143 protein-coding genes, 1 tRNA gene, 1 pseudogene and 1 riboswitch (1 of these 146 cut by a window edge) are annotated in these 177,824 nt (G+C 58.5%); of the genes and pseudogenes, 87 read left to right on the forward strand and 58 right to left on the reverse strand.

All coding sequences use genetic code 11. The annotated features are described in order from the left end of the window. The 6 genes from KEHDKFFH_RS05415 to KEHDKFFH_RS05440 all read right to left on the reverse strand — a co-directional run. Positions 1 to 521: the 5' portion of a 3-hydroxybutyrate dehydrogenase gene (locus tag KEHDKFFH_RS05415; RefSeq protein ID WP_104320967.1), read on the reverse strand. The gene continues 259 nt to the left of window position 1, outside the view; 521 of the gene's 780 nt are visible here — the first part of the coding sequence; it begins with the start codon at positions 519 to 521; the stop codon falls past the left edge of the window. A 13-nt stretch (positions 522 to 534) separates the two neighbouring features. After that, positions 535 to 1,899, reverse strand: coding sequence for a TRAP transporter large permease (locus tag KEHDKFFH_RS05420; RefSeq protein ID WP_104320968.1), 1,365 nt, complete (start codon positions 1,897 to 1,899; stop codon positions 535 to 537). Further along, positions 1,899 to 2,537, reverse strand: a complete 639-nt coding sequence (locus KEHDKFFH_RS05425; RefSeq protein ID WP_104320969.1) for a TRAP transporter small permease subunit — start codon at positions 2,535 to 2,537, stop codon at positions 1,899 to 1,901. Before KEHDKFFH_RS05425 ends, KEHDKFFH_RS05420 begins: the two co-directional genes overlap by 1 nt. 116 nt (positions 2,538 to 2,653) lie before the next feature. After that, positions 2,654 to 3,706 carry a TRAP transporter substrate-binding protein gene (locus KEHDKFFH_RS05430; protein WP_104320970.1) on the reverse strand — a complete coding sequence of 351 codons (1,053 nt, stop codon included), beginning with the start codon at positions 3,704 to 3,706 and terminating at the stop codon, positions 2,654 to 2,656. 324 nt (positions 3,707 to 4,030) lie between these two features. Further along, positions 4,031 to 5,443 carry a sigma-54 interaction domain-containing protein gene (locus KEHDKFFH_RS05435; protein ID WP_104321099.1) on the reverse strand — a complete coding sequence of 471 codons (1,413 nt, stop codon included), beginning with the start codon at positions 5,441 to 5,443 and terminating at the stop codon, positions 4,031 to 4,033. A 142-nt stretch (positions 5,444 to 5,585) separates the two neighbouring features. Then, positions 5,586 to 7,694: a 3-hydroxybutyrate oligomer hydrolase family protein gene (locus KEHDKFFH_RS05440; protein WP_192875747.1), complete on the reverse strand. Its 2,109-nt coding sequence runs from the start codon at positions 7,692 to 7,694 to the stop codon at positions 5,586 to 5,588. Between the two features lie 416 nt (positions 7,695 to 8,110). Between KEHDKFFH_RS05440 and KEHDKFFH_RS05445 the strand changes: the two genes are divergently transcribed. Then, positions 8,111 to 8,959 carry an alpha/beta hydrolase gene (locus KEHDKFFH_RS05445; RefSeq protein WP_192875748.1) on the forward strand — a complete coding sequence of 283 codons (849 nt, stop codon included), beginning with the start codon at positions 8,111 to 8,113 and terminating at the stop codon, positions 8,957 to 8,959. 11 nt (positions 8,960 to 8,970) lie between these two features. Here KEHDKFFH_RS05445 and KEHDKFFH_RS05450 read toward each other — a convergent pair whose 3' ends face one another. Beyond that, positions 8,971 to 9,333 (reverse strand): DUF6164 family protein, encoded by a 363-nt coding sequence (locus tag KEHDKFFH_RS05450; protein WP_104320973.1) that lies wholly within the window; start codon positions 9,331 to 9,333, stop codon positions 8,971 to 8,973. Between the two features lie 97 nt (positions 9,334 to 9,430). On the opposite strand from KEHDKFFH_RS05450, the gene KEHDKFFH_RS05455 reads away from it, so the two are divergent. The 4 genes from KEHDKFFH_RS05455 to KEHDKFFH_RS05470 are packed head-to-tail and all read left to right on the forward strand — an operon-like array spanning position 9,431 to position 13,928. Then, entirely contained in the window at positions 9,431 to 10,840 is a 1,410-nt protein-coding gene (locus tag KEHDKFFH_RS05455) for a DUF2868 domain-containing protein (RefSeq protein ID WP_104320974.1), read from the forward strand. Then, entirely contained in the window at positions 10,837 to 12,267 is a 1,431-nt protein-coding gene (locus KEHDKFFH_RS05460; protein ID WP_104320975.1) for a GTPase/DUF3482 domain-containing protein, read from the forward strand. The genes KEHDKFFH_RS05455 and KEHDKFFH_RS05460 overlap by 4 nt, the downstream gene beginning before the upstream one ends. Positions 12,268 to 12,317: 50 nt before the next feature. Further along, positions 12,318 to 12,713 carry an ectoine synthase gene (locus KEHDKFFH_RS05465; RefSeq protein WP_064229395.1) on the forward strand — a complete coding sequence of 132 codons (396 nt, stop codon included), beginning with the start codon at positions 12,318 to 12,320 and terminating at the stop codon, positions 12,711 to 12,713. Between the two features lie 12 nt (positions 12,714 to 12,725). Next, positions 12,726 to 13,928, forward strand: coding sequence for an MFS transporter (locus KEHDKFFH_RS05470; RefSeq protein WP_104321100.1), 1,203 nt, complete (start codon positions 12,726 to 12,728; stop codon positions 13,926 to 13,928). 210 nt (positions 13,929 to 14,138) lie between these two features. Here the strand turns inward: KEHDKFFH_RS05470 and KEHDKFFH_RS05475 are convergent, their stop codons facing one another. After that, positions 14,139 to 15,314, reverse strand: a complete 1,176-nt coding sequence (locus KEHDKFFH_RS05475) for a type III PLP-dependent enzyme (RefSeq protein ID WP_104320976.1) — start codon at positions 15,312 to 15,314, stop codon at positions 14,139 to 14,141. Positions 15,315 to 15,494: 180 nt separating this feature from the next. Continuing rightward, the gene (locus tag KEHDKFFH_RS05480; RefSeq protein ID WP_104320977.1) at positions 15,495 to 16,313 is read right to left on the reverse strand and encodes an ATP-grasp domain-containing protein; all 819 of its coding nucleotides are present in this window, start codon (positions 16,311 to 16,313) and stop codon (positions 15,495 to 15,497) included. Positions 16,314 to 16,456: 143 nt separating this feature from the next. On the opposite strand from KEHDKFFH_RS05480, the gene KEHDKFFH_RS05485 reads away from it, so the two are divergent. Beyond that, positions 16,457 to 17,311, forward strand: coding sequence for an eIF2B alpha/beta/delta subunit family protein (locus KEHDKFFH_RS05485; RefSeq protein WP_104320978.1), 855 nt, complete (start codon positions 16,457 to 16,459; stop codon positions 17,309 to 17,311). On the opposite strand, the gene hrpB is transcribed toward KEHDKFFH_RS05485, so the two are convergent. From hrpB to KEHDKFFH_RS05515, 6 genes are all read right to left on the reverse strand, one after another. Then, positions 17,265 to 19,745, reverse strand: coding sequence for an ATP-dependent helicase HrpB (gene hrpB / locus KEHDKFFH_RS05490; RefSeq protein ID WP_104320979.1), 2,481 nt, complete (start codon positions 19,743 to 19,745; stop codon positions 17,265 to 17,267). The genes KEHDKFFH_RS05485 and hrpB overlap by 47 nt on opposite strands. 22 nt (positions 19,746 to 19,767) lie before the next feature. Continuing rightward, positions 19,768 to 20,439 carry an SCO family protein gene (locus KEHDKFFH_RS05495; RefSeq protein ID WP_104320980.1) on the reverse strand — a complete coding sequence of 224 codons (672 nt, stop codon included), beginning with the start codon at positions 20,437 to 20,439 and terminating at the stop codon, positions 19,768 to 19,770. 8 nt (positions 20,440 to 20,447) lie between these two features. Then, positions 20,448 to 21,368 (reverse strand): heme o synthase, encoded by a 921-nt coding sequence (gene cyoE, locus KEHDKFFH_RS05500; protein ID WP_104320981.1) that lies wholly within the window; start codon positions 21,366 to 21,368, stop codon positions 20,448 to 20,450. Further along, complete coding sequence (locus KEHDKFFH_RS05505) at positions 21,365 to 22,426, reverse strand: COX15/CtaA family protein (RefSeq protein ID WP_104320982.1); 1,062 nt, start codon at positions 22,424 to 22,426, stop codon at positions 21,365 to 21,367. The genes cyoE and KEHDKFFH_RS05505 overlap by 4 nt, the downstream gene beginning before the upstream one ends. Before the next feature lie 64 nt (positions 22,427 to 22,490). Further along, the gene (locus tag KEHDKFFH_RS05510) at positions 22,491 to 23,129 is read right to left on the reverse strand and encodes a hypothetical protein (protein WP_104320983.1); all 639 of its coding nucleotides are present in this window, start codon (positions 23,127 to 23,129) and stop codon (positions 22,491 to 22,493) included. After that, positions 23,122 to 23,859 (reverse strand): SURF1 family protein, encoded by a 738-nt coding sequence (locus KEHDKFFH_RS05515; protein WP_104320984.1) that lies wholly within the window; start codon positions 23,857 to 23,859, stop codon positions 23,122 to 23,124. Before KEHDKFFH_RS05515 ends, KEHDKFFH_RS05510 begins: the two co-directional genes overlap by 8 nt. A gap of 80 nt (positions 23,860 to 23,939) precedes the next feature. On the opposite strand from KEHDKFFH_RS05515, the gene KEHDKFFH_RS05520 reads away from it, so the two are divergent. Continuing rightward, complete coding sequence (locus KEHDKFFH_RS05520; protein WP_064229404.1) at positions 23,940 to 24,143, forward strand: twin transmembrane helix small protein; 204 nt, start codon at positions 23,940 to 23,942, stop codon at positions 24,141 to 24,143. A gap of 10 nt (positions 24,144 to 24,153) precedes the next feature. On the opposite strand, the gene KEHDKFFH_RS05525 is transcribed toward KEHDKFFH_RS05520, so the two are convergent. The 4 genes from KEHDKFFH_RS05525 to coxB are packed head-to-tail and all read right to left on the reverse strand — an operon-like array spanning position 24,154 to position 28,441. Beyond that, on the reverse strand, positions 24,154 to 25,041 hold the full coding sequence (locus KEHDKFFH_RS05525; RefSeq protein WP_104320985.1) for a cytochrome c oxidase subunit 3: 888 nt from the start codon (positions 25,039 to 25,041) through the stop codon (positions 24,154 to 24,156). A 16-nt stretch (positions 25,042 to 25,057) separates the two neighbouring features. Next, positions 25,058 to 25,660: a cytochrome c oxidase assembly protein gene (locus KEHDKFFH_RS05530; RefSeq protein ID WP_104320986.1), complete on the reverse strand. Its 603-nt coding sequence runs from the start codon at positions 25,658 to 25,660 to the stop codon at positions 25,058 to 25,060. A gap of 15 nt (positions 25,661 to 25,675) precedes the next feature. After that, a complete protein-coding gene (gene ctaD / locus KEHDKFFH_RS05535) occupies positions 25,676 to 27,259 on the reverse strand; it encodes a cytochrome c oxidase subunit I (protein ID WP_064229407.1) in 1,584 nt (527 codons plus the stop codon). A gap of 57 nt (positions 27,260 to 27,316) precedes the next feature. Then, positions 27,317 to 28,441 carry a cytochrome c oxidase subunit II gene (coxB, locus tag KEHDKFFH_RS05540; RefSeq protein ID WP_104320987.1) on the reverse strand — a complete coding sequence of 375 codons (1,125 nt, stop codon included), beginning with the start codon at positions 28,439 to 28,441 and terminating at the stop codon, positions 27,317 to 27,319. A 203-nt stretch (positions 28,442 to 28,644) separates the two neighbouring features. Here coxB and KEHDKFFH_RS05545 point away from each other — a divergent pair, with 203 nt between their 5' ends. The 7 genes from KEHDKFFH_RS05545 to KEHDKFFH_RS05575 all read left to right on the forward strand — a co-directional run bounded on the left by KEHDKFFH_RS05545 (position 28,645) and on the right by KEHDKFFH_RS05575 (position 35,593). Beyond that, positions 28,645 to 29,973, forward strand: a complete 1,329-nt coding sequence (locus KEHDKFFH_RS05545) for an MATE family efflux transporter (RefSeq protein WP_104320988.1) — start codon at positions 28,645 to 28,647, stop codon at positions 29,971 to 29,973. A 206-nt stretch (positions 29,974 to 30,179) separates the two neighbouring features. Further along, a complete protein-coding gene (locus tag KEHDKFFH_RS05550) occupies positions 30,180 to 30,830 on the forward strand; it encodes a hypothetical protein (protein WP_064229410.1) in 651 nt (216 codons plus the stop codon). 16 nt (positions 30,831 to 30,846) lie between these two features. After that, a complete protein-coding gene (locus KEHDKFFH_RS05555) occupies positions 30,847 to 31,512 on the forward strand; it encodes a methylamine utilization protein (RefSeq protein ID WP_104320989.1) in 666 nt (221 codons plus the stop codon). Continuing rightward, positions 31,512 to 33,866: a putative bifunctional diguanylate cyclase/phosphodiesterase gene (locus KEHDKFFH_RS05560; RefSeq protein ID WP_104320990.1), complete on the forward strand. Its 2,355-nt coding sequence runs from the start codon at positions 31,512 to 31,514 to the stop codon at positions 33,864 to 33,866. Before KEHDKFFH_RS05555 ends, KEHDKFFH_RS05560 begins: the two co-directional genes overlap by 1 nt. Beyond that, positions 33,863 to 34,738, forward strand: coding sequence for a DUF3034 family protein (locus KEHDKFFH_RS05565; RefSeq protein ID WP_104320991.1), 876 nt, complete (start codon positions 33,863 to 33,865; stop codon positions 34,736 to 34,738). The genes KEHDKFFH_RS05560 and KEHDKFFH_RS05565 overlap by 4 nt, the downstream gene beginning before the upstream one ends. Positions 34,739 to 34,740: 2 nt before the next feature. After that, a complete protein-coding gene (locus tag KEHDKFFH_RS05570; RefSeq protein WP_104320992.1) occupies positions 34,741 to 35,190 on the forward strand; it encodes a group I truncated hemoglobin in 450 nt (149 codons plus the stop codon). Positions 35,191 to 35,206: 16 nt separating this feature from the next. Further along, entirely contained in the window at positions 35,207 to 35,593 is a 387-nt protein-coding gene (locus KEHDKFFH_RS05575) for a DoxX family protein (protein WP_104320993.1), read from the forward strand. Between the two features lie 6 nt (positions 35,594 to 35,599). On the opposite strand, the gene KEHDKFFH_RS05580 is transcribed toward KEHDKFFH_RS05575, so the two are convergent. Then, entirely contained in the window at positions 35,600 to 37,396 is a 1,797-nt protein-coding gene (locus KEHDKFFH_RS05580; protein WP_192875749.1) for a sensor domain-containing diguanylate cyclase, read from the reverse strand. Between the two features lie 157 nt (positions 37,397 to 37,553). On the opposite strand from KEHDKFFH_RS05580, the gene KEHDKFFH_RS05585 reads away from it, so the two are divergent. Together KEHDKFFH_RS05585 and KEHDKFFH_RS05590 are read left to right on the forward strand one after the other, a co-directional pair. Next, positions 37,554 to 37,784: a DUF1653 domain-containing protein gene (locus KEHDKFFH_RS05585; protein WP_064229415.1), complete on the forward strand. Its 231-nt coding sequence runs from the start codon at positions 37,554 to 37,556 to the stop codon at positions 37,782 to 37,784. A gap of 116 nt (positions 37,785 to 37,900) precedes the next feature. After that, positions 37,901 to 39,223, forward strand: coding sequence for a Na+/H+ antiporter family protein (locus KEHDKFFH_RS05590; protein WP_104320994.1), 1,323 nt, complete (start codon positions 37,901 to 37,903; stop codon positions 39,221 to 39,223). A gap of 330 nt (positions 39,224 to 39,553) precedes the next feature. Here KEHDKFFH_RS05590 and KEHDKFFH_RS05595 read toward each other — a convergent pair whose 3' ends face one another. After that, on the reverse strand, positions 39,554 to 39,808 hold the full coding sequence (locus tag KEHDKFFH_RS05595) for a YheV family putative zinc ribbon protein (RefSeq protein WP_104320995.1): 255 nt from the start codon (positions 39,806 to 39,808) through the stop codon (positions 39,554 to 39,556). A 173-nt stretch (positions 39,809 to 39,981) separates the two neighbouring features. Beyond that, positions 39,982 to 42,027: an oligopeptidase A gene (gene prlC, locus KEHDKFFH_RS05600; RefSeq protein WP_104320996.1), complete on the reverse strand. Its 2,046-nt coding sequence runs from the start codon at positions 42,025 to 42,027 to the stop codon at positions 39,982 to 39,984. 212 nt (positions 42,028 to 42,239) lie between these two features. Here prlC and KEHDKFFH_RS05605 point away from each other — a divergent pair, with 212 nt between their 5' ends. The 5 genes from KEHDKFFH_RS05605 to KEHDKFFH_RS05625 all read left to right on the forward strand — a co-directional run bounded on the left by KEHDKFFH_RS05605 (position 42,240) and on the right by KEHDKFFH_RS05625 (position 47,381). Further along, positions 42,240 to 42,776 carry a gamma carbonic anhydrase family protein gene (locus KEHDKFFH_RS05605; protein ID WP_064229419.1) on the forward strand — a complete coding sequence of 179 codons (537 nt, stop codon included), beginning with the start codon at positions 42,240 to 42,242 and terminating at the stop codon, positions 42,774 to 42,776. 66 nt (positions 42,777 to 42,842) lie between these two features. Then, positions 42,843 to 43,088 carry a hypothetical protein gene (locus KEHDKFFH_RS05610; protein WP_104320997.1) on the forward strand — a complete coding sequence of 82 codons (246 nt, stop codon included), beginning with the start codon at positions 42,843 to 42,845 and terminating at the stop codon, positions 43,086 to 43,088. Beyond that, entirely contained in the window at positions 43,081 to 45,192 is a 2,112-nt protein-coding gene (gene mdoH, locus KEHDKFFH_RS05615) for a glucans biosynthesis glucosyltransferase MdoH (RefSeq protein ID WP_104320998.1), read from the forward strand. The genes KEHDKFFH_RS05610 and mdoH overlap by 8 nt, the downstream gene beginning before the upstream one ends. Next, the gene (locus KEHDKFFH_RS05620; RefSeq protein WP_104320999.1) at positions 45,171 to 46,739 is read left to right on the forward strand and encodes an alkaline phosphatase family protein; all 1,569 of its coding nucleotides are present in this window, start codon (positions 45,171 to 45,173) and stop codon (positions 46,737 to 46,739) included. Before mdoH ends, KEHDKFFH_RS05620 begins: the two co-directional genes overlap by 22 nt. Before the next feature lie 186 nt (positions 46,740 to 46,925). After that, entirely contained in the window at positions 46,926 to 47,381 is a 456-nt protein-coding gene (locus KEHDKFFH_RS05625; protein ID WP_104321000.1) for an Hsp20/alpha crystallin family protein, read from the forward strand. 41 nt (positions 47,382 to 47,422) lie between these two features. Here the strand turns inward: KEHDKFFH_RS05625 and KEHDKFFH_RS05630 are convergent, their stop codons facing one another. From KEHDKFFH_RS05630 to KEHDKFFH_RS05665, 8 genes are all read right to left on the reverse strand, one after another. Further along, entirely contained in the window at positions 47,423 to 47,740 is a 318-nt protein-coding gene (locus tag KEHDKFFH_RS05630; RefSeq protein WP_104321001.1) for a PA4642 family protein, read from the reverse strand. Between the two features lie 113 nt (positions 47,741 to 47,853). Continuing rightward, complete coding sequence (locus tag KEHDKFFH_RS05635; RefSeq protein ID WP_104321002.1) at positions 47,854 to 48,687, reverse strand: flagellar motor protein MotB; 834 nt, start codon at positions 48,685 to 48,687, stop codon at positions 47,854 to 47,856. Positions 48,688 to 48,691: 4 nt separating this feature from the next. Further along, complete coding sequence (locus KEHDKFFH_RS05640) at positions 48,692 to 49,465, reverse strand: motility protein A (RefSeq protein ID WP_104321003.1); 774 nt, start codon at positions 49,463 to 49,465, stop codon at positions 48,692 to 48,694. Between the two features lie 55 nt (positions 49,466 to 49,520). Continuing rightward, positions 49,521 to 50,348 (reverse strand): shikimate dehydrogenase, encoded by an 828-nt coding sequence (aroE, locus tag KEHDKFFH_RS05645; RefSeq protein ID WP_104321004.1) that lies wholly within the window; start codon positions 50,346 to 50,348, stop codon positions 49,521 to 49,523. Then, entirely contained in the window at positions 50,341 to 51,267 is a 927-nt protein-coding gene (gene hemF, locus KEHDKFFH_RS05650; protein WP_104321005.1) for an oxygen-dependent coproporphyrinogen oxidase, read from the reverse strand. The genes aroE and hemF overlap by 8 nt, the downstream gene beginning before the upstream one ends. 8 nt (positions 51,268 to 51,275) lie before the next feature. Next, positions 51,276 to 51,848 (reverse strand): L-threonylcarbamoyladenylate synthase type 1 TsaC, encoded by a 573-nt coding sequence (tsaC, locus tag KEHDKFFH_RS05655; protein WP_104321006.1) that lies wholly within the window; start codon positions 51,846 to 51,848, stop codon positions 51,276 to 51,278. 43 nt (positions 51,849 to 51,891) lie between these two features. Then, on the reverse strand, positions 51,892 to 53,034 hold the full coding sequence (dprA, locus tag KEHDKFFH_RS05660) for a DNA-processing protein DprA (RefSeq protein WP_104321007.1): 1,143 nt from the start codon (positions 53,032 to 53,034) through the stop codon (positions 51,892 to 51,894). Positions 53,035 to 53,105: 71 nt separating this feature from the next. After that, the gene (locus KEHDKFFH_RS05665; protein ID WP_104321008.1) at positions 53,106 to 54,122 is read right to left on the reverse strand and encodes a LysM peptidoglycan-binding domain-containing protein; all 1,017 of its coding nucleotides are present in this window, start codon (positions 54,120 to 54,122) and stop codon (positions 53,106 to 53,108) included. 417 nt (positions 54,123 to 54,539) lie between these two features. On the opposite strand from KEHDKFFH_RS05665, the gene def reads away from it, so the two are divergent. The 8 genes from def to KEHDKFFH_RS05705 all read left to right on the forward strand — a co-directional run bounded on the left by def (position 54,540) and on the right by KEHDKFFH_RS05705 (position 62,690). Continuing rightward, positions 54,540 to 55,043 carry a peptide deformylase gene (gene def / locus KEHDKFFH_RS05670; protein ID WP_104321009.1) on the forward strand — a complete coding sequence of 168 codons (504 nt, stop codon included), beginning with the start codon at positions 54,540 to 54,542 and terminating at the stop codon, positions 55,041 to 55,043. Positions 55,044 to 55,138: 95 nt separating this feature from the next. Then, on the forward strand, positions 55,139 to 56,074 hold the full coding sequence (fmt, locus tag KEHDKFFH_RS05675; RefSeq protein WP_104321010.1) for a methionyl-tRNA formyltransferase: 936 nt from the start codon (positions 55,139 to 55,141) through the stop codon (positions 56,072 to 56,074). A gap of 1 nt (position 56,075) precedes the next feature. Beyond that, positions 56,076 to 57,377 carry a 16S rRNA (cytosine(967)-C(5))-methyltransferase RsmB gene (rsmB, locus tag KEHDKFFH_RS05680; RefSeq protein WP_104321011.1) on the forward strand — a complete coding sequence of 434 codons (1,302 nt, stop codon included), beginning with the start codon at positions 56,076 to 56,078 and terminating at the stop codon, positions 57,375 to 57,377. Further along, on the forward strand, positions 57,374 to 58,777 hold the full coding sequence (gene trkA / locus KEHDKFFH_RS05685; RefSeq protein ID WP_104321012.1) for a Trk system potassium transporter TrkA: 1,404 nt from the start codon (positions 57,374 to 57,376) through the stop codon (positions 58,775 to 58,777). Before rsmB ends, trkA begins: the two co-directional genes overlap by 4 nt. Positions 58,778 to 58,882: 105 nt before the next feature. Then, positions 58,883 to 59,908 (forward strand): glycine--tRNA ligase subunit alpha, encoded by a 1,026-nt coding sequence (glyQ, locus tag KEHDKFFH_RS05690; protein WP_104321013.1) that lies wholly within the window; start codon positions 58,883 to 58,885, stop codon positions 59,906 to 59,908. A gap of 2 nt (positions 59,909 to 59,910) precedes the next feature. Then, positions 59,911 to 61,992 (forward strand): glycine--tRNA ligase subunit beta, encoded by a 2,082-nt coding sequence (gene glyS, locus KEHDKFFH_RS05695; protein WP_104321014.1) that lies wholly within the window; start codon positions 59,911 to 59,913, stop codon positions 61,990 to 61,992. 28 nt (positions 61,993 to 62,020) lie between these two features. Further along, positions 62,021 to 62,578, forward strand: coding sequence for a D-glycero-beta-D-manno-heptose 1,7-bisphosphate 7-phosphatase (gene gmhB / locus KEHDKFFH_RS05700; RefSeq protein WP_104321015.1), 558 nt, complete (start codon positions 62,021 to 62,023; stop codon positions 62,576 to 62,578). Between the two features lie 35 nt (positions 62,579 to 62,613). Then, positions 62,614 to 62,690 (forward strand) — tRNA-Pro (locus KEHDKFFH_RS05705). Positions 62,691 to 62,716: 26 nt separating this feature from the next. Here the strand turns inward: KEHDKFFH_RS05705 and KEHDKFFH_RS05710 are convergent. Next, positions 62,717 to 64,012, reverse strand: a complete 1,296-nt coding sequence (locus tag KEHDKFFH_RS05710; protein WP_158253183.1) for an OmpP1/FadL family transporter — start codon at positions 64,010 to 64,012, stop codon at positions 62,717 to 62,719. Between the two features lie 383 nt (positions 64,013 to 64,395). On the opposite strand from KEHDKFFH_RS05710, the gene KEHDKFFH_RS05715 reads away from it, so the two are divergent. After that, a complete protein-coding gene (locus KEHDKFFH_RS05715; RefSeq protein WP_241956440.1) occupies positions 64,396 to 66,663 on the forward strand; it encodes a 7TM diverse intracellular signaling domain-containing protein in 2,268 nt (755 codons plus the stop codon). 202 nt (positions 66,664 to 66,865) lie between these two features. On the opposite strand, the gene KEHDKFFH_RS05720 is transcribed toward KEHDKFFH_RS05715, so the two are convergent. After that, a complete protein-coding gene (locus KEHDKFFH_RS05720) occupies positions 66,866 to 67,732 on the reverse strand; it encodes a phosphate/phosphite/phosphonate ABC transporter substrate-binding protein (RefSeq protein ID WP_104321018.1) in 867 nt (288 codons plus the stop codon). Next, positions 67,732 to 70,050 (reverse strand): putative bifunctional diguanylate cyclase/phosphodiesterase, encoded by a 2,319-nt coding sequence (locus KEHDKFFH_RS05725; protein WP_104321019.1) that lies wholly within the window; start codon positions 70,048 to 70,050, stop codon positions 67,732 to 67,734. The genes KEHDKFFH_RS05720 and KEHDKFFH_RS05725 overlap by 1 nt, the downstream gene beginning before the upstream one ends. A gap of 292 nt (positions 70,051 to 70,342) precedes the next feature. Here KEHDKFFH_RS05725 and KEHDKFFH_RS05730 point away from each other — a divergent pair, with 292 nt between their 5' ends. From KEHDKFFH_RS05730 to KEHDKFFH_RS05745, 4 genes are all read left to right on the forward strand, one after another. Next, positions 70,343 to 71,611: an NAD(P)/FAD-dependent oxidoreductase gene (locus tag KEHDKFFH_RS05730; protein WP_104321020.1), complete on the forward strand. Its 1,269-nt coding sequence runs from the start codon at positions 70,343 to 70,345 to the stop codon at positions 71,609 to 71,611. A 131-nt stretch (positions 71,612 to 71,742) separates the two neighbouring features. Then, positions 71,743 to 74,118: a sensor domain-containing phosphodiesterase gene (locus KEHDKFFH_RS05735; protein WP_104321021.1), complete on the forward strand. Its 2,376-nt coding sequence runs from the start codon at positions 71,743 to 71,745 to the stop codon at positions 74,116 to 74,118. A 24-nt stretch (positions 74,119 to 74,142) separates the two neighbouring features. Then, complete coding sequence (locus KEHDKFFH_RS05740) at positions 74,143 to 75,432, forward strand: sensor domain-containing diguanylate cyclase (RefSeq protein WP_104321022.1); 1,290 nt, start codon at positions 74,143 to 74,145, stop codon at positions 75,430 to 75,432. A 60-nt stretch (positions 75,433 to 75,492) separates the two neighbouring features. Further along, a complete protein-coding gene (locus KEHDKFFH_RS05745; RefSeq protein WP_104321023.1) occupies positions 75,493 to 75,864 on the forward strand; it encodes a VOC family protein in 372 nt (123 codons plus the stop codon). A gap of 41 nt (positions 75,865 to 75,905) precedes the next feature. Here KEHDKFFH_RS05745 and KEHDKFFH_RS05750 read toward each other — a convergent pair whose 3' ends face one another. From KEHDKFFH_RS05750 to ptsP, 3 genes are read right to left on the reverse strand one after another with little or no spacing between them, the layout of a single operon-like run. Continuing rightward, entirely contained in the window at positions 75,906 to 77,669 is a 1,764-nt protein-coding gene (locus KEHDKFFH_RS05750) for a PTS fructose-like transporter subunit IIB (protein WP_104321024.1), read from the reverse strand. Continuing rightward, the gene (pfkB, locus tag KEHDKFFH_RS05755) at positions 77,666 to 78,631 is read right to left on the reverse strand and encodes a 1-phosphofructokinase (protein WP_104321025.1); all 966 of its coding nucleotides are present in this window, start codon (positions 78,629 to 78,631) and stop codon (positions 77,666 to 77,668) included. Before pfkB ends, KEHDKFFH_RS05750 begins: the two co-directional genes overlap by 4 nt. After that, positions 78,631 to 81,462: a phosphoenolpyruvate--protein phosphotransferase gene (gene ptsP, locus KEHDKFFH_RS05760; protein ID WP_104321026.1), complete on the reverse strand. Its 2,832-nt coding sequence runs from the start codon at positions 81,460 to 81,462 to the stop codon at positions 78,631 to 78,633. Before ptsP ends, pfkB begins: the two co-directional genes overlap by 1 nt. Positions 81,463 to 81,614: 152 nt before the next feature. Between ptsP and cra the strand changes: the two genes are divergently transcribed. Next, positions 81,615 to 82,649, forward strand: coding sequence for a catabolite repressor/activator (gene cra, locus KEHDKFFH_RS05765; protein WP_104321027.1), 1,035 nt, complete (start codon positions 81,615 to 81,617; stop codon positions 82,647 to 82,649). On the opposite strand, the gene KEHDKFFH_RS05770 is transcribed toward cra, so the two are convergent. From KEHDKFFH_RS05770 to KEHDKFFH_RS05780, 3 genes are read right to left on the reverse strand one after another with little or no spacing between them, the layout of a single operon-like run. Further along, complete coding sequence (locus KEHDKFFH_RS05770; protein WP_104321028.1) at positions 82,570 to 84,867, reverse strand: ATP-dependent DNA helicase; 2,298 nt, start codon at positions 84,865 to 84,867, stop codon at positions 82,570 to 82,572. The genes cra and KEHDKFFH_RS05770 overlap by 80 nt on opposite strands. After that, positions 84,864 to 86,573, reverse strand: coding sequence for a VRR-NUC domain-containing protein (locus KEHDKFFH_RS05775; protein WP_104321029.1), 1,710 nt, complete (start codon positions 86,571 to 86,573; stop codon positions 84,864 to 84,866). The genes KEHDKFFH_RS05770 and KEHDKFFH_RS05775 overlap by 4 nt, the downstream gene beginning before the upstream one ends. A gap of 28 nt (positions 86,574 to 86,601) precedes the next feature. Beyond that, the gene (locus KEHDKFFH_RS05780; protein ID WP_104321030.1) at positions 86,602 to 87,471 is read right to left on the reverse strand and encodes a polysaccharide deacetylase family protein; all 870 of its coding nucleotides are present in this window, start codon (positions 87,469 to 87,471) and stop codon (positions 86,602 to 86,604) included. Between the two features lie 321 nt (positions 87,472 to 87,792). Here KEHDKFFH_RS05780 and KEHDKFFH_RS05785 point away from each other — a divergent pair, with 321 nt between their 5' ends. The 5 genes from KEHDKFFH_RS05785 to folM all read left to right on the forward strand — a co-directional run bounded on the left by KEHDKFFH_RS05785 (position 87,793) and on the right by folM (position 92,504). Beyond that, positions 87,793 to 88,779 carry a TRAP transporter substrate-binding protein gene (locus tag KEHDKFFH_RS05785; protein WP_104321031.1) on the forward strand — a complete coding sequence of 329 codons (987 nt, stop codon included), beginning with the start codon at positions 87,793 to 87,795 and terminating at the stop codon, positions 88,777 to 88,779. Positions 88,780 to 88,837: 58 nt separating this feature from the next. Further along, positions 88,838 to 89,329, forward strand: a complete 492-nt coding sequence (locus KEHDKFFH_RS05790) for a TRAP transporter small permease (protein ID WP_104321032.1) — start codon at positions 88,838 to 88,840, stop codon at positions 89,327 to 89,329. Position 89,330: 1 nt separating this feature from the next. Then, positions 89,331 to 90,611 (forward strand): TRAP transporter large permease, encoded by a 1,281-nt coding sequence (locus KEHDKFFH_RS05795; RefSeq protein WP_104321033.1) that lies wholly within the window; start codon positions 89,331 to 89,333, stop codon positions 90,609 to 90,611. 247 nt (positions 90,612 to 90,858) lie between these two features. Continuing rightward, on the forward strand, positions 90,859 to 91,785 hold the full coding sequence (locus KEHDKFFH_RS05800) for a LysR family transcriptional regulator (protein ID WP_104321034.1): 927 nt from the start codon (positions 90,859 to 90,861) through the stop codon (positions 91,783 to 91,785). Positions 91,786 to 91,796: 11 nt separating this feature from the next. Further along, positions 91,797 to 92,504, forward strand: coding sequence for a dihydromonapterin reductase (folM, locus tag KEHDKFFH_RS05805; protein WP_104321035.1), 708 nt, complete (start codon positions 91,797 to 91,799; stop codon positions 92,502 to 92,504). A gap of 5 nt (positions 92,505 to 92,509) precedes the next feature. Here folM and KEHDKFFH_RS05810 read toward each other — a convergent pair whose 3' ends face one another. Then, entirely contained in the window at positions 92,510 to 92,950 is a 441-nt protein-coding gene (locus KEHDKFFH_RS05810; RefSeq protein WP_104321036.1) for a DUF4864 domain-containing protein, read from the reverse strand. Positions 92,951 to 93,091: 141 nt separating this feature from the next. Between KEHDKFFH_RS05810 and KEHDKFFH_RS05815 the strand changes: the two genes are divergently transcribed. Further along, positions 93,092 to 93,382: a DUF6482 family protein gene (locus KEHDKFFH_RS05815; protein ID WP_104321037.1), complete on the forward strand. Its 291-nt coding sequence runs from the start codon at positions 93,092 to 93,094 to the stop codon at positions 93,380 to 93,382. A 19-nt stretch (positions 93,383 to 93,401) separates the two neighbouring features. Here the strand turns inward: KEHDKFFH_RS05815 and KEHDKFFH_RS05820 are convergent, their stop codons facing one another. Then, on the reverse strand, positions 93,402 to 94,187 hold the full coding sequence (locus tag KEHDKFFH_RS05820) for an SDR family NAD(P)-dependent oxidoreductase (RefSeq protein WP_104321038.1): 786 nt from the start codon (positions 94,185 to 94,187) through the stop codon (positions 93,402 to 93,404). Between the two features lie 155 nt (positions 94,188 to 94,342). Here KEHDKFFH_RS05820 and recC point away from each other — a divergent pair, with 155 nt between their 5' ends. From recC to recD, 3 genes are read left to right on the forward strand one after another with little or no spacing between them, the layout of a single operon-like run. Further along, positions 94,343 to 97,966: an exodeoxyribonuclease V subunit gamma gene (recC, locus tag KEHDKFFH_RS05825; protein ID WP_104321039.1), complete on the forward strand. Its 3,624-nt coding sequence runs from the start codon at positions 94,343 to 94,345 to the stop codon at positions 97,964 to 97,966. Continuing rightward, positions 97,963 to 101,688, forward strand: coding sequence for an exodeoxyribonuclease V subunit beta (gene recB / locus KEHDKFFH_RS05830; RefSeq protein ID WP_104321040.1), 3,726 nt, complete (start codon positions 97,963 to 97,965; stop codon positions 101,686 to 101,688). Before recC ends, recB begins: the two co-directional genes overlap by 4 nt. Next, positions 101,685 to 103,952, forward strand: a complete 2,268-nt coding sequence (gene recD, locus KEHDKFFH_RS05835) for an exodeoxyribonuclease V subunit alpha (RefSeq protein ID WP_104321041.1) — start codon at positions 101,685 to 101,687, stop codon at positions 103,950 to 103,952. The genes recB and recD overlap by 4 nt, the downstream gene beginning before the upstream one ends. Here recD and KEHDKFFH_RS05840 read toward each other — a convergent pair. Beyond that, positions 103,949 to 105,772: an ABCB family ABC transporter ATP-binding protein/permease gene (locus tag KEHDKFFH_RS05840; RefSeq protein ID WP_104321042.1), complete on the reverse strand. Its 1,824-nt coding sequence runs from the start codon at positions 105,770 to 105,772 to the stop codon at positions 103,949 to 103,951. The genes recD and KEHDKFFH_RS05840 overlap by 4 nt on opposite strands. A gap of 298 nt (positions 105,773 to 106,070) precedes the next feature. On the opposite strand from KEHDKFFH_RS05840, the gene KEHDKFFH_RS05845 reads away from it, so the two are divergent. From KEHDKFFH_RS05845 to KEHDKFFH_RS05855, 3 genes are all read left to right on the forward strand, one after another. Beyond that, positions 106,071 to 107,801: an ABC transporter transmembrane domain-containing protein gene (locus KEHDKFFH_RS05845; protein ID WP_104321043.1), complete on the forward strand. Its 1,731-nt coding sequence runs from the start codon at positions 106,071 to 106,073 to the stop codon at positions 107,799 to 107,801. Between the two features lie 89 nt (positions 107,802 to 107,890). After that, on the forward strand, positions 107,891 to 109,168 hold the full coding sequence (gene gabT / locus KEHDKFFH_RS05850) for a 4-aminobutyrate--2-oxoglutarate transaminase (protein ID WP_104321044.1): 1,278 nt from the start codon (positions 107,891 to 107,893) through the stop codon (positions 109,166 to 109,168). Positions 109,169 to 109,378: 210 nt separating this feature from the next. Continuing rightward, positions 109,379 to 110,143, forward strand: a complete 765-nt coding sequence (locus KEHDKFFH_RS05855; protein ID WP_104321045.1) for a VC0807 family protein — start codon at positions 109,379 to 109,381, stop codon at positions 110,141 to 110,143. A 95-nt stretch (positions 110,144 to 110,238) separates the two neighbouring features. Here the strand turns inward: KEHDKFFH_RS05855 and gyrB are convergent, their stop codons facing one another. From gyrB to dnaA, 5 genes are all read right to left on the reverse strand, one after another. After that, on the reverse strand, positions 110,239 to 112,653 hold the full coding sequence (gene gyrB / locus KEHDKFFH_RS05860; RefSeq protein ID WP_104321046.1) for a DNA topoisomerase (ATP-hydrolyzing) subunit B: 2,415 nt from the start codon (positions 112,651 to 112,653) through the stop codon (positions 110,239 to 110,241). 55 nt (positions 112,654 to 112,708) lie between these two features. Beyond that, positions 112,709 to 113,836 carry a DNA replication/repair protein RecF gene (recF, locus tag KEHDKFFH_RS05865; RefSeq protein WP_104321047.1) on the reverse strand — a complete coding sequence of 376 codons (1,128 nt, stop codon included), beginning with the start codon at positions 113,834 to 113,836 and terminating at the stop codon, positions 112,709 to 112,711. A gap of 128 nt (positions 113,837 to 113,964) precedes the next feature. Next, positions 113,965 to 115,236 carry an ABC1 kinase family protein gene (locus KEHDKFFH_RS05870; RefSeq protein WP_104321048.1) on the reverse strand — a complete coding sequence of 424 codons (1,272 nt, stop codon included), beginning with the start codon at positions 115,234 to 115,236 and terminating at the stop codon, positions 113,965 to 113,967. 15 nt (positions 115,237 to 115,251) lie between these two features. Continuing rightward, on the reverse strand, positions 115,252 to 116,355 hold the full coding sequence (gene dnaN / locus KEHDKFFH_RS05875) for a DNA polymerase III subunit beta (protein ID WP_104321049.1): 1,104 nt from the start codon (positions 116,353 to 116,355) through the stop codon (positions 115,252 to 115,254). Between the two features lie 55 nt (positions 116,356 to 116,410). Further along, on the reverse strand, positions 116,411 to 117,865 hold the full coding sequence (gene dnaA, locus KEHDKFFH_RS05880) for a chromosomal replication initiator protein DnaA (RefSeq protein WP_064230092.1): 1,455 nt from the start codon (positions 117,863 to 117,865) through the stop codon (positions 116,411 to 116,413). Positions 117,866 to 118,510: 645 nt separating this feature from the next. On the opposite strand from dnaA, the gene rpmH reads away from it, so the two are divergent. From rpmH to mnmE, 5 genes are all read left to right on the forward strand, one after another. Next, positions 118,511 to 118,645 (forward strand): 50S ribosomal protein L34, encoded by a 135-nt coding sequence (gene rpmH, locus KEHDKFFH_RS05885; protein ID WP_008172542.1) that lies wholly within the window; start codon positions 118,511 to 118,513, stop codon positions 118,643 to 118,645. A 14-nt stretch (positions 118,646 to 118,659) separates the two neighbouring features. Then, positions 118,660 to 119,067 carry a ribonuclease P protein component gene (gene rnpA / locus KEHDKFFH_RS05890; protein WP_104321050.1) on the forward strand — a complete coding sequence of 136 codons (408 nt, stop codon included), beginning with the start codon at positions 118,660 to 118,662 and terminating at the stop codon, positions 119,065 to 119,067. Continuing rightward, positions 119,067 to 119,360, forward strand: a complete 294-nt coding sequence (gene yidD / locus KEHDKFFH_RS05895; protein WP_104321051.1) for a membrane protein insertion efficiency factor YidD — start codon at positions 119,067 to 119,069, stop codon at positions 119,358 to 119,360. Before rnpA ends, yidD begins: the two co-directional genes overlap by 1 nt. A 4-nt stretch (positions 119,361 to 119,364) precedes the next feature. After that, positions 119,365 to 121,080, forward strand: coding sequence for a membrane protein insertase YidC (gene yidC, locus KEHDKFFH_RS05900; protein WP_104321052.1), 1,716 nt, complete (start codon positions 119,365 to 119,367; stop codon positions 121,078 to 121,080). A 70-nt stretch (positions 121,081 to 121,150) separates the two neighbouring features. Beyond that, positions 121,151 to 122,521 carry a tRNA uridine-5-carboxymethylaminomethyl(34) synthesis GTPase MnmE gene (gene mnmE, locus KEHDKFFH_RS05905; protein ID WP_104321053.1) on the forward strand — a complete coding sequence of 457 codons (1,371 nt, stop codon included), beginning with the start codon at positions 121,151 to 121,153 and terminating at the stop codon, positions 122,519 to 122,521. Between the two features lie 2 nt (positions 122,522 to 122,523). On the opposite strand, the gene thpD is transcribed toward mnmE, so the two are convergent. Together thpD and KEHDKFFH_RS05915 are read right to left on the reverse strand one after the other, a co-directional pair. Next, positions 122,524 to 123,459 (reverse strand): ectoine hydroxylase, encoded by a 936-nt coding sequence (thpD, locus tag KEHDKFFH_RS05910; protein ID WP_104321054.1) that lies wholly within the window; start codon positions 123,457 to 123,459, stop codon positions 122,524 to 122,526. Between the two features lie 164 nt (positions 123,460 to 123,623). After that, positions 123,624 to 125,444: an acyl-CoA dehydrogenase C-terminal domain-containing protein gene (locus KEHDKFFH_RS05915; RefSeq protein WP_104321055.1), complete on the reverse strand. Its 1,821-nt coding sequence runs from the start codon at positions 125,442 to 125,444 to the stop codon at positions 123,624 to 123,626. Positions 125,445 to 125,689: 245 nt separating this feature from the next. Between KEHDKFFH_RS05915 and KEHDKFFH_RS05920 the strand changes: the two genes are divergently transcribed. The 3 genes from KEHDKFFH_RS05920 to KEHDKFFH_RS05930 are packed head-to-tail and all read left to right on the forward strand — an operon-like array spanning position 125,690 to position 130,534. Next, positions 125,690 to 126,250 carry a DUF3833 domain-containing protein gene (locus KEHDKFFH_RS05920; RefSeq protein ID WP_104321056.1) on the forward strand — a complete coding sequence of 187 codons (561 nt, stop codon included), beginning with the start codon at positions 125,690 to 125,692 and terminating at the stop codon, positions 126,248 to 126,250. A gap of 39 nt (positions 126,251 to 126,289) precedes the next feature. Next, positions 126,290 to 127,384, forward strand: a complete 1,095-nt coding sequence (locus KEHDKFFH_RS05925; protein ID WP_104321057.1) for an efflux RND transporter periplasmic adaptor subunit — start codon at positions 126,290 to 126,292, stop codon at positions 127,382 to 127,384. Positions 127,385 to 127,387: 3 nt separating this feature from the next. Beyond that, entirely contained in the window at positions 127,388 to 130,534 is a 3,147-nt protein-coding gene (locus tag KEHDKFFH_RS05930) for an efflux RND transporter permease subunit (RefSeq protein WP_104321058.1), read from the forward strand. 12 nt (positions 130,535 to 130,546) lie between these two features. Here KEHDKFFH_RS05930 and KEHDKFFH_RS05935 read toward each other — a convergent pair whose 3' ends face one another. Next, positions 130,547 to 131,812, reverse strand: a complete 1,266-nt coding sequence (locus tag KEHDKFFH_RS05935; protein ID WP_104321059.1) for an EAL domain-containing protein — start codon at positions 131,810 to 131,812, stop codon at positions 130,547 to 130,549. Positions 131,813 to 132,043: 231 nt separating this feature from the next. Between KEHDKFFH_RS05935 and KEHDKFFH_RS05940 the strand changes: the two genes are divergently transcribed. From KEHDKFFH_RS05940 to KEHDKFFH_RS06035, 20 genes are all read left to right on the forward strand, one after another. After that, the gene (locus KEHDKFFH_RS05940) at positions 132,044 to 133,342 is read left to right on the forward strand and encodes an MFS transporter (RefSeq protein ID WP_104321060.1); all 1,299 of its coding nucleotides are present in this window, start codon (positions 132,044 to 132,046) and stop codon (positions 133,340 to 133,342) included. Positions 133,343 to 133,680: 338 nt separating this feature from the next. After that, positions 133,681 to 135,567: a tRNA uridine-5-carboxymethylaminomethyl(34) synthesis enzyme MnmG gene (mnmG, locus tag KEHDKFFH_RS05945; RefSeq protein ID WP_104321061.1), complete on the forward strand. Its 1,887-nt coding sequence runs from the start codon at positions 133,681 to 133,683 to the stop codon at positions 135,565 to 135,567. 9 nt (positions 135,568 to 135,576) lie between these two features. Next, positions 135,577 to 136,221 carry a 16S rRNA (guanine(527)-N(7))-methyltransferase RsmG gene (gene rsmG / locus KEHDKFFH_RS05950; protein ID WP_104321062.1) on the forward strand — a complete coding sequence of 215 codons (645 nt, stop codon included), beginning with the start codon at positions 135,577 to 135,579 and terminating at the stop codon, positions 136,219 to 136,221. Between the two features lie 50 nt (positions 136,222 to 136,271). Further along, positions 136,272 to 137,066, forward strand: a complete 795-nt coding sequence (locus KEHDKFFH_RS05955; protein ID WP_008172572.1) for a ParA family protein — start codon at positions 136,272 to 136,274, stop codon at positions 137,064 to 137,066. Positions 137,067 to 137,126: 60 nt separating this feature from the next. Beyond that, positions 137,127 to 138,002 carry a ParB/RepB/Spo0J family partition protein gene (locus KEHDKFFH_RS05960; protein WP_104321102.1) on the forward strand — a complete coding sequence of 292 codons (876 nt, stop codon included), beginning with the start codon at positions 137,127 to 137,129 and terminating at the stop codon, positions 138,000 to 138,002. A 271-nt stretch (positions 138,003 to 138,273) separates the two neighbouring features. Next, a complete protein-coding gene (locus KEHDKFFH_RS05965; protein WP_104321063.1) occupies positions 138,274 to 138,672 on the forward strand; it encodes a F0F1 ATP synthase subunit I in 399 nt (132 codons plus the stop codon). A gap of 19 nt (positions 138,673 to 138,691) precedes the next feature. Continuing rightward, positions 138,692 to 139,564 carry a F0F1 ATP synthase subunit A gene (gene atpB, locus KEHDKFFH_RS05970; RefSeq protein ID WP_008172580.1) on the forward strand — a complete coding sequence of 291 codons (873 nt, stop codon included), beginning with the start codon at positions 138,692 to 138,694 and terminating at the stop codon, positions 139,562 to 139,564. Positions 139,565 to 139,639: 75 nt separating this feature from the next. Then, positions 139,640 to 139,897: a F0F1 ATP synthase subunit C gene (gene atpE / locus KEHDKFFH_RS05975; RefSeq protein ID WP_012138088.1), complete on the forward strand. Its 258-nt coding sequence runs from the start codon at positions 139,640 to 139,642 to the stop codon at positions 139,895 to 139,897. A gap of 69 nt (positions 139,898 to 139,966) precedes the next feature. Next, complete coding sequence (locus tag KEHDKFFH_RS05980) at positions 139,967 to 140,437, forward strand: F0F1 ATP synthase subunit B (RefSeq protein ID WP_174805021.1); 471 nt, start codon at positions 139,967 to 139,969, stop codon at positions 140,435 to 140,437. A 15-nt stretch (positions 140,438 to 140,452) separates the two neighbouring features. Beyond that, positions 140,453 to 140,989 (forward strand): F0F1 ATP synthase subunit delta, encoded by a 537-nt coding sequence (locus tag KEHDKFFH_RS05985; protein ID WP_064229488.1) that lies wholly within the window; start codon positions 140,453 to 140,455, stop codon positions 140,987 to 140,989. A gap of 28 nt (positions 140,990 to 141,017) precedes the next feature. After that, the gene (gene atpA, locus KEHDKFFH_RS05990; protein WP_104321064.1) at positions 141,018 to 142,562 is read left to right on the forward strand and encodes a F0F1 ATP synthase subunit alpha; all 1,545 of its coding nucleotides are present in this window, start codon (positions 141,018 to 141,020) and stop codon (positions 142,560 to 142,562) included. A gap of 75 nt (positions 142,563 to 142,637) precedes the next feature. After that, positions 142,638 to 143,501, forward strand: coding sequence for a F0F1 ATP synthase subunit gamma (gene atpG, locus KEHDKFFH_RS05995; RefSeq protein ID WP_104321065.1), 864 nt, complete (start codon positions 142,638 to 142,640; stop codon positions 143,499 to 143,501). Positions 143,502 to 143,556: 55 nt separating this feature from the next. Then, entirely contained in the window at positions 143,557 to 144,951 is a 1,395-nt protein-coding gene (gene atpD, locus KEHDKFFH_RS06000) for a F0F1 ATP synthase subunit beta (RefSeq protein ID WP_088826496.1), read from the forward strand. A gap of 47 nt (positions 144,952 to 144,998) precedes the next feature. Next, positions 144,999 to 145,421, forward strand: coding sequence for a F0F1 ATP synthase subunit epsilon (locus tag KEHDKFFH_RS06005; protein WP_008172596.1), 423 nt, complete (start codon positions 144,999 to 145,001; stop codon positions 145,419 to 145,421). A 149-nt stretch (positions 145,422 to 145,570) separates the two neighbouring features. Beyond that, on the forward strand, positions 145,571 to 146,935 hold the full coding sequence (gene glmU / locus KEHDKFFH_RS06010) for a bifunctional UDP-N-acetylglucosamine diphosphorylase/glucosamine-1-phosphate N-acetyltransferase GlmU (protein ID WP_104321066.1): 1,365 nt from the start codon (positions 145,571 to 145,573) through the stop codon (positions 146,933 to 146,935). A gap of 30 nt (positions 146,936 to 146,965) precedes the next feature. Further along, positions 146,966 to 148,798: a glutamine--fructose-6-phosphate transaminase (isomerizing) gene (glmS, locus tag KEHDKFFH_RS06015; RefSeq protein ID WP_104321067.1), complete on the forward strand. Its 1,833-nt coding sequence runs from the start codon at positions 146,966 to 146,968 to the stop codon at positions 148,796 to 148,798. Positions 148,799 to 148,834: 36 nt separating this feature from the next. After that, positions 148,835 to 149,785 (forward strand): helix-turn-helix transcriptional regulator, encoded by a 951-nt coding sequence (locus KEHDKFFH_RS06020; RefSeq protein WP_104321068.1) that lies wholly within the window; start codon positions 148,835 to 148,837, stop codon positions 149,783 to 149,785. A 106-nt stretch (positions 149,786 to 149,891) separates the two neighbouring features. Continuing rightward, complete coding sequence (locus KEHDKFFH_RS06025) at positions 149,892 to 152,045, forward strand: TonB-dependent siderophore receptor (protein WP_104321069.1); 2,154 nt, start codon at positions 149,892 to 149,894, stop codon at positions 152,043 to 152,045. A gap of 406 nt (positions 152,046 to 152,451) precedes the next feature. Next, on the forward strand, positions 152,452 to 153,957 hold the full coding sequence (gene nhaB / locus KEHDKFFH_RS06030; protein WP_104321070.1) for a sodium/proton antiporter NhaB: 1,506 nt from the start codon (positions 152,452 to 152,454) through the stop codon (positions 153,955 to 153,957). A 91-nt stretch (positions 153,958 to 154,048) separates the two neighbouring features. Continuing rightward, positions 154,049 to 154,885, forward strand: coding sequence for a substrate-binding periplasmic protein (locus tag KEHDKFFH_RS06035; RefSeq protein WP_104321103.1), 837 nt, complete (start codon positions 154,049 to 154,051; stop codon positions 154,883 to 154,885). 13 nt (positions 154,886 to 154,898) lie between these two features. Here the strand turns inward: KEHDKFFH_RS06035 and KEHDKFFH_RS06040 are convergent, their stop codons facing one another. Beyond that, positions 154,899 to 155,579, reverse strand: a complete 681-nt coding sequence (locus tag KEHDKFFH_RS06040; protein ID WP_104321104.1) for a DUF3047 domain-containing protein — start codon at positions 155,577 to 155,579, stop codon at positions 154,899 to 154,901. 202 nt (positions 155,580 to 155,781) lie between these two features. Next, a riboswitch (cobalamin riboswitch) is annotated at positions 155,782 to 155,960 on the forward strand. Positions 155,961 to 156,155: 195 nt separating this feature from the next. On the opposite strand from KEHDKFFH_RS06040, the gene KEHDKFFH_RS06045 reads away from it, so the two are divergent. Both KEHDKFFH_RS06045 and KEHDKFFH_RS06050 read left to right on the forward strand, forming a co-directional pair. Further along, complete coding sequence (locus KEHDKFFH_RS06045) at positions 156,156 to 158,921, forward strand: ribonucleoside-diphosphate reductase subunit alpha (protein ID WP_104321071.1); 2,766 nt, start codon at positions 156,156 to 156,158, stop codon at positions 158,919 to 158,921. Positions 158,922 to 159,051: 130 nt separating this feature from the next. Beyond that, positions 159,052 to 160,113, forward strand: a pseudogene (locus KEHDKFFH_RS06050) (ribonucleotide-diphosphate reductase subunit beta); the annotation flags it as partial. A gap of 4 nt (positions 160,114 to 160,117) precedes the next feature. Here the strand turns inward: KEHDKFFH_RS06050 and KEHDKFFH_RS20485 are convergent. The 3 genes from KEHDKFFH_RS20485 to KEHDKFFH_RS06065 form a co-directional block, all read right to left on the reverse strand. Continuing rightward, entirely contained in the window at positions 160,118 to 160,315 is a 198-nt protein-coding gene (locus KEHDKFFH_RS20485) for a phage integrase N-terminal SAM-like domain-containing protein (protein WP_104321073.1), read from the reverse strand. A gap of 213 nt (positions 160,316 to 160,528) precedes the next feature. Beyond that, positions 160,529 to 160,783, reverse strand: a complete 255-nt coding sequence (locus KEHDKFFH_RS06060) for a Txe/YoeB family addiction module toxin (RefSeq protein ID WP_008938367.1) — start codon at positions 160,781 to 160,783, stop codon at positions 160,529 to 160,531. Then, the gene (locus tag KEHDKFFH_RS06065) at positions 160,780 to 161,031 is read right to left on the reverse strand and encodes a type II toxin-antitoxin system Phd/YefM family antitoxin (RefSeq protein ID WP_012137510.1); all 252 of its coding nucleotides are present in this window, start codon (positions 161,029 to 161,031) and stop codon (positions 160,780 to 160,782) included. The genes KEHDKFFH_RS06060 and KEHDKFFH_RS06065 overlap by 4 nt, the downstream gene beginning before the upstream one ends. 198 nt (positions 161,032 to 161,229) lie before the next feature. Here KEHDKFFH_RS06065 and KEHDKFFH_RS06070 point away from each other — a divergent pair, with 198 nt between their 5' ends. Next, the gene (locus KEHDKFFH_RS06070; RefSeq protein WP_104321074.1) at positions 161,230 to 161,502 is read left to right on the forward strand and encodes a CopG family ribbon-helix-helix protein; all 273 of its coding nucleotides are present in this window, start codon (positions 161,230 to 161,232) and stop codon (positions 161,500 to 161,502) included. Continuing rightward, a complete protein-coding gene (locus KEHDKFFH_RS06075; protein ID WP_104321075.1) occupies positions 161,499 to 161,780 on the forward strand; it encodes a type II toxin-antitoxin system RelE/ParE family toxin in 282 nt (93 codons plus the stop codon). The genes KEHDKFFH_RS06070 and KEHDKFFH_RS06075 overlap by 4 nt, the downstream gene beginning before the upstream one ends. A gap of 204 nt (positions 161,781 to 161,984) precedes the next feature. Here the strand turns inward: KEHDKFFH_RS06075 and KEHDKFFH_RS06080 are convergent, their stop codons facing one another. Continuing rightward, positions 161,985 to 164,087 (reverse strand): molybdopterin-dependent oxidoreductase, encoded by a 2,103-nt coding sequence (locus KEHDKFFH_RS06080; RefSeq protein WP_104321076.1) that lies wholly within the window; start codon positions 164,085 to 164,087, stop codon positions 161,985 to 161,987. A 164-nt stretch (positions 164,088 to 164,251) separates the two neighbouring features. On the opposite strand from KEHDKFFH_RS06080, the gene KEHDKFFH_RS06085 reads away from it, so the two are divergent. Continuing rightward, positions 164,252 to 165,028 (forward strand): CLCA_X family protein, encoded by a 777-nt coding sequence (locus KEHDKFFH_RS06085; protein WP_104321077.1) that lies wholly within the window; start codon positions 164,252 to 164,254, stop codon positions 165,026 to 165,028. On the opposite strand, the gene KEHDKFFH_RS06090 is transcribed toward KEHDKFFH_RS06085, so the two are convergent. Then, complete coding sequence (locus tag KEHDKFFH_RS06090; RefSeq protein ID WP_104321078.1) at positions 164,985 to 167,606, reverse strand: EAL domain-containing protein; 2,622 nt, start codon at positions 167,604 to 167,606, stop codon at positions 164,985 to 164,987. The genes KEHDKFFH_RS06085 and KEHDKFFH_RS06090 overlap by 44 nt on opposite strands. 242 nt (positions 167,607 to 167,848) lie before the next feature. Here KEHDKFFH_RS06090 and KEHDKFFH_RS06095 point away from each other — a divergent pair, with 242 nt between their 5' ends. The 6 genes from KEHDKFFH_RS06095 (at position 167,849) to ahpC (ending at position 174,508) form a co-directional block, all read left to right on the forward strand. After that, positions 167,849 to 168,061 (forward strand): acetyltransferase, encoded by a 213-nt coding sequence (locus KEHDKFFH_RS06095; protein ID WP_104321079.1) that lies wholly within the window; start codon positions 167,849 to 167,851, stop codon positions 168,059 to 168,061. Between the two features lie 195 nt (positions 168,062 to 168,256). Beyond that, positions 168,257 to 168,850 (forward strand): transcriptional regulator BetI, encoded by a 594-nt coding sequence (betI, locus tag KEHDKFFH_RS06100; protein WP_104321080.1) that lies wholly within the window; start codon positions 168,257 to 168,259, stop codon positions 168,848 to 168,850. 63 nt (positions 168,851 to 168,913) lie between these two features. Continuing rightward, entirely contained in the window at positions 168,914 to 170,383 is a 1,470-nt protein-coding gene (gene betB / locus KEHDKFFH_RS06105; protein WP_104321081.1) for a betaine-aldehyde dehydrogenase, read from the forward strand. 291 nt (positions 170,384 to 170,674) lie between these two features. After that, positions 170,675 to 172,360, forward strand: a complete 1,686-nt coding sequence (gene betA / locus KEHDKFFH_RS06110) for a choline dehydrogenase (protein ID WP_104321082.1) — start codon at positions 170,675 to 170,677, stop codon at positions 172,358 to 172,360. A 199-nt stretch (positions 172,361 to 172,559) separates the two neighbouring features. After that, positions 172,560 to 173,777, forward strand: a complete 1,218-nt coding sequence (locus tag KEHDKFFH_RS06115) for a choline transporter (RefSeq protein WP_104321083.1) — start codon at positions 172,560 to 172,562, stop codon at positions 173,775 to 173,777. Positions 173,778 to 173,944: 167 nt separating this feature from the next. Further along, positions 173,945 to 174,508, forward strand: a complete 564-nt coding sequence (ahpC, locus tag KEHDKFFH_RS06120) for an alkyl hydroperoxide reductase subunit C (RefSeq protein WP_104321084.1) — start codon at positions 173,945 to 173,947, stop codon at positions 174,506 to 174,508. Positions 174,509 to 174,586: 78 nt separating this feature from the next. Here the strand turns inward: ahpC and KEHDKFFH_RS06125 are convergent, their stop codons facing one another. Then, entirely contained in the window at positions 174,587 to 175,063 is a 477-nt protein-coding gene (locus KEHDKFFH_RS06125) for a peroxiredoxin (protein WP_104321085.1), read from the reverse strand. Further along, positions 175,044 to 175,799: a DUF3581 domain-containing protein gene (locus KEHDKFFH_RS06130; protein ID WP_104321086.1), complete on the reverse strand. Its 756-nt coding sequence runs from the start codon at positions 175,797 to 175,799 to the stop codon at positions 175,044 to 175,046. The genes KEHDKFFH_RS06125 and KEHDKFFH_RS06130 overlap by 20 nt, the downstream gene beginning before the upstream one ends. A gap of 259 nt (positions 175,800 to 176,058) precedes the next feature. Here KEHDKFFH_RS06130 and ahpF point away from each other — a divergent pair, with 259 nt between their 5' ends. Further along, positions 176,059 to 177,645, forward strand: a complete 1,587-nt coding sequence (gene ahpF / locus KEHDKFFH_RS06135) for an alkyl hydroperoxide reductase subunit F (protein ID WP_104321087.1) — start codon at positions 176,059 to 176,061, stop codon at positions 177,643 to 177,645. The last annotated feature ends 179 nt before the right edge of the window (positions 177,646 to 177,824 follow it).

Here is a 177,824-nt window from a genome sequence, read left to right on the forward strand (position 1 = left end):
TCCGCACCCTCTTTCGCCACCGCCCTGCACAGTCCCAGCATGCCGTGTTTAGCCGCCACGTAAGGTGCTTTCAAGGGAGAGGCCTCCAGAGAGTGCACCGACCCCATGTAGAGCATGGTGCCCCCGCCACTCTCGTACATATGTTTGAGTGCCGCGCGGGTCACCAGGAATGCGCCATCAAGATGCACATTCATGACTTTGCTCCAGTCGGAATAAGCAAGCTTGTGCACCGGGTCGATATGCTGGATGCCAGCGTTCGCGATGGCGATATCCAGGCCACCCCACTGTTTAACCACAAAGCTTACGTTTACGTCAACTGCTTCTTCATCGGTGACATCCATGGCCAACGCCATGGCCGTGCCGCCAGCCTGCTCGATAGCGGTTACCGTTTCCTGTGCCGCCTCAATAGTGAGGTCAGCCACGGCGACCTTGGCGCCCTCGCGGCCATAGGCCTCAGCAATGGCCCGGCCGATGCCGCGACCGGCACCGGTAATCAGCGCAATCCGGTTTTCCAGACGCATTGTTATTTTCTCCTTAGTCGTAAGCCACACTCGGCAGCCAGGTCGCGATTTCCGGCACCACGAACACAATGGCCAGAGCTATCAGCTGGATAATGATGAACGGAATAACGCCACGGTAGATATCGGTAACGGCGATCTCCGGCGGCGCCACACCCTTGATGTAGAACAGAGCGAAACCAACCGGCGGTGTCAGGAACGATGTCTGCAGGCACATGGCAAACAGAATGGTGAACCACACCAGATCGAAACCGAGCTGCTGCACTACGGGCGCCACCAGCGGCAGGATGATCAGAGTAATCTCGACCCAATCCAGGAAGAAACCGAGCAGGAAGACACCAAACAGGATGGTGAGAATAACGCCGTAGGGTCCGAATGGCAGGCCCAGCAGGGCATCTTCGATCACTTGGTCGCCACCCAGGCCGCGCAGTACGACAGAGAAGGCGGTCGCGCCCAGGAAGATGGCAAAAATGAACGCAGCTGTTCGGGTTGTCTGCTGCATGGAAGAGTTGAGCACTTTCAGGTTGAGTCGGCCGGACATCAGGGCCAACAGCAGAGCGCCCAGCGCACCAACACCGGAAGCTTCCGTTGGTGTTGCTATGCCGGCAAAGATGGAACCCAGAACACCCAGGATCAGTGCGGCCGTCGGTACCACGGCTTTCGCCACTTCCCAGACGATTGCCCAGGTCACTTTCTCCGTACCCTCCGGCACCGGCGCAATGTTCGGTTGCAGCATCGGACGGATAATGGCGTAGGCCACGTACATGGCACCCAGCATCAGGCCGGGGAAGAACGCGCCCATGAACAGATCGCCTACTGACGCCTCCGGAACCGCCAGGCGGTCAGCCATCAAAACCAGCATGATCGAAGGGGGGATCAGAATACCCAGGGTCCCGGTGGCGCAGGCAGTGCCCACGGCAAACCCCTTGTCGTACTTGTTCTGCATCATCACAGGCAGGGATAGCATGCCCAGAAGCACGACGGAGGCACCGATGATACCGGTGGTCGCGGCCAACAGGACGCCGATAACGATTACGGTGACCGCGTAGCCGCCACGGACGGCGCCAAACAGCTTGACCATGCTGTTCATCAGGCGCTCAGCCACACCGGACTGGTCAAGCATGATGCCCATGAAGATAAACATGGGCAGGGCGACAAGGGTCTCGCTGTTTACCACCTTCCATATTCGTTCGGGAACCAGCCCCATGGACGACTGATAATCAAACCAGAGGTTGGCACCAAAATTCTCAACAGCAATGACACCGACGACAGTCCAGATAACCGCAGTGCCGCCCAACACCCACGCGACCGGATAACCGGTCATCAACAGCGCCCCGAAGGTGAGGAACATGCCGATTACAAAAAGGGTTTCAAGCTCCATCAGGACGCATCCTCTTTCTTATTGTTCCCGGACTCGATCCGGATTGGCTTCGGAAAGCCGAAAAGCAGGGCAGTGACTTTCAGCAGACGGGACAGGGCAGCGATAATCAGAAGTACAAAGGACAGTGCCAGAATACCCTTGAGGATCCAGCGGTAGGGCAGCCCGGCAGGTGCCTGACTGGTCTCGCCCTGCTCCCAGGAACTGACTGCGTAGGGAATCATTTCGTAAACCGCCAGTCCGAGAAACGGCAACAACAGGAATACCAGACCAAACAGTTCGATCCAGGCCTGGCCTTTGAGCGAAAGGCGCTCATGGATCACATCCACCCTCACGTGATCATCGGTTACCAGGGTATAGCCCAGCCCCAGTAACCAGCCCGCACCGGCCAGATGCCACTGGACTTCCTCCAGGGTGACCGACCCCATGCCAAAGGCATAGCGACCGACTACCGCATAAATGATCACGCCGGTGACCACAATCCAGAGCCAGGAAGCAGTCTTGCCGATAGCTGAAATCACAGCGTCCAGGGCCTGGCTGAGCCAGGTGGTCGGAAACTCGGTGTGATGATGAATAAATTGACCGGCATCCGACGCCGATGCGTGCACATCGGGCGGTGAGCCTTTATCAGACACTGCCATACAACAGTTCCTCGTTCAGAAAGCCTGTCGTGAAACAAGGATGGCCCCGCAGGGCCATCCAGACTAAATCAGTGAGCACCGGAAGTACTTCCGGTGCCCAGGGTCAGCCCCGAACCTTAGAGGTCCGCCGGAACATAGGCGCGCGTGTCCCAAACCTTGTAGGATTCCATGAATTCCTGCTGGCTCTCGTAAACACGCTTGAAGTCGGCATCCTTGGCAGCTTCTTCTTTCAGCACTTCCTCGGTGACCGCCTTCAGCTCTTTAAGAACCTCACGGGGAATCTGGTCGGCCTGAACACCCTTGTCCTGGAACTCGGCCAGAACCTTGCCGTTCTTGTACTCGCCCTCAGCCAGACCACGAGTGGTCGCCGCGGTGCAAGAAGCCTCAACCAGTGCCTTCTGGGCTTCAGTGGCTCGATTCCACTCGTCCTTGTTGATCAGCATGTATTGGGCGGTGAACTGCTGGTGCCAGCCCGGGAACAGGTTGTACTTGACCACCTGGTTAAAGCCGAGGATCTGGTCGATGGCGGGCATGGAGAATTCAGTGGCATCGATGGTGCCTTTTTCCAGTGCCTGGTAAAGCTCGCCGCCCGGCATCATGGTGACAGAAGCGCCCAGTTTCTCGAGAACCTTGCCACCCAGGCCGGCGAAGCGGATCTTCAGGCCCTTGTAGTCTTCCAGTGTTTTGATGGGCTTGGAATACCAACCTGCTGTTTCGGGCCCGATAATGCCGCACAGCTGTGCGTGAACGTTGAAGCCCTTATTGGCATAGGTTTCCTGCAGCATTTCATGGCCGCCACCGTAGTAATACCAGCCGATGTAGGCCGGGGGCTTCATGCCGAAGGGAACAGCGGCAAACAGGGGAATCGCAGGTACCTTGCCCTGATCGTAGCCGATCCAGGTGTAACCAGCGGATACCTTGCCGTCTGAGACGGACTGCAGGATGTCGAACGGCGGAACCAGCTTGCCGGGCTCATAGACACGGACCTGGATGCTGCCACTGGAGGCGGTGGTCAGGTTATCTGCAACCCAGGCGGCGGGAGAACCGAGGCCAGGAAGGTTGGTGGCGAAGGCAACGGGCATTTTCCAGCGCAGGTCGTCGGCAAACGCAGAGCCCGTGGTGAGAGCGATCGCACCGGCCACACCGGTGAGAGCCTTGAGAAGTTTCATTGGCAAGTCTCCTAACATTGTTATTGTATCTGGCCTGGCGCGGATAGCCGGGGCCTGATCTGAGTATAGTCAGAGAATGCAGGAACAGACGGACAGGGTTAATCTTGGGGGTCCAACAGTTTGCGTCAGTCTTGTTCTCTGCATTGTTCTGACGTCCTGCGTCCCGGAGATTGCAGGCACTGTGCCAGGATACTTTTTATCTTTTATTTCAATAGATTGGAGATAATGGAAGAAAACCGAGCACACTAAAATGTCCGATAATCAGGACATATTAAGACCTCAGTCGTAGGTAATTGTACGGACAACAGGACATTCGTCCGGATTTCAGGACAGTCTGGCCAGTTTTTCGTAGAGTACAGACCTGGAGATGCCCAGCAGCTTGGCCGCACGGGTGCGATTGCCCCGGCTGGCAACGAGGGCTTCCTCAATGGCATGGGCTTCGGCTTCGGCCAGAGTCTGCGACAGCGGCCGGACCGGTTGAGGCGCCAGGGAAGACACCGGGCGATTACCATTGCGTGGCAATACCTTGAAGATAGCGTCTGCATCGAGCAGGCCCCCTTCCTCTCCCATGGTCAGGGCTCGCTCAAGCACGTTCCGAAGCTCCCGGATATTACCTGGCCAGTCATAACTGCCCAGGGCCGATACACCGGCGTCGGTGATCTCACCGCGCAGCTCAAGCCCTTCACAAATCTCTTCCAGCAGCGCTTCGCACAACACCCCGAGATCTGCCAGGCGATCTCTCAGCGGCGGGATCGGAATTTCCAGAACATTAAGGCGGTAATAGAGATCCGACCGGAACTCGCCCTCGGCGATCATGACCTCCAGATTTCGACTGGTAGCCGCAATTACCCGGACATCCACCGGAACCACCTTGTTGGAGCCCAGCGGTTCAATCTCGCCTTCCTGAAGCGCACGCAACAGCTTCGCCTGCAGCGGCAGCGGCATATCACCCACTTCATCGAGAAACAATGTGCCACCATTGGCCAACTGGAACTTGCCGTCCCGGGTACGACGGTCAGCCCCGGTGTAGGCCCCCGGTGCGACCCCGAAAAACTCGGCTTCCAGGAGGTTATCCGGAATGGCCGCAACGTTAACACCCACAAACGGTTTCTCCGCCCGGGCCGAAACCGTATGAATGGCCTGGGCCAGAACCTCTTTGCCGGTGCCGGTTTCGCCCAGCAGAAGCACCGGCATGTCCCGCCCGGCCGCCAGACGGGCCCGCCGCTTGACCTCAAGGGCCGCCGGACTGGCCCCGACAAAATCGCCGAGGCTGTACCGGGTGCCGCGGGATTTCTTTGCCAGGGCCTTGCGAGCCGCCGCCAGATCCTGATGCAGACGCCGATACTTGGAAACCAGCGGGGTCAGAGGTTGCAGATCGTCATACAGGACAAACGCAACCCCGCCCACGATTCCGCCGTCATCGTCAAAGTAGGGTAGTCGAGTCACAACCAGCTGCTGCTGATTGTGCTCCATGATATCCAGCAACAGGGGCTTGCCGGTTTCAACGACCTCCGGCATACGGGTCTGGGGAATCACCTGACGCACCGGTTTGCCGATGACCTGTGACGGATCGCCCAGGCCAAGCAGATGGGAATAACTGCTGTTGATCCAGGTAATCCGGGCATTCCGGTCGACAGCAATCGCGCCGGCACTGGCCTCCTCAAACATCGGAAACAGGGCTTCGATAAGGTCCCGGGTCAGGCCACTCTTGTTCTTGTCAGAAAACAGCTCTGTCATGTACCGCGCACCAACGGGTCGAATATCATTCATGGTAGTAACCCCGGCACCCGACGGACCGGGTGCAGTCACGGAAGTATATGAGGCCCCCGGACCGGGGGCAAACGAAGCCGGCCCGATAACAGGCCGGCCAGTGGCACGTTTATTCCGGAATCCGGACCTGGTCGTCTTCAAAGACGATCTGGTCTGCGGCATCCGGCTCGGGATTGATCGCCGGCAGGTTGGCTTCCGCCAGCGGTGTCGTGATGTCGCCCCGGGGCACAGTACGAACCACCTGGCTGGGCGGCAACGCCTGCTTCTCGGTCAGATTGGCCCAAACCAGATCCAGGGCCTGGAAGTAGTAGTGGTGCAACGGCACATAGCGGTCAGCAACGCCCGGGAAACCATTGAGCACGTCCAGGTGGTGGGCGTTGAGGATCTCGTAATACCGAAGGTTGCTTTTCTTCCCTTCCACTCGCTGATTCAGGCCGAAATAGGGCCTGGACGTGTGGTTGATTGGCAGGATTGCATCGGCACGACCGGTGACAAAGACCGTCGGCTTGCCCTGCAGATTACCCGAGGCACGGACATCGGCAATACCCTCGGCAATAGCCGTTGCCAGCTCGGCGTCGGAACCTTCCAGATCAGCCCCGCTAATGGCGTCGCTGCCCTGGGCAAGGCTTCGAAGACACAACAGGGCATCCAGGCCATAGTCCAACTGATTGGAGCTCGGTGACGCGCTGGCGGGCAGGCTGGTGGGCTGACCATCGGCACTGTCATACACGATGTTCACACCGGCTGACGGCGGAATGCCATTACTGACAGAGAACAGAGCCGCCTCTACCGATGGTGCAATCTGGGTCACCGCCCCAGCGGTATCGGTTGCCGCCAGACTGAGCTCACAGACCCGATCCTCCACACCGGCCCGGCCATAGGCGTTGGCATAGGTCATGGCAATGCTCGGAGCCACCGCCAACCCGAAGTGAACCGGCGCCAGCAGATTCTGCTCCGGCTGAATACCAAACTCTTCGTTCAGGATGCGCAGGGCGTCGGTGGCCCGGTCATCCAGAGTGGCACCGCTCACCAGACCCTTGTTGGCAAGGGAGTTACAGATATTCTCACCGATTGCCGGGGGATTGAAGGTGGCATTTAATGGCGCATCGTCCCGGATCGCAGGCGCCTGGTTGGCACAGCCCTGATAGACGGCAAGGGCCGTGGTGTAATCCAGCAGGCTACGGCTATGCTCGGTAATAACCGGGCCTTCACCCTGGCGAATGGTGAAGCTTCGGTCCACTTCCGGATTCACGTTGGGCTCTGACACCGCAACACCGTCAATCAGGCCGCGAGTGTCCTGCTCGGCAGCACGAACTGAAGAACCACCGCCATTGGACACACTGGAGGCAATAACCACGGTGTTTTTGGGATTGATGGTCAGCAGCGTTTCGCCGTTGCCCAGTTCCCGGCCAAACTTTTCGTTCAGCACATAAAAGCCGAATTCAATGGACTGCAACACGTGCAGGCCCCAGTCGGCTTCCGGGTTGGCTTTGGAGTGTGCGTGCTTGTAGGCAAAACGGTCCGGCCAGCTATTGTCGAAGTCTGCGCGCTGCTCATCGGTCAGATCAGCCCGGAACTGCACTGGCTCATCGGCGGAGGTAAGCGTGCCATCCATGCGCTGGGCGGTGTTGGTGGCCAGGTTATGGGAGCCGGTCCCGGTGCCCTTGTCGGTATAGACAACGGCGCACCCCTTTTTAAGCCCCCACTCACCGGCGGTGCCGATGGCACCATAGATGCCACGAGAGCCCGAGGACGGCGCTGTCACCATGCAGGGGCGCTCGGGATCAAAACTATCGGGCACCTGTGCCATGACCGTCACCGGCACGTCGGTACCCGGCACCGCCATGTAGGCAAGGTATTCGTCCCCCGGAATCAGGCCTTCACCGCTGGCGTCGACCTGCGGGCCGAAGAAGGTGCCATAACCGCCGCCGGGAGCGGTATCCACCAACGCGCGGTAATTGTTATAGATCGCCAATCGACGGAGTTCGGCAGCGGTAGGATTAAGAGGGTCTGCAAACGCAGGCGCGGGCGCAGTGGCCAGTCCACTGGCACCGAGGCCTGCAGTTAACAGGTCATCGGTAACACCGTCGTAGCTGGTCTGGTTTATGTCGCCCTGGATAAAGTCAGGGATCTCGTTGAAGGGTGGTTTTCCATCCTTGCAGGCAGTGAGGGTCATCCCCGTGGCGCCGATCAGGGCGCAGAGCATAATTCGTTTCATGATCGTTCCTTGTTTGTTGTTGTAAACGAACAGACCAGGCCTCAAGCCGGGCCCCGGGAACGCCATGCGGATCCTGTGCCAATCAGGTATCCTTCTGATTTATATAATCTTAATCCACCTTTTGGTTTCGAGAAGAGTAATTGTTCCGGATTTCCGGACAACCGACAGTGAATCTATCACGGAGAAATGGCGCCACAGTTGGCCTGAGGCAGGTTGTCCCGAAACTCGGACACTGTATGGAATGTCGGACAATGGATTTCGCGACCACCGGCAGGGTGGGAGCGACATCCACCCTTATCCCCTCTTCGTAAATCCCATGAGTCCCTTCAAGCCGCCTCAGAAAGGAGATACCAGTGCCCGGCCAGCGAACACGATTGAAACGGGGTGGACTATTTGGATTGATTGGAAGCCTGTTGATGCTGGCAGGGTGCGCGACCCACCACAATGGAGCTGCTTCCGCTGGTATCCCGGACGAGGGGGATTTCCGGGTAGATAGGGACCTGCGGTTTTCGCCCAGTGATTGGCCAGAAGCCCTGTTCGCCGACCTCTACCTTCCGACCGGGCAAGTCTCACAGCGGCGCTATCCGGTTGTCCTGATGGTTCATGGGGGCGGCTGGCAACGCCGATCACGGGAGGACATGGCCTGGATCGCAGAAGAGGTAGCCAGCCGCGGTTTCGCGGTGCTGAACATCGATTACCGGTTTGCACCGGAACACACCTTCCCGGCCCAGCTACATGATCTGCAACTGGCCCGACAGTGGCTGAACCGGCATGCCGGTGAGTATCACCTGGACCCAAACCGTGTCAGCGGCTTCGGTTTCTCCTCCGGCGCCCATCTGATTGCGCTGATGGCCCTGGTGGCAAGCTCCGACAGCGACCTGAACCAGCCCCACGGCGGGCCGGAAACCCGACTGAATGCGGTTGTCACCGGCGGCCTGCCTTCCGACCTCATGGCCTTTGGTTCGGGCAAACTGATCCGGCAATTCCTTGGGGGGAAGCAGCAGGAAATACCGGAAACCTATCGCAAGGCGTCCCCGATCAGCCATGTAACCGCCAACGCGCCGCCTTTTTTCCTGTTTCACGGTGCCATGGATATGCTTGTGCCTTTCAGTCAGGCAGAACGGTTTCGGGAGGCTCTCGAGGAACACCAGGTCTGCAGCGAACTCTACGAAATGCACCTGCGGGGGCATGTCACCAGTTTTCTGACCGCGGGCGATGCGGTGGACCAGGCTATCGGGTTCCTCGCCCGCCAGCATGAGGGGTGACGCCCGCGCCGCTACCCGATCCGGATGAAAGGCAGCAGGCTCAGGCCCATGATCACCAGAATGGCAACGCAGGCCGCCAGAGTCCGAATCGGCCGCTGCCTGAGCATGAACCAGAAACCGCCGGATTCGCCCCGGGCCAGGTGCTCCTCGTAGGCCCGCCGCTGGATTTCATAACGTTGCCGCTGATACTCATCCAGCAGCGCCCGGGCCCGGGCCGCCTCATCGTCATCGTGCACCCAGAAACCGCCCATACTGATACCCCAACGGCTGGGCGGCGTTTCGTAATAGGCCACCTCATGGGCATCGAACAGAGCACGGATTTCATCGGCCTCGTCATCGGGTACATGGCGCAGGTTCATCAGATGGTGGGGCATAGACTCTCGTTGTCTGGTATCAGGTGCAGGTATCCCTATATCCTAGCACTAAAGCCCGATCGGGCCCGACTGCCCGAATTCGACAACGGAACCCTGAATGACCGACAGCCCCCTCCGATTGCTGCTGGAATTTGATAGCCAGGCGCAACGGGACAGATCACAGCCTCCCACCTTCCTGCATCGACGGGACCGCAAGTTCGCACTGGTGTGTGAGGAGCAGGGCGTGGCCCCGGACGCCGCCCGTTGGCTGGCCCACCTGAACCGGCTCAGCGGACCCCGGGCAACCCCGGCAGCCACCGACCAAACCCTGGCAACCTGGCGCCGGATTACCGCTGGCTTTTCAGCGGTCGGGTTGATTGCAGGCGTGCTTGCCATGGCCGGCCTGCTGTTTTACGACGGCGGCCAGCGCATCAACATCACGGTTTTTCTGGCGTTCGTGCTACTGCACCTGGTTCTTGCCCTGTTTACCACCCTGCAATCCCTGGCCGGATGGCAGCCCTGGCGCTGGCTGGTACAGCGTTTCGGGGTCAACCCGGGCGACGGGGTATTCAACAAGCTTCAGCCACTTCTGATGGCCAGGGCGGCTCATCTGGGTGGTATCGCCTTTGCCATCGCCGGCCTGATCACCCTGCTGGGTATGGTGGTCGTTCAGGACCTTGCCTTCGGCTGGAGCACCACACTGGATACCGCTGCCGCGAGCTACCACGGATTCATAAACACCGTCGCCACGCCCTGGGCCTGGGCCTGGCCGGCAGCCGCTCCGGATATTGTCCTGGTCGAGGCAACGCGCTTCTTCCGGGCCGGCGACCCAATGGCAAGTCCTGAACCGGCCCTGTGGGGCCAGTGGTGGCCATTTGTCACCATGCTGTGGACAATTTGGGTTCTGTTGCCACGTCTCATTCTCTGGGGCTTGGCCGCCGTGCAGACACGACAAAAGGCCCGTCGCCTGCTCGCCAGCCACCCGGCCATGCACGCCCTGATGTATCGTATGGAAACACCCGCCCTGGACACTGGCAACAGCCACCATGATGCCGACGACCTGCCGGACACCAGTGCTCGAAGCAATTTGCTACCACTGCCTGACAGCGACATCCTGCTGTGCTGGGCGGGCGCCGGGGAGCCTGAATTGCCAGAGGGGCTTCGCTCGGGCAAGGAGCTCGTGCTTCGGTCGGGCGGCAGCGCCAGCCTCTCGGACGATGACCAGACCCTGAGCCGGATCTCTGAGCACCTGAAAAACCGTTCCAAGGCCGTCATTCTGCTGGTGCGCTGCTGGCAGCCCCCCACTGGTGAACTGCAGGATTTCCTGGAGACAGCCCGTGGCACCTGGCCTCGTGGCTCCCGGGTCGCGCTGGTTCCCCTGGCCGCGGACAGCAACCAGGAGCCCGATGCCCACCAGGTTCAGCCCTGGCTCCGGTTTGCCGAGCGGGTTGGCAGCGAGTTCGTTCAGGTATCACTACCGCCCTTCCAGATGCGGGATCCCTATTCAGCGGTCGGGGAGACTTTATGACCCAGGCACCAACCTTTGCCGTCGTGGGGCACCCGAACAAGGGCAAGTCCAGTGTGGTGGCCACACTGTCCCAGAACGATGCAATCGCCATTGCCCTGGAACCCGGCACCACCCGCAAACGCCAGGCCTATCCTCTGAAAGTGGATGGGCAGACCCTCTATACCCTGGTCGATACACCCGGTTTCCAGCGTCCGCGCCGGGTTCTGGAATGGCTGGAAGCCCACAGTGTCTCCGCCTCTGACCACGCTGACACTGTCAGGGCCTTTGTAACACAACATCAGGGCGATGGCCGGTTCACCGACGAATGCGAGCTTCTGATGCCGCTAATCGAGGGTGCCGGGATCATTTACGTGGTGGACGGCTCGGTGCCCTACAGCGCCGAGCACGAGGCGGAAATGACCATCCTGCGCTGGATCGGTCGCCCGAGTCTGGCACTGATCAACAGCATCGGCGCCGACGATTACAGTGATACCTGGCAGGCCGCACTGGGGCAGTTCTTTCAGGTTGTTCGTCGATTCGACGCCGTTCGCGCCCCATTTGAGCAACATCTCGGTCTTTTGCGGGCATTCGGACAACTGGAACCGGACTGGGAAACGCCACTGGAACAGGCCACTCACTACCTCTCCGCCCAGCGTCAGCAGCGCCGCCAACAGGCGGCGGCACTGATTGCCAGGGCACTTGAGGGCATGATGTCGTTCCAGGAGAAACGCACCCTGACCGCCGACCAGGCCGCCGGCATCAGTGACGGCCCACTGGCCGACCAGTTGAGGCAACGCTGGTATCGTCACCAGCGCAAGCGGGAACAGACGCTGCGTGTCGAGATTGAACACCTGTACCAGCACCAGCGCATCCGCCGACAGGAAGCCGAGCTGGAGTGGCACAGTGAGCACGACCTGTTCTCGGAAGACAGCCGCAAAGCCTGGGCCGTCAGCAAGCGCTACCTGGCCACTGCGGGCTTCGGCGCGGGTGCCGTCAGCGGTGCCGGGATCGACGCACTGACCTTCGGCTCTTCACTTGGAACCGGCGCCCTGGTGGGCGGCCTGATTGGCGCAGCCGGCAGTTATTTCTATGGCGACCGGCTGGCTCTGCCGGCTCTGAACATCGGCGTACTTCGGGACGGATTGAAAACAGCCACCTTCGGCCCTGTACAGGACAGCCAGTTCGGCTATGTTGTATTGGGGCGTGCCGTGGATCACTGGTGGCACATCAGCCACCGGAATCACGCCGGACGGGAACTGCTGGATCTGGAACCAGCGGACCATCACTGGCTGGAAAACCTCGGGAAAACCAGCCGACAGGACATCCAGAGGGCTTTCGACAAGTGTCGTAAACAGCGCCCCCTCGACGAACGCCAGCGAGAGAAGTTCACCTCGGCCATTGAGCAGGCCATGGCTGTTTACGACGATTGGCGGTTGAACCGCACCTGAAAGGGATGTTTATACTAAAAGGCTATTCCATCACAAAATGAGGAATGCGAATGAAAATCGTACGAGTGCAAGACATCATTGGTACCGAGCGCGAAGTCCACGGACCGGGCTGGACCAGCCGCCGTATGCTGCTGAAAAAGGACGGCATGGGCTTCTCCTTCCATGAGACTATCATCCCAGCCGGTGCCGAACTGAACCTCTGGTACAAACACCACCTGGAAGCTGTCTACTGTGTTGCCGGTAACGGCAAGATCCTGGACAAGGCCACCGGTGAAACCCACGAGATCACCGACGGCACGCTTTACGCACTCGACAAGCATGACCAGCACACTCTGTACGGTGGCACCGAGGACATGCGACTGATCTGCGCCTTCAACCCACCGGTCACTGGCCGTGAGGTCCACGACGAAGACGGCGCTTACCTGCCGGACACCAGCGAAGACTGATTCGTTTTGACCGTGGCTGAACACCAGGCCGCGACTTCACCGCCACCGCCAGCCAAGCTGCTGCCGGTGGCGGTGTTGCTTTGGCTGGCCGGCGTTTATCTGCGGATTCCCGTACTGGTAGCACCACCCCTGGCGCCGTTCATCAGCGACGAACTGGCGCTGACCCAGGCATTGACCGGCGCCCTGACAACCCTGCCCATTCTGATGCTGGCCATCGGCTCCATGCCCGGTTCACTGGCCATCGCCCGGATCGGCCCCCGCAATACTCTGGCGCTTGCCATGGTCATCATGGTCATCGGCTCCGCCGGCCGCGGCCTGGTACCCGACACTTTCACATTGATGCTGGCCAGCGCCGTCATGGGGCTGGGTGTTGCCATGATGCAGCCCGCTCTGCCGGCACTGCTACCACGATGGCTGGAACCCCACCACCTGGCCCTGGGCTCCGCCATCTACATGAACGGAATGCTGATGGGCGAATTCATCGGCGCCGGCATCACCCTGCCCGTGCTCATGCCCCTGCTGGACAACAGCTGGCGGGCCACCCTCCTGGCCTGGTCACTACCAGCCCTGCTGGTTGCCGCCGCGCTTTATCTGCCCAGACGCGACCGGGCGAAACCCGTCGGCAAGGTCTCCTGGCTGCCCGACTGGAGCAACCCCCTGACCCTCAAAATCGGCCTGCTCCTGGGCCTCTCCGGCTCCATGTTCTTCGGCCTCAACGCCTACATGGGCAATCTTCTGCAACAGCAAGGCCAGTTCGACAAACTCTCCGATGCCCTGTTCTGGTACAACATCGCCCAGGTCTTCGCCTCCCTGACCATGCTGAAAATGGCCCGTTACTGGGTCGGGCGCCGCTCGGTCATCATCGTTACCGCCGGCATCAGCATCATAGGCACCCTCGGCGCCATCACCTTCACCGGCTGGTGGGCCATCGCCAGCGCCACCCTGATGAGCCTCACTGCCGGCATCCTGCTCATCCTCCTGGTCGCCATACCGCCCCTGGTGACCACCTCCAGAGAAACCGGCCGCCTGTCCGCCGGCACCTTCCTCGTCGGCTACACCATGGCGTTTTCCATACCCATGGCCGGCGGCCTCATCGCCGACTGGACCGGCGACGCCCGACACGCCATCCTCACCATCATCGCCTACAGCGTCCTGGTCCTACCCCTGGCTTTTACTCTGGATCTGAGACGAAAAAAGGACCAGCCCGAAAGCTGATCCTTTAAACGCTGAAAAAGGGGTCAGAAGAAAGCGTTCTTCTGACCCCTAATCCTAATCTTCCCCTCGCGGACTCCCCGAACCCAGCCAGAACGGCCGTGGGGTGAGGGAGCTTTTTCTGGCGGGAAAAAATGTCTGAGCAAAGCGAGTTGTTTTTCCCAGAAGAAAAAGCTCCCCCGCCCCGCGGCCAGACTCCAAGCTAAAACAGGGTCAGATGTAGTAGTCCTTCAACGGAGGAAACCCGTTAAACTCAATGGCGCTATAAGTCGTGGTATAAGCCCCCGTAGACAGCCAATACATCCGATCCCCGATGGCCAGGTTCAGCGGCAGCGGGTATTTATGGTGCTCGTACATGATGTCGGCACTGTCACAAGTCGGCCCGGCAATCACACAGTCCTCGCCTTCGCCCACCTTCTCCGTCCAGATCGGAAACTTGATCGCCTCATCCAGCGTCTCGATCAGCCCCGAAAACTTGCCAACATCGGTGAACACCCAGCGGTGCAGGGCGGTGCGGGATTTACGGGAAATCAGCACAACCTCGCTCACCAGTACACCGGCATTGGAAATCAGCGAACGGCCCGGCTCGATGATGATCTCCGGCAGTTCCGCGCCGAAATCCTCGTGCAGGAACCGGGCGATTTCCTCCGCGTACACCTTCAATTCATTGGTGCGGGTGATGTAATTGGCCGGAAATCCACCGCCCATGTTGATCATCTTCAGCTCGATGCCGTCTTCTTCCTTCAGGCGCTCGAAAATCACCTTTACCTTGTTCAGGGCCGCGTCCCAGGCGCCGATCTCCCGCTGCTGGGAACCCACGTGAAAAGACACGCCGTAAGGCACCAGGCCCAGGTCGCGGGCCAGGATCAACAGGTCCATGGCCATGTCGGTCTGACAGCCAAATTTGCGAGACAGCGGCCAGTCGGCAGTCAGTGTGCCTTCGGTCAGGATACGCACGTACACTTTCGAGCCCGGAGCCGCCTTGGCGATGTTGCGAAGGTCTGCCTCTGAGTCCGTGGCGAACATACGCACGCCCTTCTCGTAGAAGGTGCGAATGTCCTTCGCCTTCTTGATGGTGTTGCCGTAGCTGATCCGCTCACCGGTCACACCCAGGGCCATCACCTTGTCCAGCTCATACACCGACGCGATATCGAAACAGGCACCCTTGTCACGCAGCATGGTCAGGACCTGCGGGGCCGGGTTGGCTTTTACCGCATAGTAAACCCTGGCGTAGGGGAAGCCTTCCACCAGCTCATCGTACTGGCGATCAATCGTGGCGGTATCAATCACCACAAACGGGGTTTCCTTGCCGTCGGCAAAGTCCTTGATGCGTTTGAACGTCTCGGCGCTGTAGTAATCAGCAATATTGGCGTTGGCGGCTTCGGTCATGGGTGGTGTGTCCCTCCACAGGGCAAACAGGCATAAAAAAAGGCGCCACAGCGAGGCTGCAGCACCCATAGGATGTCGCGATCATCGGGCTTTTTTTCAGGTCAGGATATGAGCATATCTACCCATAAGTAATGGACGATATCGGCACCGCCAATGGCATGAAATCTCGCGCACAAAATCTCAGACAGCCACCGGCCAGAGCGGCGTTGGATCGGTGGGTCCGTCCGGGTCTTCTGGCGCGGTCTGACTCTTCAGATATCCCAGGATCGCATCCTGCAATTCGGTGCCCTGACCCAGGCCCTGATTTCCAAAAAGCCGATTGAATTCCAGCACGTAGGGGTAGCCTTCCACCAGCGCAATATCAAAACCTGCGTGATCAACACCCAGTTCCCGGGCGAGCCTCAACGCCAGATCCGTCATTACCCGGGGCACCGGACTCATATCGATACGACCACCGCGGGCCACGTTATTGTAGAACCCCTGGTCGGCCTGGGTTCGCCAGTAAGCCGTCAGCACCCGATCACCGACCACCACAACACGGGCATCACGGTCCAGGGGAAGGTATTCCTGGGCGTAGAGCACGTCGGTGCGCTCGCAGTAGCGGCGCCAGTCCTCACCGGTTTCGATCAGCCAGACGCCTTCGCCCATGCTGGCCTTCGGTAGCTTTGCCACGAACGGATGAGCCATGGCATCCCAGATCATGTCCCGTTCCACCGGACCATTGGCCTCGATCATTGTCCAGGGGGTGTGCTCCGGGGCCACCGCCTGGAACGCCCGGGTCATTTCAATTTTGTCATGGCCGATGCGGTAGCTGGCAACGCTCGGAAACACCCGGCATTTCAGGCCATGCACCAGCGCATTCAACTGCCAGTATTCGGGGAACAGCACCCAGTCGGCCTCCCGCAACAGTTCTTTATGGCGCAGACACTGGTCCGGCTTGAGAACGGTGGTGTTGGGAAAGCCCAGGGTCCGGAAAATATCGAAGGAGACAAGGTGCATGGATACGGCGCACTCGGGGGTTGAATTGCGCGTATTTTATACAGGGTTGCCGTCCAGGCAAGCGGTATTTTCACTACTGAGGCATCATGAAAACGCCTTACGGGTGCTACCCTTGAATCAGGCAAGGTGATTGGGCAGGAAGAATGCAGGAATTTGATTCCAGAGCGCGCTCTATTTTGGCTGGGGTGCGGGAAGACTTGCAGTCCGGCGCCACGCAGCTGGCACTGAATACCCTCGACGGACTCCTGTCCTACCTGGACGAGGTCAGACCGGACGTCGAAACCCTTTCCCGGCTGCTGGCAGAGCTCCGGGCCGCCCGCCCGAGTATGATCGTAATTGGCAATGCCCTGGGCATGATCGAGCAGCGGTTAGCCAGGGATCCGCATGCCGCTCGACAGGCTGTCCTGGACACGCGGGATCAGTTGCAGAACGCCACCAGAACCATCACCCGGCACGCCCGCGATCAATTGCCAGAGGCACCCGTTATCCTGACCCACAGTGCCAGCTCCGTGGTCCTGGCGTTGTTCCGGGACATGGCTGAAAATCATCAGTCCTATTCTGTCATCTGCACACAGAGCAGCCCGGGGTTTGAGGGTCACTCCCTGGCCCGTGCCCTGGATGATCTCTCAGTGCCCGTCAAGCTGATTACCGATGCCCAGATGGGGCTGTTTGTTTCCGGGGCCGATGTGGTAATCAGCGGGTGCGACACCTGGCTCACCGATGGTTATTTTATCAACAAAAGCGGTACCCACCTGTTAGCTCTGGCAGCGCGGGCCGCTGACACGCCCTTCTGGGTCCTGGCGGACAGCTTCCGCGAGAGCGACGCGGACGCCGCATCGGTTGAGCTCGAGGAAATGCCGGTAGAAGAACTCAACGCGCCTAAAGGGGAGTGGATCACCCCCCGGAACGTCTACTTTGAGTTGGTGCCACACGCCCTGGTCAGCCAGCGGATCAGCGAGCAGGGCGTTTTTTCGTGCCCTGCTGGGCCTCAGCGGTAAAGGGATCTTCCGGCCAGGGGTGCTTGGGGTATCGGCCGCGCATGTCCTTGCGTACCTCGGGGTAGGCGTTGCGCCAGAAACTGGCCAGGTCCGCGGTAACCGCCAGGGGGCGCTGGGCCGGAGATAGCAGATGGATCACCACCGGTACGCGCCCGCCGGCAACGGCCGGGGTTTCTGTCCAGCCAAACAGGGCCTGGAGTTTGGCCGCCAGAACCGGGCCATTGTCCGCGGCATAGTCCAGGCGCACCCGTTGGCCGGTGGGGATGCTCAAGTGCGTTGGCGCCAGGGCCTGAAGCTGCTGTTGTGCCGGGTATTCAAGCAGACTGTTCAGGGCCGCCAGCAGGTCGACCCGGGCCAGATCCGACCAGCGGCCCATGCCAGCCAGAAACGGTCCAAGCCAATCCTCCAGATTTTCCAGCAAGGCCGCATCGCTTGTGTCCGGCCAACCATCATCCGGGAAGTTGTCGGCGAGCAACCGCACGCGAGCACGCCACTGGCGGCTGTCATCGGTCCAGGGCAGGCTTTCCAGGCCCTTTTTCCGGATGGCGTTGATCAGGCCCTGTTGAACCAGTTCCGGATCCACCCGGGTAATCGGTTTCTCCTGCAGGACCAGTTCGCCCAGTTTACGTACCTGTCTCGCCAGGATCTTGCCCTGGCTGTCGTCCCAGAGCGCCTCCTCGGTTTCGTGTATATGGTCAGCCAGGTCCAGCTCCAGATCCGGGATGTCCACCGGCGCGGCCAGGTAAATGGTCGCCTCCCGGGCCCGGCCATCCAGCTCGGCTGCCACTAGCCAGTCGTGTCGGGCCAGGGGATCATCCTCTCTCAGTGCCGCGCCTTTGCCATTACTGAGTTGATACCTTGGCGCCTTACCCGGCCGCCGGCGGGCAATACGATCCGGATAGGCCAGGGCCAGTAACCGGCCGACCTCCGTCTCGGACGGCATTGGCGCATCAGCCGAAGCCGGTCCGGAAATCCGTCTGGCGGACTGACACACGGCCTTCAGTCGGGCCGCATCCAGCGAGCGATCACGTCGCTCCCCGTAAAACACACGAATCCGCTCGTGCATATCCGCCCCGGCGCCGGGACCCAGAAGATCGCGTTCTTCAAGCAGGGCAGCCAGGGCAGCGGCAGGCCACCCGTGCCCCATGGCGCGGCCTCTCAGCACCATATGCGCAAGGCGCGGGTGGATTCCCAGTTCACGGGCCGCTTTGCCGTGATCCGTTATAGCCCCTTCTGAATCGAGCATATCCAGCCACTGCAACAAGGCCACCGCCTGTTGCCAATGAGCCGCCGGCGGTTCGTCGATCCAGTCTACAGCGGCGGCATCCCGGGCACCCCATTGAGCCAATTCCAGCACCAGGGGCGCCAGATCGGCTTCCAGAATTTCCGGAGGCGTATAGTCCGCCAATCCGAACTGTTCCGATTCGCTCCACAAGCGGTAACAGATACCCGACTCCACCCGACCGGCCCGGCCCTTGCGCTGTTCCGCCGAGGCCCTGGAGACCCGGCCGGTCACCAGACGGGTCATGCCGCTGTTGGGGTCAAAGACCGCCCGGCGCTGCTGGCCGCTGTCGATAACAACCCGTATGCCCTCAATGGTCAGACTGGTTTCGGCAATGGCCGTGGCCAGCACCACCTTGCGCTGGCCTTCAGGCGCAGGTGAGATCGCCTGATCCTGCTGTTCCGATTTCAGGTTGCCGTAAAGCGGTGCAACCATCACATCGTCCGGCAGGTTTCCCCGCAGTTGCTGCTCCACCCGGCGTATTTCACCGGCGCCGGGCAGGAACACCAGCAGGGAGCCGGTTTGATCCCGCAGTGCCTCCTGAATCACCGACGTGACCTGATCCACCATCCGGCCATTGCGGGGCAGTGGCCGGAAGTGCATGGTCACCGGGAATGCCCGCCCCTCGCTGGCAATTACCGGGACGTCTCCAAGCACCCTGGCAATGGGTGCGGTATCCAGGGTTGCCGACATCACCAGCAGCCGCAGATCCTCCCGCAAAGCCTGCTGGGATTCCCGAACCAGGGCAAGGCCAAGATCCGCCTGAAGGGAACGTTCATGGAACTCATCAAAGATGACTGCGGCGTAGTCCTCCAGCATCGGATCGGCCTGGATCAGCCGGGTCAGAATACCCTCGGTCACAACTTCAATGCGGGTTGCGCCAGACACCCGGGTATCCAGCCTTGTGCGGTAACCCACCGTCTGGCCGGGCTGTTCATTGAGCTGCCTGGCCATATAACGGGCCGCGGACCGGGCCGCCAGGCGACGAGGTTCCAGCATCAGGATCTTGCCGTCACCGCGCCAGGGCGCCTCAAGCAGAGCGAGGGGAACACGGGTTGTTTTACCGGCACCCGGCGGGGCCTGCAGGAGTATGGTACTGGTCTGCTCCAGAGCCGCTTGCAGCTCTGGAAGAATGGCGTCGATAGGGAGCATCGGGTTCCTGGTTTTCAGGGCCTCAGGAGCTTACCCGGTCACGATTGGCCTTCGCCCACTGGTAGATCCGCTCGAAGGCCTCGGCCAGGTTGTGCGGATTATGGGGTGGCTGGATCACAGCAGCAAGTTCGCCATCGGGATTCAGCAGCGCGAAGTGGCCGCTGTGATCCACCAACAGCTCGCCGTCCACCTCCCGGTGCACAAACACTGCGCTGAGGCTCTTGGCCAGTTCCCGCAGGGTATCGAGATCGCCGGTCAGGCCGTGGAAGTTCTCTCCGAAGAAATCGGTGTAGGCTTTCAGTTTTTCCGGCGTGTCGTGCTCCGGATCCGCGCTCACCAGCAGGTAGTCCGGCTGGGGCAATTCCTTGGAAAGCAGTTTGTCGGTCTGGCGCAAATTCGCCATGGCCGCCGGGCAGATATCCGGGCAATTGGTGTAGCCCACAAACGCAAAGGTCCAGCGCCCCCGCAGGCTTTCCCGGGTGACTGTTTCACCGTTCTCATCCGTCAGCGTGAATTCCGCCAGCTGCCGTGGCTGGTCATAGACATAGGTGTTGAACTCCGTCAGCTCTGGCGCCGGAAGCGGTTCCTCGTTGCCCACCAGGAACACCTGTCGGCCGACAACCAGTCCGAAGATCAGAACGACGATTAACAGCAGACAGAACAGGGTAAGGCGGATAGAGCTGATAGTTTTCATGGATCGACTCAGAAAAACACAAAATGATCCACAAGCAATACCACAAACAGGGCCATGAGGTAAGTGATGGAATACTTGAAGGTATTCAGGGCCACGCGCCGGTCATCCCCCTTCAACAGTCGCACCGCGTACTGCAGGAAGCGCAGGCCAAGGGCCAGGGCGCCAACCAGGTAAATACCGCCGGACATGCCTGTGACAAAAGGTAGCAGACTGACCGCCAGCAACATCAGGGTGTAGAGCAGGATATGCAGCTCGGTGAACTTGTTGCCATGAGTAACCGGCAGCATGGGAATGCCCGCCTTGGCGTACTCTTCCTTGCGGTGGATGGCCAGGGCCCAGAAATGCGGCGGGGTCCAGGCGAAAATGATCAGCACCAGCAACAGGGCATGGCCCTCAACCTGGCCGGTCACGGCGGTCCAGCCCAGCAGCGGTGGCATGGCACCGGCGAGGCCGCCGATGGTGATGTTCTGGGGCGTGGCCCGCTTGAGGAACAGGGTATAGACACCGGCATAGCCCACCAGGGAGGCCAGGGTCAGCCAGGCGGTAAGGTGATTCACCTGCCACATCAGCACAGCCATACCGACACACGCCAGGATGGTCGCGAACAGGACCGCATCCAGGGGCGAAATCTTGCCCGTGGCCACCGGCCGCTTGCGGGTACGGGCCATAACCGTGTCGATTTTCTGGTCCACCACATGGTTAACCACGGCCGCAGCGCCGGCCAACAGGGCAATACCGAGATTACCCCACACCAGCACGCCCCAGCCGGGCACCCCAGGCGCTGCCAGCAGCATGCCGATAACCGAAGTGAGGATCATCAGCGCGACTACCCGCGGCTTGGTCAGCTCCAGGTAGTCACGCCAGGAAATGGTTGTTCTTGAGTCGCTCGCAATTGCCTGGGCCGGCAGTGCTTCCACATGCTCGCTCATGCCGTAACCTCCTGGTTCATTGTTGTTGTGTGTGGTGCTTTGGCGCTGTGTGGCTTCGGTAACAGCTGATGCTGCCAGATCAGATGAATCACTGAAAGCAGGAGCCCCGCGCCCATGGCGTTATGGGCCACGGCGATGGACAGGGGAATATGGAAAATCACATTGGCCAGCCCCAGCAGGATCTGGGCGCCCAATAAGACCGCCACCAGCTTGATGGCGCTGTCGAGTCCGGAGTCCCCACGACGTCGCCACATCAACGCCAGCAGAGCGGTGAAATAGACCAGCACTACCATGGCACCAACCCTGTGGGTAACATGGATCGCGACCCGCCCGTCCGCCGTGAGCTGGCCACCCAGATAGTTGGGGCCTACGTGCTGGGTTACATCAAACCCATGCCGGAAATCCATGCCCTCAGGCCACCATTGCCCCTGACATGTGGGCAGATCGGTACAGGCAACGGCGGCGTAATTGGCTGCTGTCCAGGCCCCCAGGGCAATCTGCATCACCACCAGAAGAAGCCCGCCATACAGCCAGGGGCGGAAACCCGCCAAGGCAGTCGTAGGCAGTGGCTGCTGATCCCGTTTCTGCCGGGCTTGTCGTCGCAACCGAAGGGTCAGCAGGGTCAGCAAACTGAGAGTGGTAAAGCCACCGAGAAGATGCAGCGCCACCACCTGGGGCCACAATTTCAGGGTCACCGTCCACATGCCAAAGGCGCCCTGAAGAATAATAAACCCGGCAATAAACAGCGGCAGCTTCACAGGAACACCTTCCCGCCGGTAGCGAACGGCATAGCCCGCCAGCCCGAAGACCACCAGTCCCAGGGTTCCGGCGGCGTAGCGATGGATCATTTCCGGCCAGCCCTTTTCCACGTCCACCGGCGTGTCCGGGAAGCGGGCGTTTGCGATGGCAATGCTGGATTCACTCTGGGGGACGGTCAGGAAACCGTAACATCCGGGCCAGTCCGGACAACCCAGCCCGGCGTGGACCAGGCGGGTCCAGGCACCGAGCATGATGACGACAACCGCCAGTAAAACAGCAAAGGTTGCCCACTTGGCCATCTTCCGGGCCGGCAGGGAGGATGAAGGAAACGACTGATTCAAGGCTGACTCTCCGCTCTGGCCATTAACCGATCTGCGACAGTTTGAGCAGATGCTTGAGATCCTCCAGCATATCCTTGCCGGTATGTTCGGAACCGTAATGCATCATCACGTTACCGAAGGGGTCCACCAGCAGGATGCGGGGCTCGGCTTGCGGATTGATACCGGATGGCCAGTTGGGCTGGGCACCCGCCGCGGGCACAAGACGTTCCATGGAGCTGTATTCGGAAGACCAGCGCGACTGAAGGTCGGAAGGCACACTCCCCAGAGCGGCGGCCCGGGAAACGCGATTGGCGTTCTTGCCGAGGGCAATATTCACCTGTCTGGCCAGATAAAGCAGTTCCTCACACTGGCTGCCGCACTGGCCGGCAGCCACAATCATCAACCAGTCCGGGTCTGTCTTGTCCGGGCCGAAGCGTTCCGTCAGCGGAGTGCCGGAAGCCGTTTCAAGGCTAAGCGTCGAGACCGGCGCCACTGGTTGGAGCAAAACGCCGTTGTTGGTATGGCCGGCAGGGTTCAGCCAGCCGGTATAAAACATGATGGTTGCGACAATCATCGGGCCAAAGCCCAGCGCAAACAGAAGAAACGCTGTGCGGCGACCGCGACGGGCCTGTTCCGGGGTTGGCCCTTCATTCTGTTCCTGGTCGGATATCCGGTTAGCCATTGTCATTGTCATTATTGGTTCCTGTCTTTCTATAACTCGCCACTACCGTCAATATAGTCAGTGCCACGGCCAGCGCAAACCATTGGGTGGCATATCCGTAATGGGTTTGTGGCCCCATCAGGTCCGGTTCCCAGTCTGCCCGGTAGGCACCCGCCTGGCGCCCCCCGGAAAGTCGTACGATTTGGCCGGGAAGTTCCGGAATCTCCTGCCGGGCTGCCTGCTCTGAGAGGCTTTGCACTCGCCGGGGCCATTGCTCATCGGCCGCTGGCTGATCCATCAGTACCGGAGGCACCGGGTAATCGCTGATCCTTCCCTCCAGGGTAAAAATCCCCTCTGGCGTATCAACCTCCGGTAGCTGATCCCGTGTCCTCGGTGCTTGCACCCAGCCACGATTGACCACTACCGGCGGACCTTCAAGGGGGCGAAATTCGGTGAGCACTTCATAACCGGGAACCCCATCCCGCGTACGGTTATCCAGAAGCCAGGTCCGGTTGCCATAGAGGCCCGTCAGTGTCACCGGCCGACCGTTGGTCAGGTCCCGAGCCACGATATCCTGCCACGCCAGGTTTTCCGCCTCCTGCTGCCACTGGTCCAGCAGAACCTGTTTTTCAGCCGCCCGGTTCAACTGCCAGACACCCAGGCTGATAAGCACCGGCAAGAACACGCCACTGAAGACCAGCAACCGCCAGTCAAACTGCCATTGGCGGTGTTTGCGCTGCGTATCAGACATGCTCTGCTATAGTGACCTCAGCGAGTCCGGAACAGGTTCCGGGCCGTAAAATCATGACACCTACAAAAACAGGAAGTCCCATGCTCAAGGCCGTAATCGTTTTTCTGATGCTTGCCGTTCTGGTGAGCCTGTTCAGTGGCCTGTTCTTTCTCATCAAGGATGGCGGCAAGACCCATCGGGTAGTGAATTCCCTGGCGGTGCGGGTCGCGCTCAGCATACTGCTCCTGGCGGTGATTCTGATTGCTTTGTGGCAGGGCGCCCTGACCTTGAATCCGACGCCCTGACCGATGGTCATTAAAGGATATAGACAAAGACAAACAGGCCCAGCCAGACCACATCCACGAAATGCCAGTACCAGGCCGCCGCTTCAAAGCCGAAGTGATTATCGGCGGTGAAGTGGCCCTTGGTTATGCGAATCAGCATGATGATCAGCATCAGTGATCCCAATATCACATGAGCCCCGTGGAAGCCGGTCAGCATGAAGAAGGTGCTGCCATAGATGCCGGACTGCAGAGTCAGGTCAAGGTCCTGGTAGGCATGCATGTACTCGTAGCCCTGAACAAAAACGAACACGATGGCCAGCGCAATGGTCAAAGCCAGCCATAGCTTGGTTTTTGCCCGGTTGCCTGCCTTCAGCGCATGGTGAGCAACGGTTACGGTAAAAGAGGATGTCACCAGCAAAATAGTGTTGATAAGCGGCAGCCCCCAGGGACCGATAACCTCTTTGGGGCCGGGATAGGCCTCCGGATTCGGGTTGCTGACCAGGGGCCAGCTGGACTGAAAACCCTCCCACAACATGTTGGAAGTTCCCCGGTCGCCTTCACCCCCCAGCCAGGGCACAGCGAATACCCGAACGTAGAACAGAGCCCCGAAGAACGCGGCGAAGAACATCACTTCCGAGAAAATAAACCAGCTCATTCCCCAGCGGAAAGAGCGGTCCATCTGCGGGCTGTAAAGCCCCTGGCGACTCTCCTGGATGACATTGCCAAACCAGCCAAACAGCATGTACGCCATGATGATGGCGCCGATCATGAACATGATCCAGGCACCCGTCGTACTCTCGCCCTGCTTGCCGTTGACCATGATGGCCGCCACCCCGTAGAGGGTCACGCCAAGGCCAACGGTCGCGATGATGGGCCACTTGCTTTGTTCCGGAACGTAATAGGTCTGGTTTTCCGCCATGACAGTCTCCGATGGCTTATCCGTTATCGTTTGTTGTTGTGTCTTTCCGGGAAGTCTGCGTTACCGCCGGCTGCTTGCCCTGATCGTAGAGCGTGTAGGACAGCGTTAGCTTGGTGATGTGTTTGGGCAGGTCCTTGTCGACGATAAAAATGAGCGGCATTTCGGTGCTTTCACCGGCTTCAAGCGGTTGCTGGTTGAAGCAGAAGCATTCGGTCTTGTGGAAGTACAGTGTGCCTTCCGACGGCGCAAGGCTTGGCACCGCCTGCCCGACCATGGCCTCGGTTGTCGGGTTTTCGGCGTAGAAATTCACCGTGGTCGGCTCCCCGGGATGTACCTCCACAGAGCGCACAACCGGGCGAAACTTCCAGGTCATCCCCGGGCCATTGGAAGCGAGAAACTGCACTTTCACCGTCCGGCTCATGTCCGCTTCGGCCACCTCGGTGGACTCGTACCGGCCACCGGTCTTGCCGTTGATCCCGGTAATTTCACAGAACACGTCGTACAGGGGCACCATGGCAAAACCGAAGGCAAACATACCGACCACGCTGGCCATGCACCAGCCCACGACCCGGGTGTTGCTCCGGGGCGCGCCTGCCTTGTTTGCCTGTTGATCCGCCATGGCTTTGTGCTCCGGTTACTTCACTTCCGGTGGTGTTGCAAAGGTGTGGTAAGGCGCCGGTGAGGGCACGGTCCACTCCAGGCCTTCAGCACCATCCCAGGGCTGGGCAGCAGCCTTTTTGCCACCCTTGATGCATTTGATCACGATCAGCAGGAACAGCAGCTGTGTGGCGCCGAACATGAAGGCGCCAACGCTGGAAACCATGTTGAAATCGGCAAACTGCAGGGCATAGTCGGGAATCCGGCGCGGCATGCCAGCCAGGCCCAGGAAGTGCATCGGGAAGAAGGCCAGGTTCATGCCGATAAAGGACAGCCAGAAATGGGTCTTGGCCAGGGTTTCGTCGTACATGTGGCCGGTCCATTTGGGCAGCCAGAAGTAAGCTGAAGCAAAGATCCCGAAGATGGCACCCGGTACCAGTACGTAGTGGAAGTGGGCAACCACGAAGTAGGTATCGTGGTACTGGAAGTCAGCCGGGGCAATGGCCAGCATTAGACCCGAGAAACCGCCGATGGTGAACAGGATCACGAACGCCACCGCGAACAGCATCGGTGCTTCGAAGGTCAGGGACCCCCGGAACATGGTGGCCACCCAGTTGAACACCTTCACCCCGGTGGGCACTGCGATCAGCATGGTGGCGTACATGAAGAACAGCTGGCCAACGATGGGAATCCCTACGGTGAACATGTGGTGGGCCCAGACCACGAAGGACAGCAGCGCGATGGCACCGACCGCATAAACCATGGAGGCATAGCCAAACAGGGGCTTGCGGGAAAACGCCGGAATGATATGGGAGACCGCCCCGAAGGCCGGGAGGATCATGATGTACACCTCGGGATGCCCGAAGAACCAGAACACATGCTGGAACAGCACCGGATCACCACCGCCGGAGGCATCAAAGAAACTGGTGCCGAAGTTGATGTCCATCAGCATCATGGTAACCACACCGGCCAGCACTGGCATTACTGCAATCAACAGGAATGCGGTGATCAGCCAGGTCCAGACGAACAGGGGCATTTTCATCAGGGTCATGCCCGGCGCCCGCAGGTTCAGGATGGTGGCGATCACGTTGATGGCACCCATGATCGAGGAGATACCCATGATATGGACAGCAAAGATGAAGAAGGTGGTGCTGGGTGGCCCGTAGGTCGTCGACAGGGGCGCGTAGAACGTCCAGCCGAAGTTGGGTGCACCGCCTTCCATGAACAGCGTGGAAACCAGGATCAGGAAGGCACAGGGCAGCAGCCAGAAGCTCCAGTTGTTCATCCGTGGCAGCGCCATGTCCGGCGCGCCAATCATCAGCGGAATCATCCAGTTAGCCAGACCGACAAAGGCCGGCATGACCGCACCAAAGACCATGATCAGGCCATGCATGGTGGTCATCTGGTTGAAGAATTCCGGCTGCACAATCTGCAGCCCGGGCTGGAACAGTTCCGCCCGGATGACCATGGCCATGGTTCCCCCCAACAGGAACATGGCAAAACTGAATATCAGGTACATTGTCCCGATATCCTTGTGGTTCGTGGTCAACAGCCAGCGGCTGATGCCTTTGGCCGGGCCGTGATGATGATCCTGGGCGTGGGTATCTGCAACCGCACTCATGAAAACCCCCGTTACCGCCATTTATTGTGGCTGGTGATATCTGTTATCTGGCGTTGATTACTGCTGGTTCTTGTAATCAAAAATTTCTTTCGGAGTGACCATTTCACCCGTGTTGTTACCCCAGGCGTTCCGCTCGTAGGTAATCACCGCGGCGAGATCCACTTCGCTCAGCTGATTGCCGAACGCTTGCATAGAGGTGCCGGCCTTGCCATTCACGACAATATCGATGTGCGCTGCCATATCCTGGGTCGCAATCGGACTGCCCTTCAGCGCCGGAAACGCCGGTGGCGCACCGCTGCCATCTGGCTGGTGACAGGCAGCACATGCGGTCTGATAGGCTTTCTCGCCCCGCTCCATCAACTCGGCCATGGTCCAGTCTTTCTGGGTCAATTGGCGTTCACGCTCGGCAGCCTCTTTCTTTTCGGCGACCCAGGCGTTGTATTCCTCTTCGGGAACCGCCTCGACAACGACCGGCATGAAGCCATGATCCTTGCCACACAGCTCAGTACACTGACCACGGTATATGCCGGGCTTGTCGACCCGGGTCCAGGTCTCGTTGATGAAGCCCGGAATAGCATCCTTCTTGACGCCAAAGTCCGGCACCCACCAGGAGTGGATGACATCATTGGCCGTCAGCAGGAAGCGAACCTTCTTGCCTACCGGAATCACCAACGGGTTATCCACCTCCAGCAGGTAATTCTCACCCTTGGCCTGGCGGTTCTCGATCTGCTCCCGTGGCGTTGAGAGGTTGGAGAAGTAGCCAAAGTCCTCATTGATGTATTCGTATTGCCACTTCCACTGGTAGCCGGTGACCTTGATGTCCACTTCCGATTCGGTGGTGTCATACATGTCGACCAGGGTCGCCGTGGCAGGAATCGCCATAACAACCAGGATGACAAAAGGTATGATGGTCCAGAGAATCTCGACCAGGGTGTTTTCGTGAAAGTTTGCCGGTTTGGCGCCCTGGGATTTTCGATGGGCAAAAATAGACCAGAACATGACTCCGAAGACCACGACGCCAATGACGACGCAGATCCAGAGTATGGTCATGTGAAGGCTGAAAATTTCATTACTGGTGCCGGTCACCCCCGGGGTCATGTTCAGTGTCCAGTCCGCCATGGACCAGGCGGGGAACATCAGACCGCCTAAAAGGGCACCTGCCCGCTGAGCGTGCACGCGCATACTGTGTCTCCACAGAGTGTTATTCTTGTCGGATTTTGCGTTATCCCACCGGTCTCACTGGCGCTCGCATACACCGGAAAGACCAGAGTGGAAGCCTGCTTACGGATACCTCAGATTCGAGTATAGACACAGATCAAAAAAAGACTAAAAAATCGGTTAAATCCAAAAAAGCTAACCACAGAATTTTAAGACTTAAAACGAATATGACTTTTAACCTTCCGGCAACCGACCGGCGTCTTTGGGCCCTGGCCTGGCCGTTGATGCTCACAAATCTCACGGTTCCCCTGCTGGGGCTGGTGGATACCGCCGTGCTCGGGCACCTGGAAAGCCCCGAGTATCTCGGGGCCGTCGCCGTTGGTGCCAATCTGTTCAGTATCCTGTACTGGACCTTTGGCTTCATGCGTATGGGCACGACCGGCCTGGCGGCCCAGGCATGGGGCAAGCGTGACAGTTTCAGCCAGGTGGCCTTGCTGTTGCGGTCGGTGCTGCTGGCAACCGGTATCGGTGTGCTACTGATTCTGTTTCACCAGCCGCTGATCCAGACCGGGCTGACCCTGATGAATCCCAGCGCGGGCGTTACCGAACTGGCCGCCGAGTATGCTGCTATCCGGATCTGGAGTGCGCCGGCGGTGCTCTGCCAGTACACTCTGGTTGGCTGGCTGATCGGCACCCAGTTTCCGAGGGGCCCGATGATCATGCTGATTGCAGCCAACGGCCTGAACATCGTGCTGGATATTCTCTTTGTCACCGTGCTGGGCTGGAACAGCCGCGGCGTGGCCATCGCCACGGTCATTGCCGAGTACGGTGCCGCTATTATCGGTTTCCTGATCGTGTTAAGCCGGATGCCCGAAGGTCAGACACTCACCCGGGCTCTGTTCGGAAAGCTGGAGGATTACCTGAAGATCCTCCGGGTGAACCGCTACATCATGGTTCGCACCATCGCCCTGTTGCTGGTGCTGGCGTTCTTTACCGCCCAGGGAGCCCGGCAGGGGGACACCATCCTGGCGGCCAACGCGGTTCTGATTACCTTCCTGTTGCTGATTTCCAACGCCCTGGATGGCTTTGCCAATGCCGCCGAGGCGCTGATTGGCGAAGCCGTCGGTAAAGGCAGTCGGCGCCGGTTCCGGGTGGTTTTTCGCAGTGCCCTGAGGTGGTCTCTCTGGGGCGCCCTGTTGCTCACCATTGTTTTTGTTGCCGGCGGACACTGGCTGATTGCTTTGCTGACCGGTATCGAAGAAGTGAGAGCCACCGCCTGGCGCTATCTGCCCTGGCTCTGGCTGCTACCTTTTGCCGCAGTCTGGGGTTTCCTCCTGGATGGCATCTTTATCGGAGCCACCCGAACCCGGGACATGCAGAACACCATGCTGTTCTCGGCCCTGGGCGTTTTTGCTCCGGTCTGGTGGCTGACCACAGGCTGGGGCAATCACGGGCTCTGGTTTGCGCTGATCTCCCTGATGGTGGCGCGAGCCGTGAGCATGGGCTGGCTGTGCTGGTCCCACACCCGTCATGGTCGCTGGCTCCAGAGCCAGTGACGCAGATTCAATCTGTAACATTACGGCCGGGTATTTTCACAATGGCGGAAAAGCAGGTGGAAAAATCTCGGCTACACTTGTCTGAACAGGCAGGCACGATGTGGTAGCCAGCCCTCCTCTCCTGCCCGGGTACTCGTTGCTATCAGTTGCTAACAACGGGAGGCGCCTTGCGACCTCAATTCGTTCAGACATCGGCATCTCCTGAAATGACACCACAGGTAGTCCTAGAGATTATTGACCAGGCACGGCGCAAGGAGGCCCGCTCCGGGACCTTCCTCCGGCAGCTTCATGAAAAGGTTGCTGCGCTGCCGTCTGCCGTCACCATTGAGGGTTACCAGCCCGCCACTTGCCTGTTCCAGTTTGTGGTTGAGTACATCGAAATGGCACCACGTCTGATCGAGTGCGTCGAAGCCTGCGCCCGTGAGGCGGGCAAAGCCGATCTCTTTGAGCCATTCGTGAATGCCGCCATCCGGTATTTCACCCAGCCTTCAGCGCTTCTGGTGCGCTATGACGGTCTCGATGGCCTGCTGATTCGTGCCTATCTGTGCCATCGGCTGATGGAAGAGATGTATGAAAACAACCGGTGTACGAGAGCCAGCGAAATCGTGGACATAGAAGCAACTCGTGCTAACCTGCTTGCTCACCAGTTGATTGGCGAGCCCTTTGCCAACGAGCTGGACGATTCCATCACCGTGACCGTGTTGCAGATAGCAGGCACGCCGGACTATTACGAGCTGAACCTCGACCCCTTTGTCGAGCAGGTGAACAATGCCGCCTGGGACTGGATGCGGCACTACTGGGAAAATCTGTTGGTAAGGAACCACATTCGATTTTCCCTCGGTTCCGGTCTGGCCTGACAGGTTCAGAGGATTAATGAGAGTATCAGCGATTGCAGTACTGGCGGGCCTGTTAATGTCTGCCATGGCAGTGACAGCTAACGCGTACGAGCTGTCCGTAACCGTTACCCTGGATGGCAGCACCGAGCCCGTGGCCAATGCCGTGGTTTCCGTAGACAGCGCTCGTCCGGCAACCCCGGTTTCCGCCGAAATCTACCAGAAGGATCGCGCCTTCCATCCCCATGTGCTCGTGGTTCCCGTTGGTTCCAGCGTGGATTTTCCGAACCGCGACAACACCCAGCATCATGTTTATTCGTTCTCGCCGGCAAAAACCTTCAACATTGAGCTGTACGCCGACCGCCCGGCTGCTCCGATTGTTTTCGACAAGCCAGGCATTGTTGAGCTGGGCTGCAACATCCACGATCACATGCAGGGCTTTGTGGTGGTCACCGATACCGCTGCAGTCGGCCAGACAGATGCCTCTGGCCAGGTCACTCTGTCTATCGCACCTCAGGCTACCGAAGGCAGCCAGGAAAGGGTGACAATTGAGATCTGGCACCCACGATTGCCAGACAACACACGCCCGGTCACCCGCGAAATCGAACACGGCAGCGAGCCAGCAGTCGTCGCCCTCAACCTTGAGCCAGAGCCTGCCGCAGAAGGCTCGCTGGACCGACTCCAGCAACGCTTTCGGGAGCTTTGATGGGTTTAGCGTCTCGTCTCGGATTCCGTGGCCGACTCATTGCCGCCATGATCTCGCTGGTGGCCCTGGTCAGTCTGGTGATCGTCGCGCTGCTGATGGTTTACCTGTTCGAGGATGAAAAAAGCCGGGCACTGGAACAGCTGGCCATCGGCGAGCGGCTCACCAACGAAGTCATTGATCGCCGCACCGATCTGGAACTGTCCCGGCTCAGTGTCGTGGTACAGGATTTCGGCTTCCGCTCGGCCATTGCCAGCCGCGACCCGGCAACCATCGACAGCGCCCTGGAAAACCACAGTGGCAGGGTTGGTGCCGACTTTGCGCTCTTGCTGGACAGTCAGGGGGAGCCCCTGGCCTCGACCCTGCAAAGCTCCTTTCCTGCCATCACCCAGGAGCAGCTGACAAGCACTCGCCGCAACGGATTTACCCGGTCGCTGCGAGCCATCGGCGGCAGGGGCTACGAAATTCTCATCATCCCGATAGAGGCGCCCGGGCTACGGGCCTGGTTGGTTACCGGTTTTGCCATGGACCAGACCCTGGCGGAGGTCATCGCCCGACTCAGTGGCACCTCGGTAATCTTCCGGGCGCGATCGGACCAGAGCATTGGCCTGAGCAGTTTTGCCGCCACCACCAGCATAGACGACAAGCTGGAACAGGAGCTTGCAGGCGCATCCGACAACGCCAATTTCATTGAAAGTGCCGGTTATTTCACCCGGATAATCAACCTGGGCGAATCAGACCCCGCCACCGTCCAGGCCGTGCTGCTGATCAGTCGTGATGCCACACTCCAGAACTATTACCGAAGAGCCGTGGAAATCGCCCTGCTGGTGACCGCTATCCTGATTTTCGCCATTCTGCTGGCGCTGGTCATCGCCCGCAACATGGGTCGTCCGGTGTTGCAGCTGGCCAGCTATGCACGCGCCATTGGTGAGGGCAATACCCCCCAGGCACCGGCGATCCGGGCCGGCGGCGAACTGACCCAGCTCCGGAATGCGCTCCGGGACATGCTGTCTGGCCTTCGGGAACGGGAAGCCCAGATCCGCTATGCAGCGACCCACGATGACGTTACCCGGTTGAAAAACCGGAACGCTCTGATGCAGGAGGCCGCCGAGCTGTTTGATAACCGAGGCCGGGCCACACTGGTAGGGATCCGACTGAACGACCTCTCCGACATCAACGATACGCTGGGTCTGGAATTCGGCGACAAGGTCCTGATTGGCATTGCCAGGCGCCTGCAGCAGGAACTGCCGGACGCCCGGATCCTTGCCCGCACCGGCGGCGGCGAGTTCCTGGCCCTGATTCCGGCTTTGCCTCCCGAGCAAGACAATCGCAGAATCCTGCAACTACACGAACGTATCGAATCGCCGTTGCAGGTGGACCAGACCCCCTTCTCCCTGCGAGTTACCATCGTCACCATGGAACTGCCAGAGGACGCCGCCGATACCGATGCGCTGCGGCGCAGGCTCAATCTCACCTTCGAGCAGGCGGAGGCCCACCCCGAGGCCTTCACCCGCTACAAACCCGGCCAGGATGAAAGTCATCTCCGGGAACTGAAGCTGGTTACCGATCTGCACGCCGCCATCCTCAATAACGGGCTGCACATGAACTACCAGCCGAAACTTGACAGCCAGACCGGCGAGCTGGTGCAGGTAGAGGCCCTGGTGCGATGGATTCACCCGGAGTTGGGTTTCATATCCCCGGAAGAGTTCATCTTTCTCGCCGAACAGTCAGGGCAGATCCACGATCTGACAGCCCATATCCTGCAACGGGTGGCCAGCGACGCCCGAGGCTGGCATGAACAGGGTGTTGACGCGGGCGTGGCCATCAATCTGTCCGCCATGGACCTCACCTGGCCAGCCTTGACCCGGCACATCGCGGAGACCTTTCACGACTGGCACCACGGTCTCGAGCAGGTCACCCTGGAAGTCACCGAAAGTGCCCTGATGGAAGACCCGGAAGAGGCCATGGCCACCCTGAACCAGCTCAGGGCCCTGGGCGTGACCCTGTCGGTGGATGACTTTGGCACCGGTTACTCCTCGCTGTCCCAGCTGCGCAAGCTTCCGGTTCAGGAGCTGAAAATCGACAAGTCATTCGTACTGAAACTGGATTCCGAGCCCCAGGACCAGCTGATTGTGCGATCCACCATTGATATGGCCCACGGCCTCGGGCTGAAGGTGGTGGCAGAAGGCATCGAGAACCTGGAAGCCTGGCAGCTGTTGCAACACTGGGGCTGCAACCTCGGCCAGGGTTTTTACCTGAGCCGCCCGGTTGCCCCCGAGGACCTGCCGGAGACTGCCCGGTCTCTGGCCGCCCGCGAAGGGGAATTGAGCCAACCCAATCCGGAGTATTCAGAATGACAGCGAAACGTCTGGTCACACTCACCATGGCGCTATTGTTAGCACCGGCCGCCACGGCCGACATCGGGAGCCGGATTTGGGCGACCGGAGGCGTCACCACCATTGAGGGCAGTGCCGGCGGCGGCCTGGTACCCTGGGCCCTGCTGGGGAGCTATGCCAGCGACGAGGAGTGGGGCGGCACCCTGGCACTCAGCCGGGCCGAAGTGGACGATTACACGCTTGCGGTTACCGGTGCCGGCTTGAACTGGAATAACCGACTGGAGCTCACCGTAGCAAGGCAGACCCTGGATCTGGACAGCCTGGTGTTTACCCTCAAGGATGGCTTCGGCCTCGAGCAGGACGAATTGAACCAGGATATTTTCGGCGCCAAGGTCCGGCTTGCCGGTGATGTGCTGTACAGCCCCTGGGGCCAGTGGTCTGCCGGCGTGCAGTACAAGCGCCAACGGGATTTCACCGTTCCCTCGGCGATCGGCGCCCGGGATGACAGTGGCACCGATGTCTATGTCAGCGGCAGCAAGCTGTTCTTTGCCGCGGTGATGGAGCGAAACCTGCTGGTTAATCTGACCGCCCGGGCCACCCGGGCCAACCAGGGCGGGCTTCTCGGTTTTGGCGGCGACCAGAACAACAGCCACGAACTGATGATGGAGGGCAGCGTCGGGCTTTTCCTCAACCGACAGTGGCTGGTGGGTGCTGAATACCGGCAAAAACCGGACAACCTGGGGTTTGCCACCGAAGACGACTGGTGGGACCTGTTCGTGGCCTGGGTGCCGGACCGTCGCCTGGCGGTTACAGGGGCTCTGGTCAACCTGGGTGACGTTGCCACACTGGAAGACCAGCAAGGTTTGTATCTGTCGCTGCAGGGGAGTTTCTGATCATGGCAAACCTGAATCTCAAGTTCCTGATCGTCGCCCTGTTGTCAGGGCCGATGCTGGTGCTCGGTGGCTGCCAGAGCCTGAATACCAAACCCGAAGACAGTCTGTATCAGCAGCTCGGTGAGCGGGAAGGCATCGCAAACGTGGTGGAAGACCTGCTTTACCTGATCGTCGAGGATGAGCGCATCAACCACCAGTTCAAGGGCGTGGATGTCGCCCAGTTCCACGACAACCTGACAGACCAGCTGTGCGAGCTCAGTGGCGGGCCGTGCACCTACACCGGGCGCGAGATGCGCGAACTGCATGCCGATATGGCCATCACCGACACCCAGTTCAACGCCCTGGCCGAAAACCTGATCCTGGCCATGGAACAGAACGATATCCCAACCGGCGCCCAGAACCGGCTGATCAAACAGCTGCTGCCGCTATACCCTGACATTCGCAATCTATAAAACGGAGACCTGTACCTTGCTCGAAAACGCTGATCTGGGAAAACTGATTATCCGCCTGACCCTTGGCGGCCTGATGCTGTTCCACGGCACTGCCAAACTGCTCAACGGCGTCGGCTTTATTGAAGGCGAGCTGGCCAGCCACGGCCTGCCGACCTTCCTCGCCTACGGAGTGTATGTGGGTGAGATCGTCGCGCCGCTGATGGTCGTCCTGGGTTATCAGACCCGGATCGGTGCGCTACTGATTATTTTCAACATGCTGTTTGCCATCATCCTGGTTCACGGCAACGAACTCCTGAGCCTTGGGTGCAGTGGCGGCTGGGCGTTGGAACTGCAGGGTTTCTTCCTGTTTACGGCCGTGGCAGTGATCTTCCTCGGGCCGGGACGCTACAAACTGAAGAACTGAGGCGCCTCAGGCACTAGGCGCGTCCGCTGCCCTGAAATCCCGGGCCACCATAACCCGATTACGGCCGGACTCCTTGGCCGCGTACAGTGCCTCATCAGCCTGACGGATCAGCTCCTGGGGCTCCATATCTGGCCCTGGCACGAGGCACGCCACGCCCACACTGATGGTAAGGCTCACTGGAGCCACCCGTTCGCCGGAATGCACCGGGGAACGGGCCACCGCCTGACGCACTCGCTCGGCAACCCGAACCGCCCCCTCTTCCGGGGTCGCCGGTAGCAGGATACTGAATTCCTCGCCGCCGTAGCGGGCCAACAGATCCCCGGAACGCTGGACTTCTGCGGCGCACAGGGCGGCCACCTCGGTCAGGCAATCGTCGCCAACCAGGTGGCCCAGCTCATCGTTTACCCGTTTGAAGTGATCAATATCCAGCATCAACAGGCTCAGCGGGTGACCGTGTCTCTGAGCTCGTCGCCACTCATCATTGAGTTTTTCATCGAACCGACGTCGGTTGGCCACGTGGGTCAGACCGTCGGTGAGGCTGATCGCCTTGAGCTGCTCATTGGCCCGTTCCAGTTCGTCGGTGCGCTCCTGAACCCGCATCTCCAGGGTCAGGTTGGCCTGCTGCTGGATCGCCAGCGCCTGCTCCTGGGCTTCATGGCGTTTTCGGCGTTCCAGATTGATCCGGTAGGCAAGCGCGAACGAGAGCAGAACCACTTCCAGGGCGACGCCAATTTGAGGCATGAACTCGGTGAGGAAGCTGCGTGGCATGATACCCAGCTTGCTGACCGCCAGAATCAGATGGCCAATAAGCAATGGCGTCCAGGCCAGCACGTAAAAACCGCCCAGGACCTGGCCCTTGCGCCAGACCAGGAAACCGATAAGCCAGGCCGCCGGTGTAACTACCGCCGCAATCCCGCTCACGAGGACGATGCCAGTCTGATAACTTCCGAAGAGGCTGAAGACAAAGCAGGCAAAAACAGCCGTCAGAACCCACTGCAGGAACCGGTAGCTTCGGAGACTGTACGAGCGGATATTGAGAAACCGAATTGCGAAAATAATGGCGGAGAACAGGGCAAAACAGATAACCGGAATGGTGAAATACCGGTTGATACCGGGAGCATCCGGCCACAGCCACTGAAACAGCAGGCCATTGAAATTGAGCTGAACGAGCCCGGTAAATACAACGGTCAGCACGTACCAGAGGTAGGTGGAATGGCGCACGATGACGAACAGAAAGAGATTGTACAGCGCCATGGCAACAATGATGCCCAGAAACACCGCCTGCCAACCATAAGACAACTGCTCATTGGCAAGGAATTCCGCCGACGGGATGACTTCCAGAGGAATCTGGACCGAGCCCAGGGTTTTTACCCGTACGAAGGCAGTGACCGGCTCGGTATTCGAGGGCACCAGGAAAACAAAATTACGATGGTGAATCGGGCGACTGCCGAAAGGCAGGGTATCGCCGGTGTGATGGGTCTGGATCAGCTCACCGTTGAGGACCCAGTGCACAGAGACCTCATCCAGCAACGGATAGCCGATTTCCAGAACCCGATTCGCAGGCTTCGGGGGGATCCCGATCTTCAGCCAGAAACTGCCATCGCTGAAACCACGATTGAACACCTCGCTGGCACCGAATGTCTGCCAGGAACTCGGGGGCAGGGCACGAACATCTTCCAGGGCCAATTCATCAGCGGGCGCTTCCAGCCAGTCAAATGCGACGGGAGCGGCCTGAACAGGTGCACCGGCCAGACAGGCCAGCGACAATAAAAGCAGGAGGATGCAGGGAACCTGCCGCATCATAGCTGTTTCCGGTTTCCGGGCCCGGCCGGGTGTTCTACACTTTCAGGCCCTGACTGAGTCGTACGCATCCCTGCAATTGTTTCCAGTTTAGACGGTTGCGCATGCTACGTCCTCCGTAACGACAGGGCCAGCATAGCCCGAATCCATTGAGGCCAATATGACCGAACGCAAGAACGAGATACGTCCGGGTAAATACCGACACTACAAGGGCAAGGATTATGAAGTCATCGGCGTTGCCCGGCACAGTGAAACCGAAGAGCAGATGGTGGTCTACCGCTGCCTCTACGGTGACTACAGCCTCTGGGTGCGTCCTCTGACCATGTTCCGGGAAACCGTTGAGGTCGCTGGAGAGCAGGTGCCTCGCTTTGCCCGCCTCGACGAAGCCTGACCGTTACACAACCGCTTTGACTACCGCGATCATTTCCTGCACATTACCGCGCTTTTCATGATGCCGGCCCCCACAAGGGGCCGGCACAACTATTAATTCCTACCCGGAGTTTTGCCATGAATGCCGTCGTTGCCGCGGTCGCGATTATGCTCGTGCTGAGTTTGTGCCGCATCCACGTTGTTGTTGCCCTGATTATCGGTGCCGTTTCCGGCGGCCTGATTGCAGGAATGTCCCTGGAAGCCACCATCGAAGCCTTCAATAGCGGCCTGGGCGGCGGTGCCACCGTGGCACTGTCCTATGCCACCCTCGGTGCGTTCGCCGTGGCCATCGGCAAGTCCGGCCTCGCCCACGCCCTTGCCGACAAGGCCCTGGCCCTGGTCGGTCGTCAGGAGGAAGGCGCCGCCGTGAATGGCATCCGTTTCCTGATCATCGGCCTGCTGCTCGCCATTGCCATCTCGTCCCAGAACATCCTGCCGATCCACATTGCCTTCATACCCCTGGTCGTACCGCCGCTGCTGTACGTGATGGCAAAACTGAACATGGACCGCCGCCTGGTAGCCTGCGTGCTGACCTTCGGCCTGATTACGCCCTACATGTTTTTGCCCGTCGGCTTTGGCGGCATCTACCTGAACGAGATCCTGATCGCCAAGATCAACGCCAATGGCGTCGATGCCTCCGGCCTTAGCGTCATGAAAGCCATGGCCCTGCCGGCATTGGGTATGCTCTGCGGTTTGCTGATTGCGGTATTCTTCAGCTACCGCAGTGGCCGCACCTATAACCTGGAAACCATCACCAAAGCCGAACGGGTAGACACCAGCTACAGCCCGCGCACTCTGGTAATGGCCCTGGTCGCCATCGTCACTGCCTTCGTGGTACAGCTCTGGCTTGGCTCGATGATCCTGGGCGCCCTGGCCGGTTTCGTGCTCTTCAATCTGTCTGGTGTGGTGCGCTGGAAAGAGGCCGATGACCTGTTCACCGAGGGCATGAAGATGCTGGCCATGATCGGCTTCATCATGATCGCGGCGTCTGGTTTTGCCGAAGTGATGCGGGAAACCGGTGAAATCGCCGCCCTGGTGGACAGCTCCGTGGCCACCATCGGCGAGAACAAGGCCATGGCGGCGCTGCTGATGTTGGTGGTAGGTCTGCTGATTACCATGGGTATCGGTTCATCCTTCTCCACCATTCCGATCATCGCGGCCCTGTACGTGCCCCTGGCCCTGCAACTGGGCTTCAGCCCGCTGGCCATCGTGGCCCTGGTTGGCACCGCCGGCGCCCTGGGTGATGCCGGCTCACCAGCCTCTGACTCCACCCTCGGCCCCACCGCCGGCCTGAACGCCGACGGCCAGCACAACCACATCTGGGATACCGTGGTGCCGACGTTCCTGCACTACAACCTGCCGCTGCTTGGCTTTGGGTGGTTGGCGGCTATGGTTCTCTGAGTTCGAAACTCGGAGTTCGCTGTTCCTTGCAGCCTGCTTGTTAGCGGGCTGCGAGGGGGCCGGGGTATTTTGCCCTTGGAAATGGCAACTCGCTGCGCTCAGACATCAATTTCCGGCGGGAAAAATACCCCGGCCCCCTCACGACAGACAGAAGTGATATCGCAAAGAAGAAACCAACCTTTGGGAGATATTTACAGAGCCGGATGGAGAGGGTGTGGGTGTGCTTTTCTGCCGGGAAAAAGATGTCTGAGCGAAGCGAGTTGTTTTTCCCAGAAGAAAAGCATTCCCATGGCCTCTCAGCCCGCAAACCTGCAGGCCAGGAAGGGCGGCTTACTCGTCGTCAGCGGAAGACTTGAAAAACACCACCTGCTTGACCGTGTGATCGTCCTCGTTCTTGCGCTTGTTCACCCGGGTCTCGAGCTCGGGGTTGGACGGCTGTTCGGCGTCTGATACCGCGTCGGTGAAGCCGCAGGCCACGCACTCGCGAACCTGGTCATCGTCGTCGGTGGTGTACATCATGATCTTGTCCATTTCCGCGCAGCGGGGACAGACGGCGCCGGCGATAAAACGTTTTGGACTCGCCATTTTAAAACTCCCGTATATTTGGGCAGTGGTTGTCGGGTTACGGCCGTTGGCCTAACCCGACCTACATGCGCCGGCCATGCCTGACTCGAAACGTCATGTAGGTCGGATTAGCAAAGCGTAATCCGACAACAGCCGGATCAGCTCCAAAGGCTGCAAAACAACCCTCGCTATCGTCAGGCAGCTTCGTCCGTGATGCCGGTTTGTTTCAGTAGCGCATCCACCTGCGGTTCGCGGCCCCGGAAGGCCTTGAACAGTTCCATGGGCTCCTGTGAGCCGCCTTTCTCCAGGATATTGTGGAGGAAGGCCTTGCCGGTTTCCGGGTCGAAGATGCCTTTTTCCTCGAACAGAGAGAAGGCATCAGCCGCCAGCACTTCCGCCCACTTGTAGCTGTAGTAGCCAGCCGCATAGCCACCTGCAAAGATGTGCGAGAAGGAGTTGGGGAAGCGGTTGAATTCCGGGGCTTCCACCACAGCAATCTCGCTGCGCACCTTGCGATGCATATCCAGCGGGTTGGTGGGCGCTTCGTCGGTGAATTCCGCGTGCAGGCGGAAGTCGAACAGGGAGAATTCGAGCTGGCGCACCATGCCCATGCCGGACTGGAAGTTCTTGGCCGCCAGCAGTTTCTGCAGCAGATCTTCCGGCAGCGGTTCACCGGTTTCGTGGTGCGAGGCGATCAGGCCCAGTGATTCCGGATTCCAGCACCAGTTTTCCAGGAACTGGCTGGGCAGCTCGACGGCGTCCCAGGCGACACCGTTGATGCCGGACACATCCAGCACGTCCACCTGGGTCAGCATGTGATGCAGGCCATGGCCGAATTCGTGGAACAGGGTGGTGACCTCATCGTGGGTCAGCAGTGACGGCTTGCCGTTGACCGGCGGTGTGAAATTGCAGGTCAGGAACGCTACCGGCAACTGGAGCTGGCCACGGAGGTTGCGCCAGCGCACCCGGCAATCTGCCATCCAGGCTCCGCCACGCTTGCCCTGGCGGGCATACAGGTCGAGGTAGAACCAGGCCAGGGGCTCACCGTTGCGGCTGATGCAGTAGGCCGTGGCATCCTCGTGCCAGGTTTCGACTTCCGGCTTCGCTTCAATCTGCACGTCGAACAGTTTCTCGGCTACCCGGAACAGTCCGGGTACCACCTTGTTCACCGGGAACCAGGGGCGCAAGGTTTCCGGGGAAATGTCGTACCGCTTCTGGCGAAGTTTCTCGCTGTAATAGCCGATATCCCAGGCTTGCAGCTCCTCGGCGCCGTATTCGTCTTTTGCGAACGCCTTCAGCTCGGCAAATTCTTTCTCTGCCTGGGGCTTGGACTTGGCCGCCAGCTGGTTCAGGAAGTCCAGCACCTCGTCGCTGCTGCGGGCCATCTTGGTGGCCAGGGAGCGCTCGGCGTAGTTGTCAAAGCCCAACAGTTTGGCCTGGGCGTGGCGGCGCTTGAGGATTTCCGCCATCACCGGGGTGTTGTCCCACTGGCCGGCATCCGGGCCCTGGTCGGAGGCTCGGGTCACAAAGGCTTCATAAACTTCACGGCGCAGATCCCGATTGTCACAGTAGGTCATGACGGGATAGAAACTGGGGAAGTCCAGGGTGATCACATAGCCTTCCAGCTCTTTCTGGCGGGCTGCCTGCTTGGCACTCTCAATGGCAGTTTCGGGAACACCGGCCAGCTCATCAACATCGGTAATGTGTTTGAACCAGTGCTGGGTCGCATCCAGCACGTTGTCGCTGAACTTGTTGGACAGCTCCGACAGCTCCCGGGACAAATCAGCGTACTGCTTTTTCTTGTCTTCCGGCAGGTCGACACCACCCAGATGGAAATCCCGGAGGGTGTTTTCCACAGACTTGCGCTGGGCTTCGCTCAGGTTCTTGAAATCGTCTCGCTCGGCCAGCTTCTTGTAGGCGTCGCAGAGGGCCGCGTTCTGGCTCACTTCGGTGCTGTACTCGGTGAGCTTCTCCAGGCAGTTTTTGTACACCTTTCGCAGCTCGTCGTTGTTCATCACGCCGTTCAGGTGCGAAATCACCGACCAGGCATTGCTCAGCTTGTCATCCAGCGCCTGCATCGGCTGGGCCAGGGTCTCCCAGGTGGGATCGTCCTGCTCTGCGATTTGGCTGATTTTCATCCGGTTTTCACTGAGAATCTGGTCAATTGCCGTTTCCATGTGTTCGGTGCGAACATGGTCAAACTTCGGCAACAGGTCGTCAGTCAGTAACGGGTTATTCATAGGTCCCCTTCTCAGCTAGTCGAATCTTGGGTAGTTTGGTTTCTTCAAGTTGCGAGGCTGGCGCCTGTGGGAGAGGCCCTTCCAAAACGCGCTCCTTGCGGCACGTCCATGTGACGCTTGACTGTCGCCATCCATGGCGACAGACAGTTTTGGAAGGGCCTCTCCCACAGGCACCCCGGGCCTTCGGGTAATTCATCAATGAGTACTATGTAATGACGAATATACGTTCACACAAGGGTATCACGCCATATTTTGGGGAACGGGCGTGGGTAGATCCAAGTGCCGTGGTGATTGGTGATGTCGAAACCGGCGATGACGTTTCCATCTGGCCGATGACCGTGGTGCGTGGCGATATGCACAAAATCCGTATCGGGCATCGGTGCAGCATCCAGGATGGGTCAGTTCTGCATATCACCCACGCCAGTGACTACAACCCCGGTGGTTATCCGCTCACACTGGGCGACGACGTGACGGTGGGCCACAAGGCGCTGCTGCATGGCTGCACCATTGGCAGCCGGGTTCTGGTGGGCATGGGCTGCATCATTATGGATGGCGCCGTGGTGGAGGACGAGGTGATTGTTGCCGCCGGCTGTCTGGTGCCGCCCGGCAAGACCCTGGAGTCCGGGCATCTTTATGTTGGATCGCCCTGCAAAAAAGCCCGGGCGCTGACCGAGAAGGAGCGGGGATTCTTCAAATACACCGCCGCCAACTACGTCCGCCTCAAGGATGAATACCTTAACGATCAGTAAGCCAGTGGTCTGAACTCAAGGCCGCAGCCGTATGTTTCGGGGTAACCCTGCATCCCGGAGCCCCTTGTGGACACATCGGACAAACCGTTTGATAGAGCATTGCTGTACCTGCGTGCCGCAGGCCACGATACCGGCCCGGAAACCCGGGCCCGGTTGCACAGCATGCTGCAGGCGCGCGGGGCTGAGAACCCGGCCTTGAGTACCGGGCAATTACTGGAGCAGATGCCCCGGTGGTTCGCCCTGCCCGGGCCGCATCAGGGTCGCCATATGCCGCCTATAGCCCGGGCCAGTATCGGGTATCCCCGTGAGTAATGCCGACTCCTGGCGTCCGATTGCCTTCCGCCGGCGCTTCCTGCTTGTCCTCCTTGTCGCCGCTCAGACCCTGGCCGGGATATTTCTGTTTGCCCAGACTGTACCGGATCAGGCCGGTTCCGGAACAACCGCCGCTTTGCTCACGGTATTCGGGGTGCTTTTTGCCTGGATTGGCGTGGGTTTCTGGACGGCGGTTTTCGGGTTCGTTGCCCTTCGTTTCGGTGGCGACTCCTGGAGCCTTTCCAGGCGTGTAGAGCACACTGGGCCCGGGCAGTCATTGTCTGCCCCAACCGCCGTCGTGATGCCCATCTGCCATGAGCCAGTGCAGCATACCCTCGGTGGTTTGAAAGCGATCATCCAGGATCTCGAGCAACAGGGGCAGGCCGGGGCCGTGGATTTCTATGTGCTCTCGGATAGTCGGGACCCGGACATCTGGCTGGAGGAACAGGCGACCGGCGAGCAAATACGCGGGGAGCTCGGCCCCCACCAGCAACTGTTCTACCGGCGGCGCAACGTCAATCTGAACTACAAGAGCGGCAATATCGCGGATTTCCTGCGTCGATGGGGTCGCCGCTACCGCTATATGGTCGTTCTGGATGCCGACAGCCTGCTCAGTGCCAACTGCATTACCCGGCTGATACAGCTCATGGAAGCCCGGCCCGAGGCGGGGATTATCCAGACCGCACCCCGCCTGGCCCGGGCAGAATCCCGCTTTGGCCGGCTGCAGCAGTTCGCCAATCGCTGTTATGGCAGGCTCTACAGTGCCGGGCTGGCGGCCATCCAACTGGGTGAGGCCACATACTGGGGTCACAACGCGATTATCCGGGTGGCGCCATTCATGGCCCACTGTGGTCTGCGCAAGCTCCGGGGACCCGGTCTGTTCCGGGGCCCCGTGCTAAGCCACGACTTTATCGAGGCTGCACTGATGGGCCGGGCAGGCTACGAAGTCTGGTTGGAACCGGCCATCGCCGGAAGTTTCGAGGAATCACCGCCGACCCTGGAAGACGACCTGATCCGCGACCGGCGCTGGTGTCGTGGCAATCTCCAACACCTCTGGCTATTGGCAACTCTGGGCAAGATCCGGCTGGCCCACCGGATGGCCCTGCTGACCGGCGTTCTCTCCTACCTGGCTTCTCCGCTCTGGCTGATTTTCCTCGGCTTATCCGGCTATGTCGCGTTGGCCGGACCGACACCCGAGCCATCGCTACCAGGCGTGATGGCCACTACCGAAGCCGGCTCTGGTGCAGGGGCCCTGCTGGTCGCAGTAACTGCACTTCTTCTCTTCGGCCCACGGATTCTGGCCGTAACAGACCACAGGCTGGCCAGCCGAACCCCGAGATTTGGCGGTCTGTTCAGGCTCTGCAGTAATACCCTTCTCGAAACAATCGCGGCACTGGCGCTCGCGCCCATCCGAATGCTGGTTCATACCCTTCATGTGGTCCGGGCTCTATTGAATCTCAAAGTGGGCTGGCAAGGGCAAAACAGGTCCGGCGGCCTCACTCCCGGGCTCAGCCTACAGCACTTTGGTTCGCTTCTGTTTTCAGCCGCCGCAGGCCTTGCTCTGATTCATTGGCACGCACCAACTCTGACGCCCTGGGCCCTGCCAGTTATGGCACCGGTTTTACTGGCGCCGGCTCTGGCCTGTTGGCTTGGCCGAAATTCCGGCCCGGTAACCTGGCTGCATGTGCCCGAGGATGGTCAAGTCGCAAGAGTGATTGAACGGGCCAACGCCACACCCCCACTTCGCCATAACCCGGGTCGGTTGAGCTGGTTCGAACAAACGGTCCTGTCGCCGGTCTTTGCCCGGGCTTGCCAATATGACGCTCAGCCTGCCACCGGCAAAAAAGCACGGGCACTGGAACGCCTGGTCAATCGCTGCGCCACGGAAGGCAAACAGGCCCTGACCCACCGGGAACTCAGCCTGATCTGCAATCATCCGGAGGCTCTGGAAGCCCTGCATTGGCGGGCCTGGCATGCCGCGCCCGAATCGCCCTGGCGGGCGGTGCTGGACCGCATGGCGCAATCGGTTGAAAGCGCTACCCCGACATCGGTGTCTTTGCCTCGTCGGCGGGAAGAACTGGGATGGGTGGAGGTGGCTTCGTGATACTGGTGTGGCTACTGCTCCTGAACGCAGCATTCCTGCTGCCCGCCCTGGCATTGCCCGGAGACAATCCCTGGTTTTCCCTGGAAGCCCTGGTCATCTGGGCCGTCGTTTGCGGGCTCAGGGTGCCGGAACAGCGGTATCGCGTCGCCCAGGTACTGGCTGTGCTGTATGGGCTGCTGGTTCTTCTTGTTCTGGCGGATGCCCTGGTTCGGGAAAGTTTTGGCCGCGGGCTGAACCTGTACCTGGAACTTGGCCTGCTGGATGCGGCCTGGAACCTGCTGGACACCAATCTGGGAGGCGTTCTGGCGTTGCTGGTTCTCCTCGCCCTGGCTGCGGTGGTGGCCGGGACAGGCTGGGTATTCCAACATGGACTGCAACGGCTGGCGCATCACTCTCCGGCTCGCCTTGGCAAGCCACTCTGGCTGATATCCGGCTTGTTCCTCGCCGGGGCAGTAACCCCGTGGATCGGTAGCCCGGCGCTGGCCTTTGTTGCCAATCAGGCCTCCCTGATCACTCACACTCACCAGACAACCCGGAGCTTTGCCAAAGAGCTGAGCGCTCGACCAGGACGGGAAAACAAGCCGACGCCATTGCCGGGACTGGCGCGCACCGATGTGATTCTGGGGTTTATTGAATCCTACGGCGTCTCCACGGTCACGGACGAGCGCTACCGTTCCATAGTCAGCCCAGGCCTTGAAGCCATGGGCCGGTCAATCGAGGCGGCCGGGCTGACGGTCGCCACCGGCCGGCTGCAGTCTCCGATCCAGGGTGGCCAGTCCTGGCTGGGCCACCTGTCAATACTCAGTGGCCAGTGGATTCACAACCAGCTTGCCTACGAAACCCTGCTCAGCAGCGGCTACGCGACCCTGATCGATGATTTCCGCAGCACCGGGCACAAAACTGTGGCCGTAATGCCCGCTATCACCCAGGCCTGGCCCGAGGGCCGACTGTTCCGGTACGACCAGATCTACGACCATGATGACCTGGAGTACCAGGGGCCGCCGTTCAACTGGGTCACCATGCCCGATCAGTACACCTGGCACCGGTTCCAGGCCATTCGCGAAGCTCATCAGGGGCCACTGTTCGCCGAATTGGCGCTGATCAGCAGCCACGCACCCTGGGTTCCGATCCTGCCGGTGCTCGATGACTGGCAAAGCATCGGCAACGGAGAGGTCTTCCGGCACTGGGAGGGTGCCGGCGAGGCACCGGTTTCGTTATGGCGGGAACCGGATCGGGTCCGCCAGCATTATGGGCAGGCCATTGCCTATGCCCTGGAGGTTGCCGGAGGCTTCGCCGATCACTATCTCAGGCAGGACGCCCTGATGATTATCCTGGGTGACCATCAGCCTGCACCTCTGATCACCGGCGAAGACGCCAGCAGGGATGTCATTGTGCATGTCATCAGTGCTGATCCGTCGCTGGTAGCTCCCTTCCTGTCCGGAGAATTACCGGGATTTCGACCGGGTATCCGGCCCGATCTGGAAACAGCCGGAGCCTCAATGGCCCGTTTCCGGCCGTTTTTGCACCGGCATTTTGGTGAATTCTGAAGCCTGCTTGACCCTGATCAAAATTCCACCAACCCCGCCCTTGAAAACATCCTTACTGCACCTACATTCGGTACTAGCAGAGGTTCACGGATAACCATCCGGCTGGCGCCACCGGCATGGAGCTGTTCCGCGATCGAAGCTGAAGTCAAACATTCAGATTCGTTCCGATAAAAGGAGGAGATCCTTATGAGCAATCTTACCCGCTGGAATCCGGTCAATGAATTCGAAGACCTGATGAGCCGCTATAACCGCATGTTCGGCCTGACACGCTCAGGCGGCGAGCGCGAAAGCAAAGACGTGTTCAGCCGCAGCGACTGGGCTCCGGCCGTGGACATCAAGGAAACTCCGGAGGCCTTCACCATTGAGGCGGAGTTGCCGGGCATGTCCAAGGAAGACGTAAAAGTGACCGTACACGAAGGTGTTCTGAGCATTCAGGGTGAACGCAAGAGTGAGAGCGAGACCGACGACAAGAAGCATCACCGGATAGAGCGCTTCTACGGCAGCTTTCTGCGCCGCTTTACGCTGCCGGACAACGTCGATGAAAACAGTGTGAAAGCCAATTTCAAGGACGGCATGCTGACGCTGACACTCCAGAAAGCCGAACCGAAAGAGCCCAAGGCCATTGAAGTCGACGTGCAATAAACGCCGACAACCTCAGGCAACAACACACGGCCGCAGCGGGATCAGTTCCCGGCTGCGGCCGTTTTTTTGGCACCGGCCTTTTCCAGCGCCCGGGCATAATCCACACTGCGGCGATGCCGGGCGATAAGGTCCAGAATGGTTTCCCCGTCCGGGCCGGTGGCATTCAGATCCCGACCCTCGGCAACGAAAAATCCGATAAAGCGTTCGAAATCTTCCGCTCGCATGGCCTGGTAGGCTTTCAACAGAGCGTTATAGTCGGCATTCTCCGCAGCATCCCAGGGGCGAATATCCAGAAAACTCCTGACCCGCTCATCGCTCCATTCTTCGCCAATCACCTTCGGCTTGTCCGGTCCACTCATGGTTGCTCTCTCGCTTCACTGTGCCAGTCAATTATCGGGCGCACAGTATAAAGCCCTGAAAGCTGGACAGTTATATGGATTGCGAATGAGAAGCTGCGCCTCAGATATAAGGCTCAGGGCATGATTTCGACGGGCAGGTCGCCGGTGGGCACCTCGTCGTTACATTCGGGATTGCGAATAGCAATTTCCACCCGGCGGTTCAGAGCCCGGTTCTCCGGGGTGTCGTTCGGCGCAAGCGGGTTGGTTTCGGCACGTCCGGCCGCAACCACCCGTTCGGCCGGTACCTGGCGGTTCATCACCAGCTCGTGCACTACAGACACGGCACGGGCTGCCGAAAGATCCCAGTTTGAACGGTAACGGTCGCTGGAAATGGGCCGGTCATCGGTGTAGCCGGACACCAGCACATCGCCGGTACAGGCGGACAGCACGTTGACCACTCGTTCGATGATCGGGATCATCTCGGGCTTGATGGCGGCGTCACCGGATCGGAAGGTGGCCTCCTCGGAGAAGCGGATCACCACCTGGTTCTGGTCGTAATTGACACTCAGGGCTTCCGAAGCCACCTCCGATTCCAGTTCCCGGATCATCCGGCTGGCCAGATCGATCACACCACCCGGAATCTGGGTGGGCGCAGCACCCTCTGCGCGCTCATCTATGAACTCGGGCTCCCTGGTCTGGGACTCTGTTGGCTCTGGAAGGGAGACCGTGTCCGATTCAATCATGGTGAGCGGGGAGCCACCGATATCCTCGGCCAGGACATTGCTGGAGCCAAAGGCGACCGCCATGGAATTGGCCATGGCCCGATACTTCTCAACGTCCATTTCGGCAAAGGACAGCAGCAGTATGAAAAAGGTCAGCAGCAGAGTGGCCAGATCGGCAAAGGTAACGATCCAGGCCGGCGTCTGATTCTGCAGACGCTTCCTGTTTTTCTTCTGGACCAGTTCCAAACCCTCAGGCCTCCCGCTCCGGCGCCAGGCCGGTGCGCTGCTCCGGGTGTACAAACGAAGACAGCAGTTCGGTCATAACCCGTGGGTTCTCGCCGCGCATGATGTTCTTGATGGATGTGATGATCAGCATCTGATTGCGGGCCTCATCCTCGGCTTTCAGCTGCAGCTTGTCGGCCAGAGGCAGGGCGATCAGCTGGGCAATAAACGCACCGTACAAGGTGGTGAGCAGGGCAATCGCCATGGCCGGGCCAATGGAGGACGGATCATCCAGGGTATTGAGCATCTGTACCAGACCCACCAGGGTGCCCAGCATGCCAATGGCCGGGGCCGATTCGCCGATACCCCGGAACACTCGCTCGGCCACTTCGTATCGCTCGGCGGCCTGCTGGGTTTCCTGGGCCAGCGCCTCCTCCACCAGTTCCGGCGGGTGGCCGTCGACACACAGATTAATCGCCTTCTGGAGGAACTCATTATCCGTCTGGTGGTTCTCAAGGCCCAGAATGCCCTCTTTGCGCACCACCATGGCCAGCGACCCCACTTCCCGGATCAGCTCCGCAGGCCGCGCCATGCGGTCGGTAAACGCGGCAGACATGGCCAGGCGAAACGCGCTCATTACCGACGCCATGCGGAACTTGATCAGGGTTACAGCAAAGGTCCCGCCCAGCACAATGGCAAGCCCCGGAAGGTTCAGGAAGGTCAGGAAGGAGGCATTGGCCAGCATCGCCAGTACGACGATCAGGACACCAGCTACGAGCCCTACAAGGGTAAGAATATCCATCAAAAATCCCTACGGAATGTTGACCCTGAGCATAGCCCAATCAGGGGGCGGAGGCTCAGTCGTTACGCAATTCCTCAATGACAGGGCGGGTGGCCGGGCTGATGCCGCGCCAGATCCGGAACGATTCCGCTGCCTGTTCTACCAGCATACCAAGCCCGTCATGAACGATCTGTGCTCCCTGTTCAAGTGCCCACTGATTGAACGTGGTGGTCTGCAGGGAATACATCATGTCGTAGACCACGGTTTTCTTCGCAATCACCTTGGGTGACAGCGGGGGCAAATCGCCCTGGAGGCTCGCACTGGTGCCATTGATGATCAGGTCGTATGGCTCACTGGGCTGTTCGAAGCCGCAGGCGGAAAGCGCGGTCTCACCCGCCACCGGTGTAAACAGGTCGACCAGGGCATCAGCCTTGGCGACCGTCCGGTTGGCAATGGTTATTGAGGCAGGATGCTCCGCCAGGATCGGACCCAGAACACCACGAACCGCACCGCCGGCACCCAGCACCAGAATGCGCGCCGCCTTCAGAGCAACACCATGGTTGCTGACAAGATCCCGGACAATACCGCAACCGTCGGTGTTGTCAGCGGTGAGCCGGCCATCCTCATCCAGATACAGGGTATTGGCTGCCCCGGCATTTTCGGCCCGTTCGGTACGCCGATCGGCCAGCTGCCAGGCCTCTTCCTTGAAAGGCACGGTCACATTCAGGCCTTTGCCGCCCCGGTCAAAGAATTGCTTCACGGCGCCGGCAAAATTATCAAGCGGAGCCTGAATAGCCGTGTACTCAACCGGCTCGCCGGTCTCGCTGGCAAACAGGCTGTGAATCCTCGGCGATTTGCTGTGGCTGATGGGGTTGCCAACAACTGCGTAGAGCTCGTTAGTCATCTTCGGTCTCCAGCCAGTTGCGACCGGTCAGAAAATAGTCGGTAAGCCGGGCTTCCTCTGACCCGGGCTCGGCGATCCGGTTGTAGTCCCAGCGCACCAGGGGCGGCAGGGACATCAGTATGGATTCCGTTCGGCCACCGGATTGCAGGCCAAACAGGGTGCCCCGGTCATAGACCAGATTGAATTCCACGTAACGCCCGCGCCGGTAGAGCTGGAAGTCCCGCTCGCGGTCACTGAAAGGGTGCTCCATGCGGCGGCGGACAATGGGTTCGTAGGCATCAATATAGCTGTCACCCACCGCTTTCATCAGGCCGAAATCCTGCTCGAAGTCGCCGGTGTTGTGATCATCAAAGAACAGACCACCGACGCCCCGGGGTTCGTCCCGGTGTTTCAGGTAAAAGTAGTCGTCGCACCAGTCCTTGAAGCGCTTATAGATGCCCTCTCCAAACGGCTCACAGGCGGCGCGGGCTGTCCGGTGCCAGTGCACACAGTCTTCCTCGAAACCGTAGTAGGGCGTGAGGTCGTAGCCACCACCAAACCAGTACACCGGCTCACTGTTCTTCGGGGTGGCAATAAAAAACCGGACGTTGGCGTGGGAGGTAGGCACATAGGGGTTGTTGGGATGGATCACCAGCGACACCCCCATGGCCTGCCAGGGAGCACCGGCCAGGTGCGGGCGGTGGGCCGTGGCCGAAGCCGGCATGGTGTCACCCATCACATGGGAGAAATTGACACCGCCTTTCTCGAACACCCGGCCTTCGGTGATGACGCGGCTGACACCGCCGCCGCCTTCAGGTCTGTCCCAGGCATCCCGGATAAACGATGCACCGTTTTCGACAGCCTCCAGCCGACTACAGATAGACTCCTGCAGTCCCAGCAGATACTGCTTTACCGCCTGGCTATCGGGTTGCTGTGCCATAAACGCTCCTAACGAAGTTGCTGACCGCTGACAATATCAATAATACGGCTGGGTTTGCGATTGCCGCCCAGTGCCCCAGGCACAATCCAGTCAAGCTGATCACCAAAGTAGCCCCTGACCTGCCAGATATGCCGCGCTGGCTGACGCCCGGCAGGATTGCAGGAGGTGGAAACCAGGGGCATTCCGGTGGTATCACAGAGGGCACGTACTACGGGGTGCTGGCTGACCCGAACCGCAATGGAGCCATGTTTTCCACGAACCCATTCCGGAATCTGCTGCTCTACGTCTGGCAGCAGACAGGTCACGGGGCCGGGCCAGTGACGCTCTGCCTCGGCTTGCAGCGCTTGAGGCAAAGGGTCCAGCAGGAAGCGGATCTGGTCCACGGACGAAGCCACCAGAATCACGCCTTTCTCGACCGGGCGCTGCTTCAGCTCCAGAATCCGCTCCACGGCCTCCTCGTCCCAGGGATCACAACCCAGGCCCCAGACAGCTTCGGTGGGATAGGCGATAACACCGCCACTGAAAACCGTGCGGCGGGCACAATGCAATTGCCAGTCGGAAAGAGGATGGGAGTTGGGCATACGGCTCTGTCGGAATTGATCAGGTTAGATGTTCACACCAGGTTCAGGCGATTTTCTGGAAGCCTCCCGGTGCCGAACTTACCAGGCCCTGCAGCTCAAGAAGCAACAGGGACTGCATGAGCTGATCGGCGGGAAGACCGGTGGCTGAACTCAGTGCATCGGTTGATTGTGGATCATACCCTAAAGCCTCAAATACCGCGATTTCGCGGCTGTCCAGACCGGCCAGGGGTTCGTTGCCCTGCCGCTTTGGCTCTGGCGCAGAGGCAGACTCAGCCGTGAGTGGCGGTGACCACCAGGCACCCAGCTCCTCGAGAATGTCGTCTACGGTCTCCACCAGGCGGGCACCCTGTTTGATCAGATGATGACAGCCGCGGGCAACCGGGCTATGCACCGAGCCCGGAATGGCGAACACTTCCCGCCCCTGTTCCAGGGCCATACGAGCGGTGATCAGGGAGCCACTGCGCAGACCCGCCTCCACTACAAGCACCCCACGGCTCAGGCCACTGATAATCCGGTTGCGTTGAGGGAAGTGCGCGGCTCGTGCCGGTGTACCGGGGGGATACTCGGAAATCACCAGCCCCTGGGCAATCACCCGCTCACCCAGGCGCCTGTGTTGGTGCGGGTAGATACGATCCAGACCGCAGCCAATCACCGCCAGCGTCGGAAACCCGGCATCCAGCGCACCGGCATGGGCAGCGCCATCGACACCCAGTGCCAGACCACTGGTTACCAGTAACTCCCGGGCACTGAGTTCCGCAGCAAACCGTCGGGCATGGTCCAGACCGGCCGGAGTTGCCTTGCGGCTGCCGACAATGCCGATCTGGTCCCGGGCCAGAAGCTCCGTATCACCCAGGGTATAAAGTACCAGGGGAGCATCGTGAATGTGCCGGAGCTGCTCCGGGTAATGGGTATCCTGCCAGGTCAGAATACCGACGCCATGCTTGCGACAATCGTGCGTTATGGTCCGGACTTCACGGACCGCCGGATGAGCATCATCCTGCTGTTGCCAGGCCTGGATTGCAGCTATGGCGTCTGCAGTCATGCCCATGGCCCGCAAGGTTGCGGCATTCATGGAGAGCAGTTCGGGCAGGTCAGGGAATTCTGTCAGCAGTTCACGCCGACGGGTGCGGCCAAGGTTTGGCAGGCAAGTCAGAAACAGCCATTGGGCTGTGGCAGAGGAAAACACGGCATCGTCCTTGAAAACAGAGAGGCCGGACCTTCCTGGTCCGGCCTTTGCGTCTATCGGTAGTCAATCAATCAGGGGTTGGTAACCTTGTCACCCACCGCCAACACGCGGTTGGCCTGAAGCACCAGGCCATAGCTCATTTTTTCATAAGCCTGGAACACCATCAGCAGCCCGGCACGCTCGGAGGGCAGCTCGATGGTTTCTCCGGTTACCGGATCACGAACCAGATTGCCGCTTTTCAGAACGGCCATCACGTTGCCGGCTTCCAGGCCTTCCCGGGTACCGCGGTTAATGGCCACCACGTCGAACTGACCAATCTGGCTAACACCCCCATCAACCGAGATCATCTGCCCTTCAATTTCTTCGCTGGGCGCGCTGGGCACGAAGCTGGTGGTCAGACGGCGGTCTTCACTCACGAGAAGACGGTCGCCAATGCGAACTTCTTCGTTGGAGCTGGTCAGGTTTACGGTCAGCACGTCGCCATTTTCCCGGGCCACATCACCACGGGCAATGCTGCGTGCTTCAAGGCCGAGGAATTCACCCGTGTCCGGATCCCGGAATTCCTTGCTGCGACGGAAGATACCCACCTTGTCCGCAGGTTTCTCGCCGCGGGCGTAGATCCGATCGCCGGCACCCATGATGATCCTGCCGTCCTCCCCTTCCAGAACGTACGGGGCACCATTGATTTCTTCCGGAGTGACAATACGGGTGTCGGTAAGGAAGCTGCCGATGGCATCCAGCGGAATAGCCGGAATGGGCGTATCGATAGGCTCGGAGCGAACCTTCGGCGACAGCTTCACCACGTCGTTGCTGGCCACCTTGGTAATACGGGGTTTGCCGTCTATATAAACCAGGGCAAGGCGATCACCGGGATAAATCAGGTGAGGGTTGGCGACCTGCGGGTTCACATGCCATATTTCCGGCCAGTACCAGGGGTTATTCAGAAAACGGGCCGAAATGTCCCAGAGGGTGTCACCCTTAACTACGGTGTAACGCTCGGGATGATCGGACCGCAGCTCCGGTGCAGCATGGGCCCAGGAGGTTAAAAGCAGCGTAGTTGCTGCCAGAGCGTACAGCAGTTTCCTCATTGTGTAAGTCCTTGATCGCGTGCCTTGATTCTTTGCATTCTGTTGGGATGCAGTCAGTTTTCTGCAGCTTATTACGTTGTTATTCCAGTTACTATAGAAGAAGTCTCGCAAATTGTGATGTTATCTTTTGTTCTTCCAGTAAATTCTATCCCGCCGTTGAAAGATTTTAACTATTAACTGATCAGTTTGTACTCAATCGACGAATTGTTGGATAATGGTTATATAAACGTTGATAACCTCTCCAGCCGTTGAAAGCTGGGGCCTTGCCCCGATAATAGTAGAGGCAGGGGGAAAATTTGCGCAGTACGCTGTCGCATTTCGGAGATCAGTTTCACACTGTTACAAAGAGCAGCAAAGTCAAAAGAGATGCCGGCCTAATTCTGCCGGCGTCCCGACATACAGGCAAAAGACCGACCTATGATACTAGAGATTCTCGAATACCCGGATCCCCGTCTGCGCACCATTGCCAAGCCGGTAGAAGAGGTGACAGACGCCGACCGCAAGCTGATCGACGACATGTTCGAGACCATGTACGATGCGCCAGGCATTGGCCTTGCGGCGACCCAGGTGAATGTACACAAGCAGATCATTGTCATGGATCTGTCGGAGGACAAGAGCGAGCCGCGGGTGTTCATCAACCCCGAAGTGGAAGTGCTGGACGGTGAACGGGAAGCCATGCAGGAAGGCTGCCTGTCGGTACCCGGATTCTACGAAGACGTCGAACGGATCGAACACTGCATGATCCGGGCGATCGACCGGGATGGAAAACCGTTCGAACTGGAAGCGAAAGGCCTGCTGGCCGTCTGTATCCAGCATGAGATGGACCATCTGAACGGCAAACTGTTCGTTGACTATCTCAGCTCGCTCAAGCGCAACCGGATTCGCAAGAAGCTGGAGAAGCAGCACAAGAAGAGCGCCTGATAAGGCTGCAGGCGAGAGAAAAACCAGACACCAGCTTCCGGACCGGGTCATGACCCGGTCTTTTCGTATTACAACGGAACAGAGATCAAAACACCGTGCGACTTGTTTTTGCTGGCACCCCGGATTTCGCGGCAACCGCGCTCAAAGCCCTGATTGCCGCCGGCCACACCATTGTTGGCGTTTATTCCCAGCCGGACCGGCCCGCCGGCCGCGGCCGGAAGCTGCAACCCAGCCCGGTCAAGCAGGTGGCTCTGGACCACGAGATCCCGGTCTTCCAGCCCGAAACACTGAAAACTCCCGAAGCCCAGAAGCAACTGGCCGACCTGAACCCGGATGTGATGATCGTCGCTGCCTATGGCCTGATCCTGCCGAAGGCGGTGCTGGACATTCCCACCCACGGCTGCCTCAACATCCATGCCTCGCTGCTGCCCCGCTGGCGCGGCGCTGCACCTATCCAGAGGGCGATTGCCGCGGGCGATGCCGAGACCGGCATCACCATCATGCAGATGGACGAAGGCCTGGATACCGGCGCCATGCTGTTGAAATCCCTAACCGCTATCAATGACAGCGACACCGGCGGCAGCCTGCACGACCGGCTGGCAGAGCTCGGGGGCAAAGCGATCATCAAGGCCCTGGAGCTGCTTCAGAAAGGTGAACTCACCGGGGAACCTCAGAACGACGAACTGGCCTGCTACGCCAGCAAACTGAGCAAAACCGAGGGCCAAATTGACTGGGCTGCAGACGCCACGGCCATTGAACGGTTGGTTCGCGCGTTCAACCCCTGGCCCGGAACTTACACCGATCTGGCTGATCAACGCATCCGGATTCATGAGGCCCGGGCACTGGTTACTACCAGCGATGGCGCGCCCGGAACCGTCGTACAACGGGATCGGGAAGGAATCGATATTGCCTGTGGCAACGGAACCCTGCGCATTACCCGCCTGCAGCTGCCGGGCTCCCGCGCCCAGAGCGTGAACGACCTGATCAACGGTGGCAAGGAACTGCTTATGCCCGGCCAGGAGCTGCGCTGACATGGGGGACCGACAACAACCCATGCGCGCCATCGCCGCCGGCGTGATGCTGGCCGTGGAAAATGGCCAGTCCCTGTCCCAATGCCTGCCGCCGGCCCTGAACCGCCTTCCCGCGAACGAACGCCCCGAACTCCAGGCCCTCTGCTATGGCACCTGCCGCTGGTTTCACCGGCTGGATGGGGAGCTCGATGGCCGGCTGAAAAAACCTCTGCGCAAGCCGGACCGCATCATCCATCACCTGATGCTGGTCGCGCTGTTCCAGTTGCGCTTCAGCCAACAGGCCACGTACGCCGTACTCAATGAAACCGTCGAAGCCTGCCGAGCTCTGGAAAAACCCCATCTGACCGGGCTGGTCAATGGTGTTCTGAGGGCCGCAGAGCGGGACGGCGCGCCGGAACCGGCGGACGATTCGGCCCGCTTCAGTCATCCCGTGTGGATGGTGGAAAAGCTCCGTCACAACTGGCCGGATGACTGGCAACAGATTCTGGGCGCCAACAATGCCCAGGCGCCCATGACCCTGCGGGTCAACGCCCTGAGGTTTGGTCGGGATGAATATCTCGATCTGCTGGCAGAGGCTGGTATCGAGGCCAACCCGACCCGTTTCGCTCCCCACGGCATTCAACTGGTTAACCCTGTTCCCGTCGACCGGCTGCCCTGGTTCGCTGATGGCGCCGTCAGCGTGCAGGATGAAGCGGCGCAGTTATGCACAACCCTGCTGGATCTCGCCCCGGGCCAGAGAGTCCTGGATGCCTGCGCGGCCCCGGGGGGCAAGACCTGCGCAATTCTGGAAAGCTGCGGCGAGCTGGCAGAAGTAGTTGCCATTGACGAATCTGCTGAGCGCCTGCCCCGGGTTCAGGAGAATCTGGATCGACTCGATCTCAACGCCACCCTGAAACAGGCGGATGCAGCCGCGACCGACCAATGGTGGGACGGCGAGGCATTTGATCGCATTCTGCTGGACGTGCCCTGCAGCGCCAGCGGCGTCATTCGCCGCCATCCGGACATAAAACTGTTACGCAGAGAATCCGACATTACCCCGCTGGCCGCCATACAGCTCGGGTTACTGGACGCCATGTGGGCTATCCTGAAACCCGGAGGCCGACTGGTGTATGCCACCTGCTCGGTGTTCCCCCAGGAAAACCACCGTATAATTCAGCGATTCCGTAAACAGCAAACCGATGCCATCCTTATTGAGCCGGATGCTCAATGGGGGCGCGATATGGGGGCCGGGCGGCAATTGCTCCCCGATCCAATCAGCCATGACGGCTTCTTCTATGCCGTGCTGGAGAAACCCGAACCATGAAAATCCTGATTCTCGGTGCCGGCCAGGTGGGTGGCACACTTGCAGAAAATCTCGCCAACGAAGCCAATGATATCACCATCATCGACAACGACGGTGCCCGGCTGCGTGAACTGCAGGACCGGCTCGACATCCGCACTGTCCAGGGCGCGGCATCTTACCCCACGGCACTGCGACAGGCCGGGGCGGAAGACGCCGACATGCTGATTGCGGTCACCAACAGCGACGAAACCAACATGGTGGCCTGTCAGGTGGCCAAACTGCTGTACAAGACTCCCACCACCATCTGCAGGGTGCGCGCCGGGGCCTACCTGGCAAAATCAGAGCTCTTCTACCAGCGGGACCAGACCAAGGATCTCGACAGCCTCCGGGGCTTTCCCATTGACGTTCTGATCAGCCCGGAACATCTGGTGACCAAACACATTACGCGGCTGATCGAGAACCCCGGTGCCCTGCAGGTCCTGGAGTTCTCCAAGGGCCTGACCCGCCTTGTGGCCATCCGCGCGACCAAGGGCGGCCCACTGGTGGGCCACGAGCTGTCCTACCTGCGCACCCACATGCCCAAAATCGATACCCGGGTGGCGGCCATTTTCCGGAAAGACCGGGCGATCATGCCCGAAGGCGACACCGTTATTGAAGACGGTGATGAGGTGTTCTTTATTGCTGCCGGCGACCACATCAAGTCGGTAATGAGCGAGCTCCAACCACTGGTAAAACCATACAAGCGCATCTTTATCTGCGGGGGCGGCAATATCGGTCAGCGGCTGGCCCACACCCTGGAAAACCGTTACCAGGTCAAACTGCTGGAACGGGACCACGAACGCTGCGTGATGCTCTCTGAGAATCTGCGGAAAACCGTGGTGCTGGAGGGCAATGCCGCGAACAAGGACATACTGCTGGAAGAAAACATCGAGAATACCGATGTGTTCTGCGCGGTAACCAACGACGATGAAGCCAACATCATGGCGTCACTGCTGGCCAAGCGCCTCGGTGCCCGCAAGGTACTGACCCTGATCAACAACCCGGACTACGTGGACCTGATCCAGGGTGGCGACATCGACGTGGCCATCTCGCCCCAGCAAACCACCATCGGCAGCCTGCTGACCCACGTCCGCCGGGGCGATGTGGTAAACGTTCACTCACTGCGCAGGGGCGCTGCTGAGGCCATCGAGGCCATCGCCCACGGTGATCACCGGTCCTCCAAAGTGGTCGGCAAACGGCTGGACGAGATCAACCTGCCGGAAGGCGCCACCATCGGTGCCATCGTCCGCCGCAACGAGGTGCTCATCGCCCACGATCATCTCCGGATCCAGCCGGATGACCACGTTATCCTGTTCCTTGTGGACAAAACCCGCATCCGGGATGTGGAAAAACTGTTCCAGGTGGGTCTCACCTTCTTCTGACTTAGAAATACACGGCCAGCACGCGTATAATGCGCCTTTCTTTTTTCGGAGTGCCCCGAAGGACAACCGGGGCGCCACACACAGACTCATCAGCAGGCAACCGTCGTGACAGACAAGGCAACGAAACAGACAACTCCGGATCTCGGGACCTTTCAGGGCCTGATCCTGGCTCTGCAGAACTTCTGGGCGCAGCACGGCTGCGTGGTCCTCCAGCCACTGGATATGGAAGTGGGTGCGGGTACCTTCCACCCGGCCACCTTCCTGCGTGCCATCGGGCCGGAAACCTGGAACGCCGCCTACGTTCAGCCCAGTCGCCGCCCCACTGACGGCCGCTACGGTGAGAACCCCAACCGCCTGCAGCACTATTACCAGTTCCAGGTGGTTCTGAAGCCGTCGCCGGACAACATTCAGGAACTGTATCTGGATTCCCTGCGGGCCCTGGGCCTTGATCCGCTGGTGCACGACATCCGGTTTGTGGAAGACAACTGGGAGTCTCCCACGCTGGGTGCCTGGGGCCTGGGCTGGGAAATCTGGCTCAACGGCATGGAGGTCACCCAATTCACCTACTTCCAGCAGGTGGGTGGCCTGGAGTGCTTCCCGGTTACCGGCGAGCTCACCTATGGGCTTGAGCGGATCGCCATGTACCTGCAGGGCGTCGACAGCGTGTACGACCTTGTCTGGACCGAAGGCCCTGACGGTGTGGTCACCTACGGTGACGTGTTCCACCAGCAGGAAGTGGAGATGTCCACCTACAACTTCGAGCATGCCGATACCGAGTTCCTGTTCCACAGCTTCGACGTTCACGAGCGGGAAAGCGCCCGGCTGATCGAAGCCGGCCTGGCCCTGCCCGCCTACGAGCAGGTGCTCAAGGCCTCTCACACCTTCAACCTGCTGGACGCCCGCCATGCCATCTCGGTAACCGAGCGTCAGCGCTTCATCCTGCGGGTTCGCACCCTGGCCCGTGCCGTCGCCCAGGCATACTTCGACAGCCGTCGCTCACTCGGCTTCCCGCTCGCTCCCGAGGCGCTGCGCAAGGAAGTCCTTGCTGCTGCTGAGGCCGCCGACGACAAGGCGAAAAGCAAGAAGGGCAAGAAAGCGAAGAAGGCACAGCAGGAACAGGGGAACGCATAACCATGGCTACACAGGATTTTCTGGTCGAACTGGGCACTGAAGAGCTGCCTCCCAAGGCCCTCAAACCGCTGTCTGACGCCTTCACCCAGGGCATTGCCCGGGGTCTGGAAGAAGCGGGCATCGAATTCGGCAAGGTCGAGGCCTTTGCCGCTCCACGCCGCCTTGCGGTCCGTATCCGGGATCTGGCTGACTCCCAGCCGGACAAGTCGGTGGAAAAACGTGGCCCTGCCGTCAAAGCTGCCTTTGACGATGCCGGCAACCCGACCCGCGCGCTGACCGGCTTTGCCACGTCTCTGGGTGTTACCCCGGACCAGCTCGACACCCTGGAAACCGACAAGGGTGCCTGGGTGGTCTACCGCACGGTAGAGCAGGGCAAACCCACGGTGGAGCTGATGCCGGAGCTGGTGGAGCAATCCCTGGCAGGCCTGCCGATTCCCAAGCGCATGCGCTGGGGTGCCCACCGCACCGAATTTGTACGCCCCGTGCACTGGGTGGTGCTGCTGTTTGGCAACAAGGTGATTGATGCCCCGATCATGGGCCTGACTCCCGGCAACAAGACCCGCGGCCATCGCTTCCATTGCCCCAAATCCCTGATCGTACCCACACCGAACGATTACGAAGTCGTCCTCAAGCAGGAAGGCTATGTCATTGCCGACTTCGCCGAGCGACGGGAGCAGATCCGTGCCGGCGTGACCGAACTGGCCGAGCAGGAAGCCGGTGGCAAAGCAGTGATTGATGAAGACCTGCTGGACGAGGTCACCGCGCTGAACGAATGGCCGGTCCCCCTGATGGGTCGCTTCGAGGAACGGTTCCTTGAGGTTCCCGCGGAAGCGCTGATTTCCTCCATGAAGGAACACCAGAAGTACTTCCACGTGGTTGCTACCGACGGCGAGATGCTGCCCCTGTTTATTACCGTGGCCAACATCGAGAGCAAGGACCCGTCCCAGGTGGTTTCCGGTAATGAGAAAGTGATCCGGCCCCGCCTGTCGGACGCCGCGTTCTTCTACGATACCGACCGTAAGACCAGGCTCGAAGACCGTGTAGACGCCCTCAAGCCCATCGTGTTCCAGGAGAAGCTGGGCAGCATCTACGACAAGTCCGTACGCGTCGCTGCACTGGCAAAGAAAATTGCCGACGCCATCGGCAGTGATCCGGCCCTGGCCGAGCGCGCCGCCATGCTGGCGAAAACAGATCTGGTCACCGAAATGGTCCTGGAGTTCACCGATCTGCAGGGCATCATGGGCCAGTATTACGCCGCCAACGATGGCGAACCGGAAGACGTGGCCAAGGCATTGAACGAGCAGTACATGCCCCGTTTCGCCGGCGACGACCTGCCAACAACCCTGACCGGCTGTGCCATTGCCATCGCTGACCGGCTGGATTCCCTGGTTGGCCTGTTCGGCATCAACCAGCCGCCATCAGGCACCCGGGATCCGTTCGCTCTGCGTCGGGCCTCCCTCGGGGTGTTGCGCATTATCATCGAGCGAGAGCTGCCGCTGGATCTGCAGACATGCTGCGAGTGGGCGGAAGAGAACTTCACGGTTCTGACCGAGCAAAATACCGCAAGCACGGTTGTGGACTACATGCTGGAGCGTTTCCGCGCCCACTACGATGAGCAGGGCATCGGCGCCGAGGTCTACCTGGCCGTTCATGCCCGCCGGCCAACCCGCCCACTGGATTTCGACCGCCGGGTGAAAGCGGTGGAAGCCTTCCGTCAGCTGCCCGAAGCGCAGGCCCTGGCCGGCGCCAACAAACGGGTTTCGAACATCCTGACCAAGCAGGGTGGTGACAGCATCGGTGAAACCGTCGACGCCAACCTGCTGCAGGACAGCGCCGAGAAAGCCCTCGCCGAGCAGGTCGACCAACAGGCTGCCAAGGTCCTGCCGCAGTTCGAAAACGGCGACTACGCCAGCGCTTTGAGCTCCCTGGCCAGCCTGCGGGAACCGGTGGATAACTTCTTTGATGAGGTGATGGTCATGGCCGACGACGACGCCATCCGGAACAACCGGCTGGCGCTGCTGAACCGTCTGCGCAACCTTTTCCTGCGCGTCGCGGATATCAGCCTGCTGCCCACAGCAGGCTGAGACCGGCCGAAGGAACGCGCACGCAGCGATGCTGATCATTCTGGATCGGGACGGGGTCATCAATGAGTACGATGGCAATTACATCTGCTCAGCGGATGAATGGCACCCCATTCCCGGCAGCGTAGAAGCGGTGGCCCGGCTCTGTAACGCCGGCCATCGCATCGCCATCGCCACCAACCAGTCCGGCATCGGCCGAGGTTACTACGATACCGATGCACTGGACGCCATGCATGAAAAGCTGGAGCAACTGGTGGAGGCCGAGGGCGGCTGCATCGATTTCATCGCCTACTGTCCTCACCATCCCGACGACCAATGCAGGTGCCGCAAGCCACTGACCGGCCTGCTGGAGCAGATCCGCCAACATTTCCGCCTGACGAGCCTTGAAGGGGCCATCATGGTCGGCGATAGCCGAAAAGACCTGGAAGCCGGCCACGCTGAAGGATGCCACCCGGTACTGGTACGAACCGGCAATGGCGAGGAAACCGAACGCCACCTCGACGCCAGACCCATACCCGGCGCCGATGTCAGTATCTACGATAATCTCAGCAAATTTACGGATGCCCTTTTATCCGCCGAGGGCTGGTAAAACCAAAGCGAATCCGTATAATACCGGCCGTTGATCGGCGTGTGGCGCAGCTTGGTAGCGCACTTCGTTCGGGACGAAGGGGTCGCAGGTTCGAATCCTGCCACGCCGACCACTTTCCCGCTTTGTTTTCCTCTTGTTCTAAAGCTGCCGGCTGAACTGCAGACCTGCTGTCCAAGGCACTACGTCATACTCGCTTCTGAATGTAGTCTGGCCCTGCACAGGATCTGTCGCCCGATAGTCGATGGAAATATCGCCCTCATAAAACACTCGTGCGACAAACATGTCCACCGTCCAGTCGCCTGCCAGATCGCGAACCTGTGCACCCAGAGAAACCTGATGGTAATCATCGAACGGTGTCAGCGGCGAACGCGTCTTGATGGTGACGGGAGATTCGTCAAACAAATAGCCAGCCTTCAGTGACCATGTTGGTGCCACCTGCCAGACTGCGCCAACCCGCCACTGCCAGGTGTCCTTCCAGCTCTGAACCTGCTCCTCGGATGGCTGCTCGGCAGGAAAAGCCACCGGCGTCTTCTCGCGGGATACGACGGTCAGCGCTGAAGCATCACTCCATTTTGCCCAGGTTGCCCCGGCAAGCAGCTTGAGTGCGTCGTTCCACTGGTGAGCGAGGCCGACACTCAGGCTTTGAGGAATCGTGATCGGGACTTCTATCCGCTCAGTAACGGTTGTCTGCGCGAGGCCGCTGGCTGACAGAGTGGGGAAGTTGGTGATAGTGCCGGTACCCTTAAGATTGAATTCGGTACCGGAGCGGGCAGAGAGGCCAAGCGACGTGTCAGGAGTCGCTTGCCAGAGTGCTCCGACCGTGAATTCCAACGCAACATCGTCCCCCACCAGTGTGGCCTGGCCATCGCTTAAGGTGCCACCAGGTAGGGAGAATTGCGCTTCAATCCCACTGAAATCGACCGGGTTGCGCTGTTCCGCATCGGCATAGCGTACATTGATACTACCTCCCAATGAGAGACCCTCGCCGCTGTTCACAGAAAAGGAGGGGCTCACGCCATAAGATACCAGTTCAATCTCATCACCAATGAACCGTCCGGCAAAGGCATCGCCATAATCGAAGCCGAGACCATAGGGAACGTAAACCCCCAGCCCCACATCCAGCCAGTCATTTACTTCATGGGTAAGATAAGCATTGGGCACCGCAAAGGTCTCAACGTGATCGCCACCGCCATCTCCGACAACCGGATCGCCATTGGCGCGGGTTGCCGATGTTTGGGAATCCCTGCCGACGGCGTCAATCTCAAAAACGATCGCACCAACGGAGAGGTTGGTGCCCGAGAGCCGGCTCATGCCAGCGGGATTGAAGAAAATAGTGGAAGCATTTTCCGGGTTGGCAACACTGCCGGCATTGCTGACGCCGGAGGTACTGGCACTTTGGTCACCATTGGACAGGCCGCCAGCGAAGGCTGTCATAGGGGTTAAAACGGCCAATGCAAGAACTGGGCAAAATTCCTTTACAAAACCTGACCTTGAGCTATACATACAGCATCCTTTTGAGTAGGCTCCGAAGTATAGATTTTGGCGACACACCTATCAAATCAAAGAAGACAGAACGCTGATTACGTGACAATCAGTTGAGTGAATGTTGCTCTCTAAGCACCAATCGTTCGGGGATCCGATAGCAAAACCTGTGGGTGTTGTTCTGTGTGGGCCTGTAGATCAAGGAATTTTGAATGGCTGACGTTGATTGGAGAGGGACCTCTCTCCTGGTATTGATTTTTTCATCCCTTTTATTGCTGTCTTTTTGCGCAACCGCCGCAGAGCAACAGGGATATGCCAGAAATCTAACCCAGACGATGGAGGTCTTTGAAGGAGCTTGGGATCAGGAAACACCACCGCCAGAAAAACACGCCGGCTGGTCTCCAATAAATCACGATGTTTTTACCAGTGAGCCTCGGGAGCCATTCGTCTGGATAAGGGGCAGGATAAGTTCGGCGGAAACCATTGAGCAGCGCTGGCTTCTATTAAGTCCCCTGGCATCAAGAGCCCAGGTATTTATCGATGGTTCGCCGATTTCCGAGAATCCCAAATTTTTTCTCGAACCGCCGCAACAGAAAACTATTCCATTTCATCACCTGATCTTCGAGCTCCCCAGCGTCTCATCGCGTTCTGATATTCACATTCGATTCGAGGCCGACTTCCCGATAAGTACATCGGTCAAGGTTCTGGATCAAACTGCCTTGTTCAGTGAGGCGGTCTTACATACCGCACTAAGCGTGAGTTTAGGGTCAATTATTTTTGCGCTTACAGTTTATAACCTTTTTCTGTTCTTCAGTATCAGAGATCCGATCTACCTACTCTACGTGGTCGTGGCAGTAGGTGTTTTGGTCTACTCGTTGAGCCTAACAAACCTGCAGGCCTATCTGGGGATAATTGAGGAACACTTTAATTGGTTGAAAGCCCTTCTGATCCTCATGCCCCTTCTTACTATCCAGTTCGTTTCAAGAATCCTTCAACTGGGGACGCTCGCTCCATGGGTTAACCAGATGTACCGGGTGCTATCGCTCATTTATCTGGGTCTCTTGATTGCAACGCCCTTTCTGTCATTCAAGACCATTGCCTTCCTTGGCGCAACTATCGGGATGGCTGCTTACCTTTCGTTTCTTCCTTTTGCTTTCATTCAGGCAAAGAAGAAATACCAACCCTCTCTGTATTTTCTGATTGGCTGGATTCCCTTAATCATCGCTCAAAATGTAACGGCTTTGGATTCTTTGGGCGTTATTAAAGGTAGCCAATGGGTGATGTACTACATTCCCGGCGCCATGTCCTGGGAAATGGCCCTGTTTTCACTAGCCCTGGCATCCCGCATAAAAATCCTCCGCGACGAACGGGACACTCTGCAGGCCCAGCAGATCGAAGTCAGTGAAAAAGCCCGTAAGGCTCTTGAACGCAGCAACCGTATCAAGGATGACTTCCTGAACGCCGTAAGCCATGAGCTGCGCACACCTCTACACACCATCCAGGGCCAGCTGGATATGCTTCGGGAGGCACCGCTGAACCGGGAGCAGAACGATGCGTTCCGTCTCATCGAGTACGCCAACCTGCGGATGACCCGACAGGTCGGCGGCATTCTGGATTTCGTTGATGCCCAGGACGAGAACCTGCTCAGTTCACCCCAGGTGTTCGAGCCTCAATCCCTGTTCGATCTTCTCGAGTACGAATTCCGGGAAGCCGCAAGAGCGAAACCGCTTGCGCTGGCGTTCGGCATGGATGACTCGGTGCCTGGCAAGGTCTTCATGGATGGGCTGATGTTGGAGAAGGTGCTTTATCAGCTCATCGATAATGCAGTGAAGTTCACGCCTGCAGGAGGAGAGGTACTGGTTCGGGCAAGCCGACTGGCAGACGATTCCGTTTTCCGGATTCTGGTGTCAGACACGGGGCCCGGCATCCCGGATTCCCAGAGAGAGAAAGTGTTCCAGGCGTTCAGACAGGGAGAAGCCGGCCTCACCCGGCGTTATGGTGGTGTGGGTCTGGGATTACCCCTTGCCAGCTCTCTGGCCAATGCCCTGGGCGGCCAGATGAGAGTCCTGGAGACATCCAATAAAGGTACTACGTTGGAAGTCACAGTGCCCTATGGCGACGTTCACCAGTCGGAATTCCATGATCCAGACCTGTTAAGCCCTGGGGCCGTGAATCATGTGCCCAGAATTCTTGTGGTGGAAGACGACGCCGGCAACCGGATGATTCTTCGCAAACAGCTGGAGCACATGGGTGTGATTTCAGAAGGGGTTCAGAATGGCCTCGAAGCCCTACAAGCGGCCATCAATGAACCCTGGGACATGATCATTATGGATTGCCAGATGCCCGTCATGGACGGTATTGAGGCAACCCGTGAGATCCGATTGAAAGCCCCAGCCAATCTGGATACGCCCATCATCGCGGTTACTGCCAACGCCAGTGAAAGCTATCGGCTTCAGTGTCTTGAAGCCGGCATGAACGACTACTGTACCAAGCCGCTGCGGATGGAGAAGCTCAAACGCCTTATCGCTCACCATGCAGAAAACCACGTCGTCACCCGGACTCGCGAGCAACGAGGGATCAAAGGTACGTTGATAGATAACTGAGGCGGGGCGATGCCGTTGTCATCCAGAAGTAGTCAAACCCGAACGCCACAACCGGCCGCCCTGAAACGCGAGTGCAATGTACAGCCTGCCCGGACAAACACCAGTGATATAAGTGCAAACATAGCCCAGTTTTGCGGGGCCCTGTGGTTTGGCAAAACACCCTCTCTTATTGGCAAACGCCAACGCCTGCAAGAACTCGAATCTACATCAAACTCTCAAGCGCCTGATAATCCTCATGCCTCACTGGGGTAATCCGGGTGGCGTGCTGGCTGTCGAGGAAGTCCCTCAGGCGTGGTGATGGCGTAGTCATCAACTCAAGTAACTTCTGACGAACAGAATGGCACAAGTCATTGCGGAAAACGAAAGGATCATAATGCAAGGGCGGTGACCGCCACAGCACCCGGAACGAATCCGTGCCAATCATTCCCCGTTTGAGATATTCATCTGCGCGGGCGCTGGAGACGAAAGCAGCATCTACCTGACGGTCGATCAGAGCGTTCATCGCTTTATCATGTCCGCCGGCGTATACCAGGGCGCCAAAGAATCGATTGAAAGGTATCCCAACGACATCCGGGAAAATAGCTTTCGGAACCACAGCTCCTGAGGTGCTGGAAGGATCGCCAAGCGCAACACGAGCACCCTTGAGGTCTTCGGGTTCCGAGACGGCACTATCACTATCAACAACCAGGATAGAATTGTAGAAGCTGCCCTCTGGCGTAAAATGCCCTCCCTCCACAGCCAGGGACGCAAAGGGCTCAATGCCGGAGTTACGTCGGCGTGCAATCATGTAGGCGGCGGGCCCCAAAACGGCTACATCAACGCCGCCAGAGACAATTGAGTCGATCACGCTTTCATAAGAGCTTGCACGAACCATCTCAACAGGCACCCCAAGCGTGTCACTGATCAGGGTTATCAGCGGCCCATACTCCCGAAGCTGCTCGTCGATGTTCTTCTTCGGGATCATGGTAAAGGTAAGTTCGACAACATCGCATTCTGCAGGAATGGTCTCCTCCGCCATCACAATGAGAGGGGCTAGAAATCCGACCAGAAAACCAACGAACCTGAACATCAGACAACGGCCTCCGCCTCGGCGAACGTCCGGAGAAAACCCGGAACATCCTCAGGCGGCATAGGGCGACTCAGGTGATAACCCTGCGCAATATCGCACCCGGCCACTTTGAGGTGTACCACCTGTTCCCGGGTTTCGACCCCTTCCGCCACGACTTTCAGATCCATTCGCTTTGCAAGAATGATGGTGGACGAGACGATAGGACTGTCGTCATGGCTGTTACAGATTTTGGCAATGAGGCTTCGGTCAATCTTGAGCTTGTCCACCGGCACGGCTTCCAGGTGAGCAAAGCCGGAATAGCCAGTGCCAAAGTCATCGAGGCTGAGTTTCACACCCGCCGCTTTCAGAGAATGCAGGCTTTCGACGGCCTTGGCATCCAACATCGCCGTTTCAGTGATTTCCAGTTCCAGATGACAGGTTTTGAGACCATGCTGATGGATCATATTGATCACATCCCGGCAAAACTCTTGCTGAGCCAACTGGATTGGAGAGACATTGACGGCAACCGGCCGTACCGGAACATTATCAACCTTCCATTGAGCAATCTGGGCGCAAGCCAGACGCAGAACTTCCATCCCGAGAGGAATCACGAACCCACTGTTCTCTGCCATGGGAATGAATCGGTCCGGGAAGAGCAAACCGAATTCCGGATGATGCCAACGAACAAGCGCTTCGTACCCGATCACTTCCATGGAATCCAGGCAAACCTGAGGCTGGTAATGCAGGACAAACTCGCGATTTCGCAACGCTTCGGCGAACGATTGTTCCAGGTGAAACTCCTCAACGTCCTTCAGGTTGAGCGACTGGTCGAAGAACCGGTACTGGCCGCGGCCTGCCTTCTTGGCCGAGTACATGGCTGCATCAGCGCAGCGCAGCAGATTCTCAACGGTCTGGCCATCTCTGGGGCAAATTGCGATGCCTATACTGGGGCTGCTGTTCAATTCCGTGCCATTGAGCTCGTACGTAGCGGACAAATGGCTGGTGAGTCCCGAAGCCCATGTTTCGATATCGCTCTCCGAGCGATCTTCCGCCAGCAACACTACAAACTCATCCCCACCAAACCGGGCAGCCACGTCTGCAGGCCCGAGCATTCGCCTTATCCGGCCGGCAACGGCCTGAAGCAAGAGGTCCCCCACCTGGTGCCCAAGCGAGTCATTTATCGATTTGAATCGGTCAAGATCAATGAACAGCAGCGCCGATAAACGGCGATTCCTTCGCTGTTCGTTCAGCGTTTGCGATGCGATATCGAGAAATTGACGACGGTTGTAAAGACCACTGAGATGGTCAATCGATGCGGCCCGACTGCTTCGGGCGTGCTCCCCTTCCAGACGTTCGATGAGTTGCTGGTTCCTTTGCTCGGATAACTGCAATGCCTGCAACACGGATTGCTGTTGTTTCAGGGCACGCACCAACCAGAACACAATGCCTCCAACCAGGAGCGTCATCAGTATATTCAGCAGCAGTTGTTTGTGCTGGTCGCTGCGAAGTGGGGCCAGGATCTCATCAAAAGGCTGTGTAACACTGACCGTGAAACCATGGATGGCGCGGGTGACAAAGACATATTGATAACGCTGACCGTCCTGTTCGAATGTTCGCTGCCCGCTGCTTACCCGGCCACTCAAGGCTGGCTCAATACGTGGCACCTGAAGCCCGCCAACAATCACACCACTGGTATCGGCGCGCATCCACTCGGCGCCCTCCGCATCCAGAACCTGGATAAACCCCCTTGGCCCAAGCTCCACATGCTGGAGCAAGCCCGCGAGATAACCGATATCGAGCTCAATCAGCACCACTCTCGTCAAACCGAGACTATCCGGTTCACCAGCGGGCACCAGAAAAGGCAGGCGCCAGCCCGGCTCTGCGACACCAGGTCCCTGACGCAGAGGCAACAAGGGAACCACCCCGTACTGTTTCATGTGGCTTTCCAACTGCCCGTAGCGGTGGGAAAGGTCCGGCCGGGCAGAATCCGGGTGACTGGCATAAAGAAGATCACCATTGCCATCGTATACGCTAAGACGATTGAACACGGGGTCCTCCGCCAGAAGTTCGAGCAGACGTTCGAACCCATCCCCTTCCTGTTCTGGATCCTCCATTACCAGACTGCCCATCGCTTTGGCTCGATCCGTCATCTGCTTGAGACTTTCAGAAACGATCAACGCGAGATTGCGGTGCTCAGACTGTCGTGCCTGGAGCGCCTCCGTTCGGGACGTAATGGTCTGGTAGCCGAACAGGGCCCAGATAAAGACAACCATCAGGGCGCCCAGAACCAGCATGGCGATCTGAACAGCGCTGAGGGAGGAGGCGGGCTTATGGTGCATTAAAGTCACTCTGGCGGAACGGCACTTTGCTGATGGTTCGAGGCGCCTTCCGTTGGCAACTTTCCTGGTCTTGAATCAGATGGCAGGCAAGTCTACGGCCCGGCCAGATTACGCCAGACACTACCAGCAGGTTATGGCAATTGAGTGACAGCGCCAAACGCTATGCCCGTGAACCAGAGACCTCGACCGGTATATTTCTAATTATTCTAACGATAGAACTTTAGGTTTTGTACGCTTTGATGTATCTCAAGCATTACTCGTGCATAGCAAACAAAGACAAGAGGTTCGAGGCATGATTACCAGCACTACCGAAACAGGCAACGTCAAAACTCATACCGTCGTGATCGTGGGTGGTGGGGCAGCCGGCATATCGGTGGCATCCAGCATCCACAAACGGGATAGCAATATCGACATCGCCATCATTGAGCCCGCTGCCTGGCATCACTACCAGCCCGGCTGGACCATGGTCGGCGGCGGCGTGTTCCGACCCGAGGTCACGTCCAGGCCCATGTCAGACGTTATGCCCGGTTTCGTGTCCTGGTATAAGCAACCGGTTACCGGCATCGACCAGGACAACAACCAGGTAACCCTGGGCGACGGCTCTTCCATCGGATACAAAGCCCTGGTGCTCGCCCCAGGCCTGGAACTGAACTGGGGCGGTATTGAAGGCCTGGAAGAGGCTCTCGGTTCCAACGGCGTCACCTCCAACTACCGGGAGGGCATGGCCAGCTACACCTGGGACATGGTCCAGAACCTTAAGAAAGGCCGCGCCCTGTTCAGCCAGCCGCCGATGCCGATCAAATGTGCCGGCGCACCCCAAAAAGCCATGTATCTGTCTGCCGATTACTGGCTCAAACACGGCGTGCTGAACAACGTGGATATCCAGTTCCATAACGCCGGCGCCGTTCTGTTTGGTGTGGCCGATTATGTCCCGGCCCTGGAGGCCTACATTAAAAAATACGGCATTGACCTGAACTTCCAGAGCACCCTGGTTGCCGTGAACGGGTCCGCCAAAACAGCCGTTTTCCGCTCAACCGACGGCGAGGGTAACAGCCAGGACCGCGAAGTGAGCTTTGATATGCTGCACGCCGTGCCACCCCAGCGGGCACCGAAACTGATCCGGGAGTCTGCCCTGGCCAATGAAGGCGGCTGGCTGGATCTTGAGGACAACACCCTGCGCCACAAAACCTACGCCAACATCTTTGGCCTTGGGGATGTGAGCGGAACCGGCAACGCCAAAACCGCCGCTGCGGTGCGGAAACAGGCGCCAGTGGTCGCTGAAAACCTGGTGGCCACGCTCAGAAACCAGCCTCTTGAAGCCGCCTATCTGGGCTATGGCTCCTGCCCGCTGACCGTGGAGAACGGAAAGATCGTATTGGCGGAATTCGGCTACGGTGGCGTACTCCAGCCCAGCTTCCCGAAATGGATCAACGATGGCACCAAGGCTACCCGGGCCGCCTGGTGGTTGAAGGCCAAGCAGCTGCCAACACTCTATTGGCACGGGATGCTGAAGGGGCACGAATGGCTCGCCAAGCCGGCGCAGCGCTCAACCGGGAACTAGTCACTCAGTAAGACTGGCCAAAGGCGAAGAATCCACCCATAGTGTGAGGCAAATGGAGCAGATTGCGAGCGAGCTCCACGAACTGGTGGTAAGGTTCAAATAACCAATGAACCTTGTTCGGAGACTGGCCGATGGCAAACCCGGGGATCGAGAAACGCAGACTGGCGGCGCTTGAGCGGCTCGGTATTCTCGATACACCTCCAGAAGAGCGCTTCGAGCGGTTGACCCGGATTGCGAAGCATTACTACGGCGTAAAAACCGCGCTCTTCTCGGTTCTGGATGCTGAACGCCAGTGGTTCAAATCGCGCCAGGGACTGGAGGCAACCGAGACACCCCGATCGGTTGCCTTCTGTGACTACGCTATCCAGCAGGACAAAATCCTGCTGGTGGAAGATGCTGCCAAAGACCCCCGTTTTCGAAACAATCCTCTGGTTACCGGTAAACCACACATCCGGTTCTACGCCGGCATGCCGGTACGCGAGCCCAGTGGTTTCAAGATCGGCACGCTCTGCATCATTGATGACAAGCCGAGGAAGTTCACCGAGATCGAGCTGGACGTACTGCGCAGCCTGGCAAGTATTGTAGAGGACGAACTTGAGCGGGCTTTTCTTTCCACGACGACGGGCGAGTATGTCAAAGTCTCTCATCTGAGCCGTGCCATTCACCGGGCTCAGAATGTCTTTCTGACCAGCGATAACGAACACGCGGCCTTCGAGTTGATGCTCAACGATCTACTGGCGCTGACCGGGAGCCAGTTCGGATTCATTGGCGAGGTACTTCAACGGAACGACGACGCTCCGTTCCTGAAGATCGGCGCGATCACCAACATCGCCTGGAGCCCGGAAAGCCAGGCGCTTTATCAGGAGGTTGAGCGCCGGGGCATGATTTTCGACCGCCTCGACAATATCCTCGGCCTGCCCATGGCCACTGGCGAAGTCATTGTCTCTGACGCGGTGGCCTCAGACAGCAGAGCGAAGGGCCTGCCAGAAGGTCACCCCCCCATCACGGCTTACATCGGCATACCGGTTTTTTCCGGGGATCGGCAAATCGGTCTGATTGGCCTGGCCAATCGGCTGGGCGGTTACACCACCAGACTGGCCGACGAGCTGGAACCTCTGATGCAGACTGTGGGCAACCTGATCGAGCGTAAACGCCTCTACCAGGAAAAGCGGGAACACCAGAAGCATCTCGAGCAGGCAGCCAATTACGACGCACTCACCGGACTGCCGAATCGGCGCCGGATGACCGAACTGTTTGAACAGGAGTTGTTTGAAGCCAATCAGCGCCAGGGCCTGGTGTCGGTGTGCTTTATTGATCTCGATGGCTTCAAGGAAATCAACGATCTGCATGGCCATGCCGTCGGCGACGCGGTACTGAAGTCGGTCGCCGATCGACTGCTTGCGAGTGTCAGAGCTCATGATGTGGTTGCCCGCCTCGGTGGCGACGAGTTCGTGGCCATTTTAAGAGATGTTAAAGACGAACGGGTCTATGCCAGGCTCCTGGAAGCCATCAGCCAGCCAATAAATTACAAGCGCAATGTGTTGCATCTGTCCGGCAGCATGGGTGTTACGGTTTACCCTGAAGACAACTCGGACACCGACCAGCTCCTTCGCCACGCAGACCAGGCCATGTACGCAGCCAAGGAGGCGGGCAAGAATAATTACGTACTCTTTGATCTGGACTCTCACTACTCCCGGAAAGAACGAATCAAAGTTATCGAGCAGATGGGTACTGCTCTTGAGTTTGGCCAGCTGGAACTTTACTACCAACCGAAGATTCACTTCGGCAAACAAAGGGTGGAGGGCTTTGAGGCACTTATCCGCTGGAACCATCCCGAGGATGGCCTGCTGGGCCCTGGCCATTTTCTGGACCACATTGAATACACCGAATATGCCCGCAAGGTCGGCAACTTCGTGCTGGGTGACGCCATCACACGACTCCAGGAGTTTCAAAGCAATGGGCTGCCCTACACCATCAGCGTAAACCTGAGCCCGTCACACTTTCTGGGTCCGGGCTTCCGGGACGATCTGGAGGCCGCCCTGTGCGACTGTCCGATAGCGATACGTTCGCGCCTGATACTCGAGGTTCTGGAAACGACCGCGCTGGACGATACCGACCGCGTTCTCGAGAACGTCAGCGCCTGCCGTGAGCTGGGCGTTGACGTCTCGCTTGACGACTTTGGCACCGGCTACTCTTCCCTGGACCTGTTCCGCCGGCTGGCTGCCCAGGAAATCAAGATCGATCAATCGTTCGTATTCGATATGCTCGAAAATCCAGACAGTGACATGATTGTCAGCGCCATCATCAGCCTGTCGAAAAGTTTCCGGCGGCGTCTGGTGGCCGAGGGCATTGAGTCAGCACAGGTAGAGGCTAAACTGATTGAACTGGGATGTGAGCTGGGCCAGGGTTTTTTCTACAGCAAACCACTGCCATTGAAACAGGCCCTTGACTGGGCACAGCGATTTGAATGGCAAAACCGGGACACGCGGAACGACTGGGTGATCTGAACGCCGTACTCAGAGTGAAGGCACATGGAACTGACACCGGAAATCCGGCTGAAAGCAATTCTCGAGGGCACCGGAGCGGGTACCTGGGAATGGAATCTTGATACCGGCGAGGTCATTTACAATCCCCGCTGGGCAGATCTGCTCGGGTATCGGCTCGAAGAGCTCCAGCCGGTCACCTTCAAGACCTGGGAGGACCTTTGTCACCCGAAGGATCTTCAAGAGGCCCGGGAAGCACTGGCCCGTTACCTGGATGGCGATACCCCGCAGTTCGAATGCGTCGTCCGCATGCTCCACAAATGTGGCGACTGGCGCTACATTCACACCCGCGGCACGCTGCTAACCGACGATCAGGGCCTGGATACCCGTTGGCTGATGGGCACCCACCTGGATGTCACCCGGGAGAAGCTGAGCCAACACCAGATGGCGCAGCTCGCCAAATCCCTGCCGGGCATCATCTACACCTTTGTGCTGGAACCGGGCGGTCGCTACTACTTTTCCTACCTCAGTGAAAAAACCTGGGATTTTTACGGGCTGACAACAGAGGAATGCCTGGCTGATCCAGACAAGATCTTCAACCTGATCCATCCGGATGATCTCCCCAGGGTGCACGAGAGCATCGCCGTTTCTGCCGAGACCCTGGAGGAGTGGGTTTGCGAATACCGTGTCCAGACCAGGCTCGGGAGCTACTGGCTCAAAGGTGTATCACGACCCGAAAAAGACCCTGATGGCCGGATCAGCTGGCACGGCATGACGATCAATATCGACACCCAGAAGAACCTGGAACTCGAGCTGGAACAGCTCTCGATTACCGATGAACTGACGGGGCTATACAACCGGCGGTATATGCTTCGGAAATTGCGGGAATCGGTGGCGCAGGGCGAGCGGTACGGGGATACCTTCTCGCTGATTTCTCTGGATATCGATTTCTTCAAGATCATCAACGATTCCTACGGGCACCCAACCGGCGATGCTGTGCTCAAGCGGTTCGCCGATATCATCGAGTCCAGCACCCGAAAATCCGATATCGTGGCCCGCACCGGGGGTGAGGAATTCATTATCTTCATGCCCAATACCGGGCTGTCCGAAGCCGGCCAGGTGGCGGAATCCCTGCGGATTGCCCTGCAAACCGAGAGCTTTATCAGTGATGAAGGAGAAACCTTCAGCATCACGTTCAGTGCCGGCGTGGTTAACTGGTCCGGGTCAGATACCCAGAGTACCTCGGTTCGGGATTTACTATCGGCCTGCGACCAGTCACTGTATGCCGCCAAACGATCCGGGCGTAACCGGGTAGTGGCCGATGGCGACGAAGAATGATCCCGGCCCGGGATTCCACGTATTTATTACGCCCAAAACAACCATCAACGGAGAACGAATATGATCGGATACGTCACCCTTGGCGTCAGTGATATGGAACGAGCAAAGGCATTCTATGCGGAATTATTGAGCGATCAGGACGCCAAGGTGCTTCTGGACATGGGCCGTATCGCCTTTATCGGCAAGCGCATGAGCGAGCCCATGATCGCCGTTTGCGTTCCCTTCAATGAGGAACCCAACCATCCCGGCAATGGCAATATGGTTGCTCTTCCTGCGGGTTCCAAAGAGGGCGTGGATGCCATGTACAAGAAAGCGATCGAGCTTGGTGCCACCTGCGACGGCGAGCCTGGTCAGCGAATTCCCAATCAGTTCTACGGCGCCTATGTGAAAGACCCGGACGGCAACAAGCTGGCGTTTTTCGTATTCGGTTGATGACTCGTGGCCCTCAGACGAGGGCCGCAGTTTATTCATCATCAGCTTACCGCTGTCGCCACTTCCGCCTTGCCGGTTTTCAGCAACGCGTAACCGAAACCGATCACCAGTGATCCCACGGTAATCGCAATCAGGTAGGGCAATACGGTACTAACCGCATTTGGAATGGCAAGCACGAACAGCCCGCCATGGGGTGCCATCAGCTTGACGGTGAACAGCATCGACAGGGCACCGGTAATTGCGCCGCCGATCATACACACCGGAATTACCCGCAACGGATCCTTCGCCATAAAGGGTATCGCGCCTTCCGAGATAAAGCACAATCCCAGAACAAAGGACGCCCGTCCGGCCTGGCGTTCCGCCTCTGCAAACTTACGCCGGGCGATGAAAGACGCGACACCCATGCCGATGGCCGGCACCATTCCTGCCGCCATGATGGCCGCCATGGGTGCCGAGCCGCCACTGCCCTCTGACAGCAGACCCACGCCGAAGGTATAGGCGGCCTTGTTGACAGGTCCTCCCAGATCAAAGCACATCATGGCTCCCAGAATACCGCCCAGGAGGATCGCATTGGTCGTTCCCATGCTTTCGAGGAAACCGGTCAGGCCATCCATGATGGCGGCCATGGGCTCGCCAATCACATAGATCATCCCCAGGCCGGTAACCAGACTGGCCAGCAAGGGAATAATGAGGATCGGCTTCAGCGATTCGATGCTCTCTGGCATCGGCAGTTTCTGGCTGATAAAACGCGCCACATAGCCAGCCAGGAAACCCGCCACAATACCGCCGAGGAACCCGGCTCCCAGTTCCCCCGCCAGAAACCCACCGATCATGCCCGGCGCCAGGCCGGGGCGGTCGGCAATCGACCAGGCGATGTATCCGGCCAGCAATGGAATCATCAGCTTGAACGCGGTACCGCCACCAATCTGCATCAGCGCAGCCGCCAGCGTACCTTCCTCCTGAAACGCTTCAATCCCGAATACGAAGGACAGGGCGATCAGCAAACCGCCCGCAACCACCATGGGTAGCATGAAGGAAACGCCGGTCAGCAGGTGCTTGTACGGCCCCCGTTTCTCGCCACTTCCGGAAGCGCCCGACGATTTCTTCTGGCCAGCGTCCAGAACCACAGCCTGGTCAAGGGCATCACGGACGGTATCCGCAGGTTTCTTCAAGGCGGCACCGGTGGAGGTTCGCCACACGCGCTTGCCGGCAAAGCGTCCCGGGTCCACCTCAATGTCGCAGGCCAGGACAACCACATCGGCAGCCGCAATCTCCTCGTCTGTCAGGGGATCCTGGGCGCCAACCGAACCCTGGGTTTCTACACGGATCCTGTGGCCAGCGGATTCCGCCGCAGCGGTCAGTGCCTCCGCCGCCATAAAGGTATGGGCGACGCCAGTGGGACAGGCAGTAACGGCAACAATTCGCTTACCCGCAGAGGCACTGCCAACAGCGGAACTGGTTGCTGCAGATTCCTGACTGGCCTTTGCCGGGTCCCAGGGTGTGGCCTCTGCCTGCGCCCTAGTCAGAATGGCGTCTGGATCTGGCAGGGCGGCAGTGACCGGAATCCGCAGCAGGCGTTTGCCCGCATAGGCGGCCAGATCTACCGGAACACCGACGGCGGCAATGACAAGATCGGCTTGTCGGATAGTCTCTTCGCTGGGCTTGTTGTCCGCTTTATCATCCGGGCCTCGAGTGTCGGTAGTAACAGACCAGCCGCGCCGGTTCGCGGCCCGCTCCAGAGCCCGGGCGGCCAGAAAACGGGTTGCTACGCCCTGGGGGCAGGCAGTCACAATAATCAGGTTCATAACGGCATCTCTCCGGTGTTGTTTTGCCCGGGCCACGGCTGCACCCGGGTTCGTTGGAGAAGGGAGGAAAAGTCCGGGGCCTCGGGGTTTCCGACACCAATGTGTTGCACACATTCGGCCGACAAAGCCGTGGCGAACGTCAGCGCCGCTTCGTCAGGCTGTCCACCAAGCACGCCATGGAGCATGCCCGCCAGTAAGGTATCGCCGGCACACACGGTGCTGACCAGCGAGACCGGGGGCACCCGGGATCTCAGGATGCCGGCCGGTGACGACCACAACACGCCATCCGCGCCCATGGACACCACCACATGGGAAACACCGCCAGCATGGACACGGGCAACTGCAGCTTCCACGGCTGTCATGTCCGTCAAGGGCAGGCCCGCCAAGCCCGACAGCTCATCCATGTTGGGTTTGACCGCAAACGGCGCGGCCTCAATCCCCGCCTTCAGGCCTTCACCACTGGTATCCAGCCACACCGGCTTGCCGGCCCTGGAGGCCTGCTGCACCAGGGCTGCCAGCCCGGATGGTGGAAAGCCCTCGGGCAGACTGCCACCGATCACCACCCCGTCGCATTCCGGCAGCAGCGGCGCCAGCCGGAATTCCAGCCGCTGCAGGGCGTCTTCCGGGATCCGAAAGCCCGGGCCATTCAGATCGGTTACCCGGCCACCGGCCTCCGCAATCTTGATATTGATGCGATTCTGGCCCGGCACGCGGACAAAACTGTCCTGCAGCCCTTCGGCAGCGAACAGCCTCTCAAAGGAGGAGGCATTGCCTTCGCCCATCAGGCCGGTAACCGTGACCGAATGGCCCAGGCGCGCCAGTACACGGGCCACGTTGATGCCCTTGCCCGCCGGTTCCAGCCGGGTATTGCCGGTGCGATTGACTTCACCGACGGCAAGGGTCGGAGTTTCAACGCTGAGATCCAGGGCCGGGTTCAGGGTAATTGTCAGGATACGAGCCATCACCAGGCCTCCAGGGCATCACGTACCTCGGACACCGTTGCCAGAGACAGGGCCTTTTCAGCCTGCCGACGAGCGGTTTCAAGGCTGAGGCCACGAATACAGGCCTTGACCAGAGGCACCCGCCGGCTGGTCACAGACAGCTCGTCCACCTCCAGCCCGACCAGTACCGGAATGGCCTGGGGGTCCGACGCCAGCTCACCGCACACCCCGACCCAGCGGTCGTGGGCGTGGGCCGCCTCTACAGTCATCCGGATCAGCCGCAGCACCGATGGATGCAGACCATCCGATTCGGCCGACAGCTGTCCGTGGCCACGGTCGATGGCCAGGGTGTACTGGGTCAGGTCGTTGGTGCCGACGGAGAAGAAGTCCACCTCTGGCGCCAGAGTCGAGGCCAGCAACGCGCAGGAGGGCACTTCAATCATCACACCAACCTGAACATCACTGGCGGCCACCTCCGCCTGCACCTGGGAGACAATTGCCCTGGCAGCCCGGAACTCTTCCACATCCTTGACCATGGGGAACATTATGCGCAGGGGCCGGTCGCCGGCGGCAGTCAGCAGCGCCCGCACCTGGGTTTCCAGGATGTCCGGACGGGTCAGTGAAAGCCGGATACCACGCATACCCAGAAACGGGTTGTCTTCCTGGGGTAACGGCCAGTAATCCAGGGGCTTGTCGCCGCCCACGTCCAGAGTACGGGCCACCAGGGGCAGGCCGTTCAGGGCATCAAACGCGTGTTGGTATTCAGTGACCTGGGTGGCCAGATCCGGCGCTTCCGGATGGGCCATGAAAATGAACTCGGTACGAAGCAGGCCAACACCGTCGGCGCCCCGATCCACGGCATCGGGGGTGTGGGCGGTGTTGCCGAGATTGGCGCACACTTCGATGGTATGGCCATCTTCGGTGGTGGCAGGCTGATTGCGGTTTTCATGAGCTTCGGCCTGCAACGCTTCCAGTTGCTGCAAACGGCGACGGATCTTCTCGCATCGCTCGGCCCCGGGGTTCGGCACCAGGCAGCCCCGTTCGCCATCTACCACCAGATCAGAGCCATTCAGGATAGTCAGTATTCGCTCACCGGCACCCACTACCGCTGGCAGGCCCAGGGCTCGGGCCAGAATCGCACTGTGGGACGTCGCTCCCCCACGGGCTGTGACCAGGCCGCGCACCCGGGTGGTATCCAGCCGGGCCACATCCGATGGCCCAAGATCGTCAGCCACCAGCATATAGGGGGTGTCCGGCGGCGTCGGCATCGCCACGCCACAGAGGTTGGCCAGGACCCGGCGCCCGACATCCCGCAGATCCGCGGCACGTTCCGCCAGCAAACGGTCAGCCAGTGCTTCCTGGGCCCTGGCCGCGGTATCTATGGCTTTCCACCAGCCTGCCTCGGCGGACGCTCCTTCGTTGATCGCTTCCAGCGTCGCCTGATACAGGTCTTCGTCCTGCAGCATCTCCACATGCACCGAAAGAATTGGCGCAGCTTCACCGCCTTCGGCCTGCCGGATCAGGGTCCGGAGCTGGCCATCGGCCTCATCCATGGCCTGGTTAAGGCGCTGGATCTGCTGCTCACTGTCCGCGGCAGACTCAGGATACTCCAACACTGGCTGGCGCATCACAAACGCCGGCGCCAGCGCGAGCCCCGGTGACGCGGCCACGGCTTTGACCGGCTGGTCATCGGCCAGTGGTTCTTCGGGTTGAGTCTCCAGCTCCGTGGTTTGCTGCTCGGCATGGCGCAACGGCGCGACCTTTTCACCCAGACCGTCCTCAATGGCTTTGGTCAGAGCGTTGATGGCCTGCTCGGCCTCATCTCCGGTTGCCGACAGCAGAAGCGTCTGGCCCCGACGGGCGCCCAGGCCGATCACCCGGGTCAGGCTGGTGGCAGACACCGCACTGCCGTCACCCTCCAGGAGACGAATCCGGATGCCGGCATTGTGGCGACGAGCCTCCTGGACCAGTTGTTTGGCGGGACGGGCATGCAGCCCGTGGGTGTTGAGCAGCGTTACCCTGGCGGTGACCGCCCCGGCGGCCTCACCTGACAGCCTGGCCATGACAGCTTCGGCACTCAGGCCGTCAATCGGCTCATTACGAGCCAGGAAGTTGTCGATGCGATCCAGCAGGTCATGACACTCATCACCAGGACCGGCCAGGCAGAACACCCCACGCAGTTCCGGGGTTGCACGCTTCGGTGTTGCCAGGGACAGGGTCGGGCGCCTGGCGCCAACCGTGTGGTGGGTCAGCCAGAAGCCCTGGCCAAGCGCCACCGGCGGCTGGCCGATGATGCTGGCCAGAAACTCGGTGTCCACACAGCGCAGGCTCTGCAGGCGGGCGGCGGCAATCAGGGACAGCTCATTCGGAGTGGAAGCATCGATGCCCAGGCACAGGGTTTCGCTGTCGCATTTGGCCACCGCCGGAGCTTTGGAGAGCAGGGCAACCAGCTCGGCGGCATCCGTGGCCCGGCCCAATTTTTCGGCCAGCCCGGGCTTGTCGAGCACGCGGGTAAGGTGGCGAAGAATATCCAGATGTTCGTCAGACTGGGCCGCAATAGCCACCAGCACATGAACCCGTGCATTGTCGTGCCAGGTGATGCCCTCCGGGAACTGAAGAATTCGGATACCGGTTTCGAGAACGGCACTCCGGCTTTCCGGTGTACCGTGGGGAATGGCAATGCCGTTACCCAGTACCGTGGACGATTGCCGTTCACGGGCGCTCATTCCGGCCAGGTAATTCGGGGCCGTGCGGCCGGCGGCCTCAAGATCCCGGGCTGCCTGTTGCAGTGCGTCTTGCCAGTCAGTGGCAGTGGCACCCAGTCGAACGTCATTGGCAGTCAGCGTCAGCATGATCGTTGCCTCGCTTTTTGTTTTGATACTGCGTCTTTGTTTCAATACCGCGTATCAGTTTTTGTTTGCTGAATCGTGTCAGCATGCTTAAAATCGATGATGAAACAGATATGATCAGAAATCAAGCAATCTTTTAATCGGAGCTGTCGCCCATGACCCTTGCGGAACTTGCCCGGCTCGCCGGCGTTTCAAGAACCACGGCCAGCTATGTTATCAACGGCCAGGGGGCTGCCCGGCGCATCAAGCCGGACACGATCGAGAAAGTGCTTGCGGTGGCCAAGGCCCATGACTTTCAGGTAGATACCCAGGCGGCAGCGCTGCGGGGTGGCGCCAGCCGGACCCTCGGTTTTATCCTGCCGGATCTGGAGAACACCAGTTATGCCCGGCTGGCGAAGCTGCTGGAGCAAGGCGCCCGGGCCCGGGGATACCAACTTCTGATCGCCGGCTCCGACGACGACCCGGAGACGGAAAAGTCCTTGGCCCGCTCCCTGAAGGCAAGGCGTTGCGATGCTCTGATCGTGGCCAGTGCTCTGGCCCAGAACGATCCCTTCTACCCTCAGTTGCAGAAAGAGGGTCTGCCGGTGGTTGCCGTCGACCGGTCCCAGTCACCGGATCAGATCCGATGCGTGGTCAGCGACAACCACGCAGCAGCCAGAATCCTGACTCGTTCCGTACTCGATGCAGACACCACCAGCATCGCCTGGCTGGATGCGGTACCGGAGATTGCCATGACCCAGGAGCGCCGGGAAGGCTTTCTGGCCGCAGCAGGTGAGGCCGGCGTCTCTTCCCTGGTGGAGAGCGGCCCACATTACGATCGTGCCTCGGGTGCCGCAATGATGCGTCGGATCCTGACTGACCATGGCCTTCCGGATGCCCTGGTTACCGCCTCTTACACGCTGCTTCAAGGGGTTCTGGATGCCCTGCTCGAACAGCCGGGCCGGCTTCCGGAGACTCTGAAAATTGCGACCTTCGGCGATGACCGACTGCTGGACTTTCTTCCACAGGCGGTGAACTCTTTGCCCCAGAATCATGAGGCCATCGCCAATGCCACGCTCGAACAGGCCCTGTCGGCTATCGCACAGAAAGGCTCCGTCGACACCATCGTGATTAACCGGTCTCTGAAGATTCGCGCCGCGGATCGTCAGAGTGGCTCTCTGCAAGCCACCAGCGAGGAAAAAACCTGTTGATGGCCGGCTGCAGAAACCGGTCATCAATCAGCCAGATCACGCCCCGGTCTTTCGGGGTACGAATCACCCGCCCGGCCGCCTGGGCCACTTTCTGCAAGCCCGGAATCAGATAGGTGTAGTCGTAACCGGCGCCGAAGCGCTGTTCCAGGCGAGCCTTCAGGATTTCATGCCAGGCATCAAACGGGGGCAAACCAAGGGTTGCAACAAAAGCCCCAATCAACTGATCCCCGGGCAGGTCGATCCCCTCACTGAACACCCCACCCAGAACGGCAAACGCCACACTACCTTCCGGTTCCCTGAACCCCGCCAGAAAGTCTGCTCGCTGTTGAGGCGACATACCCGGTGCCTGTGCCCGCTGGGGGACATCGGGGGCCTGCTTCGCCAGAGCGTCGCTCGCCTGTTTCGCGTACTTGAAGCTGCTGAAAAACGCCAGGTAATGCCCGGGCCGGTCCCGGAACTGGCGAGCGATCAGATCGGCGATGGGCTGGAGGGAGGCCTCCCGGTGAACCTGCCGGGTGCTGATGCCGGGCGTGAACTGCACCTGTAGCTGATCCGCGCTGAACGGGCTGGGCAGCGAGGTAAAACGGGCATCCTCGGGCAACCCCAGCAGATCCCGGTAGTAGACACCGGGGCTCAGGGTGGCGGAGAACAGCAGGACCGAGTGCGCGGCTTCAAACCGCTCCCGCAGGAAATCCGCCGGGATCAAGTTCTGGATCGTCAGACTTGCCCGACCCCGACCGGCCCGCTGGAATTCACACAGGGAGTGATCGCCGAACGTGTCCGCCAGCTTCATGAAGGCGACGCTTTCAAACAACAGTTCCTGCAGGGCCAGATCCGGTGGATGGTCGGCCAGATAATCGGTCAGGTTGGAGACCATGGCCTGCAGGGCGCCCAGCAATTGCGTGGGCAGTGTCTCCAGAAACTCTGGGCTCTCTGTATCAGCCTGGTGATCCCGGATCAGGCTCTGCCACGCCCGGGCTGTCCGGTCGATGGCGGATTTCAGGGGCTTCGGTGCGGTTTTTTTGATCCTCAGCAAACGCTGCTGATCCAGCCGAACCGAATACATGCCCCGGCCCCGGTCCACCAGGTTATGGGCCTCATCCACCAGCACGCTGGTCTTCCAGCTGTTCTGACGAATCAAACCATGGAGCAGGGCGGATTGATCGAACAGCCGGTTCACATCGCCGATCACCACATCGCTCCACCGGGCCATTTCCTGGGCCAGAAAGTAGGGGCAAATCTCGTGACCGGCGGCGATCTTCGCCAATGTGGGTTGATCCAGTGTGCCTTCGGCCTGGGCCGCCTCCGCCCTCGCATCGGGCAGTCGGTCGAAAAAGCCCTTGGCCAGGGGGCAGGAATCGCCATGGCAGGCTTTGTCCGGGTGCTCGCAGGCGTCATCTTTCGACACCAGTTCCAGGGTTCGCAGGGGCCAGTTCGGGGCCGCTTGAGCCGAACGCAGGCGCGCCACCGCATCCATGGCAAGCTGGCGCGCGGTATTGCGGCAGGTAAGGTAGAACAACCGGTCCTGCCCGGCGGCAGGTATCGCCATTAACGCCGGAAACAGCGTGCCAAGGGTCTTGCCCAGACCGGTGGGAGCTTCAAGCAGCAGGGTGCCGGACTTCGCCGCATTCTTGTACACCGTCTCCGCCAGCTGGCGCTGCCTGGGGCGGAACGCCGGAAAGGGAAACCTCAGCCTGGAAAGCAGGGTATCCCGCTGTTCCCGGTGCTGTTCTTCCTGTTCAGCCCAGGCCTTGTAAACGCCGCACAGAGCTTCCAGTTCCTGCCAGAGTTCGTCGGCACTGGCGGTCTCCACCACCGGTGTTTCCTTGTCCCTGCCGGTGTCGTAATAGATCAGCGCCAGCTCCAGCGATTTCCGCTTTTCCTGTCGGCACAAAAGGGCGCCGTAGGCTCGCAGCTGGGCACGGTGAAGCGCCCGCTGATGCTCCCGGATTCGGGCCAGGTCACCCCGGTGAGTCTTGATTTCTTCCAGCCGGCCACGATGCGGGTTGTAGACATCCGCGCGCCCGGAAAGCTCTAATCCCAGGCACTCTCCGGTCAGTAAATACTCGCTTTTGTAGCCATAGCCGCGCCGGGACTGGATGGCCTGGTGGCCGGCGATGCCTTCCTCGGCACTGGGGGCCGGGGTGTATCGGAAGTCCAGATCGCCCTGGCGGGCGGCAAATTCGCAGAGGGTTCGGACGGCAACCTTCACCGTCATCCCATCACCCCATCGCCTTGCCAGCGCACGTAGCAGACACTGGCGGGGATGCCTTCACCGGCAAAAAATTCGAGCCAACGGATCTGGTGATCCTGCAACCGATCACCCGGCCCCTTCACTTCGATCATTTCATAGCGCTTTGCCGTGTCGGTGGCGCCCGGGAAAAAGCGAATCAGATCCGGGAAGCCACTGCGATGCTCCCGGATATTCAACAACAGGCGACGGAACAGCCGTTCCAGATCCTCCGCTGGAATACAATCCAGCCCCAGGCTGAGCAGCTCCTCGGTGATGACCGGCCAGATCACGAAGGGGTTGGTGGTGCCCTGCTTGGCCCGGTAATTCTCCAGAATCCGGTCCCGGTAACTGCCCTCCGCCAGCAACCCAAAGCATTGGTTAAAGGATGCCTGGCGACGGCTTACAAAATCCTCCCGGGTCAGGTCCGCGGGGCCGACATGGAATGGATGGATAAACGCCCCCGGCACCGGTGCAAAGATAGTTTGCCAGCAGAGCAGACCAAACAGACCGTTGATCAGGGTGTTTTCCACATAGAACACTGGGGCATCGTCCCGATACAGGTGGTGCTGAACGGCGTATTCAACCGACCCGACTTCGGGCTTTGGCAGAGTCAGGGTGATATCCCGGATGGGTGGCTTCGCCGCAGGCTGTGGCGGTGTCTGGCCAAGCCGGCTCGCAAGCCGCTTCAGAATCCGCGCCAGGCCCTGGGCTTCGGCATCGCTCAGTTCCTGGTTCTGCCACTCGGAGGCAATGGCCCAGGCTTCCCGGTGACGCTTCAGCCGCTCCAGCAACCGGAGCCGCTTCAACCGCGCTTCCCGATGGCCGCTGCTGGCGAAGGACTCTACCGCCAGCTCACGCTCCCCCTGACGCTCCGCCTGTCGGCCCAATTCCAGCAACAGCCGGTCGCGCCGACTGGTCAACCAGGCATTGTCCGAAGGCCCCGGCACGTCCGGCCACACCTCAACAGCGGGTACGCCCGCGTCCAGCCACTCCCGGCACTGGTGCATGGCAATATACAGGTCCACCTCCGAACGGTGCTGGAACGCACGGGATTCCGGGGTGAAGGTCACCGGCTCGTAGCGCTGGTGACCCAGTTCCACCAGCACGAAATCAGACCAGCTCTGGCGAAGGTTGCCGAAAAACATCAGGCGAACCCGGTCAAAAAGCGCCATGGTCTTGAGCCTGATCACCGGCTTGGCGCGCTCACCGAGCCAGTCGGCGACGGTAAGAGGGCCGGAAAATCGCGAAAGCAGGGCGTCACGCATCTGGCCCTTGGGCAGGTTGGCAGGCTCTCCGGCCGCCTTCAGAAAAGCTCCCAGAGCCGGACGCAGTTCCCCCAGCGTGAACAGACGAAACAGTTCGTCCAGGCTGAGCAGGGGATCGGTGTCCAGCCAGCCCGTGTCAGTCAGTTCAGCCAGGGCCTGTTGCTCTGGTACGCCAAGCTCCGGGTACTTGAGTTTGTCCGACCGGAAGAGATCGCCCGTGCGCATCACCATGCGGGCCAGCAAGGCCCGGGCCGGCAGTGAAAGGGTATGAAAGCTGGCCAGTCGATCCAGCTCTTCCGCCGTCAGCAAGTCGCCGTGATGGCTCTGCACCCAGCCAAGCACGGTTTCCATATTTTCGAGATAGTACAGCGGATTGTTCAGATCTGCGGTACCCGGTTGCGGGCTTATCGGGTTCCGTACTGCCATAGTTGCTGTGGGCGTTTTGCCTCCGGTATTAATCGTCGAAAAATGGTCTCACATAATCAAAGATCTGTCCTCTGGTGGTTAGCCACAGTTCGCTTTGCTGGGCGCAGCGCTTAACAATCTCTTCAAATGCCCAGGCGCCCGCAGGCCTGCCATAGCAATGGCCATGAACAATCACGTCCAGAATCAGCGTTTCGCGATTGCTCGCCAACAGTTTGTCCAGCGTCGCTGTGAACATCTCGACGAACTGCTCGGGCGTTCTGCCAAATCGCATGGCGTGCGGCAGATCATTGAAATCGATGGTTACCGGAATCGCCATGATCGAACTGTCGGCAAAGCGCTGAAGGTACGGTCGATCATCATCCAGTGCATCGCCGTGCCACTTGTAGCCATGCAGGGATAGCCTGCGCTGAACGTCCAGATCGGAGGTGATTCTGGGACTGATCCAGCCGCCAGGCTTCTGGCCGGTAGCTTGCGCAATCAGCGCAGTCGATTTTTTTATATTGTCTTCGATCTGCTGCTCATTCAGATACGGGAAAAGCATATTCTGGCCATAGCTGTGGCCGATGATCTCATGTCCATAATCAAAGCGTTTTTTGAGCTCAGCCGAACAGTGTTCTGCAACCAGCCCAGAGGTAAATACACTGGTGGCCACACCGTAGCTTTCCGCAATATCAAACAACCTTTTCGCGCCCACATTGGCGTTATAACGACCATAACTGTCGGCGTTAGGGTCTACCATATCACCGGCCAGAACATTGCCCATGGGGTTCACACTGGAACACGAATCCGGTGTCCACATTTCAAAAGCGATATTAAAATTAATCGCCAATCGTTTGTTTTCAGGCCATAAAAAGTCTTTTTCCAGGCGCTCTATTTCACACGATACTTCCTGGCTCATTGCATTTTCCTTTTATTAATTAATAACGAACCCCATTAAATAATCATCCCACAAATAAATAATATGGTTTATAAGTTTTTGCAAATTCAATTATATTCAGGTTGTTATGAATGGAATTCAGGAAGGTGGCTTTTTAATTTCATTCACAAATGACTGAATAATATTAAATTTGCGCTTTTGTTTTTCTTACCCTAGATTATTTTTACCGATCAAAATCGGAGAAAATAAACACAAATAAATTTGGCAAAACCTGCCTGACTGGAAAGTGGATACCATCATGACAAAACACCTTTCCAGTTTGCTTTACATCGGAGAAAAACAATGAAACTCATGAATCGTAAATTGATCGCCGCCGCCCTCCTGGCCAGCGCCGCCACGTTGAGCCAGGCCCAAACCACCATCAAGCTCGGCTGGACCACGGCTGACAGTAAAGTCGACCCGTACGCCATCGCCGCTCACTATTTTGCCGAAGAGCTGGAAGCAGCAGCGCCGGGCGAATTCAACGTCCAGTTCTACCCCAACCATCAACTCGGCAACGACACCGCGATGCTGCAAGCCATGCAGTTCGGAACCATGGATGCAGGCGTGATTACAGGAACCCAGGTAGGCACTCTGGAGTCTGCATTCCAGCTCAACGATCTGCCCTTTCTGTATGCCAACAACCAGCAGGCACACAAAGTCCTGGATGGCGAAGTAGGCCAGACACTGCTTGCCAAGCTGGACGCAAAAGGCATTATCGGGCTTGGTTTTCCGGAAGCCGGCTTCCGGCACACCATCAACAACGAGCGCCCAATCCGCACTCCGGAGGATTTCAACGGCGTGAAGTTGCGGGTTCAGCCCAGCGACCTGTTCATTGCCAGCTTCCGCGCCATCGGCGCAAACCCGGTACCCATGGCCTGGAGTGATGTCTTTACCGCGGTACAGCAGGGCACGGTCGATGGGCTGGAAATTCCACTTCCTGTCATCTTTGCCAACAAATATCCGGAAGTGACCGACTATCTTTCCCTGACCAGCCATACCTACAACGCCCTCGCTCTGCTGATGTCCAAGCAGACCTTCAACAAACTCTCCCCGGAGACCCAGGAACTGGTTCAACAGGCTGCCAAACGGGCCATTGATCGCCAGCGCGAGACCGTCGCGTCCAATAACGGTGCGGTTCTTGACCAGATCAAGGCGGCGGGTATGACCGTCAATGAAGTCGACGATGTCGAGGCGTTCCGGAGCAAGGTTGCCAACGTCTACGACGAATACCGCAGCAAGATTGGCGCGGATATTCTCGACATGGCCCTGGAGCAGGTGGCCGAGTAACGCCACCTGTCCTGGAACACCCCGAATCTATCGGGACTTCTGACCGGGAACCGTTTGGATGTATCAGTACCTGGATAAGTTTGGAAACGCCCTGGCCCTGGGATCCCAAGCTGTCGGAGTGGTGACTGCTCTGGCCATGATCGGCAGCCTGCTACTGGGTGTCTTCTACCGTTACGTACTCGGTGATGCGCTGGTGTGGAGCGATGAAGTCGCAGCTCTGGCATTTACCTGGACGGTCTTCCTGTTTGCCAGCGCGCTGGTCCGCACCGGGGGCCATGTTCGGGTAACCCTGCTGGTCGACTCGCTACCGGCGCTTCTCGGTGAACTGGTGGAACGAAGTATCATGGTGCTGATCATCGGCTTCGGGCTGGTAATGCTCTGGACCGGCTGGAACTTCGCGGAGTTCACCGCCGGCCAGGTATCGCCCGCTATCCGCTATCCAATCTGGGTCAAAAATGCAGCGGTTCCCGTCGGAGGCGCGCTGATCAGTATTCATGCCCTGATTCTTCTTGTCCGGCCACGGCCGATCCACAAATCCTCGGAGCATTAACATGGGTGAGATTGGCCTGGTCATGATAATTGGCCTGATTGTTCTCCTGGCCATCGGTGTACCCATTGCGTTCACGATCGGCCTGCTGGCGGCTGTGGGCATCTGGATGGCCGATGTGAATCCGATGATTCTGCCCCAGCAATTCATTGCCGGAAGCAGCGTTACGAGCCTGCTCGCCATTCCCGGTTTTATCCTGGCAGGTGAGGTGATGAGCGCCGGCGGTCTCTCCCGGCGGCTGGTGCGTGTCGCTGAAACCTTCTTCGGGCATCTGACTGGCGGCCTCTCGATGTCGACAGTGGCTGCCGGAACCTTCTTTGGCGCAATCTCCGGGTCCGCCCCAGCGACCACGGCGGCGGTCGGCTCGATCATGATCGATGAGCTGGAAGACCGGGGCTACCAGCGCGGGTATGCCGCGGCACTTGCGACCGCAGTGGGACCTCTGGGGCAAATGATTCCGCCGTCTATACCCATGGTCATCTGGGGTGTACTGGCGGAGGAATCCATCGCCAAGCTGTTCCTGGCTGGCATCATTCCCGGTCTTATTGCCGCCACCGGTTTCTGCATAGTCAGTGTCCTTTACGCCCGGCATCACGGTGTCGCAAAGGAAAAGCGGGCCACCGGAAAAGAATTCCTGTTCGCTCTGAAGGATGGCATCTGGGCTCTGCTCGCCCCGGTTGTCATACTTGGCGGTATCTACAGCGGCATGTTCACCCCCACCGAAGCCGCTATGGTCGGTGTCCTCTACAGCGCCATCGTCGGCCTGTTTCTGTACCGCGATCTGGACTGGAGGAAAATGCCCTCCATCCTGATGAGCTCGATGAGAACGACCGCCGTTATCATGTTCATCGTTGCAGTGGCTTACGGGTTCGCCTGGGTAATGGCCAGTGAACAGATTCCGGCCCAGCTCACCCAGGCGCTGCTTGCGCTCACGGACAACCCGATCATCCTGCTACTGATCGTCAATATCATGTTGCTCCTGCTGGGCGCCGTCATGGACAACATCTCCGCCATGGTCATTCTCAGTGGCGTCCTTATAGGCCTGGGCCAGCAGATCGGTCTGGATCCGATCCAGTTGGGCGCCATGGTGGTCATCAACTTTGCCGTCGGCATGGTAACGCCCCCCGTGGGCTACTCCATTTTTGTTGCCTCAAGCATCAGCGGGCTGCGCGTGGAAACTGTCGCGCGCCATATCTGGCCCTTCATGCTGGTTCTGCTTGGCGTGGTGGCACTGGTGGCCTATGTCCCGGCTATTACCCTCTGGCTGCCCGCAACCTTCGGCTGAGCCCGGGCCATTGTGGTGGCCCGCTGCCGGAATTTCTCCACGTAACCGCTCCTCTCAACCCGGTGCCTGGTAGCAGGGCACCGGCTTCCCTCTGATTGCCAACGCCCCTGAATCTGGCGCAAATTTGCCGGGTCTGCGAGACTTGTCCAATGCCTCTGGCAATCAACGGCCGGCCTGAAGCGCGACTGCGCTGCCAGGTGGACGTTGCGATAACAATAATGACGGCAAGCTGCGAGAATTAATAAATATGGTGAATTTACGCGATTTTGATCTTAATTTGCTGGTAATTTTCACCAACATCATGGAACAACGCTCGATTTCAAAAGTGGCCAATGAGCTCGGGCTCTCCCCCTCGGCCGTCAGCCACGCACTCGCGCGATTGCGCCTGATGCTCAATGATCAGCTGTTTTACCGCACCGCCAAGGGGCTGGAACCCACCGAAAGAGCCAAAGAACTCATCGTTCAGGTGGAAGACGGCCTGTCGTACCTGTCCAGCGCGATCAGTGCCCAACAGCAATTCGTGCCGGCCGAATCAAAGCGTGTGTTCAGTATGCAGGTGGCCAATTATATCTCGGGGTTTTTCCTGCCAAGCTTTTCCCGGCGGATTCGCGAAGAAGCGCCGAATATCACCATCGATATTCTGCCGTTCTCGATTTCCACCGAGAGCTCAGAGTGGGACCGGGTAGACGCCCAGATTCGTTTGACGCCCGGTCGGCTCAAGCCCAAAGCGGTCCGTAGTAAACGGCTTATGGCCGATGACGTTGTGGTGCTGATGCGACCAGACCACCCCGCCGCGTCGGAGCCGATGACCCCTGAACTGTATGCCAGGTTGCCCCATGTAAAACTCTCTCAGGCGTCCACGGGTACAACGGTGATCGATGACGCCCTTGCCGGGCGCGGTTTTGAACGACATTCTGCGTTGATTGTGTCCAGCTGGGATGCCATTCCCGATATCCTGCTGAAAACAGATCTGATTGCCATAGCGCCACAGCGCCTGCTGGCGCTGGATCCGCGCCTGAAACATCTCAAAGCCGCCCCGCTGCCACTGGAGGAGGTGGTGTTCTCCTTTGACCTGTGCTGGGACCAGAACTCGGAGAAAGAATCCGGTCATAAATGGCTCTGCGAGACGATTATTGACGTATTCAATTCAGAGATTAAGCAGATTGAACCCTGATTGGAGATGTCATGACCGCACCTGTTCTGATCACCGGCGCCGGCCAGAGAATCGGCCTGGCCTTCGCCAGAGCCTGCCTTGATCGTGGCCAGCCCATCATCGTTACCTACCGCACCTATCGACCGGCCATCGATGCGCTGCAGAGAGCCGGGGCCGAGTGTATCCACGCGGATTTCGCAACGAATAAGGGCATTGATGACTTTATCGAGGCCCTGAAATCACGAACAAGCGAGCTGCGAGCCATTATTCACAATGCCTCGGACTGGTTGCCGGAAAGCGAGGATTCAGACCCTGCAGACGTGATGAACGCAATGATGCAGATTCATGTGATGACACCGTACCGGATCAATCTGGCGTGCCGCTCCATGCTGGAGAAGGGTGATTCGACAGCCGATATTATCCACATGACGGACTATGTGGTGGAAAAAGGCAGCGCGAAACATATCGCCTATGCCGCCAGCAAAGCCGCGCTGACCAACCTGACCCTGTCGTTTTCAAGATTGCTGGCGCCGAACGTGAAGGTGAACGCGGTTGCCCCCTCCCTGATCATGTTCAACCAGGGCGACAGCGAGGCCTACCGGGAAAGAACCCTGAAAAAATCATTGCTGGGCATCGAGCCCGGGGCCGAGGTCGCTGTCGCCACACTGCAGTTCCTGCTGGACAATCCCTACATTACGGGCAGAACCCTACCCCTGGATGGCGGGCGGCACCTGGCCTGAGCCCGTTAAATGCCCAGCTCGGCCGGTTGGAGTCTCACGCCGGCCACCTTCCAGGCGCCTTCAGTGAGCACCATCCGGTAATAGGCGTCCCACCGCTTGCCTTCCGGTCCCTGCAAGCGCACCACCTGGATTTCAAAGGCGCCATGGGGCACGCGCTGGGTAAATTCGATGGCCGTGGCGTTGTGCACGGCAGGGTAGGCTTCGCGAACCATATCAACAAACACCTGGGACGACCCGAATCGACGCTTGATGCCCTCGGACGCGTGGGCCCAGGCCTGCTCTTCGTCGTTGTTGGCAAAGGCTTCGATCTGGCGAAGGATGGTGTCGCGGATTTCCGCGTCTTTGTCGCTGGCCACAGACTGTGAGGATCCGAGGATGGCCACCCCCATAAAAGCCAGAAGAACGGGAATCAGCCACTTTCCGAGAATGATCTTTTGGTGACCCATGATGGCACCTCTCTACTGTTCACCTTTTAACCGATACGAGGCGCTCGGTGAGCCGGATCCTTCTAATTGCTCGTTTATTGACCTGTTTGGCTGTGCTTTCCGTAACCTTCATTACGACAATAAACCCTCGGGAGACTTCCGATGCATATGGACACTGGCGAACTGAAGAAGCACAAGTACGACACGATTTCCCTGTTGGAAATCGTCTCAATGGAAGGGCGCTATTACATGGCGCGGTTCTACCTGGAGGGCCAGGGCTACATCTTGACGGACGCCTACGATAAACCGGTGATGTTTTCCGGAGCCTGCGCGGTGCGCGAGTATTTCCACGAATACAAAGTCCAGCACACCGATGTCATTCCGCCAACAGGAACGGATGAAATGATCGGTATGCCTGACAGCGGCTCCGAAACCATGCGGGTCCCCCTCTAGGATACCGCCTGGCAGTTCGTCAGCTTCCAGCGAATGACAGCGAATCCACCAGATCGGCGCCGTTGAACACTGCGCCGTGAAAATCACTTTCCGGAACCTGATTCAGCGTGAACAGCAGAGCGCTGGCCGCCTGCTCGGCAGTCAGGCATTCCCCCGCTTCCAGGCGCTTGGCCAGCCACTCTGCGTGCGGCAGCTCCAGTTTTTCGGCCTTTTCGATGTGGCTTCGGATGCCCGGAGTATCCACCAGCCCGGGCTGAAACAGGCTCACCACCGGTCCATCCGACATGGTGTCGAACTCCACGGACAGCTGGCGCACCAGCCGACGAAGGGCCATTTTGCTGATCCCGTAACTGCCGGTTCCCGGTTGGGCGTGCTTGTCCATGCCCGCACCGATCATGACAATCCTGGACGCAGGATCGCCGCCTTTCAGCACCGGCAACAACGACTGGGTGAGCAGCATCGGGGCAGACACGTTAACGGCCAGCGCTTCCTGAAAATCAATCAGGCCAAGGCTGGCAAAATCCGACGCCGGTTCGCCGACGCCAGCGCAATACACAAACGCTGAGAGGTGATCGACGGCATCAGTCACCTGTTGCGCCAGATTGCGGGTGCTTGCGGGATCTGCAAGGTCCACTTCAAGGGTCATCACCTCACGGTTGGGCGCCTCAACGCGGAGCTTTGTTGCGACCTCCTCCAACTTCGACGCCGTGCGGCCGGCAAGAATCAGGTCGTCGCCCCGAGCGGCAAGTTCCAGGGCCAGAGCCCGACCGATGCCTGACCCCGCGCCAGTGATCAGTGTCCACATAGTGCTTCTCCATCTTGCAGATAACTCACGACACCGTTTGTCGCGACGGGCCGTTATGATTTTCGGAGATCAGACGTTTCAGACTGTCCGCATCTGTGGTCACATACGGTAACCTGTGGCAACAGGATTGAACTGCACTCCAGACAAGGAAATTCATGGCCACACTCTCCACCGATCCCACTGAGCAACCCGCCAACATCGAGCCCGGGTTTCACGCGATCCACGCCAACCATCTGGAAGATCTGCGCCGGGCCGTTGTGTACATCTGCCGGCATAACCCCATGCCCCCGCTGCAGAGCGAGACCTTCCTGGTGCAGAGCAACGGCATTGCCCAGTGGCTGAAGCTGGCACTGGCGGAGAAGCGAACCAACGATGGCATGGAAGGTGGCCTGGGAATTGCCGCCGGCATGGACTTTCTGTTCCCGGCCCGGTTTATCTGGCAGGCCTACCGGGCGGTGCTACCGGACGGCGAGGTGCCGGAACAGTCGCCCTTCGACAAGCGTCGCCTGGTGTGGCGGCTGTACCGGTTGCTTCCAGAATTGGTGGGGCAGGACGAGGCCTTTACCCCACTGGCCCGGTTTCTGGAGGGCAACGATCCGGACCTGCGCAACTTCCAGCTGGCGGAAAAGGTGGCGGATCTGTTCGACCAGTACCAGGTGTTCCGGGCCGACTGGCTGGCGGCCTGGGAGCAGGGCAAGGACGTGATAATCACGGCTCGGGCAGAGGAAAAGCCGCTGGATGCGGAAACCCGCTGGCAACCCCTGCTCTGGCGGAGGTTGGTTGAGGATGTGGGCGCTGACGCCGATACCAGCCGCTCGCAGATCCACACCCGGTTCATGGCGCAGGGCCAACGCATGCCGGCACCTGCCAATCCGTCCCAGCTGCCGACCCGCATCGTCGTGTTTGGCGTCTCCTCGCTGCCGCGGCAAGCGCTGGAAGCTTTGTATGTGCTGAGCCGGTTCAGTCAGGTGGTGCTGTGTGTTCACAACCCCTGCCAGTTTTACTGGGCCGATATCATCAGCGACCGGGAGCTGCTCACCGCCGAACGCAAACGGGGCAAAACCCATCCCGCGCTATCATCCGTTGAAGATCCGGACCAGCTGCACCAGCACGCCAATCCGCTGCTGGCCGCCTGGGGCAAGCAGGGCCGCGACTACATCCGGCTGCTGGACGAGTTCGATAACCCGGAGGAATACCGGGGCAGCTTCCAGACCCCGGACCAGAAAGTCGATATCTTCTCGGACCATGGCAACGAGGACGCACCGCGCCTGCTGCACCAGCTGCAGAACGATATCCACAACCTGACGCCGCTCCAGGAAATCCGCCAGCAGCAACGACAACTGGATTTGCAGCAGGATCATTCCCTGGCGTTCCATCAGGCCCACAGCCCCCAGCGGGAAGTGGAAATTCTGCACGATCAACTGCTCGCGGCCTTCAACGTTGATCCAACGCTGCGGCCCCGGGACGTCATCGTGATGGTGCCGGATATCAACGTGTACGCGCCGCACATCCAGGCCGTGTTCGGCCGTTATCAGCCGGGCCGGAGACGCCACATACCCTTCACTATTTCCGACCAGGGCCAGCGCCACCACGAACCGGTACTGATCGCCCTGGAAACCCTGATGTCACTACCACGCAGCCGATTCGCGGTGAGTGAGATCATCAGTCTGCTGGAAGTGCCCGGCATACGGGACCGCTTCGGGATCAGCGAAGACGAGATTCCCCTGGCCCGACGCTGGGTAGAGGGTGCCAATATCCGCTGGGGCCTGCACGGCCAGCACCGGGAAAGTCTGGACCTGCCGGCGGAACTGGAGCGCAATACCTGGCAATCCGGCCTGCGGGCGATGCTGCTGGGTTATGGCATGGGTGAAGACGAGCCCTGGGGCGGCGTGGAACCCTTCGGCGAGATCGGAGGCCTTCAGGCCAGCCTCGCCGGCCGCCTGAACGACTTCGTGCATCAACTGGAAACCCTCTGGCAGGCGCTGCAGAGCAATCGCACACCCGGAGACTGGGAACGCCTGTTTTCAGCGATGCTCGGGCAGTTTTTCCACAAGGTGGAAGGCAGCGACCTGTTGCTGCTGAACCGTTTCCGGCGCCAGCTGGAACAGTGGCTGGATGACGCCATGGCCGCCGGCCTGGAGCAGCAGACGCTGCCCCTGAATATCGTCAAGGATATCCTGCTGGAGGGGCTGGATGAAGGCGGCCTGAACCAGCGCTTCCTGGCTGGCAAGGTGAATTTCGCCACCCTGATGCCCATGCGGGCCATTCCCTTCCGGAAGGTGTGCCTGCTGGGCATGAACGACGGTGACTACCCCCGTTCCCGGCCGCCGGTGGATTTCGACCTCATGGCCCAGGACTACCGCCCGGGAGACCGCTCCCGCCGGGAAGACGATCGCTACCTGTTCCTGGAAGCCCTGTTGTCCGCCCGGGAGCAGCTGTACATCAGCTGGGTAGGCCGCAGCATCAAGGATGATTCGGAACGGCCACCGTCGGTGCTGGTGGGTCAGCTACAGGATCATCTGGACAGCCTGTGGTCCATGTCCGGGCAACCGGAGGCAAAGGTCACCAAAGCCCTAACCACCCAGCATCCACTGCAACCCTTCAGCCGGGCCTATTTCCCGAAAGCCAACGGGTTGGAAGATGGTGATGAGGGCGAAGACAGCCCACCCAGGCCCTTGAACGACGTCTTGCAGGCCCGTCATCTGTTCACCTTTGAACGGGAATGGCGCAGTGCTCATGGTGCTGGAGCGATAGAGCAGACGCAGTCTGCCCTTCCGTACCAGGCGCCCGAGGAGCCTATCAGCCTGAACGATCTGGCGGCTTTCCTGAAAAAGCCCATCGACACCTTTTACCAGCGTCGACTGCAGGTGCGTTTCGAGGATGTCGAGGACGACGACACCGACAACGAGAATTTCGATCTCGACGGCCTCGACCGCTGGCGCCTGGATAACGAGCTGATTCAGGACGGGTTGCTGAAAGCCAGCAATGAGGAAGAACTGGATGAACGATTGCAGACGACCCTTGACCGGATGGCCCGCCGCGGGGACCTGGGCATGGGCGTCACCGAGCACCGCCTGCGTTCCGAGCTGGCCGGTCGCTTGCCGGACCTGTTCGAACGGTACCAGGGTGCACTGGCAGAGTGGCCGGAAGCGGTCGCTGAGCCCCTGCCTTTTGACTACCAGTTTGAAAATGCCCTCGGCTCGGTAGCCGTTGCCGATCTGATCGACGGCCTTCGCTGCAATGCCGGGGGCGACTTGTGCAGGCTGGTGGTGGCCAGTTCCAGCCTGCTGAGCGGCTCCGCCAGCAGGAAAGTGCGCTACGCCAACCTGATGCGGGACTGGCTGATTCATCTGGCCGGGCAACTGAGCGGGCAGCCATTCCAAACCCTGGTTCTGGGCAAGGAGGAGGGCCGCCGGTTCCGCTTTGCAGCTCTGGCTCCGGAACAGGCCAGACCGCTGTTCGAGGCGGTACTCACCCGGTGGATGGAAGCCACCACCCGGGCCTTGCCGATTCACTGCGAGGCCGGCTTTGCCTGGATCACCAGTTTCTACGGCGGTAAAAAGTATGTCGGTGATCACGAGCATGCCATCAATGAGGCAGAGCAGGCCTACACCACTGCTCTGGAGCGGGACACCGGTTACCTGATGGGCGCTTTCGAAACGCCGGAACGGCTGATGGCCAGTGGCGAATTTGAAGCCCTGTTGCATCAGCTCTACGTGCCGGTTTGGGAAGCGGAGCAGGGCAAGTCGGCGGCGGATCAGATCGGGAGTGTGGAATGACGGAACAGATGAACAACCGGAACCCGAACCTGGACCCATTGGCCCTGGCCCTTAACGGCAGTGCCCTGATCGAGGCCAGTGCCGGCACCGGCAAAACCTTCACCATTGCCATTCTGTACGTGCGCCTGGTGCTTGGCCACGGCCAGTCGCCCGACAGCCCACTGCAGAACCTGCTGCCTCCCAATCTGCTGGTGGTGACCTTTACCGAGGCCGCCACCAAGGAACTGCGTGACCGTATCCGCACCCGGCTCACCCAGGCCGCCGAGGTGTTTTCCGACGCCCCCGACGAGCCCAACCCGCCCGCGGAAACGGCGCTGATCTATCAGCTACGGGATGAAAGCTACCCGGATCCGGCGAGCTGGCCGGAATGCCGCAAGAAGCTGCTGCTGGCCGCCGAGTGGATGGACGAGGCGGCGGTATCCACCATTCACAGTTTCTGCAACCGCATGCTCAGCGAGCACGCCTTCGACAGCGGCAGCCTGTTCAAACTCACCCTGGAGACCGACCAGAGCGAATTGCTGGAAGAAGTCGCCCGGGATTACTGGCGCACCTTTGTCTATCCGCTGCCCCCGGCGCTGATGGACGAGGCCCTGAGCCACTGGAAAACGCCCGGGGATCTGCGCCAGGGTGTTCGCAACCTGATTGACGACCCTCAGAGCCTGGGCACACCGCCGGACAGCGTTTACCAGGCCATCGACCAGGTGGTCAGGCGGCGCCTGGAACGATCACAGGCCCTGAAGGCTCACCCCTGGGGTCAATGGCGCGGGGAAGTCATCGAGCTGCTGAACGATCTGAACAAGAGCAAGCGGCTCCATGGCGGGAGCAAGAACGCCATGGTCAAGGTCTGGGATTTTCTGGTTGCCTGGGCGGAATCGGACGACCTGTTGCCCGAAAAAATCGATAGTGCCGCCGGCTATAAAAATCAGACGCCCGAGGGTCTCGACAACATTCTCAAGGGCGATGAATCCGCCCCCCATCACCCTGCCTTCGAGGCCATCGACGCGCTGTTGGATTTCAGCCAGAACCAGCCCAGCGCCAAATCCGATATCCTGCGCCACGCCAGCCTCTGGATTGCTGAACGGCTGGAATCGGAAAAGCAGAAACGCTCGGAAATGGGCTTTGACGATCTGCTCACCCGGCTGGACGATGCGCTGCACGGCCCCCGCGGGGACCAGCTGGCGGCCACGATCCGGCGCCAGTTTCCGGTGGCCCTGATCGACGAATTCCAGGACACCGACCCGGTGCAGTACCGCATTTTCGACCGTATCTATGACGTGGCAGGTGGCGATCACGGTACCTGCCTGCTGATGATCGGCGATCCCAAGCAGGCCATATACGGTTTCCGGGGTGCCGACATCTACACCTACCTGCAGGCCCGGCAGGGCGTGAAAGAGCGCACCTTCACACTGGGTAAGAACTTCCGCTCCGCCAAGACCATGGTGGCGGCGGTTAACCGGGTCTTTGAACACAGTGACCAGAACAGCCGGGACGGCGCCTTCCTGTTCGGCAAGGGCGACACCTCACCGCTGCCGTTCCAGGGTGTGGACGCCAACGGCACCAAACGAAGCTGGTCGATCGACGGAGAGGTGCAACCCAGCCTGGTGTTCTGGACCCACGAATCCGGGGAAGAGGACAGGGACGGCAATCCGAAAGGCATTGCCAAGGGCACCGCCACGGCCGACGTGGCAGAAACCTGCGCCAGTGAGATCGCCCGTTTGCTGACCCTGGGCCAGGCCGGGCAGGCGGGTTTTGCCTTGCCGGATAATCCGGAGGATCTGGAGCCGGTTGCCCCGAAAGACATCGCGATACTGGTCAACAACCGCAACGAAGCCAGCGCGGTGCGGGACGCCCTGGGTCGGCGACGCATCAAGAGCGTCTACCTGTCAGACCGGGATTCGGTGCTGACCTCCCGGGAATCCAGAGAAATACTGTGCTGGCTGCGGGCGTTTGCCGAGCCCCGGCAACTGGCCTACATCCGCGCGGCCCTGGCCACGCCCACTCTGGGCCGGTCCTGGTATGTCATGAATCAGCTACTCACCGACGAGCTCGTGCTGGAGCGGGAAATCGAGCGCTTTATCGGCTATCAGCAGCAATGGCAGAAGCAGGGTGTCCTGCCCATGTTGCGCAGTTTCCTGATGGATTTCGAGGTTCCGGGCCGGTTGCTGCAACGGCCCGACGGTGAACGGCGGCTGACGGACATTCTGCACATTGCCGAATTGCTGCAGCAGGACAGCCTGCAACTGGACGGCGAGCATGCCCTGGTGCACCACTACACCCAAATCCTGCGGGCGGCCGACGAGGAAGACGAACACCGTACCCTGCGGCTGGAAAGCGATGCCGGCCTGGTGAAGGTTATCACCGTGCACAAGTCCAAGGGTCTCGAGTATCCCCTGGTGTTCCTGCCCTTCGGCACGGCCTTTCGCGCCCAGAGTGAAAAGCAGGCCTTCGTGCGCTATCACGATGACCAGGGCAAGCTGGTCACCGTATTCGACCCCGCGCCAGAAGACGTCGCCAGGGCCGACCAGGAGCGCCTTGGCGAGGATATCCGCAAACTCTACGTGGCCCTGACCCGGGCCCGGTTCGCCACCTGGGTGGGCACGGCGGCCCTGGACAACTGGCAGCAAAGCGGTCTGGGCTACCTTATTGCCGGCGACGGGCTGGGCCGTATCAGCGACTGCCTGAGTCAGCTGTCCCAGGGCAGAGCAGAGATCCGGATTAGCCCGTTACCGGATCCGGACGAGACGCAATACCATGAGCAGGCCCCGGAGGCCCTCGGCCCGGCGCTGGTCTCTTCCCGGGAGGCAAAAGAGGACTGGTGGATTGCCAGTTACTCGTCCATCGAATACACCGGCATGACCGGCACCGGAATCGCCTTCACCGGTGAGGTGGAAGATGCCCAGGCCCAGAACCTGCTGGAAGAAAGCAGCCAGGAGGCAGGGGAAGAGGCGGAACCCATAGCTACGCAACGCAACCAGCACAACTTTCCCAAGGGCGCCGGCCCCGGCACCTTCCTGCACGAACTGCTGGAATGGTGCACGCAGCAGGGGTTCAAGCGGCTTGTGGATAACCCGCCGCTGCTTCATGAGCAACTGACCCGCCGCTGCGGAACACGTGGCTGGAGTGACTGGGTGGAACCACTGGAGCGTTGGCTGCTGGCATTGATCAGCAGGCCCTTGAGCCTCGACCGGGCGGGCAGAGAACGCGTCAGCCTGGCGAACCTGACCACCCTGCGCCCGGAACTGGAGTTCTGGTTTGAAAGCCGCAACGTCAGCGTCCGGAAACTGGACCAGCTGGTAACCGCGCACACCCTGAACGGGGCAGACCGGCCCCGGGTCGAGGAGACCCGATTCAACGGCATGCTCAAAGGCTTTATCGATCTGGTGTTCGAACACAACGGGCAGTATTACGTGCTGGACTACAAATCCAATACCCTGGGGGAGGATGACAGCGCCTATACCGACCAGGCCATGGGCAACGCCATTCTGGATAAACGCTATGATCTGCAATACTTGCTCTATCTGCTGGCCCTGCACCGGCTGCTGAAAGCCCGTTTGCCAGATTACGACTACGACCGGCACATTGGCGGCGCGGTGTATCTGTTTCTGCGAGGCGTCGATTCGGCCAGCGGCGGTGCCTTCACCGACAAACCACCCAGAGTCCTGATTGAACAGCTGGATGCCCTGTTTGATGGCGAGTCCGTAACCGGGGAGGTGGCTGCATGAGCCGATCGCGTTCTCACACCGGAAAATCCGACCACCAGATTGATCTGTTCGCGGAGGACACAGCTCCGGAAACCTCGACCATGACGGCAGCCGGTGATGCCAGCATCGATATCAACGATCTGCTCACCAGCCCGGATAAAACCGAGGCACTGCTGCTGCACTGGCAGCAGGCGGAGTGGATCCGCCCGCTGGATGTGGGTTTCGCCCGGCTGATCCGTGAACTGTCGGAAGAGCAGGGCGAACGCCCGCACCCGCTGGTTCTGCTGCTGGCGGCACTGGTCTCGCATCAGGTGGGCCGTGGCCATGTTTGCGTGGATCTGGGCCATCTCCTTGCCGATGCCGGCCATACGCTGTCACTGCCACCGGAGGAGTCGGTTTACGAACCACTCACCGATTCCGGCACCGTCAAACCGGACCAGCCCAAGCCGGACGAGGTGCTTGCTTTTGTGACGCTTCCGGAATGTTTGAGCATACTGGAAAAGGCCTGCGCCGTAAGTGATGGCTCACATACCACACCACTGGTGCTGAATGAAACCCGGCTTTACCTGCGCAGATTCTGGCGCTACGAGCAACGCATTGCTGAAGGCATCACCCAACGCCTGGCTCTGCCGTCCGCCCTGGCGGATCCGCAATCCGGACCGGCCCAAACCCTGTCCGGGGCCCTCGGCCAGTTGTTCCAGTCGTCAGAACCGGTGGATTACCAGAAACTGGCCTGTGCCCTGTCGGCCCGAAACCGTTTCGCCGTGATCACCGGCGGCCCAGGCACCGGTAAAACCACCACCGTGGTTAATCTGCTGGCAGCCGTGCAGGCGGTCGCCGGGGAATCCCCTGAACGGGCCGGGCGCAAATACCGCATCCGCCTGGCCGCCCCGACCGGCAAGGCGGCTGCCCGCCTGAACGAATCCATCGGTGGTGCGGTCAGCCGCTTGCCCCTTGCCGAGCTGCCCGGCAACGTGGAGCTGGGTGATATCCCCTCCAGAGTGACGACGCTGCACCGGTTGCTGGGCAGCCGGCCGGATACCCGCAAATTCCGCCATAACCGCGACAACCCGCTGCTGGTGGATATCCTGGTGATCGACGAGGCCTCCATGGTGGACGTCGACCTGATGGCGTCGGTATTCGATGCCCTGCCCGCCAACGCCCAGCTGATACTGCTGGGCGACAAGGACCAACTGGCCTCGGTGGATGCCGGTGCGGTACTGGGTGAGCTGTGTCAGCGCGCCTTGCAGGCCCACTACACCCAGGAAACGGCAAAGTGGCTGGCCGCCATGACCGGCAGCGAGATACCGGAGTCACTGGTGGACGCTACCGGCCAGCCCATGGACCAGGCCGTGGCCATGCTGCGCAAGAGTTACCGTTTCCAGGAGGACAGCGGCATCCGGGCGTTCGCGGAAGCCGTGAATACCAATGCGCTGGATAGCGCCATGTTGCGCCGGATCCGGGAAGCGGCCTTCGACGATGTCATCCTGCTCAACGGCCAATCCGCAAAACCAGACCCGGAGGATACTCTGGACCTGGTGTGTCGCCATGCCATTACCGGTTCACCCGAGGCATTCCGCAATGCCGGACAGGGTCGGCACGTGAACGGCCAGAGTCTGCCGCCTCCCATTGGTTATCGCCATTATCTGGAACGGTTACAGAATCACGGCCTGAACGAAAACAGCCCCCGGGAAGACTGGGATGCGATGGCGTTACAGGTGCTTGAAGCCTTCAGTGATTTCCAGGTGCTCTGTGCCCTGCGCAAGGGCCCCTGGGGTGTGGAAGGACTGAACGACCGGATCGCAAGGCAGTTACTGGCGGGAAAGCTGATCCCAAGGGCGGAAGGCTGGTACCCGGGCAGACCAGTGCTGATTACCGGCAACGACTACAACCTGGGCCTGATGAACGGCGACATCGGCATTACCGTCAGCGTGCCCTGGGACCGGACTGAAACCGGGGAACCCCGATACACCCTGCGAGTGGCGTTCCCCAGCAGCGACACGCCTGGCGGTATCCGCTGGATCTCGCCCAGTCGTCTGCAGCAGCTGGAAACCGTGTATGCCATGACGGTGCACAAATCCCAGGGTTCGGAGTTCAACCACACCTGCCTGGTGCTGCCAGACCGCCTCAGCCCCGTCCTGACGAGGGAACTGATCTACACCGGCATCACCCGGGCCAGGAACTGGTTCAGCCTGATTACCGGCCACCAGGACGTTCTCAGGGACGCTGTCGGGCAGCAGGTGGTGCGCGCCTCAGGTCTGGCCGAAAGGCTCAGGCCGGATTAGTCACTGGCGTCCTTTTTGTCGTCATTGCTTTCTTTCTGACTGCTGTGCTGCTGCGCCCAGAGATGGGAGTAGTGGCCGCCAGCGGCCAGCAGCTGTTTATGGCTGCCGCTTTCGACAATACGCCCGCCATCCATCACCAGGATGGTGTTGGCATCACGGATGGTGGACAGTCGATGGGCAATTACCAGCGTGGTCCGCTGCTGACTAACTTCGTTGAGCGCGCCAAGAATCGCCTGCTCCGACAGTGAATCCAGCGAGGCAGTGGCCTCATCCAGAATCAGCAACGGCGGGTTCTTCAGAATCACCCGGGCAATGGCCACCCGCTGTTTTTCACCACCGGAGAGCTTGAGGCCCCGTTCGCCCACCTTCGTTCCGTAACCCTCCGGCAAGCTGTGGATAAAGTCTTCCAGGTGAGCCATCCGGGCCGCCCGATAGACCTCTTCTTCGGTGGCCTCCGGCCGGCCATAGGCCAGGTTCCGGTACAGGGTATCGTTGAACAACACGGTATCCTGGGGCACCACACCAATTGCCGAGCGCAGACTGTCCTGGCTCACGTTACGGATATCCTGGCCATCGATACGGATGGCGCCCTGATCGACGTCGTAAAAACGGAACAGCAGGCGGGCGAGGGTGGATTTGCCGGCACCACTGGCCCCCACTACAGCTACCTTGTGACCGGCCGGGATGGAGAAATTCACATCCCGCAGGATCGGCCGGTCCGGGCGGTAGGCAAAGTGAATATGCTCGAACTGCACTTCGCCTTTATCCACAACAAGCCCGGTGGCATCAGGGGCATCCTCAATAGCCGGTTTATCGCCCAGCAGTTTGAACAGGCGTTCGACATTCACCAGGGCCTGCCGGATTTCCCGATAGACAAAGCCCAGGGCGTTCAGGGGAATGAACAGCTGGAGCAGGTAGGCGTTGATCATGGTGAAATCACCCAGGGTGATCTCACCGCTGGCCACTTCCCGAACGGCCATGGCCATGATCACGATCATCGCCAGACCAATAATCAATGCCTGGCCGGAGTTCAGCGCGGCCAGGGACAACCGGTTTTTCAGCCGGGCCTGCTCCCAGTCGTCCAGATCAACGTCGTATAACTGCGCTTCGTAGCGTTCATTATTGAAGTATTTGACGGTTTCATAGTTCAGCAGGCTGTCTATCGCCCGCGAGTTCGACTGGTTATCCCGGGCGTTGGCTTCGCGCACGAATTTGGTCCGCCACTCGGTAATCTTGATGGAAAAGACCACATACACCACCACAGCCACCAGGATCGCCAACACATAACCCACGTTGAACACCACGAACAGGATGCCGGCCACCATCAGGATTTCCAGGAGGGTAGGCACAATGTTGAACAGGGTAAAGCGCAGCAGGAAGCTGATGCCGTTGGTGCCCCGCTCAATATCCCGGGCCAGGCCACCGGTCTTGCGGTCCAGGTGAAAGGCCAGTTCCCGCCGGTGCAGGTGCTCGAACACCCGCAGGGACACCCGCCGCATGGCCCGCTCCGCCACCCGCGCAAAAACTGCATCCCGAAGCTCATTGAACAGGGTTGCGCCAAAGCGTAGCGCGCCGTAGGCCACTACCAGGATCACCGGAATCCACAACAGCATGTCCGCCCCGCGGTTCTGGTCCAGGTAGTCGACGATGTATTTCAGGGCTATGGGTGTGGCCACCGTCGCCAACTTGGCCAGCACCAGCAAAGCCAGGGATAAGGCCACCCGGCCGCGGAATTCGGCGAGATAGGGCCAGAGGCCTGAAATGATTTTCCAGTCCGGTTTATGATCAGCCGGGTAATCGTTGTCGGCGTAGGCGCGCACTGGGAATATCCTTTAACAATGTTGTCGGATTACGCTGGGCTAATCCGACCTACGGTTTACGGTCTGACTCCGGCTTCGGGCGGTGCTGGCTCCTGGTAGGTCGGATTAGCGCAGCGTAATCCGACAAGGCTCTCCACACCAACACCTGTTGATGCTCTATAACAGGATTGCCTGCCAGCGAAAGCCAGGGGAACTCAGATATGATTAGTCCTGTTCCAAGACGAAACCGTATTGAAGCTGGAGTCTACAGTAGCCAACACCGTGGAGGCACATCATTAACACTCGTCACCGTAAGGCCCTGAAACTGGTTATCGACTTTATCAGCCCCTATCGCCGGGCCGTCACCGGTGCCCTGGTGGCGTTGATCTTCACGGCCGGTATTACGCTCGGACTAGGGCAGGGTTTACGTATCCTGGTGGATCAAGGATTAGCCACCGAGTCGCCGGAGAATCTCGCCAGGGCCATCGGGCTGTTTTTCATACTGGTGCTGGGTCTGGCCTTCGGGTCGTTTGCCCGCTTCTATCTGGTGTCCTGGATCGGCGAGCGGGTGGTGGCGGATATTCGCAAGAAGGTGTTCAACCACCTGATTGATCTTCATCCGGGCTTTTTCGAGCAGAACCGGGCCCTGGAGATCCAGTCGCGGTTTACCGCCGATACCACCGTGCTGCAGTCGGTGATTGGCTCCACCGTATCCATTGCCCTGCGTAACGCCCTGATGCTGGTCGGGGGGTTGCTGCTGCTGTTCATTACCAACGCCAAGCTGGCCAGCATCATTCTGCTGGGCTTCCCCTTGGTGATAGCCCCCATCCTGTTCTTTGGCCGGCGGGTAAGGGCGCTGTCCCGGCTCAGCCAGGACCGGGTGGCCGATGTCGGCAGCTACGTGGGCGAGAACCTCACCCAGATCAAGACGGTTCAGGCCTTTAACCATCAGCCCCACGACCGCAAGTATTTTTCCGAGGTATCGGAACGGGCCTTCGAGATTGCCCGACAGCGTATCCGTCAACGGGCCTGGCTGACCACGCTGGCCATTTCCCTGGTGATGGGCGCAGTAGGTATCGTTATCTGGATCGGGGGCCTGGATGTGATCAACGGCCGGATCAGCCCCGGCGAACTGGCGGCCTTCGTGTTCTACAGCCTGCTGGTGGGCGTTGCCGCCGGTGCCATCAGCGAGGTGATTGGCGAGTTGCAGAGGGCGGCCGGGTCCGCGGCACGGCTGTTCGAGCTGCTGCAGACCGAGCCGGCGTTTGAGCGTAAAGAGACCACCCGAACCCTTCCGGAGCCCGTTCAGGGTGAGATCCAGATTGACCACCTGAGCTTCAGTTACCCGGGGCGTTTGGAAACTCCTGCGCTGACGGATCTCACCCTGACGGTAAACGCGGGCGAGACCCTGGCCCTGGTGGGCCCGTCCGGAGCCGGCAAATCCACCCTGTTTGATCTGCTGCTGCACTTCTACCAGCCAACGGAGGGCAGCATTCTCATTGATGGCATGGACACCGCCGAGCTGTCCCTCGATGCCCTGCGCCGGTGTTTTTCCCTGGTGCCTCAGAATCCCGCCCTGTTCCATGGCACCGTGGCCGATAACATCCGCTATGCAAGGCCCGATGCCAGCCAGCAGGACGTAGAACAGGCCGCGAAGATCGCCCATGCCCACGATTTCATCCAGGCGCTGCCCAAAGGCTATGAAACCCCGCTAGGGGATGCCGGCCTGGGCCTGTCCGGTGGCCAGAAGCAGCGTCTTGCCATCGCCCGCGCGTTGCTGGCCGATGCCCCGATCCTGTTGCTGGATGAAGCCACCAGTGCCCTGGATGCAGAAAGTGAAAACCTGATCCAGCAGGCAATGCCGGCCCTGACAGCCGGGCGCACCACCCTGGTCATTGCCCATCGACTGGCCACGGTGCGGGACGCTGACCGTATTGCGGTACTGGACCAGGGACGCATGCTGGCAGTGGGCAGCCACGATGAGCTGATGCGCCATAACGCCCTCTATCAGCGGCTGGCAAAACTGCAATTCCGGGACGATGCGGCCTGAGGGCGACAATAGTCGGTTTGTTTCCTGACACCGTACTACTTACACTGTTAGGTGAAACTTTCGAACCTGAACCCAGGGAGAATGGCAAAGTGAGCAATAAAGAATTGCAGGCACTCAAAGAACGCTACGTTGCGGCGGGCGCGGCAAGTCCCAACGAACAGTTTGCCGACCACGCAACGAATGCGGAATTGTGGGATGCAGACGGCAAACGCATGATCGATTTTGCCGGCGGCATCGGCGTATTGAATATTGGCCACCGTCACCCGAAGGTGGTGGAAGCGGTCAAGGCACAGCTGGACAAGCTGATGCATACCTGCCAGACGGTTATGCCCTATGAGGGCTACGTTAAACTGGCAGAGAAACTCAGTGACGTGGTACCCGTACGTGGCCATGCCAAGGTCATGCTGGCCAACTCCGGTGCCGAAGCCCTGGAAAACGCCATGAAGATTGCCCGGGCGGCAACCGGCAAGACCAATGTAATCTGCTTTGACGGCGGTTATCACGGCCGTACCTTCTACACCATGGCGATGAACGGCAAAGCTGCCCCTTACCAGACGGATTTCGGTCCCATGCCCGGAACCGTGTATCGTGCGCCTTACCCCGTTCCATACCACGGTGTCAGCGAAGACGAAGCCCTGCGTGGCCTGAAGATGGCCATGAAAGCCGATTCCCCAGCGCGCAATACGGCTGCGATCGTCATCGAGCCGGTGCTTGGCGAGGGCGGTTTCTACGCGGCACCGACCAGTTTCCTGAAGGAAATCCGCAAGATCTGTGATGAAAATGACATCCTGATGATCGCGGATGAAGTTCAGAGTGGCTTTGGCCGGACTGGCAAGATGTTTGCCATCGAACACAGTGGTGTTGAGCCGGATATCATGACCATGGCCAAGAGTATGGCCGATGGCATGCCGATTTCCGCGATCGTCGGCACCGACAAGTACATGGATGCTTCCGGCCCGAACTCGCTGGGCGGCACCTATACCGGTAGCCCGACAGCTTGTGCCGCAGCGCTGGCCGTGTTCGATGTGTTCAAGGAAGAGGACATTCTTGGCAAGGCCCAGGCGCTGGGTGAGAAGCTGAAGCAGCGCTTCAGTCAGTGGCAGGAACAGTTTGCCCATGTCGATAACGTACGCAATCTCGGTCCCATGGCTGCCTTTGAGTTGGTAGAAAGCAAGGAAAGCCATACTCCCAAGCCGGAATTGGCGGCTGCAGTAACCAAGAAGGCGAAAGAGAAGGGTCTGATTCTTCTAAGCTGTGGTATGTACGGCAATACATTGCGTTTCCTGATGCCGGTCACCATCGAAGACGATGTGCTGGAAGAAGGTCTGGCAATTGTGGAAGAGAGCCTCAAGGAAGTTGGTGCCTGATCGGCGCTGAATTTCACGAGGAGTCAGAGAAGCCGGGCATAAGCCCGGCTTTTTTATAACAGAAAGAAAAGCGTCGGTTCAGTGTCGGCGGGCAGCCGCCCTGTTGGCGTACTCTGGCAGCGGTTACGTCCGGGCTCGGATTCGTCGTATACTGCCAGGAGTTTGGCAGTGCCCCTCGGCCTGCTCCAGTTTCACCAACCAGGCTAGATCATGACGTCTTCGAGCTCCGCCAACGTACCGGACCACAAGCCAAGGCCCTGGGTCGATTTGCTGGTCAGCATTATCATTCCCTCCGTTATCCTGATGAAATTCAGTGGCGAGGAACACCTGGGCAACGTCAACGCGCTGCTCATCGGCTTGGCGTTTCCACTGGGCTGGGGCCTGTTTGAACTGATCAAATACCGGAAGAAAAACTTCATCGCGGTACTTGGCCTGGTCAGTGTCGGCCTGACCGGCGGCATCGGTTTACTGGAACTGGATGCCGGCTGGCTCGCCATCAAGGAAGCGGCAATTCCGGCAATCATTGGCCTGGCGGTGTTGGCCTCCACAAAGACCAAGTACCCCCTTGTGCGCACCCTGCTGTATAACCCGAGTGTTCTGGATGTGGATAAGATCCATAAGACGCTTGCGGAACACAACCGGGTTGATGAGTTTGAAGAACGGCTTCTGAAGGCCAGCTACTTCTTTGCCGGCACCTTCCTGTTCTCATCGATCATGAACTACGTCATTGCAAAGTGGATCGTGGTCAGCCCATCCGGTACGGAGGCGTTTAATGAAGAGCTTGGCCGGATGACCCTGGTGAGTTATCCGATGATCGCCATTCCTTCGATGGTCATGATGATGCTGATTTTCTATTATCTGTGGCGCACCATCCGCCGGTTGACCGGTTACACCCTGGAAGAGGTGATGGCGCCTCATCTTGCGGAGAAAGAGAAAGAAAGGAACAAGTCCTCGGAATCGACCACCGGGAAATAGCAGGCCTGGACGTTTTCCGATAAGGCCGGACATAAAAAAGCGGCGGAGGTTTGAAAGCCTCCGCCGCTTTTTTTATTGCACCTGGGACTGGTTGATCAGATATCCAGGTTGGTCACTTCCAGCGCATTGGTCTGGATGAAGTTGCGACGAGGCTCTACGTCGTCACCCATCAGCGTCGTGAAGATCTGATCGGCCGCAATGGCATCTTCGATCGTTACTTTCATCATCCGACGGGTCTCCGGATCCATGGTGGTTTCCCACAGCTGCTCCGGGTTCATCTCGCCCAGTCCCTTATAACGCTGAATGTTCAGGCCGCGCTGGGCCTCTTTCATCAGCCAGTCCAAAGCACCCTCGAAAGACAGGACCGCCTGTTTGCGCTCACCCCGTTGGATGTAGGCGCCTTCTTCAATGAGACCATCCAGAGTCTCACCCATACGGGCGATCGCCGCGTAGGAGGACGATTCGAAGAACTCGTGACTGAAGACGTGATCGTAGGGGATCCCGTGAACATAGATGGTCACTTTCGGGAGGTACAGACCCCGTTCGGTATCCTTGGTCACCGAGAAGGTGTACTTGGTACCGGTACGGGTATCCAGGTCCAGGCCATCGCCCAGGCGAGCGACCCAGCGAGCCACTTCCGCTTCCTCTTTCAGGTGCTCGGGCTTGAGCGTGACGTTCTGAAGCATCTGTTCCAGAACCTTCGCCGGGTAAGCCCGGGACAGGCGGCCAATCATGTTCATAACCGCCTGGTAGTCCTTGACCATGGTCTCCAGCGCGGAATCCTTGATGGCCGGGGCCTCCGGATTCACATAGAGCTGGGCGCCTTCCAGGGCAGTCTGGGTAAGGTAGGCTTCCTTGGCTTTCTCGTCTTTCAGGTACTGCTCCTGCTTGCCACGCTTGACCTTGTAAAGCGGTGGCATGGCGATAAAGACGTGGCCACGCTCGATGATTTCACGCATCTGACGGAACAGGAAAGTCAGCAGCAGGGTGCGGATGTGGGAACCGTCCACGTCCGCATCCGTCATGATAATGATCGAGTGGTAACGCAGTTTGTCAGGATTGAACTCTTCCCGGCCGATACCACAACCCAGCGCCGTGATCAGGGTGCCCACTTCCGCAGAGGAGAGCATCTTGTCAAAGCGGGCTTTTTCCACGTTCAGGATCTTACCCTTCAACGGCAAGATGGCCTGGGTCTTGCGGTCACGGCCCTGCTTGGCGCTGCCACCGGCCGAGTCACCCTCCACAATGTACAGTTCGGAAAGGGCGGGGTCTTTCTCCTGGCAGTCCGCCAGTTTTCCGGGCAGGCCAGCAATGTCCAGGGCGCCTTTGCGGCGAGTCATGTCCCGCGCCTTGCGGGCGGCTTCGCGGGCCCGGGCCGCTTCAATCATCTTGTTGACGATAAGCTTGGCTTCGTTGGGCTGCTCCTGCAGGTATTCCGCAAAACTCTGGTACAGCTCCTGCTCGACCGCGGTTTTCACCTCGGAGGACACCAGCTTGTCCTTGGTCTGGGAGGAAAACTTCGGGTCCGGAACTTTCACGCTAATGATGGCAGTGAGGCCTTCACGGGCATCATCACCGGAAGTGGCAACCTTGGCCTTCTTGCCCAGACCTTCCTGCTCAATGTAGTTGTTGAGGGAACGGGTCAGGGCGGCCCTGAAGCCAGCCAGGTGAGTACCTCCATCCCGCTGGGGGATGTTGTTGGTAAAGCAGTAAAGGTTTTCCTGGAAGGCGTCATTCCATTGCATGGACACTTCTACGGCAATACCGTCTTCGCGCTCACGGTTGAAGTGGAATACCCGGTTGATCGGGGTCTTGTTAGCGTTCAGGTGCTCAACAAAGGCCCGCAGACCACCTTCATATTCAAAAACTTCTTCTTTGCCGGACCGCTCGTCGGTCAGGCGGATGCGGACGCCACTGTTCAGGAAGGCCAGTTCACGAAGGCGCTTCGCAAGAATGTCATAGTGGAATTCAATATGGGTGAAGGTTTCCGGCGACGGGATGAAATGCACCTTGGTACCGGAGGCATCGGTTTCGCCAACAGCCGCCAGAGGCGCATTGGGAACCCCGTGAGTGTAGGTCTGCTCGTAGACCTTGTTATCACGGCGGATAGTCAGGGTGAGGGTAGAGGACAGTGCGTTCACTACGGAAACGCCCACACCGTGAAGGCCACCGGACACCTTGTAGGAGTTGTCGTCGAATTTACCTCCGGCGTGCAGCACGGTCATGATAACTTCTGCTGCCGACACCCCTTCCTCTTCGTGCAGATCCACCGGGATACCACGACCGTTATCTTTTACAGTCACCGATTCGTCCGGGTGGATAACCACCCCAATCTCTGAGCAGTAGCCCGCAAGCGCTTCGTCGATGGAGTTATCCACCAATTCAAAGACCATGTGGTGCAAGCCTGTGCCATCATCGGTATCCCCGATGTACATACCCGGCCGCTTTCGCACCGCATCCAGTCCTTTCAAGACTTTGATACTGGAGGAATTGTAGTTAGATTCACTCATTCGGAAACTCCTGAAGCGTGATAGGCCGGGGCTTTCTAGCTTGTTCGCACCGGTCTTATTCTTCCGTCAATTTGCCATGTTCCACGTGGAACAATCTGTAATCCGGTGCGTTACCCCCGGGCCAGAGCTGTCCCACGAGGGGCCGCTCTATCGATGTGATAAACACCTGACAACGTAATGCCTGTAACCTGCTGGCCAACATGGCCCGATGCCCTTCATCCAGCTCGGCGTTAATGTCGTCAAGCAAAAAGGTCACCTGTTTGCCCAGGTCGCTCAACACCATGCCTTGGGCAATTTTCATCAAAATAACCAGGGTTTTCTGCTGGCCCCGGGAGAAGGTTTCGGCAACAGGCCTGCCCTGAAACTTCAACCGGATGTCCGCGCGATTCGGACCATAAAGCGTGTGTCCAACCTTTCGTTCCTGCTCGCGATGATCGGCAAGCAATTCCGCCAGCGGGCGGCTTACATCCCAGCCCGGGTAGTACTCAAGCTTCAGACCTTCGGTCCAGGGCACTTCCACTTCCCGAACCAGTTTTTCAAAAGCCACCTTGAACCGGCCAAAGGTGTCAGCTCGAGCCTCGGTAATCCGTTCACTCAGGGTAGTGTACTGATGGTCCCAGACCCGCATTAAAGCTTCGTCTAGTCTACCATTTCTCAGCGTTTGATTCCGCTGTGATGTGACTCGCTGGCATTGTTGCCATAAGGATCCGAAAGAAGGTTCCACGTGGAACACTAACCAATCCAGAAACTGCCGCCGCTTTCCTGGTCCCCCAGCAATCACATCAAACACACCAGGATCGATTACCGATACTGGCAGATGCTTAGCGAGAGCAGACAAACTACGCACCGCTTCCCCATCCACCCGCAGAACCGTTTCCTTCTGTCCGACATCCCGGGATATCCCCAACCGATGCACGAGTTCAGAGTCATTCCCACGATCGTTTTCCTCCAGACCATGATCGAGACCGCCAAACACCGTGAGTCGTTGTTGACCGTGGCTCACAACCGCCTGATGACGATTCACCCGAAAAGAACGCCCCAAACCGAGATAGCCAATGCCTTCCAGGACGCTGGTTTTGCCGCTGCCGTTTTCTCCGTACAACAGATTAAAGGAAGGCGAGAAGCTAACAGGCGCTGAAGACAGATTGCGGAAATTTTCAGTCTGAAATTTTACAAGCGCCATAGAAAAGCAAACTCGAAGGCGAGGGGGAAGGAAGCCAAAAAAACACCCGGAAAACAAAAAGGGCAGCGTTACCTGACTTCAGCAACGCTGCCCTAGTGTACAAAAGCCAATCGCTTAAGGCGACAGCCTCAATGGAGCATATTCAACCGTTCATCCATAAACACATCCATTTCCGGAGCGAGGATGTGAACGTACCGATCGAAATACAGGAACTGTTTCAGCAGCAGGGCAAATTCCCTTGGAAAATGCAGGCCGTGGCTTTCACCGATCTTAACCATATCCATCAGAATGTGATTAACGTCGTCCTCCGCCTGGTCCGCTTCATAGGGCACTTCATCCGGCACCATCTTGTCCATCTGCTGATACAGCCTTCTCAGATCAGCGGCGAGATCTTCAGCCCGAACCATCTGGCGGGTTATCCCGATACGGATCATGGCATCGGCCATGCCTTCGAAATTGCCAACCATCACAGCCGAAATAAAATCGCTGACCGCCTGCCAGGTATCCGGTTTGATTCGACCAACAATGCCAAAATCGATAAAGCCAACCCGGCCATCCTTCAGGACCATCAGGTTGCCGGCATGAACATCCGCGTGGAAGAACTCGCACTGAGTAAGGCTGGAAAACCAGGTGTTCATGGCAGTGATCAGGGTGCGCTCCGGATCACGGGCGTAACCGCGAATGCTCTCCAGATCCGTCAGTGACACACCATGGAAGCGCTCCATGGTCAGAATACGACGGGTACTGCAATGCTCAAACACTCTGGGCACCGCCGCGTCTTCATTATGGGTGTCATGCAGGAAATCCCGGAAAACCTTCAGGTTGTTGGCTTCCTTGATAAAGTCACACTCTTCCATCATGGTCCGCTGGATTTCCTCCACAATACCGGACATGGAAGTCCAGGACAGTTTCGGCGCCAGAGTCTCAAGGATTCGGGCGGACAGATACAGGAAGTTCAGGTCCGTCAGCAGGATGTTCTCAACCCCCGGCTTCTGAACCTTGATAACCACTTCTTCACCGGATACCAACCGGGCTGCGTGAACCTGCGCAATCGAAGCCGAGGCCAATGCCACCGGATCGATTTCCGCATAAACCTCATCCAGCGGCCGACCCAGCTCGTCCCGGATGATCTTCTTGATCACACCGAAGGGCAGGTTAGGGGTCTTGTCCAGGCAGTACTGGAATTCCTCCACATACTCCTTGGGGAAAAACGTGGGAGAACTGGCAATAAACTGCCCCAGCTTTATGTAGGTCGCACCGAGTGACTCAAACGTCTGCCTCAACAGCCTGGGCGTGGGAGGACGGTCCCCCCGCAGCCAGTTAATCCCGGTGCGCCCGAGTACCGACACAGTCTGGCCAATCCTGAAGGCGCCTTTGATTCCATTCGTTACGGTACTCATCAATCTCATCTCCTCCTACAGCCTCATGGGCATGACAACATAGAGGCAGCGGTTATCATTCTGCGCCTCTATCAACGCACTACTATTCGGGTTGGACAGGGTAATTTTTACCTGGTCCTCATCCAGCGCGTTCATTACATCCACCAGATAGCCTACATTAAAACCGATCTGCAGGGATTCGCCCTGGTAGTCCACCGGCAGCGCGTCTTCGGCCTGTTCCTGGTCCGGGTTATTGGCGAAGACCTGGAGCTCATTCGATGCCAGGTTGAGTCGCACACCGCGGATATTCTCATGGGACAGAATACCCGCACGTTGAAGGGTATTCTTTAGAGTCGCGCGGTCGGCCAGAACAATCTTGTCGCCCCCACGCGGAATAACACGGTTGTAGTCGGGGAATTTGCCTTCGATGAGTTTCGAGGTAAAGGTGTAAGAACCCACTGTCGCCCGAAGGTGATTGTCACCGATTACCAGGGTGACCGGTGTTTCCACGTCATCCAGCAGTCGGGACAGTTCCAGAACCCCTTTACGAGGAACGATCACCTGCCGTAACTCCGGGCAATTAGTCACCAGTTCCAGATGTGCCATCGCCAGTCGGTGACCATCGGTCGCCACCGTCCGTACATGATCCTTGTCCACTTCCAGTAACAGGCCGTTCAGGTAATAACGAACGTCCTGCTGGGCCATGGCGAACGCCGTTGCATCTAGCATCCGGCCCAGTTCTTTTTGCGGCAGCTCCAGACGGAAGCTCTCGTCTTCGTCTTCCACATTCGGGAAGTGTTCCGCCGGCAATGTGGATAATGTGAAGTGACTGGCTCCGCAGCGCAGATGCAACCGATCGCCCTCAAGGGACAGCTCCATCGGCGCTTCGTCACCCAGGGCCCGGGAAATATCGGACAATTTACGAGCCGGGACGGTAATCCGGCCAGGCTGATCCACATGCACCGGTGTAATCCGCGCCACCAGTTCCACTTCCATATTGGTACCGGTCAGGGTCAGGGTATTGTCCTCGGCCACCAGCAATACGTTGGACAGCACCGGCATGGTTTGTTTCTTTTCCACCACGCCGGCAATGCTTTGCAGCGGGGTAAGCAGGGATTCACGGCTGATCGTCAGTTTCATGGCACTCAGCTTTCTTTATGTTGGAAGGGTGAATGTTGTTTGCCAACGCCCGGCATCAGGTGGTCAGCAGTCTCATAAAATTCTGATAATCCTCGCGGATGCCCGGATCAGTCTCCTGCAACTCCACGATTTTCTTGCACGCATGCAAAACGGTGGTGTGATCACGACCGCCAAAGGCATCGCCAATCTCCGGCAAACTGTGATTGGTCAGCTCCTTCGACAGCGCCATGGCAACCTGTCTTGGCCGGGTGACCGTTCGGGTTCGGCGTTTGGATAGCAGGTCGGCCACCTTGATCTTGTAATACTCGGCCACAGTGCGCTGAATATTATCGATGCTCACCTGTTTTTCATGCAGCGCCAACAAGTCTTTCAAGCTCTCCCGGATAAACGGAGGGGTGATCTCCGAACCGGTGAAGTGAGCATTCGCTATCACCAGACGAAGCGCCCCTTCAAGCTCCCGTACATTGGAACGAATTTTCTGGGCAATAAAAAAAGCCGCTTCGCTGCTGAGCTTCACGTTGGCCTGATCGGCCTTTTTCATAAGAATCGCCACCCGGGTTTCCAGTTCCGGTGGCTCAACCATGACAGTCAGCCCCCAGCCAAACCGGGATTTCAGCCGTTCTTCCATATCGACAATTTCTTTCGGGAACCGATCACAGGTCACAATGACCTGCTGACCACCTTCCAGCAGCGCATTGAAGGTATGAAAGAACTCTTCCTGGGAACGCTCCTTGCGGGCAAAGAACTGGATGTCGTCAATCAACAGCGCATCTACGGATCGGTAATAGCGCTTGAACTCGTTGATGGCGTTCAGCTGCAATGCCTTGACCATATCTGCCACAAACCGTTCCGAGCGGAGATAGGCCACTTTCGCCTTGGGGTTGCGACGGACAATTTCGTTGCCGATGGCGTGCATCAGGTGGGTCTTACCCAGACCAACACCGCCGTAAAGGAACAGCGGATTGTAGGCACCCCCCGGATTCTCCGCCACCTGCATCGACGCAGCCCGTGCCAGCTGGTTGGATTTACCTTCAACAAAGGTTTCGAAGGTGAACCCCTCATTCAGAAAACTCTGGTGCTTGATATCACCTTCAACCTGAACCGGCCGCCGCTCGCTGCCACTTTTCGGGCGGACAGAGGGCGAACCGGCCACCGTGGCAGCCACACCCTTCTCTTCTTCGGTAACCCGGCTACCGCTTTCTTCATGAACCTGGCCATTCACACGCACAGGTGCTTCCGAGCGTTTAACGGGTTCATCTTCACGGGGTGCCGACCCCACTTTCATATTGACCCGGGGAGCCTGCCCGCCGTTCAGATCCTTGAGTACCTCTTCAATACGCCGCAGATACTTTTCATTCACCCAATCCATCACGAAACGGTTGGGAGCGAACAGCATCAGCTGCCCCTCCCGATGATCGGATTGCAGGGGCCTGAGCCAGGTATTGAACTGTTGTGCGGGAAACTCGTCCCGGAGTACTTCAAGACATTGATGCCACATACTGTTTGGCACGACAGCCTGCTCCCGATAACCCTGAAATGTCTCTGAACGGACAAGGGACATCCTGTCCAGTGAGATGGCCCCGGATTCTAACCCGACCGGCCTCCCAGTGAAAGAGCCGCAGCCGGTTCATGAACAGCCTGTGGAAATTTATCTCTTTGTATTTCAGTTTTTTACAAACTTACCTACAACCTTGTGTACAGAAAATAAGTTCTTTAAAAGTTACCCACAGCCCTGTGTGTACAGCCGGGGTTTAACCCTGTTAGGAACCCCGGGACGCAACCGGGGATAACTTGGATTCATCACACAATTCCGACTTACCCACATTTCGCCCTGCCGCCGTCCACAGCGCTCACGGTGCCTTATCAATACCCTTATAAACCGCGCAAAAGACTGTTTTTTCAATTTTTTTATCGCTTATCCACAGAAACCTTCGATACTAATAACAGTAATAATTAATCCTTAAAAGAATTCTAAAAAGACTTACTGAATTTATTACCTGGCCAGTTGATTCAAGAATTTTCAGCATGCGCACAACCCCCTAGCAATAAGCATTGAATTCCCACCGGTATTTGCATAGAATGCCGCTCCTGTTTTGGCTGTTCATTTTCCAGCCAGTTACTGAATTTCCAACTTACGAATTGTGAGATCATCACCATGAAAAGAACGTTTCAACCAAGCGTCCTGAAGCGTAAGCGCGTTCACGGTTTCCGCGCCCGTATGGCCACTGCGAACGGTCGCAAGGTAATTTCCCGTCGTCGTGCCAAGGGCCGCGCACGTCTGTCCGCGTAAGCTCTGATTGCCTCATGAAGGCTTTGAGTTTCCCGAAATCACATCGTCTTTTGCGACCTGCTGATTACGGCAAAGTCTTCAACGACGTGCAGCTGAAGGTTCCGCACCGGAATTTTCTGATCCTGGCAACACCGAATAATCTCGGTCACGCCAGGATCGGTTTGATCTTTTCGAAGAAGAACCTGAAGCTGGCCGTCCAGAGAAACCGGGTGAAACGCCAGGTCAGGGAAAGTTTCCGGCACCAGACCGATCTGCCCGGTCTCGACCTCGTGGTTCTGGGACGTCAGGGACTGGTTTCCCTGGATAACCAGTCGGTACGGGCATCCATGGACGACCTCTGGCGACGTCTCAGAAAAAAGTACGCTCAATCTCAGCCATCCGGGGCAGCAACACCAGACACTGCCGGTCGAGGAACGGGTTAATGCGCAAGCTCCTGCTTCTGCCCATCCGCTTCTATCAGTACGCAATCAGCCCCCTGATGGCCAGTCACTGCCGCCATTACCCCACCTGTTCACAATACGCCGTTGAAGCCATAACCCACCATGGCGCGCTTAAAGGATTATTTCTCGCAATCCGGCGTCTGTTAAGGTGTCATCCCTGGGCGGAAGGCGGTTATGATCCTGTGCCGGGAACAACAGAACCCCGGGTTCAGGAAATCGTAACAACCTGCGTACACGCTGATCATTCCCATACAACAACCCAGACCAGACAGTAACTCTATGGATATTCAACGCATCGTATTATTTGCCGGCCTGGCTATTGTCAGTTATCTGATGGTGCTTGCCTGGAATGAGGATTACCATCAGCAGCCGGAGACGGCTCAAGTCGCTGAATCTCAGCCTTCGCAGTCCTCCGGCAGCATGGGCAATTCAGACGATATGGTGCTTCCGGAAGATAATGCAGCTCAGGTGGACGGTGATGGCGAGTTCACGACGCCGGAAACGGGTCAGGCTGTCGTCAGTTCAACAGAAAACAACACCACGGTGAGCGATCAGTTCATCACTGTCCGCACCGACGTCTACGACCTGCAGATTGATCGGGTCAGCGGTAACCTGGTAAGAGCACAGCTGCTTGACTACGACGACACCCTGAACAGCAAGGAGCCGCTGACTCTCCTGAACAACACCCAGAACCGCCTGTACGTACTCGAAAGTGGTCTGATTGGTCGCGACGGTCCGGATAGCCGCAAGAACGGTTCTGCTCCCGTCTACAGTGCAGATGCCGCGAGCTATGAGCTGGCTGAAGGTGACAACCAGCTTCAGGTAGATCTGACTTACACTACCGATAGCGGCGTACAGATCACCAAGCGTTACCAGTTCGAACGCAACAGTTATGAGATCGGCGTCAAGTATCTGGTTGAGAATCAGTCCAGTGATAACTGGCAGGCCAATTTCACCGGTAAAATCGTCCGTGACCAGTCTCCGGATCCGACCTCCCAGACCAGCATGGGGATCCAGGCGTTCCTAGGTCTGGTTATCAGCTCCCCGGAAGATCCCTACGAGAAGTTTGGTTTTGGCGACCTGCAGGAAACCCAGATCAACCAGTCCGTTACCAACGGCTGGCTGGCTTTCCTCCAGCATTACTTCCTGTCCGCCTGGGTTCCCGAGCACGACATCCCGGCCCGGTACCAGACCACACAGCGTGGCCAGAATTACGTCATGGGCTTTGTCTATCCTGCCACCACTGTGGCCCCGGGTGAGACCGCCGAAATCGGTGCCCGGGCCTATGTCGGACCAAAGATCATTGATCGCCTGGAAGCCATGGCTCCGAATATGGATCGCACCGTTGATTTCGGTTGGCTGTTCTTTATTTCCCTGCCGCTGTTCATCATTCTGGACTGGTTCCACAGCATTGTTGGCAACTGGGGTGTATCCATTATCCTGTTGACCGTTCTGGTCAAGGCAGTGTTCTTCCATCTGTCCGCCACCAGTTACAAATCCATGGCCAAGATGCGGGCGGTCGCCCCTCAGCTGACCCGGCTAAAAGAACTGTACGGTGACGATCGACAGCGCATGTCCCAGGAAATGATGGCGCTGTACAAGCGGGAGAAAATCAATCCGCTCGGTGGTTGTCTTCCCATCCTGGTGCAGATGCCCGTTTTCATCTCACTGTACTGGGTACTGTTTGAAAGTGTGCAGCTACGCCATGCGCCGTTCATGCTGTGGATTCAGGATCTGTCGGTCATGGACCCGTATTTCATCCTGCCGATCCTGATGGGCGCCAGCATGTTCCTGCAGATGAGTCTGAACCCGACTCCGCCGGACCCCATGCAAGCCAAGATCATGAAGATGATGCCGTTGATCTTCACCGTATTCTTCCTGTGGTTCCCGGCAGGTCTGGTTCTGTACTGGCTGGTGAACAACATTCTGTCCATTGCCCAGCAGTGGTACATTACCCGCAAGATCGAAGCAGAAATGGCCGGCAAGAAGCACTGACCGGTGCCCGAACCGACCCGGCAAAGGCTCCTGTGTGGAGCCTTTGTTGTTTTCAGCCTGTGGAAAAAGCATGAGCCAGAGTTCTGAAACCATCGCAGCCATAGCCACCGCACCCGGACAGGCCGGGGTCGGCATCGTTCGCGTGTCTGGCCCCAGGGCCCGGGCCATTGCCCAACAGATGCTGGGGTTCGAGCCCAAACCCCGTTATGCCCATTACGGCCCGTTCCACGATAATCGGGGCGAGTTGATTGATGAGGGCATCGGGCTGTTTTTCCCCAACCCCCACTCCTTCACCGGTGAGGATGTGTTCGAGCTGCAGGGCCACGGCGGCACCGTGATTCTCGATCTTCTGCTTCGGGAGGTGTGCAGCCAGGGGGCAAGACTGGCCCGCCCCGGTGAGTTCTCTGAACGGGCCTTTCTGAACGACAAACTGGATCTGGCCCAGGCCGAGGCCATTGCCGATCTGATCGAGAGCAGCTCGGAGCAGGCTGCCCGTTGTGCCGTTCGTTCCATGCAGGGGGTATTCTCCCGACAGATCGAGGATCTGGTGGAGGCGGTGACTCACCTGCGGATCTATGTTGAGGCGGCGATCGATTTTCCCGAGGAAGAGATTGATTTCCTGGCCGATGGCAAGGTGGCCAGTGATCTTCAGAATCTGCTGGACCGACTCGAGAAAATCCTGGCGGAAGCCCAGCAGGGGACCATTCTTCGGGACGGTATGAAAGTGGTCATTGGCGGCAGACCCAATGCTGGCAAATCCAGCCTGCTGAATGCCCTGGCCGGTCGCGAGGCGGCCATTGTTACGGCTATTGAAGGCACAACCCGGGACGTCCTCAGGGAACATATCCACATCGATGGTATGCCGCTGCACATCATCGACACGGCCGGTCTCCGGGACAGTCCGGATGAAGTGGAACAGATCGGAATTGCCCGGGCCTGGGATGAAATCCGTCAGGCTGATCGCATCCTCCTGATGGTGGATGCCACCACCACCGATAAAACCAGTCCCCATGAAATCTGGCCGGATTTCATTGATCAGTTACCGGCCAACGCCCCGGTGACGGTTATTCGCAACAAGGTGGATTTGTCCGGTGAAACGGTAGGGATCAGCGCCGAAGACCATCAGAGTGCGCCGGTTATCCGTCTGGCGGCAAAGTCTGCCGAAGGTCTGGAGATTCTCCGGGACCACCTGAAACAGTGCATGGGCTTTGCCAGCACTACCGAAGGCGGTTTCCTGGCCCGACGCCGGCACCTGGATGCCCTGGAGCGGGCCCAAGCCCTGTTGGTTCAGGGCCAGCGCCAGCTGGAAGGGTTCGGTGCCGGTGAGTTACTCGCTGAAGATCTGAGGGCGGCCCAGGATAGCCTGGGTGAGATCACCGGGCACCTTACCCCGGATGAGCTTCTGGGCAAGATTTTCAGCAGCTTCTGTATCGGTAAATAAGGCTAACCGGTTTTCCGGCCTTCGTCTTCTGGAACTGGCACCAGGGCCTCGGTGTTACTGCGATTGCCCAGGAAGTCCGGCCGTGGTTTGTTGCCGCAGAATGGGGCCTGAAGCTGGTTTTCCACACTGTTGTAGACGAAGAACAGATTGCTCCGCGGCCAGGGTGACATATTGGCGTTCGAGGCATGCAGGGTATTGCACTCGAAGATGATCAGCGAGCCGGCGGGTCCGGTGGGGGCCTTGATCCCGTATTCGTCCGCCATGGCGGCAAGGTCCCGATCGTTGGGAACGCCCAGTTCCTGTTTTTTCAGGGATGACTGGTAGTTGTCTTCCGGCGTGCGGCCAACGCAGGGCAGGAAGGTCTTGTGGGAGCCGGGAATCAGCATCAACGGGCCGTTGAAGGGCGTGTTGTCGGTGAGGGCGATGGAAAAGCTGACTGCCCGCATCCGGGGCATCCCGTCTTCGGCGTGCCAGGTTTCAAAATCGGAGTGCCAGTCAAACCCCTTGCCGTGGAAGCCGGGTTTGAAGTTGATTCGGGACTGGTGGATATACGCTTCACTGCCCAGAAGCTGGCGTACCATTGCCAGAATCTTCGGATCCCGGGTCAGCCGGTCGAATCGATCAGACAGTTCGTGAATGCCGAAAATCGAACGGATTTCCTGCTTGCCCGGCTCGGTAATGGTTCCTTCGGACCGCAGGATACTTTCATCATCTTCGTAACCCCGCAGATCCTCCCGGAACTGGCGAACGGTGGCCTGATCCAGAAAATTATTGAAGACAAGAAAGCCGTCGCGTTCATAGTGCGTCAGTTCGGTTTCACTCAGTGGTCCGTTGGTTCGATCCGAACCTTTGTTGTGCACCACAGGGTCCTGGCGCTCAAAGCTTTCAGTGGGACGTTCCAGGCGGGTGGGATAAAAGTCGTCAGCACGAGTTTCCATATTCGAACCTCCTTCTTTTATGCTCGAGATCAAAGCTTTTCTATTTAATTCAGTTAGTTAATAACTCCAGTGTGGAAATGCACCTGTGAAGTGGGGTCAGGCGGGCGTATTTCAAGGGCAAAAAAATCCCGGGCAAGGCCCGGGACCAGGAGGGACCGGATAGCTTATCCGGTGAAGGCCAGATCATCGGCATCCAGTTGCATCAGGTTCTTGCTGGGGCTGAGCATGCTGGCAGCGTGGCTCTGGGCCCGGGGCAACAGGCGCTCAAAATAGAACTCGGTGGTTCCGAGCTTGGCCTGGTAGAAAGCAGCCGAATCCTCGCCACCGTTATCGAGTTTATCAACAGCTACGACGGCCTGGCGCAGCCAGATAAAGGCCATGGTGACGTAGCCGCTGTACATCAGGAAATCATAGGCCGCAGAGCTCACCACATCCCGGTCCTTGCGGGCCGCGAGCATGATCCGTACCGTCAACAGGTTCCACTGCCCGGTCAACTTGAGCAGCTCAAGCGCCCAGGGCCGCAGCCGTTTGTCGGTGAGATGCTTGCGGGCAAAATTGGCAATCTTCAGGGTGAATTCGCGGACCGCGCCACCCTTGGTCATTAGCAGAACCTTTCGACCCAGCAGATCCAGCGCCTGGATACCGGTGGTGCCCTCGTACAGGGTGGCGATGCGGGTATCCCGGACAATCTGCTCCATACCATGTTCCCGGATGTAACCGTGGCCGCCAAAAACCTGTACCCCCAGGTTGGCCGCTTCGCAGCCGAGTTCGGTGAGAAAGCCCTTCAGAATCGGTGTCAGGAAGCCGAGCTTGTCGTCGTATTTGTCGGCCTTCTTATCGTCGCCTTCGGTGAATCCCTCCACCATGTGATCAGCCAGCCGGGCTGCGTAATACAGCATGGCGCGACCGCCCTCGGCGATGGCCTTCTGGGTCAGCAGCATCCGGCGCACATCGGCATGGTGAATCAGGCTGTCGGCCACCTGATCCGGTTCTTTCTTGCCGGAAAGTGCCCGCATGGAACGTCGATCCTTCGCATAGGCCAACGCCCACTGATAGGACAGCTCCGCCGGCCCGACACCCTGGATTGCGGTGCCGATCCGGGCGGTGTTCATGAAGGTGAACATGCAGTTGAGGCCTTCGTTCTCGGGGCCGATCAGATAACCGGTGGCCCCGTCGAAATTCAGCACACAGGTGGCCGAGGCCTTGATGCCCATTTTCTTTTCCAGACTGCCGCAGACCACCGCGTTGCGCTCGCCCACGCCGCCCTGGCTGTCGGGCAGGAACTTGGGCACGATAAACAGGCTGATACCCCGGGTGCCTTTGGGGGCATCGGGCAGACGGGCCAGTACAATGTGGACGATGTTCTCGGTCAGGTCGTGGTCGCCGGAGGAGATGAAGATCTTGGTGCCGGTCAGTCGGTAACTGCCGTCGGCCTGGGGTTCGGCTCTGGTCTTCACCTGGCCCAGATCGGTGCCGCACTGGGGTTCAGTGAGGCACATGGTGCCGGCCCAGCGGCCTTCGGTCAGTGGTGCAAGGTAGGTCTGTTTCTGATCCTCGGAACCGTGCAGGAAAATGGTGTTCATGGCGCCCAGGGACAGACCCGGGTACATAGAGAAAGGCCAGTTGGCTGTGCCCATCATCTCCTGCTTCAGCAGTCCCATGGACGCAGGCAGGCCCTGGCCGCCGTATTCCTCGGGTGCGGAGAGCCCCTGCCAGCCACCCATGGCGTATTGCTGGTAGGCTTCCCGGTAACCGGCGGGTGTGGTCACTATACCGTTATCGAGGGTGCAGCCTTCCTCATCGCCGGAAAGGTAGAGAGGGCTCAGAACTTCCTCACAGAACTTTGCGCATTCGCTGAGAATCGCATCCACGATATCCGGTGTGGCGTTTTCACCGCTGGCCAGGGTGGCGTAATGGCCCGGGTAGTCGAACACCTCGTTTAGCAGAAACTTCATGTCGCGCAGGGGCGCCTTGTAAACCGGCATAGCGGAATCCTCTGTGTCTTTCTCGGAATCGTCGGTGGGCAATCGCCGCCCAATACCTGTTGTTTTACGCCAATACCCGGGCACTGCCATTGACGAAAAGCGCCGGGCAGACTGTCAGATTGGACAATTGGCCGAGATGACGTAACAGTCGCCGGCAACTCCTGGTGCTGATCGCTAAAGTCGGTTGCGACGTATTCCTTTACGCCGGAGGCCGTAAACAAACCCGTTCGGAGAGTGTAAAAGTCATGCAAAGCCTGTTAACTGCGATATCGAAACGCCTGTCGACGCCTATACTCTGGATAGTGTCTTCGGCACTGCTGCTCAGCGGCTGTGCCAGCCCTTCGCTTGAGGATTACGCCGACCGCACACCGGAGCTGGTTCCGGAAGAGTTCTTCACTGGCGAACTTTCCGCACGGGGGGTGGTCAAGAATTTCTCCGGTGAGGTGATTCGTACCTTTGATGCCGACATCTCCGCATCATGGGATGATTCTGGTGTGGGTACCCTGGACGAGGTGTTCCGCTTCAATGACGGTGAGGTGCAGACCCGGGTCTGGACCTTGACTCCGTCCGAGGAGGGCTATCATGCCGACGCCGGTGATGTGGTTGAACCCGGAACCATGCGCTGGCGCGGTAACGCCATTCATATGAATTACGTCCTTCGCGTGGCCTATGGTGACGGTACCCTGGATGTACGGATGGATGACTGGATGTACTTGATCACGCCTGACACGCTGATCAACCAGACCACCATGAGCAAGTGGGGAATCGATGTGGGCGAAGTGGTTCTGGTGATCCAGAAAAAGTAACAGACGACTAACCGAGAACTGGAAGAATCTGGAAATCCTATGTGGAAACAGTGGTTGATTGCGTTGGTGCTGGTGGCTGTGGCTATTGGCGGCGCTTTTATGTATCAGAACCTGGACGACGGCGATGCCGCCCAGGGCGGTCGTGAGCGTCCCGCCAGCGCGGTCAACACCAGGCTTCCGCAGATGGAGACGGTGCGGGATGTCGTCAACGCCGTTGGCAGTCTGAAAGCCCTCAACGCGGTGGAACTGACTACGGAAGTCAGTGGCCGGGTGGTGCAACTGAATCTGGAAACCGGACGCCGGGTAGAGCAGGGCGAGGTTCTGTTGCGACTGGACGATCGCCAGGCCCGGGCGGACCTGCAGGTCATCGAGGCTCAACTGGCGGATGCGCGTCGACAGTATGAAAGGGCCCAGCGGTTGCGCTCCAACAACAGCATCTCCCAGTCCCAGGTGGATGAGCTGAGAACGGCTGTTGACGTGGCCGAGGCCCAGCGGCAGTCGGCGCGGGTCCGTCTGGAAAACCACCGGATTGAAGCGCCGTTTGCCGGTGTGGTCGGTCTGAGCGATATCAGTGTCGGAGCCTACATCACCGCAGGAACCTCGGTGACCACCCTGGATACCACCGACCGTATGGAGCTGGGTTTTTCCATACCAGAGCGTTTTCTGGGGCAGGTGAGTCGTGGACAACAGGTCCGCGGCGCATCGCCGGCCTACCCGGACCAGACGTTTTCTGGTCAGCTGGTGGAGCTGGGCTCCCGGGTGAGCGAGCTGAGCCGGTCGTTGCCGGTGCGGGCGTTGATCGACAATCCGGACGGTCTGCTCCGCCCGGGACAGTTCATGTCTGCCACCCTGACGCTCCGGCAACGGGAAGCTTTGGTGATCCCGGAACAGGCGGTGATGATCCGTGGTGACGAACAATATGTGTTTGTGGCCGAAGACGGCGTCGCCCGGCGGGTTTCAGTCAACCTGGGGTCGCGCATGCCGGGTTTTGTGGAAGTGTCGAAGGGGTTGAGCCAGGAAGATCCGGTGATTGTGACCGGTCAGGACCGGCTCAGCAGCGGGGATCGGGTTCGGGTACTGGAAGACGACAAGGCCATTCCCGAGAACCGTTTTATCACGGCCAGGGAGTCGTAACCGGTGGTCCTTTCTGATGTCTCCATCAAGCGGCCGGTGTTCGCAACGGTTCTCAGTCTTCTGATCGTGGTGTTCGGGCTGGCAGCCCTGATGGGCCTGCCGGTGCGCGAATACCCGGATATTGACCCACCGGTTGTCTCCATTTCCACCGATTACACCGGCGCGGCAGCCGAGGTGGTGGATACCCAGATTACCCAGGTGATTGAGGGTGCCATCAGTGGCATCGAGGGCATTCGGTCCATCGAATCGTCTACCGAGCAGGGCGAATCCCGAACCAGCATCGAATTTACCACGGCCCGGGACGTGGATATTGCCGCCAATGATGTCCGTGATGCGGTGTCCCGGGTCGCCAACCAGCTGCCGGACGAAGCCGATCCGCCGGTGGTGAGGAAAGCGGATTCCGATGCTCGCCCCATGATGTGGGTCACCCTGCGCAGTGATGTCTGGGACAGTGCCGAGCTCAGTGACTTCGCCGACCGGGTTCTGGCGGACCGGCTGTCGGTGCTCGACGGTGTTGCCGACGTGCGTATCGGTGGCGAACGGCGTTATGCCATCCGGGTCTGGCTGGATCGCGAGCGGCTTGCCGCCCGGGATATCACCGTGGCAGAAGTGGAACGGGCCCTGCGCGCCAACAACGTGGAGTTGCCGGCCGGATCGGTGGATTCGTCTACCCGCAACTTCACGGTTCGTGCCGAGGGTCGGCTGTCGAATGTGGAACAGTTTCGGGAACTGGTGATTCGCCGGGACGGCAATGACCTGTTGCGTCTCGGGGAAGTGGCCAATGTCCAGATGGGGGTGGAGTCGGATGTCAGCCGCCTGCGCGCGAACGGCCAGACCGCCATCGGCATGGGTGTTATCCGTCAGTCCAAGGCCAACACCGTCGCCGTTTCCGATGCGGTTCGCGCCGAGTTGGAAAAGATTCGCGAGACTCTGCCGCCGGAAGTCACCATCGCGGAAAGCTACGACGAATCCATTTTTATCCGGGCCTCGATCAAGGAAGTGGTAACGACGCTCGCCATCGCAGTGTCCCTGGTTATCCTGGTGATTTTCCTGTTCCTGCGGTCCTGGCGCGCCACCCTGATTCCTGCGGTGACCATTCCGGTTGCAGTGATTGGTGCGTTTATCGGCCTGGGTTTTCTCGGTTTCTCCATTAACGTGCTGACTCTGCTGGCGGTCATTCTGGCCATCGGCCTGGTTGTGGACGACGCCATCGTGATGCTGGAAAACATCCAGCGCCGGATTGATGAAGGTGAACCGCCATTGCTTGCCGCCTACCGGGGCGCAAAACAGGTTGCCTTTGCGGTGATTGCCACCACCCTGACCCTGGTAGCCGTGTTTGTGCCCATCTCGTTCATGGGCGGCAATATCGGCCGTCTGTTCGCGGAATTCGGGTTTACCCTGGCCGCGGCGGTGGTTTTTTCCAGCCTTGTTGCCCTGACGCTGGCACCGATGCTGTGCTCCAAGTGGCTCAGGCACAGCCCGGAATCGGCAGAGGGCCATCGTCTGTGGGCGGCCAGCGAGAAGGTCCTGAATGGCCTGACCAATGGTTACCGCAGGCTGTTGCAGTTTTCCCTGAGGCAGCCGGGACTGTTACTCGGCCTGGGTCTGGTGGGGCTGGTCATTGCCGCCGTGGTGTATCCCAAACTGCCCCAGGAACTGGCGCCGACTGAAGACCGCGCCGTAATCATCATGCCCACCAGTGCACCCCGTGGCTCCACGGTGGAATACACCGATCACTACGTCCGCCAGGTCGAAGAAACATTGCTTCCCTATCTGGATGAGGGCATTGCCAACCGGTTGCTCGCCATCGTCGGGTTCCGCAATGAAGAGGACAACGCGTTCATGATCATGGGCCTGGTGCCCTGGGAAGAGCGCGACATCAAACAGCAGGAAGTGACCAGCGAAATTCGCAAGAAACTGGCCGACGTATCCGGCATCCGGACCGTGGCCGTGAATCCGCCGGGTCTGGGTCAGCGCGGGTTCAGCCAGGCGGTGGAGTTTGTGGTGGCGGGACCGGACTATGAGTCGGTGCAGGCCTGGAGCCAGGAAATCATGGAGCGGGCCAAGGAAAACCCGAATCTTCAGAATCTGGATACCGACTTCGAGCTGACCCGACCGGAGCTGCGAGTCAATATCGACCGGGAGCGGGCGGCGGACCTGGATATCACCATCGAGGACGTGGGGCTGACCCTGCAGACCATGCTGGCATCACGGCAGGTGACGACCTACATTGATCGGGGCCGGGAATACGATGTGATTATCCAGGCCGAAGACGCCAACCGGGCAACCCCGGAGGACCTGGGCCAGATTTTCCTGCGGCCCCGGGAAGGTGGCAATCTGATCCCGTTGCAGGCACTGGTCTCGGTGCAGGAAATTGGCGCCAACCCCGACCTCCGGCGTATCGACCGACTTCCCGCCGTGGTCATCAGTGCCTCCCTTGCTGATGGTTATGACCTTGGCTCGGCCCTGACTTACCTGAACAATCTTGCTGTGGATAACCTGCCGCCGGAAGCCCGGGTCAGTTACAAGGGTCTGAGCCGGGAATTCCAGGAATCCTCGGCCGCCATCTACGTTACGTTTGCGTTGGCCTTCGTCATCGTGTTCCTGGTGCTCGCGGCCCAGTTTGAAAGCTGGATCCATCCTCTGATCATCATGCTGTCGGTGCCGCTGGCAGTGACCGGCGCTCTGCTGGCGCTCTGGTGGACCGGAATCAGTCTCAACATATACAGCCAGATTGGCATCATAATGTTGCTGGGCTTGATGGCCAAGAACGGGATACTGATCGTGGAGTTCGCCAATCAGCTCAGGGACAAAGGCTATGAGGTGCGTGAGGCCATACTCGAAGGCGCCTGCCTGCGCTTCCGGCCGGTACTGATGACCACCATATCCACCATCTTTGGTGCGGTTCCCCTGGTCATTGCCACCGGCGCAGGAGCGGAAAGCCGTGCGGCCATTGGCATGGTGATTCTGGGCGGGTTGATCTTCGCCACCACGCTGACCCTTTTCATCATTCCGGTGCTGTATAACCTGTTGGCGCGGTTTGCCAAATCGTCCAATGCAGTGGAGAAGGAACTTGAACGCCAGGCTTCGGGCCAGGCCGGTGGTGCAGGGCTGGCGGCAGCGCCTCAGAAACGCGTGGATGACTTCTGATCAGTGACACGATCACAGGGTGGCCGGGAACTCGAGCTGGCCACCGAATATTTCATCCGGGTGGATATCAATGCAAAACACCTTTTGCCCCGGCAGCATCGTGGACAGGGTTACTGTGCGTTTGGCGTCCGGCAGACCGACGTAAGGCCGACAACTGCTAATGTGCTGGGGCCGTTCCAGGGCATTGCGGAAGTATTCCCGGTGCGTCCATCGGGCGCCGGCCGAGTGGTACAGGGGATTGAATTTACCGCGATGGATGTCCGGATTGGCGCGGGCAAGATTGCCCTCCTGTATGCCCTGGGGGTTCAGCAGGAAACAGCGTTTCACACCGTCCACTTCCAACAGCTTTTTGCAGGCTACATTGAACGGTAACTCCCGGCTCAGGGAGTGGCAGGCTTCCAGAATTTCGAAGCGAAGCAGTCGAAAATAGCTCTCTTGATCCCGGATATCCTGGGCCGAAGACTCACTGGAATCGGCAATAATTCCCTTCAGGGCCAGTTCGGTAAGTTCCGGCTCATGATCATGCAGGCTCGTTGGCCGCGCAAAAAGGAAACCCTGCAGCAGGTCCGCCTCCGTTTGCAGTGCGATATGGGCCTGGGTGCTGTTTTCGATGCCTTCCAGAAGCACAAGGCTGCCGCTCTCGCGAATCATCTTCACAAGGCTCTCCAGGAGCATCCGGGCGCGACTGTTGTTCTCCGCATTCACCAACAGGCTCCGGTCGAGCTTGACGATGAGCGGATTGATGCGCCACAAACGCTCGAAATTGGAATCGCCCATACCGAAATCGTCAATGGCAATCTGGAAACCATGGGCCTTGGCTTTGAGAATGAATTCCAGAAGGGCGGTGGGATTGTCGGATGCCGTCTCCACCAGTTCCAGAACCACTTTTTCCGGGTCGATTCCACTGCTCTGGCACTGCAGGGCGAGCTTTTCCAGGGAAGCTTCTGGATGAATGCAGGTGCCGGGATTAATATTCAGGAACAGCCAGACAAGCTGTGAGCTCGCGGCAAAATTATCCAGATGTATCTGCAACAGGTGTCTGTCCAGTTCGGCTGTCAGATTCTTCGCTTCCGCCTGCTGGAAAAGCTCGAAGGGAGAGATGCTGGCGTTGTTCTTCCATACCCTGACCAGGGCCTCGTAGCCCACCAGTTTCCGATGGGTCGGGCTCAGGATCGGCTGGTAAACAGAACTGAAATCATAGTCGTTGATCATGTCTGGAGCCCGGGTTATTTCGGCTCCGCGATAGATGCGTCGGGGAAGTCGGACTACGCTGCTCATGGTCAGGAACCTTTATACTGCCAATGGTCTGGCCATCCTGGCCTGATGATAGAAGAGTGTCTGAACATGCAGATAAAGCGAATTCCGTACCAGAGAGCCAAAAAACAAGCAGTTAACTTTGCTTAAACCCGTCAGATAAATGAACTTCGCTATCGGTTTTAGAACAATTGCACCAGATGCGGGCAGATTCCGAACGGCAAGGTTGGCAATGCACCAAAACAGGATTCCTTGATGCCATCAAAAAGTCAGTTCCGTTTGCTGGGCCAACGCCGTTTCCTGCCGTTTTACCTGACCCAGTTTTCCGGCGCCTTTAACGATAACCTGTTCAAGAACGCGCTGCTGCTGTTGATCACCTACAGCGCCGGCAGTTTGATGGGGCTGTCCGTGAATGTGGTGGTTAACCTGGCGGCCTTCCTGTTCATCCTGCCGTTCTTCCTGTTCTCTGGCATTGCCGGCGAAATGGCCGACCGCTATGAAAAGTCCCGGATCATCCGGAATGTGAAGCTGGCAGAGATCGTGATCATGTCCGTTGCCGCGCTCGGGCTCTGGTTCGGCTGGTACGAGCTGTTGCTGGTGTTGCTGTTCCTGATGGGTACCCAGTCCACCTTCTTCGGTCCGGTGAAATACGCCATCCTGCCCCAGGTGCTGGCGGACGATGAACTGGTGGGTGGCAATGGTCTGGTGGGCATGGGCACCTTTGTGGCAATTCTTCTGGGTACCATTGCTGCAGGTCTGTTGATGGGCTTTGAGGCTGCCGCCCGGCTGACGGCGATTGCTGTGGTGGTGATGGCAGTACTTGGTTACCTGGCCGCGAGGCAGGTGCCGGCAACTGAACCCGACGGTTCCGGAGTTACGGTGCGTTTCCGGCCGGTGGTGGAAACCTGGAGGCTGATGGCCCTGGCGGCCGAGCGGCGCCAGGTGTTGCTGGCGGTGCTGACCATCTCCTGGTTCTGGTTTCTTGGCGCTGCCTACCTGACCCAGTTTCCCAATTTTGCCCGCACCGATCTGCTGGGCGATGAAACCGTTGTCACGCTGCTGCTGGCTATGTTCACGATCGGCATTTCCATTGGATCCATGATGTGTGAGCGGCTCACCAAACACCGGATTACCCTGGCCCCAGTGCCTTGGGGGGCCCTGGGGCTGAGTCTGTTCGGGATTGATCTGTATTTTGCGGTGCCGGATGATCCCGTGGCCTCGACCTGGTGGACCCTGTTGACCGACCCCGTTTACCTGAGGGTGTTGATGGATCTGGTAGGCATCGGTATCTGCGGTGGTCTTTTCATCGTGCCTCTATACGCCTTTATCCAGCACGAAACGCCCCGGGCCAAACGTGCCCGTATCATCGCCGCACTGAATGTCATCAACGCGTTGTTCATGGTGGTAAGTGCCCTGGCTGGTATTGTGGTGCTCGGTCTTTTGGGAATCAGCATTCCAGGGTTTTTCCTGCTGCTCTCGCTCCTGAACGGCCTGGTGTTACTGGTGGTCTGGCGGCTTCGGCGCAAAACCGCCTCACATTCTGTGGATAATTAGTTGGAAAACCTGCGGAAACACTCCGGATGAAATATAGGTTAACTATAAAAAACAAATGGTTAAATCATTTTTAGGGTGTTTAACAAGTAGCCTTGCATGTGGATAACTTTCTTGAAAACTTTTCTGAGAAGACTGATCCAAGCGTCTGAAAAGCCATGAATTTCGGTTTTCCACTATCCTCTGAATCTGGCCGGAGACGCCCTTCGGGTACGGTGCCCGGGGCAATCAGCTTTCAACCCGGGCTGACTCTGGTTAAAATTTGCACATTCTGACTGCAATTTCCCAGGTGAGGCGTTATACTCGCCGCCCTATTTTATCCCCGATTTCCGAGGTGAGCTGTGGATTTTCCGACCCGTTTCGATGTCATTGTCATTGGTGGTGGCCATGCCGGTACCGAGGCCGCGCTGGCGGCTGCACGCATGGGTTCCCAAACCCTGCTGCTGACCCACAACATTGAGACCCTGGGCCAGATGTCCTGCAATCCGGCCATCGGCGGTATTGGTAAAAGCCATCTGGTGAAAGAAATTGATGCCCTGGGCGGCGCCATGGCTGAAGCCACCGATCAGGCCGGTATCCAGTTCCGGGTACTGAACGGCCGCAAGGGTCCGGCCGTGCGCGCCACCCGTGCCCAGGCTGATCGCGTTCTCTACAAGGCGGCGATCCGCCATACCCTGGAGAGCCAGCCGAACCTGACCCTGTTCCAGCAGGCGGCGGACGACCTGATTGTGGAAAACGACCAGGTCACCGGTGTCGTCACCCAGACCGGCATCCGCTTCAACGCGAAGACCGTTGTGCTTACCACCGGTACCTTTCTGGGCGGAGTTATTCACATCGGTATGCAACACCATGCCGGCGGTCGCGCCGGTGATGCGCCGGCCAACGCCCTGGCCCAGCGGTTGCGGGAACTGCCGTTCAATGTCGGCCGTCTGAAAACCGGCACGCCGCCGCGCATCGACGCCCGGTCTGTGGACTTCTCGGTGATGCAGGAGCAGTGGGGGGATGACCCCACGCCGGTGATGTCTTTCATCGGCAGCCGTAGCCAGCACCCGGAACAGGTCTGTTGCTACGTGACCCGGACCACCGAACAGACCCACGATATTATTCGCAGCGGTTTCGACCGTTCGCCGATGTTTGCAGGCAGCATCGAGGGCGTAGGCCCGCGCTATTGCCCGTCCATCGAGGACAAGGTAAACCGGTTTGCCGACAAGGACTCCCACCAGATCTTTGTGGAGCCGGAAGGACTGACCACCAACGAGCTCTACCCGAACGGCATTTCCACCAGCCTGCCGTTCGATATTCAGTTGGCGGCGGTGCGTTCGATTCCCGGCTTTGAAAATGCCCATATCACCCGGCCGGGTTACGCCATCGAATACGATTATCTGAATCCGCAGGACCTGCGCCACACCCTGGAAACCAAGTTCATCCAGGGCCTGTATTTTGCCGGCCAGATCAACGGCACTACCGGCTATGAAGAAGCCGGAGCCCAGGGTCTGCTGGCGGGGATCAATGCGGCCCTGCGGTCCCAGGAAAAAGACGAGTGGTACCCGCGCCGGGACGAGGCTTACCTGGGTGTGCTGGTGGATGACCTGATCACCATGGGCACTTCCGAGCCGTATCGCATGTTTACCAGCCGCGCCGAGTACCGCCTGATCCTGCGCGAGGACAATGCCGACCTGCGTCTGACCGAAACCGGTCGGAAGCTGGGCCTGGTGAACGACGAGCGCTGGCAGAAATTCAACGACAAGCGTGAGGCCATCGCCACCGAGCGCAGCCGCCTCGAGGCCACCCGGATTCATCCGAATACCGAGGCCGGTGAGCGGGCCAATGGCTTTCTCAAGCAGCCGATGACCCGGGATCAGTCACTGGCGGAACTGCTGCGTCGCCCGGAGATTGTCTACAGCCACATCGCGGAGATTGGGGCGGATAAGGCCAACGACTCGGTTGTCGCCGACCAGGTGGAAATCGAGATCAAGTACGAAGGCTACATTTCCCGTCAGACCGACGAGATAGAGCGGCTGCGCAAGAATGAAAACACCGCCCTGCCGGTGGATCTGGACTATGACGTGATCGGCGGTCTGTCCAACGAAATCAAGCAGAAGCTCAAGACTGTGCGGCCGGAAACCGTGGCCCAGGCCTCACGCATTCAGGGCGTGACTCCGGCGGCGGTGAGCCAGATTCTGGTTCATCTCAAGAAGCGTGATCTGCTGCGCAAACAGTCGGCCTGATCTGCACCCATGACCAAGTCACTCTGGCATGGCCAGCTCCGGGACGGACTGGCAGCAATGGGCCTGACCCTGGATGAGGATCGGCAGGAAAAGCTGCTGGCTTTTCTGGGCCTGCTCAACAAATGGAACCGGGCGTACAATCTCACCGCGGTTCGTGATGAGCGGCAGATGGTGTCCCGGCAGCTGCTCGACAGCCTGAGCATTCTGCCCTGGGTAACCACGGATCATCTTCTGGATGTGGGGGCCGGCGGCGGTCTGCCGGGTATTCCCCTGGCGATCGCACTGCCGGATAAGCGCTTCACCCTGCTCGACAGCAACGGCAAGAAAACCCGCTTTCTCAACCAGTGTGTACTCGAGCTGGGCCTGGGCAACGTCGAGGTTATTCATGGCCGGGCGGAAGATTGCAGCCCCGAAGAACCCTTTGCCCAGATTAGCAGCCGCGCCTTTACCGCCCTGGAGAACCTGGTGAACTGGTGTGGCGGCCTGTTGGCAAATGAGGGCGAGTTCCTTGCCATGAAAGGTCAGTTTCCGGATGATGAAGTGGCTGCCCTCCCGGCTGGCTGGCAGGTAAAATCCAGCCACTCCCTGGACGTTCCCGGTGCCGATGGCGAGCGCCATCTCCTGGTGGTCGCCCGGGCCGCGAATTCCCGGTAGTTTGGCAGTCGAAGTTCAATACCGCTAACCCATTAACAAGGAGGCAGGACATGGCGCGCGTGATTGCAGTGACCAATCAGAAAGGCGGTGTGGGCAAAACCACCACCTGCGTCAACCTGGCCGCCTCCCTGGCCGCGACCAAACGCCGGGTGCTTCTGGTGGATATGGATCCCCAGGGCAACGCCACCATGGGCAGCGGTGTGGATAAAAATGCCCTGGAACTGTCCGGCTACGACATGTTGACCAAGCGCGCCAGCGCGGCCGAGGTGATCATTCCCGCCGAGGCCTCCGGTTTCGATATCCTGCCGGCCAATGGCGATTTGACCGCCGCCGAAGTGGAACTGATGAACGAAATCGGTCGCGAACATCGCCTGCGCCTTGCGTTGAACACCGTTCGCGACAATTATGATTACATCCTTATTGATTGCCCCCCGTCACTCAGCCTGTTGACGGTGAATGCCCTGTCGGCGGCAGACTCTGTGCTGATTCCCATGCAGTGCGAGTACTACGCATTGGAGGGGCTGGCGGCGCTGATGAACACCGTTGAGCAGATCCAGGAGACGGTTAACCCGAATCTGCAGGTGGAAGGCATTCTGCGTACCATGTACGACCCCCGGAACAGCCTGACCCTGGATGTTTCCGGTCAGCTGAGTGAGTACTTCGGCGACAAGGTGTATCGTGCGGTAATTCCCCGCAATGTCCGCCTGGCCGAGGCGCCAAGCTACGGCGTGCCTGCCCTGAAATACGACCGGGCCTCCAAGGGTGCCATTGCCTACCTCGCCCTGGCCGGCGAGATGGTGCGTCGCCACGGTTCAAAAAAGACATCCGCGCCTGTTGCGGTGTAACATACCGCCCTGTCACTCACTTAAGCACAACGATTTTCAACGGGAAGAATGACTGACACCATGGCGGCGAAGAAACGAGGATTGGGTGAACGTGGACTGGGCGCCCTGCTGGCGGGCTCCAAGGTCAATCTTGACCAGGAGCTGAAAGACCACGACGGTGAGCTTCGCGAAGTTCCCATTGATCTGATCCAGCGAGGCCGGTTCCAGCCCCGTCGTGATATGGACCCTGCCGCCCTTCAGGAACTGGCGGATTCCATTCGCCAACAGGGTGTTATGCAGCCGGTGGTAATTCGTCCCATCGCGGAAGGTCGCTATGAGCTGATTGCGGGTGAGCGTCGCTGGCGGGCCACCCAGATGGCTGGCCTGGACAGCATTCCTGCCATCATCCGGGATGTTCCCGATGAAGCCGCCATCGCCATGGCGCTGATCGAGAACATCCAGCGCGAAAACCTCAACCCCATTGAAGAAGCCTTCGCCCTCCAGCGCCTGCAGGACGAGTTTGGCCTGACCCAGGCTCAGGTAGCCGAAGCCGTTGGCAAATCCCGCACCACTATTACCAACCTGCTACGACTGATCGGACTGTCTGAAGACGTTCGTATCATGCTCGAGCACGGTGATCTGGAAATGGGCCACGGCCGGGCGATGCTGACCCTGGCCCCGGAACTGCAGATGCAGGTGGCCAAACAGGTGGTGGCCAAATCCCTGTCGGTTCGCCAGACCGAGGCTTTGGTGCGGCGGGTGCAACAGGAGACCCCGGACAGCAAATCCCGAAAAAAGGGCACCGTGGACCCCAACATTCGCGCCCTGCAGGATGATCTGGCCGAGCGGCTGGGCGCACGGGTGTCGATCGATCATGGCCAGCGTGGCAAAGGCAAGCTGGTGATTGAATACAGCTCTCTGGACGAACTTGACGGCATTCTTGGCCACATCAAATAAAAGGTCTGGGTTTTATCGGCCTTCCGGGCCCCCTACGAAAGTTCGTGCCTGGCTGTGTACACAACATGTAGTGGTGAAAAACTGAACGGCCGTCTATTTGTGACTAAAATTGCCAAAACCCAGTTATTACGCCGCTTTTGACGGAGCAGCTGCTGCCCGGTTTTGTTGATTCGTGCACATTGAACACATATAATCTGCGGCGCTCGTATCGGTGTATTTGCTTACTTTTTAGACGACATCGACCGAAAAGCACCGTACTTCCGGGACGAACATGACGAAGGCAGCTTCAGGCGGTATTGGCCGCCCGCCCATTGCACGATGGTTTGTAATAGAGAGTGTGGTACTTGTCTTCGTCAGCCTGGCGTTTCTCTTGCGAGGCCAGGTTTCCGGTTATTCAGCGCTGCTGGGCGGACTTATCTTTCTGATCCCCCATGGTTATTTTGCGCTCAAGGCATTCCGCTTCGCCGGCGCGCGGTCTGCCAAGAAGATCATGACTTCTTTTTACCAGGGTGAGGCCGGCAAGCTCATCCTGTGCGCCATCCTTTTCACGATGGTGTTTAAATGGATTCAGCCGCTTGATATAGCGGCACTTTTTTTAACATTTGCGATCATGCTGGTCACCAACTGGTTGACACCGCTTCTGGCGGGCAGCAATACGCAGCAAAGCTAACTGGACCTGGGAAACCGTTATGGCAGGAAGTGCATCAGAATATATCCAGCATCACCTCCAGAACCTCACCTACGGCAAACTTCCGGCAGGCTATGAGCGTGCCGACGGAACCGTACTTCAAGATGCAACCTGGACGCTGGCCCACACCGGCAGGGAAGCATCCGACATGGGCTTCTGGGCACTGCACATTGATTCACTGGGCTGGGCGGTCGCGCTCGGTGCCCTGTTCCTGTTTATTTTCCGTCTGGCCGCAAAGCGTGCCACCTCGGATCAGCCCGGCGGGCTGCAGAATTTTGTTGAAGTGATGGTTGAGTTCGTCGACCAGAGCGTGAAGGAAACTTTCCACGGCAAGAACAAGGTTATCGCGCCCCTGTCGCTGACCATTTTCTGCTGGGTGTTCCTGATGAACCTGATGGACCTGGTGCCGGTGGACTTCCTGCCGCAGCTGTTCCACCTGATGGGTCTGGAATACATGAAGGTGGTTCCGACCACCGACGTAAACGTTACTCTGGGTATGTCCCTGTCGGTGTTTGCCCTGATCATCTACTACAGTCTGAAAGTGAAGGGCGTGGGTGGCTTCGTCGGTGAACTGACCCTGCATCCCTTCTCTTCCGACAATCTGTTCCTGAAGATTTTGCTTGTCCCGATCAACTTCCTGCTGGAAGGCGTGAGCCTGATCGCCAAGCCGATCTCACTGGCGCTGCGTCTGTTCGGTAACCTGTACGCTGGCGAGCTGATCTTTATCCTGATTGCACTGCTGCCGTTCTGGGCACAGTGGGCACTGTCTGTTCCCTGGGCGATTTTCCACATTCTGGTTATCACCCTGCAGGCATTCATCTTTATGATGTTGACGATCGTGTACCTGAGCATGGCTCACGAAGACAGTCACTGATCGGACACCATTAAGCCGTAGTTCTAAACCCTAAACCCTTAAACTGAAAAACCTAACTGAAAACTGGGAGTTATCATGGAAACTGTAGTTGGAATGACCGCTATTGCCGTTGCACTGCTGATTGGCCTGGGTGCCCTGGGTACTGCGATTGGCTTTGGTATCCTCGGTGGCAAGTTCCTGGAAGGCGCTGCGCGTCAGCCGGAAATGACCCCGATGCTGCAGGTTAAAATGTTCATCGTTGCAGGTCTGCTGGACGCCGTAACCATGATCGGTGTTGGTATCGCTCTGTTCTTCACTTTCGCCAACCCGTTTGTCGGCCAGATCGCCGGTTAATCGAGTCGCCAGAGCCGGGGTTTTACCCCGGTCAGATGATTCTTAACAAAACAGGCGAGAGGTGAAGACGTGAACATTAATTTGACGATGATTGGTCAAGCCATCGCGTTCTTTATCTTTGTCGTCTTCTGCATGAAGTACGTGTGGCCGCCAATCATGGCCGCACTGCAGGAGCGTCAAAAGAAGATCGCTGACGGACTGGCTGCCTCAGACCGCGCTGCGCGCGATCTGGAACTGGCTCAGGAAAAGTCAGCTCAGGAACTGCGTGAAGCCAAGCAGCAAGCTGCTGGTCTGATTGAACAGGCCAACAAGCGCGCGGCCCAGATTGTGGAAGCATCCAAGGATGACGCCCGCAAGGAAGGCCAGAAGCTGATTGAGCAGGCCAAGGCCGAAATTGAACAGGAGCGCAATCAGGCTCGTGACGCTTTGCGTGCAGAAATTGCCACCATTGCCGTTGCCGGTGCTGAGAAGATCCTGGAAACCTCTGTCGATGCCTCCAAGCACAACGAGATGTTGGAAAAACTGGCGGCAGAACTTTAAACGACGAGGTTCATCATGGCAGAACTGAGAACGCTGGCCCGTCCCTACGCAAAGGCAGCATTTAGTGCCGCTCAGGAGCATGAACAGCTGGCTGAGTGGTCCCAGGTGCTGACAGTTGCCGGGCAGGTCACCGCGAACAAAGACATTCGACAGCTTCTCGCGAATCCGGGTCTGGAAGAGCAGAAGAAGGCAGAACTGATTCTGGAGGTCGCTGAAGATGGCGTCACCGATCAGGTCCGCAACTTTTTCGCTGTACTGGCTGAAAACCGCCGGCTGACTCTTCTTCCTGAGATTGCAGCGCTCTTCAACACGTACCGGGCTGATCTGGAGCGCACTGTTGATATCGAAGTCACCGCGGCTTTCGAGCTGACGGACGAACAGCAACAGAAGCTCGCCCAGGCACTTTCGAAGAAACTCGAGCGGCAAGTGTCACTCGCAGCGTCATTGGACAAGTCTCTTATTGGCGGCGTGATTATTCGCACCGGCGATATGGTCATTGACGCATCTGTACGCGGAAAGCTGACCAAGCTGGCCGACGCTCTGGGCTCCTGATTTCAGCACAAGGTTTGAGGATATTGGCATGCAGCAACTGAATCCATCCGAGATCAGTGACATCATCAAGAAGAGAATCGAGAAACTCGACATCTCTTCCGAAGCAAAGAACGAAGGTACGATCCTGTCGGTTTCCGACGGTATCGTGCTGATCCACGGTCTTGCCGACGTTATGTACGGTGAGATGATTGAATTTGCCAACGGCACATTCGGTATTGCGCTGAACCTGGAGCGCGATTCTGTTGGTGCCGTTGTACTGGGCGATTACGAAGATCTGGCGGAAGGTCAGAAAGTTCGTTGTACCGGTCGGATCCTGGAAGTTCCGGTTGGTCCGGAACTGATGGGCCGTGTTGTTGATGGTCTGGGTAACCCCATCGACGGCAAGGGTGACCTCGGTACCGACCTGACCTCTCCGGTGGAGAAGGTTGCACCGGGCGTTATCGCACGTCAGTCCGTTGATGAGCCGGTTCAGACTGGTCTGAAGGCGATCGACACCATGGTGCCGATCGGTCGCGGCCAGCGTGAGCTGATCATCGGTGACCGTCAGATCGGTAAGACCGCTGTCGCCATCGACGCGATCATTAACCAGAAGAACACCGGCATCAAGTGTATCTACGTTGCCGTTGGTCAGAAGCAGTCTTCCATTGCCGCCGTTGTGCGCAAGCTGGAAGAGCACGGTGCGATGGATCACACCATCGTGGTTGCCGCCGGTGCCGCCGATCCTGCAGCGATGCAGTTCCTGGCTCCGTACTCCGGTACCTCCATGGGTGAATACTTCCGTGACCGTGGCGAAGACGCCCTGATCATCTACGATGATCTGTCCAAGCAGGCTGTGGCTTACCGCCAGATTTCCCTGCTGTTGCGCCGTCCGCCGGGCCGTGAAGCCTATCCGGGTGACGTATTCTACCTGCACTCCCGTCTGCTGGAGCGTGCGTCCCGGGTAAACGCTGATTATGTTGAACAGCTGACCAACGGTGAAGTGAAAGGCAAGACCGGTTCCCTGACCGCCCTGCCGATCATCGAAACCCAGGCTGGTGACGTTTCCGCGTTCGTACCGACCAACGTAATCTCCATTACCGACGGTCAGATCTTCCTGGAAACCAACCTGTTCAACTCCGGTATCCGTCCGGCAATGAACGCCGGTATCTCCGTATCCCGGGTAGGTGGTTCAGCCCAGACCAAGATCATGAAGAAGCTTGGCGGTAACATCCGTCTGGCTCTGGCCCAGTATCGTGAACTGGCCGCTTTCGCACAGTTTGCTTCCGATCTCGACGAAGCAACTCGTCAGCAGCTTGAGCACGGTCAGCGTGTAACGGAACTCATGAAGCAGAACCAGTACAGCCCGATGTCTGTGGCTGAAATGGGTACGGTTCTGTTCGCAGCCAACGAAGGCTTCCTGGACGACGTTGATGTCGACAAGGTAGTGAAGTTTGAAGCGCAGATGCTTGACTGGATGCGCTCCGAGCAGAAAGACCTCCTCGACAAGATCAACGAGAAAGGCGATTACAACGACGAAATCGCTGCCGGCCTCAAAGCTGCACTTGAGAAATTCAAGACCACTCAGAGCTGGTAAGAAAACGGGCCTGCGGCTAACGCCGCGGGCCGCTTTTCGTAGCAACGAGTGTCTAACTTGAGAAGGCAGTGAGTTATGGCCGTCGGCAAAGAAATACGTAACCAGATTTCAAGCATCAAGAGCACGCAGAAAATTACCAGCGCCATGGAAATGGTGGCTGCGAGTAAGATGCGGAAGGCTCAGGAACGCATGCAGGCAACCCGCCCGTATGCCGACAAGATGCGTCAGGTGATCGGGCACATTGCCAAGGCGAACGCTCAGTACAAGCACCCGTTCATGGTCGAGCGCGAAGTAAAGCGCGTGGGCTATATCGTGGTGTCGACTGATCGTGGTCTCTGCGGTGGTCTGAACATCAACCTGTTCAAAACGCTTGTCCGTGAAATGAAAGCGTGGAAAGAAAAAGGAGTGGAAACCGATCTGTGCGCCATCGGGCAGAAAGGGGCTTCCTTTTTCCGGAGCTACGGCGGCAATGTCGTCGCGGCGTTGACCCATCTGGGGGACAGCCCGAGCTCTGAAAAACTCATCGGCAACGTCAAGGTTATGCTGGATGCGTTCTCGGAAGGCAAGATTGATCGCCTTTACGTGGTAAACAACGAGTTCGTCAACACCATGACCCAGAGCCCGAAGGTGGAGCAATTGTTGCCCCTTCCTGAGAGCGAAGACGAAGAAGAGATCAAGAACCAGTGGGATTATCTCTACGAGCCCGATGCCAGGCAGATCCTCGATGGCCTTCTGCCACGTTTTATTGAATCCCAGGTGTACCAGGGTGTGGTAGAAAATCTGGCATGTGAACAGGCAGCCCGGATGATCGCCATGAAGAGCGCAACTGATAACGCCGGTGGCATTATCGACGAACTTCAGTTGGCTTATAACAAGGCGCGTCAGGCAGCCATTACCCAAGAGATATCGGAGATTGTGAGCGGCGCCGCTTCGGTGTGATCCAGCCCACAATCCAACTGGTTTTATTGACTATCAAGATAACGAGGAACCGAGCATGAGTAGCGGACAAATCGTTCAGATCATTGGCGCGGTTATCGACGTGGAATTCCCACGTGACTCCGTACCCAAAGTATATGACGCACTGCTGCTTGAAGGTGGCGAAACAACTCTGGAAGTCCAGCAGCAGCTGGGCGACGGCATTGTTCGTACCATCGCCATGGGCAGCACCGAGGGCCTGAAGCGTGGCCTGAAAGCAGAAAACACCGGCAAGCCGATTTCGGTACCGGTCGGTACCCAGACTCTGGGCCGTATCATGGATGTCCTGGGTCGACCCATCGACGAAGCCGGCGATATCGGCGAAGAAGAGCGTTGGGCGATTCACCGTAAGGCCCCGGGCTATGCCGACCAGGCAGCGTCTGCGGACCTGCTGGAAACAGGCATCAAGGTTATCGACCTGATCTGCCCGTTCGCCAAGGGTGGTAAGGTTGGCCTGTTCGGTGGTGCCGGTGTTGGTAAAACCGTAAACATGATGGAGCTGATCAACAACATCGCGAAAGAGCACTCCGGTCTCTCCGTATTCGCGGGTGTTGGTGAGCGGACTCGTGAAGGTAACGATTTCTACTATGAAATGAAGGACTCCAACGTCCTCGACAAAGTAGCGATGGTTTACGGTCAGATGAACGAGCCTCCCGGAAACCGTCTGCGTGTGGCCCTGACCGGTCTCACAATGGCTGAGAAATTCCGGGACGAAGGTCGTGACGTACTGTTGTTCGTGGACAACATCTACCGTTACACCCTGGCCGGTACCGAAGTATCCGCACTGCTCGGCCGTATGCCGTCTGCGGTAGGTTACCAGCCGACTCTGGCTCAGGAGATGGGTGAGCTGCAGGAGCGTATTACCTCCACCAAGAACGGTTCCATCACGTCCATCCAGGCGGTCTACGTACCGGCGGATGACTTGACTGACCCGTCGCCTGCGACCACCTTCTCGCACCTGGATGCTACTGTTGTACTGAGCCGTGACATCGCTTCCAAGGGTATCTACCCGGCGATCGACCCGCTGGATTCCACCTCCCGTCAGCTGGATCCGTTGGTTATCGGTCAGGAGCATTATGAAGTGGCCCGTGGCGTGCAGACTAACCTGCAGCGCTACAAGGAGCTGAAAGACATCATCGCCATCCTGGGTATGGATGAACTGTCAGAAGAAGACAAGCTGACCGTAGCCCGTGCCCGTAAGATCGAGCGTTTTCTGTCCCAGCCGTTCCACGTTGCTGAAGTCTTCACCGGCTCCCCCGGTAAGTACGTTTCCCTCAAGGAAACCATCAGCAGCTTTAAGGGCATCCTGAATGGTGACTATGACGAACTGCCCGAGCAGGCGTTCTACATGGTTGGTACCATTGAGGAAGCGGTCGAGAAAGCCAAGGAAATGAAGAGCAAGGCAAAGAGCTAATCTGAGCCGACGCATTTGTTTCCGGATCGATCAAAGAGGCAACTGACATGGGTATGACCGTGCATTGTGATGTGGTAAGTGCCGAAACAAAGATCTATTCCGGATTGGTGGAAATGCTGATCGCAGCGGGCTCTGAAGGTGACCTGGGTATTGCCCCGGGTCACACCCCGCTGCTGACCCAGCTGAAGCCGGGCCCTATTCGGATTATCAAGCAGGGCGGTGAAGAAGAAATTCTTTATGTGTCCGGCGGATATCTGGAGGTCCAGCCCAATCTGGTGACTTTGTTGGCGGATACCGCGGTTCGTGCAAAGGATGTGGACGAAGCAGCCGCACTCGAAGCTCAGAAAGAAGCCGAGAAAGCACTTGCCAACAAGACCGGTGAATTCGAGTACTCCCGTGCCGCTGCAGAGCTGGCCGAAGCTGTCGCTCAGCTTCGTACCATCCAGCAGCTGCGTAACAAAATGCGCTAAGCATTTTCGTTTCGGGTTTGCCGAACACCGAAGCCGCATCCTGAGCGGCTGGAAGACCAACGTGTTACGTTGGCCATCCGGCCCTGAAGGGTGCGGTTTTTTTATTTACAGCATTCAAAGAGTAAACACTCCGGGAGCCTGACTTTTCCATGAGCCCGCTACACGTCGTCATTCTGGCCGCCGGCCAGGGTTCCAGAATGAAATCCGCATTGCCCAAGGTACTGCATCCGATTGCCGGCCGCCCGATGCTCCATCACGTCATCGAAACGGCTAAACAGCTTGGTGCCGAAAAGATTCATACGGTGATCGGCCATGGCGCCGACAAGGTCCGGGAAGCCACGGCTGAAGCCTCGGTAAACTGGGTCACCCAGAGCGAGCAGTTGGGTACCGGCCACGCTGTGGCCCAGGCCCTGCCGGATTTGCCCGATGACGCCCGAGTTCTTGTGCTTTATGGCGATGTGCCGCTAACCCGCCATGAAACCCTCGACGGGCTGGTCGGGACTCTGGATGAAAACACATTGGGTTTGTTGACGGTGACCATGGACAACCCCCAGGGGTACGGACGTATTGTCCGGAATGTCGATGGCGAGGTGCAATCCATTGTTGAGCAGAAAGATGCTTCGCCCGAGCAGCAACAGATCCGAGAAGTGAACACGGGCATCCTGGCGGTGTCAGCGAAGCATCTGAAATCCTGGTTGCCGACGCTCTCCAACAGCAATGCCCAGGGTGAGTACTACCTTACTGACATTATTGCCATGGCGGTGGAACAGGGCCTGCGGGTTTCGGTGTCCCAGCCGGAGAATCCTTTTGAAGTGCAGGGGGTCAACAATCGGCTGCAACTGGCCGAACTGGAACGCTGGTTCCAGGGCCAGCATGCCGATCGGTTGATGACAGAGGGCGCCACGCTCGCGGATCCGGCCCGGGTGGATGTCCGTGGCGAGCTCAGTATTGGCAATGATCTGTGGATCGATGTGAACGTGGTATTCGAAGGTAATGTCAGCCTTGGTAGCAATGTGTCCATTGGCCCGGGTTGCGTCATCAAAGACGCGACCATTGCTGATGGCGCCGAGATCAAGGCCCACAGTGTGATTGAAGGCGCGGTGATTGGTGCCAACGCGCAGATCGGCCCGTTCGCCCGCATTCGTCCGGGCACGGAACTGGCGGCGAATACCAAAGTGGGCAACTTTGTGGAAACCAAAAAGGCCATCGTCGGTGAGGGTAGCAAGATCAATCACCTGAGTTACGTGGGCGATGCCTCACTGGGTCGTAATGTGAATGTGGGTGCAGGAACCATCACCTGTAATTATGATGGTGTGAACAAATACCGGACGGTACTCGGTGATGGGGTCTTTGTCGGTTCCAATACGGCCCTGGTCGCCCCGGTTACCGTTGCGGCGGAGGCCACCATTGGCGCTGGTTCGACCATCACCCGTGATGTGGCCGACCATGAGCTGGCCGTCGCCCGGGGCCGGCAGCGGAATATTGCCGGCTGGGAAAAGCCGAAGAAACACTGATATAAACGATCAACAGACAGGTAGAGCAGCATGTGTGGAATTGTAGGCGCGGTTTCGGAAAGGGACGTTCAGGGCATCCTTCTTGAGGGTCTGCGCCGTCTGGAATACCGGGGGTACGACTCGGCGGGTATGGCCGTTATCGGTGGCGATCACAGTGTCCAGCGCGCACGGGAAGTGGGCAAGGTTGCCGCTCTCGGGGATGCCATGAAAGCAAACCCTCTGGCAGGTCATCTGGGCATTGCTCACACCCGCTGGGCTACCCATGGCGAGCCTTCGCAGATCAACGCCCATCCGCACATGTCTGGCGAGCGTCTGGCCATCGTCCATAACGGTATTATCGAGAACTATCAGGAGCTGCGCGAAGAGCTCCGGGCCGACGGTTTCGAGTTCACCTCACAGACCGATACCGAAGTCGTTGCTCATCTGATTGAAAAGAACTACCGCGCCCTCTGTAACCTTCACGATTCGGTGCGGGCCGCCATTGCACGTCTTCGCGGTGCCTACGCCCTGGCCGTTGTGCACGCTGATGAACCCAACCACATGGTGGTGTGTCGTGAGGGAAGCCCCCTGGTGATCGGCGTGGGTATCGGTGAGAACTTCATTGCCTCCGATCAGCTGGCGCTGCTCCCGGTAACCGATCGCTTTATGTTCCTGGAAGAAGGCGACATTGCCGACATCAAGAAAGATGGCATCACCATTCTTGATCGCGAGGGCCAGTCGGTGGAGCGCGAGGTAACCCGCTTCGAACACGGCGCCGATTCTGCCGACAAGGGCGAGTACCGCCACTTCATGCTCAAGGAAATCTACGAGCAGCCCAAAGTGATCAAGGCCACCATGGAAGGCCGGGTCACTAAAACCCGGGTGCTGGAACAGGCCCTGGGTACCGAGGCGGCGAACCTCCTGGAAAACGTTCGCCACGTTCAGATCATCGCCTGCGGCACCAGTTACCACGCCGGAATGGTGGCCCGTTACTGGATTGAGGAGCTGGCCGGTGTCGCCTGCTCGGTGGAGGTGGCTTCCGAATTCCGCTACCGCAAGCACGTGATTCAGCAGGATACCCTGTTCCTCTGTATCTCCCAGTCCGGCGAAACCGCCGATACCCTGGCCGCTCTGCGCCAGGCCAAGAAAGCCGGTTTCCGGGCGGCGTTGGCAATCTGTAACGTTCCGGGCAGCTCGCTGGTGCGGGAATCCGACCTGGTAATCATGACCCAGGCCGGACCTGAAATCGGCGTGGCCTCTACCAAGGCCTTCACCACCCAGCTGACTGCGCTGCTGATCTTCACCCTGGCCCTGGCCCGCCACAATGGGCTGCCTGAGGAGCAGGAAGCTGAAATCATCGAGGCCCTCCATCTCGTGCCGGGCCAGGTCAGTGATGTGCTGGCCCTGGATGGCGAAATCGCCGAGATGTCCAAGGCGTTCATGGACAAGAACCACAGTCTGTTCCTGGGTCGCGGTTCCCAGTTCCCGGTTGCCCTCGAGGGTGCCCTCAAGCTCAAGGAAATCTCCTACATCCACGCCGAAGCTTACCCGGCGGGCGAGCTCAAGCATGGCCCCCTGGCCCTGGTCGACAGCGAAATGCCGGTGGTCACCGTAGCGCCCAACAACGACCTGGTTGAGAAGCTCAAATCCAATCTGGAGGAGGTTCGGGCCCGCGGCGGTGAGCTATTTGTCTTCGCTGATAGAAAGGCTGACGTGAAAGCCGAAGACGGCATTCACGTGATGCAGATTCCGTCCGTGCATCCGATCACCGCTCCGATCGTCTACACCGTGCCACTGCAGCTGCTGTCCTATCATGTGGCGGTGCTCAAGGGGACTGATGTGGATCAGCCGAGGAATTTAGCCAAAAGTGTCACGGTGGAATAGGCCCAAAATTGGTTGAACAGGCTCGGAGCGGAACGTTTGCACACATTCAGTCGGGCAGATTTCGAACGCTTCGGGCAGCTTTACGACATTGAATTTCGGTTCCCGGCCATCCACGGCGACAACAGCACTGACGACTATATTGTTGCCCGGGGGGAGATTACCGAACACAGCCTGGCATCGGGTTTTCGCTTTACCTTTTCCTCTCTTGAAGTGTTGGAGGCCTACGACTCGGTTTCCTGTGGTCACGCACCGTTACTGGTGCTGGTCGTCCTTGATGGTATCGTTCGGCTTACCCTCGGCTCTGTCGAACACGAACTGACCCCGGGTACTGCAGTCAGCATGCAGCTACATCCGGACTACCCATTGCAGGCCCACCAGCCAGAGCAACAGCATCTGGAAATTATGGCGCTCGCTTTCGATCCCCGGCGCGCTAAATTGGGCCATGTCTCTCCCAGCTTGCATGGCTTGACCATTCTGCCTCGAATGCCCCTGCGCCAATGGAAGGTACCCCACGCGCTCCAGCAGCTGTTACGGACCTATGCAGGCCTCACGATGACGGGCACCCAGAAAAATCTGGTGTTGGAGGGGGTCGCGCTGCAGCTTGCCGGATTGGGTCTGGGAAGCGAAGAGCAGGAATCTCCGGATGTTCCCGTGGTTCCGGTCCAGCAGCGTCAACGACTTGAGTTGGTGAGGCAGCATCTGGAGTTTACCCCGGACCATGACCACAGCCTGAAGGACCTTGCGCAAATGGCTGCAATGAGCCCTAGCGGCCTGCGAGCGAAGTTCCGGGCGATGTATGGCGTTCCGGTCTTCGACTATCTGAGAAAATGCCGGCTTCAGTTGGCAAAACACTATCTGGAGCAAGGCTTCAGCGTTGAGCAGTGCGCGAACAAGGTGGGGTACACTCACGCGACCAATTTTTCGACGGCATTTCGCCGGGAATTCGGATTTTCTCCCCGACAACGCACGGTTGACCAGAAAAAATAGCACTCCGCATAGATTTTTTGTCTTCTCGGATACCAAAGATGGGATCTAAACGACAATAATTCGCATTAAACATAAACTTGTAAAGCGCGTTGTTTGGAGCTGATTAATGAATTCGTCCCGTGATAACCGCCAGCCCTTCTTCCCGTCAGGCCTCGCAGTAGCCATAGCCGGGGTTCTGGCAAGCCCGATGCTATACGCGCAGGAAGCGAACGTTACCGAGCTGGATGCAATTGAGGTATCTGCAGATGCCGCCGAACCGAGTGGTACTGCACCGAGTGATGGTTATACCGCAGAGGCTACCGTCACTGGCACAAAAACAACCACCAGCGTGGTTGAGACACCCCAGTCAATTTCGACGGTCACAGCGGATCAGATCCAGGATCAGAACTCGGCCAACCTGGGCGAAGTTCTGCGCTATACAGCCGGTGCCCGTGGTGAGACTTTTGGTTTTGAGCCGCGCACCACGTTTCTGAGAATACGCGGGTTCGATGTGGCCACCAGTGGCTTGTTCCGTGACAACCTGAAACTGGCCAACCCCGGCTTCGCGGCCGGTTACAGCCTGGAGCCCTATGGTGCCGAGCGCATTGATGTACTCAAGGGACCCTCGTCCGTACTGTACGGACAGGCGGGCCCGGGCGGGTTGGTGAATTATGTGTCCAAGCGACCTACCTTCGACACTCGTCGGGAAGTGCGCGTTGAGGCAGGCACCAACGATCTGGTTCAGGGCCAGTTTGATATCAGTGGGGCGGTGAATGACAGTGATACCCTGGCCGTTCGCCTGGTGGGCCTGGTTCGCAACAGCGAAACCCAGGTGGATTTTGTCAACGACGACCGGAAGTACCTGGCCCCCAGCCTGACCTGGCAACCCACAGACGCCACCCGACTGACGGTACTGGCGCACTGGCAGTATGACGACACCCAGCCTTCCCAGCGCTACCCGTTGCAGGGGACTCTTGAGCCAAACCCGAATGGTCCGATTCCAGACAACCGGTTTACCGGCGAGCCGGGGTACGACGCTTACGAGCGTCGCGAGAGTGCCTTAGGCTACGAGTTTGAACACCACATCAATGACCAGGTGGTGCTGCGTCAGAATGTCCGGGACTACCGCAACGATGTCGACGACCAGACCATCTACACCACCGGCTTGCTGGCGGATCAGAGAACCATTACCCGGTCACGCTTTGACAGTTTCGGTCGCATTGACGGGCTGGTCATGGATAACCAGCTGCAGTTGAGCGCCCAGACGGGGGCGGCCGAACACACGGTATTGGTCGGCCTGGATCATCAGGATATTGACGTGTCATCCCGGCAGTTCTTCGGGCCCGCCAGTAACCTGGACATCTATGATCCCGTCTATGGCGCGCCTATCCCTGATGCCCCTTTGTTTAAAGACGAGAACGGACAACTCAAGCAGACCGGCGTTTACCTGCAGGATCAGATCCGGGTAGACCGTTGGACGGTTTCCCTTGGCGGCCGGTATGACGTTGCCCGTTCCGAGACACTCAATAATCTCACCGGCGCCACAGCCACCCGGGACGACGAGGCCTTCACCGGTCGTGCCGGTGTCAGTTACCAGCTCGCGAATGGCTTTGCGCCCTATGTGAGTTACATGGAGTCATTTCTCCCCACCACAGGCACCGATGCAGCAGGCAATCCGTTCGAGCCAGAAACCGCGCATCAGTACGAGGTGGGCGTGAAATACCAGCCCAACAGGGACACGCTGGTGACACTGGCCTGGTTCGACCTGACCCGGGAGGACTACCTGACCACCAACCCAACCAGTTTTGCCAGCGAGCAGAGGGGCGAAGCCAACTCTCGGGGCCTTGAGATGGAAGCCCGCACGCGTCTGTTCCAGGCGCTGGATGTGGTTGCCAGCTATACCTACACCGATGCCGAGATCACCAAAGCCAGCAACCCGGTGGAAGAGGGTGAACCTCTGGAATACACCCCGGAGCATGAAGCAGCGCTATGGGGTAAATACAACTTCCGGGGCGGCGTGCTGCATGGCCTGGGACTGGGAGCCGGCGTGCGTTACATCGGCGAGAGTTTTGGCGCGGCGTTCAACGCGGACAATTCCGCCCTGGAAGTACCGGATGTAACCCTGGTAGATGCCGCTGTTACCTACGACATTGGCGAAGTGTCGCTTGGCCTGCATGCCCAGAACCTGCTGGATGAGAAATACGTGGCAACGGCGTTCGACAGCTCGGGCACCTACGGTACCCGCCGTGAAGTCACAGGTTCGGTTACTTACCGGTTCTGAGTCCCTTACTCTCCCGGCGCACGGACGCGCCGGTTTCCAGAAAAATCCTCCAAGAACCTATCCCGAAAGCAGTTCCCCGCCAGAAACCTTCCTACACCGTTGAGATTCAGATCCAGGTCGGTTCAACCCGGTTCCTGTTCGTGAGCTTGAGGGGGTCTTTTTTTCATAAAACCACCGCATTGAGCCAGAAATCGGTTAAAATGCGGTCGCTTGCACTGTTTTAATTGCGTAATATTACGAAAAATTCCGGCGTGGCTGGGCTTACCTTCCTCTCTTGTTGTTATTAAGACCAAATAAGGTCTGAAAGTCGTACCTTTGGACCATATCCCGGTACGTAAATATCAAGGAAGATTCTGGCCTTCTGCCACACAATACCAATAACCCGTTTTCTCAGAAGATTTCTGTAATGCCCACTACCGTTATTTCCGGCTTTACCCACAATTTCCTTGGCAAGGCGCCCGTCTGGTACAAGCAGGTCATTCTGCTATTTCTTATTGCCAACCCGATTGTCATGTGGACGCTTGGTCCGGGAACGGCCGGCTGGCTTCTGATTGCCGAATTTATTTTTACCCTGGCCATGGCCCTGAAGTGTTACCCGCTTCTGCCGGGTGGCCTGCTGGCGGTGGAGGCATTGCTGATAGGGCTGACCACGCCGGATGCGGTCTATCTGGAAGTGCTTACCAATTTCCCGGTTATCCTGCTGCTGATGTTCATGGTGGCCGGTATCTACTTCATGAAGGAACTGCTGCTGGTGACCTTCACCCAGATCCTGGTGGGTGTGCGTTCCAAGTCGGCTTTGTCTCTTCTGTTCTGCTGCGCGGCAGCGATTCTCTCGGCCTTCCTGGATGCCCTGACAGTTACCGCCGTGATCATCAGCGTAGCGGTGGGTTTCTACTCGGTTTACCACAAAGTGGCTTCCGGTAAGGGCTATCAGCACAAGGATCACAACGCCGGTAGCGATGACGAGGTGATCGAGCTGCACCGGGAAGATCTGGAAAACTTCCGGGCCTTTTTGCGTAGCCTGCTGATGCACGGTGCTATCGGTACCGCGCTTGGTGGGGTGGCCACCATGGTGGGCGAGCCGCAGAACCTGCTCATTGCCAAGGTAGTGGGTTGGGATTTTGCCGGCTTCTTCCTGCACATGGCGCCGGTGAGCGTGCCGGTGCTGGCGGCCGGGTTGTTTACCTGCTGGGCTCTGGAAAAGCTGCGCTGGTTCGGCTACGGCGGGCGCCTGCCCAAACCCGTGCGCCGGGTGCTGGAAGAGTTTGCTGAGAACGAGCGGAACAAGCGTACCAAGGCGGATCAGGCGGCACTCTGGGTGCAGGCTTTTGCGGCTGCAATTCTGGTGGTGGGCCTGGCTTTTCACCTGGCCGAGGTCGGCCTGATTGGCCTGTTGGTGATCATCCTGATTACCTCATTTACCGGTGTCACCGACGAGCACCAGATTGGCAAAGCCTTCCAGGAATCCTTGCCGTTTACCTCCCTGCTGGTGGTGTTTTTCGCGGTGGTAGCCGTGATCCACGAACAGCACCTGTTCAAGCCGATCATTGATTATGTTCTGTCGCTTCCCGAAGCCCGTCAGCCGGGCATGTTCTTTATCGCCAACGGCGTGCTCTCGATGATCAGCGATAACGTGTTCGTGGCCACCGTGTATATCAGTGAGGTGAAACAGGCGCTGGATGCGGGTGCTATCAGCTATGACCATTTCCAGAAACTGGCGGTTGCCATCAACACCGGCACCAATCTTCCCAGTGTGGCGACCCCGAATGGCCAGGCGGCTTTCCTGTTCCTGCTGACGTCTGCCATTGCGCCGCTGGTTCGGCTGTCTTACGGCAAGATGGTGATTATGGCGTTTCCCTATATGCTGGTAATGGGTGGTGTAGGTCTGTACATGGTTATTAACCATATTTGACATTCTGTTCGGATTTTTGCGGGCAGTGCCAATGCAGATTTGCCCGGGTCTGTTAACCTTTGCTTAAACAGACCCTGACAATATGGATTCCATGTCCAGAAACTACTCCGACCAATTTTGCTTGATGTATACAGCCAAACGTTTTGTTGGTGCCCGGCTTTGGATATTGCTAGCAGGATTATTGCTTTCAACGGGCGCTATGGCTGATTCGGAAAAAGCCGGCAAACCTCTTCGCATTGCCTATGTCGATTTTCCACCGATGACCTACCAGAAAGCTGATGGCAGTCCGGCGGGCACCTTTATTGAGGTTACCCGAAAAGTGGCGGTCGAAGCAGGCTATCAGCCGGAATTTCTCTACCTCCCCATCAGTCGTGTCTATCTTTATCTGCGCAATGGCCGGATTGACGTTTGGCCAGGTTCAACCAACGTGCCAGCTCTTAATGGTGAAGTTCTCGAGACCTGGGTAAGTCCCTTCGCGACCCAGCTTAGCGCCTGGTACCTGGAGGGAACGAGCCCACTCGTTCATTTTGATCAGCTACAGGGCAGGACAGTAATCACGATTGCCGGATACACCTACGGCGGGCTCTTGTACTGGCTGGAGGCCGAAAGCTCGATTGACGTAACGGAGGCACCCAACTACCGGGCGGCTTTGGAAATGCTCAAGCTTGGCCGAGGGCATTACCTGTTCGGTCATCGAGATCCCGTTCTGGAGACCCTTTCAATGCCCGAAGATGCGAAGATTCGTGAATCGGAAATCCGTTTGCGGAATCTGGCCTGGCTGTTTTCGCTTGCCAATCCCCGGGCAGCAATACTTCGGGAAGAGTTCGATGATGCTTATATCCGTTTGGCCGAAAAGGGTGAAGTCCCCTCGATACGAAAGTTTGGAGAGAGCTTTGTGATACCGGGCTTGCCCGAAAAATATCGATAGCATGCCCAAGGGCTCATGGATCGGGATTCAGTCGGATATCCCCATACCAGGCGGTCGCTTTTTCCCCGGTGTTGTCTGAATCCGACATAATGGCGATTCCCACCACCGCTGGTGGCTCCTCGCCAAACGTTTCCCGGTAGTCGGCCATGATGTCCCGTTCCACCGTGACCCATTCCCCAACCTTTTCTGATCCGGAATTCACCGCGATCATCATCGTTTTCTCGGTGTAGGGATTGGGGACAATCTCACCCTCGGGCAGGGTATTGGCCCAGATGTAGTTCAGGGCATTACCCGGCAGAGACTCACCGAACAACACCTCAACCGTCTTGCGTTTTGCGCGCTCGAAAAAGCCGGCCTTTTCGGGCTGGAATTCAAAGGCAACGTAGATTCTGGCGGGATAGTCGTCCCCGGATTTTTCCCGGGCATTACCCTTTTCGAAAACGTTCGAGACCTTCCAGCGCCATTGCAGAATCAGCGAATCCGTTGGCTCCAGTTTTACTCGTGCGATCAGACCTGACGCTCCGCCCTCCGTGGAGGCCCTCACGACCTGTTGACCGTCTTCGATTGTCAGTTCATAACGGCTGAGCTGGTCGATCTTGGGGAATTCCAGGGGTTCCCAGCCGTCAGTCAGGGACTTCATCTGGGAGAAAGGCGTCAATGTTGCCTCTTGCGAACTGGCGGGCGCAGACAGCATTAGGGAGATGAGGAGCAGGCCCCAGATTGTTCTGTATCCGACCTTCTCCATAGTGCCTCTCCTCTCTCAGGGTGTTTCCGTTGCAGACAGATGTTTTACCGGAAAGTGCCTTGTCCTGTAAAAGCTACCCGTATATAGTGTTTTTATCCTTGGTCAAATACCAGATGTAGTGATCAGTGTGTAACCAACTCGGTTAACGCGTGATCACACCAAGCATTCTGGTATCGGGAATCCGGTGAGACTCCGGAACTGACGCGCAGCGGTATTGGGGAACAAGCACGGCATTACGACACTGGTTGAGACCGGGAAGTCGCCGAGCGAGGCCGAATCGAACGATTCACGCCCCTGAGTCCGAAGACCTGCCAGGGAGACAACTGCACCTTCGCGTTTCAAGGTGAGCAGACCGGACTCAGGCCAGACGTGTAGGTCGGATTAGCGAAGCGTAATCCGACACCCCTGTCTGCGCCAGGCCGCCTTTGTCGGATTACGCATGCGCTAATCCGACCTACGGTGGCACTCCGATTCTCTGCCTACGCGATGGTGAAAGGAATTCAACGCGTATTCAGGAGAACACACATGTCCGCCTCAGCCCTGGCCGAACCCCGGCCAACGTCCCGCACCGATACCGAATCCCTTCAGGTCATCAAACGCAACGGCACACTGGTAGGCTTCGATCCGTCGAAGATCAGCATTGCCGTGACCAAAGCGTTCCTCGCTGTTGAGGGTGACAAGGCCGCCGGTTCTGCCCGGATCAACGATGCCGTACGCCGGGTCACCGACCAAGTTATCCAGGCCATCGGCCGTCGCCTTAAAGCCGGTGGCAAGGTGCATATCGAAGACATTCAGGATCAGGTGGAACTGTCCCTGATGCGGGCTGAAGAGCAGAAGGTAGCCCGCGCCTATGTGCTTTACCGGGAAGAGCATGCCCGCGAGCGTGCCCGCCATGCGCCGGTGGAGGCCCATCCGCACTTGACCGTGAAAAAAGCCGGCGGCGAGATCGCTCCGTTGGATCTGGGCCTGATGAAACTGCAGGTGGAACAGGCGGCCACGGGGCTGGAAGGCATTGATGGCGATTCCCTGGTGGACGATGCACTAACCAACCTTTACGACGGCATTGCCGAGGAAGACGTGCTGTCGGCATTGATCATGACCGCCCGCAGCCGTATCGAGCGGGAGCCGGATTACAGCGCGGTGACAGCACGCCTGCTCCTGGAACAGCTGCGGCTGGAGAACGCGTTGGCACTGGACCTGCCACGGGACTTGCCGCTGGCGGAGGTCTATCCACAGGCTCTGGAGTCATTCATCCACGCCGGAATCCGTTATGAGCTTCTAGACGAGGCCCTTGCCGCTTTTGATCTGGAACGCCTTGGCGCTGCGCTGAAGCCAGAGCGTGACCTGCAATTCGGCTTCCTGGGTCTGCAAACCCTGTACGACCGGTACTTCCTGCACTGGAACAAGGCCCGCCTTGAGCTGCCCCAGGTATTTTTCATGCGCGTCGCCATGGGCCTTGCCCTGCGCGAAGACGACCCGAATGCCCGCGCTATCGAGTTCTACAACCTGCTGTCGTCGTTTGACTACATGGCCTCCACACCCACCCTGTTTAACAGCGGTACCCGCCATTCCCAGCTGTCGTCCTGTTACCTGACCACGGTGGGCGACGATCTTGAAGACATCTACGGCGCCATCCGCGACAACGCCATGCTGTCGAAATGGGCCGGCGGCCTGGGCAACGACTGGACGCCGGTACGGGCGCTCGGCTCCCACATCAAGGGCACCAACGGCCAGAGCCAGGGCGTGGTGCCGTTCCTGAAAGTGGTAAACGACACCGCCGTGGCGGTCAACCAGGGCGGCAAGCGCAAGGGCGCCGTATGCGCCTACTTGGAAAGCTGGCACCTGGACATCGAGGAGTTCCTGGAGCTGCGCAAGAACACCGGAGACGAACGCCGGCGCACCCACGACATGAACACCGCCAACTGGGTGCCCGACCTGCTGATCGAACGCATGCGCGAAGACCGGGACTGGACCCTGTTCTCCCCGAGTGATGCGCCGGATTTGCACGACCTTTACGGCAACGCCTTCCGTGAACGCTACGAGCATTACGAGACGCTGGCGGAGCAGGGCAGGATCAAGCTGTTCAAGAAAATCCCGGCCAAGCAGCTCTGGCGCAAGATGCTCACCGTACTGTTCGAAACCGGTCACCCCTGGATCACCTTCAAGGACCCGTGCAACCTGCGCTCTCCCCAGCAACACCGGGGCGTGGTGCACAGCTCCAACCTGTGCACGGAAATTACCCTGAACACCAGCGCCGATGAAATTGCAGTGTGCAACCTGGGCTCCGTGAACCTGGCGGCTCATATCGCCAATGGCGAGCTGGATGTTCAGCGCCTGGAACAAACGGTGAATACCGCCGTGCGCATGCTCGATAACGTTATCGACATCAACTACTACGCCGTGCCCCAGGCCCGCAATTCCAACGTCAAGCATCGCCCGGTCGGTCTTGGCCTCATGGGCTTCCAGGATGCGCTCTATCAACTGGGCCTGCCCTATTCCAGCCCGGAAGCGGTGGAGTTTGCTGACCTTGCCATGGAGCAGCTCAGCTATTTCGCCATTCGCGCCTCCGCCACGCTGGCAGGCGAACGGGGATCCTACGAAAGCTACGAGGGCTCCCTCTGGCACCAAGGCATCCTGCCGATCGACTCCATCAACCTGCTGAAAGAAAACCGCAGGGAAGGGGACCTGTCCGTGAACACCAACGCCCGCCTGGACTGGTCGCCTTTACGTGAACTGATCGCCAAGAACGGCATGCGCAACAGCAACGTGATGGCCATCGCGCCCACGGCAACCATCTCCAACATCGTGGGCGTGTCCCAGTCCATCGAGCCGGCGTACCAGAACCTGTTCGTGAAATCGAACCTCTCCGGCGAGTTCACAGTGGTCAATCCCTCCCTGGTCCGCGACCTCAAGGCCGAAGGCCTATGGGACAACGTGATGGTGAACGACCTCAAATACTTCGACGGTTCCGTGCAACAGATCGACCGTATTCCGGCGGTACTGAAAGCCCGCTACGCCACCGCCTTCGAGATCGATGCGCGATGGTTGGTGGAAGCCGCTGCCCGCCGCCAGAAATGGCTCGACCAGGCCCAGAGCCTGAACCTGTACATGGCCGAGCCCAGCGGCAAAAAGCTGGATGCCCTGTACCAGCTGGCCTGGGAGCGTGGTCTGAAAACCACCTACTACCTGCGCTCACTGGGCGCCACCGGCGCCGAGAAAACCGCCCCGGTTGCAGCGCCACAGCCACAGGTATGCAGCATCGACGACCCGGACTGCGAAGCCTGTCAGTAGGTTTTTGATGCCGTAGGTCGGATTAGCGGAGCGTAATCCGACAACCAAGCCAGAGTTCAGGAACAAAGTCGGATTACGCTCCGCTAATCCGACCTACGAACATCACGAGCACCGGAATTCAGAGGTAAGAGTTATGCTCAACTGGGACGACGAACCAACCACTCAAACCAAACCGACAAACACAGAGGGCCCAGCCCCGGTCAACGTCGATGACAAACGCGTCATCAACGGCGAGACCGACATCAACCAACTGGCTCCGTTCAAGTACCCCTGGGCCTGGGAGTACTTCATGAACGCCAATAAAAACCACTGGACCCCCCTGGATGTGAACATGGCTCAAGACGTCCATGACTATCATCACCGGCTGACCGCGTCAGAAAAGCACGTCTACGAGAACGTGTTGGCGTACCTCACCACGTCGGACATCCTGGCCATGCGCAACATCGGCCTGGCGGTGATGGAAAAGATGAGCGCGCCGGAGCTGCAGATCTACCAGGCCAGACAGGTGTACGAAGAAGCCATGCACACCTGGGCTTACCAGCACTGCATCGAAACCCTCAACCTGGACCAGAGCGAAATCTACAACCGTTACCGCGTGGTGCCCGCCATCAACGGCAAGATCCAGATTGCCAACCGCCGGCTGGATGCGGCCATGCGTCCGGACATGAACCTGCGTAACAAGGACGACCTGCAGGAATTCATCATGTCCTACCTGTTCTTTGCGGCGGTGTTTGAGGGCACCTGGTTCTACAACGGCTTCAGCCCCATCTTCGCCCTCCAGCGCCGGGGCCTGATGCGTGGCACCGGCGAGCAGCTACAGTACATCCTGCGGGACGAGGCCATGCACTTCTCCTTCGGCCTGAAGGTGGTGAACCAGATCGTGGAGGAGGAGAACATCACCTTCGATCCGAAGGCTGTGCGTGAGATGTGGGACGAATCCGAGGCCGCGGAGAAGGCCTATGCGAACTACATCCTGCGGGATCCGATACTTGGTTACTCCGCGGAATATCACAGCGAACAGTTCCGCTTCGTGGCCAACCGCCGTGCCCGAACGGTTGGTCTGGAAGAGCCGTTCCCGGGTGCGAAGAACGTCTCGCCATGGCTGGACGAACAGGCCACCCTGCGCAAGGAGAAAAACTTCTTCGAAACCCGGGTGATCGAGTATCAGACGGGGGCGCAGTTGGAGTGGTGAGGGCTTACTGACCGCTAGCCGAGCGGATGTCGGTTCCCCGCTTCAGGAGTTCCGTGGCAAAGGTATGTCGAAAGGTGTGGCAGCCAGCGCGCTTACCAATGCCGGCTTCCTGTGCAGCCGCGACATTACGATGTACAGCGAGCCAGGTCAGAAACTCATTGACCTCTCTGGGCCCCATATCGCGAGGGTGTTTTCCTTTCATTCGTCCCGGCTCCCTGCCAATACTGTTTATTCGTACAGCATTGTTGGTGGCGTGGATCACAGATGTTAAATGATTACATGGAAAGGCAGTGTGTAGTGGGCGAACTTGTTGTTTTATAAATTTATGGGCACTGCGTTCTGTGATCCAGAAGCTGTAAAAACGAAGCGGTCAATTTTCTGCAATCATGAAGCGCTCTGTTTAATTGCTGTTAAATCAGTAGTGATAACGGAGCTGGGCGATAAGCAAAGCGTCATCCGTGACTTTGTAAACTATTCGGTGTTCTTCGTTGATTCGCCGGGACCAGTAGCCGGCGAGGCTGTGTTTGAGGGGCTCTGGTTTGCCAACACCTTCGAACGGTTCTCGCTTGGTCTCTTTGATCAGCTTGTTGATTCGGTTAAGAATCTTTTTGTCGGTTTTCTGCCAGTACAGATAGTCTTCCCAGGCGTTCTCGGAGAAGATCAGTTTCATTCAAGCAGTTCCTTTTCCTGACCACCGCCTTGTTCCAGTTCGGCAACGGATTCCAGCAAACGCCGTGCGTTTTTCGGTGCGCGCAGAAGGTATGCCGTTTCTTGCAGCGCCTCGTAGTCCTCCAGGGAGATCATAACCACTGACTGGGACTTGCTCCGGGTAATGATCACAGGGGAATGGTCTTCACAGACCTGCTCCATGGTTTTTGCTAGGTTAGTTCTAGCGGCTGTGTAGCTGATGGCATCCATAAGGTTGCTCCTGTACAGGATGTTGAACATGGTCAGGATACCGTACGTCAGAGGATTTAACAATCGGCTGCACAACGACCGGTTTTCCGCCGCTTCGCAGCTCCAAACCGGCGCATGAGCCGGGCGTTAAATTCTTTTGCTGCACCCCAGCCGACTATGCTGTAATACACTGTAGTCACTAGCATTGAGGGTACAGTCATGGGCGTCACTACCGTTCGTCTTCAGGCAGAAGTTGAACAACATCTGGAAGCAATCGCCGGCAGACTCCATCGGAGTAAAGGCTGGGTGATCAATCAGGCGCTATCAGAATATATTGAAAAGCAGCAGCGTGAGCAGGAGCGTTGGCAGCAAACGCTGGAGGCAATGGAGTCGGCTGCCCAGGGAAAGGTGGTCGATGCTAGCGAGGTCCATAGCTGGCTCAATAGCTGGGGAACTGAAAACGAGCAGGATGCACCGAGGTCAGGTAAGTGAAACTGGTTTACACGGACGAAGCCATCGAAGATTTGAAGCGCCTCAGAGAGTTTATCGCGGTTCACAATCCTTCTGCGGCAGGCAGGGTAGCCACAGAACTGGTTAGCAAAATCGAATTACTACCAGACTTCCCCAGAATGGGAACACCGGTTGAAATGGCACCGGTACCTGATTCCATCCGCGACATGGTCTTTGGCAAGTACGTTGTTCGCTACTCCGTACATGTCAGTGCCATCATCATTCTACGGGTATGGCACGAGCTGGAAGGTGAACGATAGCAATTTAACGAGCCGCTGTTTTCGGACAGTTTTCCACCGCTGCGCGGTTCCAAAACTGCCGCAAAGCTCCGCGTTAGCACTCAGAGAGGAAATGAATGTTTGTTGCGGTTTTGCCGACCAGTCTCCCGTAGTCCCAACCAGGACTAACTGACAGCCTTCCCCTGTTCAGCAAGAAGCGCAACCTTCTTCACGTCATATCTCACATCAGGCTGCGCGTACTGCTACCCTCGTACCATTGAACGCCGCATTCCCGGTCAGTGCGTCAATGCGCCGGGAATCGGTGACGTCGTTCATGCTCACGCCGGGTTGCCCCTGGGCGATCGACATGGCGGTGTCCGGCCGGTTATGGCCCCAGCCCTGGGGCATGCTGATGACGCCTTCGAACATATCGTCGTCGATTTCCACCGGCAGCTGGATGCTACCAGTGGCGGAACTGACGGTTGCCAACTGCCCGTCCTCAAGCCCGAGTTTGCCGGCATCTGAGGCGTTCATCTGCAAGGTGCACGGGTTCTTGCCTTTTACCAGCCGGTGGGAGTTCTGGGTCCAGGTGTTGTGGCTTCGGGGCAGGCGGCGGCTGATCAGGGTGAACGGATAGTCGCTGTTCTGATTTGCCTGCAACAGGCCCGAGGCATCCAGGCGTTTCAGATCGTTCAGATACAGCTCGGGAGCAACCTGGATCTTGCCGTCTTCGGTCTGGATGCGCTGCTCCAGACAGGGTTGCAGGGGGCCCAGATCCACGCCATGGGGGCTGGCTTTCAGGGTTTCGAGGCTCATGCCCTCTTTACCGTAGGTGCCGTGTTTCAGGCCAAGATCCAGCATCGCTTCCGGGGTCACACCGTCGTCTTCCAGGCCGGTCAGCTGCAGGGCCAGATCCCGGAGGATTTCCCAGTCGTGTTTCTGGTTCGGCGCTTTCTCGAACATCGGTTCCGAGAACTTGGCGGTGTTGCGAACGGCGAAGGAGTTGAAGAAGACATCAAAGTGGGGCACTTCCAGCCCGATCGTTGCCGGCAGGATGATGTTCGCATGGCGGGCGGTCTCGTTCAGGTAGATATCCACCGACACCATGAAATCCAGGGCATCGAAGGCTTCTTCCAGGCGGGCTCCTCCGGGAGCGGACAGCACGGGGTTGCCGGCAATGGTGATCATCGCGCGGATCTGGCCGTCGCCCGGGGTCAGGATCTCATCGGCCAGGGTGGCCACAGGGAACTCGTTGTTGAAGTAGGGGAGTTTTCGCACCCGGGATTCGTAGCGGCCATAGGAACTGGGCTTGCCTTTTTTGTCCCGCACCAGATCAAAGGCCGGCTGGGGGAACATGGCGCCACCGCGGCTATCGAAGTTGCCGGTGAGAATGTTCAGCACGTTGTTCAGCCACTGGCACAGGCCGCCGAAGGACTGGGTTGAGGCGCCCATGCGGCTGTAGCAAACGGCGCTTTTGGCAGCTGCCATATCGCGTGCCAGCTCCCGAATGGCGTCGGCGCTCATACCACAGGCGTCCGCCACGGTTTCCGGGGAATAGGGTTTTACCGCATCGGCCAGTGGCTCCAGCCCGTCGATCCGGTCTTCCAGGTGGCCCAGGGTAACCAGCTGTTCCTCAAACAACGCGTGGACCAACGCCAGCATGAACAGGGCATCGGTTTCCGGGCGGATAAACAGGTGCTGGTCGGCCTTTTTCGCGGTCTCGGTGCGGCGTGGATCAACCACCACCACCTTGCCACCGCGTTGCTGGATGGCTTTCAGGCGTTTGCCCACCCCGGGCGCGGTCATCAGGCTGCCGTTGGATACAATCGGGTTGGCGCCGATGATCAGCATGAAATCTGTGTGGTCGATGTCCGGCACCGGAATCAGCATGCCGGCGCCGAGCATGTAATTGGAGGCCACGTGATGTGGCAACTGGTCGGCGGAGGCGGAGCTGTAGCGGTTATTGGTGCCCAGCGCCTTGAAGAACCGCGGCAGCATGATAGCGTTGCCAAAGTTGTGGGCGTTCGGATTGCCCAGATAAACCCCGACCGCATCCTGCCCATGTTCCTGCTGGATGGCCCGGAAACGGGAGGCGATTTCACTAAAAGCCTCATCCCAGCTGATTTCCTGCCAGCCGTCGGCGGTGCGGCGCATGGGTGTTTTCAGGCGGTCCTCGTCGTTGTAGAAATCCTGCAGTGCGACCGCTTTCGGGCAGATATGGCCGTGGCTGAACGGGTCGTTGTTGTCGCCCTTGATAGACAGGATGTCGTTTCCCCGATGCTTGATTTCGAGGCCACACATGGCTTCACAGATGTTGCAGGTGCGGTAATGGGTCTGGGTGTCGGTCATGGCAAACACTCGGTCCGGATATTGTCATTATTGGTTCTGGCAGTGTGGCACAAGCCGGCGAAAAATCAGACGGTCATAATTCACATAAAACCGGTCAATCCCGCCAAATGATGTTTCTGCCCGTGGCTGAAAGACAGTTTTGTTTTTCATCATACAATAGCGCCATGACCAGATCCTTTTACCGCCGGGGCCCGGACCATCGTGCCGGTGCGCCGGTTACCTTTCTCGACGTCCGCCGTCGTTTCCAGTTCCGTTCCATCGAGATTGGCCGCTGGGTCACAGAGCCGGAGAAACAGCGCAGTGCGTCGCTGTTCTACGATGCGCTGTGCGACCTGATGACCATTCTTGGCGGCACCGAGTCGCTGGTTTCCCTGCGTGGCACCCTGGCGTTGCAATACGGCATTGGCGGCCGGCCCGGTGTATCGGCCCATTACACGCCCGCCACCCGCAGTTTCTCCCTGGCCAAGAACGCCGGCCCTGGCAGCATTGCCCATGAGTGGTTTCACGCCTTCGATCACTACATTGGCGAGAAGCTTTTCGGTGAAACCCAGAGAGGCCAGTTCGCCTCGAAACTCTGGCTTGGCCGCGACGATGCGGTCAGGCATCCGTTGAATGATCGACTGCAGGCCTGCTTCAAGGCGATTCTGCTGGACGAGAAAGGTGCTGAGCCCAGCGAACTCTTCCGGTGTTCGGTGAAGGCTGACAAAGCGGCGGGGATTCAGTATTTCAGCCTGCCCGAAGAGCTCTGCGCCCGGGCGTTTGAAGCGTTTGTGCAGGATGCAGATTTGAAGAATGCCTTTCTGGTGAGCGGCACCCGGGAATCTGACGAGGCCAGAATGGGACTGTATCCACTTGCTGAACAGCGTGAGCGAATCAATCAGGCATTTCTGGACTATTTTACTTCTCTGGGGTGGGCGCTCCGGTCAAGCGAGGTGAGATAATCCTCATTCCGGGTTTGCCCTCCACCAACCACGCTTCCAGCTCGCGGAGTGTTCTGGGGCGACAGACCCAGTAGCCTTGAAGCAGGTCCGCGCCCAGGCTTCGCAACAGACCGGCCGCCTGTTCCGTTTCCACGCCTTCGGCCACTACCTGAAATCCCAGACCATGACCCATGCTGATGGCCGTCTCCACGATCATCCTGGCGTTCTCGCTGGTATGGATATCCTGGAGCAGGGCCCGGTCCAGTTTGATTTCGCTGGCGGGCAATTTCTTCAGGTAGGAGAGTGAGGAGTAGCCGGCGCCAAAGTCATCGATTGAAATTTTCAGACCAATCTGTGCCAGCGCTTCCAGGGCTTCGAGACCTTTATCCGGGTCGTCCATGGCTGCGGTTTCGGTAAGTTCCACGATGATCTGATCCGGATGCAGCTGGTACCGCTTCATCCGGGTTTCGAAAAGGCCTTTCAGTTCCGTGGACACCAGGTCCCGGGCGGAAACGTTCACCGATACCGTCAGTGCAGGATCAATGGTGTGCAGGCTTTTCAGGTCGTTCAGTGCCTGGTCGATAACCCAGCGGGTCAGGTGTTTGATCACGCCGGTTTTCTCGGCCAGCGGAACGAACTCTGCGGGAGCTACCCACCCTCGCTCCGGATGGTGCCAGCGAATCAGGGCCTCCACACCCTCGACCCGGCCTGTGGTCAGACTGACTTTTGGCTGATAGTGCAATTCCGGCTGATTCAGGTGCAGCGCTTCACGAAGATCAGCCATCAGCGTAAGCCGGCTTTCGTTGTAGATGTCGTTGCGGTGGGAATAAAAGCGGCTCTCGTAAAGGCCATGGGGTGCCATTTCCATGCCGACGTGGGCATTTCGGATCAGCAGAGCCGCTTTTTTCCCGTGCTCGGGGTAGCTCGCGACGCCGAAGCGAGGGCCGGGTTCGATGGCCAGGTGGTCGAGCAGGACCGGTTCCGCCAGTCGCTTGAGGGCATTATCCAGAACCTGGAAGTTATCCCCGGTCTTGCTGACGTTTACCAGTACCCCGAAGCTGTCCCCGGATAGTTGATACACCCGCTCTTCGTGCCCGCGGGCATCCATAGTCGCGTGAACCATGGGCAGTCTCTGAGCCAGGTCTGTCATTTGCTGGGCCATACGATTCAGCAAGCGCTCACTTCGTTCAAGCCCCAGCGTGCGGTTCACCTCCTTGAGTCTTGTTACCCGGGCCACGCCGACCATATAGCGTCCGTTCGGGTCCTGTTTCAGTTGCTCGTCCACCATCCACTCGAACCGGTTGCGATTGGGGAGACCGGTAACCGGGTCGTGGGTCAGGGCTTCATTCAACTTGTCCTGGGCTTCGTTGCGGGCTTTTTGTTGCTGGAGAATGTCAGCCTGGGCCTGGATTTTCTGTTCCCGCTCCCGATACAGGCGGTCGGCAAGGGCAAGTGTGAGGATGAAGGCCTCCAGGCCGGAACCAATCTGCATGGCGTATTCGGTAAAGAAATTCTCCGGCATCAGACCGAGCGCCCGGCCGGCCGTTGCCGATACCCCCACCGTGAGCGGTGTCCAGGCGATGGTGAAGAATACCCCGGCGCGAACACCGGCAGCCCAGGCAACCGGGCCAGCCACCAGGAGCAACGAGAAGAACCCGAATGCGGAGATCGCCGCCACCCGGATGCCGGTGTCGTAGCTCAAGAACGGAGCGCTCACGAAATACAGGATCTCGAATGCCAGCATGGCCTGCAGGGCCCGGTAAAGCCGGGGACTGTGTGATCGAACCTTCAGGAACTCCATGCAGAACAGGATGGAAAACATCGCGAGGAAGGGAATCGTGAGCATCAGCACATGGGCATGGAGGAACGGCGACCCCGGATAGACATGCTGAAGCGTATAACCCCGAACTGTGGCGAAGAACAGGAAATACCCCGAGATGGCGAGTGCGTAGTAGAGGTACAGCTTTTCGCGCAGGGTCAGGAACACGGCCAGGTTGATCAGGATGATGACCGCCAGGCTGCCGTAGTAGAAGAAGTGCAGTTTCTGCTCGTTGGCGGCGGCCTCGTAAAAGTCATTCTGTTGCCATATCTGCAACGGCACCACCATCGTGCCCTGGGTGGCGACCCGAATGTAGAGCGTTTTCAAGGCGTCGGGGGCCACCTGGAATCGCAACAGCATATTGGGATGGTCGACATCCCTCGGGTAGAACGGCCGGGTATCGCCGGTGCGGAATTCGCGAAGCAGGGTGCCCTTGGAGAGCTCGTGGAACACCACGTCATCGAGCTGGGAGTAGGCCAGCTCGGCGATCAGCAACTGGTTATGGTCGGTCTGGTTTCGCACCTGAACGCGCAACCAATAGGCGGAATCGGTGATCCCGAAGGTGGCCTTGCCGGAGGCTCTGGTTTGCCAGGCGGATTCGGGAAGGGCGCGAACATCTGCCAGTGTTGCGTCGGCATTTGTGTCTTCCCAGTACTGGAAATGGCTTTCAATTGGTGCGTCAGAGGCAAGTGTAATCGGGCCGGCATCCGCGTGGGCAAACTGGAACACGCATGAGGCCAGGATCAGAACAAGGATACGCAGAGCATTGCTGAGGATCACGAACAGTAGACCCCGTTATATAGCCAGCAGGCTTTTATTTTTATCGTAAAGTTCAGCTTAACAATCTTTCTGCTTCAGAAAAGCCGGCGATCGATATTTAATGTAGCGAAATGTCTCATATTTCGAGTTTTCCGGCCTTGCCCTCCAGCTCTCTGGTGCTTTGCGTAGCCTGTAAGCGCCTGTCTGGATGGCGGCGCATCTGCTACGTTGAAAGATATGGAACCTATCCCACGGAGGCCTCTATGTTTGTCGCTGAAAAAACAACCGGGCACCTGATTGAAGTACTGGACACCCAGGCATTGTTCGATCCCCATGTCCACCAGGTGCGCGGCAGCCTCCATTACGGGGAGGAAGCGCAGGACCCTGAATTGTATGAAAAATCCGAACTGGCCTTTCCCTCTGGCGAGGCCCTTCCCGTGTGCTGGACAGATCCCGACTACCGTCGTCGTAGCTGATACTTGCTTACCCTTCCTGCAGCCGCCACAGGGCCACGCTAATGTGGCCCTGAAGCTGGCCGTTTTTTAAACAAGTTTGAATTTCCCATCCGGCTTCTGTAAGCTTTTTGTTAATTGAACGTTCAATTAATGAAAAGCGGGGCTGATTCGCGCTGCTTTTCAACACCGGAATCAAGACGAGTAACCGAAGCCGCCATGCCGATCGTTGGAGTAAAAGACACACGCAAACAGCAGTTGATTGAAGCCACCATGGCGTCCATCGCCGAGCTGGGCATGCAGAACACCACCATCGTGAGCATCAGCAAGCGAGCGGGCATGTCCTCCGGGATTATCAGCCATTACTTCGGTGGCAAGCAGGGTCTGATTGAAGCGGCCCTGCGGTATCTGCTGGATCAACTGGGCAGGGAACTGCGGGAGCGCATGGCGAAGACCGATCGCTCCCCGGAACAGCGGCTCAATTGCATCATCGAATCGAATTTTTCCGAGTTCCAGCGCTCGGCGTTGGCGGCCAAGACCTGGCTGAGCTTCTGGGCCCGGTCCATGCATGAACCCGGGCTCAAGCGCCTGCAGCAGATCAACAATGCCCGGCTGTACAGCAATCTGCGCTTTTCCTTTGCCCAGGTGCTCGAACCAGGAGCGGCAACCGAGGCCGCCCGGCAAACCGCGGCAATGATCGACGGTTTCTGGCTGCGTAGCGCCCTGAGCCTGGATCCGGCGGAGAGCTTTGAGGCCGGTGAGCGGCTCTGCAAGAAATTTGTCCACGAGACACTGGCTCAGGCCAACGCCTGAGCCCCGATAGATTCAAACGGCCCACAAGGCCCGAAGACACCGAACCGAGGTTATCTGATTACTATGTCTGCATCTCTTCCCGTTGTTCAGAATTTCGTTCATGGCCGCTTCCTGGCCAACAGCACCGGCGAAACCTTCCCCGTGGTGAATCCGGCCACCGGTCAGGTTATCTACGAAGTGGAAGTGGCGGATGAGTCCGTGCAGCAGGCCGCCATTGAAAGTGCCCGGGCCGGCTTTGCCGAATGGTCCGCGATGACAGCCATTGAGCGCAGCCGGATTCTGCTGCGGGCGGTTGCGCTGTTGAGAGAGCGCAATGATGAGCTGGCCGCCGCAGAAGTGCGGGATACCGGCAAGCCCTGGCAGGAAGCGGAAGCCGTGGATGTGGTAACGGGTGCCGATGCGATTGAGTTCTTTGGTGGCCTGGCGCCGTCCATTGAGGGCAACCAGCAGGATCTGGGGGGTGATTTCTACTACACCCGCCGTGAGCCTCTGGGCATCTGTGCCGGAATTGGCGCCTGGAACTACCCGATCCAGATCGCCTGCTGGAAATCTGCGCCGGCGCTGGCCTGTGGTAACGCCATGATCTTCAAGCCCTCCGAGGAAACCCCCATGGGCGCGGTGAAGCTGGCGGAAATCTTTACCGAAGCGGGCGTACCGGCGGGCGTGTTCAACGTCGTGCAGGGCGCCGCGGAAGTGGGCCAGTGGCTGACCCATCATCCCGAGATTGCCAAGGTATCTTTCACTGGCGAAGTTGCCACCGGCAAAAAGGTGATGGCAGCGGCGTCCTCCACCCTGAAAGACGTCACCATGGAACTGGGCGGAAAATCCCCGCTGATTATCTTTGACGATGCCGACCTGGAGAACGCCATTTCCGCCGCCATGGTGGGCAACTTTTACACCCAGGGTGAGATCTGCACCAACGGCACCCGGGTGTTTGTCCATGAAGACTTGTACCCGCGCTTTATGGAACGTCTGCTGGAGCGCACCCGCAAGAACATCAAACCCGGCGACCCGATGAATCCGGACACCAATTTCGGCGCGCTCATCTCGGCAAAACACCGGGATCTAGTGCTGGACTATATCGCCAAAGGCCTGTCTGAAGGCGCCACCCTGAGCCACGGCGGTCGTGCGTTTGAACCGGAGGATTCCCGCGGCGGCTATTTTGTTGAGCCCACCATTTTCACTGACTGCACCGATGACATGACCATTGTGCAGGAAGAGATCTTCGGGCCGGTGATGGCTGTGCTGACCTTCTCTGATGAAGATGAGGTGATTGCCCGGGCCAACAACACCGATACCGGGCTGGCGGCCGGGGTGTTCACCAACGATATCCGTCGGGCGCACCGGGTCATTCACCAGATCCAGGCCGGCATCTGCTGGATAAACAGCTACGGCGCTTCCCCGGCGGAAATGCCGGTGGGCGGCTACAAACTCTCCGGCATCGGCCGGGAAAACGGGCGCGAGACCATCGCTCACTACACCCAGATCAAGTCGGTGTATGTGGGAATGGAAGATCTCGACGCCCCGTTTTAATCCCAAGGGTCTGTTGCCGCCTCGTCTTCACCTCTGTTGCGCCTAATAAAGCGCCAATTTAGGCGCGAGGAGCGAAGTTTGGTTGTTCCAAATGAGTAACGAGCAACGACGAGTGGCGCTTTATTAGGCGCAACCCGAAGGGCTGCGGCCATTTTTATGCCCAGCGTCGTTATCAGTCGCTTATTTGGAACAACCAAACTGCGCTCCTTCTGCCTAGCTGGCCATAAAAATGGCCACAGCAGAGGAGAAGACGAGGCGGCAACAGACCCTGGGCCACAAAGGAGAACGCGTATGACAGAAAATCGATACGACTACATCATTGTGGGTGCGGGTTCTGCCGGTTGCGTGCTGGCCAACCGACTGACCGAGGACGCGCGCCACCGGGTGCTGCTGCTGGAGACCGGCGGCAGCGACAAGAGCATCTTCATCCAGATGCCCACCGCCCTGTCCATTCCCATGAACACCAAAAAGTACGCCTGGCAGTTCGAGACCGAGCCGGAGCCGTATCTGGATAACCGCCGCATGCATTGCCCCCGGGGCAAGGTTCTGGGTGGCTCTTCCTCCATCAACGGGATGGTGTATGTCCGTGGCCACGCCCGGGATTTTGACGAATGGGATTCCGAAGGTGCCACCGGCTGGCATTACCGGAATGTCCTGCCGTATTTCAGGAAGGCCGAAACCTGGGCGTTTGGCGCCGATGATTACCGGGGGGATAAAGGACCGCTCGGCGTGAATAACGGCAACAACATGCAGAACCCGCTCTACAGGGCCTTTATCAGGGCGGGTTCCGATGCCGGTTATCTTGAAACCGACGATTACAACGGTACGCAACAGGAAGGCTTCGGCGCCATGCACATGACCGTCAAGAACGGTCGTCGCTGGTCCACCGCCAACGCCTACCTGCGCCCGGCCATGGAGCGGGATAACCTGACCGTGGTCACCCGTGCCCTGGTGCACAAGGTTTTGCTGGATGGCAAAACCGCCACCGGTGTCCGTTACGAGCAGGGTGGCAAGGTACATGAGGCCAGGGCAGCCGAGGAGGTCATCCTGTCGGCCGGTTCGATCGGCTCACCGCATCTGCTCCAGCTGTCCGGGATTGGCAAGCGCGAGGTACTGGAGAAAGCCGGTATCGAGGTAAAGCACGAGTTACCCGGCGTCGGTGAGAACCTGCAGGACCATCTGGAATTCTATTTCCAGTACCGCTGCAAACAGCCAGTTTCTCTTAACGGCAAACTGGACTGGTGGAACAAGCTGAAGATCGGTGTTCGCTGGATTCTCCGCAAGGACGGTCTGGGCGCCACCAATCATTTCGAGTCCTGTGGCTTTATCCGTTCCAAGGCCGGGGTCGAATGGCCTGACCTGCAATATCACTTCCTGCCGGCAGCCATGCGCTACGACGGCAAGGAGGCCTTCGATGGCGACGGTTTCCAGCTGCACATTGGCCACAACAAGCCCAGGAGCCGGGGTTTCGTGCATGTGCAATCGGCTGACCCGAAACAGGCGCCGACCATCCGCTTCAATTATCTGCAGCACGAGGCAGACCGGGAAGGCTTCCGGGACTGTGTGCGCCTGACCCGGGAAATCATCAACCAGCCGGCCATGGACGAGTACCGCGGAGCGGAGATCCAGCCCGGGGCCGAGGTCCAGACCGACGAGGAAATCGATGCCTTCGTCCGTCAGGCGGTGGAGAGCGCCTATCACCCGTCCTGCTCATGCAAGATGGGCACCGACGAGCTGGCGGTTGTGGACCCGGACACACGGGTCCGCGGCATCCGAAATCTCAGGGTGGTGGACTCGTCCATCTTCCCGACCATACCCAACGGCAACCTGAATTCGCCCACCATCATGGTGGCCGAGCGGGCAGCCGACCTGATCCGGGGCAAGGAGCCCCTGCAACCTTCTGATGCGCCTGTGGTGATGGACGACCAGTGGCAGGCACGTCAGCGACCGGGACAGGCAAAGCGCGCGCTGGCGTAGCGCGTCGTCATCCCGCCCGGGCGTGCAACGCGCCCGGGGTTTTGCAAGCCCTCAGGATTTCCCTATCAGCGCGACGGTGTTCTGCCGTTTTCGGGCGCCCGATAGGCAAGTCCTGGGTTTGTGTCCGATTCGAATTACATAGTAGAGGAGGAACACCCATGCTGTTCATTGCAAAGAAACAAAGTAACCGGAGGACGTTATGACACTCTGGTTATCCGCAGGTCTGATATTCACGTTTGCCGCCATTGTGCTGATTCTGTACAAATGGTGGGATATCCAGTGCATCGGCGTAACGCCGGTCCGCACCTTCACCTTTATTGCCATCCTGTTCACCTCTGGTCTGGATGTGGGCCTGATCATGTTCCCGCTGACCGAGTTCGGCGGCTATGGCGATCTGTCTGCCAGTCCCGAGTACGGCTTTGCCAACCCGCTGGCCATTGAGTTCGGGTTCTGGGCGTTCCTGATCTGGGGCTTCTATTTCCTGACCTGTTTTTACTTCGCGATCATCGAGCCGCGGGTGCAGTTCTTTGAAATCCCGCTGGTGAAGGTTGTGAACAACGTAGTGATCATCGGCACCTGTGCTTTCACGGCCTATCTGTTGCTGGTGAACCTGCCCTGGTATCTGCCCATGTTGGGTGATGGCGAGTCCGTGGTGCCGGCGTTCTACTTCATCGTGTTCGCTGCGATTGCGCTGGCGGTCTACTCCAGCTCCAAGATCAAGTATGTGCGCATCCTCAGCCTGGGTTCGAGCCTGCTGTTCATTGCCCTGATTGTGGGCATGTGGTTCCGAGCGTTTGTGATGGGTGCCGGCTCGCCGGCGGATTTCTTTGGCACCGCCGGACTGATTGGCGAGTACTTCGCCAACATTCATCAATTTGCCCTGCCCATCAATGACTACCACGAGTTCTACCTGTTCTGGTGGTTTGCCTGGAGCATCATGATCGGCCAGTTTACTGCCCGCTTCGTGAGTGGTATCCGTACCTGGCAGCTGCTGATTGCCATGCTGGTGGTGCCTTCCATTGCCATCGGTGTGTGGTTTACGGTCCTTTACCATTACCACGCTGAAGGTCTGCAGATTGCGGCGTTTACCAACCTTGCCATGATCTCGGTGGGGGTGTTGATGGTGGTGAACTCTCTGGATTCACTGATCCGGCTGTACACCGACAACCTGAATCTCACCGCTCAGCGGCTGGGGCGGGCGAACTATGTGGTGTTCAATTTCCTGGCGATGGTTGGCCTGACCATGCTGTTCCAGCTGGATTTCCTGAGGATTCAGTGGGTGGGCGCTCTGGTGATTGCTCTGTATTTTGGCTGTTTCGTCTATATCCTGGCGAAGAAGCGGGCAGAAGTGGCTGCCATTAAAGCGTCACCAAAAGAGAATATTCTGGACTTCGAAAAGATTGAACTGGCGGGCTAAGGCCCCATACACAAGATGGCGGAAGAAGATTCCCGGCCGGAAACCAGAGATAGGTTTTTCCTATCTCTGGTTTGGGAATTATCAATTTTATCCGCATCGTCGATATCCGTACCTTATGCGCCACCAATTCACCAACTTATGAATCCATCAACAAGGAGTTATCTTTAATGGGCATCATTAACAGCGAGATTAAACCGTTCAACGCTACTGCCTTCAAAAACGGCGAGTTCGTTGAGATCAGCGAAGCCGACGTAAAAGGCAAGTGGGCGGTATTCTTCTTCTACCCGGCCGACTTCACTTTCGTTTGCCCGACCGAGCTGGGCGACGTGGCCGACAAGTACGAAGAGCTGCAGAAGCTGGGCGTTGAAGTGTTTTCTGTGTCCACCGACACCCACTTCACCCACAAGGCATGGCACAGCAGCTCCGAGACCATCGGCAAGATCAACTACTACATGGTAGGCGACCAGACCGGCACCATCACCAACAACTTCGGTGTGATGCGTGAAGGCCAGGGCCTGGCAGACCGCGCTACCTTCCTGATCGATCCGGATGGTGTTATCCAGGCGATGGAAATCACTGCTGAAGGCATCGGCCGTGATGCTGACGACCTGATGCGCAAAGTGAAAGCCGCTCAGTATGTTCGCAAGAACCCCGGCGAAGTTTGCCCGGCCAAGTGGAAGGAAGGTGAAGAAACCCTGACTCCGTCACTGGACCTGGTGGGCAAGATCTAAGCTCTCGTTACGGGAAGCTTATGAACGAAAAACCCCGGACTTTCCGGGGTTTTTTTGTGTCTGGAGATAAGCTATCGCTCAGAGCGACTCGAGTATGGTTTCGGCGCTGGTGAGGTCCAGGCCCTGAGGGTCCACGTGCAGAAGCTCCACCTTGCCGTCGTTGACGATCATGGCATAACGCTGGCTGCGAATGCCCATGCCATTGGCGGTGCGGTCCTGGGTCAGGTCCAGAGCCCCGGCGAACTCTGCCAGGCCATCGGCGAGCATGACGATCTCTTCAGCATTGTGGGCCTTGCCCCAGGCGTCCATTACGAAGGCATCGTTGACCGATGTGCAGACGATGCTGTCCACGCCTTTGGCGCGCAGCTTGTCGGCATTCACCACAAAGCCGGGCAAATGGGCGGCTGAACAGGTAGGGGTGAACGCACCCGGTACGGCGAACAGGACGGCTTTCTTGCCGGCAAAGAATTCGCTGGTACGAATTTTCTCCGGACCTTTCTCGCCCATCACCTGAAGCTCGACGTCTGGCAGGGTATCACCCGGCTGAATTGGCATTTTTGTGGTCTCCACTGTTGTCCTTGTTGAAATAGTCGGCGCCACGGGCCTTGAGGCGATAGAACTCTTCAATCACACCCGCCATCGCCTCCGCACAATAGGGCCGCAGACCACTTAATACGAGCCGTTTGGTCACTTCGCCCACCGGTTTGTTGTCTGCGGTCAGGCGGTATTCCAGAAACACATTGCCCCGCTTGCCGGCCGCCTCGAGCGTGGCGTTGTGCAATTCCAGACCGGGGGAAGGCAGATCCAGGTTATCCAGGGCCAGGCTCATGCTCTCGTACATCACCATGGGCCGGTCGGGATTGAACATCACCCCGTTCGACTCCATTAATGGTTTCAGAGTATGGGGGAAGTTCTTGCCGGAGGCCGCAACATAGGCGCGGGTAATGTCCTCAATCAGCTGTGCATCCTGGGTCCTGGCGCCGCTGCGGGCCACTTCAATATAGACTTTGCCGGCATCATCACAGACATCAATGGCGTTTTCGGTCTCAACAAACTTGAGAGGCACGCCCTCGCCGAGAAGGCTGCGAAACCGGAAGGTCATGTTTTCCGACAGCCCGAAGCGAGCCAGCACGATGGCGAAAAGCAGATCTCCGGGAACGCAGAAACGGCGGGCATCCGGGTCGTGGATGGGGTTGAAGTCTCCCGCGATCTCCTTGGCGAACTGGCTGGCCTGCAGAGCGGAGATGACGATGTGTCCGTCCTGGACGGAGTGGAAACGATCTAGAAACATGCGTTGCCTATTCTGGGTACCAGAGAATGATGTTGCGACCTTGTTACAACATGATACTGCGGCAGGCTGGATGTGGATATGCGCTATTGGTCAACCTTCCAGCATCGACCGTGAAAACAACATAGCAAAGACCTATTAAACAGTTTGGGTCAATTAATTTGAGCATCGGATTGCCGGTCCGTATCTTTGCAGCAACTTCAATTGACCACCGTATTTGTTTCAAATACTTAGTTTTGAAATTTAAAGGAGAAGTCAGAATATGTTGGATGCCAATATCAAGGAACAGCTTAAAGCCTACATGGACAAGCTGCAGCAGCCGATCGAGCTGGTCGCAGCTTATGACGACAGCAAGAAGTCCCAGGAACTCCGGGAACTGCTGGAAGAACTGGAACCGATGTCGTCCAAGATCAGTCTGCGCACCGAAGAATCCAATGATGTGCGTCGTCCGTCTTTCGCCATCAACCGTGTAGGTACCGATATTGGCGTTCGCTTTGCGGGCATCCCAATGGGGCATGAGTTCACCTCCCTGGTGCTGGCGCTGTTGCAGGTGGGCGGTCATCCCTCCAAGGCATCCCAGGATGTGATCGAACAGATCCAGTCGCTGGAAGGCCGCTTCGAGTTCGAAACCTATTTCTCGCTCTCCTGCCAGAACTGCCCGGATGTGGTCCAGGCTCTGAACCTGATGAGTGTGCTGAACCCGAACATCAAGAACACCTCCATCGACGGTGCGCTGTTCCAGGATGAAGTGGAACAGCGTGAAGTGATGGCGGTGCCCAGCGTGTACATGAACGGCGAGCCCTGGGGCCAGGGCCGTATGACCCTGGAAGAGATTGTCGCCAAACTGGACACCAGCTCCAGCGAGAAAGATGCCGAGAAGATCAACCAGAAAGACACCTTCGAAGTTCTGGTGATTGGCGGTGGCCCGGCCGGCGCCTCTGCTGCCATCTACGCGGCGCGGAAGGGGATCTCCACCGGTATCGCGGCCGAGCGTTTTGGTGGCCAGGTGGCGGATACCATGGGCATCGAGAACCTGATATCTGTGCCCTACACGGAAGGTCCGAAACTGGTTGCGGCCATGGAGCAGCACGTCAAGGAGTACGACGTGGATATCATGAACATGCAGCGGGCCGAGAAGCTGATTCCGGCGTCACGGCCGGGCATGCCCCACGAAGTACGGCTGGAAAACGGTGCGACGCTCAAGGCACGCAGCCTGGTTCTGTCCACCGGGGCGCGCTGGCGCCAGATGGGCGTGCCGGGAGAGGAGGAATACCGCAACAAGGGTGTGGCCTACTGCCCGCACTGCGACGGTCCTCTGTTCAAGGGCAAGCGTGTTGCCGTCATCGGCGGTGGTAACTCCGGTGTGGAAGCGGCCATCGACCTGGCCGGTATCGTGGGGCACGTAACCCTGATCGAGTTCGGTGCCGAGATGCGCGCCGACGAGGTATTGCAGAAGAAGCTTCGCAGCCTGAAGAATGTGGAGATCATCACCTCCGGCCAGACGACTGAGATCACTGGTGAAAATGGCAAGGTCAACGGCCTGCACTACACCGACCGCACATCCGGAGAGCAGCATCATATCTCCCTGGAAGGTGTGTTCGTGCAGATTGGCCTGGTGCCCAACACCGAATGGCTCAAGGGTGACATCGAACTGAGCCAGCACGGCGAGATTATCGTTAACGATCGCAACGAAACGTCCATCCCGGGTGTGTTTGCCGCGGGTGATGCGACAACCGTGCCTTTCAAGCAGATCGTGATCTCCATGGGTGAGGGTTCCAAGGCAGCGTTGAGTGCCTTTGACTTCCTTATCCGCAACTCTGTAGATGAGAGCGAAGACGAAGCGGCATAAGCCAGAAAACAGCCGCCTGATGAGAGAGAAGCACCGGAGCGATCCGGTGCTTTTTTAGGTTCATCGCAGGTTAGCGTGAAAAAGTAGGAGACGGCGGTAAAACCGGTTAGTTTTGAGTTCGCCAAAACAACAAAATTAACCAATCCACCGCCGTCCCTATGAATGCTAATCCTCTTGCC

This window comes from Marinobacter maroccanus (assembly GCF_002933275.1).
GTDB lineage: Bacteria > Pseudomonadota > Gammaproteobacteria > Pseudomonadales > Oleiphilaceae > Marinobacter > Marinobacter maroccanus.

Bases quoted from the DNA above. Each gene is read 5' to 3' on its own strand.
- KEHDKFFH_RS05420 (WP_104320968.1), bottom strand. From the start codon at position 1,899: ATGGAGCTTGAAACCCTTTTTGTAATCGGCATGTTCCTCACCTTCGGG.
- KEHDKFFH_RS05425 (WP_104320969.1), bottom strand. From the start codon at position 2,537: ATGGCAGTGTCTGATAAAGGCTCACCGCCCGATGTGCACGCATCGGCG.
- KEHDKFFH_RS05430 (WP_104320970.1), bottom strand. From the start codon at position 3,706: ATGAAACTTCTCAAGGCTCTCACCGGTGTGGCCGGTGCGATCGCTCTC.
- KEHDKFFH_RS05435 (WP_104321099.1), bottom strand. From the start codon at position 5,443: ATGACAGAGCTGTTTTCTGACAAGAACAAGAGTGGCCTGACCCGGGAC.
- KEHDKFFH_RS05440 (WP_192875747.1), bottom strand. From the start codon at position 7,694: ATGAAACGAATTATGCTCTGCGCCCTGATCGGCGCCACGGGGATGACC.
- KEHDKFFH_RS05445 (WP_192875748.1), top strand. From the start codon at position 8,111: ATGCTGGCAGGGTGCGCGACCCACCACAATGGAGCTGCTTCCGCTGGT.
- KEHDKFFH_RS05450 (WP_104320973.1), bottom strand. From the start codon at position 9,333: ATGCCCCACCATCTGATGAACCTGCGCCATGTACCCGATGACGAGGCC.
- KEHDKFFH_RS05455 (WP_104320974.1), top strand. From the start codon at position 9,431: ATGACCGACAGCCCCCTCCGATTGCTGCTGGAATTTGATAGCCAGGCG.
- KEHDKFFH_RS05460 (WP_104320975.1), top strand. From the start codon at position 10,837: ATGACCCAGGCACCAACCTTTGCCGTCGTGGGGCACCCGAACAAGGGC.
- KEHDKFFH_RS05465 (WP_064229395.1), top strand. From the start codon at position 12,318: ATGAAAATCGTACGAGTGCAAGACATCATTGGTACCGAGCGCGAAGTC.
- KEHDKFFH_RS05475 (WP_104320976.1), bottom strand. From the start codon at position 15,314: ATGACCGAAGCCGCCAACGCCAATATTGCTGATTACTACAGCGCCGAG.
- KEHDKFFH_RS05480 (WP_104320977.1), bottom strand. From the start codon at position 16,313: ATGCACCTTGTCTCCTTCGATATTTTCCGGACCCTGGGCTTTCCCAAC.
- KEHDKFFH_RS05485 (WP_104320978.1), top strand. From the start codon at position 16,457: ATGCAGGAATTTGATTCCAGAGCGCGCTCTATTTTGGCTGGGGTGCGG.
- hrpB (WP_104320979.1), bottom strand. From the start codon at position 19,745: ATGCTCCCTATCGACGCCATTCTTCCAGAGCTGCAAGCGGCTCTGGAG.
- KEHDKFFH_RS05495 (WP_104320980.1), bottom strand. From the start codon at position 20,439: ATGAAAACTATCAGCTCTATCCGCCTTACCCTGTTCTGTCTGCTGTTA.
- cyoE (WP_104320981.1), bottom strand. From the start codon at position 21,368: ATGAGCGAGCATGTGGAAGCACTGCCGGCCCAGGCAATTGCGAGCGAC.
- KEHDKFFH_RS05505 (WP_104320982.1), bottom strand. From the start codon at position 22,426: ATGGCCAAGTGGGCAACCTTTGCTGTTTTACTGGCGGTTGTCGTCATC.
- KEHDKFFH_RS05510 (WP_104320983.1), bottom strand. From the start codon at position 23,129: ATGGCTAACCGGATATCCGACCAGGAACAGAATGAAGGGCCAACCCCG.
- KEHDKFFH_RS05515 (WP_104320984.1), bottom strand. From the start codon at position 23,859: ATGTCTGATACGCAGCGCAAACACCGCCAATGGCAGTTTGACTGGCGG.
- KEHDKFFH_RS05520 (WP_064229404.1), top strand. From the start codon at position 23,940: ATGCTCAAGGCCGTAATCGTTTTTCTGATGCTTGCCGTTCTGGTGAGC.
- KEHDKFFH_RS05525 (WP_104320985.1), bottom strand. From the start codon at position 25,041: ATGGCGGAAAACCAGACCTATTACGTTCCGGAACAAAGCAAGTGGCCC.
- KEHDKFFH_RS05530 (WP_104320986.1), bottom strand. From the start codon at position 25,660: ATGGCGGATCAACAGGCAAACAAGGCAGGCGCGCCCCGGAGCAACACC.
- ctaD (WP_064229407.1), bottom strand. From the start codon at position 27,259: ATGAGTGCGGTTGCAGATACCCACGCCCAGGATCATCATCACGGCCCG.
- coxB (WP_104320987.1), bottom strand. From the start codon at position 28,441: ATGCGCGTGCACGCTCAGCGGGCAGGTGCCCTTTTAGGCGGTCTGATG.
- KEHDKFFH_RS05545 (WP_104320988.1), top strand. From the start codon at position 28,645: ATGACTTTTAACCTTCCGGCAACCGACCGGCGTCTTTGGGCCCTGGCC.
- KEHDKFFH_RS05550 (WP_064229410.1), top strand. From the start codon at position 30,180: ATGACACCACAGGTAGTCCTAGAGATTATTGACCAGGCACGGCGCAAG.
- KEHDKFFH_RS05555 (WP_104320989.1), top strand. From the start codon at position 30,847: ATGAGAGTATCAGCGATTGCAGTACTGGCGGGCCTGTTAATGTCTGCC.
- KEHDKFFH_RS05560 (WP_104320990.1), top strand. From the start codon at position 31,512: ATGGGTTTAGCGTCTCGTCTCGGATTCCGTGGCCGACTCATTGCCGCC.
- KEHDKFFH_RS05565 (WP_104320991.1), top strand. From the start codon at position 33,863: ATGACAGCGAAACGTCTGGTCACACTCACCATGGCGCTATTGTTAGCA.
- KEHDKFFH_RS05570 (WP_104320992.1), top strand. From the start codon at position 34,741: ATGGCAAACCTGAATCTCAAGTTCCTGATCGTCGCCCTGTTGTCAGGG.
- KEHDKFFH_RS05580 (WP_192875749.1), bottom strand. From the start codon at position 37,396: ATGATGCGGCAGGTTCCCTGCATCCTCCTGCTTTTATTGTCGCTGGCC.
- KEHDKFFH_RS05585 (WP_064229415.1), top strand. From the start codon at position 37,554: ATGACCGAACGCAAGAACGAGATACGTCCGGGTAAATACCGACACTAC.
- KEHDKFFH_RS05590 (WP_104320994.1), top strand. From the start codon at position 37,901: ATGAATGCCGTCGTTGCCGCGGTCGCGATTATGCTCGTGCTGAGTTTG.
- KEHDKFFH_RS05595 (WP_104320995.1), bottom strand. From the start codon at position 39,808: ATGGCGAGTCCAAAACGTTTTATCGCCGGCGCCGTCTGTCCCCGCTGC.
- prlC (WP_104320996.1), bottom strand. From the start codon at position 42,027: ATGAATAACCCGTTACTGACTGACGACCTGTTGCCGAAGTTTGACCAT.
- KEHDKFFH_RS05605 (WP_064229419.1), top strand. From the start codon at position 42,240: ATGACGAATATACGTTCACACAAGGGTATCACGCCATATTTTGGGGAA.
- KEHDKFFH_RS05620 (WP_104320999.1), top strand. From the start codon at position 45,171: ATGGGTGGAGGTGGCTTCGTGATACTGGTGTGGCTACTGCTCCTGAAC.
- KEHDKFFH_RS05625 (WP_104321000.1), top strand. From the start codon at position 46,926: ATGAGCAATCTTACCCGCTGGAATCCGGTCAATGAATTCGAAGACCTG.
- KEHDKFFH_RS05630 (WP_104321001.1), bottom strand. From the start codon at position 47,740: ATGAGTGGACCGGACAAGCCGAAGGTGATTGGCGAAGAATGGAGCGAT.
- KEHDKFFH_RS05640 (WP_104321003.1), bottom strand. From the start codon at position 49,465: ATGGATATTCTTACCCTTGTAGGGCTCGTAGCTGGTGTCCTGATCGTC.
- aroE (WP_104321004.1), bottom strand. From the start codon at position 50,348: ATGACTAACGAGCTCTACGCAGTTGTTGGCAACCCCATCAGCCACAGC.
- hemF (WP_104321005.1), bottom strand. From the start codon at position 51,267: ATGGCACAGCAACCCGATAGCCAGGCGGTAAAGCAGTATCTGCTGGGA.
- tsaC (WP_104321006.1), bottom strand. From the start codon at position 51,848: ATGCCCAACTCCCATCCTCTTTCCGACTGGCAATTGCATTGTGCCCGC.
- KEHDKFFH_RS05665 (WP_104321008.1), bottom strand. From the start codon at position 54,122: ATGAGGAAACTGCTGTACGCTCTGGCAGCAACTACGCTGCTTTTAACC.
- def (WP_104321009.1), top strand. From the start codon at position 54,540: ATGATACTAGAGATTCTCGAATACCCGGATCCCCGTCTGCGCACCATT.
- rsmB (WP_104321011.1), top strand. From the start codon at position 56,076: ATGGGGGACCGACAACAACCCATGCGCGCCATCGCCGCCGGCGTGATG.
- trkA (WP_104321012.1), top strand. From the start codon at position 57,374: ATGAAAATCCTGATTCTCGGTGCCGGCCAGGTGGGTGGCACACTTGCA.
- glyS (WP_104321014.1), top strand. From the start codon at position 59,911: ATGGCTACACAGGATTTTCTGGTCGAACTGGGCACTGAAGAGCTGCCT.
- gmhB (WP_104321015.1), top strand. From the start codon at position 62,021: ATGCTGATCATTCTGGATCGGGACGGGGTCATCAATGAGTACGATGGC.
- KEHDKFFH_RS05710 (WP_158253183.1), bottom strand. From the start codon at position 64,012: ATGACAGCCTTCGCTGGCGGCCTGTCCAATGGTGACCAAAGTGCCAGT.
- KEHDKFFH_RS05715 (WP_241956440.1), top strand. From the start codon at position 64,396: ATGGAGGTCTTTGAAGGAGCTTGGGATCAGGAAACACCACCGCCAGAA.
- KEHDKFFH_RS05720 (WP_104321018.1), bottom strand. From the start codon at position 67,732: ATGTTCAGGTTCGTTGGTTTTCTGGTCGGATTTCTAGCCCCTCTCATT.
- KEHDKFFH_RS05725 (WP_104321019.1), bottom strand. From the start codon at position 70,050: ATGCACCATAAGCCCGCCTCCTCCCTCAGCGCTGTTCAGATCGCCATG.
- KEHDKFFH_RS05730 (WP_104321020.1), top strand. From the start codon at position 70,343: ATGATTACCAGCACTACCGAAACAGGCAACGTCAAAACTCATACCGTC.
- KEHDKFFH_RS05735 (WP_104321021.1), top strand. From the start codon at position 71,743: ATGGCAAACCCGGGGATCGAGAAACGCAGACTGGCGGCGCTTGAGCGG.
- KEHDKFFH_RS05740 (WP_104321022.1), top strand. From the start codon at position 74,143: ATGGAACTGACACCGGAAATCCGGCTGAAAGCAATTCTCGAGGGCACC.
- KEHDKFFH_RS05745 (WP_104321023.1), top strand. From the start codon at position 75,493: ATGATCGGATACGTCACCCTTGGCGTCAGTGATATGGAACGAGCAAAG.
- KEHDKFFH_RS05750 (WP_104321024.1), bottom strand. From the start codon at position 77,669: ATGAACCTGATTATTGTGACTGCCTGCCCCCAGGGCGTAGCAACCCGT.
- pfkB (WP_104321025.1), bottom strand. From the start codon at position 78,631: ATGGCTCGTATCCTGACAATTACCCTGAACCCGGCCCTGGATCTCAGC.
- ptsP (WP_104321026.1), bottom strand. From the start codon at position 81,462: ATGCTGACGCTGACTGCCAATGACGTTCGACTGGGTGCCACTGCCACT.
- cra (WP_104321027.1), top strand. From the start codon at position 81,615: ATGACCCTTGCGGAACTTGCCCGGCTCGCCGGCGTTTCAAGAACCACG.
- KEHDKFFH_RS05770 (WP_104321028.1), bottom strand. From the start codon at position 84,867: ATGACGGTGAAGGTTGCCGTCCGAACCCTCTGCGAATTTGCCGCCCGC.
- KEHDKFFH_RS05775 (WP_104321029.1), bottom strand. From the start codon at position 86,573: ATGGCAGTACGGAACCCGATAAGCCCGCAACCGGGTACCGCAGATCTG.
- KEHDKFFH_RS05780 (WP_104321030.1), bottom strand. From the start codon at position 87,471: ATGAGCCAGGAAGTATCGTGTGAAATAGAGCGCCTGGAAAAAGACTTT.
- KEHDKFFH_RS05785 (WP_104321031.1), top strand. From the start codon at position 87,793: ATGAAACTCATGAATCGTAAATTGATCGCCGCCGCCCTCCTGGCCAGC.
- KEHDKFFH_RS05790 (WP_104321032.1), top strand. From the start codon at position 88,838: ATGTATCAGTACCTGGATAAGTTTGGAAACGCCCTGGCCCTGGGATCC.
- KEHDKFFH_RS05795 (WP_104321033.1), top strand. From the start codon at position 89,331: ATGGGTGAGATTGGCCTGGTCATGATAATTGGCCTGATTGTTCTCCTG.
- KEHDKFFH_RS05800 (WP_104321034.1), top strand. From the start codon at position 90,859: ATGGTGAATTTACGCGATTTTGATCTTAATTTGCTGGTAATTTTCACC.
- folM (WP_104321035.1), top strand. From the start codon at position 91,797: ATGACCGCACCTGTTCTGATCACCGGCGCCGGCCAGAGAATCGGCCTG.
- KEHDKFFH_RS05810 (WP_104321036.1), bottom strand. From the start codon at position 92,950: ATGGGTCACCAAAAGATCATTCTCGGAAAGTGGCTGATTCCCGTTCTT.
- KEHDKFFH_RS05815 (WP_104321037.1), top strand. From the start codon at position 93,092: ATGCATATGGACACTGGCGAACTGAAGAAGCACAAGTACGACACGATT.
- KEHDKFFH_RS05820 (WP_104321038.1), bottom strand. From the start codon at position 94,187: ATGTGGACACTGATCACTGGCGCGGGGTCAGGCATCGGTCGGGCTCTG.
- recC (WP_104321039.1), top strand. From the start codon at position 94,343: ATGGCCACACTCTCCACCGATCCCACTGAGCAACCCGCCAACATCGAG.
- recB (WP_104321040.1), top strand. From the start codon at position 97,963: ATGACGGAACAGATGAACAACCGGAACCCGAACCTGGACCCATTGGCC.
- recD (WP_104321041.1), top strand. From the start codon at position 101,685: ATGAGCCGATCGCGTTCTCACACCGGAAAATCCGACCACCAGATTGAT.
- KEHDKFFH_RS05855 (WP_104321045.1), top strand. From the start codon at position 109,379: ATGACGTCTTCGAGCTCCGCCAACGTACCGGACCACAAGCCAAGGCCC.
- gyrB (WP_104321046.1), bottom strand. From the start codon at position 112,653: ATGAGTGAATCTAACTACAATTCCTCCAGTATCAAAGTCTTGAAAGGA.
- recF (WP_104321047.1), bottom strand. From the start codon at position 113,836: ATGGCGCTTGTAAAATTTCAGACTGAAAATTTCCGCAATCTGTCTTCA.
- KEHDKFFH_RS05870 (WP_104321048.1), bottom strand. From the start codon at position 115,236: ATGAGTACCGTAACGAATGGAATCAAAGGCGCCTTCAGGATTGGCCAG.
- dnaN (WP_104321049.1), bottom strand. From the start codon at position 116,355: ATGAAACTGACGATCAGCCGTGAATCCCTGCTTACCCCGCTGCAAAGC.
- rpmH (WP_008172542.1), top strand. From the start codon at position 118,511: ATGAAAAGAACGTTTCAACCAAGCGTCCTGAAGCGTAAGCGCGTTCAC.
- rnpA (WP_104321050.1), top strand. From the start codon at position 118,660: ATGAAGGCTTTGAGTTTCCCGAAATCACATCGTCTTTTGCGACCTGCT.
- yidD (WP_104321051.1), top strand. From the start codon at position 119,067: ATGCGCAAGCTCCTGCTTCTGCCCATCCGCTTCTATCAGTACGCAATC.
- yidC (WP_104321052.1), top strand. From the start codon at position 119,365: ATGGATATTCAACGCATCGTATTATTTGCCGGCCTGGCTATTGTCAGT.
- mnmE (WP_104321053.1), top strand. From the start codon at position 121,151: ATGAGCCAGAGTTCTGAAACCATCGCAGCCATAGCCACCGCACCCGGA.
- thpD (WP_104321054.1), bottom strand. From the start codon at position 123,459: ATGGAAACTCGTGCTGACGACTTTTATCCCACCCGCCTGGAACGTCCC.
- KEHDKFFH_RS05915 (WP_104321055.1), bottom strand. From the start codon at position 125,444: ATGCCGGTTTACAAGGCGCCCCTGCGCGACATGAAGTTTCTGCTAAAC.
- KEHDKFFH_RS05920 (WP_104321056.1), top strand. From the start codon at position 125,690: ATGCAAAGCCTGTTAACTGCGATATCGAAACGCCTGTCGACGCCTATA.
- KEHDKFFH_RS05925 (WP_104321057.1), top strand. From the start codon at position 126,290: ATGTGGAAACAGTGGTTGATTGCGTTGGTGCTGGTGGCTGTGGCTATT.
- KEHDKFFH_RS05935 (WP_104321059.1), bottom strand. From the start codon at position 131,812: ATGAGCAGCGTAGTCCGACTTCCCCGACGCATCTATCGCGGAGCCGAA.
- KEHDKFFH_RS05940 (WP_104321060.1), top strand. From the start codon at position 132,044: ATGCCATCAAAAAGTCAGTTCCGTTTGCTGGGCCAACGCCGTTTCCTG.
- rsmG (WP_104321062.1), top strand. From the start codon at position 135,577: ATGACCAAGTCACTCTGGCATGGCCAGCTCCGGGACGGACTGGCAGCA.
- KEHDKFFH_RS05955 (WP_008172572.1), top strand. From the start codon at position 136,272: ATGGCGCGCGTGATTGCAGTGACCAATCAGAAAGGCGGTGTGGGCAAA.
- KEHDKFFH_RS05960 (WP_104321102.1), top strand. From the start codon at position 137,127: ATGGCGGCGAAGAAACGAGGATTGGGTGAACGTGGACTGGGCGCCCTG.
- KEHDKFFH_RS05965 (WP_104321063.1), top strand. From the start codon at position 138,274: ATGACGAAGGCAGCTTCAGGCGGTATTGGCCGCCCGCCCATTGCACGA.
- atpB (WP_008172580.1), top strand. From the start codon at position 138,692: ATGGCAGGAAGTGCATCAGAATATATCCAGCATCACCTCCAGAACCTC.
- atpE (WP_012138088.1), top strand. From the start codon at position 139,640: ATGGAAACTGTAGTTGGAATGACCGCTATTGCCGTTGCACTGCTGATT.
- KEHDKFFH_RS05985 (WP_064229488.1), top strand. From the start codon at position 140,453: ATGGCAGAACTGAGAACGCTGGCCCGTCCCTACGCAAAGGCAGCATTT.
- atpA (WP_104321064.1), top strand. From the start codon at position 141,018: ATGCAGCAACTGAATCCATCCGAGATCAGTGACATCATCAAGAAGAGA.
- atpG (WP_104321065.1), top strand. From the start codon at position 142,638: ATGGCCGTCGGCAAAGAAATACGTAACCAGATTTCAAGCATCAAGAGC.
- atpD (WP_088826496.1), top strand. From the start codon at position 143,557: ATGAGTAGCGGACAAATCGTTCAGATCATTGGCGCGGTTATCGACGTG.
- KEHDKFFH_RS06005 (WP_008172596.1), top strand. From the start codon at position 144,999: ATGGGTATGACCGTGCATTGTGATGTGGTAAGTGCCGAAACAAAGATC.
- glmU (WP_104321066.1), top strand. From the start codon at position 145,571: ATGAGCCCGCTACACGTCGTCATTCTGGCCGCCGGCCAGGGTTCCAGA.
- glmS (WP_104321067.1), top strand. From the start codon at position 146,966: ATGTGTGGAATTGTAGGCGCGGTTTCGGAAAGGGACGTTCAGGGCATC.
- KEHDKFFH_RS06025 (WP_104321069.1), top strand. From the start codon at position 149,892: ATGAATTCGTCCCGTGATAACCGCCAGCCCTTCTTCCCGTCAGGCCTC.
- nhaB (WP_104321070.1), top strand. From the start codon at position 152,452: ATGCCCACTACCGTTATTTCCGGCTTTACCCACAATTTCCTTGGCAAG.
- KEHDKFFH_RS06035 (WP_104321103.1), top strand. From the start codon at position 154,049: ATGTCCAGAAACTACTCCGACCAATTTTGCTTGATGTATACAGCCAAA.
- KEHDKFFH_RS06040 (WP_104321104.1), bottom strand. From the start codon at position 155,579: ATGCTGTCTGCGCCCGCCAGTTCGCAAGAGGCAACATTGACGCCTTTC.
- KEHDKFFH_RS06045 (WP_104321071.1), top strand. From the start codon at position 156,156: ATGTCCGCCTCAGCCCTGGCCGAACCCCGGCCAACGTCCCGCACCGAT.
- KEHDKFFH_RS20485 (WP_104321073.1), bottom strand. From the start codon at position 160,315: ATGAAAGGAAAACACCCTCGCGATATGGGGCCCAGAGAGGTCAATGAG.
- KEHDKFFH_RS06060 (WP_008938367.1), bottom strand. From the start codon at position 160,783: ATGAAACTGATCTTCTCCGAGAACGCCTGGGAAGACTATCTGTACTGG.
- KEHDKFFH_RS06065 (WP_012137510.1), bottom strand. From the start codon at position 161,031: ATGGATGCCATCAGCTACACAGCCGCTAGAACTAACCTAGCAAAAACC.
- KEHDKFFH_RS06070 (WP_104321074.1), top strand. From the start codon at position 161,230: ATGGGCGTCACTACCGTTCGTCTTCAGGCAGAAGTTGAACAACATCTG.
- KEHDKFFH_RS06080 (WP_104321076.1), bottom strand. From the start codon at position 164,087: ATGACCGACACCCAGACCCATTACCGCACCTGCAACATCTGTGAAGCC.
- KEHDKFFH_RS06085 (WP_104321077.1), top strand. From the start codon at position 164,252: ATGACCAGATCCTTTTACCGCCGGGGCCCGGACCATCGTGCCGGTGCG.
- KEHDKFFH_RS06095 (WP_104321079.1), top strand. From the start codon at position 167,849: ATGTTTGTCGCTGAAAAAACAACCGGGCACCTGATTGAAGTACTGGAC.
- betI (WP_104321080.1), top strand. From the start codon at position 168,257: ATGCCGATCGTTGGAGTAAAAGACACACGCAAACAGCAGTTGATTGAA.
- betB (WP_104321081.1), top strand. From the start codon at position 168,914: ATGTCTGCATCTCTTCCCGTTGTTCAGAATTTCGTTCATGGCCGCTTC.
- betA (WP_104321082.1), top strand. From the start codon at position 170,675: ATGACAGAAAATCGATACGACTACATCATTGTGGGTGCGGGTTCTGCC.
- KEHDKFFH_RS06115 (WP_104321083.1), top strand. From the start codon at position 172,560: ATGACACTCTGGTTATCCGCAGGTCTGATATTCACGTTTGCCGCCATT.
- ahpC (WP_104321084.1), top strand. From the start codon at position 173,945: ATGGGCATCATTAACAGCGAGATTAAACCGTTCAACGCTACTGCCTTC.
- KEHDKFFH_RS06125 (WP_104321085.1), bottom strand. From the start codon at position 175,063: ATGCCAATTCAGCCGGGTGATACCCTGCCAGACGTCGAGCTTCAGGTG.
- KEHDKFFH_RS06130 (WP_104321086.1), bottom strand. From the start codon at position 175,799: ATGTTTCTAGATCGTTTCCACTCCGTCCAGGACGGACACATCGTCATC.
- ahpF (WP_104321087.1), top strand. From the start codon at position 176,059: ATGTTGGATGCCAATATCAAGGAACAGCTTAAAGCCTACATGGACAAG.